The organism is Cyclobacterium roseum, from assembly GCF_010119225.1.
GTDB classification, from domain to species: domain Bacteria; phylum Bacteroidota; class Bacteroidia; order Cytophagales; family Cyclobacteriaceae; genus Cyclobacterium; species Cyclobacterium roseum.
Genome location: NZ_WNKF01000002.1, coordinates 115,343 through 346,028 on the forward strand (window position 1 = coordinate 115,343; position 230,686 = coordinate 346,028).

Below are 230,686 nucleotides of genomic sequence, written 5' to 3' on the forward strand. Positions count from 1 at the left end.
GTTGACCGCAATCAATCCAAACCAATGAAAACTCCTGTACTTGTATTCAGTTTACTTATTCTTTTAGGCTGCTCAGAAAATAAAACCCAAACCAAGGGCGATGCGGATTTTTTATTGACCCAGGATACGGTGGTCATTGATCCACAAGGCAGCATCATCAACCTGAAATTCGGTCTTACCCAACCCGAGCTTTCCGCCGATGGTAACTACCTGTATCACTATAATTATGGTGAGGCCAGGTTTGATAAGGTCAATCTGACCGATTTGGTATTGGAGGAGACCCTCCAATATGAAAAGGAAGGCCCCGATGGAATGGGAGGATACATAGGCGGCTATGCATTGACTGGCAACGACCAAATAATGGTCTGGTCCAATCGACTCAACGCTTTTTTTGATCAGGAGGGCAAAAAAGTCAGGGACCTAAAGTTGACCAAAATTGCCTCGGAAATAGGGGGTCCGGAAACATTTCCCATACGCTTGATGGAGCATCCCAGTGATCCGAATACGTTTTATGGCCTGTACGGCAAGTGGCTGGACCACCAATTTTTTCTTATCCGGTTTGACCTGGAAACTGAGTCGTATGAAAAAATACCGTTGCCCGAGACCAGGAAGCTCAACGACTACCGGATGGAAATCGAACACGAGGGAAAACCCGCAGGAGGGTTCAGCCCAAAACCTATAGCAAACGCGATCCAGGACAACAAAATCGTAATCACCAACGGTGCATTCAATGAAGCCTATGTGTACGACATCCGGTTGGATTCCCTGTACCTGAAAACCTGGGAAAGCCAGCTTTCACCCAACCAAAATGAATACAAACTCCCAAAAACGGTGGAACTGCTACGGGCGGAAGAACACCGCATGAAATTCAATGAGTCGATTTATTTTTTACCTCCTAAATGGGACCCGGTATCTCAGCGTTACATCCGTCTATCGTTCACAACCCAATTTTCCGAAAACCTGGACGAATACGGAGAAGCAATCGAAACCGGCGCAGAAGTATACCTCACCGTTTTGGACAAGGATTTAACGATGCTCGGTGAGACGTATCTGGAGCAATACCCAAAAAATCCACGCCAACACTTTTTTGCGGATAACAAAATCTGGTTGTATGAAAATATAGATGATGAATTGGGGTTTGTGCGGATTCGTCTAGACTGAAATAACGGATGGTTGTTTTACTTTATAAGGCGAGGAGTCCTACATTTTGTAGACCTCCCTTTTGTGGCTGGTTTTTGGCCATTGCAAATGACCTTTTAACAATTGTGTTTCTCAAGTAGGTTCTTGATAGAGAGGCGTAGTGGATACTACACCCAGAGGGGAAACTTACCTTTCTTCTAACCATGACCCGGCATTAGGCACCCAAATGTGTCGGTTAAGGTGGGAACCGGAAAGCTGAAGGTGCTGAAATATTTCATAAAAGATGTGGCTATTCGTTTTTGAATCTCTCTTTTTTAAGTTGTGTTATTCGCCATTGCTAATGGCCTTTTACCGATTGCATCACTTACATTCGTTCTTGATAGAAGGGGGTAGTGGATCCTACAGCCAGCGGGGTCTCCACTGCCGATCTGGAATTGATCGTATGACCCAATCTCCAGAAGCGCTATTTTTACAACGCATGTAATCAAGGTTCAACCCCATCCGGGGTTGGAGGTATTTCTTTATTTGCTTTTCCGTGGGCTGCACCCACGGTTAGTATTGTTCAGGCCCTACAGGCCTGCCTTTACTGAGTGAATACTTCCCCCAATCAAAAATACCACTCTCCGGTGCCAGATTTCATGGATCAGTAATTTTCTCCAGCTCCATCCATAGTGGAAAAATACTTCTTCCTTCCGTCACATAGTGGGGAATCAGGTCCACTTCCATTTCCGGCAGGTAAACGTTCTCCAAGGTGATTTCATCGGTAGGTACTGCTTCGTACTGCTCCTGAATAATTACCGAATTGGTTTCCAGCACCATTTTTCCCTTGGTTTCCAAGGGTTTGATAAATTTGAAGCGAATGTTATACCTGCCCTCCAGGGTCTTGACCTTCCACATCCCGAACACTTCCTCCTGGGTCCAGATGCCCCGTTCTCCTCCGGCATCATTGCGGTTGAGGTAAACCGGGTTTTCCTGCTCGCTGCCGATGATTACCCGCTGGGGCTGGTTGAGGTGGGGAGATTGCGTCAGATCGGCTATCATCGCATCCATTTCGGATTTCAGTGCTCGCGCAACCGGTTTATTCGCTTCCACGATCGAGTTCAATTCGTAGGGATCTTCCTTCAGATCAAACAGGTCAAACTCCCCCAGCTCCGCATCAAAATCGGTATTACCGACCAACTTATACTTTCCCTTTTGCAGGGCCACGTTGGTGTACAATTCCGGGTACCTGCGGGTCCAGTAAAAGAACAAGGACCGTTCGTCAAAGCCGACCGCATCCCTTCCCTGCAGCAAGGGAACAAAGCTCTTACCGTCAATTTTCCGGTCTGCTGGAAGGGAAGCCCCGCATAGTTCCGCAAGCGTGGGCAACACGTCAATATGGGCCAGGTTAGTGGAAATGTCCCGGTTTCCTTCCAGCCGATCCGGTAAGCGAAGAAAAAACGGTACGCGTACCCCTCCCCGGAATACACTTCCTTTTCTACCGCGCATCCCCCCCACGTAGCGGGCCTGCTGGGGACCGTTGTCGGTCATAAAGATCACGACCGTATTCTCCGCAATATCCAGTTCTTCCAGCTTATTCAGTACCCTCCCCACGTTATCGTCGATATTGGATACCATGGCATAGACTTTTCGGGCAGCTTCTTTGTCCCGTTCGCTCATTTCCGGAAAAGGACGGCCGTCTTCGTCAAATCCGGCCGAGGGATCCAGGTCCTTGTACCGTTCATAATACTTGTCCGGAACCTGCAAGGGTGTGTGGGGAGCATTGAATGAAAGGTAGAGGAAAAACGGCTCCGCTGCCTTTTTTTCGATAAAGGTCAACGCCTCTGTGGTGAAAATATCCGAACAATAGCCCTGAAAGGCTTTTTGCTCCCCGTTGTACCAAAGAACGGGATCGAAATAACTACGGTCTCCCTGAAAATACGTAGTAAAATCTCCCGGTTGCCCCATGCCGCCGGAAAGGTGAATCAGGGATTCTTCAAAACCCTGATCTCCGGGTCGAAAGGGGTAATTGTCACCCAAATGCCATTTTCCAAAAATACCCGTTCGGTAGCCGGTAGACTGGAGCATCTCGGCAAGGGTCAGTTCTTCGGTAGCCATGATGGCGCCGCCGTTATAGGTATCCCGCACGCCGGTGCGCAGAGAATACCGTCCGGTCATCAGACTGGAGCGCGTTGGCGCACAAACCGGTGACACGTAAAAATTGGTCAGGCGCACACTTTCCCTTCCTAGCTTGTCCAAGACGGGTGTTTGAACATGAGGATTGCCATGCAAACCCAGATCGCCATAACCCTGGTCATCTGTGATGATCAAAATCACGTTTGGGCGATCGGGCGCTTGAAATGCCAGCCCCTTGTTCTCGCCAACTAGCACCAATACCAACGCCGCCAGCAATCGGAAGTAAATCGTTTTCCCCTTCATGTACGTACCTTTTTTTATGGATGATCGACGCATTTTCCCGCTTTCTGAAGATTGTGGGCTATTTTTCCAGTTGATTTTCTACCGGTACGACACCCGCCTTGTGTGCTTCCATGACCGCTCTGATCTCGGCGATGATCTCGGGATGTGCTTCGGCTATATTGAAGCGCTCACCCGGGTCTACGTTGACATTGTACAGCAGCGGTGTATCCAATACCGTGGGCGTATTTTCCACAGTTACTTCCGGGCGGGTTACCGGATGTGCCGTAGGATTTCCGTATTCCAGTTGGGTGATAAAATGGGCCTTGTAATCCCCTTTACGGACAGCATAAACTTGTTGCCCCCGGTAATAAAACACCGTCTCCCGACCGCTTTTGCCCGTACCCCGAAGCAACGGACTGAGGTCATAGCCATCGTACACCCGATCATCCGGCAGTTCGGTACCGGACAAGGCACAGAAGGTAGGCAACAAATCCATGGTAGTGGCCATGTCGCGTACCACTCCCGGTTTGATGCCAGCAGGCCACCAGAATACCGTGGGCTCCCGCATCCCGCCTTCAAAGGTGCCACCTTTTGCTCCTCTAAGCAAACCGGCCGTACCGCCATGGGTTCGGAAGGTGTGCCAGGGCCCGTTATCGGAGGTAAAGACCACCAGGGTATTCTCGGCCACACCCGCTTCTTTCAGGGCTTCCAGAATTTGCCCCACGGACCAATCAATCTCTTCGATTACGTCTCCATAAATGCCCGCCAGGGATTCATCCTTGAATTCGGACGATCGGAACAAGGGAATATGGGGCAGGTTATGCGCGAGGTAAATAAAGAACGGCTCCTCTCCGAATTCGTTGATTTTATTCACCGCCTCTTCGGTATACCGGCGGGTGATGGTTCGCTGGTCCGTTGGACGTTCGATTATTTCCTTGTCTCGCAATAAGGGAACATTGTATGCCTGGTAGCGTTCCTGATCGGCCAGGGTAAAGTGATCCGTTTTCTCTACCTTGTCCATATCGTTGGAATAGGGGATGCCAAAATAGCTGTCAAAACCATGATCCGTGGGCAAATGAGGAGATGAATGCCCCAAGTGCCATTTTCCGATAGCTGCGGTACGGTAGCCGTTGCCTTTTAAGGCCCGTGCAATGGTTATTTCCGATTGGGGCAAGCCTCCTTTCGAATCCGGGAACAATACCCGCCGCCGATCGCTGGCCATGCCGGAGCGAATGGGCAGTCTTCCGGTTAGCAAACCGGCCCTACTGGGCGTACAGACCGGAGCCGCCACGTAGAAATTGGTCCACTTTTGCCCTTCAAAAGCCATGCGATCCAGATTGGGGCTGTGGATGGTCGGGTGTCCAAACACCCCCAAATCCCCATAGCCTAAATCATCGGCAAAAATGACGATGATATTGGGAGGTTCGTTTTTAATCGGTTCTGGGTTTGCTTGCAACGTGAATAAGCCGCTAAAAAGACCTAGCGAAAGGGTTAGTGCTTTTACTAAAACTGATTTCATTGAAATTTTATTTTTGTGTTTTATAAGGTGTCGTTTCAATCCGGTCGCTGCCAGGGGACTTTTCCACTTTCCTGGATCTGGAGCCGTAGCAATCGGTGTAATTCCTGGTAGATTTCCGGCTCGTCCTCGATGCGATTCGTTTGTTCCAGGGGATCTTCTTTCAGGTGGTACAGTTCCATACCCTGATAGGGGCTATTCTGCAACAGTTTCCAGTCCCCCAGCCTCAGGGCATGGTAGGCTTTCCCCCCGTAGCGAGTTCCTCCTTCTCTTCGCACAAAGTAAAGTGGGCGATCGGCTTCTTTCATCTCTCTGCCCAGCAATGTTGGTAAAAAACTACGTCCGTCCGTTTTTGGAGGGCTGCTACTATCCACTAGTTCCGCCAGGGTAGGGAGTACATCCATGGTCAGGTTGACCTGCGTGGATACCGATCCGGCTTGTATGTGTCCCGGCCAGGAAATTACCGTTGGAACCTTTAATCCCCCTTCGTACATGCTTTGTTTCCCATCTCGCAAAGGCCCGTTATTGGCCTGGCTGGGCAAATGCCCTCCATTATCGCTGGTAAAAATAATAAGCGTATTGTCATACTGTCCGGTTTCCTTGAGTGCCTGCACCACTTTTCCAATACCATCGTCCATGTGTTCGATAAAGGCCAGCAAGGAGGCCCGGGTATCGGAAAGGCCGGGTTCCCGGCGTTTTACCTTTTCCAGCCATTCCTCCGGGGGCTGTACCGGAAAATGGGGGGCATTGTAGGCCAAATATAGAAAAAAAGGCGCCTCGGCATCCTTCCTTGACTGAATGTAATCGACGGACCATTGGGTAAACAGGTCGGTGGCATGGCCTTCCGCCTCAATGCTGGATTCGTTGAGCCGCATGTAATTTCTTCCGTGCCGGCGGTGGGTCCAATAGTCGTCCATCATGTCTTCCAGCCAGCCGTGAAAGTGATCAAAACCACGCTCATTAGGCAGGTTGGGTGTTTCCAGGCCCAGGTTCCATTTGCCTACATGGGCGGTATGGTAGCCTTTTTCCTGTAGCAGCGCCGGGAGAAGTTTGGCCTTGGGGTCCAGGTATCCCCAGGTATTGTCCGGGATCGAGCGAATCAGTCCCGGCACTCCCACCCGATCGGGATAGCGGCCCGACATCAGGGAAGCTCTGGTAGGAGCGCAGACAGGGGAGTTGGTGTAGAAATTATCCAGCCGCATGCCTTCCGCTCGGAGCGCATCGATGTGGGGCGTTCGGATGTCCTTCGTTCCGTAGTAGGACACGTCGTGATAGCCCTGATCGTCTGTTAAAACAAGAAGAATATTCGGTTTTTCAGGGGGTATGGATTGCCCTGCCAGGTGAATGGAGTAAAAGAACGGCAGTACCAGAAGGAAAATTTTATAACGCATACGGGGGCCGGAAAAGGTCATTTGAGCACAATACGTAAATTACTGAATAATTTTTCAAATTGCCGGCGTACAACCGGTTTTTATGTGAACCGGATGTTTTTTTGATCCCGTAAGAGCCGAAAGCACCATACACAGGTGCCGTAAAAAAGAGGCATGATTGAGTCCTAACGAAGGTGTATTCCCAACAAGTTGTATCCTTCCAAAAAGACTCCAATCCCAGTTGGATAAGTTTTCCTTGGTTCCAAAGGAGAGTGCAAGTGATTTGCTGATCATTAAGGTGTCATGTTGAAATAACACCTCACAATCCTCTGAACTCTCCCGGGTTTGGGCAAATAATGGCAGGGCTGAAAAAAATAAAATATACATAGGAGCTGTTAATTCATTTTCCAATATTTAGGGTGAAAGGATACATTACTTTAAAATGAAAAATAAAACCAAAACGACAAGTCCCATTATGGCCTTTATGCATTCCAAAACCATCAGGAACGTTATTATTTTCTGCTTGGTAGCCCTTAGTATTGGTTGGATAGGGGTCGGGGTGGATCGCTTTCTACCCGATCAGGAAGAAGAAGAAACCCTTGGAATGGCCATTTGGCTGGTCACTCCGTTAATTGTCGTAATTATCCTGAGAACTTTTGCAGGAGAAGGCTGGAAGGATGCAGGCTTAAACTTTAAAAGCAACCTCCGGTGGTATGGACTTGCATTACTTCTGTTCCCTCTTGTTACCACCATTACCTTGACTGCGGGAAAGCTTACAGGATGGATGGATTTTTCAGGTTTTGATGTGAAAGGTTATTTTTGGGTACTATCAGGTCTATTTTTGGTCAATATTATCAAGAATTTTTTTGAGGAGACGGTTTGGAGAGGCTACCTTACCGCCAGGCTCATCCATCTCAGGCTAAATGATCTGACCATTTACCTGATTGCGGGCCTGGTTTGGGGGTTATGGCATGCTCCATATTACTTTCATTTTCTATCGGAGGAAACCATCAATTCGGTTTTTCCTGTAAACCGCTACTTGTTCACTTTCATAGCAGTTATGAACATGCTGGTATGGACAGTGATGTTTACAGAAATTTTCAGAATAACTCAATCCATATGGCCTGTGATCTTGCTTCATGCCATGGAAGATGCCCTGATCAACCATTTGGTCATTGATGGCCATATTCAAATTGCATCCCAAAAGGAAATTTGGGTTTCTCCCATAATCGGCATCCTCCCAGCCGTACTCTATTTATTTATTGGCTTATGGCTAAGGAAACAGCGGTTAAAAATTGCTTCTACCCACCCTCCAAGTGTATAAATCCACCTTTTCTTAAAGCAGGTGCTTAATTACTGAATTTGGCATGCAGGCGTTGTTTCAAATTATTTTTGATCTCCTGATAATCGGGGTGCCCCGCGAGGTTGATGTATTCGTTGGGGTCGGTATGATGGTCATAAAGCTGTATTCCTTTCACCCCCCCCATCCCACTCATTGTACCGCCAGCGTTCCGTCCTTATGGCTCTCCCCATATAGGGTCCTTTTCTCCTAACCTGTGTAAATGCACCATGGTCCCAGGCTTTATCTGGATTTAAATCCTCAAACTTCCCAGCCTTTTCTGTAATCCCTTGCCAGATACTGGTTGGCAGCGTCATGGTTAAGGATTTTCATGTTGCCGGGATCCCACTTCAGAACCTCGTTCGGTTGTCTGATGGCAACGGTACCCAGAATCACCGTTTCAGACATGGGACCGGAAACGGCGAAATCGCTTTCGGTCTTCACCTTCCCCAGGCAGGCATCCACAAAGTGATGGTAATGGTCCCGCTCTTCCAGATCGGGGCTGCCTACTGCTTGAAACTTGTTTTCCGGCAACAATACGGGCATTTTGGTATGGGGAATCAGTAGCGCGCCCTCGGTACCAATCAGCATGGCCGACTCTGCCGGATAGTCTTCCAGGGAATACAAGGCCCGAACGGCTTCGGGGGGATAAAACTCCCCGTCAAACCATTCCACCGTCAATTCATCGGACGCGGTCATGTCGTTGCCGGGAAAAACCCAGGTAATGTGATTGCTCTGTGGCCAGGTATCCGCTCTCCGGGCGGGGGATTGCTCCCAGGATTCCTGCACCCGCGCAGTCACCGAAAGGGGTGCGGTCAATCCCATTCCTTTCCAGACAGCATCCAGAATGTGGCAGCCGATATCCCCGGACCAACCGGTTCCAAAATCCTGCCAGGCCCTCCATTTGGAGGGATGGTAAATTTTGGGTGCATAGGGACGCATGGGGGCTGTTCCGATAAATTGCTCCCAATGCACATGGGGGGGTGGAGTCTCTCCACTTGCCGGTCGGGGGCCTTCAAATCGATAAGCCTCCGTGGCGCCGGGCCGGTTGGAGCAAAGGTACACCTGCTTTATTTTTCCAATATGCCTTTCCTTGATCCATTGCACAGCGGTGCGGTCTCCCTTACCGGAGGCGTGTTGGGTACCCAGCTGACTGACAATGCCTGCTTTTTTGGCGGCTTCGGTGAGTTTTCGAATTTCGGCCACGTCGTGGCACATGGGCTTCTGGCAATACACGTGCTTGCCTGCCTGGATGGCGCGGTAACTGATCGGAAAATGGTTGTGGTCCGGCACGCTTACGTTTATGGAATCGAAATTCCCCATTTCATTAGCAAATAAGGTTCGCCAATCGGTATAGGTTTTTGCCTGCGGCAAGGCCTCCGATGCCCTGGCTAAATGGTTTTCGTCCACGTCACAAATGGCGACGATTTCCACTTCCGGATGGGATTTGAAGCGATTCAGATCGTGCCAGCCCATACCCCCTACACCGATGCAAACATGCCTGAGTTTTTTCTTTCTCGTAAATAAATTGGGGTATTGCGCAAGCAATGGAGGCGTTAATGCTAATAGAGCTGACCGGTTTAAAAATTTTCTTCGGTTGATTTTTGTTAATTTATTCATCGTAAGCGGGATTTCGGGTTTATTATGGAATATAATGTAAACTTCCCGAAAAACCGTAGTTTATCGGGAAGCTTTTACTAATTAAAAACAAGGGGGCCGTTATTAGGGGAATCCCGGGTTTTGAGGTTGTAAATTGGGGTTGTTCTGCATTTCAGGCAGGGGATACGGCATCAATAAATGCATGCTTTGCAAAGCTTGGTTGGAGCTCAGGTTGACATGGCCTACAAAATCGTCGAAACCGTCTGTCAACTCATTGTAAGCTTTTCGCAAGCGCAGCATGTCAAACCAGGTAATCTGCTCGTAGCATAGCTCGTGCCACCTTTCCTTCCACACGGCCTCCCTAAAGGAATCGGCCGTGAACGCTCCCATTGCGGGCGTTTCAAGACCTGCCCTGTCCCGGATCCTTCTGAGACTTTCATGAGCCAATGCATCGGGGCCACTCACTTCATTTTGGGCCTCTGCATACATCAGCAGTACTTCTGCAAACCGGATCAACGGTACGTTGAGGTTATTCGCGCGATTACCGGGCACGCCGGCTGTTCCTAATGCAGCTCGGTTGAAATGTTTGAATATATAAGGAGCACCTAAATCAAACTCCTCGCCGCTTCCGTTTGTATAATAGGTGGTATAGAAGAAGCCTTCCTGATTTACCGCTCTCTTGTCACCCTCTTCATAAGAATTATAGAATTCAATTGTAGGGACGGTACTTCCAGTACCAGAAGGACCTTGGAAGGTTACTGGCTTAAAGTTCGGAAACATGTTGTTCATGGGATTGCCTGCTACGATCACATTGTATTGGAGCATAAACAAGTGTTCCAGCCGGTTGCCATTGGTCTCATCGTGCAGGTCACCATAGGTTGGGAATAAGTTGATTGAGCCTGGATTCGCGTCGGCATAATCGATCACCTCTTTGGCTTTAGCCGCCGCCAGCTGATAATGAGATGCACCCTTGCTTAACGGAAAACCTGCCATGGTCAGATACACTTTCGCCAATTGGGCCTTAACGGCTGCTGAAGAAACACGACCACTGGGATCCATCCAGGGCAAGCCTGCACTTTCGGCGGCTAACAAATCCCCTAAAATTAATTCATAAATTTGTTCCTGGGGAGCAGGTGAGGGTCTAAAATCCTCTGCGCTTGCCGTTTGAGGAACTTTAATCAAGGGAACATTTCCCCAAAGCCGTACCGCATAGAAATACGCCCAAGCTCTAATAAAACGGGCTTCACCCAAAATTTTGGCCTTCTGAGCCTCATCCATGGGCGTGATGGCCGGAACCCGATCCAATACCAGGTTCGCCTGTGCAATCACCTTGTAAAGGCCGTTCCACCAGTTGATGATGTGCCCGGTTCTTCCGTCATAAATCAACCCGTACAGGTTATTCAAATCGGAATTTTGGGCGGTTTCAGTCGTGGAAGTGCCAGTAGGTGCCTCTAGAAGCTGCCAGGTGGAAGAGAAAATTCCCGAACCACCACCATAGAAACGCATGTCTGCATATACCGAAGCAAGTGCCGCTTCCGCATGATCCGGAATCGTGTAAAAGGACTCCGGCGTTAGGTTTGAGGGGTCCTCTTCGCTGAGAAATTCCTCACATCCTGTCGTAAAAATAAGCAGTGCCAATCCTAGAGAAAGATAGGAATGGGACCATTTTTTTATAGTCAATTTCATTGTTGTTTTGATTTAGGTTATTCCAGATCGATTAAAGGGTTACCTGTAGGCCAAGCATGTACGTAGTAGGCTTGGGATAGGCATGCCAGTTCATGCCTTGAGAAAAGACATTGTTGTTATTGCCTCCCCGTATTGGCGCCACTTCCGGATCGCCGATGATTTCACTGCCCGTGAGCAGAAAGAAATTTTGAACCGTACTGTACACCCGCAACCTGCTTAGCTTAATACGGTTAGCAACTTCTATAGGGAAAGTGTATCCGATTAGCACGTTTCTACCCCTTAAGAAAGAAGCATCTTTTACCCAACGGGAGTCTACGTTCGTTACGTAACCGGCACGGGTATCCCGGATCTCAGCCACCATTGTATTTTGGTTGGTAGGTGTCCAGGCATTCAACACGGTGCGGTAGCTGTTTGCCAGTGCTTGTCGATCTTCACTTGGATGCAGGTTCATATCCAGCAGGTCATTGCCGTACATGTATTGTAATTCAAGCGTCAGGTCCCAATTTCTGAACCGCAGGTTGTTGTTAAAGGCTCCCCACATATTGGGGTTACCGTTTCCAATAATCATCCTGTCAGAATCGTTGATGGCTTTGTCGCCATTCACATCAAGGTACTTGACGTCACCCGGAAGGACCGTCAAACCGTTTCTATAACTTACGTATTCCGCAGCCTCACTTCGCTCATCTTCGCTCCAGATTCCCAATCGTACCAATCCCCAAAATGAACCCACAGGTTCACCGACCCGTATGATGTTTGTCGCGTTGGTAAAGTTAGGTCCGCCCACTCCAAAAATATCTGCCGGGGTAGCCAGTGATAACACCTTGTTTCTATTGGCAGAAAGATTGAAGGATGTATTCCAGGTAAAGTCAGCTTTCTCGACATTAACCGTATTAAGCGTAAATTCAATACCCCTATTCTCCATAGAACCTACGTTGCTACGGATAGTGGCATACCCACTGGTTCTCGGTACCGGTGAATCCAGTAGCATATCGGTGGTCTTTCGGTAATAATAATCCATCTCCACGGTAACTCTATTCTGGAACAAGCCCAGTTCCAACCCAATATCACTTTGTGCCGTCTTTTCCCATTTTAAATCGGGATTGGCAAGTCGGTTGATGCCTGTACCTCCGACCTGAGACTCATTGTAGATCGCTGAATAGTTTGAGCTAAGCAAGGCAAGTGAAGAGTAAGGAGGGATTTCCGAGTTACCGGTAAGTCCATAGCTCGCTCGTAGCTTCAAATTAGAAATCGTGCTATTCCCCTTCAGGAAGCCTTCTTCAGATAATCTCCACGCCACAGCGGTAGAAGGGAAAAAGGCATACTTGTTGTTCTCACCGAATTTAGAAGCACCATCCGCTCTTCCGGTAGCCGTAAAGAGGTATTTGCCATCAAGGATGTAATTGACCCGGGCAAAATAAGAGTTCAGTGAATGCCTATTGGCACCGGACCCTACACGAGGCAACTGAGAGCCTGCTCCCAGGTTATTAAACGTGAAAAAATCGGTAGCAAAATTTTGAATGCTGGCACTCATGGAGGTAAACGTATTTTCCTGCCAGGATACTCCCAATAAGCCGGTAAACGCGTGCCTGTCAGCGAAGACTTTGTTATAAGTCAGGTAATTTTCCAATGACCAAAAATTATCTCGCATCATGCTTTTAGAAGCAGTTCCGTTCTGTGCAATGGCGAGCGTTCGGGTACTGGATTGGTTGTTTTCCTGAGTCATGATATTCACTCCCAAAACCGTTCGCATTTCCAATCCCTCGGCAAACTTGATGTTTGTATAGGCGCTACCAAGTGTTGTCTGGGTATTGAGCACATACCTTCGTCCATATAGTCTGTGCATGGAGCTCATGGTGCCTTCGGCAAAGGGATAATCACGGTTATTGGCAAAAACGCCATCATCGTATCGGACAGGCAAGAAGGGGAAATCTTCCACAATTTGGCGGGGAACCGCATCACTGACATCCACCAGGTTTTCTTCCTGGGAGTTATAACTAAGCGTTCCTCCTATGGTCAGCCAGGATTTTACCTTATCTTCAATGGTAAACCGGGTGGAATACCGGGTAAGGTACGATGTCTTCAACAAGCCCTGATCATCCCGGTAACCCAGGGATAAGGAGTAGGTCGTTCTTTCGTTACCTCCGGTAAAACCTAACTGATGATTTTGAGAAATTTTATTCTGTGTCGTTTCCTCCAGCCAATTCGTGTCGTGCAGCGGATTTCCCTGACTGTCAAATACCCGGGGGTCCGTACGCCTGAGGGCAGGATTCAGATACGCCCATCGGCCTGCATTCCATCCTACTGGATCGTATTTTTCCATGTTTCTCCAGGCAAGGTCCTCTACAGCCAGGTATTCTTCTGCATTTAGTACCTCCGGCCTGTTGGGCCCAATGGTATTCACACTCATATCAACGTTATACGTCAAGGTGCCATCACCGGATTTTCCTTTTTTGGTGGTCACCAAAATTACCCCATTTGCGCCTCTGGACCCATAAATCGCAGTAGATGAAGCATCTTTTAATACTTCTACAGACACGATATCATTGGGGTTAATATAATCGATTGGATTACTGGCTTGGGTCATCGTTCCCATGGGCAGCATTACCCCATCCACCACATACAAGGGGTTATTCGAGGAATTGATGGAACTGAAGCCACGAATACGCACGTTGGTTCTTCCTCCTGGACGTCCAGAGTTGGTATTTACCTGTACACCGGCTACCCTGCCAGCCAAGGCTTGATTTAAGGAAGGGGCAGGACGCTCACTTAATTCGGTCTCTCCCACCGATCCGACCGAACCGGTTAGGTCGGACTTTCGCTGGGTACCGTAACCGATCACCACCACTTCTTCCAACGCCGAGGCATCCTGGCTTAGGCGGATGGTCAACTCGGACTGGTTGCTGACTTTGATGGTCTGGGCCTGGTACCCAATAAAGGAAATTACCAGGGTAGATTCCTCCGGTACGGTAATGGAAAATTTTCCATCCAAGTCCGTGACGGTACCTCGGGTGGTTCCCTGTACCGAAACGGTAGCTCCTGGAAGTGCTTCCTCATTTTCGTCCAGCACGGTGCCGGTAATGGTGATATCGACCTCGCTTTCAATCAAGTCGGGGCCTTCAGAGGTGGCAGCTGCAGCCGGAAAAGGCTGAATAAGCAACAGGCAGATCAGTAGGGGAAAAGCCAGAGCAACCCCTGCCCTTTGGAGCAGTGCTAATCCTGCCTTAGGTAATTTATTTTTCATTAGGATATTGGTTTATTAGAAATTGAAATGATCCGGGAAAATCAGCAGTAGGGCGCCGCGCTTTCCCAACGGATGGGGATTGCCAGGCACTACCGCAGAAAATTACCCAGATTTACTCGTGGGAATCGCCACTAACGGCGCTTGGACCGGGACTCGATCCTGGATACCATCGTCTTGTTTGCCAGCATCCCGCTTGGATTGGGGAAGCCATGAAAAAAGAAATACCTAGGTAAAACAAGTATCTCGGATCCGGATTGGGTCAAGATTAGGAACTGTTTTCCAGGTTCATTGGAGGGTTTGGTTTTTGTAAGTAGTTAGTTTTTCTTTCTATTGCCCGTTTATCGTTGGCGAACAGAAAGGGCCCCAACCTGGAAAACCAGCATGGAGGGCAGATTGAAAAGCATGTGATCCCAAAAAGAATTCGTTACTATCCGGTATACCGGCCATTCCCTGAAGCGGAAATCGGACGGACATCCCCATAATGCAGCGGATCCAGTTGACGATTCAAGCCGTATACACCCGCACACAAAAAAAGGAACGGGTACCCATTGGAAATTCGAAAAACAGGGAATTTCCAAAAACAAATGCTTCCCGGATCAAGCAAAAAAGGCCGAAAAATGAATGAAGACACAAGCTGTACGAAAGTAAAGGCTTGCTTTTCGTTCAATTCAGACCATAATGGCACAAACCAAGCGGATTTCGGGTCTTAAGGTTAATAGGCATGGGTTCCACTGCCCGGTAGGCTACTAACACTTCTGGCAACAGTGCTTCGCTGCAAACCTTTCCCACCTAAAAGAATTGATTGATAGGAAAATGGATTACTTTAAAATTTACTTGTGAAATATATAAATTTTTCAAATTATTCCCTAACTATTGTAGATAAAATTAAAATTAATTTTTTGTTAACCATCCGGCAATTAAGCAGCCTATACCGGTCTCACGCCGCAAAAAATTAAGCGGAAAAACAAAGAAGAAGTGGCCTTTTTTTAACCGAAGGAAAACCTGGGAAAAAGGAATGCTTCGCTACCGGATGGCACTTCGACAGCATCGCTTAGGTTTTGGTAAGCGTCTCTTCCAGATTATAAAGGGCGACTATTACCTGCATCAGTGCAGCCGTTCTTTCCGGTGCCGCGGCTTCTTTTTGGGGAGATTCTCCCACTGTCAGCAGATTCTTTGCTTCTTGTGAATTCCCCTTATAATGTTCCGATTCCTCCTGAAAAAAGGCAAGCAGCGCCTCCTTTTCCTCGTCTTTGGGAAACCGGCACAAAACACGGATAAAAGCTTCCTCTATTGCTTCTTCCGGGGAGTTGTGAGTGGTTATCAGGTTTTCAGCCATCACCCTGGAGGCTTCCAAAACCATAGGGTCATTAAGCAAAGCCAGGGCTTGCAAGGGGGTATTGGTTCGGTTGCGGCTTACCTGACAAATGTCCCGGTTGCTGCCGTCAAAGATCAGCAGTGCAGGGGGAGGCAAGGTCAATTTTATAAACGTATAAATCCCTCTTCGGTAGAGTTTGTTTCCTTTATCCTGCCGATAGATGTTTAGCTCGCCCCTTCCGGAACTGGACGCTTCCCAAAGCCCTTCCGGCTGATAGGGCTTTACGCTAGGCCCACCAATCTCCGGAACCAGCAGCCCGCTGCTGGAAAGCATGTAATCGCGAATCAATTCGGCATGAAGGCGCAAGCGGGGATAACGGGCTAAATAGACGTTATTCGGATCCTTTTCCAGATGTTCAGGTTGAATAACAGCCGATTGCCGGTAAGTAGCAGAGGTTACCAAAACTTTGATAAGTCGCTTGATATCCCAACCGTTTTCCCGAAAATCAACGGCCAGCCAATCCAATAGCTCCGGGTGCGTAGGTAATTTCCCCTGCATCCCGAAATCTCCCGCCGAGGGAACCAGCCCCTGACCGAAAATTTCCTGCCAAATCAAGTTGACAAATACCCGGGAGGTAAGCGGATGGTCTGCTGCCAGCGCCCATTGAACCAAGCCCAATCGGTTTGGGGGCAAATCGGAATCAAATGGTTTGATAACAGCAGGTGTAGCGGCAGGCAAGGGATCGCCTGTCGGTGCATCGTACACTCCCCGGTTCAGCACATGCGTGGGCCGGATGGAATCCTGCAAGTCTTTCATAATGGACACCGCTACTTTGGCGGTGTCGGGATGATTGACAAAGGATAAAATCCCACGGGTATCTTCTTCTTCTACCCAAATCAAAGGGGTTTTTGCCCTTACGGGAGAACCTGCTCCGCCTTCGAAACCTTTCTCCGGTGTATTATTAAAAAAAGCATACAGGCTAAAATAGTCCTCCTGGGAAACCGGATCGTATTTGTGATCGTGACACTGGGCGCATTCCATGGTTATCCCAAGCGTTACCTTACTGAAGGTATTCGTTTTGTCAAGCACATACTCTACCCGGTATTCCTCATCAATCACCCCCTCTTCTTCTGTGATTTTATGGTTGCGATTAAAAGCCGTGGCCAGCAATTGTTCTTTCGTTGGCTCCGGAAGCAAATCACCCGCAAATTGCCAGGTCAAAAAGGTGTCGTATGATAAATTTTGGTTGAAGGCATGAATCACCCAATCCCGGTACGGCCACTGGGTCCGGATATTGTCATTTTGATAACCAAATGAATCTGCATATCGGGAAATATCCAGCCAGAGAAGTGCCATTTTTTCTCCGTAAGCTGGCTTTTCCAGGTAATAATCCACCATTTCCTCCCAGGACCGGTCCCCTCCCAAAAAGCTTTTTACCTCATCGGTACTTGGAGGAAGGCCGGTAAGGTCCAGGCTCAGCCGTTTCAACTGGTAGGCCTTTTCTGCCTCCGGGTTGGGTTGCAGTCCCCTGGAACTCATATTATCAAACACAAATTTATCGATAGGATGGGAAGACCATCCCGGGTGATTGTTTTCGGGTGGGGTATGTTTTTTTGGGGGGACAAAGGCCCAATGGGTTTCGTATTCCGCCCCTTGCTGAATCCACTTTCGGATAAGTTGTTTATCCCGCTCAGAAAGTTTCAGGTTGGACTCTGGGGGAGGCATCATCTGATCTGCCTCCTCCGATGTAATCCGGCTAAATACCATGGATTCCCTAAGGCTACCGGGTACAATGGCATGGTTTTCCGGGTTTTCTTTCAAGGCGGCATAGGCCCCTTCTTCCTGGTCCAGCCGCAATCCTGCCTCCCGCTTGTTCGCATCCGGACCATGGCAGGCAAAGCAATTGTCGGATAAGATGGGGCGGATATGGAAATTATAACTGACTTGTTCCGGAATTTTTTCGCTGATTTCTGCTTCTTCACAGGCGTATACCATTACACCGGCAAGCAACGGAAATAAAACACCTGTAAGAAAGTAAGAGCCCTTTTTTAACTGCATGGCAAGGATGAATTCATGATCCGTTTAAATTACAATCTATCCTGCAAATAACCAATTCCATACCTGTAAAATTCGGCTTCTCCTCCTCGATGGAGAATATTCGAGAAGGGCATTAAATTCCTTGAAAATAATTTGAGTGCCCATTATTTAGAAACCTCACTCACCCAAAGCCGAATACCTCCAACGCGAATTAGAAGAAGGGACATGCTCGGCCGCCACAATGGCTTCCACCTCTTGAAGGATACCGGGGTTTTCGTCGGCAACATCATTCATTTCCAGGGGATCAGTGGATAAGTCATACAAGGCCCATTCCAAATTCCCTTCGTGAATGGATAGCCGCATGGCCTTCCAATTACCCATTCTCACCGCCATCTGCCCCCCATAGGAAGGGAATTCCCAGTACAAAAAGGCATGTTCCTGCTGCATTTCACCTTTTAATGCCGGTAGGAAGCTGATCCCATCGGAATCAAAAGGAGCTTCAACCTCTGCAATTTCAGCCAAAGTAGGCATGACATCATAAAATACAGAAACGTGATCAGATTGTGTACCTGCCTTAATTTCAGCTGGCCAGGAAGCAATCATCGGCACCCGAATCCCTCCTTCATAGAGAAATCCCTTGCCATACCCTCTTTCCTCCCGAAATTTTCCGGCACTGTTAAACCAGGGAGAATCGGTTCCTCCATTAAAGGTGGGGCCGTTATCGGAAGTGAATATGATCAGGGTATTTTCATACATTCCCTGCTCTTTGAGTTGCTGCACCAAATCTCCAACCTGTTCGTCCAGGTAGCTGACCATGGCGGCATAGGTAGCTCTGGGATATTGGGTGGGAAAATATGATCGCTCCCCCAAATAAGGTTCTTCCTCTCCAAACTTATCCACATAGTGGTCTATCCAGCGTCTGGGTGCCTGCAAGGGCACATGCGGAATGGGGGTGGCCCAATACAGAAAAAAAGGTGCTTCCCGCTTTTGGGCAATAAACTCCTGGATGCGGGAAAACATCATTTCGGGGGCATAGTCCGTCAGAAAATAATCGTCATAACTGTTCGGATCATTCGGGTCCGCCCCCTCCGGTAGCTTTTTATTAGGAGGAACCGTATCGTTATCCAGATACACCCGCCGGTCATTTTCCCAAAGGTGTACCGGATACAGGGTATGGGCCTGCCGCTGGCAATTGTACCCATAGAAGTAATCAAAGCCCTGCTGATTGGGCACGCCCACTGTATGCGGGGCTCCCAGGCCCCATTTACCGACTACTGCCGTGGTATACCCGGCACTTTGTAATAAGGTCCCAATGGTGGTCGTACCCTCGGCAATAGGACGCTGCCCTTCCAGCGTGCTGTCCGCCAGCATGGCACGATAGTTCCAGACATCTCCCCGTTCTGCCCATTCATCGTTCCCTCTAACCTGTGCTCGTCCACTGTGCTGCCCTGTCAGCAACACGGCACGGGCCGGGGCGCAAACCGGAGAACCGGAATAGTGTTGGGTAAACAACATGCCGGAAGCAGCCAATGCGTCGATATGAGGCGTTTCGATCTTTTCCTGCCCGTAGCATCCCAAATCACCATATCCCAAATCGTCCGCCAAAATATAGATAATATTGGGAGGAGCGGTTGGAGGGGCTGTTTCGGAGAAACAAGCGATGGACAGACTTACAAACAAGCCACTGGCCAGGGAAATAAAGTTGATTTTCATTCTCGTTTTTCGTTCGGTACGGAAATAGGTTTTTTTTAGGCTTTCAGCGGGGAGGGATTCACCGCTAGTAATTTTTCATTGTGGACATCCAATGCCAATCCAGAAAAAACCTGTTCCTGGTTTCCAATATCTTCCCACACGCGAACCAGGTAGTTGGATTCCTTGAATATTTTTGGCCGAAACCTGCGCTCACTCACTCGTAATGAATAGAGCAGTTCCCCCGTAGCTTCATCCACTACCTGAACGATCGGACGATGACAGTTACTCAGGTCCAGTTCTGGTAGCGTCCCTATCGATGCCCTGGCGTAGTTGTCTTGTTGGCTGATCGTTACCGGCCAACCATTATACTGCCCGTTTGGATTCATTTCAGGATCCACGTATCTGGGCCAACATTCGATCCGGATATTTTTTTGAGCTTTATCAAAGGTGACCATCCCGTAACCGGTAGCCCGATCGTAAATTAAAGCTGGTTCCCTCCCGGAAACATGCGGGTTTGCGATGGCATGAACGGTCAATTTGTTTCCAAACCCATCTTCAAAATTACCGGTGTAATCCGGTCGCCCGGGCAATGGCACATGTCCTGCAGGAACTTCCGGCCACCAACGTCTGGGGAAAAGGTTATTCAACGCCGGACCGGCAAAGGCGAATCCGGCATCTCCATGTGCCTCCACTCCGTAATGCACCACCGAGGCCAGGTGTTGATCGCCGGCCACATGGAGCGCAAAGGCTTTGCGGATCAGTCGCAGGGCTTCATCCCTGCCCTTTTGTGGCCAGCCGTTTGAATCCATGTCCGTGGTGGGGGCATCGCCAGATACGTACTCGCCCGGTTTGGGAATGGGTAATTTGGGAACGATGCTATCAATAATGCTGCCTTTGGGTAGGGTGGCCACCGTACAGAAATTGGTCTGAGACAATACGGCTTTCATTTCCGCTCCCTGACTCCAATCCGAAGACCAATGCTCCAGAAATTCCAGCTGCCGCTCGCCCAGCAAGTCCGCATCCACATCATAATGCGCTTTAATATCAAATTCCGGGTTTTGAATGAAGCCATTAAGCACTTTAGCCTCTTCGGGCAACACATTCTTGGGAGCAGATTTGAATTTACGATCCTCCAGAATAGCAAAGCTAACCCCGCCATAAAGCCAATCGGTATAATAAGTGGTAATCCCTTGTTTTACCGGGCTGGGTTCATAGGGATCGGGCAAATGACCGGTCTGGGTCAGCTGCACCATATTCACCCATTCGGGGGGCATTTTATACCCGCCCTGGTCCTGGGCCACATAGCCCCATCCTTCATCGGTAGGCGCTGACTTTCCGGCTTCGCCCCAGACGTTTCCATGATACACGTCGTGGTCGTCTGGAATAAAGGCACTGGGGATGTGTCGGAAAATTTCCCGGTAGGACCAGCCGAACATATACCATTTGCGCAAGTAATCCAGGCTGGATTTTTCGAGCGGGGAAGTCTGGATACCAAAACCTCCGGTACTTTCGTAAAATTGATCGCCAAGAAAGACGGCCAGATCGGGTTGGTGTTTAGGAACATGAGTACTGACCTCCTGATCTGGAAACCCATAATCCGCATTACAGCTAAAGACGGCCATTTTCACCTTTTCTTCGGAAGAAGGTTCCCGGGCGATGCTGCCTTCGTAAAAATAGGATTGGCTCCCTGATTTCAACGGCAGGTCCAGTTTGACCCTGTAAGGAACGGCTTCTTCAGCATTCCAGTTTTCCTGCCGGAAATGCACTACCCGGCCAAGGGGATCCGGCTTGGCTTGTTGCAGGCTGGTCCATTGACCGTTTTTCTTTACCTGCAGACTTACTTCCATACCGGGTACCTGATCTACCGGTGCCAACTGGGCGGCTAATTTTAACGTGTTGCGGTGAAGGGTATAATGAGCAAAGCAGATGGGGCCAAACTCCTGAGCAAGGGCACCCACGATCTTGTCTCCGGAAATTTGCCAATCCGAAAAGGCCACAGAAGGGCTTTCGGTAGCTTCCAGGGGAAAATGGGTAATTAGGGCCAGGTTGCCTTCCCAGTTGGCGTTGGGTTGGGTATAGGTCAACATGCCCAGCAGTTTCCCATTTTCCGAATCCAAGGCTTTTAATTGGATTTCGTTTCCTTTTCCCTGCAGGTGAAGGGTCACTTCGGATTCCAGGGAGATTTCTTGAGTCCCTTTTTTTTCACCGATCACCAAATGCCCCTCTCCGTTGATGCCGGCATCCAGTCCCTGACCAAAAACCGCTGCTGAGCGGTAATCGGGGAATTTGCCCTTAGCCGCCAGGCGAAAACCCGCATAGGCTTCCGGCTGTCCTTTGGCGGCTGTATTGAGCCATTCCAATTTTACCTCTAAGGCAAATTCTCCGGGTTCGGTTCCCAGTTGATGGGTAAGGCAATGAAGTGAACGATTTTTGTCGGAGATTACGCAAACGGCACGACCATTACGAATCTCCCAGTCCTGCAGTCGGTTTCCCCAGTATTCCGGACCTACCCAGGGCATGTTGGGCCATTGCTGCCAGGCACTTTGAAAAGCAGCCTGGGCTGCATGCTTATTGGATTTTGGGGCAATCGCAAAACTGGAGGATGCGCCAACAAGTAAATGCGGGGTAATGGATCCGATTGCAATTGCTTTTACTACATGTCTTCTTTTCATGTGTTTTTAGTTTGCTTGTCAAAGGTCACATGGAATCTCGCATGCTTAATAATCATCCCTCCTTGGGTCGCTTACGTCATGCTCGATTTCATAATAATTACTCTGCCAAATTTGGGTTTATGTTGGTTTCAGATTCAGGAATGGGCCATTGATCATCGACTCCCGGCCGGAAATTTTTAGTGGTGACATACCACCTGGACTGCGGATCCAGTTTTATGGAGGTGGTGGGGTACCGTTCCGAATCCGGAAAGGGTGCTCCCCAAAAATCTCCATTTAAAACTTCATCTCCAATTTCCCAGCGCAAAATATCCCATAAACGAGTGCCTTCAAATGCCAATTCTATCCTTCGTTCCCTGCGTAGGATGTCCGGGGAAAAGGTTGGAACCTATTAACACCCGGGACCAACCTGCAAGCTTGCCCGCTGCACCACCTTCTCTCGGTTGCCCCACCATAATGTTGGCAATCCCAAGTACTTCAAGCCTCCCTAGCGAGTTGCATGAATAGTGATTCCTTATATTACGTTTTGGTATGTACCGGAGAAAAACCTAAAATTCATAAAAGAAATTAGTAGGCTTTCAGGTAAAGTTACCGTTCCGAATTGTCCACCTCACTGCCCCACCAATTATTACCAGGGTCAAAATCTCTGGATAAGAATTCCATCCGTTGTTTTTCCAAGGCTGGCATTCGGACATTTCTGACCCTGTCCAGATACTCTTGTTCCTTCGCCGGATCATACTGGGGGTCTTTTTCAGGATACAATGCGCCAACTTCCTCCAGGTAGTCAAAAAGCTGATTACTCAACTCAGCGACCAATTCCACATGATCAGCCGCCACATCATGGTTTTCTTCCAAATCCTGGTCCAGGTTGTACAATTCTTCCCGGCCATCTTCATAGTAATGGATCAGCTTCCATTCGCCCAGTCGGATAATGGACGAGGGCTCGCCCCCCTGATTCCCATAATGGGGATAATGCCAGATTAGAGGCCTTTCCTCGATCGTTCCGCCGGTAAGCAGGGGAACCAGACTGACGCCGTCGGCATGTTCTTCGGGTTTTAATTCCTCACCAATCAGTTCCAGCAGGGTGGGGTAAAAATCCGTTCCTGTCACCGGAGCATCCGAGGTTTTTCCTGCATTGTCCAGAGAAGGGGTTTTGATAAAATAAGGCTCCAAAATACCTCCTTCAAACTGATAGCCTTTGCCACCCCGTAACGGAAGATTGGAAGTGGCGAAGGCATCTCCTGCAGAAACTCCTCCATTGTCAGAAGTGAAAACTACAATCGTGTTTTCAGCCAAACCCAGTTCATCGAGCGTTTGTAACACATGGCCGACCGCATCGTCCATGGTTTCCACCAGTCCGCCGTAAACGGGGTTATCCTGCACCTGGCGGATAGGGAGAAAGTGTCCCATTTCGAATCCGGTTTCCGCAATACCGGCTTGTTCGGCCTTATCTCTGTATTTGGACCATTTTTCTTTGGTGGTCTGGATGGGAGCGTGCACCGCATAAAAGGAAAGAAAGGCGAAAAAGGGTTTATCCTTTTCCTGCCTGATAAAATTGGCTGTTTCCCGTGCCAGGCGCATGGTCAGGCTTTCTCCGTCGGGGCCGCTTTCCAGGTAGGGATTTTCCCAGGGGGCATAAAAGCCTCCCATGGGGCTCCCCTTATCCCAACCGCCTTTATTGATGTCAAAACCATGATCCTCAGGCAAAGACCCTTCTCCGCCCAGGTGCCATTTCCCGGCAAAAAACGTGGTATAGCCTGCCGCCTTCATGGCTTCCGGAAGGATCGTATATTCCAGGTCTAAATGATCCTTGTTTTCCGGGGGCAATAATTTATTAAACCTTCCGGCTTCCCGCCAGGCTTCCCCGGTTTTGGCACCTATCCAATCGGTGATTCCATGTCTTGCCGGAAATTTGCCGGACATCAGACTGGCCCGTGAGGGGCTGCAAACCTGGCAGGCCGCATAGCCATTGGTAAACATCATTCCTTCATGAGCTATTCGGTCGATGTTTGGTGTCTCATAATAATCGCTGCCCATGCAACTTAAATCGTAATAGCCCAGGTCATCTGCCAGTATAAAGAGTACATTGGGTTTTTGCTTTTCGGCCTGCTCTACCTGCTCCTGCTGACAGGAGGCCATCAGCAGGACAGTGAACAGGATCCAATTGGATTTTAATGTCATTGCTTTTTTTTATTAAAGATAGTAATTCGACTGGAATCTAAGGACCAGAAGTAGCCATAAATTCGTTACCTGATCAATAACCGGGATTTTGTTCCAGATTGGGGTTCCGATCGATCTCGTTTTGTGGAATGGGAAAAAGCACATGATAGTCAAAAGCACTTTTTCCCCTCTCATTGGCCAATTCGATAAATTTCCCATGACGGATCAAATCCTGTCGACGCAATTCTTCTGTAAAGAACTCCCAGGCCCTTTCGTCCAGTATATGGTCCCGAAGGGCTTCCTTGCTGCTGAAATCATTTAAAGAAAGCGCTGGCACTCCTGCTACTTCACGGACTTCGTTGATCAACAAAATCGCCTCCTCCGTAGGTCCTGAAATTTCATTTAAGGCTTCGGCCCTGGACAGGAGAATATCCGCATACCGTATGATAGGGAAATCGTTTCCCATATGTTGGCCTACCCCATTGGGATCCTCCCCAAACTTAAAACTTCTGGAATTGTCGGTTCCCAAGTCTATCAAATTTCCATTAACGTCTATATATTCCTTAATAATCACTTCTTTTCTCTGATCGTCCGGATGGAAGGAATTTACAAAGTCATCTAATAACTGATATTGAGCTGCATAATTTGCCCTGGGTGGATAAGCAAATTGATACGATGGGGGAGCAGCGTGTGCTAGATAGGTAGTACTTAAACCTGGAATGGGCAAATTGGGACGGATGTAAATAAACTCATCATTTTCCTCATTTTCAATATCGAAAAGGGCATCTCTGGAACCCTGATCAAATAAGGAATATTTATTAAGCTCCATCACCATTTGGGCTGTTTCAGCAGCTTCCTGCCATTTTTTATTGTTCAGGTAGAATTTGGTGAGCAAACTTAGGGCAATTCCTTTATTGGCTCTTCCATAATTTCTGGCTTCTACCGGTAATACCTGGCTTGCTGCCAGTAATTCGTCCTCAATAAAACCAACTATTTCCTCCTGGGAGGCACGGGCCGGTCTGGCTTCAATTTCCAATTCACTACTGGTAATTAGAGGAACCGGCCCGAAAATATCAAAAAGATAAACGTAGTTACTGGCCCGGATGAACCTGGCTTCAGCCAATATCTCCTGTTTCCGTTCCTCATTCATATCAATATCAGGAACCCTGTCAATGATCAAATTGGACCGATAGATGGCCGTATAATCCCTGCCCCATTGACCATCCAGAAATGGATGGGTGGCATTCCAGGTAAAATCTTCGATCAATTGGGCGCTCCTGCGTAATCCTCCTCCCCTCTGGATCAAAAGGTCGGAAGTCAATTCTGATAATAGTAAGTAATCCCTACTGCTTCTCCGCTGGTCTGAGGCATAGGCAGAGTTGAGCATAGATTCCGCATCTTCCGCCGAAAGAAAAAAGTTGCTGGGACCTAATACCGAATAAACTTCTTCTTCCAAAAGGTCGTTACATCCCTGAATTGAAATAAACAGGAACAGTACTGCAAGTATTCTTATATATTTGATTTTCATTTTTCTCAGGTTTTAAAGTTCCAAATTAACGCCAAGTGTAAACATTCTGGTAAAGGGATAGGCATTATAATCCGCCCGAACATTGGAGGTTCCAAAGGAACTTACCTCAGGGTCCATCCCCGAATAATTGGTGATGGTGATCAGGTTTTGACCGGAAATGTAGACACTGGCATTGGAAAAGTATTTACCGGATAGGTTCGGAATCCGATAATTTAACTGGATATTTCTTAACCTTACAAAAGAAGCATTCTCAATGGCTCTGCTGTTGACAGGACCTCCATAAGATACATTTACCGGCTGGGCATTCGTATTTTCATTGGTGGGGTTTTGGGGAGTCCACCTATCCGTATAGGATTCCGCCAGGCGATTTCTTCTAAAAGAAATTGGGTTTTCAGACTCCACTCGGTTGAAATTGAAAATCTGGCTTCCCTGTACGCCCTGAATAAAGAAAGATAAATCCAGGTTTCGGTACTTAAATGAATTATTCACCCCATAGGTAAAATCCGGAAAAGGTGAACCTAAGACTTCCCTGTCGGCAGGCGTTATCTGTCCATCCCCATTCACGTCCCTGTATTTCAATTCTCCCGGTTGTGCCAACGGTTGGGGGGAATTCTCGATATCGTCATTTTGTTGAAAAATACCATCTACCACGAATCCGTAATAGGAGTTTAAAGGTAACCCCTCCTGAATGATGGAAATGTTTTGTGTAAAGCCAGCACCCCCCTGCAAAATAAATGGTAGGCCTGAAATATCTAACACTTTATTTCTGATCACTGAAAAATTCAATGAGGTATTCCATGAAAAATCTCCGACAATATTTCTTGTGGAAAGGGTGAATTCAAAACCCTGATTTTCCATGCTTCCCACATTCTGCAACGAGCTGTTAAACCCCGTTGTCCTAGGAATCGGCAGGAACATCAGCAAATCATCGGTTTGTTTATAGAAATAATCCACTGCTCCGTCGATTCTTCCTGATAAAAAACTGAAATCTAATCCTAAGTTAAGCTGTTTGGTCACCTCCCATTTTAGGTTTGGGTTTTGAGCCTGAGTCGTGGATATGCCTACGAATGGATTGCCGTCAAACTGTGCCTGACCTTGTGTACCCAGCAAGATCAATGAGTTGTAATTCCCAATTTCCTGGTTACCGGTTAAGCCATAGCTAGACCTGAACTTCAACTCTGAAAACAAATCCTGATTGCTCATAAATGGCTCATCAATGATTCGCCATCCAAGGGCAAGCGATGGGAAATACCCGAATTTATTGTTTTCCCCAAAGCGGGAAGAACCATCAGCCCTAAAGGATACCGTCATCAGGTATTTATCTTTAAACGAATAATTGGCCCTACCCAAATAAGACAATAGCTGGTTTCTGAATTTATTGGTGCCTATGGCATAGGTTCCCTGAGCACCCGCATTCAGATTATTGGTAAGAAATGCATCCGAGGGATAATTTTGACCGCTTGAACTTAAGAACCTGCCTAAAAATTCTTGATAAGTATATCCGGCAAGGAAACTGATCGTATGTTCGTCGATTTCTTTGTTGTAATTGCCTGTCAATTCCAGCAAATAATTACTTCTTTCATTAGAGCGCACATTCGCCACGCCGCCATTAAACCCTCCTCTTCTGGTAGCAGTCGAAACGTAATTATCCCTTCTTGAGGTCTGCCGGTCGGAGCCCAGATTTAATTTTACTGAAAATTCGTCATTGAAATTGTATTGTCCGTAAACATTCCCGAAAGTCCGGTTTGTTTCAGCCATGTCGTATACTTCATTGGCAAAAGCAACAGGGTTTTCCAAATTGACAATCGGGGATTGAAAATAATTACCCTCGCTGTCAAAAATTTTCATGGTAGGATCCTGATAAATAGCGGAATTGATTACGCCCGAATTCTCATTGATTGCCACCCCAAACGGCACAAAGTTATCTTCAATAAAACTGGTATTTAAATTCATGCCGAAAGTGAAATTTTCTCCGGAGATGTGTTCCAGGTTCATTCTTCCCGTATACCTTTTGATTCCGGAATTTAGCACTACCCCGTCCTGATCAAAATAATTCAAGGAAGCAAAATACCGGGTACTTTCATCTCCACCTGAGAAAGATAGTTGATGATTTTGAACGGCAGCTGTGCGGAATATCTCATTCTGCCAGTCCGTTCCCTGACCAATTTCACTCATCTCTGCCTGGGAAAATTCCGGTGCCTGGTTGTTTTCCGCCCTCAGATCATTTAGCAGCGCCATGTATTGCCCTGCGTCCAACATATCTATTTGATTGGCTACCTCTTGTGTACCATAGTAGCCATTATAATTGATCTTCATTTTACCTTCTTGTCCTTTCTTGGTCGTAATTAATATGACTCCATTAGCTCCCCTGGAACCATAAATAGCTGTGGCAGAAGCATCTTTCAAAATCTCTATGGATTGTATATCACTTGGATTTAGGGAATTCAAAGGGTTTCTTGGCGTAGGGTTGTTGATAACACCCGAGCTTGGGGTAGATGCCCCGTTATCTATGGGTAGCCCATCTATCACATACAAGGGCTCATTATTGGCATTTATGGAATTAGCGCCTCTTATCCTGATACTAACCCCTCCTCCAGGTTCGGCACTGGCCTGGGTTATCTGGACACCAGCAGCCCTTCCAACGATCAATTGATCTACAGAAGTCACCACTCCAGGATTGAACTCATCTTCGCCCAGGGACGATACGGACCCGGTAATATCTCTTTTTCGTTGCGTACCATAACCCACGACCACCACTTCATCCAATGAAGACTGATCTTCTGCCAGGGTAATGGAATAACTGCTTTGGTTACCAATGGTAATCCGCTGAGATTCATAGCCAATAAACGAAATAAGCAGTACCGATCCTTCCTCAGCATCCACAGTGAATTTTCCATCAATATCGGTCACGGTGCCCGTATTGGTCCCCTCTACCAATACCGTGGCCCCGGGAATGGGCTGCCCATCTTCGTCCACTACCGTACCGGTAATCTCCACAAGTTCAATGGTAATTGAAATCTCTTTTTGCTGTCCAGATGAGCTGGTTCCACCTACATAGATGGCATTATTGACCTGCCTGAACTTTAGTTTGGAAGCTTGGGCCAGCTGCACCAGAATATCGTTAACGGATCGTTTTCCGGATTTCAAAACGACCGGATCCCGGCCGCTAAGCAAATCATCCGGAAAAATGAATACGTAGTCTGTTTTGGATTCCACATTTTTAAAAACTTCGTTTAAACTCCACTCCCTATTGGCCATGCGTAGGAAGGTTTCATCGATCGGTTTGATCTGGGCTTTGGAATCATTGGCCAGCAAGGTAGTCAGAAACATACATTGCAATATACAGCCGTATAACAGGTTCTTGGATACCATCGTTATTAGGTATAGTATTTTTCTTTTCATAATTTTAAACGTTTTATTGAATTGATTTCTTTAAAGCGGGCAGGGTAAAATGTTTCATTTGGCGATGGGAATTTTATCCTGCTTTTTGTTTTTATCTCATAGGCAATCAGAATTTTATCACTACATTTTTTTCATTGATCTGGTACTCAAACCCCAGCGAAAAACTCAAGCCGGTCAAAATATCTTCCAGGCTTTCATTGTTAAATAAACCGGTGACTTTCCGATTGTCTACGGCTTTTGTTTCAAATCGCACACCGTACCAATCTTCAAGGGTTTGAAGGATTTCCCTGAAGGGTTTGCTCTGAAATCGAATCTTTCCTTCCTTCCATAATGTCATTTGGACCGGATCAAATTTTTCTTTGGTTAAACCGGAAGCCATGTTAGGCTGTTCCAAGGCCATCTCTCCCGGAAGAAGTGAAATTACCTGTGCATTTTTGGTAACATTGACTCGTCCCTCAGTTAAAGAAATTGTAACTCCTTCTGCTCGGGAATAAGCATTAAATGCGGTGCCCAGGGCAGTGGTTGCCACAGCACCCGTAGTTACGATAAATGGCTTTTCTTTATCCGGAGCTACTGAAAAAAAAGCTTCACCTTCTAGAATTATTTCCCGGTTGTTGATCCCGAAATCAGAATAAAAAGTGAGGGTGGAAAGGGAGTTGACGACCACTTCTGACTTATCTGGAAGCAGCAGCCGTAATTTTTCACCTGCCGCAGTGCTTTTCTGAATTTTCATTGGGGCAACCTCCGCTAATATGGGTTCTCCCTTCTTTGAAAATCCCAATTCATACAGAAAATAGACGGAAAACAGCAACAATAAAAACGTCGCAGCTACCTTTCCGAGTTTCAGAAATTGATGAAAAATTGCCTTCCCTTTATGAACCTTCTGGTTTTTCGATGTGGACTTGTGAATATGATCCAGTATTTGCTGTTGCTTAGAGTGACTCACTTTCGCAGGCCTCCCGAAATTCCAGTCCTTTTCAAGGAGGTTCAAAAAATGATCTTCAGAACCGGTTTTTTTCAGCCAATCCATTACCTCCCTATTTTCTTTGGCTGTGGTAAGGTTATTTAAAAATTTTATTAGTTTTTCTTTTTTCAAGGTATAATTTCATTTTAAGCATTACACCTGAAACCAACCTTTTACTTAGAAAAAGTTGAAAAAATTTAAGAAAAACTTTATTGGGAATAAAATTCCAGACTTATTTCACCAAAAGTTGAAGCTGAAAGGAACCATTTCCTCCGACCAAAGACATCTAAAAAAATGGTTATTGATCTTATTTGGGTTATTAACTACTTCAATTTTATGGACGATCCACCTCACTGCCCCACCAATTATTACCAGGGTCAAAATCTCTGGATAAGAATTCCATCCGTTGTTTTTCCAAGGCTGGCATTCGGACATTTCTGACCCTGTCCAGATACTCTTGTTCCTTCGCCGGATCATACTGGGGGTCTTTTTCAGGATACAATGCGCCAACTTCCTCCAGGTAGTCAAAAAGCTGATTACTCAACTCAGCGACCAATTCCACATGATCAGCCGCCACATCATGGTTTTCTTCCAAATCCTGGTCCAGGTTGTACAATTCTTCCCGGCCATCTTCATAGTAATGGATCAGCTTCCATTCGCCCAGTCGGATAATGGACGAGGGCTCGCCCCCCTGATTCCCATAATGGGGATAATGCCAGATTAGAGGCCTTTCCTCGATCGTTCCGCCGGTAAGCAGGGGAACCAGACTGACGCCGTCGGCATGTTCTTCGGGTTTTAATTCCTCACCAATCAGTTCCAGCAGGGTGGGGTAAAAATCCGTTCCTGTCACCGGAGCATCCGAGGTTTTTCCTGCATTGTCCAGAGAAGGGGTTTTGATAAAATAAGGCTCCAAAATACCTCCTTCAAACTGATAGCCTTTGCCACCCCGTAACGGAAGATTGGAAGTGGCGAAGGCATCTCCTGCAGAAACTCCTCCATTGTCAGAAGTGAAAACTACAATCGTGTTTTCAGCCAAACCCAGTTCATCGAGCGTTTGTAACACATGGCCGACCGCATCGTCCATGGTTTCCACCAGTCCGCCGTAAACGGGGTTATCCTGCACCTGGCGGATAGGGAGAAAGTGTCCCATTTCGAATCCGGTTTCCGCAATACCGGCTTGTTCGGCCTTATCTCTGTATTTGGACCATTTTTCTTTGGTGGTCTGGATGGGAGCGTGCACCGCATAAAAGGAAAGAAAGGCGAAAAAGGGTTTATCCTTTTCCTGCCTGATAAAATTGGCTGTTTCCCGTGCCAGGCGCATGGTCAGGCTTTCTCCGTCGGGGCCGCTTTCCAGGTAGGGATTTTCCCAGGGGGCATAAAAGCCTCCCATGGGGCTCCCCTTATCCCAACCGCCTTTATTGATGTCAAAACCATGATCCTCAGGCAAAGACCCTTCTCCGCCCAGGTGCCATTTCCCGGCAAAAAACGTGGTATAGCCTGCCGCCTTCATGGCTTCCGGAAGGATCGTATATTCCAGGTCTAAATGATCCTTGTTTTCCGGGGGCAATAATTTATTAAACCTTCCGGCTTCCCGCCAGGCTTCCCCGGTTTTGGCACCTATCCAATCGGTGATTCCATGTCTTGCCGGAAATTTGCCGGACATCAGACTGGCCCGTGAGGGGCTGCAAACCTGGCAGGCCGCATAGCCATTGGTAAACATCATTCCTTCATGAGCTATTCGGTCGATGTTTGGTGTCTCATAATAATCGCTGCCCATGCAACTTAAATCGTAATAGCCCAGGTCATCTGCCAGTATAAAGAGTACATTGGGTTTTTGCTTTTCGGCCTGCTCTACCTGCTCCTGCTGACAGGAGGCCATCAGCAGGACAGTGAACAGGATCCAATTGGATTTTAATGTCATTGCTTTTTTTTATTAAAGATAGTAATTCGACTGGAATCTAAGGACCAGAAGTAGCCATAAATTCGTTACCTGATCAATAACCGGGATTTTGTTCCAGATTGGGGTTCCGATCGATCTCGTTTTGTGGAATGGGAAAAAGCACATGATAGTCAAAAGCACTTTTTCCCCTCTCATTGGCCAATTCGATAAATTTCCCATGACGGATCAAATCTTTCGCAAGCCCCCTCCCCTTCGGATCAATAGATTGGAAGTCAATTCCGATAATAGCAAGTAATCCCTGCTGCTTCTCCGCCGGTCTGAGGCGTAAGCAGAGTTGAACATAGATAACGCACCTTCCACAGAAAGAAAAAAGTTGCTGGGTCCTAATACCGAAATAAACTCCTTCTTCCAGAACTACGCCTCCTTACAAGAAAAAAAGGAGCAGCGGTCCGTAAAGGGAGGTTTTATGAATCAATTCCCCCTTGAGGAACTTCGTGGCCAGGTAAATATGGTGTTCTACCGTCCTTTTTGACAAACATAGCCGGGTAGCTATTTCGTCGGGGCTCAAGCCATCGATCTTATTCAGAACAAAAACCTTTTGCTGGGCTTTGGGTAAATGTTTGATAAGTTCTGCGGCAGTGTCTTCTAGTTCCTTATAGGTTATTTTTTCAAAAATGTTTTCCGTGCTCACACAAAACTTTTCCGGAATATCCTCAATCGTACAGTTTTTCTTTTGGTCCCTTAATTTATTGAGCAACTGATTTTTTACCGATTGAAATAAATAGGATTTGAAATTTCTGTTTTCATCCAGCGTATTCCGTACTTCCCATATTTTGATAAAAATGACTTGTACGGTCTCCTCCGCCTCCAATTCATCACTCAGGTAATTATAGGCAAAACCGAGTAACTTGGGCAGGTACCGGTAATACAATTCATCAAAAGCCTTCATATCCCCTTGTCTAAGGGAACGTACCAACTCTTTCTCACTTTGGTTTATAAGCGGTCTCACTATCAGGGTTTACGTTAATCGATCGAAATGGTATCTGTTGCATTGACCCGAAATTTGCCGGACAAACTTCCATTAGCTTTTTTCACAGATCTCACCTCAATGATTAAATTTATAAAAAATAACTGAATTAAATAATGCTTCCTGTAAAATCTACCCCGGTCTATACGCTTTGTAGTCCGAAGAATTCAGCCCTTTGTGCCGCGGCTTGCTGCCCGGTAAAAAAGAGTAAAAGAACAAAAAGGGTCTGAACATGCATGGTTTCGGTACGTTAGCGCGGGGTTATTTTAACACAAAATAGCGGTATCCCCGTGCGGGAATGGTGACTTCCACTTTCAGGCTGTAATCGCGGGCTACGGATAGGGTCTTCGGTATTCCCCATTGGTCTTCCAGCTGCACCTGCTCGTGTAGCCCGGTATAGTATACCGGAACCCTAAGGGTTCGAGTGATTTCCTGGTTCAGGGGATTGTACAGCATAAGCAAGCCTTTTTCTTCCCCGCTTGGGTTTACGTGCAACATACCATCCCAATCGCGGCCATCCGGCCGCCGCAGGTGGATGAGGTCTGCATCCAGGACCTCCCGGTGTTTTTTATAAAAGCCCACCCATTTTTCAACCAATGCTTTGGTTTCGGGCGCATCGTACAATTGCGGACCACGGTAGCAGGCCTGCACGCCGGCGCCAAAGAGGTTGGCCAGGCGCTGCTCGTAATGCGGCAGGTGCGCTTTTAGTGGTTCGATCGTAGCTTCTTCCCCTCCCCCATGGTATTGTACCAGCGGCACAAACATCCAACCCATGGAGGGTGTCTTGGTCCAGGTCCCGTCGTATATGTTTTGGCGCTCGATGATTTCCTGCTGGGCCCGGGGCAGCGACCAATTGGTTTCGCGGTAACCCATCCCGGTTTTGTTGCTGCCTGCTAGAAAATAATAATCCGGCACGTTCAGGTAAATCCCTTTGGAACGGGCCCACTGGTAAAATTCAGCAATCCGCCGATATTGATTCCATTGGGAGTCGGCCAGTCCTTTGTGTCCGGGGTGGTCGCTTGCGGTGCACACATCTCCGGGATAGGAACCATCGTGCTCCAGAATATCCAGGCCCGTGGTGGTATACAGGTTGTACAAGGTTTCGAAATACTGCTGTCCCCATCCGCTTTCCAAACAGGGCGAGTTGCCAAACCGGGGAGTCATCCCCTCGGGCATCACCACGTCGTTTCCACCTCCGACACGGCGGCTGGCCAGCAAGGAATAACCGCCCAGGGCGATTCCCTTTGAGTGCGCGTAGTCGGCCAATTCTTTCATGCGGTCCAGGTTTTCCGGGCTCGCATCTTCCGCATTGAACCCACTCCCAAAGGTCATGATCACCATTTCAAATCCCACCTCGGCACTCTGGTCAATCGCTTTTTTCACCGCTTCAGTCTCTGCGGAACGGACATGCATCAAGATCGGATTTTCTGTCACCCAGGGTGCCAGGGAACGCATCATCCGCCGGTGCTCCAGCCCCTTTCGCTCGCGATCCCAGCTATCGTGTAGCAGCTCCCATACCCGATACGAGGAAAAAGAAGCCTCCGGGTTTAGCGCCTGCTCCGGCCCGTACTTGGGTGATACTTCGAGCAAAACGGGCATGGTGCGCTCGTAATTGACCTGGGTTTTGTACAGGGGGTCCGGTTTCCAGGCAATGCTGGAGCGCAACACGTTTTCGGAGGTCATGCCGCCGAAGTTGTAATCGGTTTCGATCGTCACATTGGGAAGCTGCCACTGCTCCCGGCTGTCGACGGTGCTTTCGGGTTCCGTCACTGCCAGGATTTCACTGGTAAAGGAATTGACCATTACCGGCTGGTCAGAGTTATTTTCAACCGTCAGCCATTTGCTAAACACCGGCAGACCATCATACAATTCGTAATGCACGTTCACGGTAATATCCAACAGGTAGCGGTAGGATGCCAGGTCGGCAGCTTTTGCATCGGGAGAAATTTCCCCCAGCATGGAAAATACTTCGATTTTGCTGCGCCCAAATTCCCCCTTTTCGGTGTGGTCCTTATCGGTGCCCGATGCATCCATTTTGCCAATGCGGACTGTTTGCGGAGCTTGCTGAATTGGTACCGCACCCACTGGCTGCCAATCTTCTTTATCATAAGACCAAGTGGCCTGTAGCTGCCCCTGTCTTAATTCCATCCGCAGCCAGACCGGTTTCCCGCTTTCCAGGCCGGGCATGCGTTGTTCCTGCTGCCCGTCGTAAAACCCGATCTCCTGGTTACCGGGACGAAGGTTGAGTTTGATCACCTTGTCGGAAAACACCAGTCCGAGGCCCGGTCCCCAACTGCTGCTCCGGTCCGTACCCGGATCAATTTTCGCCAGAAACACCCTGGCCTCCGGAAGCACAGGCTGCTCGGCATACACCGCTGTATTAGCCAAGGCCATGATTTCCCCCGCCTTACCTTCGTTGATAAAGGAATTGCGTTCATGGGCCTCCGATTCAACCCGCTGCCAATTTTCGTGCAAGATAGCAAAAGCATCCTCAAACAGGATTTTGCGGCTTTCGTCCGCGATTGATCGTTCCGAGAGCACTTGTATTGCCTCCTCGTCCAATTGGTAGCTAAAAACGAGTTCCTTTCCCGGTGCGGGCCAGGGCATGTCTTTCGGCATCCATTCGGCTCGTTTTTTCCAGGCAAAACGCTCCTTGGTGTTTTCCACGGTATGAGTCACCAGTTTGAAGGCAACCGGATTGGCTTTCATGGAAGCGATCCATTCCGGTAGCAAATAATTGTGAATGGGTTGACCGGTAAGTCCGCCTACTTCGAACCGAATTCCGTCCAACTGAATGGCTGCTTCTGGTCGCACGGAGCGCAAAAAGGACTCCCCGGTTTGCAGGTGTTCCAGTCCGATGGTCGCCCCGTTCGGCACGGTTGCGAATGTACGGCTCACCAGGCCGTTGCGCAGCACCAGGTGTCCTTCTTCGTTGGCCTGCACCCTGGCAGGCTGATTGGACCGGTTGAGGAGCCAGTCATTGCCAGCAGGCAATTGATCATTTCTTACTTCTGCGACATCCCTTTGTGCCAGGGTATTCAAGTGGATGACAAGGAAAACGTAAATCAGAACGTATATTTTCTTCATGGGTAAGCGGTTAAATGCGTTTAGGAGTTCTTTCAGCTAAAAAAGATTCCCGGGCAAACCACCACGCGCTGACTACCTATCCTAATGTACCCAAGTTCCACACTTAGAAGCTAATCGGTCCCAATGGATCATTTAAAGTCTGTTGCTGCATCGCCAGCAAGGTCAGTAACTGCTGCTTTACCCCCTGATACGTCGGATCGGCCGAGCGGTCCCTCAGTTCTTCCGGGTCTTTTTTCAGGTCAAATAACAAAATTTTATTCAATTTCGGGTAAAAAATCAATTTATATTGGTCTGTCCGTACCATCCGTTGAAGGTTAAGATAGGAACTGTAAATGTTGGGATAGGCACTTGGCGCATTCTCCTTAATATAAGGTATAAGGCTGTTAAACACGGTGGTTTCGGGTTTTTCTATCCCGGCCAGGTCCATCATGGTGGCACTGACATCCTGCAGGTAGACCTGCTGATGGTACTTTTTGCCTTTTGGAATGCCCGGACCCAGGATGGTCAATGGTGCTCTCACACTATGGTCAAACATGTTCTGTTTACCCATCAAGCCGTGGTGGCCCACCGCCAGGCCATGATCTGCAGTGAATATGATATAGGTATTTTCCATTTTTCCTGTCTCCTCCAAAGCGTCCAGTATTTTTCCAATCTGGGCATCCATATGGCTGATGATGGCGTAATATTCCTGAATATTTTTCCGAACCGAATAGGCGGTACGGGGAAAAGGAGCCAGGGCTTCATCCCGTAGATTCTCGCTAAGTCCTATGCTGTCTTTGTAAGGGTACATGTCCATATGACTGGGTGGTAAGGCAATGCTTTCAACCGGATACAGGTCCACAAATTCCTTCGGTGCCTGCCGGGGGTCATGGGGCGCATTGAAGGCCAAATACATCATAAAGGGGGATTCGCTTTTGCCCGCCTGATCCAGAAATCCGCGGGCATCGTCTGCGAGTACTTCCGACCAGTGCTTGCCACCTTTCCAGAATCCTTCAAAGCTTTGGTCCCAGGGCTGCCAGGTGGTATCTGCCTTGCTTTTGGGGCGGTCGTAGCCCTCAGGGGTTTGATTGGGCATGCCCGGTCTAACGTGTACTACATTCTGGAAAATGCTTTCAGCATCTGCTTTTACATGCCACTTTCCGGTCATATAGGTTTCGTAGCCAGCTTTTTCCAACAATTGGGGCCAAAACCTGCCTTCATCGGCCATTTGTTGGAAGTTTTTTTCCTGCTCACGGGCATCCCAGACCGAAAGGCCACTGATCATCATGGCCCGGCTGGCCACACAGACCGCACCGTTCCAGGCACCCATGTTAAAGGCATGCGTAAAAGTGGAACCATTGTTTACCAAACGGTCCAGGTTGGGTGTAAGCACCTCCGGATGTCCAAGGGCACCGATCAGGTCATAGCGTTGGTCATCCGAGAAGATAAATAGGAAATTAGGTTTTTCATCCCTGGCTTGTTGGGCCTGAGCAAGTCCGGTCAGTAACAGGGTAATCCCTAGAAAGAGAATTTTAATTTTCATATTTAGGTTATTTTTTAGAAGTTCTATTGGTAATCCATTCCCTGGTTACTTTCCTCACAGGAAATCAGCCAATTTTTAAGATTCCGGGACAATTCAGCCGCCTTTTGGGGCTTGTCCAGAGAGATATCCGTAGTTTCTCCGGGATCATTGAGCAAGTCAAATAAAGCGAAGTTTTCTCCGTTGTCCGCCGAATACAATTTGAATTGGTTGTCCATAATGGCCTGTTGGTTTTGAAACCGGAAAGCGATGGTGGATGCTCTCGTTTGCTTATTTTCCTGAATTAAGGGGAAAACATTGGCACCGTCCAGGGGCTTTACTCCGTTTTGATTATCAATGCCCAATATACCCAATAGGGTTGGGAAAATATCACTGGTGGAAACGGGTAAATTGGTTTTCTTTCCCGCCTCAATTTTTGCTGGCCATTCGATCAGTGCCGGAACGCGGATACCGCCCTCATACAGGCTTCTTTTTCTTCCCCGAAACGGCCCTGCGGAGCCCTGGGTCCGGTTGATTTGTTCCGGCCCTTCGGGCCCATTGTCGCTGCAAAACAGGATCAGGGTATTTTCGGCGATTCCCTTTTCCCGGAGAAATTTTCGTAACCGGCCGATCTGTTCGTCCATAGCGGTAATGCTGCCATAGTAATGCTGTTTGTCCTCGGAAAAATCGGCATAGCGTTTTCGGTAAGCAGGCCCTGCTACTACGGGAAGGTGGGGCGTATGAAACCAGATAACAGATAAAAAGGCTTGGTTGGATTCAGCCGCCTGATCGATAAAAGGGATTACCCGGTCCATGATGATTCGGGAATCGTCTCCGGTAAGGTTATCCGTAACCTTTTCATCCTCCCCTGTCCAATAATAGGTACCAAAATGTTCGCCCGGTACCCTGTTACCAATATCCTGCGCCTCCGATTCCGGGGTGATCATGGGGTCCCAGGTAGGAACTTTGGATTCGGTAGAAAAGCTAACGTCAAATCCATTTTCCCAGGGCGGTGCGTAGTGCGCTGCTCCCCGGGGACCTCCCCTATTGGCATCTTTTTCCGTCACCGTCAAGGTGCCCAAATGCCATTTCCCAAAATGCCCGGTGGTGTATCCCTGGTTTTTCACCAGTTCAGCGAGGGTGAGCTCTTCTTCTTTCATATGTCCGGTATTGGCATGGGTGATGCCGTACCTTTCCGGATGCCTGCCGGTAAGGAAACTACCCCGGGTGGGTGAGCAAACGGCAGAGGCAGCATAGAACCGATTTAGCGTTAAGCCATTCTGAGCCATTTTGTCCAGTTCAGGAGTCTGCAAGTATAGATTCCCATTAAACCCCACGTCACCCCAACCCAGGTCATCGGCCATGATCAGGATGATGTTGGGGGGATCTGGGGTTTTATTCTGAGAATATGCATTACCGGTAAGGGAAAAAGATACCACCACGGCGTATATCCATTTAACTAAATATCTCATAGTATAAAATAGGCTAAAGAAATAGGAGCAAGCAAGGTTACCTACTCCTATATCATCTGTTTACAATTTGTTCTTGAGCGTTCAGAGAAATTACCATCCTGGGTTTTGTTCCAAATTGGAATTTAATTGGGTTTGTCTATCAGGAATGGGGAAAAGCATCATATGGTCTTCAACATTTTTACCTTGATCCCTCATTTTATCCAAAAACAGATTTCTTCTTTTTAAATCCCATGCTCTTTGGTTTTCAAACGCCAGTTCGAATCTTCTTTCCTCTAATACGGCTGTTCTGAATTGATCTTGAGTCAGTGCATTCAAGTCTGGTAAATCAGATTCAATACCATTTCTGGCTCTTTCCCTCACTCTATTTATCCATTCGTATTTCTTTGGATTATTCGGTTCAGTCTCATTCATGGCTTCTGCCGCCATTAATAAAATGTCTGCGTATCTCATCACCGTATAATTCACACCGCTTTGTAATTCCCCTTCCCTATCGTCAAACTTATTGATGTAATAAGGAAAGCTCCCACCATACACCTCTTGCATGGTAATCGTCCCGGATACGCCGTCAATATGTTCGTAATGATCGGCAATAGTCACAGACCTTCTGTATGATTCCGGGTTTTGAGCTATAAAATCAGCAGAAGGTGCGTAAGACCCAGGAATAGTCGTTCCTGCCCAAAAGGAATTGCCATAAGGTCCTGAAGGAGCCCTGGGTCCGTATCTTCCGGGTAATGGATTATTGTTTTCTCCACTCAGGTATTGAATTTGATAAATATGTTCTGAGCTGTTATCATTTTCAGGTTTGAAAAGGTCTGCATAATCGTCTAGCAGTCTGTACCTATCAGAATTGATCACTGTCTCTGCATGGGAAAGGGTGTTTTGAAAATCCCCTCTATACAAATAGATCCTTGCCAACAAGCTATTTGCAATGTCCGAATTTATCCGTCCTGAAGGACTTGTAGGCTCCAATTCGTCCGCTGCAACTTGCAGATCCTGAATGATAAAATCAAAGACGGCATCCGCCGTAGACCTTGGTTCGTAAATATTATCAAAACCAACGGTGGGTGAATCGTATAATGGAACACCTCCCATTGCCCGTGCCAGGTGAAAATAATAAATAGCACGTAAAGCCCTCGCCTCTGCAATTAGATCTGCTTTTCTCCCCGCCTCAAAATCAATATCCTCTGTGTAGCGGATCACTTCATTGGTCCGGTTTATGGCCGAATAGCACTGAGACCAAAGTCCATCAGTGACTTCGCTATTGAACGTAAATTCATCCCATTCAAATGCATCCGGGACAATCGGAGAGATGGTCATATCATCAGCAATCATCTCACCATAATTGGGCTCCATCGATACCAACCCATAAAGGTTATTATAGGCCCCATATAGTCCAACAAGCGCATCTTCCTCCGATTCATAAAAGTTGGCCAAACTTATATTACTTGGTGGGTCTTCCTGCAAAAGATCATTACAGGACTTCAAAGGAAATACCAACAGAATAACGATATAAATTTTTATTTTTAGTGTCTTTTTCATGACTTGAATCATCTTGAATTAAAATCCTAATTTAACGCCTATCCTTACACTTTTTGACATGGGGTAAGCACCATTGTCAACTCCCATTTGTACATTACTTGAGGCATATAAATCCACTTCTGGATCAAAACCCGTATAATCAGTGAAGGTGAACAGATTGTCGCCAGCCACGTAGAGCTGTGCATTCCGGATACGATTCATTCCTGGAAAACCAGGAGGTAAATTGTAAGACAGGTTAATGGTTTTGACCCTTAAAAAGGAACCATCCAATACATCTCTGTCGCTAAAATTTTTCCATTCTCCTGCATTGGTTATTGGAGCCTCAATGGTATTACTTGTACCAGGTCCCGTCCACCTTTCCTCAAAAAAGACCTTGTAAACATTGTGCTTTTGGGGCTGCGCCAATAACCCTATCCTGTTCATGTCGGCTATTTCATTTCCATAAACACCGTGGATAAAAACTGATAGGGTTAGGTTTTTGTAAGAAAAATCGTTTGAAAAACCATAGATGAAGTCCGGATTGGGATCTCCTATAACCTCCCTATCGTCATCATTTCTTCTAAAACCATCGCCATTTAAATCGGCATATTTAGGTAAACCCGGTCTGTTGATGCCTCCAACGGTATTTCCCGCAGCAATAATTTCTTCCTCTGTTTGCCAGATTCCTGCAAACCTGTACCCGTAAAATAAACCCAGAGGCTTGCCAGGTTCAGCAATGGTCTGCCCATGTGCGGACTCCCCTCTTCCTATTCCAAAAAGAAGCCGGTCTGTTCCATCAGCCAATGAAAGTAATTTGTTTCTATTAAAGGACATATTGAAGGAGGAATTCCAGGTCAGTTCTCCAAAAGTATTATTTATTCCAATTTGAAACTCAAAACCTCTGTTTTCTACCGACCCAATATTCTGAACCGATGTTCCGTACCCTGATTGATTGGGTATGGTTACATTAAGCAAAAGATCATCTGTTTTCTTAATGTAGTAATCAGCGGAAAAATTAATCCTTCCTGCTGCAAACGCTGCATCCAATCCAACATTGAATTGGGCAGTTTTTTCCCATTTTAAATCAGGGTTAGGTATCCTATTGGGAACCAACCCAATTACTGGTGCTCCATTGATGATCGGTCTTACTGTATTATATAGAGCCAATGAAGAATAGGGACTGATATTTTCATTTCCTGTCACCCCATAGGAGGATCTTATTTTAAGATCTTCAATGGTATTTAACTGTTTGATGAAATTTTCATCCCCCAGCCTCCAGGCAAATGCTGCTGAAGGGAATACCCCCCATTTATTTTCATCTCCAAATTTTGATGACCCATCTCTCCTTACCGTACCAGTAAAAATATATTTGTCATTATAAATGTAATTTAACCTCCCAATGTAGGATAACAAAGCCGTATTCACCGCATTGCTTTCAGAAGGCCTGGGATTGGCACCAATTCCTAAATTATTGAATTTAAGTTTATTGGTAAAGAATTCGTCTGTTCTACTCAATACGCTTTCGGTCTCTCTGGTTTGTATTGTATATCCCAAAAGACCGTTTATCCTATGCTTTGCCCCAACCTCACGATTGTATGACAAGGTATATTCCTGCAGCCAGTTATTACTTTGAATGGTCCCAATAGATGCCACTCCCAAATTGGGAAGGGCTTGTGTTTCGGCTGTATTAGGTATGTATACATCACGTTTGGAATTGACCACATCTGTGCCAAAATTAGTCTTGAAGTCAAGCCCATCCAAAATATTGAAAACCACAAATGCATTACTTAAAACCCTGGTGGTTTCAGTTATATCTGTACGTGTTCTTGCAATGGAAACAGGATTTTCAAGGATTTTAACTGTTTCATCATGATTGTGCAGGTAATTTCCATCTTCATCGTAGACTGAGATCACCGGGGTAGTCGTAAGCGCATTCCAAAGAGGTGAATCATGTTGAAATCCACTTCCGTCAGAGGGTACGGCATCATTAATGGATTTATTAACATTTAAATTGATTCCGGCTTTGATCCTATCATTTATTTTTTGATCCAAATTGAATTTTAACCCTCCTCTTTTAAAATTCGACTCAATGATGATACCATCCTGGTCCATGTAATTTCCTGATACTAAGTATTTGGTATTTTCGGTGCCACCGGATAGAGAAAGATTATAGGTATGCGTCAGGGCAGTTCTGAAAATCTGATCTTGCCAATCAGTTCCTTCACCCAATTCCTCAGGTAATGGTTTATTGATCCCATCATAGATCAATGGTTGATTGTTATTGAGTGCCCACTCATTCGTAAGAATGGCAAGTTCTTCAGCATTGGCCAGATCTAGCTTTTTTCTAACATTTGCGACATTCAATGAATAATCAAAATCAATTTTTGCACTTCCGAGTTTACCCCTTTTGGTAGTAATCAATACCACCCCATTGGCCCCGCGAGCTCCATAAATGGCAGTTGCAGAAGCATCCTTAAGTATCTCAATCGATTCTATTTCACTGGGACTGATAGAAGATAGCGGATCTGCTGCCAGGGCATTGTTTCCTGCTCCACCTGGGGTTGTATTAATATTATCGATCGGAAAACCGTCAATTACATACAAGGGGTCACTGGAAGCATTAATGGAGTTGGTACCCCTGATTCTTATTTTCATTCCTCCTCCAGGGGCATTTGAGGCTGCTCTTATATCCACCCCTGCAGCTCTTCCCTGCATGGATTGAATCAACGTATTTGCAGGCGTTTTTTGCATGTCTTCGCCTTTTACGGAAGAAACGGCGCCACTTAAATCAGACTTCTGCTGGGTTCCATACCCCACTACCACCACTTCTTCCAGGGACGATTGATCCTCCAGGAGCGTGATGGAAAGGTCCGTTTGATTTCCTACCGTAATTTGCTGGGACTGGTACCCGATAAAAGAAATCAACAAAACCGAACCTTCTTCTGCTTCCAGACTGAAATTGCCACCAATATCCGTGGCGGTGCCTGTATTGGTTCCTTTTACCAGCACGGTAGCCCCTGGAATGGGCTCCCCGTTTTCATCGGTTACGGTTCCCCTTATTTCCACCGCTACGTTAGAAACCGACACGATCGGTTTTTCCTGTCCTTTCCGGTGGGCCTGTACATGGATATTATGGTTGATTTGTTTGAAATCCAATCCGGATTGTCGGGCGATCTCGACCAATACCTCATAAAGGCTTTGGTTCTTGTCCTCTAGGGTAATTGGAGGCAAATTCCTGACTTCCCTTGTAAGGTATACAAAGGTGAAATCGGATACTCCTTCAATCTTCTTGAATGCATCCTTGACCGGGACTCCTTCCAGGGGTAGCCTGACCACCACCTCTTCTATGCTTTTGATCTGGGCATTGCCATTGGAGGCTACTAAAAAGCCCATGGTCAAACACTGGAAAAGAAAAGCATAGGTAAATAATTTGCTCATGCGTATAACATGCCTAAGTATAAGATTTTTCATATCTTTACATGGTTTATTTTGGCTATTGTGTAAATGGTTGAATAAACGGGCATCGGGTACTGATTAGCGTCAAATGGCCCGATGTTTAACTACTTCCGAAGGTGTTACAGCACCTTCGGTTTTTTTACTTTCAATCTGAATTAGTTTTTCATAGGCAGTGAAGTTTTGGGTTCCTATTTGAATGTTATGCTGACCTGGTCCTTTTCGATCCTGAAATCAAGTCCTGCCGTATAGCTCAGGCCTTCCAAGACGTTTTCCAGTGTCTCGTTATGGAATTTCCCCGACAGGTTCTTTCCGGGTTTTGGTTGGTTTTGAAAATGAAAACTGACCCCATACCAGTTTTCCAGGGCCCTAATGGCTTCCGCCAAATTCGTGTCATCAAACACGATGGTTTTTCTGGTCCAGGCCAGGATGGCATCCTCATCAAATTTAGTCCTGGAAACCAGCATTTTGTCCGAACTGATACTTATGGCCTCTTTTGGAGACAATAAAATTTCTTCCTTTTTTGAATCTGGCAGTGCTATGGATACCTTCCCAGTTACCAGGGAAATCAGTTGTTTTTCATCCCTATAGGCCATGATATTAAAGGAAGTACCCAAGGCAGTGGTATTGACTCCTCCTGCATTTACCGTAAAGGGCCGATCTGGGTCATGTGCCACTTCAAAAAAGGCTTCCCCCTCCAAAAAGACATCCCGAACGGCTTTGAATCTGTCCTCCTCATAGGATAAACTGCTTCCCGCATTGAGCATTACTCTCGTTCCATCAGCGAGGGAAATACTAGATTTTACACCTGGAGGGTTATTGAAAACGACCTTCTTCACGGGTTGGGGAATTTCTACCGTTGGTTCAGGAAGCGTATAGCGGCTCGTAAAAAAACCTACCCCCAGTGCTATCAGCAATATGGAGGCAATGCGCCAAAAATAGCCTATCTGAAAAGAATCCTGGGTGCTTGTGGGCTTCTCTTGTATAATCCCTTGCCTGATAGGTACTACTTTTGCAAATTGCTTTTGTTGGTCTTCCTTAGTGGTTTTGGTCTCTATATGGTCCCAGATCTCCTTATATTCCGTATCCTGAAGCGGGTATTGGTTTGAAAACAACTCCAAAATAAGCTCCCTGGCCAGCTCCACATCCTTCACAGATGTGGGGTTAGTGGACAAATAGTGCTTCCAGGTCTTATTACGTTCGGGACTTGGATTTAATACCCATTTCCTAAACTCCGGGTTTAGCACCAGGCCTTTGACTGTATCGTTGTAAATATCCATTTAGGCATGTTTTCATGGATAGGTGTCGGATAAATCAAAAATCTATCCTAAATTTTTGGACTATTTTCAAAAAAATTAACTGAAGTAGCTTAAATGGGAAAAATAAAGTGAAACAAAGAGGAGGTAAAGCTTTCTTAACTTGCATAGGGCCTTCCAGCTCAGTGTATATACGGACTGAACATTGATCCCCATCAGCTTGGCAACTTGTTCATTGGGAAGGTTTTCGAAAAACACGTAGCGAATTACTTCCATCTGTCTGGGTGGAAGTTTGGAAAGGGCTTCTGACAATCTCCGGTTGTTGGCTTCTTCCGGATGGATGTGGATGATCCCAGACTCCGCTTCATTTTGATAATAAAGCGAATTTGCAGCCAGTTCCTGATCGTTGGCATGTCGCTTTTTTTCCCTGGCCAATTCCTTTTTGATTTTATTGGAAAGGGCCTTAAAGACATAAACTTTCACATTTTTGACGGCTGCCCCGTTTCTCCTGTACCGCCAAATCTCGATAAAAAGTTCTTGAATGCAATCCTTGATCAGCGTCCGGTTAGGGACAATGGAAAGCCCAAAAGCCATCATTTCATTGGCAAATAGCGTATAAAGACCCTCTAAACCCGTTTTATCATCCTGCTGAATACACCTCCAGCAATCCTTGCTTTCAGCAATAGTCCTATCATCAATATGCGAATGAGGTTGGCTCAATTTGAGTTAATTTGGGTTTGCTATTCAATAATAAAAAAAAATTTCGCACCAAACCAATATTATGGGTAGTAAAGTTGTTTTTACAAAGAAGTGAAATACTTTTAATTCCCTAAATAGGTTAATTAAAAGGTTCCGATGCAGGTCAAAAATGCTTAAACCCAAAAAAATAGATTATAGGAAAAGGATTGGCACAACCAAGGCAATCATCTATCTGCACCGCTACTCATCATTTCATTTTATGGTTATTGTGCTTAAACATTACATGCGCTGATTCCCGGCCGGACCTGGAATGAGATTGTATACGAGTTCGGCCACTAATTCAGTCTAATTTGGTATTAGGAAATTAATATCAACCGCATTAAGATTCTGGTTATACCTATTTGAACATTCCTGCTTCCCACTTTCGGTAAAGATCTCTTTCGGAACCACTGATAAAAGTTAGGTTATATTAGGATATCCAGACAAAAAATTATGCCTAACTTAGGTCCTATTGTTATTTCTTAGTCGAAATACTAGTAGAAAAAAGATGGGAAAGCTCCAAAAAGTTTCACCTCTTTATTTTTGGTAAAGGATTATGGGGTTAAATTATTATACTATTTTTTTATTCTCGGACGATGGTAAATGTCTTTAAGCGGCCATTTGCCGGCCTGTCGAAGGACAGGGAATCTTGCAAATGATAATCATCATACTGTGTGTGACGTTCTCGTTTTGCTCGATTTCCTAGGATTTCTTGCTGGCTGTATCAAAGATCGAGACAACTCGTTTTCGGATGGTCCCCTCTGCATTTAGCATCGTGGGACGAACCTCAGCCGACAGCAGTTCGGAAACTTATTTAGATAATGACCGGAAAAATAGTTGCACCAACGGTCATGGATTTGTTTTCTCCGCCTTTCCCAATCCGACCTAGCTACAGTCCCGAAATGTTTGGGCATCGGGTAAATCGGAGTTTGTATATGTTTGGACTTGTAGGCTGCCTATTATATATGGAAAGCAGCAAAATGGATACAAGAACGGTACATTTGTTAATCGTGGGAAACGTTTCTTTCAGTAGCTAGTGCATGGTGTATGCTGCGAATAGATAAAAATGCAGAAATTTTGCGGATTTCGGCAAATTTTTAGGAATTAAAAACTGGTACAAGAACAAGTAATTATCCAAAAAACGGTTGACAGCTTACTCTTTTCTTAATGCCGTACGTCAGAAAGCGGACCGGGCAATAAATAGTCCGGGCATATAGGTTGTTTGCATTCTTTGGCAGATCTTAAACAAGCTCTTTTTCGTCTTTATAAATAGATTCCTCTGGGAAATTTTCCACCCAATACCCTTTGTATCTTTTTCTATAGTACCCATACTTTTTTGGTAGGTATGAAATTACTTTCAATAAGCTAAAAATTCACTTAGTCCGTGAGACACTTGAAATTCTGCAAGTCCAGGTAATTCCAAAATTGAGAAAACTATAGTTTTTTAATCTTAAATTGAACAGTGACCCAAGAATAAATCCCAAAAAAGCTGAGCGTGATGTTATCCTCACCACGCTCAGCTTTGCTGATAGAATTTTCCAATAAGCCTTATTTAATACCCTTCATTTTGAACCAAACTAGTATTGTTATCAATTTCTCTTTGAGGAATTGGAAATAATACATTATGGGATTTAAATATACCTGAACCACTGTCATAGCCTATCAGGTCTCCGCTGATAGAGGAATTGGTCCGTAACATGTCAAAATAGCGGTTACCTTCATAAGCCAGTTCCCAGGAACGCTCCTCAATAACTGCCTTTCTAAAATATGATTTCGTGGGTTGATAGTTTTCTGAATTTTCCAGGTTTGGGAGCAATACCCGGTTCCGAACCTGGTTGATGGCGTCCAGTGCTTTTGGACTGGGACCATTTACTTCATTTTCAGCTTCTGCTAGGATTAAAAGTGTTTCCGCATACCTTATTTTGGGATAATTCATGCTGGATCCTCCCACTATATCTACAGTCGGATCAAAGTATTTGAAAATGTGGGGTTCAAATTCTACGATACCAGATCCATCAGCTGCGGGATAACTTGAATAAAATTGGCCGCTTTCCGGTAATCATCATCGCTATAGGAATTATAAAACTCCATGTTGGGTAAAATCGCACCAAACTCCTCTGTATTGGCCTGAATTCCCCGATACCTGGGCAAAAACCACGCATGGAAATTGCTTGAGTTAATCGTTCTTTCAAATTGTATAGAAAAAATATGCTCCTTTCCATTCTTATTTTCCACATCAAAGGCATCAGCGTAATCATCAAATAACTGATAGGCCCCTGAATTGACCACTTCTTCGGCTTTGTTGGAGGCTTCCTCCCAACGTTCCAAAGTCAAGTAAACTTTGGCCAATAAGGTAGATGCTGCTCCCTTTGTTGCCCTTCCGTGTTCAGCTTCAATGGATCCGGCAACAGGAAGATGGTGTTCTGCATTGATGAGGTCCTGAATGATCTGGTCATATATGACAGTAACATCTTCCCTTGTAAGGTTAACGTTGCTAATATTTAAAGTAGGTTCAACGGTCAACGGAACCGCTCCAAATAGCCTTACCAAATCAAAATAGAAATAGGCCCTTAGGTAGTAAGCTTCACTTAATATCCTGGCTTTGGCATTTTCACTCATATCTATTTCTGGCACGTAGTAGAGTACAGAGTTGGCTGCGTTAATCCCTTGATAGGAATACTGCCACCATAATCTTAGGTGTCGAATGGCCGGATCGTAAATGTATGCATCCAATCTGTCCTGATCCACTACGGATACACCTGTGCCAGAATCGGCTTGATCAGAAGGCATCTCCAAGGTGAAAAACACACTTTCCCCGTAGGCGATACCTTGGTAAAACCTTGGCAAAATAGCATAAACGGCATTAATGGCACTCTGGGCATCCTCTGCATTTCGATAATAAGCATTCGGGCTGATAAAAGTTTCCGGGTTCTCTTCAAGGAATTCGTCACAACCAGCGAACCCCAGGGATAAGATCAGGAATAGGGTGATGTATTTCAAGCTATAGTTTTTCATGATTTTAAATTTATTGGTGAATACCCTTTTAAAGGCCAACACTTAAACCCAAAGTAAATGTACGGGGTGTGGGATAACTGCTGAATTCAATACCCTGCCCAAAATTCCCTCCATAGGTACTCACTTCGGGATCGTATCCACCATAATCACTGATTAAAAAGAAATTTTGAGCACTGGCAAATACTTTTAAGGTGTTGATCCATTCTTTACCCTGGAGGTTAAAATTGTATCCAAGTGAAATATTTCTGCCTCTGATAAACGACCCATCTTCCACATGGCGGGTAGAAAGTCTTAAATCACTGTTTTTCCTTACCCTGGCAATGGTGTTACTAGGATTTTCAGGGGTCCACCGGTCCAATAACGTGGCGTAACTATTGGCTTGAGTTTGTCGATCCTCCAGAACAATAGGGTTTAAATTCATGACGTCGTTGCCTTGAACTCCTTGGATTTCAATAATCAGATCAAAGTTTTTGTAAACAAAAGTATTGATAAAACCAAAGTTGTACTTAGGCGCAGTATTACCGATAATAGATTGGTCTTGCGAGTCAATTACCCCATCTTCATTCAGGTCCAAGTAAATAATGTCACCAGGCTGGGCATTGGGCTGGGCACCATGTGTTAAAACTTCCTCCTCATTTTGGAAAATCCCCAACCTTGTCCATCCCCATAATGATCCAATCGGCTGACCTACCCGCAGAATATTGGTTTGGGTTACAAATCCGGGACCTGGAAAAATATCATCTCCTTCAGCTCCTAATTCCAATACCTCATTGTCATTGAAGGAAATATTGGCATCGGTATTCCATTGAAAATCTCTGTCTACATTAACTGAACTTATCATAAATTCAATCCCTCTATTTTCCACGCGGCCAATATTTCTAAATATCGATTCATATCCGGTTGTGTACGGTAACGGGGCATTTAAAAGTAAATCATTGGTTTGCTTGTAATAAGCATCAATGGTCAGAGACAACCTATTGTTTACCAACCCAATGTCCAGTCCTATATTTCCTTGAGAAGTTTTTTCCCACCTTAGATCAGGGTTCGGTATCCTTCCAGGACCTAATCCAATAGTACGCTGACCATCGATAATGTAAGTATAGGTAGCCAAACTTGAAATAGAATTGAAAACTCCGATTTCCTGGTTTCCTGTAATCCCATAACTTGTCCTTAATTTAAGGTCGGAAATGATTTCCTGCCCTTCCATAAAACCTTCATCCGAAATTCGCCAGGCAAAGGCCCCAGAAGGAAAAAACCCGTATTTATTGCTTTCTCCGAATTTTGAGGATCCGTCCATTCTAGCTGACACCGTAAACAGGTATTTCTTGTCCAAAATATAGTTGATTCTGCCCAGATAGGAATTTAGCGCCCAATCAAAAGTATTGGAAGTAGGAGGTTGGGGCGTGTCCCCAATTCCCAGGTTATTGAATTTAAAAAAATCATCATTTAATCCCCGGGTAGATGCCCCGAAATTTTCATGTCTGAACTGTTGCCAGGTAACCCCCATCATGGCATTGATGTCATGTCTTCCATTTAATATTTTCTGATAACTGATGGTATTTTCGTTCTGCCAGGAAAGTTCCCTTACATTAGACCTTATGGCCAGGCCCCGGGTATTTCTAGTCCTTCTTAAAGTTCTGGGGCTATAATAATTCCTGGATTCATAATTGATGTCCGCACCTCCACTAATCCTTACTTTAAGATCTTTGATCACCTCATATTCAAGAAAAAGGTTTCCCAAGGTCCTTGTAATAGTGAAGTAATCTTCAATTTCATTCAAGATGGCAACCGGATTGTCCGTCCCCTCCCCTCCTGGATGATCAGCACTGTTCGAATAGGTGCCGTCTTCGTATTTTACTGGAAGAAATGGAAACATTTCCAACATGGCCCTGCTGGCATTTAATCCGCCGTTATCTGTGTCTATCCGTCTGTCTTTGGAATGATTAATGGTCAGACTTGTACCTAGAACTAACTTATCGGAAAGGTTATTATCTAGGTTAATTCTGATATTGGCTCTCTCCAGTTTAGAATTGAGCATAATCCCCTCTTCATCCAAATACCCAATTGAAATACCATATTTACTTTGCTCATTGCCTCCGTAAACGCCTATCTGATGATTTTGGCGAAAAGCGGTTCTGGTAGCTTCTTCCTGCCAATCAGTATCAAATTCTGGGTTTTGAATCTGTTCCTGTGTAAACTGGGGAGTTAATCCTGAATAAAGATAGGCCTCATTTTCCATCTGCATGTACTGAGAAGCGTTCAGCATGGGGATTTTGCGGGCCATATTGGAAAATCCAAATTGACTATCATAAGTAATTTGAGGTTTTCCCACCTTTCCTCTTTTAGTGCTAATCAATACCACTCCATTAGCACCTCTAGCACCATAGATGGAAGTTGCTGAAGCGTCTTTCAGTACTTCTATGGATGCAATATCGTTGGGATTAATAAACTGTAGTCCACCTACCCCTATTATGCCGTCAACCACGTAAAGCGGTTCATTTGTGGCACTTATGGAATTACTCCCTCTGATTCTGATCGAAAAATTACCTCCAGGTGCTGCAGAATTGTTCATTACCTGCACACCAGGAATTCTTCCTTGAAGAGCGTCAGCTGCATTCGTCAAAGGTCTGCTGTGGATCAATTCGGAATCCACAATACCGACTGACCCTGTTAGGTCAGATTTATTTACTGTTCCGTATCCAATTACCACCACCTCTTCCAGCGATGCCTGATCTTCTACCAGCGTAATGGAAAGGTTGCTTTGATTCCCTACCGTGATGCGCTGAGATTCATAGCCAATAAAGGAAACCAATAATACCGCTCCCTCCTCCGCATCCAGGCTGAAATTTCCATCGATGTCGGTCGCTGTGCCCGTATTGGTTCCTTCTACCAGAACGGTAGCACCGGGAATGGGCTCCCCGTTTTCATCGGTAACCGTTCCGGTAATGGGTCTTAGCTCCACCTCGGCCATAACCTGAACCACCGTTTGACCCGTGGGAACCACGTCAATGGTGTGGTTCATCTGCCTAAAACTCACCTGCAATTGCTGTCCTGCTACTTGGAGACGCTCTTCTACCGTACCCAATTCCGAGTCGAATACCAAGAGCTGGGATTTATCCAGCTTTTTATTGTCATAGGCAAACTTAAAAGGTGTTTTCCTTTCTATTTCTTTAAAAAATTGCCGGACATTCATTGAAGGAACCGATAGGCGGATGGAAACTTCATCTATGCGCTTGTATTGTCCTTTTGCCTGCATGATGCTAGCAAAATTGACCAGCAGCATTTGTAAAATTAAGCCATATAAAAAGCCTTTGGACAACATGAGTATTGCCTTTAGTAATTTATTTTTCATAGTTTTGAATGTTTATTGGAGATTGATTTCAATAAGCCTGGTCTCTTGATGGCCCCATTCCCCAATGTACACCATCATCAGACCAGCCCTTTGCCGGTTGGTTTTATCCAACCGGTTTTTTTATGGCGCATGTATGTATACCATAGGTCTAAAATTTTAAGTGAACTATTTTTTCTTCTATACTGAATTGGAAGCCCTGTATGTAAGCCATACTACGCAATACATCTTCCAGGCTCTGTTCCTTGTACTCCCCCGAAAACTCCCAGGCGACGGGTTTCGAACCTTGCACGTGGAAGGCTACCCCGTACCAGTTTTCCAGTGTTTGCATCACCTCTTCCAGTGAGGCCCGGTCAAACCGGATCCAACCGTCCCTCCAGGCCAGCACCACATCCGAATTGAAATTTCTTAGCTTGTTTTTTCCGGTCCGGACATCGTGATGCAGGGCCTCACCCGGCTCCAGCCAAACCGGACCGGCAAGAGCTTTTTCTGTTACTTTCACCGACCCGGAAACCAGGGAAATATCAATATTGAAGCCCTCCAGGTTGCGGATATTGAAGGTGGTACCCAGTACGGTGGTCACCAACCCATTGGTTTCTACCTGAAAGGGCCGTAAACTGTCCTTCTCCACCTCAAAATAGGCCTCCCCTATCAGCCTGACATTTCGCTCCAGAGAGTCAAACCGCTCCGGAAAAAAGAGGCGACTATTGGCATTCAGCCAAATCCGACTACCATCTCCCAAGGTCAACTGCAGCTTTTCTCCCGGCTGGGTGCTCTTTTCGATCCAAACGGTTTCATTGGCCGCTGCCCCGGGTGCCGTATCTGTGGGCATAGGCGATAGCCACCAAGCCAATCCAAAAGAAAGGAGTAGGATGGCTGCGATGCGATGCATCTGCCCCAGGGGTTGCCAACGGAACGAAGGGTCCTTTTTCAAAGCGGATTTTTCAATCTCCTTTTGCCGTTTTGGTTCACGAAGTAATTCCTGCAAGATAGCCTCCCGGGCCCCTTCGGGAGCTTTGTGCTCCGGATACCGGACCCGGAGTAAAATTTCCCTGGCCTTTTTCAACTCCCCCACCTGCTCCGGGTTGGCCACCATCCATTTGGACCAATAGCTGTCCAACTGCTGGTTAGGTTGCTTCACCCAGGCAATAAATTCTGGATCAGTTAAAAAATCCTCTTTGGTTTTCATGCCGTATTAGTTCCTTCTTTACTGTAAATGCTGTCAGTTACCAAAACAACACCTAAAAAATTTACTTTTTTTAATAAATATTGTTAGCATTGAAAAAATGTCCTGCCTTCTTTAAAAAATATTGGACACAAAGACTAGGAGACTGAGGGATTTAGAGACTAAGAGAGAGGGAGACTGAGAGACGAAGAGATGATGTGGTGATGTGATAATGTGGTGATGTGGTGATGGCGTCACGGCGAGGGTGCGGATCTGATTCAATCGTTTGGCGGTATCCGCTCGTGCACCTGCGGCAGTCTGTCGGAGTGCGTTTGCGTTGGTCGTTTTCTATTTGCTTTCTACGGAGGACTTGCGATTTCGCTTCGAATCAGATTGCTTCGCTGCGCTCGCAATGACGAGTAAGGTAAATTTAAAAACTTAGTCCTCTGTGGTTCTTTGAGTCCTCTGTGACAAAGAATAACGCATCGTATTCCGAGATTTTTTGACACAAAGCGCACGATGCAAAAGGACTCGAAGCATTTTAAAATAAGCCTCTGTGCGCTTCCCTCCTACCGGCAGGTGTGGTTCTTTGAGGCCTTCGTGGCAAAAAAACTGAAACGGGTATCTCGGTTTTAGGCATCTTTTTAAAGGATCTGATCGAGAAAGATTACCGCAAAGTTTTCCGCAAAAAAGCCAATGCTTTGTACATCAGGTTTCGGGTGGTATGGTCGCTGTCCATTCCCATCAATTCCCGGATCTCGGCATAGGAAAGGTCCTCGTAAAAAAAATAATAGATGATTTCTTTCTTTCTGGGACTTAGTTCGGCAATGGCCCGGTTGAGCTCTTCCATCTTCTCAGTATCCAGTTGCTGATCTATCAGGATTTGCTCGTGGGACAACTCAAACCCGAACCCTTCCTTATCCAACAAATCCGCCCGGCGTTGCTCCCATCCGGAACGCTGCCGGAATAGCTTTCGTTTCAGGCATTTTAGCAAATAAAACCGGATATGATCCGTAGGCCCCAACTTCTTGCGGAGGTTTTTTAAATCGAAAAACACCTCCTGAATACCGTCTTTGGTAAGCGATTCATCCCCGATCAATCGCATGCCGTAAGCGAAGAGCCGATCGAAATACTGCTCGTAAATCTCAATAAAGGCCGCATCGCTGCCATTCCGGAATTGATCCCAAAGGGTTGCATCCGGAATTTTATCCACGGATCGGGCTTTGATTCTTTCAGCAGGGAACTGCTTCAAAACGTTGAAATGAGAGAGAGGCATGATAGGGTTTATTTGTAATTACCAGTTAAATTTACCCATAAATAAGGCATTTCCTAATTTTCACCAATGAATATGGCATATTATTCTCTTTTAGCCTATCGGATTACCTAATAGGACAGCCATCAAAACTCCAGCACATGCCTACCACTACCCACCAGCAGCCCGCTATAAGCTCCGGCGGTATCGGCCCCGCTGACCAGATCCGATGCAGCTATCGGCCTTCCATTTAGCCGCAGACCATTTGCTACGCCGTCCGGCAAACGAATTTCTGCCGATGAATTGGCCGGCACTTCTACTTCCCAGCGAATCGTTTCCACTTGCTTTTTCCAATGGGACCGGATCCAGCCGTAGGGGGAATGATGCCCGGCCTCTACCCATTCCAGGTCCTCGGGAAAAGATGGATTTAGTAGTATTCGCTTGAATCCCGCCGCTTCATCCGTTGGCTGAATGCCGCCAAGCCCCTTATAAAAGAAATCCCCTATTGTCCCAAACATGATGTGATTTCTGGATTGCGACCCGTCCCAATTCTGAAAAAGGGTCGTGGCTCCCAGTTCCTCCACCCAGTAACCCCAACCTGGAAAGGTGCGTTTGTTGGCCATTTCATAAAGCACATCGGCATGCCCGTAACGCATCAACACCTGTATCAGTGCCTTGGTACCTACCACACCGGCATCTATATGACCTTCCTTTTCCTGAATGGCTTCCAATAGCCTGGCCAGGACGGGGCTTTCCTGGTCCTTTTCTACCAACCCCACAAACAAAGGGACGGCCTGAGCATTTTGCCCCCCATGATCGTATGTTCCACTTTTGGGATCATAATACCGCCTATTAAAAGCCTCCCTTATTTGGGCAGCAAGCCCGGAATAGGCTTCCTGATCCTGCTCTTTCCCGACGATTGCTGCCATTTGGGAAAGCATGTTGCTGAAATAGTAAAAAAAGGCAGAGGCCAGAAACGGCCCCTGGGCCTTGTTCTCCAATTGCTTGTGGTCGTCGATTCCAAAATTAAGCAAGTACCCATCGGCATGCGCCTTCAGGTAATCCACATATTTTTTAAATGCCGGGTAGTAATTCCTAAGTATGGTAGAATCGCCTGTAAACCGGTACAGTTGCCAGGGAACTTCCAGGAAAGCCCCTTCCCACTGCGGTCCGTACCCGCGTTCCGGATCTTCACTCCCGTTATAAGTATAGCCCCAACCACTTGTAGGGATGATTCCCGGCAGGGCACCGCTCTCCCGTTGTTCGTCCACAAAGTCCTCCAACCACTTCAAATAGGCAGGAGTCAGGTCAAAATTATAAAGTCCCGTTTCGGCCACCAACAGGGCGTCACCGGACCAACCCATTTTCTCCCGATGGGGACAATCGGTGGGATAGCCATGATAATTGCCCAAAAAAGACCATTCAAAATTTTCCTGTAGCTGGTTAAACATGTCATTCGAACTTCTGAAATAACCCCTTTCAGCTAGATCCGTGTGGACCACATCGGCTTGTATATTCAATAGCTCCACATCGGGATCACTACTTGTTATTTCCACAAATTGAAATCCCTGATAGGTAAAAATGGGATGCCAGGATTCTTCTCCCTCACCCTTCATGTAATACCGGTCTGTCTGGGTATCTCCCGTCCAGATAAAGCGGCTGAGTTCCTCCACATCCAGCGTGCTATCGGGATAGATGCGTTCGCCATACCGCATTTTTACACGCGACCCTGCCGGCCCTGCTACCCGGATATTGGCCCAGCCGGTAAGGTTTTGACCGAAATCCAGCATTTCCGTGCTATCGTTTACTTCCCAACTAGTTTTGGGTTTTAGCTTCCCCGTCACCCGAATGGGCGGCATCACCTGAGCGGATAATTTGCCCTGAGGTCCTTCAATGGGTATCGCCGCTTGCCAGGACTCATCCTTATAAGCTGCTTCGGACCAGTTGCCCAATTCTTTTCGGGCATCATAGGTCTCTCCATTGTGTACCCCGTCAAAAATAATGGGGCCGGATTGGGTAACCTTCCAGGTGGCATCGGTCTTGACCAGATGTTCCCTACCCTGCTGGTCGACGATTACCAATTGTGCCATGACCGCTGGCGAAGCTCTCCAGGGGGCCTGATCAAAATCCCAGGCTTCACGGGTGTGTTGGTTGTACCAACCGTTTCCCAGGACAATCCCGATGGCATTGTCGCCGGCCCTCAGCAAATCCGTGACATCGTGTACCAGGTACTTAACGCGCTTATCGTAGCGGGTTAGGGCCGGATCCAATTCATGATCCCCTACTTTCCGACCATTGAGTTGCACCTGATGATACCCCAACCCGGAAATGTAAAGTCTTGCCTGCTGAATGCCTTCGGTAATTTGAAACGTTTTGCGAAAATAGGGAGCAGGTAGTAAGGGTGGAACGCTATCCACCTCCGGTACGGAAGAAATCCAGGAGGCTTTCCAGCTGGAAGATTGGGTCAGTCCCATTTCAAACCAGGTATCTTCGCTGGAAACAGGCTCGTTGGTCTGGTCCCAAACGATCACCCTCCAGTAAACTCTTTGCGCGTCCTCAGGCATTTCCCCGGGGTAGTTTACTCCCTGGGACTGGCTGGAAGAGACCTTCCCGGAATCCCAGATATCCGCCTTCCCGGACTCCAATTTATCCGGTTGAGAGGCTAGCAAAAGTTGGTAGGCCCGCTGTTTGAAACCGGCTTCCGCCTGGATTTGCCAACCAAAAACCGGTCTTTCTTCCAAGCCTAAGGGACGATCAATATGGCTGGTTTTGAGTGAACGGACTTCAAATTTTTGTTTTGGATTGCAAGAAAAGCAAAGGGAAATGATAATAAAAAGAAGGGAATAACGGCGCTTCATTGCTTAGGGTTTTGGGTGGACATGATGTACCGGTGCTCTCCGGCAATGTGTACAAAAGGCTCGTATTTATTCATTCGCCACAGGGCTTCATCCGGCATTTTCCTGATTTTACCTCCTGCTACCTGCGATTCTCCCAAATCCGCAATCCGATTCAGATTGGTGAAATAAACACCAAACCCTGGACTGTTTCCATCATTAATGTGCCAGGTGCCTAGATTGATCACCAAACGGTCCAATCCCGATAAGTCCAGACCCTGATCCCCATAATCCTGCCGCCAGTTTAGTCGCGCCTCTTGCCAGCGCTCATCAGGGGCGGGCAATTCGTAATGCAACAAGGGAACCTCCTCCGAATCTGTAAACCGATCCGATAATTGACGGTTACCCTTTCCTATCCAATAGGCCAGATTAAGCAGTTTGACGCTGCCTTGAAACCCCTCCAGCCAAACAAAACCACCTGCCCAACTATCCTGATGCCCGGCGTTCTCCTTATCCAGGCAGTAGTCTAACCGGATCAAAAAAGGATCCACCCCAACCGCAATGGATTGACACAGGTGGTTGATGGTCTGGGGAAGCCGATCCTGTCCGGGAATGTGGTACTTTCGCTTGGAGGAGAACAGGTATAATGTCTGATATCCCTGAAACTTCCGGACTTCCATCCGGTTAGAAGGATTTTCATCTTCGCCGTAAACGTATCGGGTATTCCAGAATGCCAGACCTTGTGAAAAATCCCCGTTTCGAATTTCAGGTCCGGCTTCTAGTTGCCATTTATAATTTAACCATAGCGGGAATTTTGTTTCGCTAAATTCCGGCAATGATTCCGGATAAGAATAGACTTCCTCCATAACCGTTTTGAAGTACACGTTGCAGGTAGTGCCATTGACCTCCACCACCAGGACTCCCTGGGAAGGGCCTCCATGTACCTCTTCCTCCCCAAACGCCCGGGGCCGGTACCCGGCGGCGGGTAAATTGATCATCCTCATGCCTTTGTATTGAGTAGCGGTTTTTAGGGAAGCCCTGATGGGAATATGGACATGACCGCTTAAAACATACCGGACGTTGCCGTGTTTGGCCAAAATATCCAAAACCAACCGCTTTACTGCCACCGATTCCGCATAATTGATCAGGGGATCAATTCCTATCGGATGGGAAGGAACATGTTGAAAAAATAGGGTGGGTCTGTCTTTGTTTTGTTCCAAATCCCGCTCCAGCCAGTCAAAATAGTGCGGGTGGGTTTCAAAGAAATTACTGCGCAAGGGATCCGGCCAGACAATAAAATGCCAGTCACCCAGATCAAAACTATACAACAGCCACTCCATCCCATTCATGGCCTTTTGGGCACTGAAATAGGCATCAAACTCCTCCATCCGGTAGCCGGGTGTAAACGATGCCTGATAGCGGGTTTCGTGATTGCCAATGGCGTATAGTACCGGAGACCGAATTCCTTTCAGGTATTCGTGCATGGCTTCAAAATGGGATACCTCCCCCTGGTTGTCTACGATATCGCCTAACACCAGCGAAAAGGCAGGTTGAGGGGTCAACTCGTTGACACGGTTCACACTGTCCCAAATAAAGGCATTGTGGATCTTCATTCGCGTTGGATGTGCCTTGGGAGTATCCGGATTTCCACCCTGCGGATCTGCAAGAATGACAAAGGAAAATTGTTTCTGACCTTTTGCTATTCCTAATTTTGCCGGGTCCAAAACCCCCATTTCTTTATCCAAAAGGTAATTACAGCTTAGCTGAATCCCATCCTCCTGATAGGAAAGTTGCCGCCGCTCAACCAGGTTGCCTAAGGTAAACTCCAGTGGTTTGCCATTCAGTACCAGGTTCACCTTCGTCCCGGGTTCCGGGCGATCAATCCAGACGGCAAAAACGAAAGGAAACGCTTTTCCCACTTCAAAGGTATAGCTACGATTCGCTTCGTCTACCCTTTCCGGCTTGTTTGCGAAGGGATAGGCTTTTACCCTGTATTGTTGTGCCCCTGGTTTTCTTACCTCCAACCGCACTTCTTTGGGAGCGAGCTGATCCACTGTCCGAATCTCCAGGCGTACCTGGAACTGCCCATTTTGGTTCAGGACTTCTGAAAAACGAGTAGGCTGAGCATACAGAAAGGGAGAAAGCCCTTGCTGCTGTTTTTTTACAGCTGCCGATCCCAATAAAAAAAAGGACGAACTTGCTCCTACCCTCGAAATAAATTTCCTACGCTTCATTACTTACCAATTCATATCGTAGCCATGATCCATGGGGTCCACGTCCCATTTAGTCAAAAGCCCTTTGGCCGCTCTGAGGTCGTAATGACTCCGGTTAAACTCCCCCACCATACCAATCATATCCAGAACGGCCTGTTGGGTGGATTCGGCACTATCTTCTATACTATCGATCGCATTAAGGGCATGCGTCCGGGCAAACGAATTGGGTGTTTCGAGCACTTCGTACAGGGCCTGCAGGGCCTCTTCGGTATACCCTAAATGGTACATGGCTTCTGCCGCCACCACTTTTACATTGGGAGAAGAATCTGAGAGGGCATTTCGAAGTGATTCTGCAGCTTCTTCTGCCTCCTCGCCCAGTATCAACAATCCTGTCGCTCCCCAATAGCGGCTAGCTGCTTCCCCCTCTTTTAGCATCTCTTCCAGGAACGAAATATCGCCCTTTCTGGGGTTGGAAGCCAGATTGGCACCATCGATTAAGGCATTGAGGTCAATCGCCGCGTCCCTCATGTAATCATAGGCGGTGGTACCTTCCGTACGATCGATTAACTCCGCCTCAGGGATAAAGCCGGTATCTTTGATTTCCAGCATCCATTCTTTGGTTGCCGCCCGCATCCTCTCCAGTACTTCTTTGTATTCCGGATCATCCGCCAGGTTATTTACCTCCCAAGGGTCATTTTCGGTATCGTATAATTCCTCGGCAGGCTTGGTATTCCAGAATCTGGATTGCGTTTCATTACACGCTCCGGCTTTGTAGGCCGCTTCCCAGGATTGAATGGAAGGAGCCCTCCAGAGGTATTCCAAAAACTGACCGTACACCCGGTAGGGCATGTAATTTCGTATGTACCGATACTTATTATCTCGTGCCGATCTACTCATATCGTATCGCTCGTCCATTCTGCCACGCAACATAAAAGCATATTCCGGATCTTCCGTTTTCTGCGCTCCCAAAAATGCCTTGCCCTGCAAATAATCCGGAATCTCCTGACCGATCAGACTGAGCAGGGTAGGCACGAGATCCACAAAGCTAACCAGCCGGTTGACCTGAGTGTCGGGTTTTTCGGCGGGGTACAGGTGCTGGTACTTTTCAGGAATTCGCACAATAAAAGGCACCCGGGTGCCCGTCTCGTAGACATATCGTTTGCTTCTGGCCAACACCCCACCGTGATCCCCGTAATAGAAAACGATGGTATTCTCTGCCTGTCCACTTTCCTCAAGCTCTTGTAGCAGTTCGCCGATCTTCTGGTCCATATCCTCTATCTTGTCATAATACTGTGCCCAGTCATGGCGCATCTCCGGAGTGTCCGGATGATAAGGTGGAAGGGTAACCTCCTCGGGCTTGTGCCGCAATTGTTCTGAAGGTATGGATTTGTGAATGGAGCTTTCGTGGGAAATGGTGGTATTAAACACGGCAAAAAAAGGCTTGCCTTCAGGGCGATTTTTATAATGTGCCGTTTTACTGGACTCATCCCAAATATCCTGGTTCTGATCGGGATTAATATTGTAATCTTCTTTGGAGTTATTAGTCGTGTAATACCCCGCCTCACGAAGCATCCGGGGGTAGGGCTGTATCTTGTCGGATTTATCATAATAGCTGCGCATGTGTTGGTGGCCGCCCGAATTGGCATAAACTCCGGTTAGAATGGTGTTTCGGGCAGGTGCACAAACGGGTAGGTTCGCGTAGGCATGGGTGTATAAAAAACCCTCTGCGGCCAAGGCATCCATGTTCGGCGTGGTGGCAAATTCATCCCCGTAACATCCGGCAAAGGGGCTATTGTCCTCACTGGTTATCCATAAGATATTGGGCGGTGCTAATTCTTCCCTGGAAGATTGACAGGATATCAGGCAAAACAGAAAGAGGCAGTGGATAAGATACTTCATTTTGGGTTTCGATTGGTTTACTTGCGAATACTTTAAATTAAATGAAATTTAATGGTTTTAGGTAACAAAAATCGAAAAACCCGCCCGAAAGTGAAATTCACTTGATTTTTCCAGGGAATATTTCTCCTGGATTTACAGGTGCTACAACCTTTGTTTTTTATATAAAGAAATATTCATGGAAAATTTCCCGTATCAGCAAAGATTTTTGCAGCACTTAATTTCAAAACCTAATTTTAATTTTATATATTGGATAAAAAATTGTTTCCTGCGTATGTCCACAGTTCACAAAGGCCTTACCGTTACCGTCACGCTGGACGAACAAAAAATCCCCTATGTAAACGGGCTGCTGTCGGAATACCGGAAAGATCTCCGCCTCTACCAGGAAAAATACCGAAAATCCTTGCCAGGAACCTTCTTTATCAGTTGGCTTACCTTACCCTCTCAAGTTTATCAAGACCGGGAAACCCTGCCAGCGCGAATACTGTTGCTGACCAGTTACGTCGGAAGCAAATCCCGGCATCTCAAAGAATTGGCCGCTTTTTTAGCACCCCAACTCAGACAAGTATTTAGTCAAAGTGTTGAATTTCCTTCCGGGGAACCCAGTGAGGAAAAACTAGTTCAATTTTTAAATCAGAAAAGCATTCCCAATACTTTTTATTCGGGTTTCAAATTCATCAGCACTGCTGAAGTGGAACAGGAAGCCCAGTTGAAATCCGAGGTGCTCTCCTATATGCAAAAACAGGAATCACTGGGGCCAGCCAGTGAACCCGCTACCGTCAAAAAAGCCATCGAATCCTTCGTCTCCAGCCATCCCAAACTACATTGGGCCTCAGGCGGTATTCCTTTTAGTAGCCAAAACAAAGTTCAGATGCTTTGGCCTCTGGCCGCCTTTGGGCTGCTGATGCTTGCTTCCATCGTATCCCTGATTGCCTTGCTATTTACCGATGCCTTGCTTTTCAGGTGGCTGGCCTGGATCTTCCCTGTCTTCCTGCTGATTACAGGTGCACTTTTTTTATTGCTTCGGCTGAATGAAAACAATCCCCACGAACCCTCGCCTGAACTTTCCGATGAAAAAGTGCGGGAGATTGTAGCCTTGGAAACCAACCCGGTAATCAACGAAATGACTGTCATCGCCCCTTTGAAAAAAGGCTGGGTCCGGAGGGTTTTCCTGGCCCTTACCCTAAAGCTGGTCGGCCTGGTGGCCTATTTTGCCTACATTCCCACCGTGCATACCGCCCGATGGTTACAAATGGATAAAGGCAAACGACTGGTTTTTATCGCCAATTTTGATAATTTATCCGAAGCCTATGCGCATGATTTTGTAGATAGTGAACGGAGGTCCATGAACATGGCCGTTATATTTAGCCATGCCTTTGGTTTCCCGGCGACCCGCTGGTTGGTGCACAAACAATACAATCACCGGAGCGAATACATGAAAGGCGTCCGCGCTCATCAAAAAATCACGCAGTTTTGGTACAGCTACAATCGGGATTTGAGCGTGGAAAACCTAAAACGAAACAGGGCTTTCCGAGAGGGACTATTCAAAAAGATGGATGATCCGGCCATCAAAGACTGGCTGTTAACCATTTGACCATGAGTAAACTGGAAAAAGAAGACATTCAAGGCTTGTTGGTTCGCGGATACGGGAACCTGCCTAGTGCCAAATACCTGCTGTATACTGGAAGCCAGCGCAAAGAAACCCTGGACTTTATCCTGCAACTTATCCCAAAAATCACCCCTGCTTCCGAAAAGCCAGCGAATGAAGCTTTGCACCTGGCGTTTACCTACGAGGGATTGGCCTTTTTGGAACTGCCATCCCCCGTGCTGGATAGCTTTTGCCGGGAGTTTAAGGAAGGCATGGCTGAATTACAACGGCAGTTCGTTCTGGGGGACACCGGCGAAAACGCACCTCAACATTGGGATTGGGGAAACGAACCCTTGCATTTTCTCCTGCTGGTCTACGGAAAGGATGAAAATCAATTGAACGAAACCCTGGCCGGCATTCGGCAGCTTTCGGATGCGAAAGGCATCACAGAATTGTACGCGCTACCCACCGGCCTGCTGCAAGGCCAAAAAGAACATTTTGGTTTTCGGGATGATATCTCCAGACCCATCATCCGGGAATTGCTATCCCACCCGCCCCAGGACCCCGACAGCACCTTTCCGGCCGGCGAGTTTATCATGGGCTACGATAATCTCTACGATGAACTGGCCCCCTCCCCTACGGTACCGCCGCAGCTGGACCCCAACAACAAGCTTCCTGAGCACCGGGATGATTCTAATCTGAAAGACCTGGGAAAAAATGGCTGCTACCTGGTATTCAGGCAGATGAAACAACATGTACCCACATTTTGGGAGTATATGAAAGCCAACAGTAGCGACCCCTCCGCTGCGATCGGTTTGGCCAGTAAAATGGTCGGCCGATGGCCAGACGGTTCCCCATTGACCCTTTGCCCGTTCCAACCGGACCCTTCCCAGTCTGATACCAATGACTTTGAATACTGGGAGCAGGATAAAGCGGGATTGAAATGTCCCATTGGTGCTCATATACGCCGTACCAATCCCCGGGATCACCTGGTCACCGAGAAAAGTAGAAAAGATTCCCTGGAAATGGCTGCCAAGCACCGGATGCTACGAAAGGGCAGACCCTACGGACCTCCACTAACGCCGGAACTAGATCCGGAAATAATCATGCAAAAGGCCGATGACGGGAAAGAAAGAGGTCTGCATTTTATCTGCCTGGTCACCGATATCCGGAGGCAGTTTGAATTTGTCCAAAACAACTGGGTGAACTTTCATAAATTCGGAGGATTGGAAAACGATGCGGATCCCATTATCGGCAATCACTATCAAAACGAACGCCGAAAGACGGATTCGTTCAGCATTCCGGAATATCCGGTAAGGAAAATACACAGCAGTTTACCTAATTTTACGCATATCAAAGGCGGGGCCTATTTCTTCTTTCCCGGAATCCGGGCACTGCAATACCTGACTGATAATGACTGATTTCTATACACCCGAAGAAGAAAAAGACATTCAGGATTTGTTGGAGGAAATGAAAGCATTCCTCAAAAAGGAATATCCCCAGGGTTCCATCCGGAGAAATTTTCATCCTAAAATGCATGGCTTGCTGAAAGGGAGCTTAACCATCAAGCCAGATATTCCCGAAACCCTACGGAAGGGGTTATTCAAGGAAGCAAAAAGTTATGAAGCCTGGATTCGCTTGTCAAACGCCCCCCCAAAAGTACAATCCGACAAACCAGCATCCGGGAGAGGGCTGGCCATCAAGGTACTCGATGTGGATGGAGAAATGCTGGAAGAAGACCCAATTGGGGTGCCTTCCCAAAACTTTTTATTAACAACCAGTCCCATTCTTTCGGCCTGGAACATTCGGTTGTATCGAAAAGCCATTCGAGCCGTCTTATTTGGTTTTTGGGAACAACTGCGTTTTGCGATCCACCCAAAACATTGGCGAAGCATCTACCTTACCCTGAAATATTCGGCCAAACACGAAAACCTGCTTTCCCAAACCTATTTTTCCGGAGGAGCTTTTCGCTTTGGCCCGGATTCATTTGTCAAATTTGTCCTAAGCCCTCATGATCCCTCTCTCGGTTACACCCTGGAAAAGGAAAAATCAGATTCCTTTCTAAAGGAGCAACTGGTGGAAGACTGCAAGAAAAGAATTCATGCGTTTACCCTTTCCATTCAACTTCATGAAAATGAAGACCAACATCCCCTGGAAAATACGTCAAAGGCCTGGAAAGCAGATTTGATCCCCTTGGCCACCCTAACCCTTCCCGTACAGGAATTTGATACTCCCGAAAGGAACACGCTGGGAGAAAAAATGGAATTTTCACCCTGGATAGGACTGGCAGAACACGCGCCGGTCGGCGGCATCAACCGGGCCAGAAGAAGGGTTTACAAAGAATTGGCGGCTTTCCGGAATACGCGGTAAAATCGAACGAAATAAAGTCCTCCTCGAAAGGGGGATTCTGTCCTTTCAAGGTGGCAGTACTTTTCTGGTTCTGCATCGTTTCAGACCACTAAAAGGATACAAAGCCGGGAAATGGAATTATAAGTTCTATTCCTCTGGTAAAGCAAAGGTCACGTAAGCATCTCCGGCAGGGGTACCCAGGCGATTGGCCCCTCCGGCGGCGATGACCACATATTGCCTGCCTTCCACTTCGTACACGGAAGGCACCGCATAACCTCCGGCAGGAAGCTGGTATTCCCACAGCACTTCTCCTGTCTCCGCATCAAAGGCACGGAACATTTCATCGGCAGAACCTCCAATAAATACCAGCCCTCCGGCTGTGGCCACACAACCGCCAAAATTCTGGGTGCCGGTAGGGGCAATTCCCCTTTCCTTTAGCTCGGGATATTCGCCCAGCGGCACCTTCCACTTTATCGATAGCGTTTTTAAATCGATGGCATTCAGCGTTCCCCAGGGAGGTCTGCTAGCCGGAAAGCCTTCCTCATCTGTAAAAATCCGAAAGCCCTGCAAAACATAGCGATCCAATGGGACATCTGTCCTTTCTTCCTGACTGGATCCGCCAGATTCCTGATCCAGCAAATAGTCCAGCAGTGCTTCCAGCTCCTGTGGGTCAAATCCCCGAAAGGCCGGCATCACCCCATTTCCTCCGGTGATGAGGATCCCGGCCGATTCCCGATCATGTCTGTCAGGGAGCCCGGTAAGTGCCGGGTAGGCTTCCCCCAGGCCCTGCCGGTCTGCTCCATGGCAATTGGCGCAATTGGACAGGTAAATGCGCTGACCCGCACTTAATCCACTAAAGGAGCCCTCTCCCTGATTTTCTGAAAGGCTCCTCAGTTGTAAAATCATGGGTATTTCATTGGCATTGACATAGATCATCTGATTGACGGGGTCATAGGACAATCCTCCCCATAACATGCCTCCCCTGGTGGCGGGAAAGGTAAGGGTTCCCTCCAAGCTGGGTGGGGTGTAAAAGCCCTCATTGCGGTATTTTTTAAATTCAGCCTTCGCATATTCCGCTGCCGCCTCAGAAATGTTGGTCAAATAAGTACTGTCCAATCCCTGAGGTACAATTGTAATGCCTTGATCAAATTTTTGGGTCGGATGGGCGACTTCGCCGGGTACGTAGGAAGGAGGAACGGCCCTTTCCTTCACATCCATCAATGGCTCACCTGTAATTCGATCCAGCAGGATCAACTCTCCCATTTTGCTGGGTTGTACCAGTGCCTGCACGGTCTCGCCATCCAGGGGAAAATCCACAAGTGTAGGCGCACAGGGCAAATCGTAGTCCCATACATCATGGGTTACTGCCTGGTAGTGCCACTGCCGCTCACCGGTGCCAGCATCCAACGCAAGGATGGAATTGGCAAATAGGTTTTCTCCCAGTCGGTTGCCTCCATAAAAATCGTAGGTAGGAGACCCGGTGGCTACATACACCCATCCCCTGTCCTCATCTAGGCTCATGCCTCCCCAGTTATTGGTGCCCCCATAATTTTCATCCTCCACCCATCGCCAGGTATCGTGGCCATATTCCCCTTCCTGTGGAATGGTATGGAATATCCATTGAAATGCTCCTGTTTTGGCGGAATAGGCCCTGATATGACCTGGAGAGGCATCATATCCCTCCCCAGTGGCCGATCCGATAATCAGCAAATCCTTGTAAATGATTCCAGGAGTGTTTAGTGAAATAGAAAGAGATTCAGGGTCCTTGCCCAAATCCTGCCTCAAATCCAGCTTTCCATCTTCACCGAATTCCTCCACCAGTTCCCCGTTTTCGGCATCCAGGGCAAACAACCAATGGCCAACCGGCATAAAAATCCGTGTTTTGCCCCCTTCGGTAAAAGCCGTTACTCCCCGGTTCACTCCTCCTGACAGCCCAAAAACTTCCGGGTCAAATCGCCACAGTTCTTTTCCACTGGCCGCATCCAGGGCGATTAAATCCAATTGGGGAGAAGTCACATACATGGTTTTGTCAAGGATAATGGGATTGCATTCCATGGGGGTGCGTTCCCTCTTATCTCCGGTATGAAAGGTCCAGGCTGGTTGGAGCAGGTGTACATTGTCCTTGTTAATGGTCTTCAGACCGGAATATTGGGCAGCTGTTTTGGTAGCCCGGTAGTGTTCCCAGGTTTGATAGGTATCTTCCTGTTTATCGGCCGCACATCCCAGGGTGATTATAACCAAAAACAGACAACACTTTAATGTCCATGTTTTCATAAGATTTTTCTCAGTTAATCCCATCCAAATCATCAAATGTCTATACAGTTGAGCAGGTTTCAAAGCGGATTTTCGGGCTTGGGATGGCTGCTTTCCTTTTCCCTGCCAAAGCGCCCTTGTTATCAGGTTAAATAACTTCAGGGCTGATTTTCCGATTGAATTTTTTCTTCAAAGGGCCATTCCGGGTCCTCTACCCTTGACTCCTGCATCAGGGCCTTCATTTCGGCTACCCGTTCCGGATGCGCTTCACTCAGGTCATTTTCTTCCCCCGGGTCGTTTTCCAGGTCAAATAAAAGGATGTCTTCATTGCCTTCAAAAACATTCAATTTGATGCCCTTCCATTTCCCTTTCCGGATGGCCTGCTTGCCACCCTGTTCGTGAAATTCCCAATACAAGTGATCATGGGTCTGCTGCCCCTCTTCACCCAACAGCGTGGGCAAAAACGAAATGCCATCCACATTTTGCTCTAACTTCACCTCAGCCAATGCTGCAAAAGTCGGCAATATATCCCAAAAAGCACTGATGTGGTCCGTTTGGCTGCCTGCTTTCACTTTTGCCGGCCAGCTGGCAATCATGGGTACATGGATGCCTCCTTCGTGTAAATCCCGCTTGTATCCCTGAAAGGGACCGTTGCTGTCAAAAAAATCCGGATCCGCCCCGCCTTCCAGGTGGGGGCCGTTATCGGATGTGAAGATAATCAGCGTATTATCCAACAAGCCCAGACTTTCCAGTTTTTCTACCAACTCTCCTACCTGGTCATCCAATAAAGTGACCATGGCTGCGAAGGCCGCATGGGGATAGGTTTGAGAGCCATATCCTCCCACCTTGTAACGGGGATGTTCCGGATCATCTACACCCTGGTAGGGCGTTTCAGGTCCTAGTAAACTTTCATATTCGTAGGGCGGCTCAGGAGATTTCCTTTCCAGAAACTGCTCCATATATTCCTGAGGAGCTGTAAGCTCCGCATGAGGAATAATGGAGGGCATGTACAGAAAAAAGGTGGTGTCGCGGTTATTTTCTATAAATTCCAGTCTTCTCTGCTGAATCAATTCCGGTGCATACTGTTCCTCCCCGGTTCCCTGATTGCCTTCTAACGTAAGAATGTCATCATTGTCATTCAATTCTCTCGGGTAATAATTATGGGCAATGGTTTGGCTATTGTAACCGAAAAAAACATCAAAACCCTGCTGCAGCGGAGCCCCGGTAGAACCAGGGTAGCCCAATCCCCATTTGCCAAATGCACCGGTGACATAGCCCGCCTTTTTCAGGACAGTCGGTATGGTTTGGGTATCCGTAGCCAGGGGAAACTGTCCGCCGTTCAGGCCCCGATTGCCCCTGACCTGGGTATGTCCGGTATGCAAACCGGTCATCAGGGCAGAGCGGGAAGGGGCGCAAACCGTACTGCCGGCATAATGCTGGGTGAAGACCATTCCCCTGGCGGCAAGCGCGTCAATGTGTGGGGTCTGGAATTTTTCCTGCCCCAAAAAACTCAGGTCTCCATAGCCCAGGTCATCAGCCAGGATATAGATGATATTGGGTTTTTTTGCTTGTTCCTCCCCTTCGTCCGGAGAGGTACTGCAAGCGGCAACCATTACAAATAGCATGGCAAAGACCAACGCTTTGGTGGTGATGTGTTGGTATTGGTTTTTCATTTTGGGTTGTATCGTTTAGTTGGAGGAATGGGCATACAAGCCGGTATTTCCCTTTTCCAAGAGCGGCATCAATTCGGCAACGATTTCAGGATGTTCCGCTGCCACATTTACCGTCTCCATGGGATCGTTTTGGTGGTCATACAGTTCTATCGTAGGTTCCGCCGCCCTGAAATACTTAACGAGCCGGTACCGCCCGGTGCGCATGGAGATCCCGTTTCTAAAGTAGCTGAAAGCCTGGGCCGGCCTGGCACTGTCCGCTCCTGCGGTGATCAGGGGAACCAGACTTTGGCCGTCCAGCGGGAAATCTACCGGAATACCGGTAAGTTCCATCAAGGTGGGATACAGGTCAATGCTACTGACCGGCATGTCTGTTCCGATTCTTCTGGGGATCATCCCGGGAACTTTGATCAGGAGGGGACTTCGCAGCGCCATTTCAAAGTTGGTGTGCTTGCCCCAAACCCGGTGGTCTCCCAAATGCCAGCCATGGTCACCCCAAACCACGATGATGGTATTGTCTGCCAGGCCTTCTTCTTCCAGGGCTTCCAGCACTTTACCCACCAGGGCATCGCTATAGCTGACGGCAGCATAGTAGGCATGCCGAAGCTTTCTGGCGTATGCATCTGAAAGCTTCTGGTCCAGGCCCGCCTTCTCTTCTCCCAATTGGTAGGAATTGAATTCCCCGCTCTCCTGAAGGCTGTTGGGGTGTACGTTTTCCGGCAATTCGGGAAAAGGTGAAAGTGGGATATCCTCTCTATCATACAAGTCCCAGTATTTTTTAGGTGCTGTAAAGGGCAGATGGGGCTTGAACAAACCCAATCCCATAAAAAAGGGCTGGTCCTTATCGGAAAGTTCCTTCAGCTTTTTTACGGCCAGTTGGGTAGAAAGGCCGTCCGGATAGCCCAGGTCATCCACCTCTCCTGCTTCATAGGGTTTGACTTGCTTGTCTTTACCCTGCCGGTTAGACCCATCCGCGTAGCCAAAGAAGGCATTCCATCCGGTTTCCCATTTGCCGGGATCAAAAAGCATCTCGTCCCAGCTATGGGGCATTTCCATTTTGGCTCCTTCGGGGCTTTCTTCGTAGCCATACCAGAGGCCATCCACCGAATGGCTTATTTTTCCTATGCCTACCGTATAATAACCATTCCTTTTGAAGTGATGCACAAAACTTTCCGGTGTCTCTCTTTCTGGTTCATTGGACATGAACTGCTCAACAGCGGAATTCTGCAGGTGTTGCCTGGACTGCGGCAACAAGCCAGTCAAAATGCTGCATCGGGAAGCTCCGCAGGTGGGCACTTGCACGTAGTGGTTTTCAAATAGGGTGCCTTGGGATCCAATGGCATCCAGATTTGGGGTCTGAATGATATCATTGCCATATACCCCCAGCTCGGGCCGTAAGTCGTCAATGGCGATAAACAAAACATTGTAGGGTTTTTCTTCGGCTGCCGGTTTGGAACAGGAAAATAAAATGGAAAAAATCACACAGCAAAAGCTTAAAATAACGGTCCTGGTCATTGGGTTGGTTTTTAATTAGCAATTAAGCGCAAGTTTAAATATAAAGGGAAATCGCTAAAATTAAAATAAACTTTAGCTCAAGCGGTAAACTATGTATGATTAATTTGATTATTTGTCTTGTAATTCGGTATTAGCAGGGAAATATTCAGCAGGGTGTTTTTGAGGTATATAATAGAAAAATAGTGATCAATCAAAAAATAAACCTTCCTTCAAATTTTTAAACATTTGTACCAGCTAGTTCATGTTTAAGGCATAAAAAATTAATTTCAATACTTACGCAGTCCCTTGTTAAAAAAACGATAAGTAGGGAAAAAATCTCCAGCACCTGACCATAATTAAGGTGCTGGAAAGGATATTAATTAATCATCGTATTTTTCTTCAAAGGCCTCAATTGCCTGTTCGAATTTTTCCCAGATCTGCTTTGCAAGATCGGTATTTCCATCCGGTCCTCCTTCATAGATTTCAATAATTCCATCACTATTGTCGTCCTGCGCCAGGGAGAGATCTATTCCTCCATTTACCGGGTCGAAAAGTTTCGATAAATCGAATTCAACCAACAAGACACTCAATTCTTCCGGTGTTAATACCAAATCTTCGCTATCTTCAAATTCGATTTCTACTTCATCATTCTCATCTGTCCAAAATACGAATGGAAGTTCACCTACCATTCCTTTAATTATAACTGATTTGTCAAACAATTCAGTGTCAGGGTTTTTACCTTCCCGGATCTTAAATTCTATCTCATCATAAGCCGCTACCGGTAAAAAAACATTCGCCAATGTACTGGTGAGGCCACTCCCATTACTAATCAATTCGACTTCAAAGGGACCGTCAAGCTCCACATCGGAGGCAACAGCGCCAGAGGTGAAAAGCGGGTCATTATCATCATATTCAAGTTCCACCCCTTCAATATTTACCATAAAGGAGGTAACCTGCATAGCACTTTTCACCCTACCTGAAGACATACTTCCTGAATTTTGGTAGCTCCCAGTGAAATTGAGCCGCAAATTGTTTGATGGCGTTTCTTCCTTTTTGTCGCATGAGGTAAGAAAAGAGGTGCTGAGGATAAGCACCAAAAGCTTCGCAAAATTTAACCTTTTCATAAATTTGAACTTTTTAATTGAAAAATTTGATTTAAAATTCTGTTGACAAAATGTTTCATTTACGCATTATTATTGAATGTAAACTACTTTTATTACCCTACCAATAACTACTCATTTCTTAACCCAGAATACTGGAATAAGGTATCTGATTACATAAAAAAAATTACCCATGTTCAAAATTATAAATAAAATTTAACAAACAAAATATTATGTTTTTATAAAAAACCTTACAATCCATTTTTTTAATTCAAAAAACATTTTTTTATTTTTGAATTGCAAATTACACTTTCAAAGAAATTTAAGGTTTTTTTAAGATTAAACTCATGGTTTATAGCAGTGTCGGGATTTTCCATAAAAGGTGATCCGTTTCCAGTTCCTTTACTCCCCTGAGACCGGTATCAGCACAACATACGGGCATTCCCCTGACGTTCTGAAGATGTTCTCTGAGACGGTCATTGACACCTTCTGCGCAGTCCCCGCCATTGAGGTATACGGCCAGGTGGTACTCAAAAATATAACTGTAGGAAAAACCGAAGGTCTTCAAGACGGTTTTTTTCGTGAACGATTTATTTAAGAATACGAGGTTTTGGAAACCTCAAGGGTGAAAGTCGAATTACTTTTCTTTTTCCATTTTATCCGGTCGGCTATTCAGCCCAAAAGTGGACTCCACCGCATTGTACCAATCTTCATCGGACTGAGCGTTCCAATCCACCCATTGCTCATCATTCATGGAGCTTCTCCAGTTCCAAAAGGGTTCTACATCCGGCCCCGCAAGATATCTCAATCGTCAGGAACAAATTAAAAACCTCAAGGGTAAATTAATATGGGACTGTAACCTGGAAGAAATGGCACAATATCACTGTTAATTGGAACAACAGTACTAACCGATCCATTTCATCCTTGGTAATTTTAACCATACCAACAATAGCATTTTGAAAAAGCGCATTTACAATTGAATAAACCCGGTTTGATATCTGTTTCCCTTTTCCAAAAAACTGAAAAATCTCAATAATGGATTGATTCCTTCATTTAATCGATGGCAATGAAACGTTTTAAATCTTCAGTCCATGTGTCCCAAATATTACAGAAAATTGGGACGAAAGTCCTTTTGAAAGTGATAAGTTATTTCCGTCACAATGATATAGAAAGAGATCGCAACAATGGCGAAAGCATGGACAAGATAGAAGGCTTAGCTTAGAATCAGGTTTTTCATTTCAAAATAAGTTAGGGGTAAAAAAATGGTGAAAAATAAAATCTTTAAAAATCCAGTTCCAACCAATTGCTCCTATTTAGAAAGCCTTCGCTGGTTTGTTTTTAGAAAAAAAAGATTTCGAAATGAGGAGATCATTACTTAAAATAACACGTGCACTACCCGTTTTAATCCTTCTTCAATTTTTTCTGACCCCTTTACTTTTTTCTCGGGAAATGAAAACATCCTACCTACCTACACCAATACCATCAAAACAGACTATTCCTACAAAAGTTGGATTTTATCAGTTCAGCATAGCACAGACAAAGATGTAATCGCACGTTTTCAACCCACTCTCGATGAAGAGACCACCACAATGTTCCTGAGAACGGATAATATTGACCGGCGGCAGACAATTTCCGTGATGGTCGCTGTCCCTCTGGAAGTGACACCCTGGTGGGAAACCCAAAACAACCTCACTGCAAATTATCAAAAAGTCAATTCAGTGCTAAATGGAGAGGTTTATGAGGTAGACCAGAAAGGGCTGCAGGTCGTGTTGAACAATACCTTTACGCTTCCCAAAAAATACACCGTAGAGGTGACGGGGAATTATAGTTCTCCCGTCATCAACGGATATTTCAATTGGCTGTCCAGAGGCTTTATCAACATCGGAATTCAAAAGGAGTTTGAAAAAGCCGGGGTAATAAGGGTATCCTGCAATGACATTCTAGAAACTAATCAAGTAAGGTGGCGGTCATTTGAGGCCGCTGATATCGATTTTTCAGGTAGACTCAAATTTGAAAAAAGGGTATTCATGGCCACCTATACCTATAAGTTTGGGAATAGCAAAATCAAAGGAACCAGAGAAAGAAAAGCAGGATCCCAAGAAGAACAGCAAAGGGTTACCAATTGACGGAATCAACAGCAGAAATTATTTTCTTAAATGTATGAAATTTTTGAAAGCCTTTCAAAAATTCAATTCCACTGTCAGGAAAAACGTCCTGCCATCCGAAGGGATAATTCCCGGTCCGGGATAACCGGCGGCCCTTCTGGTATAGTAAAGTTGATCTGTCAGGTTATTGACGCTGGCCTCCAGTTTGACGAATTTGTACAAATAGCTCATCGAAAGGTCCATCACCTGGTACGACGGGATGATGCCTTCCACCGCAGAGGGGGTCCTGACCGCATTGGAGGCATCTGTAAAATGCTCCGCTACATGGGAATATTGATAGGTCATATTGAAATCCCCCAGGCCAAACGTAACCCCCGACCGAACGCTTAAGGGCGGTACCAGCTCTACCCTATTTCCCTCTAGCACCTTTTCCTCTGAACTTTGATAGCGGGCATCAATTACAGAAAGGTTGGTAAATAAATTCAACCTGTATTTTTCGCTCCGCTCCAGCACCCGAAACAGATCCATTTCTCCGAAAGCCTCCAAACCCATACTATAGGCATCAGCCACATTGGTTCGGAAGCGGTATATTCGAAAACTCTCGGGGTCGGTTCGGAGGATCGCTCCTATCCTGTCCTTATATTTCAAATAAAATAAACTGATGTCATAATTAAATTTCCTGTTTTGACTACCACGGATACCCACATCAAAATTATAGCCTCTTTCGTCCTGAATATTTTCGTCCACCACCAAATTCGGATTATTCACCCGGATGTCATTGAAATTGATCGACCGGTAATTCTGTGAAAAATTGGCGTAAAGCTCGTGGTTTTCCCTGGGCTTGTAGCTAAGCCCCAAACCTCCAAATACAAAACTCCTTCTCCTATCCAGCGCTTCGAACACTTTAAAGGTAGAATCTCTGGCAAATCCCGTAACCGGATCAGGCACCAGGGTGCTGCCGGTGTAATAGCCTTCTGCAGCCGTATGAATAGATTCAAACCGGACACCTGGCGTAAGACTGATTTTATCCGTCAGGTTAAAGACGTTTTCGGCAAAGAAGGAGATATTTCTTCCAGGGAAATCATAATCTGCATCCTCCAGGTTATCCGGATTGAGAAAATGAAAATCCGCCTGATCCCCTGCCGGGCCCAGGCCCTGTTTCCTGTCCGTAAAGCCTTTGTAATAGCGGCCTCCGATTAAAAATGCATTTTCCTGCTTTCCCAGCCGATAATTATATATTAATCGGAGCTCGGAGCCAAAGTTGCTGAAATCATCCACAAAAAGATTGCGCTCCAGATCGTCATCCAGCCTGTCAATCCTACCCAAATTGCCGAGTGCATCCCGCCCCCCGATCAGGCCAAAAGTCCTGAGGTTTAGTTTGAGTTGTTGGTTGATTTTATAATCCAATTGGGAAGCCAATAGATTCCAGTTGACCTTAAACCAATTTCTGGACCGGATCGATTGTCTGGGGTTCTGCTCAAATAGCGCGTCGGTAAGTCCCCCTGCCTGCCTGGCGAGGTAATCCATAAGGGTGTATTCCAGTTTTAACCGAAACCTGTCATTTGGCCGGTAGGAAAGAGCCGAATAGGCCATTTTGGAATCAAATTCACTGTTCTCCCGCCAGCCATCTCCTCTTTTATATTGGAAAAATCCATAGTAGTTCCACTTGCCTGCCTGCCCGCCGATACTGCTGAAGGTGTTCAAAAAGCCATAGGAACCCACCGTATTTCTCAGCACCAAATTAAGTTTTTTATCCTCCGGGCCTTCCTTCATGACAAAATTAAGCAAGCCACCAAACTGAGTCCCGTATTGCAAGGAAGCGGCACCACGAACCACCTCAATGCGATCCACTCCTTCTACGGCAGGGGTATAGTAACTCTCCGGGTATCCCAAGGCATCGGCACTGATATCATATCCGTTTTGACGAACATTGAAATGAGAGGTCCGGTTTGGGTCCAAGCCCCTGGCACCTATGCCCAATTGCAAACCTGCACCATCACTTTCATAAATGTTCAATCCCGGAACCTTGGCATATATCTGCCTGGTATTGTTGGTCGCCAGGTTGGCGGTAATATTATTGAGCTGAATGACTTCATTTTTTTTGGCTTCATAAATGGCCGTTCCTTCCACTGCGCCTAACCTGCGGATGCCATAAGCATCGGAATGGTCACCATTGACGATTACCTGACTCAGTTCACCGCTGATCTCCTCCAATTCTATCCTTAGCTGAATAAGCGGCTCATCCGCCCTGATAGACAGGTCTGTGGTGAACATTTTTTTCCCTGAAAAAAACACTTGCAGTATATATTCTCCCTGAGGAATAGCAGCAAGCGTAAAGGCTCCATTCTGATCGGTTACGGTTTGAAATCCGGTTCCCCTTAAAAATACGTTGGCTCCGGGAAGGGATTCACCTAAGCTTTCAACGGTTCCTTCCACCCTAACCTGCGCCTGCAAGGGAAGATAAAATAGGGATAAAAGCAATAGGGTCAGTAAGCGTTTCATAAAGGTTTCTTATAAGGTAAAATCCAGGTTTTAGGAGCAAAACCATCTTCTATTCGGGTCAAGTCGGCCTTGGAATCTATCAATAACTGGTTCTTCCCACCATTTAAACTGACGTATACTTCTGCCCGGATTTCCACTTCCTCAAATCCCTGATCGGCCAGTTTTTGCTTTAGAAAATGGGCAAACTGAAGAATCAAATCCGGTTGGGTTGCCATTTGTTTTTCCTGCATGGGACTGAGGTAATCGCTGGCATAATTTTCCCATTCCCTTCCTGTAACGTTGTCCCTGATATGGAAAATGGCATATCCGGCTTTTTCCATCAACATGACCCTCCAGGAAAAGCGGTAACCCTGCTCCGTCCAGAAAAGATTACCCGGATAAGCATACGCCCGCAGGGGCAAAAGGAGCTGAAGCACCAAAAACCCAGCGAAAAGGCTCCATATCAGGTTTTGGTAGGGTGCTTTATATACTTCATTTGAAGACCTGTAGGTGGTAGTGCTTTTCCTTCGGAAAAGATTCCTGATAAAGGCCGCTACTTTTAAATGGCTTTCTGGAGAAAAGAAAATGGTGGTGGCCAGAATCATGATAAAGGGAAACATCCCTATGGGAAAAAGCAGCCAGGTGGATAAGTGAAAAACCAGTACTGCCAGGTAGGCATAAGGCCTGGTTCTGCTGTAAAAAAGAAAAAATGGAATACTGAGATCGTAGAGGGCCCCAAACCAACTGAAGGCATAAGCCACCCAAAGTTCACTCATCCAGGCTCCAACCAGTGGCAAATGGCTAAACATGGGAAGCCAAATTTTCAGGGGTAGTGCTTCCATCATCCATGCGGGATTCAGCTTTGCCAGGCCCGCATAAAAATAGACCATGCTCAACAGCAATTGAATAATGAGCACATACCCATAGGGAATCCTGGAAATCGTGAAACCTTTCCTTTTTGAATCAACTGAAAAAGCTAAATGAGCGGGCATCCAGAGCATCAAAAATGCAACCAGGCTTACGAAATAATAATGATTGAGGTAATTAGTGACATCGATCAATTCCACATAGGTAAATGAAAGGAAAAAAAGCACTGCGGACACCTTGTAGTAATAGCCCAGCGCAATGCCTAATGCCGACAAAGCCATGGTGAGAAAAAGGAGGTACATCCCTGTTTCACCCGGATTGCTTACCCATGAAAACCCATAATAGCTGAAATGAAATTCGGGCTCTATGTATTGGGTTGCTATCCACCCATTGAATACAAACCTGGCAACACTGATAAACATGATCAAACCAAAAAGCACCCTAAAGTGAACCAGGGGTGCTATTGAAATTGGTTTGTTGATACCATTGATTATCCGCGTTTTCACTTTCTTCATTTAATCTCCATCATTGTCCTGATAGGTAATCAGCACGCCCAGTGCAGAGGAAAATTCTGTTTTGATGAGAATGACCTGCTTTTGCAATTCTTGATGTGCTGCCTCCGCAGGGGCAGGGTTGGTCTGAATGGTCGTTGAAAGCGGAGATGGTACCTGGTCAAGCCTGCCCAGAATCAGGTCAAATTGAGCCAGAATCCGATCGGCCAGCCCCTCGTCTTCACCGGCTCTGATTTCCTGAAGCAATTCATAAAAGCCTTTGCCATCGGTATTTCCCTGCTTTCCAAGATAAAAATCCTTCATTCCTGAAATATGCGCTTGTAAAAGAGGAATCGATTGCTGGCTGTAATAGGCCTCCACATTTCTGGGGATGATCACCCCCTGGGATCTTTTGCCCAGCGGAATACCCATCCGCGCATCTCTACTGAACCGTTCCAGATACTGCGAAAGCGCATTGACCATTTCGCCAAAAGAAGAGCCTACATCGGTACCGTCTTTTTGGATAAACTCCTCCTGATAATTCCCGCCAGAAGGAAGCCATTGGTTGTAGACCAAATCAACTTTATTCAAAATTAGTTGGCTGACGGCCAACAGGTATTCTTTGCGGTTCCCGGCATTTTCATCAATGCTGTATTTTGCGATGATTTCCTCATCGGTATCCGCCAGGCCATAAATCAGATAATCCATGGCAGGCAGTCCTCTGCGATTTGTCGTGCTGAATCCTGTTAAGGAAAACTCACCGGATTCAATCGCATTGTCAATGGAAAAATTGTCGGTGGGAAACGTATTGAACTCCGCTCTTAAGGTCTGGGAAAATGCAGGACCAAATTCCAAAAAAGAGACTTTTTCCCATTGTGAATAGGTGCTTATGAAATCCGTTCGAAGTGCCTCCAGATTGGCTTGATTCGGGTCGGAGGTGAAATTTTTCACCGATTGGTCCAGAAGCGTCATTTGCGCATGGAGGTTTTCATAGCCGGGTATGATCACCGTGCTTGCCAGATTTTCCAAAACAGGTTTTCGGGCAGTCTCCTGCTGCGTTTCCTCCCCCGAATCTTCCACACAGGAAAGTAACAGGCCCATCAGGCCCGTTACCACCAATACTGAAACGAACAGGTGCTTACAATACATCTTCATGATCTTTTAATTCGGGATAAGCTGTGGTTAATTTATCCCTGGCACCTAGCAGGCTTTCAATACTTACAAGCCAGAAATTACCATCCGTGCCCAGGTCAGTATTCAGGATTTCATTGATATCGCTTTGATCAATCTTTTTGCGGGGGCTATATTGAAGGGCACTCACGAAGGTATACGCCTCAGACATGGCATGTAAAAGGTTACCCTGATCTCCGGATGACAAATACCCCATGGAATCATTGATATAGTGCACTGCCGTGGCAGCAGATACCAGTTCGTGCAAATCAATGATCACATCCACCTGCTCACTTTTTACCGTATGGTTGTCGGCTACGATTGCTGCCCTACCTAAAATATAGGCATCCATAAGGGGCTGGCTTACATTGAGTAAATCATCTCTTCCGTCGGTATAGTTGGCCCAGAATCTTTTGTATTCAGGCGATAATGCCGGGTCTCCTTGAGGAAAATCCCTGGGTACTCCCCAGTAACCAAAAGCTTCATCCCAATGATGCTCCATGGCCGTGTAATTTTCCCCTTCCACCAGATTCTCGTTGTCCACTCCCTCTCCAATTTTAGATTCACTGAGATAGGCGTTAAAAATCTGGTCATAAAAAACCGCTCCCATCAGTCCTTTTTCAATGAGCTGGGTAAACTCCCAACCTTTTTCGTTTACATTGACAAAATTCCCGGTAGTACCTCTTTCTACCCTTCCGGCAACACCATTGGCAGCAGCAGTATTGTTGGTCGCAACCTCCTGACTGACTTCAGCTGCCTCCGACATCAACCCCTTGAAAAAATCAATCTGGGCTGCATTGGTTTTGTTTTCCAACTGTTTGGTGCTGGCCTCATTCAAGCCCTGATCGGAAAACGGGTCATTCGTATTGGAATACATGTCCAATAATTTCTGGAACGAAAGTGCTTCTCCCCGGTCTCCGGATACCAGATAACTTTTCATTTCAGAAAGCATGTTCAGGCGATCTGTCTGCCCTTGGTAACTGACAGTAGAGGCTCCATCTCGTTCAAAAACATACGTTTCAGGCGGATTAATGGCTTCATTACCAGGAACATCGTCCTCCATGCAGGAAAATGCCATCAATCCGGAAAAAGCTATGAGCGAAGCTTGTTTGTAATTCATTTCAATTAACGTTTATGCGATCAGGTTTTATTTAGATTAATTATAATATAAGGCAAAGTTAAATTCAGAAAAGTTAAATACAAAAATTATTTAGATTAATTGTAAATAAAATACCGCCTGTTGCAAAAGAATTCTTAGATGAAGATTTTCCGGGAAAATCACGGACAGCAATGCTGATTCCTCCGGGATGCTTGATATCATTACTGGGACCATATCCAGGCCTATTGGGGGATGTTGAATGCGATTTGCAGCGAAAATAGTTCGCATCCTATTCGATAGCGGCGGAAGCCCACATGGCTTGTCCAATTAATCGCAGCTTTATCGAGGATCACCTGGTGATTTTCTCAAGTAAGCAAATTTTTGGATGAAAAATGGATCCAAAGCGCCCTGAAAATTGCTGGCCACTGGGCTAAAAAAGCCACAGTAGAAACTGGTTTGAACCTGATCATTGCGTTGAATCAGCAGGAACAAATAAAAAAACTCAAAAATGGGATGGTTACCTTGAAAAAATGGGTTTGGATCAATGATCCTGGTGGATTCCTCCGGTTGGATTGTTTTTTCAATGGAAAAATGGCTAGGATTGCGGGAGTAACGTTTTTCTTACGTTTTAAATGGGAATGCTGAAAAGTTTATGTTTCTTTAGAGTAGAAGCAGTAAACATTCCCCAGACCCTAAAAGACTCTGAAAGCATGGACCCAAAAAGAAAAGTAAAAATATGCCCTCCCGGTAAAATTGCGGCCGGTCCCAGATCCATCCAATCTGTTGCCCGAAGCATCTGGGAGGAAACCCATGTGGGCAGAGGGATAAAGACCTTGTTTAAACTCAATCAACCCAAGGGCTTTGATTGCCCCAGTTGTGCCTGGCCGGACCCTGATGCCCAGGAGGTATCTAAAATAGCTGAATATTGTGAAAATGGGGCCAAAGCGGTGGCTTGGGAAACGGGCTACAAACGAATACAACCTTCCTTCTTCGAGCAATTTAGCATCAAGGAGTTAGCAGAAAAATCCGACCATTGGCTGGAAAAGCAGGGTCGCCTGACCCAACCCATGGTCCTGGAGGAAAACGCCAGCCATTACCGCCCCATTTCCTGGGAAGAGGCCTTTGCCCTTGTTGCCGATAAACTCAACCAATTGGACCACCCGGATAAAGCCCTGTTCTATACTTCCGGCAGAACGAGCAATGAAGCCGCTTTTCTCTACCAATGTTTTGTCCGGCAATTTGGGACCAATAACCTGCCCGATTGTTCGAATATGTGTCACGAAGCTTCCGGCAAGGCCCTGTCCGAAACCCTTGGGATTGGAAAAGCTTCCGTGACCCTGGCCGACATTCCGGAAGCAGACCTGCTACTGGTGCTGGGGCAAAATCCCGGAACCAATGCGCCGCGGATGCTCACTTCCCTGGAAAAACTAAAACGAAACGGCGGGAAAATCATTATGGTAAACCCTCTTCCCGAAACAGGGCTGATCCAATTCAGAAACCCCCAAAAACCCTGGGAATGGGTGGGCAAACCAACCGTCCTCCATGACCTGCACTTACAAGTAAAACTGAATGGCGACCTGCCCCTTTTAAAAGCCTTGCTCAAAATGCTTTTAGAAGCGGATGCCAACGGTAGCAACAATGTGTTTGACCATGCTTTTATTCAGCAGCAGACCAGCGGCTATGAGGAACTGATCCGACATTTAGGTACCACTGACCTGGAGGAATTAATAGTAGCGAGTGGTGTGCCCGAAGAAAAAATCAGGGAGGCCGCCGAGCTGCTTGCTTCCGGCAAGAAAATCATCATCGCCTGGGCCATGGGCATCACCCAACACCGCAATGCAGAAAATACGATCCGTGAAATCGTCAATATCCTTTTGGTGAAAGGTTCTATTGGCAAAAAAGGGGCCGGAACGCTGCCGGTTAGAGGCCATAGCAACGTGCAAGGGGACCGCACCATGGGCATTTGGGAGAAAATGCCCGATAGCTTCCTGGATCGGTTGGGTAAGGCATTTTCATTCAATCCTCCCAGGCACCACGGTGTTGGCGCGGTGGGCGCGGTGGAAGCCATGCTCTCCGGCAAAGCCCGGGTATTTTTTGGAATGGGAGGCAACTTTGCCCTGGCAGCCCCGGACACCGCCAAGGTATTCCAGGGATTGCAGCAATGTGACCTGACTGTTCAGGTTTCCACCAAGTTAAACCGCAGCCACCTGATCCATGGGAAGACGGCGCTGATACTTCCCTGCCTGGGCCGAACGGAAAAGGATATCAGTTTGGCCGGACCACAGTGGGTCAGTACGGAGGATACGGCTGGCCGGGTTCGCATGTCTCAGGGTGACCTGGAACCCGCATCCGGTCAGCTCAAAAGTGAAGTAGCCATTGTATGCGGTTTGGCAAGGGCTGTCCTGGGAAAAGACAACCCGACGGATTGGGAGGGAATGACGGTCGATTATGACCGAATACGGGACAAAATCGAAGAAGTCATACCGGGATTTGAGCAGTATAATCGACGGGCACGTATTCCTGGAGGATTTTACCTTCCAAACGGCGCCCGGGAAGGTACCTTTCACACCAGGGATCAAAAAGCAAAACTAACGGTCAATCCGCTGCCCGCCTACTTGGCTCCGAAAACTCCCTTTACCCTTATGACCATTCGCAGCCATGACCAGTTCAATACCACGGTGTATGGCTATGATGACCGGTATCGGGGAATTGCCGATAGCCGGGAGGTGGTCATGATGCATGCCGACGACATGCAGGAATACGGGTGCAAGGCTGGAGATCGGGTGAAGCTCACCAGTATCTTTGAAGGGGAGGAACGTACCCTGGAAGGGTTTCAAGTCGTACCCTATGCCATCACGAGGGGCTGCCTGGCGGTTTACTTCCCCGAAGGAAATGTGTTGGTAGCCCTTGGAAACCGCTCCGGCGAGAGCCAGTGCCCGGCTTCCAAGTTTGTAGAAGTTCATTTGGAAATCATGAAGCCATGAGCGGAAACGGAGGGCTTGTAATTCCCTGGACCATCCAAAAGCAAAACCAGGATGGAAAGGAACCCATTTCGGATTTGGTCGCGGTAGAGGAGCCGCTGCAAATCCAATTGGAGTACGAAAAATACGGCGAATGGCATCGCAACGACCTGCTGGTAACCATGAGAAGCCCCGGACAGGATTTTGACCTGGTGATGGGGTTTCTTTTTGCGGAGGGAATCATCCATCAGGAGAAAGAGGTCCTGTGGATTCGCTATTGTCAGCGGGTCAAACCCGAGGAAAAGGGAAATGTGGTTCGGGTCAGGTTGATTCCGGACTTGGATTTTGACCCCGGGAAACTGAATAGAAATTTTTTCGCGCACTCCAGTTGTGGCGTATGCGGGAAAACGGCCATTGATGCGGTGAGCTGCGAAGCGGCTGGATTACCGTTCCATTCGGACCGGAAAATATCGGCGGAAACGGTTCGATCCCTGGCTCAAAAGCTGAATACCGAGCAAACGGGGTTTAATTATACAGGAGGACTCCATGCGGCCGCCCTCTACGACGATACGGGTGATCTGCTTCTACTCCGGGAAGATGTGGGGCGCCACAATGCCCTGGATAAATTGATTGGAGCAGGTCTCAGACAAGGCACTAATCTCCGTAAAAACAAAGTGGTTTTGCTTAGCGGCAGGGTGAGTTTTGAAATGGTGCAAAAAGCAGTAAATGCAGGTATTCAGATATTGGTAGCGTTGGGCGCTCCTACCAGCCTGGCCGTAAGATTAGCCAAAGAAAAAAACCAAACCTTAATTGGATTTCTGAAGAAGGACCGGTTTAATATTTACTGTGGAGAAAAAAGGATAAAATAGTGGGTAAAAAAATCAACAAAATAATACCCACCATTTGCAATGGAAAAATCCATTTCGAAAAGTTTATTTATCACCTTTTACAAAGGTAGAAAGCCTGGGGGTATTAAAAATACCCTGATCCGGGTATTTTTTCTGCATTCTGAGGACCGGTAACGAACCTGTCAAAATAAAAAAGGCCCGAATAACCCGGGCCATTTGAACATCAAATCCGATCGTACCTAAAGGGCATCTGATGGTTCTAAAAATCATCACTTCTCGAGAGCCAAATCGACAACAGGGAGCTGTTATGCCGCCACGGAGGTTTTGCCTGTGGCATCTGCATGAAGCCCGTTTTGCAACATCCATTTTCTTAAACTGGATCGTTCTTCCTGGGTGAGTATTTGATTCGCTTTTCGAAGCTCTTTCCTCAAAAGGCCATAATCAAAACTTACCTTTTTTAAAATCATTTTATAATAATCCAAATAAGAAGTTTTCATAATTCAGGAATCGTTACAATGAATAATAGGTCTTTCTCAGGAAATATCGATTATCTTAATGGGTCTTCTTCAATCCTCTTCCCTTTTCGGAAGGACGAGCGTAAGCATTCCATTTTTACTAATCACATTTTTCATGGCATGTAAGTTTTAAGTAAAACATCAAATTAATTGTTTCAATGGGTTACCTATTGTCAAAAACTGACAACAACCATTAACCATCTGTCAACCCGAATTTCAAATCACATGCCAAATAATTCATGAAAAGAATCCGTCAAAAACGACTGTCAACCTGACAGCCGCTTTGCGTATTTTTGAAATCATTTCACTTAAACCCGACTGTCAGAATGCCATTTGATGAAACTTAGACAGACTCGTCACACAGAGTGGGGATAATTAAGTACAGACCATAAGACCCAAGAATTTCAGCCCTTATTCATAATTAGGATTTTGGGTTATAAGCTCTCTTCCCAAATCAATCTGATTCTGGGGAATGGGGAAATATTCGTTTTTACCTGCTGTAAAGGCCGCCCCACTCAGATGGGGTCTTCGCTCTTTCTCTACTTCAAAGTATGCTGATAAAACCGTTTCCGCCTCATCCCATCGTACCAGGTCAAAAAACCGATGACCTTCATGCGCGAATTCCAACCTTCTTTCCATCTTAAGTGCAGCAAGTGCAGCTTCTTTACCGGCAAAAGGGGTGGTATAGGTGTCAATTAGATAGCTATCCGCTTCGGAGGTACCGTCCAGATTCAGGACCCTGCTTCCGAGTTTAGCACGTTCTCTAACCATGTTGATATACGTTCTGCCTTCTTCTAAATCACCAGTTTGGATGGCCGCTTCGGCTTTCCAGAGTAACAGGTCCGCGTATCGGATAATGTAATAGTTTAAGCTGTTGACGTAAGGCCATATTTGGAGGTGGTGTGGTGAAAGAGCCGATACCATTCGCTTTTTAGGACCGTACGGCCCATAGGTGGCTAAATCTCTTGCCCAGGAAGCCTCGTAATTGATACCCAGATCCAGGTAAGGAATTCCGGGTCGAGCCAGCGTGTGGTCAACTCTGGGATCAAACGATTGGCCCTCTTCGGGAATCACATTATCTCCAACCGGTAGGCCCAGGCTATTCGTTTTGTAGGCATTCACCAAATTTTGACTTGGTCGGAGAAAACCGTATTGCGGATAAAAAGGACCTCCCGGAGCCATTAATCGATCCCCAATAGATCCGTTATAATTATTAGGCGACCCATCATTGATGGCATGTTGTACGGCAAAAATTATTTCCTGTCCATTGTCATTTTCAGGCAAAAACACCTCCCTGAAATTAGGCATCAACTCGTATTGGCCGCTGCTGATTACTTCATCGGCGGCGGCTTCCGCAGCGGACCAATTCTCCTGATACAAATATATTTTTGCCAGATAGGCTTTCGCCGCCCATTTTCCCGGCCTACCGGGCTCTTCAGCGCTTTCAGGTAACCCATCAAATGCCTGATTAAAGTCTTCGGCTATCTTTCCCCAAAGTTCGTCATCACTTAAACTGGTATTGGACACATAGTAATCTTCACTCGTAACTGCTGTTTCGTCCACGTAGGGAATGCGGTTATAGATTTTTTTCAGTTCGAAATAGAAATGTCCTCGCAGAAAATGCATTTCAGCCAGTCGCCGATTAGCCAAGGTTGCCTCCATTTCACCGCTTTCCTGAATCAACCGAATGGCCAGATTTGCTCGCTTGACACCCTCATAAAGTGCGAGCCATTTCCTTTCCACATCTCTGATGGAAGGGTTAGTAAGAAATAGCTCCATCTGATGGATCTGATTCTGGTCACCGGTGCCTCCCCCTCCTTTGTAGGCATCATCCGAAACAACGTCTCCAAAATTCCAGTTCGAAGCCGGAGAATTAAATGCACTAGAGGCATTGTCCATTTGGCCGTTTAAAATACTATAGGCAGAAATAATCGCTCCTTCCAGATTTTCAGGCCTGAGAATTTGATCCGGCGATATTTCACCAATGGGCTCTTCGTCCAAAAAGGCTTCGGAGCAGGAAAAGAGCAATAGCATCAAACCCAATAAACTCAGTATAGATTGTGTATTTTTCATGTCTGTAGATGTTTTCAAAACCTTTTAACGAATCCTTAAAAAGAGACTGCGTTGATTTATAAAGGCTTTCTTTTTATTATAATGTGAGATTTACTCCCAAAGTAACGTTTCTGTTCGGAGGGTAAATGCCCCTGTCCACCCCAATATCCAGGTTGCGCATTTCGGAATCGTAATTTTGTAATCCAATCTCCGGATCCAGCCCCTTATAACCGGTAATGGTAAAGAGGTTTTGCACTTGCAGGTACACCCTTAAATTGCTAAGGCTGTACTTACTCGCCAGGGCCTCGGGAAGGGAATAGCCAATTTGCATGTTTCGCAATCTCAGAAATGACCCGTCGGACACGAAATAGGAACTGGGGCGAATGTTGTTATTCCGGTCATTCAGCGATAAGCGGGGAATGCTGGAATCCATATTGTCCGGACGCCAGGCATCCGCAACCCGAACACTTTTGTTATAGGCACTCAGGTTGAAGAAATCCAGGTAATAGCGGGTAAGGTCATAGGTCTCGTTTCCAAAGCTTCCATAGAAAAAGAAGGAGGCATCAAATTGCTTGTAGTTACCATTAAAATTTAAACCCATGATCAAATCCGGATGAGGGCTACCAATAAAGGTTCTGTCCTGACTATCTATCACACCATCTTCATTTATATCTCTGAATTTTAAATCTCCCGGCTGGGCATTAGGCTGGGTGGCATGAGCTGCAATTTCTTCCTGACCGGAAAAAATACCCAAGGATTCAAATCCATAAAAGGAGGCAATGGGCTGTCCGACTGCTGACCGGGTCACCTCCTGTCCGAAATTCACAGTGTGCAACAGGGAACTGGGAAGGGCAATATAATCTACTTCCTCCGGCAAAGATATTAGCTCGTTTTGAATGGCCGTTAGGTTCAGTCCTATGGAATAGTTAAACTCACCTCGTTCTTTACCAAAATATTGCAGGTTCAACTCTATTCCTTTATTTTGCATTTCCCCTGCATTATCCCAGGTAGAAATATTGGATCCTCCCAACATGGGCGTTAGTGGTCTTTCGATCAGCATGTCCCGGGTAGTTTTGATAAAATAATCCACATTTACTCCAAGCCGATGATTGAACAAGGTGGCATCCAATCCAAGGTTAGTCTGCGTGGTCGTTTCCCATTTCAGATCTGGATTGCCATTTCTTGTTTCGGTTAGCCCTAGGTCCACGCTATTTTGCGAACCGGATACGGGGTAGTTGGAGTAATTGGGGTAGCTTCTGTAGCTGGAAAAAGTCGAATAAGGCGGTATATCCTGATTTCCGGTTTCGCCCCAACCTGCCCTTATCTTCAGGTCATCAACAATAGAAAAATCAAAAAACTCCTCCTCTGAAAGTCGCCAACCTGCGGAAAAGGCAGGAAACGTCCCCCATCGGTTATTTGCCAATTTGGAACTCCCGTCCCTCCGTAATGTTAGAGAAGCCAGGTATTTGTCGGCATACGAATAATTCATTTTGGTAAAGTAGGAAAACAAGGACCAGTCCGATGCGGACCCGGAATTCCGTTGGTCAGCACCATCTCCTGCGTCCAGGTACCTGAAATTCGGATCATCGTACGGAAAACCAAACCTGCTGGCAGAAAAACCCTCCCGATAATAGGAAATCGCTTCGATCCCTGCAAGGAAGCCAATTTGGTGGTCATTAAAACTACGATTATAATTAACCGTATTCGACCATACCCATTCGTATTGGTAGCTGTTAGAGGTACTGATATCGCTCAGTACCCGCTGAGTGTAAATCTCCTCAAAACTAGGATTAAACCTCCGGTAATTATAATTCTCAAAATTGATTCCTAAGTTGGTTTTTACCTCCAGCCCCTCGGCCAATTCAAGTAAGCCGTACACATTACCAAAAAGCTTTAAATTCTTTCTGACATTATCCTTATTTCTGTATAACCTTCCCAGTGGATTTTGGTTATCGCTGGTAGCCGATCCGGCAAAATCTCCATTGATATCGTAGACCGGAGAAATGGAAGGAAATCGGTACGCATCGTATACAACACTTCCCAGGGCAGCATTGGTCGTCACATCGGTATTCCAGGTGTAGGCGGCCGTCAGGTTTTCTCCTATGGTTAGCCGATCCAACACCTTGTACTCGGTATTGAATCTGGCAGACACCCGCTTAAAGTCAGTATGTTTGATTAAACCTTCCTGTTCGAAATAGTTAAAAGAAACGAAATGATTTGCATCGGAAGTGTTTTTCGAGAAATCCAGGTTATACGACTGGATGCGCGCAGGTCTGAATATTTCGGAAACCCAATCTACATCGGCCGAAGGAATGGTTTGCTCCTCGTCTATCCATTCCGGAATCACAGGCTCCGGTCCTGACCCGTACACATCACTGGAGGGCTGTCCGCCATCATTAAGAGTAGCTTCCCAGAGTAACTCACCATACTCCCGGGCATTCAGCATTTCAGGCAGGTTAAAAGCTGTTTGTATTCCCGCATAGCTGTTGAAATTCAGCTTGGTTTCTTCTGACCTACCTTTTTTGGTGGTGATAATCACCACCCCATTTGCTGCCCGAGAACCGTAAATAGACGCAGCGGCCGCATCTTTCAGTACCTGAAAGGTTGCAATATCATTGGGATTAATCATGTTAATTCCAGAAGTAGTCGGAACCCCGTCAATTATGTACAGGGGATCGTTATTGCGAATGGTACCGAAACCCCTTACACGGACGGCTACTCCTCCTCCCGGGGCATTGTCTGAAACCACACTCACCCCGGCGGCCCGGCCCTGAATCATGGCGTCTACGCTAGCCGCAGGGATATTGGATAGTTCTTCCATGTCGATACTGCTAACCGCACCGGTCAGATCCTTTTTCTTTTGGGAACTATAGCCCGTGACGATAAACTCTTCTAAAAATAAATCATCTGCCTGAAGACGGATCTCCAGATAGCTTTGGTTGCCTACCAAAATCTCTTTCGGAATAAATCCCACATAGGAGACCAAAATCTCCTTCTCTTCATCAGTCAGTTGCAGGCTAAATTTTCCGTCAATATCCGTGACCGTCCCTTTGGTGGTTCCCTTGACCGTTACCACAGCACCGATGAGTGCCTGTTCTCCATCGTCATATACCACACCTTCCACCGTGTTTTGCGCCGTTGCGATACTGCTAAATAGCAATAACAACAGGCCTAGTAATCGTAGTTTTTTTCCCATTAGTGATCTTGTTTTATTGAAGTGCAAAGTTCAATAATCGATCTTTAAACAGGATTTATTTGAGGTTATTAATTGATCACTATTTGGATTCGAAGGTAGCTTTAACTTAATAAAAAAATAATGGAGCTCGCAAGACCGGTTTGGTAAAAATTAAAATTTGATGTCCCTAGAAACTGAACAAATCAATGAAAAACAGGTCATTCTGCTCCTTTAAAACGAAACGCAGAAGTCCCTGTAAAATCGGTGCTGAGCATGGAAGGAGCCCAGTATCTTTCTACATGCGCCACTACCATATCAGTGCCCTCAAAATGGCTCACATAAGGAGGCATTTCCGGGTTGTACATGGTATCGGTCATATCCCTCATCAAAACGACATTCTTGTTCAAATTGGCCATCTGCCGGATAGCGAAGGGCCTGCCCAGCACACACATATTTAAATGAACGCCCATGACGACAATATTTTCTATGTCTCTGGATTGGATGATATTGAAGATTTCCTGCCCCTGATCGGATATAAAATCCCCTTCGACAACCTGTATTTCGGGAGTTTGCCGTGTCCAGGCGGTTCTTTCTTCGCAGGGCTCTCCATTGGAACAAGGTTGATCACAACCACCGTCACTGTCATCAATGGGCAAGGGGGCTTCATTATCCGGATCCAGGTAGCACCAGTCATTGATGGGAAAAGCTTCAGGTGCTGCATGGTAGGCTACCGCTTGAGCTGCCTTTCGCTGGGGCGCATCGGTATAAAAATCCATCGTTCCGCTGGGAGCATGGATAATGGTGACCCCTTTCTCCCGGGCTGCAGCGATGGTGGCATTCATGGCAGGTGCCAACTCCCCTACTCGTTTGGTGGCACTCTCGCACCAATGTTGGTCCCACATATCGGTAATGATAAAGGCGGTTTTTGAGGGCTCCCAATCCTCCTCATACTCCCTGGTTTCCCAGGCTACGTTTTCGCTGTTTATAGCGACCTGTTTTCTGAGGTTAACCTGTATCAAATTTGTTTCGGAAGTGATTTCTTCACGGGTGCCGTCATTCCTGCCTTGCCGGCAGGATGACATCATGGCAATCACAAACAATACACAAAAGATAGGTTTCATCGTACCGGATTTTTCGGTAAGATACTTTATTTTTCCAATGTTTTAAAATACAATATAATAGAATCAATGTCATTTTCAGATAATACTCCCAGAAAAGAAGGCATCTCCCCTTCCCTACCCTTGACCACCTTGGCACCCGGATCCACAATGGACTCTCTGAGGTAGTCCTCATCAGCGGTTGCGGAACTTCCATCGGTAAACTCCCTTTCGGAACCATAAAGTCCGTTTACATTGGGTCCTATTTTTCCTTCGCCACTTCCCTCCACGGCATGGCAGGCAATGCATCCGTAATTCATAAACAATTCCTTTCCACGAACGGCATCCGGTGCTTCTCCTTCTGTACCTTCTAAAAGCGAAGCCTCATAGTCTTGATTTAAATCTCCTTCGCTTACATTACTAAATCCCTCCGCCAGCAAATCAGGCCGAACCACCTCGTTGACCGTCATCCACACTTTATCCGACCAGGAGCTGCCTGCTTTCGTCTTCAAATCATAGGCTACTTCCATCTGCATGACTTCGGCGATTTGCGGCACGATCAGAAACACGCCTTTGCGGTCATCGGATAAGATTGCCTCCAATACGGGCAGGTATTCTTCTCCAACCGTGCCATCCAGTTTGTAATGACCCGACCCGTATTTTTGCGTACGCTGGTAATTCCAACGCTTTACCTTGAAAGCAGCAATATCCTGGGCTACGGTTTCATCCAGTTCCTGATCAAAGCGTAAAATGATCCCCCCGTCCCGCACTTTGTATTCGCGGGGCATGAAATTCTCTTCTCCAGTGTACCGAAGCCGAAGGAGCGCACTTAAAACATCGGAATTATGCCCCCAAAGTGAAAATCCGGTAAAATAAACCTGTCCGTCCCCCGGATGCACTTTCCCTTTCATCGCTGGGGCGGGAAAGGTCCCCGGTATCACGTTTGCTCCGCCTTGCACCACCTGTGAACCACTGTCGATTTTCACTTGAAAAAGGCCCGGCCGGCCGTAGGAAAGGTGGAGCAACTGCCCATTTAAAGGCCCCATTTTGGTACTATTAACCCATATCTGACCCACTCCGGAACGATCCTCGTTATGCGGAATCCAGGTGATCGGTGGAGTGACTTCCGGGATCGGATCCCGATGGGCCGTGGCAGGCACCCCGTAGTAATCCCCCTTTCGGATCAACATCACCGGAGTGGAAGGCATGTAATGCCCTTGTTGGTCAGACCCCGTTAGCCAACCCTCTTCCGGATGAATACCCAGGTAAGGCCCCCTGAATCCCGAGGCAAACTGTTCCACCAACCGGCCGTCAGAAGCTATTTTCAGAACGGACCCGTCGTGATGAGAGGCAGATCGGAACCCCATCAGGGATTTGGGTGAAGAGGTTTCCGGCCCCATATCCAGCGCTCCAAATTTGGAAATGTAGAACCCGCCTTCCGGATCGGCTACCATACTGGAGGCCCATTCTCTGGTTTCTATGGATTGGGCCATGGCATTGGAGAAATTTTCATACCAATCCGCTACCCCGTCCCCGTTCAGGTCGTGAAGCCGGGTGATGCCGTCTTTTCCATAGACGAACACCTTTCCATCTACAATTTCCAAGCTCTGTGGTTCGTACAGCCCCGAGGCAAATCGGGACCATGCGAGTCGGCCCAACCCCTCCTCTAAGCCGTTCATGATCCATACATCTCCTTCGAAGGTGACCAGGGCTGCTTTATCGGCATCAAAAAACCCTATATCTACCAGCCGGACGTTTCGCTTCCAGGGATTGGGTACCGGCAGGGTAAGCCTGTCGGTAACAAAAGCAGCCGTATCCGGAGAAATTTGTCCTTTGGTAAGCACCGTTTCGGTCCAATAAGCCGGGCCACCCTGATCTATTGCTGGCATTGCTGCCTCAAATTCGGAGGTTGCTTCTTCAAAAGCAGCGAGATGCTCCTGATCTCCTTTCCAAACCACCAAGCCGAACTCCATCGCTTCTGCATGGGGGGCTACTTCTGCTACTAAATACCGTTCTTCCTGAACCGACAAGCTGACCCCGGAAACGCCCGCCGGAAGTCCAAGTCCCGTAATTTCTCCATCCCTGTGTATCAAGATGCTATTTCCTTTTTCCTCCACACGGTCTGCGCCGATCACTTCGGCCGCAACCAAATAAAGTGATCTATCAGCCGGAGAAACATCAAAATACCTGGTAAACGCCGTCATACCATCCCGAACCACACTGCCAGGCAACTCATGGATCAAGGTATTCCCCACAGAATAGGCCAGCACCGCCTGCTGACCCAAGGTATAAAGGCCTTCATAACGACCCATTTCAGCAGGTATGGGTCCCCATGGAGGACTCTTTGGGTGCGGAGAAGGTGAGCGTGGATCAGAGAATAATGGGGCTCCCGCTGACCAACCCGGGTAGCTTCCGGTAGCCACTTTAGGATCTCCTCCAATCGTAGGAATCTGGTTTCCCTTGTTGTGAAAATCATCGTAGGAGATTTGAGCCATGGTCACCATGGGCATAAAATCTCCGGTCCAGCCTACCGTCCAACGCAGCAGATCCGTGTCAAAGCAGGCGTAGGCTTCATTCCCCAGTTGCAGAGCCAATACACGGGCTGAAATATTGTTTTCTGGAAAGCCTTCTCCCAGTGATCGGCCGTCCATTGAAGTGGTAATAAAAGGGAAGCCGGGTTCTACAAAGGGAGCGAATGCTTCGTTTTCAAAATCAACTTCCGTTATCATCTTTTCTGGTACTTTTTCCTGACAAGAAAAAAACAGGATGCCAGCAAATAATAGTAACCTTGGTAGGCTTAGCATCTGGTGTTTTGGGATATGATCGTTGGAATGGACGTAATTCATGCTTTTCTGAACTGATTTTAATAGCGTTTTGCAATGTGCCTCCCAAATTACTGCCAAAAGTTTCAAATACAAAAATTTTAGGAGGTTGCAAGCCAGGATTGGCAGCACTATAGGCCATGATTTGGGGGGGGCAACAGGGTCTAACCCAAAATCTTTTATTTAGTTAGGTACCTGTTTTTTAGCAAATCAAGCATGTATACATTGATTTCCCATTGATTGGCAACAGGCATTTGGGTATGAGGAAGGGAGGGCATATAGGGAAAAGGTCCGAACTCGGTGGTAATTCGAAGTAAGGTACCCTGTTTTTGATGCCTTTGTACCACCCGATCCCACCAACCGAGATGGGCTTGCAAGGCATCGCTCCATTCCGGAGCCCTGGGGTCGTTTACCTGCGGCCCTTCCGCAAAACCTACCCTACTGTGAATATGATCGGTTCGGGATAGGGCCAGTTCTACGGCTTCCTTTTGATCTTCCAGCAAGGATTCGTGCACGTTGCACCAATGCGAAATATCCAGGCAAATGCGGAGGTCAGGAATTTGTTGGAAATAGGTACTTGCTATCGGGGCTGAATACAGGCATTTGCCGCGATGGGTTTCGTGGGTAATGGGAATACCCGATGTGTCCGAAAGTTTTTGTGCCAGACTGAAATGGGCCTGGTTTTCGTTAAAGTTAAAATAATCCTTGCCCGTTTGACAGTTTACAGCTACCGGTTTGGCGGCCAACAGGTGTTCCAGGTATCGGTTATAAGCGGTTAGATTGGCGGAAGGATCTGCTTCAAAAGACTGGTAGTACTGGGCGATCAATTCCAGATCACATTCTCTCAAGCGGTTTAATACCTCTCCCTTCTCTTTTTCTTCCAGCGGAAGGTCCATTTCCACCCCGTCGTATCCGGCTTCTTTTACTTTTTCACAAAATTCTTTAAAAGGCAGGGTGTTACCCCACAGGGGCGCGTAAAATTTAATCGACATTTCAAGCGTGGTAATGGTGTGAGAAAATTTGTAAAAAGGAATCTCTTAAAAAAATCATGTAAAACAAAAGAATAAATGGGTTATTTCCCCAAGTGGGACAAAATGAATTTTGGATGTATGGGTAATCGATCAATACCTTTGCAAATCCCCGTTAAATGCCCGATAGCGAACAATTTTGTTCGAATCGGAAATGCTATGATATAAAAATCGTGGTCATAATGCCATTCGGGGCGGTTTTGGATGGCATGGAAGTAGAAGTGAATTGGTAAAGCACTACTTATATATTATGTGGAAAAACTACCTTACCATCGCCTGGCGAAACATTAGCCGAAAAAAAAGCGACACCTTCATCCATGTAGCTGGCCTGGGAATCGGCATGGCCGCCTCCATCCTAATCCTTATATGGGTACAGTTTGAAATGTCTGTGGACCGCTTTCATGAAAATACAGATAGGGTCTATGCCGTCTGGAGAAATGCTGGAATGCAAGGGGAGGTTTTTACCTGGGACTATACCCCTGCCCCCTACGCCCCTGCCATGAAGGCACAGTTTCCCGAGGTGGAAGAAGTAGCAAGGATTACGGAATGGGACCAGCAGCTTTTGACGGTAGGGGAAAATAACTTTTATGAAGAAGCTACTTTTACGGACCCGGGTTTTTTTAAGCTTTTTAGTTTTGAAGTACTGGCAGGCGACCCCATAGCGGCACTAAATGAGCCAGGATCAGTTGTGCTTACCGAATCCGTCGCTAAAAAGCTCTTTGGAAAACGCTCTGCAATGGGTGGCATTGTCACCGTGGCGAAACAACTGGATTTTGAAGTAAAAGCAATTATCAAAGATTTACCGGAGAACACAGACTTCCCCTTTACTGTATTTTTGCCTTTTAAAAAGATCGAATCATTGGGCTGGGTGGACGATTTTTGGGGGAATAATTCCTACCGAACCTTTGCCCTTTTAAATGAACGGGCAGACCTGTCGGCTTTCAATGAAAAATTTTCGGACTTTACGGTGAGGAATTCTGAATTAGAAGCCATTTCAGATTTTCTTTTCCCCATGCGCGACCTCCATCTCTATTCGAAGTTTGAAAATGGTAAGTCTGTAGGCGGAAAAATAGAAATGATCCGGATGTTTGGTATTATTTCCATCATCGTTTTGCTTATCGCGGCGATCAATTTTGTAAACCTAAGTACAGCTCAAAGTGATCAACGATCCAAAGAAGTAGGCATCCGGAAAATCTCCGGGGCGGGCAGGGGGATGTTGATCGGACAATTCCTGGCCGAATCCATTTTAATTGCGCTTGCTGCTTACTTGCTGGCCATCGTTATGGTTTCGCTTTCTTTTTCCTGGTTTAAAAATCTGGTGGGGCAGGAGTTGGCCAACCCCTTTAATCAACCCTATTTTTGGGTAATTTCTGTCATTTATGTCTTTGTCACAGGAGTATTGGCAGGTGCGTATCCTGCATTCTTATTAAGTGCTTTCAAGCCTGTAACCATTTTTAAGTCGCAAATGGGGACAAAGCGGGGGCTTGGGTTAAAGCCCCGTGAGATCCTGGTGGTTTTTCAATTTGCCGTGGTGGTCACCCTCATCTCATGTGCCTGGGTCGTTCAGGATCAGATACGCTATGTTCAAAACAGGGATATGGGAATCGATAAAGATCTGCTCATTTTCCATCCGGTGACGGCCAGCATAAGAAAAAATAAAGTGGCGCTTCGCAATGAGTTGTTGGCGCTCCCTGAGGTAACTGCAGTAAGTTACACCTTTTCTCCTTTGACCAATATTTACAGTGACACGGATGGCATGGAATGGCAGGGCAAGAATCCGGATTTCAAGCCAAATATTAGCCGGATGGGCGCCGATGCCAACCTGGTAAAAACAGCTGGCATGACCTTGACCGCTGGCAGGGACATCGATATCTATACGTATGCCAGCGATAGCCTTTCGGCAATAGTCAACGAAAAAGCCGTGGAAGTGATGGGCTTGAATGATCCAATCGGTCAGGTAGTCAAGGATGATGCCTTTGAGTTCACCATTGTGGGCGTTGTGAAGGATTTTATTGTGGAATCCCCATTCGATGAGGCACATCCGATAATGGTGATGGGCCCAAAGCGCCAGTTGAATTTCATTCATATCCGGTTTGCCGAAAATGCAGACTATGGGAATTCACTGGCCAGTGTGGAGACCCTTTTCGATAAGTTCAATCCCGATGCACCCTTTGAATATAAATTTGTAGCTGAGGAACATGCCCGGAAATTCAAGTCTCAGGAACGCAGTGCGAATCTTACCGCTCTTTTTACCGGCCTGGCGGTGATCATCTCCGGCATGGGGCTTTTTGGCCTGGCGAACTTTATCGCGGAGCGAAGAAAAAAGGAAATTTCCGTTCGAAAAGTACTGGGAGCTTCCATCACAAGTGTCGTGGGCATGTTATCGTCTGAATTCTCCCGGTTAGTTCTAATCTCGGTGGTCATTGGCATTCCGGTAACCTGGTACTTGATGAGCAACTGGCTGGCGACTTTCGCCTACCGGACCAGTATTGATTGGACCTTGTTCCTTTGGACGGGCGGCCTGACGCTTGTGATTGCCTTGTTGACCGTGAGTTCTCAGGCGATCAAAGCGGCATTGGTAAATCCTGCGGAGACGCTGAAAAGCGAGTAGGATTGTCTGGAGACGGGTGATGGGGTGATCATTCAAAAATTTGTATACCCTATATGAAATTGCCATAAAGTACTCCTATCCTAATACCCTCAATAGGTCAGAAGGGCTGTATATGGGTAAATACCGTGAAGACAACTTGATAAAATTCTTGTCCAAAGTAACTATTGCGTTCATCTCGTATTCAACGGCAATGAAATAGTGAATGGCATCCTCAATGTCCCGATGTTCTGATTTTAAAGCGTTCAGTACTGTTTTTTTAGTCCCTTCCAGTAGTTGAAACTTTAAAATAATCATCTCTAAAACCTCTTTTGCTACCTCCACCCCTTTTGCCGATGTCAGATAATAAGCACAGATTTGAAGTATTGATACAGTTACATATCCCTCCACCGTTTTATTGTCAATCAGGCTAAATAATTTTTCAATTTTTTCTGGGTGGGGGTTTCGCTCAAGAAAAAAATCCAAAAGAACATTGGCATCAAACAGCATTTTGTTCATTAGACGCTTTTGTTTTGTAATACTCTTTTTTAAAATCAAAATCGGTTGGAAAATCTACCTTGGATTTTGGCAAGGTTTTCACATATGCTACAAGGGACATTTCTTTAGTAAGCGTGGATGGCCGCTTCAATAATTCCTCAAAGTGCTCTTCGACAATTTGGGATAGACTGATTTGCTTCAGATCCGCATATCGTTTTATTTTTTTGATCAGTTCATCGTTGACCGTGATGTTTAGTCGCTTTTTCATATTTTCAAACCTCTTATGCGCATAAATATAGTTAATACGCATAAGAAAGTCAATAAATTAATTGGGTTGTTTCCAAGGTGCCAGGGTCCTATATTTCCTTTTGGTTCGAGGCTGATATACGCACCCGAAATTCCAATGGATCGGCTCGAAATTAATTAATTTGATAATTTCCAGATAATTCGCCCGACAGCGGACGTTTTTGTTCGTTTGGGAAATCATAATACCAGTGAATGGGGCCTTTTATACAATTTCAGTAGGAATTTCAATGGCATGGTAGTAGTAAACAGAATGGAAAGATAAAATCGGGATGGATTTGTTTGGATTGGGAATAACTGGAAACGGATGCCTGATTTAGTCAAATCACAACAAATATGACCATGGTAAAAAATTTCTTTAAAATCGCCTTTCGCTATCTCTGGCAAACCAAAATAAGCTCTACCATACACATAGGAGGGCTGGCCATTGCCATGGCGGCGGCTGTGCTTATTCTTCTTTGGAGTCAAAATGAGCTGCGCTTTGACAACTATTATCCGGATGCAGAACGGATTTACCTAAGAGCTGATTACGACACAATTAAAGCAGAATACCCATTTGGTGGGACTTCCCAATACCCTGCTTTCGAGGCCATTCAAGAGAAGGTACCTGAAATAGAGCAAATGGCAATGGCCGGTATTAATGTAGGGAGAAAGGTTTTAGAAATCAATGGCCACCAATTCAAAGAACCAAATGCCCTGATCGTGGGCAAGGACTGGATTGACATGTTTGATTATAAAGTTCACCGGGGAAGCATGGACTATTTTTTCAATAATCCCCGTTCCGTTATCCTGACAAGGTCCAAAGCAGCCAAGTATTTTGGAGACTTGCCCCCATTACAACAAACCCTTTACATTGATTCAATCCCCTATACTGTAGCTGCCATTATTGAGGATATACCTGCCAACTCTTCTTTCCAGCAGGATGTCCTGGTTTCAAATTCCTTTTACAACGAAAGAAAGGGGGATTCTGATGACACAAAATCTTGGGGCATTTTTTCTCAACTTATGTTTATAAAGTTGTACCAAGGTGCTTCTGTTAAGGAAGCAGAGAAAAAAATAAGTGAAATCATAACCAATAATCGGCCGAAATGGATGGCCGATTCACCTAGAAAATCCAAATTGGTTGCGCTTACGGATTTACATTTTGACAGGGACCTCCTTGATCAGACCATTCCTCATGGGAATACCCTCAACCTATGGGTATTTTCCATTCTGGCTATATTACTGCTTGGCGTAGCCAGTGTCAATTTTGTTAACCTGTCCATTGCCAGGATCGGTACCCGTTTAAAGGAAATCGGGATTCGAAAAATTGTGGGAGCGTCCAAACATCATTTGTTTGTCCAGGTAATGGTGGAAACCTTCTTGTCGATCATCATGGCAGCAGGGGTAACGTTGTTGTTGGTTTTATTGGTTCTTCCTGAGTTCAATGCGTTTGTAGAAAGAAACCTTGTACTCAACCTGATGAATCCTCATGTTTTACTGTTAATTCTGGGGATAGTTGTTTTGGTTTTCATTCTAACCAGCCTATATCCAGCTATGGTTTTGGCTACGTTGAAGCCGATAGGGTTGCTTAAAAATCAGGTGTTGACAGTCGTCAGGGATTCAGAAAAGCGTTAGTTACAGGCCAACTTGTATTTACCATTGTGCTGCTTGTGGGCATTGTTACCATCCATTATCAATTTGCCTTTATACAGCAGCAAACCGAAAGTTACCAAAAGGAACAGGTATTTAGGTTACATGTACGCTTGCCTTTAGGCTTTGGATTTGGTGATGAGGATGCAAAAGAACGCCATTGGACCCGGGTGAATAGTATTAAAACCAATTTACTTGCAAGTAGTGCCATTCAGTCGGTTTCTCAAGTCAATGGTACCTCAGTGGTGGATGACAAATGGAAACAGCCTGTTGATATTTCCTGGTCTGGGTACCCGAAAACCCAGGAAACTGTTGACGCAGTGATGATTTGGGCAGACGAGGATTATGCCGAATTGGCCAACCTAACCCTGGTCGCTGGTCGCTGGTTTGAGTCCGAAAATGAGGCCGACCGCTTCAATTTTATCATCAATGAAACCGCTGTTAAAATTTTCGGACTTGAGGAACCTGTAGTGGGCACCGCGTTTTCTACCATTTCATATCAGACCGGATCAGAAGAAATGGGTAGTATTATTGGAGTAGTAAAGGACTATCATCACAAGAGTTTACATGAAAAAATCGACCCAGTCGTATTTTCGCTTGACCCCTATGGAGGTTCTTCTTATTTGGTTAAGGTAAATGCGGAAAATCCAACTCAGGCACTGGACCATACAAAAAAAGTATGGAATGATTTTTCCCCAGAGCATCCATTTGAATATTCGTTTCTGGATGAGGAATTTGACAGGCTGTACAAAGAGGACCGAAGGGCTTTGACGATGAGTATGACATTTGGTGGATTAAGCATTCTTCTATCCAGTTTAGGTCTGTTGGGAATGATCACCGTATCTGTCCAACAGCGCACCAAAGAAATAGGTATCCGCAAAGTGATGGGTGCTAATGTTACAGTGATACTGGCACTTCTTGGCAAAGATTTTATAAAACTGGTATTGGTTGCAATCATCATCGCTTCACCTATTGCCTGGTATGTCATGGACCGTTGGCTGGAAAATTTCGCTTACCGGATTGGTATAGACTGGTGGATATTTGCGGTGGCGGGGCTGGTAGCGATGGTGATTGCCTTGTTGACCTTAAGCTTCCAAACCATCAGGGCAGCTGTTGCCGATCCAGTCGAGGCATTGAGAAGTGAATAATAATAATTATCCAAATTTATTCCTTTCAAAAGTCCAAAGAATGGACACCATTCACGGCTTCGGTTGCTCTCATAAAATTTTACCATAAAATTCCAATGGGTGAAATACTGGAAGCATAGGTGAAGTGAATTTGTAATGCTTTGTCTTTCTGGTAATAAAGTAATCCGCACCAGAATGCAGCGCAGTATAGTATTGCAGCGCATCTTCTTTAACCTTGAATGGCGATGCCAAAGCTTCCAATATTATTGGTTTACCGCCATTGACCACATTACATGCCCCAATAAAATTCAATATTTTTGAGGATGCATCAGCTAACTTATAAATTTCAAAGGACAGGTAAATCAGGTTGGCAATGCTGCTTTCAGCAATTTGAAGGGCAATTTGGTCCTTGGAAGCCATTTCAAGCAATTTGATAGCATTTTCGAAATGGGGTTCCCGTTTAGAAATGATATCAAAAGCAACATCTGTGTCAAGAAAAACTTCAGGCAAACTTCCTTTTAACATGGGATTTAATCAATTCCTTATTCTCTTTTGTGGGCAAGCTCTTTGAGGTTTCAAGCATTTGAAGTAATCTTTCAGCTGCGCGTTGGGGCTCAGTTTTAATTTCGTTGGAACCTTCTTCTTCAAAAATTTCCTCAAACATTCGGGAAAGGGAAATCCCCTTGTTTTTTGCCCTTCTTTTGGCCGCATCTATGATGCTCTTTTTTACGGTTAGGGTCAATTTTGTTTTCATGGTTCTTATGTCACATACGTGTTTAAGAAAATATACGTATTAACTACTTTAAAACTGTTGTCAAAATTTAAAACTGCCCGGTCAATCAGGACTACGATGTGCCATTATAGAAATCTGCTAAATATGCCTTTGGTCAATTTCCAATGGAGGATTGAAGGTTTTTTGTAAATGAAATCTATTATACTTTCCTTATATTTGGTAATGAAAATACCATTCTTGACCTATGGATTAAATGAAAAAGAGTACCTGGCAGTAATGAAAACGGTGGAGTCGCTGTTGGAAAAAGCAACTTTGAAAGGGGGGTTCCATAAACTAACAAAAGGGGAAACAAAGATGTTGTCGGACCTTTCTAAACTAGCTGAAGCCTATGAAGACAATACAATGGAACTTATGCCAATCAAACCCAATACGTTACGGCAAGCATTAGAACTGAAGATGGTAGAGCTTGAGTTCACTCAAGAACGACTGGCTGAGGTTTTGGGTATTGGTGCACCAAAACTGTCCCAGATATTAACCGGTAAACGGGAACCTGATGTTGCCTTCTTAAAAGCCGCACACAAAAAACTCAATATGGATGCTGAATTTTTGTTAACGCATGTATAATTGCTTCTTGGTGTAGTTAATCGGTATTAACAAAACCTAAATCAGGTAAGTATCAAATTGGTTTGGGGTTTCGTCAGCAGGTTATTAAGTCTAATTCAATTTCTTTTTTCCTCAATATTAAAATCGCCCGTTCACGGACATTTTTGTCCGAAAATCAACTTAAAGAAACCGATAAGCAGCCCGAAACGGCTGTATACCTACTTTTTCCTTGGCATAAAACTCGCAAACACACCTTTTAAAATTGCCTGCTTTGGTTAATGTGCTATGCTAAAAAATTATTTCAAAATCGCCTGGCGAAACCTTTTGAAAAAGAAAGCCTACTCCTTTATCAATATTTTTGGGTTGGGGTTGGGAATGACCTGTTGTTTTCTGATTTTCATGTATGTACAGGATGAGCTTTCGGTTGATTCTTATCATGAAAAAAGAGATCAAATATACCGTTTGACCCACGGGACCCTTCCATCCAAGGAGCAAGCTGAAAGTGCCGGGGCCAATCCTTTCTGGGTTTGGCATAATGCACCGGTGGGATCCGCTCTCAAGAGTTATTTTCCTGAAATAGACAAAGTTGTCCAGTTCTCCGGGAGTTCAGATATTTTGTTGACAGATGGTGAAAATTCCTATCAGGAAAACGGCGTATTTTTTATGGATTCGACGGCCTTTGATGTTTTTAGTTGGGAAGTGATTAGAGGTGATTCCAAAACAGCCTTGACGGCACCCTACAGCATGGTGATGACGGAGAGCACCGCCAAAAGGTATTTTGGAAACGAAGACCCTATTGGCAAAATCCTAAAAGGAAGTGACTCACCGGGAAGGTCCGATGCGGGAGATTACACGGTCACTGCCGTCATCGAAGACATTCCGGCGAACTCACATTTTAAATTCAACATGCTGCTTTCTTTGAGTACATTCAGGCAATATTGGCCCGAGGTATTTGATAGTTGGGGATACGTGGATTTCTATACGTACTTTCTGGTCAACGAGAATTTTAACCTCGCCTCCTTTAGGCAGAAAATACCTGAGTTTCTGGCGACAAGGCAAGATAACCCACTCTATACTGTCGATGTGGAGCCGATGAAGGATTTTTACCTTAGATCAGATGCGGACAGACAACCGGGCGAAACGGGGAACCTGTCCAATATTTATGTTTTTTCGGTGATTGGCATTTTCATTTTGGTCATCGCCATGATCAACTTTATGAACCTGTCCACCGCCAGGTCCATGGAGCGCGCCAAGGAAGTAGGCATCAGAAAATCCGTGGGTGCTGACAGAAAGCACCTTATCTTTCAGTTTTTGGGAGAATCCATTATCATCGTGTTTTTTGCCATGTTGGCTTCCATTGTTTTGCTATCTGTGGCGATGCCGCTGATGAATAGCATCACGGGCAAAGAACTGGGGTTGGCAAGGTTTGTTAACTGGCAAACGGTCCCAGCCATGATCGGGGTGTTAATGGTTATTGGTTTATTGGCTGGATCCTATCCGGCATTTGTATTGTCAGGTTTCAGGCCAGTTCAGATTTTAAAAGGTATTTCCGTAACCGATAATAGTGGGGTCAGCCTTAGAAAGGGGCTGGTAATTTTCCAGTTCAGCCTATCCATTATCCTGATTGCAGGGACCCTCATCGTCTATACCCAAATGAATCACCTATTGGATAAAGACATGGGGTTTGACAAAGAGCAGATGTTGGTGTTGGATTACAATTATGATGAAATAGTCAATAGCAGGTCCAATACACTTAAAAGCGAGCTGGAATCAAATCCGGCGATTCTTTCCGCCGCTTTTTCGAGAAGCGTCCCGGGTGGCTATTTTCCAAATGCCGGAACAAGCATCCAAGGGCCTGATGGGGAAATGATTCAAAAAGGCCAGGCCATTTTTCAGGTGGGAATCGATTTTATTGACCACTTTGATATGGAATTGGTGGCAGGCAGGTCCTATTCAAGGGAATATCCTTCAGATTCGACTGCTGCCCTGGTGGTAAATGAAGCCGCCGCCCGCCAATTTGGCTATGCCCATCCGGCTGATATAGTCGGGAAGAAATTTGACCAATGGGGAAGGGCTGGAGAAGTGATTGGGGTGGTAAAAGATTTTAATTTTATTTCGCTCCATCGAAATATTGAACCTTTGACGTTACCCTTTGAAGCCGATGCAAGTCGCTTCCTTTCGCTCAAAGTGAAGCCTGACAGTCTGCAAAAAACCATTTCTGAAGTGGAAGCGATTTGGAAAAACATTGCCCCGCACAGGCCCTTTTTGTATAGTTTTTTGGATGAGGATTTTAACAAACAGTATCAGGCTGATTTCAAGTTCAGAAAAATATTTACGGTGTTTTCAGTGTTAGCGATCCTAATTGCAAGCCTGGGACTGTTCGGCCTAGCCACCTACACGGCAGAGATCAGAACCAAAGAAATCGGAATCAGGAAGGTACTTGGGGCAGAGGTTTCCAGTATTGTAACGCTGCTGTCCAAGGATTTTATTAAGCTGGTGTTGGTAGCGATTGTAATGGCTACGCCGGTCACCTGGTATGCCATGAATAAATGGTTGGAAGGGTTCGCCTATAAAGCGGCGATAGGATGGTGGGTTTATCTATTGGCAGGGATGTTGGCCGTAATAGCCGCAATGGTGACCATTGGTTCACAAGCAGTCCGGGCGGCCCTGGTAAATCCGGTAAATAGTTTGAAGAGTGATTGATTTTGGAGATTAAGACAATGATGCCAAATTCATGAAATCAGGTTAACTCGCGAACAAATAATGGATTAACAAGCAAGATAATTCACCTTGGACTCAACTCAGGAACCATTACGGGCATTTTATGGCCCCTAGCCTTGGCAATTATAACTGATGAATCACTATAAAATCAAATCCCATGACGTACATCGCTATCCCCATTCCAACGAGCTCTAAAAAACAGGACATCCAAATCGAAGTGACGATCAACAACCAAAAACAAGCTCAACACTACAAGGTGGAGTTGTTTTATTGGGAAGATTGTCAGGATCCCAAAGGTCATCGGGCAGACTGTCTTTCCGAAATGCTGTCGCATCATGACCCCAATTGGGGGCTTTATTATATTGGTGCGCCGACGGAAAAATTTGTACCGATTACGTTTGTGGAAAAGAGAGAAGGAGGTAAAATACCTGAGGTTTAAAGAAAAGCCGAGAAGGCAGGGAGGGAAACAAAGTCTTGGAAGAAATTTCACTGCCTTTTTGTGTCAGCAAATTTCTTTTTCAGGCACCTCTCTTACTTCAAAAATCACAACCAACTTATTGACCAGAACGTTGGGTAAGTTGATTGCTATTTTTCTTTATTTGTCCTTTTTTGTATTTTTGAACGAAGAATTTATTAAAAATATTAACTGTTATTATGTCAAACCCTCTAAATGAGACACAATTGGAAATTCTGAAGCTGTTCAGCCATGAACAATCAGAGGAAGATTTGCAGGAAATTAAATCATTACTGGTTACCTACCTTTCTGAAAAAGCTGTAAGGGAAGCGGACAAAGCATTTGAAGATAAGAACTATACGCAGGCGGTTTTTAATAAATGGAAAAAAGAGCATTTTCGAAAACAAGGATAATCAATCATGGTGATTGTTTTAGATTGCAATATTTTAGTAATGAGCCTTACTTCCAGGTCACCATATCATATTATATTTCAATCTTTGGTAAATGGAAAATTTGACTTGGCAATCAACGAAGAAATTATGCTGGAATATGAAGAAATTATCCAAATAAAATACGGAATTCGCACCGCTGGTAGTTTTATAACTTTATTGAAAGAACTTCCCAATGTTCGTTTCACAAATACCTATTACAAATGGAATTTAATAGACGCTGATCCAGAAGATAATAAATATGTTGATTGTGCAATAAGTTCAGGAGCATCTTTTCTAGTTTCGGAGGACAAACATTTTTCAGTTTTAGCATCCATTCCTTTTCCAAAATTACATCTTTTGTCTTTGGATGGTTTTATGAAATTAATTAACACAAAAATGTAAATAAAAAAGAGAAACTAATAAACTCGATTTCTTTTCGGATTTATGTAATTTGATATTGAAGTCTTTTTAATTTTTTATAGTCAAGCATTTATTTTTGTTAAATTTAAGGAATGTGATTCATAAAAAGATGACTTCTAAGATTCTCAAAGTTCTCATGGAACTCCTTAATTTCTTTGAACTGAAAATCATGAAATGATTTTTCACCAGTAAAGAATTAGTTGTGGCATCGGGGTCTTGACTTTTGTTCTGATCGCAATATGGCATGATGGAGGACTGAATGCCTTCCTTTTAATCCCCAAATTGATTATATTCAGGTATGGAAAAAGAGGACAGCAAATCTTCGGTAAAAGAACCCGATTTGAGTTATGGGAACTATACCTATGCGGATTACCTGACCTGGGATATGGAAGAGATGGTCGAATTGATCAAAGGAAAAGTTTTCAAAAAAGCCGCCGCAGCACCAAAGAGAATTCATCAACGTTTGGCTGGATCGCTTTATACGGAATTTCACCTGTTTTTGAAAGGGAAAAAATGCCAGGCCTATATTGCTCCCTTTGATGTTAGACTTCCTGTAAAATCCAAAAAAGACCATAGAATCCATACTGTTGTACAACCGGATATCTGTGTGGTTTGTGACATAGAAAAATTGGATGATAGAGGCTGTGTCGGTGCACCTGATCTGGTGGTGGAAGTCCTGTCACCCGGCAACAAACAACTAGAACTCCAAAACAAGTATAAGGTTTATGAAGAATCCGGAGTAACCGAATATTGGCTGATGGATCCCGAGGGACAGACCCTCCTGATATACACACTGATTCAGGGCAGCTACCAACCCTCACGCTTGATGACCTCCGGGGATACAGCAAAATCCTCGGCCATTGTAGGATTTGAATTGAATTTGGAGGCATTTTTTGAGGAAATCAATTGAAAATCCGAAATAATTTTCATGGAACATCTCCATTGGCTATAGTCAATGTTTTATTCACCCTAATTGGCAGGCCATCCAATCTTTCATGATCCATGGGTTAATGCCGTGTCAATTATTTAATTCTCTCCAATTTTCCTTTCCTTTTGATCAGGTTTTGTCAAAATTATAACCCCATAGTTGCATAGATCACATAAGGATTCTTCGGTAAAAAAATAACCTCTCTCTTTTCAAAATAACGCTGTAGCCTTTAAATGCCATGCTATAGCATTCACCTATAAAACCGACTTTAAGATATTGAAAAATTTAGGGTCGGACTTTTAATTTAACTAATATTTTTCTATGTTTGTAGAATAAAATAACAATAAGTAGAATGAAGTTATCCAAATCCGAAGAAAAGCTCATGGACTTGATCTGGTCTAACGAACCCTTATTTATGAAAGACCTCTTGGAAATCCATCCGCAACCTAAACCCGCCCCAAGCACGGTGGCTACCTTACTGAAACGCATGCAGCAAAAAGGATATGTAGGCTTCAAGTTGTTTGGCAACTCAAGGCAATACCATGCCCTGGTGGAGAAGCCTGATTATTTTTCAGGTCAGGTAAAAACCATAATCAAAGATTTCTTTTCGGACAACCCGCTTCAATTTGCCTCCTTCTTTACCAAAAAAGCAGACCTGACCACTAAGGAGCTAGAGGAAATAAAAAAACTGGTGGAAAATGAAATTGAAAGGAGAAAGAAATGATGATCCTGATCAAATTTATCGCCTGTTCGGCATTTCTAATGCTGCTTTTCCAAATCTTTTTGGCAAAGGAAAAATCATTTCAGCTAAACCGCTGGATACTGTTGGCACTTATTCCCGCCGCCATGATCATTCCTTTCCTAAATATTCCGATATTTTTGCCGCAGCAAAACCCTGTACAGATTGATTACCTTCCTATTGACCTTCCTCAATCTACCACGGTTAACCAATCTTATACAAGTCATAAAGCCCCTTTCTCACCGGTACAATGGTTTCTTGTTGTTTACATCCCAGTGTTCTTCTTTCTGCTTCTAAAAAAATTAAAAGCCCTGAATCAGTTAATTAGCTGGACAAAAAATGCCTCAGTGCAGCACATTCGCGGAGCATTGCTGATTTTATCAGAAAAAGTCTCATCCCCTTTTAGTTTTGGCAACTACATTTTCATGCCCCCAAATCTTTATAAAAAATGCAGTTTAGAGACTGAAATGATTCTAACACATGAACGATACCACATTGCACATCGGCACCAGGTAGACCTTATTTGGATGGAATTACTGACGGCTTTATGCTGGTTCAACCCAGTGGTCTATTTCGTAAAAAAAGCCATGGTTCTTAACCACGAATACCTTGCTGATCAAGAAGTCCAAAAATTTGCTCATCCAACAAAGTACAAACAGCTCTTGCTTGAAGTTGCCGTCAATAACAACTTGGAAATTCTGACCAGTTCAATAGCCTCCTCCGCATTAAAAAATCGATTAATCATGATGAACAAACCCTTAACCAAGACTAGTATGCAGTTGCGAATTTTCATTTTCAGCCTATTAACTTCATTGTTTATCGCAGGTATTTCATTGGAAATTAATGCCCAGCATATACCTGTGCCTTCTACAAGTCAAAAACAAGATCAGGCCACGGATGACACCTATTTTGTGGTTGAGTCACAGCCTGAATTTAAAGGTGGGATGACAGACTTTTACAGGTATGTCATAGGGAACATCGGGTATCCTTTTCGGGCACGGAGAAATGGCATTGAAGGACTGATTGTCGTACAGTTTGTGGTGGAAAAAGACGGTTCCGTTTCCAACGTATCGGCCATGAACGAGATTGCAGGCGGCTGTGAGGAAGAAGCTGAAAGGGTGGTAAGGAATTCTCCGGATTTCAAACCGGGTATGCAAGGGGGCCGCCCGGTTAGGGTAAAAATGGTATTGCCCATACACTTTATCCTTGATAAGGAAAAGGTAGGTCATGACGGTCATCCTATAGGTAAAGTAATCGTAGAAGGAGTAGAGCAAAGAAACGGTAAGTTGGAAGTTGATGCCAACTATGCGGATGGTCTGTGGACCGGTAAAGTGCGAGATCCAGAGGGAAATACGCTTCCAGGGGCAACCGTCCTGATTGTGGATTCTACCAAAGGAACAGTAACGGATATAAACGGGGATTTTACGATATCTGCCAATCCATCCCAAAACCTTGTGGCCAGCTTTGTGGGATATCAGTCTGTGAAATTACAAGGAAATTGAAATTTGGTTGTTAAAAAAATCCTACCGTTTAGACAAGTGCACAAATGGACATAGTCCTAATCCACCATTTTAAAACCCATAGCTGCTACGTGCACTATGCTTCTTTAAAAGGGAAATCCAATTTCGACTTTCTTTTAACCACATAGAAAGATCGTACACATAGGAATTCTTTAATTGGATAAAGGGTCAACATACGTTACTTTAGAAAATACTATGTGCACTATGTGACAAACATTTTTGCCTCTTTGAATAGGAATCCAATTCCGGGTGTCTTTTAACCACTTAGGAACTTAGCACACATAGGGATTAATAAATTAAGAATAAGATTCCCTTCTGGAATTTTAATCTCCATCTTTCATAGCCGGAACTTCAACTTGCTCCCGCTTACTCACCAATATATGATTTTTCAATAGATTTTTGGGGTCTCTTGAAAGAACCCTATTCCCTAAAAGCAGGTAATAAATGCTCCCATATCAGATTAAGCTCAGCTTGCATATTGGAAATAGAAGCCGTTGTGACAATGACCGCATTTTTTTCAGGAAGGATCAGGATAAACTGCCCATCACGACCGTCCGCCCGGTAGGAATTGTGCCGGCTTTGCCATAGCTGGTAGCCATAACCCTGGAACCAATCGGAATCTTCGGAATTGATTTTCAATTCATCTCTATTGGCACCAGCCGGTAATGACGGCACTTGGGCCACAGTTGCTTCATCAAACCAGGATTCGGCAAGGAGCTGTTTGCCGTTCCATTGGCCTTTTTGAAGGTAAAAGAGTCCCAATTTGGCCATGTCTTCCGTCTTTACCTTCAGCCCCCAGCCTCCTATAGCGATGCCCTGAGGGCTTTCGTCCCAGGTGGCTCCGGTTATTCCCAAAGGCCTGAAAAGCCGCGATTGCAGGTAGTCCAAAAGCCGCTCTCCCGTTACTTTGGTAAGTATGGCAGACAACATGTAAGTTGCCAGGCTGTTATAGACGAATTGGTCCCCCGGCTTGTGCTCCATGGGAAAAGCCAAAAAAGCCTTTATCCAATCCGAATCATTGCTGTTGCGTATTGTCCCGGTCGGATCCTCATCGTGGCCGACCGTCATGGTCAGCAAATGCCGTATTTCCAGTGCCTGCTGATGGGCACTGATTTCACTGGGAAGTTTGTCCGGAAAAAAGGAAATAACCTTATCGGACACATCCAACAGCCCTTCCTGAATGGCAAAACCGATACCCGTAGCTGTAAATGTCTTGCTGACGGAAAACATAACATGATTCTTGTTTGCTGCATTTTCACCAAACCACTTTTCATAGGCCACTTTTCCATTTCTTATGATCATCAGGCTGTGAAGGTCCTGCTCGTTGCACTTGACTGCTTCAAGATATTCGTTTATGGCCGTCGGATTGATTTTTTCCTTTTCCAGATCGCTTCTGGTCAAGGCTTTGGCTATGGTAGTAAAATTGACCAGTTCAATGCCATTCCGCACAATCGCCTCCTTTACCTTCTCACTGGTCCAGGTATCGGTGACTCCCTGTCGATCCCTGGCCACATTCTCATAGCCGATATGGCTCACGCCTAGCATTTCGAGATTATCATAGGCGGGGTGGTCCACAAACTGGTAGCTCTTTCCGGCCTCCAGATTTTCCAACATGCGGATAAAAGAATCCTCCTTTTCCTCAGTCGTTCCCTTTGGCCCCTCATAGGTAGCTCGGGAAATATTCAATTCCTGCATTAAGTCAGGGCTGATCAGGAGAAGGTCATATTCCGCTGCAAGGCGGGTTACCATTTTGGCCACATCAGGGTGAAATCCAGTAGATCCCATATGGCCTGAAAGGTGGTTGATCTGAGGAACATGCTTCAGGGCCAATTCAATCTGTGCTCGAAATTCCCGTTCCACCTCCTCCAATTTCCATTGGTTTTCCATGATAGCCAGGCCGGGATAATTGGGGTTTGGCCGTATCATAGGGAAAAAATAGCCATCTGCATCAGTCAAACTGCGGCATGCTGTCAAAGGCCTCCACTTGACACCATCCCATTCACTGGTAATGGCCAGGTGCAGCCCAACCTCCACCCCCGTATTTTCGCTTAACAATTGCACAGCCTCGGGAAACCAGGGTGCCACTGCCATCACTTCTATGGATGTTTCGATCCCATTTACGAAGGTTTCGATGCTGGCCAAATTGGACGATCGGGAAGAGCCCATATCGTCGCCTCTGACAATCAGTCTGGGACCGGTAGGTACCTGGGAATAGGAAAGGCAGGAAACCAATGTAAAAAACAGAATGGAGAGGAATTTCTGGATAGGGCTCATGGTTTCAAATTTTCAGGCAATTTTTTGTTCCTAAATTAAACGTTTATTTGTTAATATCCCCTTAGGAACCGTATTTTTATATTAGCGATCGAGATCCTGATCTATAAAAAGTGAAAGAAAACCGTTTACAAAAATGGATGTTATGACAACAAGTGAAAAACACGATGAGCGAATGGCGACTATGACCTTCGCTTCTGTTTATCCGCATTACCTGAAAAAAGTCGAGCGAAAAGGCCGAACCAAAGAGGAATTGGACCGGGTCATCGAGTGGCTAACCGGCTTTGATGAGCAAAAGCAGCAGGAACTCATTGAAAAAAAGGCCACTTTTGAGACCTTCTTTCAGGAAGCTAATTTAAACCAACACGCAGACCTGATTACCGGAATGATATGTGGGTACCGCATCGAGGACATCGAGAATCCGTTGACACGGAAAGTCCGGTACCTGGATAAGCTGGTGGATGAACTGGCAAAGGGCCGAAAAATGGACAAGATATTGCGGAAAGCATAAAGGTGAAAGGGGTTAATGGTAGCTTATAGTTCGTTTTAATTTAAACCTTCGAAGACCTCGGTTAGAGACATTGATCGTTTGGGTTTCCAAATCCCCGATGGTCTCCTCGCGGGGCGTACACAAAAAAACCCTCGAGGTCGGGAAGACCTCAAGGGTTTTATAAACAGGTTGAATTTAACCGTTCCGGTCAATTAACTCCCATTTCTTTTACGTCGGCGATCCATCGCTTCACTTCTTCTTCCAGAATTCCCAGCGGAAGCGCACCCCCGCCAAGAACGGTGTCGTGGAAACTCCTAAGGTCAAATTGGTCTCCCAACTCCTCCTCCGCCATCGCCCGGAGCTCCTGGATTTTAAGCATCCCAATTCTATAGCCCGTGGCCTGCCCTGGAATGACCAGGTAGCGACGTACTTCGGCCTTGATGGCCCCCTGAGATATGGAGGAATTTTCTGAAAAATACTGGATGGCTTCTTCCTCAGTCCAGCCTTTGGCATGCAGCCCCGTATCTACCACCAGGCGAATGGCCCTCCAGATTTCGTTGACCAACCGACCAAAGTCATAATAGGGATTTTCGTAGCCACCCATTTCCTTAGCCAGAATTTCGGAGTAAAGCACCCAACCTTCTACATAGGCATTGAAACCCATTTGGGTCCGGAATTTAGGGATACCGGTCAGCTCCTGGGCAATGGAAACCTGCATGTGGTGTCCTGGATTCCCTTCGTGATAGGCCACACCTTCCATGGTAGATTTTGGCATGGCATTCATATCGGAAAGGTGGGCATAATACGTTCCCTTCCGTGAGCCATCAGGGGTTCCTTTCGAATAATGCTGCGGTGCGCCATCCTGCTCCCTGAAGGCTTCCACCCGCCTGACCTGCAATTCCGCTTTGGGAAGCAGATTAAAATAATCGGGAAGTTTTTCCGTGATGGCATCCAGAAAAGCTTCCGAATCGTCCAGGTAGGCCTGCCTTCCCTGATCCGTATTGGGGTAGAAAAACTGTTCGTCGGTATTGATAAACTCAAAAAATGCTTTAAGACTTCCCTGAAAACCTACTTTTTCTTTGATTTCCAGCATTTCGTCTTTGATGCGATCCACTTCTTCCAGCCCGATTTGGTGAATCTCATCTGCCGAAAGGTCGGTAGTGGTGGAAACCTTCAACTTATGTTGGTAATAGGCCTCCCCTTTAGGATGCCTGCTGACGCCGGTAGGGGTTTCTTCCAATCCGCGCAATTGAGATCTTAGCCAGGCAATCAACTCCTCATAGGCAGGCTTAAATTGCTCTTTCAACGCCTTATCGACTGATTCCCGAAGAGCTGCTGCTTGACCTTCATCAATTTTATGGGCTGCTTCCAGACTATCAATTTTGGTATTGGCGTCGTTCCATAGCGGTGATCCCTCCTCTCCGGATTCGAAAGGTTGCCCCTGAATAAGTGCCTCCGCCTGTGAAATAACCATTTCATAGGTGAATCGTGGGGGTTTGATACCCGCATCTGTCTGTTTTTTTGCCCGTTCCAACAGTTGCCGGATGGCCCTGCCGGTTTCTCCAATTCTACTGATCAGTGCCTCCATGTCTAATGGTTCGTCTACTTTATGGTAATTGATCAGGGTATTTGGCAGACCGGTATGGACCCCACCCATTTGATGAAAAATATAAGGATACTGCCTGAATTCAGCTTCTTCTCTGGCCACTTCATATTGGTATTGCCATAAGTCAAAAGAAACCTGTGCTTCCGGATTGAGTTGGTCTTTTGAGAAATTCTTCTGCATCTCAGTCACACTGCCCTCCAACCAGGCCAGTTTTTTATCTGCTGCCTCCTCACTCATGTCATCAATTTGGTCATACAGGTTTTTTCGACCCTGGGCCGTCAGTTGCAGAGGACTAAACTGCAGCCATTCCTCATATTGTCCATCCAGCCATTCGTTCAATTCACTGCTAAGGTCTTCTTTCTCCTCAGCTTCCGGGCTGCACTGAAAAAGGAAGGCTACAACGGAAAATAATAGCAGATAGGGTGTCTTGGAAATGTTCATGGGCTAGTGGTATTAAATTGGTGGAAACAGTTCAAAAATACAGTATTTTTTCAATAAATAATAAAGGTGAAACTCCAACTTTCGTCCATAAATGAGGGTACCCTTTTCCACGCATCTTTTATTCCACTACCTTCAACACTCAGACATCACCACATCATCACATCATCAAACCATCCCCTTTCCTACTGCTACAAAAAAACCCGGAAGATCCGGGTTTTTTATTTTTTAGGAAATAGCTGAAATTATTATTTCAGAAAGAGCATTTCCCGGTATTTCACCAATGGCCAGTATTCGTCGTCCACCAGCAACTCCAGTTTATCGACTGCATACCTTATTTTATCAAAATAGGCATCCTTTACGTCGGAGCTGTATAGTTTTGCCCTTTTTGCAACATCCTCCTCCTTATTGACCCTTTTCCTTGCCTCAATCATATTGCTGACATTGGATTTCAGGGATTCTATATGCTTGGAAATTTCCTCGATGGTATCGATCGCTGCCCGGTGATCCAGCCCCAACCCTTTCAAGCCATTCGCATTGACTATCAATTTATTTTGATAGAGAATGGCGGTAGGAATAATGTGGTTAAGTGCCAAATCGCCCATCACACGGGATTCAATCTGTACTTTCATCACGTAATTTTCAAGCCTGATCTCATGACGGGCATGCAGTTCTTTTTCGTTTAACACATTGTGTCGTTTGTAAAGATCTGCCACTGGCTTGGTTAAAAGAACATCCAGTGCTTCCGCTGTACTTTTCAGATTGGACAGTCCGCGCTTTTCAGCTTCTTTTTCCCACTCTTCGGAATAACCATCGCCTTCGAACCTGATATTCTTACTTTCCTTGATATATTTTCTCAACACATCGACGATGGCCAATTTCTTTTCTTTACCGCTATCGATTTCTTTGTCGATATCCTTCTTCAATTCTTTGAGCACATCGGCAACAATCACATTCAATGCGGTCATCGGTCCGGCCGGGTTGGCGGTGGATCCTACGGCACGGAATTCAAATTTATTTCCGGTAAAAGCAAACGGAGAAGTTCGGTTACGATCCGTATTGTCCAATATGATTTCCGGGATTTTAGAAATTCCCAGCTTCATGTACATATTGTCCCCTTTTTCGATTTTGATATTTCCGTTTTTCTCCAGTTCATCCAGAATTCCGGTAAGGGTAGATCCAAGGAATATGGAGATAATTGCCGGAGGAGCTTCATTCGCACCCAAACGGAAGTCGTTACCTGCAGAAGCAATACTTGCTCGTAGCAAGTCTGCATTCTTATACACCGCCTTGATAGTGGCTACCAGGAAGCACAGAAATTGCAGGTTTTCCCTGGCAGAATTGCTGGGCTGAAATAGGTTAACACCCGTATCCGTGATCAGGGACCAGTTATTGTGCTTTCCACTTCCATTCAGTCCGGCGAAAGGTTTTTCGTGAAACAAAACCTTCAGCCCATGTTTTTCAGCCACCTTTTCCATCACATCCATCAGCAACAAATTGTGATCAGTCGCTTTGTTGATGTCTTCAAACAAGGGAGCTACTTCGAACTGACCGGGAGCCACCTCGTTGTGTCGGGTTGAAACAGGAATCCCCAATTTCAGGGCTTCTATTTCAAAATCCTTCATGTATTCCTTGACGCGGGAAGGGATGGATCCGAAATAGTGATCATCCAATTGCTGTCCTCTGGCAGGGTTGTGACCAAAAACAGTTCTACTGGCCATCACCAAATCAGGACGGGTAGCATACAAGGCCCGGTCAATGACAAAATATTCCTGCTCCACACCCAGGGAAGGATTGACCTTCTTAACGTTTCGGTCGAAATACTGGCAGATATCTACCGCCGCATTGTTGATCGCTTCGGTAGATCGAATGAGTGGGGTTTTAAAGTCCAGCGCCTCTCCCGTAAACGAAACAAATATAGTAGGAATACAAAGCGTCTGATCAAAAATAAAGATGGGCGAACTGGGATCCCAGGCCGTATATCCCCGGGCTTCGAAAGTGGTACGGATTCCTCCACTTGGAAAGGAAGAAGCATCCGGTTCCTGCTGCACCAAGGCACTGCCTTTGAATTTTTCCATGCCTGACAAGGCATCGAAGAAGGTATCGTGTTTTTCTGCAGTGGATCCGGTCAGGGGCTGAAACCAGTGCGTGTAATGGGTCGCACCTTTAGACAAGGCCCAGCTTTTAACAGCGGTGGCAACCTCATCAGCGGTTGACATATCTATTTTAGTTCCTTTGTCAATTGCTGTGCTGACTTTCTTAAATACAGGAGAAGCCAGGGTTTCCTGCATTTCTTTCAAGCCGAACACCTGTGATCCGAAATAATCGGAAATTTTTAAGGAGGGAGCTACAGCAGTAACCTTTGGTCTGCTCTGCACCTTCATTAATGCTTTTTGTCTTAGTGTTGCCATTGTTAGAGTTTATGGTTTAAAAACTACTTACAAATGTAGAAAAATAAATGAATTTTTAACAAAAATGGTGAAAATTAGAGGGAAGTGAGGCAATATTTACACTTTTGTCAAGAAAATACGGCCCTTTATCCATTAGACCCGCTAAAAAACCCTTCTTTCGCGAATTTTTTTGCAGAAATGGAAAAGCCAAACCTATTCACTAAATTTGCAACCGGGCAAAGAAATACCTTCGGTTTGAAAAAAGTAGCATTTTATACACTCGGTTGTAAATTAAATTACGCAGAAACCTCAACCATCAGCAGGATGTTTGAGCAAAAGGGGTATCTCAAGGTCTCCTTTGAAGATAACCCGGACATTTTTATTATCAATACCTGCTCGGTTACCGAGAATGCAGATAAGAAATGTAAAAAAATCGTTCGGGAGGCCAAGAAAATTTCCCCCAACGGATTTGTAGCCATTATCGGTTGCTATGCCCAACTGAAACCCAAGGAGATTTCAGAAATCAAAGGCGTCGATGCGGTATTGGGAGCTGCCGAGAAATTCAGACTACTGGAGTTGCTGGATGATTTTGCCGTGCAGCAGGAGGCAAGGGTTTTTGCTTCCGAAATTCAGGAAGCGCAGGAATTCCATCAGGCCTTTAGCATGCACGATCGTACCCGCACCTTTCTGAAGGTTCAGGATGGCTGCAATTATGGATGTGCTTTTTGTACCATTCCGCTAGCCAGGGGAAAAAGCCGTAGTGAAACCATCGCCAATATTCTTCGATCAGCGGAAGAGATCGCCCGCACAGATGTAAAAGAGGTGGTCCTAACGGGAGTGAATATTGGAGATTTCGGTATTCAAGAGGGCAAGCGTAAGGAAAAATTCATTGACCTGATTCAAGCCCTGGATGGGGTCAGTGGCATCGACCGCTTTCGTATCTCTTCGATCGAACCGAACCTGCTGACAAACGAGGCCATCACCTTTGTATCGCAGTCAGCCCGGTTTGTACCTCATTTTCATATTCCACTGCAATCAGGCAGCAACGCCCTGCTCCGGAAAATGGGGCGGCGGTACCTGAGAGAATTGTACCGGGACCGGGTAGAAAAAATAAAAACCCTGATGCCCCACTGCGGCATAGGAGTAGATGTGATCGTCGGTTTTCCAGGAGAAACAGAGGCACATTTTCTAGAAACCTATGAATTTCTGAATGCGTTGCCCGTATCGTATTTACACGTCTTTACCTATTCGGAGCGCGCCAATACCCGGGCAGCCGAAATGGAAGGCGTAGTACCCATGAAAATCAGGAACCAGCGGTCCCGCATGCTGCGAATTCTCTCCGAAAAAAAGCGAAGGGCTTTTTATGAAGAAAATCTGGGCAAAACCTTTCAGGTGCTATTTGAGGAAGACGTAACCGCTGGCTACATGCAGGGTTTCACTGAAAATTACATCCGCGTGAGTGCCAAATACGATCCGGTACTAATCAATGAAATCAAAACCGTCACGCTGACCGAAATAAATGACAAAGGAACGGTAGAGGTATGGGAACCGGAAAACGTGATTGCCAGTCACTGATGTGGGGGTAACGATTATATGCATTTTGCCGGGCAGCGGCATATCGGTTTGGTGTTAGGTGGTTAGGCATTTCCTCACATCCCCACATCATCACATCATCTCTTCGTCTCTCATTCACTAAGTCAAAAAAACGACCGGCGGTCAGGTAAATTGGGGAATTTATCCATTAGATACTGGAAGATTGGCTAATATCGCTTAAATTGGTTCAGTATTTAATTGATTGAACCCATTCGACTATTCCATGATCGCTTATCCACGGTGTTTTTACCTTGCGCTGGCCTTTTTGCTAACCATTTCTTTTTCATTTCCATCTTCTGCCCAGTCCCTGCCAGAGGATACAGTGGATCCATACGGGCCTATTTTGCTTTCCGAAAACGGAAGTTGGTGCTGGTTTCAGGATGAACGTGCCCTGCTGATCGATGATAAGGTGCTGTTTACCAGTGTAACTTCCGAAGGGTACAATACGGTAAGCGAATGGGACTTAAACAACCACCAAACCATTAGCAAGGTGCTCACCGAAGGCAGCCTCCCCGCAGACGATCACAACGTGGGGGCACTGATGCTGCGACCCGATGGAAAAATCCTGACCGTTTACTCCGGCCATAGCATTGATAGTCTGGTAAGATTCCGAAGCACCCGGGAACCCTTCGACATCCGCAGCTGGGAAGAAGAGTCCACGGTTCAACACCAGGGCCGGGTATGTTATGCCAACCTCTACCACCTGGAAGAAGAAGGCAAAACCTATAATTTTTTCCGGGGCAATGAAAACAATCCCCATTACCTGGTCTCTGAAGATTTTGGAGAAAGCTGGGAATCCGGAGGCAGGCTGTTCCAGTTTGAAGGGAGATCGTACCTGAAATACGTTTCGGATGGAAAAAGTCGCATACATTTTGTAACGACCGACGGCCATCCCCGGCATTTCAATAACAATATCTACCACGGCTACCTGGAAAATGGCCGGGCATACCGTTCCGATGGAACGCTGGTAGGACCATTGAGTACAGGCGAAACCAGTAATTTAAAGCCTTCAGATTTTACCCTGGTCTACGATGGCGACCTGCAAACCCGGACGGATGTAGCCTGGACCAGCGATATACAGTTGGACGAGGAAGGCATGCCGTACTTCGCTTTTTCGGTGACCAAAGATCCTATCAGCAGGGGCGAAACCGTAAATACAAGCCTGGGAGGTTTTGACCACCGGTACCACGATGCCCGATGGGATGGCAGCAATTGGGTTTCAACGGAAATGGCTTACGCGGGTAGCAGGCTTTATCCCGGAGAAAATGAATACACCGGACTGATCAGCCTTCACCCCAGCAGCAAAAACATTCTCTATTTTTCCGCAGATGTGCACCCTGAGACCGGACAACCACTGCTGGTAAATGGAGAACGAAGGTATGAGATCTTCCGGGCGGAACGGCAGACGCAGGATAGTCCCTGGCATTTCAGCCCCGTGACCTTCGGATCTGCTGAAGATAACATTCGTCCCATCGTACTCGCGGATTCAAACCGGGAGGTTATCCTTTGGCTTTCGGGCAGGTACAGTACCTATAGGGATTACCAATTAAAAGTATATGGCAAAATCCTGCCCAGCCCAGCAGAAAACAATATAGGGAAAGATAAAAAAATTACCTTTCTGATCAGTAAGGATCCGGATAATTACGAAGCGGATCTGACGGTTCCTTACCTGGCGATGAAGCTCGCAAAAGAAAACGGCTACCAAACCCAGGTAATCCTGGGGGAAGGCGAACGAACGGCCTTTCATTTACCTAAGCTGGAAACCATCGGTGATAGTGATCTACTGGTGTTATTTCTGCGAAGAATAGCCCTTTCTACAGATCAGATGGTACTCATTAGAAATCACCTTCAGGAAGGAAAACCGGTGATCGGCATACGAACGGCCAACCATGCCTTTTCGGTGCGTGAGGAAATTCCTTCCGGATTTGTAGACTGGTGGGACTTTGTGCCGGAGGTGTTGGGGCATGAAAACAAAGGATATGGGCCAGCCACCGAAAAAACCTACATTCAATTTATTAAAAAACCGGGAAAGGGTCTTTTATCAGGGATCGATCGGCAAACATGGAAGAGCGATGGCAATTTGTATCTGATTGGCAATAGCCTGGACCCGAAGGCTAAGGTACTGGTAAGTGGCATCTCCTCTGGAAAAAGCAACCCGATTGCCTTTAGACGAAAGGCAGGGAAAAGCAAGGTTTTTTACACCTCGCTGGGGTATCCTACCGACTTCACCCATCCCCACTTCCTGCAACTAATGAAAAATGCCATCCAATGGACATTAAAATAAATGATCATGGCATCAAAAACGGCACGCGCACATGGAAAACAAACGAATCAAACCCCTGGCATTATCCCAGTTTCCTATTTTCACCTTGTTGTTGGTGATGTGGGCAAGTCTGCCGCTTTTCGGGCAAAATAGCATGAACTGGAAAATCGGAACGGATAAATTCAAAATCACGCCACAGGCTCCCCTCTGGATGGCCGGTTATGGGCACCGGAACCAGCCAGCCCAGGGGAAGTTTAGCGAACTTTGGATCAAGGTAGTGGCTTTTGAGGATCAACAGGGTAATTCAGCCGTCTTGCTCACATCCGATCTACTGGGATTTCCTGGGGAAATGTCAGAGAAGATTCGCAGGGTCATCCACGAAAAACACGGGCTGACCAAATCTCAAGTGATTCTCAACAGTTCCCATACCCACTCCGGGCCAGTACTGGAGGCCGCCCTGTATGATATTTACCCACTGGACGAGGAACAGCGACAGCATATTTCGGAATACAGCCGCCAACTGGAGCAGGACATCGTAGAAAGCGTGGGCAGGGCCTTGGAGAACAGGGAACCTTCCCGGGTTTATGCCGGGAACGGTACCGCCCGGTTTCAGGTGAACCGGCGAAACAACAAGGAAAGTGAAATTCACCTGCTGACCGAACTGAAGGGCCCCATAGACCATGCTGTTCCGGTGATCAAAATTACCGACTTACAGGATAACCTTACGGCTGTTGTTTTTGGTTATGCCTGCCATCCTACCGTGCTGAGCCAATACTCCTGGTCTGCCGATTATCCGGGATATGCGCAGGAAGCGCTTGAGGCAAATCATCCGGGTGCCATGGCCCTCTTTTTTCAGGGGGCTGCCGGGGATCAAAACCCACTTCCCCGACGCACACTCCCACTGGCCAGGCAGTATGGAAGCGCATTGGCCGCGGCAGTAGAAAGGGTATTGGAAGAAGACATGAAATCATTGGAGCCGGAATTAAGCCACGCCTATGAAGAAATCGACCTGGCGCTGAATCCTCCCATGAGCCGGGAAACCTTGGAAACGATGATAGCCGAAGAAAATGGCTATATGAAGCGATGGGCCGAACGGATGCTAGAGGAACAACAACGAGGACAAAAACCCGATTCCTCCTACCCTTTTCCCATACAAATCTGGAAGTTGGGAGAGCAGGTTCTTTTCTCCATGGGAGGGGAATCCACCATCGGATATGCCAACCGCCTGAAAGCCAAATATGGGCCGGAAGTATTTGTAATGGCCTATAGCAACGATGTCATGGGATACATCCCCACAGAAACCATCTTAAAAGAAGGGGGATACGAGGGCTATTCCTCTCAAATGGTCTATGGCCTGCACAACACCTGGAAAGCCGGTTTGGAAGCGCAAATTCTCTCCGCTTTTGATACCCTGGCCCGACAACTAACAATTACTGAAAATCCTTAATTCAACATCTCAAAACAAATAGTATGGAACGACTCAAATATGTATTTCTAATTGCCATGGTAGGCGTTTTATTTTTAGGTACTACTCAATTGCAAGCACAGGGTAGCGATTACGAGGTGTTATTTGACGGGCAGTCCTTGGAAAAGTGGCGAGGGAAACAGTCCGCTGATTTTCCTCAAAAAGGATGGAAGGTGAAAGATGGCTTGCTTTTTTTGGATAGCAAGGGAGGGGGAGATATCATCACCCGAAAAAAATACGCTGACTTTGAATTGGTATTTGAATTTAACCTCACCCCTTCCGCCAATAGTGGTATCAAGTACTTTGTGGACACACTTTACAATGGAGAAACGGGGAAAATGATGGTAAATGGCCCTGAATATCAGATAATTGACGATTACAATTACCCTGGCATAAAAGAAGACCCCAACGGGCTGAGTTCTACCGCTGCTGCGTATCTCTTTTATCCTCCAAAAAATAAAACCCTTCACCCTGCCGGAGAATGGAATACGGGCAAGATTGTGGCCAAAGGAAAAAAAGTAACGCACTGGCTCAATGGTAAAAAGGTGGTCAGCTACCAGCGTGGGAGCAAGGACTTTCTAAAAAAGAAAGCATCCAATAAGTTTAAAGACGACACCGAATATGGAGAGCTGGAAAGCGGTCATATCCTCCTGACCGACCATGGCGATAAAGTGTATTTCCGGAATATCAAAATCAAGGAATTATAAATCCGGAATTGAACTGATGTGAAAAATCGGCTCTGAATGGGAATAGGGACGTACCTTTTTTTCTCGCGGTGAACGCAAAGAAGACGCGGCGGGTGCTTTCTTGCTAAGTACTTCTGCTGGAAGACTCCCCGTTGCGGTCTCTGCACCTTTGCTAAGATCGTGGCGTGAAACCCTCAATTTTTCTCGCGGCGACCGCAAAGAAGGCGCGGCGGACGCGGCGAGGGCTTTTATGCTTTCCTAATACATTATCCGCTATTCTGCTTGTTTGAAGTAATGCATCCCCGTGTAGTAAACCCGCTGCGGGCTCTGCGAATTCGCTGCGATCGCTGCGTGAAACCCTCTTTTTTTCTCGCGGCGGCCGCAAAGAAGGCGCGGCGGACGCGGCGAGTGCTTTTATGCCTTCCCAATACATTATCCGCTATTCTGCTTGTTTGAAGTAATAAATCCCCGCGTAGTAAACCCGCTGCGGGCTCTGCGAATTCGCTGCGATCGCTGCGTGAAACCCTTGTACATACATCTGCTTATTTATATTCCTCCAGCATCAACTCCAGCCTGTCTTCCATATGCTCGTTGATTTTCGAATCGCGGGTCAGTTCCCAATAGCTCTGATCCGTTAAGACCAATACCTGTGTGGCGACGATCCAGCTTTGCGTCCAACCCGTGAGGGTACCCCAGGCTCCCCAGCCCACGTCGGCATTAGAAGCCCAGAATTCCCATCGTTCGAAGTCAAAAGCGCGGAACCAGGCACCATCAATGTCTTCAAACCGATCGCTTTTTACTTGTATTCTTGTCAAAAAATCGGATAATTTCTGCAAAGCGGCTACATACTTGGGATTACCCGTGGCCTGGGCTGCCTCATTCAGACTAAAAAACGCAAAATTACTGGTATACAACATATCGGCAATGGGATCACCATTTTCAAAAATAAGGGGAGCCTCGTGCAAACCATACTCCTGATTGGATCGGGTACGACCATACCTTCCTTTATCGTTGCCTCCCAATTCTTCCCGGATGGCCCCGCTTTCCACCTGGTTTTCCAATAACTTGCTTACAATACGGTCCAGCCAGGCGCGGTGTTCAGGGGTATCTTCCACCCGGACCAGCCAGGCCAGGGGCAAAATCATTCGGGCCCTTTCCTGCTGTATGCCATTGGTCCACAGCCATTCTTCAGGATAGGCATCCATGGTGATTCTAATGGCTGTTTTTGCCTTTTCCAAAAGTGGTTCGTAGCCGGTTTTATCATACAACCACAGGTAGAGAGCCCACATCCAGGATTCAAAATGAGGTGCCGGGTTGACGAGATCCCTATTCCAGTAATGCTTCCATCCCAGTCGCTGCAAATCCTTATTTTCAATCCGGTTGATTCGAAAACCTTGCTTGCCCGTGGTTCGGAAATTGGCAAGAATGGCTTCGGTCATTTCCTGATTCCAGGTATCCCTTTCCATAAAGGCCATGGCACCCAAAATCCCCAGAATGGCGCGGGCATTATCGTCACCATAATAAACATGGGGATGGGTATGGGACCAGCCGATCAAGCCGAAGGCGGCTGAATCGGGATGGTTTCGGGGACCCTTTCTTAAGTTTTCGCTAAAAATAAAGTCTACCAAATTTTCGGCAATAGTAAAATGATCCGGCTGATCCAATAAGCTCCCGGCAGCAGCCAGGGCAAAAGCTCCCTCCCCTTGCACATCGGCCCTGATCCAATAGCGGTATTGCTGGCTGCCATCGAAATAAATATTGGAAGAGTGTCCTTCCAGCAGGCCCTCGCTCCCATCACCAATAGGAAAATCCCTGGGAACCGGCGGTCCAACTGGATTCGTCCCGTCTCCCTGGTAGCGCAACCAGCGGTCTTTCCATTCGGGGTGTATATAGAATTTCCCTCTGGAAAACCAGTCTACCCCATTTTTTACGCTATTTTCCTTGTCTGCCCGGGTGAGTGGCCTATCGGCATCAAAGGCAGGCTCCAGGTAGCGTGGCCAGTTCGAAAAGGTAAACTCCTGCTTATCGGTAAGTTGAGTGATCAGGTGCGCCCATACCTTTTTCCAATGCTCCTGAGGTCCATACCGGCCTTTGGCAAAGTCAGAAAGCTTTGTCAAGGCAACAAAACCCGAACCCTTCGAAACTAACAATGGGTGCACCGGCACCCCTTCCAATCCGTAGGGAGCAGTATCTAAACCAGCCACTTTGGCCAAAACCAACAAGGGATCGGAGGCCTCCACGGGAATCAGGTGGCAGTCATTGATGCCCAAAATGCGCATGGCCGGGAGGCTTTCTCCAAAATGATCCCCCGCTACCACTCCCCTTTCCAGCCGCGTTCGCATCACTTGGCCCTGGCTGTTTACCCCCGGAATGTCTTCCGGAAACTCCAGGTAATAACGCACGCGCTTTTCGTTCATAACTTGAAAAAAATCCTTTGCTAGCTGAAGCCTGTGGCGGGGGTACTGGTCTGCCAGCAAGAGCAGCGTAGCCGCTGGGGGAATCTCATTCATGGCGGTTTCGCTGTCGGGGTAAAATTCCAACTTAAAACCTTCTCCTGAAAGCCAGCCAAGCAAATCGGTTTCGGGTTTTCCCACCACATGAATGGTTTGTCCCCTACCATTGCTACCATTCAATACCAACATAACCAATAAAAAGAAGCCGTACTTGCGCATAAAAGAAAGGATCTGTCTCTAATAACTATCAACAGGCAATATACGGCATTAGGCTTGGATCTGAAACCCCAAAGTGAGGAGACAAATTGAATTTTACCGGTAAAATTTAGGAATTATAATACATTGACTTGCAATTATTTAGCCATCCACTTGAAATAATCACTAAGGAATAGTGAAAAAGAACAGAAATTCTTAAATTTAAAAAAACATTCTTTAAATCAATTAAAATGCATTTCAGATTCTTATTCGCATGGATTCTTCTTTTTTCTGGCGGAAATGCGAGCTTTGCGTCGGATCTGGCTTTTAAAGATTCCATACTTAGGGAAAGTGCTCCTGGCGAGCAGTCCTGGAGGATCATAAATAAGGGAGCTGGTGGAAATAATTCCATGGATCTGTTGGCAAGGCTGGACGGGGATGTATTGACTGAAAACCCCGATATGGTTTTTATCCTGGCGGGCATGCACGACATGATTAACCTGCATAAATTTTTGGATTACGGCACTTTTCGGAAATCTTACCAAAAGATCATCAGCAAGCTTAAGGAAGCGGGAATAGAAACGGTATTAATGAACCTCACCCCGGTAGATACCAACGCCATTTCCGGCAGGTATGAATTATCTTTTTTTGATTCCCCACCTTTAATGCGAATCCAAAGGGCAAATGAAATCATCGCCGATCTGGCCAAAGTAAACGGACTGCCGATGATTGACCTCTATCAGGAATTTATTTCCAGAAACTCTCCCAATCCCGGCAAAAGTTCGCTGATTCGGAACGTAGCTAATTCCGGAAAAGCAGATGGAGTCCATCCTACCAGTGAAGGTAATCGAATCATTGCCGAACAAATTTTTAACTTTTTAGTCGCTAAGGGAAAAATAACGGAAAAGAAAAGCATGGTCTTTTTTGGTGATAGCATCACTTTTGGGCAGGGAGTAGAAGGAAGCGGTACCAGCCAGGGGCAGACGTTTCCCGCCTACCTTAAAAAAATGATCCAGTGGGATGAATTGGCACCCTACTTTTCCATTCCTTATGAATACGAAGAAGTGGAAGGAAATTTCAGTGATCCATTCGTTTTCGATGATGGTCAGGTGGTAAATGACCTGGCCGATTGGAAGGAAAGAAGAAAAGAAATCCTTCAAAAATGGCACGAACTAATGGGGAAATGGCCGGAGATGAATACACAGCCAACGTTCGAAATTTTAGATACCAGGGAAAGAGAAGGTTTTGTCCAAAAAAAGATTCGATTTGAGTGGGTTCCCGGGCAATGGACCGAGGGCTATTTACTGCTTCCCCATGGTGCTGAAAACCGGCCAGCGGTAGTTACCGTTTATTACGAGCCGGAAACAGCTATTGGCGAGGGAAAACCTAACCGTGATTTTGCACTGCAACTGGCAAAACGCGGATTTGTTACCCTATCCCTTGGCACCAAGGCCACCACAGAGAATCAAACCTATTCGATTTATTATCCGCATATTGACAGTGCCAGGGTACAGCCCCTTTCCATGCTGGCCTACGCGGCGGGCAACGCCTGGCACCTCCTTGCTTCCCTCCCCGAAGTGGATAAGAAAAAAATTGGTATCACCGGCCATTCTTATGGTGGTAAATGGGCCATGTTTGCTTCCTGCCTCTTCGAAAAATACGCAGCGGCAGCCTGGTCGGATCCCGGAATCGTATTCGACGAAACCAGACCGGACATTAACTACTGGGAACCCTGGTACCTGGGCTACCATCCCAAACCCTGGAGGGACCGGGGAATTCCTACCGAAGAAAATCCTGCCAAAGGGCTCTATCCGGAGTTGGTAAAAAAAGAAATGAACCTTCACGAATTGCACGTACTGATGGCTCCAAGACCTTTTTTGGTTTCAGGAGGCTCGGAAGATTCGCAGGACCGTTGGGTTCCTCTGAATTACAGCTTGAGAGCAAACAATTTGTATGGAGCAAAAAACCGGGTCGGCATGAGTAACCGTCCGGACCATTCTCCAAGTCCCGATTCCAACGAAATCATTTATTCATTTTTTGAATACTACCTCGCTCCCTGAAAATCAACCAAAAAACCTATTGAAGTTTTCCCTGACAAATACATCGTCATTCAGCCAGGGGTAATCGGCGTAGATCCGGTCGATCTCTTCTACTTGCCCTGGAGATAATTTTTCTTTCTCACTGAGGCACCAGATTCCGGATAGCAATCCTTGTCTCCTAAGAATCTCGTGAATACCGGAAATACACCCCTTAAATTGATGTTTGGGATCAAAAATTGCCGCATTGGCATCGGTAATCTGCACCCCAAGCTCTAGAAGTTCTCTTATTCCTTCTCCTTTATTATCCAGACATTTTTTCACTTCTTCGAGCAGGGTTACCGCTTGGGAAGTCCAGACGGCCCAGTGCCCTAACAACCCGCCAACGATCCTTTTGGTTACCTTTTGCCCATTTACCAGCAGCGTATAATCCGTCAATAAATCGGCAACGATATTGTCATCGTTGCCTGTGTACAAGGCTATCTGCTCCGGCCTCCCGGAAGCACATACCGCCCGTACCACATCCAGGGTTTGGTACCGGTTAAAAGGAGCCATTTTTATGGCTTTTACATTGGGAATCTGGGCAAAATCTTTCCAAAAGTCATAACTCAATAACCTCCCGCCAGCGGAAGGCTGCAGGTAAAACCCAAAGAGGGGAATTTGTTCGCCTACTTTCTCGGCCCGGGCAATTAAGTCCTTTTCAGACCAGTCGCCCAATCCTCCCGCACTAAGTAACCCCAAATCGTAGCCCAGGTCTCTTGCCAGCACTGCTTCATCCAGTGCCTGTTGGGTATTCCCCACGATTCCGGCCACCTTAATAAAGGGCCGATCAGGTGCCGCTGCCTTAACTTCTTCCATGGCCATTTCCAAAACCGGTTTGAACAAACCGTATTGCTTATCGCGAATTTCAAACTGGGTGCTATGTACGCCTACCGCCATGCCACCGGCACCAGAGGCCAGGTAATAACGTGTCAATGCCCGTTGGTGCCTTTCGTCCAACTGGCGGCGTTCATTCAATGCCAACGGATGAGCAGGGATGACGGTGCCTTCCTGCAGTTGCTTTTCTATTCGGGGGGCTATCGGATGCATAAGAATCTAAAATTTTCCTTCTCTTTCCTGAAAATGGGTTGGTTTGTTTAAGGTAGCACCATCCTCCTGTATCCAGGCTGCAGTCATTTCTATCATCTCCAGCAGGGACACGGAAGGATAGCCAAACAGGCGGTGGCAAAGGGAGGCATTGCTTAATAAAGCCATGGGCTCGGGTTCATTGATAAACACCGGTGTTTTGTTTAGGAGCTCACCAAATTTGGCTGCGACCTGGCGTATACTCACGGTCTCCGGGCCGGTCACATTAAGTAGCCTGGGAGGGCTGCTAACATGTAACAGGGATCGAATAGCTATTTCATTGGCATCTCCCTGCCAAATCACATTCATGTGGCCACTTCTCAAATCAATGGGCTGCCCCTTTTCCACCATCTTACCAATTTCCAGGAGGTTTCCATACCGCATATCAATGGCATAGTTCAGTCGGTAAATCAGCATGGGAATCCGGTATTGATGGCTAAAGTATTCAAAAATCCGTTCCCGGCCCAAACAGGATTGAGCATACTCTCCCAAGGGTTCCGGCAGGGTGGTTTCCGACGCGCCCCCGGAAGCATAATGCACAAAGGGGTATACATTTCCGCTGGAAAAAACCACTATCCGCGAATCCCTGAATTTTTCCGACACCCTTCCGGGCAGGTAGGCATTCATTGCCCAGGTAGTGTGCGCCTCGCCGCTGGTTCCGAATTTTTTACCTGCCAGGTAGATGACATTTTTTGCAGGGGGCAATGCCTGCAGGTCCTCGTCATGGAGGAGGTCTGCACGAATGCATCGAACACCCTCCTGTTCCAGTTCCTGTTTTATACTTTCGTCTGAAAACCGGGATACCCCGATCACCTCCTTCTTAATGCCGGCCTCTTGAATCGCCCGTACCAGCAACCTGGCAAGACTGGGTCCCATTTTACCGGCCACCCCCAACAGAAGAATATCACCATCGATTTGATGGATATCCTTCACCAATGCGGGCGAAGGCTTACTTAATTTTTCTTCGAGTGCTGCTATGGTTTTCATGGTTTACGCTATTTGGGGTTTACTAGCTTACTGGTTGCAATTTTTAAACATTTTATCTTAAATGAAACTTTTTCACTAAAAGAACAGGACGTAGGCATTGCTGACTGCCAATGTCAGTAAAACCAACAATCCAATGGCTCCCAGCAATCGGGTCCCTATCCCATTTTTCATATTTCCCATTATTTTTTCATCATTTCCGATCAGGAAGATGCCAAGGCCAATAAACGGAACGGCAAAAATGGTAATGCCCTGGGCAAAAACAATCAACTCCAACGGCAGGCGCCCAAAAATCAATGCCACAGCCGCCCCTATGACGATGACCAGGGTGATTAAAACCTTCACCCGAACACTATTCAGGTCCCTGCCCATGGATAGTGCGTCTGCCAACAAGGTACCACCAATGGTGGCATTGCCCAGAAGCGAGGAAAAAGAAGCGCCAAACAACCCCACCATAAATACCAGGAAGGAAAATTTGCCATACACAGGCTCCAGGGCCATGCCCATATCCGCAGCAGAATTGACTCCGATGCCCTTGGGATACAGAATCGTCGCCGCACTTAACATGATCATTGATGAAATCAATCCTAATACGACTATTCCCGTGAAGCTCTCTCGAAGGGCATCCCCTTTCTGTTCTTTTTTCCATCCTTTTTCCTGCACCAGATAAGCCTGGTAAAAAGCTCCGGCAATGGAAAAACTGGAAGCTACCAACGCAATTACCAAAATAAAAGCCCCTGGAGGAATCGAAGGTGTAAAACCGGATACAATATTATCAAAAGAGGGTGGGGCCAACACAAGGGTGAAAAAAAATGAAACTACCATGATGGTCACCATGACGATCATCACTTTTTCCAATATGCGGTAAAACGATTTGAAGAAGAGCAGGGAAATGGCTAACAGGGAGATGATCAATATCCAGACAGCGTTTGAACTGCCCAGGGATTCGGATAATGCCATGCCAGCACCTACTGTATTTCCAGCCTGAAAAGATGCCGTTACAAAGAAAATCCCCAATCCTGCCACCCAGGCTGCCAGGTTTCCCCATTTTTGCCGGAAGATACTTATCAGCGAAACCTCAGAGGCCAAGCCTATCCGTGCACCCATCCCGGTATATGTAATCATTAACACAACGGCAATTGCGATGACCCAGAGCAATTGGAACCCATAGATTGCCCCCAATTTGGAAGTGATGGTCAGGCTACCCGGACCAAATACCAGGGCTGCGGTGATCAGGCCCGGTCCCAGGGATTTCAACCATCGCTTCAACATGGCAGGAACGGGAAACGTAGCTGATAAGATTGAAAAATGATGTGCATGCTTTTGTTAAAAATGTCTTCTTTTAAATATTTCAGTTAGAATTACCGCATCTCTGGCAGATGCGGGGTTTTTCAGCAGACGGGCATATTTGCTGCTCCCGGGATTTTCGGCCGCTACATCTTCTACTTCGCCCAATATCCTTTTATCATCCGCCAGATCTACCTGATCGTCTAGTTTGACCAAGGGCTGTTTGAGATCCTGATACGGATTTTTGTATACTTCTTTGGGCTCGGTTTCATAATCAGTCGCCTCAACTTCTTTAGTTGAAGATTTCTCAGAATACTCCACTTCCCGGGCTTCGGGGGATTCTTCCAAATCCCTTTCCCGTTGCCCCTGTTCGTTCCGGATTTCTCTCAGTAAGTCGTCAAATGATGGCCCCTTTTGAGGAGGACTTGGTTCCGAACCCTCCTGCTGGTCTGAAGTCGGCTTTTCAGCCTTTTTTTGGATGAACGACGTGTAAATAAAATAAATGATAATGGCAATGATATAAAATATAGTCCCTGAATCCATAGGTTACCCATTCGTTTGAAAGGTGAATGTACAAAATTTATCGGTTTTACGGTACTCTTTTGTGAGCAGTAGATGCAAAGTAAATTAAGGCATCTCTCGTATAGAAGGTTGGACCGAAGCAGCCTGTAGTCCAGGATGCCTCTTACCTTCCAATTATCTCAGGTGGCCGCAAAATTCCTTATCAAAAACTGGCCTAAAAAGAATTATTAGGTTTGTTGAGAACACCGATAAAATAAATATATGATATTAATCAGTTTTGCCTATGAAAGTTATTTTTTATAATAATATTTCAATTATATTTTAGTATATTCATACAACAAAAAAATAGTCCTCAAAGTATTTATAAATCCTACGTTAAAATGAAAACTGAAAAACAACTATCGCACTTTATGGATACGAACGTAGCTTTTCCGAATGTGATTGTAAAAACGCATCACGGCAACGTGCACTTCAGATCACTGATACAGGACAAGCGGATCATTGTTTATACGAATCCATCCGAACTAATTCCCGGTAATAAAAATGAAGTGAGTGAATTAGTTGAAACATTGCGCAACCTAAAAAAGCTGAATTACCATCTGATTGGGTTCAACAGGGGTTCCTTCGAGGAACATTTAAATTCGCTCAACTGGCTCAATTCCTATCTGAGTGATGAGTTGGTTTTCCCGGTGTTCTATCAGCCTAAAAATGAGGTTAAAAAATGTCTGGAGAAAAATTTAGGGGAAAAAATAACTTTAAAATCCCCTATTTACTTACTTGATAAAAACGGATGTACGCGAATGATTCTAGATGGCTCCCAATCGGCGAGCAAAAATTTAGAGACAATATTGGAACAAGCCTCAAAACTGGTACTGTCCGATCAATCGTTTGGAAAAAACCAGTCGCTAAGGGACAGCTAATCCCTTAGCGATTTCCGGAGGGGTACCCGGAACCATCTCAATTTTCAAGGCTCACCTTCGCCAGTTCAGGTTGGGGAACGTTGTGCTCCTTTCTTTTTCCGCCGTCAGACTTGTTCGCTTGTTTTGAGTTGTTTTCAGCGTCCACTTGCTTCTTGAGCTTCTTAATACAAGCCTCTACTTCAGCACCGGGGTCAATTTTTATTTTGTTTGTAAGAACAGTGCCATGCACCACACCGGTCTCGCCGATAATCGTAATGTCAGTCGCGACTACTTCTCCTACTACCTCTCCCATTATGGAGATATGGCAGCCTTTTACATTGCCGATAACCTGTCCGGTCTTTCCGATAATGATCCTTTTGCTAGTGATCAGATTCCCCTGAATGATTCCTTCTACCCGAACGTCATTGTTTGACTCAATGTCTCCTATCATCCGGAATCCCGGAGCAAAAAATGAAGTAGTGCTTGGCTCACTTAACGACTGGGTTGATTTTTTTTCTGCGTTCCACATGACTTAGTTTTTTTTAAAAATAAATGCTAAATTGAATAAGTAGGTGATATAAATAGTACAAGTATCTCTTTCAATAGTATAAACATAGGGTAAAAAAAATGAAGGTGCAAAAAAAGTTTTACAAAGCAATATTTCGTAATCCAAGTGAAATTTACCGTATATATTTCCGGTCATTCCTTTTTAGCGCAATATTAGTTCATAACTAATTTAATATCGATCGATTAGAAAAAATTGAGCGATTTATTTTTATAATTATTCATATATTTAATTTCATAAAGCAATAACCATAAGCACTAACCACAAATTAGGTGCTTTCAACTACAAAAAATAGAAGGTAACCCACTAATTCACACATTCTCAATTCATTAGGATTTGTGATCACTGAATTTATCAAATCAGCTTATTTAAATTCAAAATACAAATAGTAGCATACTTTTTAAAAAATCAGTATTTTTTGGAATTCAAAAAACACCTTTATTGATACTTAATAGTATAAAATTCATATAATAAGCACTATTAATTGAATATGTAAATCCAAACCTCATTTTTTTAATTTCCATTTTGTTTATCTTGTTTAAAATGATAAATTCGGAAGACAGTAGAAGTACCTGTCAAAAACAAGCAACCGGGTCAGTTAAAAACAGAATCGAATGAAAGAAAAACTTGAAACCATAATAGTGGACGACGATATTTTGACGCTACATTATATTCGAAAAATAGTCAAAACGTCACCTATTGACGGACCGATTCATACATCTGAAAATGGTAAACTAGCATTTGATGTGCTGGATAACCGAAAAGATGAATTTGACAATATCTTGGTGTTTCTGGACATCAACATGCCGGTAATGGATGGCTGGTCTTTTCTGGATACCCTCCAGGATAAAGACTACAAGGATAAAATCCAGGTAGTAATGGTCACTTCCTCCACGGATCCTGCGGACAAGGCCAAATCCGGAAAGTACCCGCAAGTCATTGGATACCTGGAAAAACCCGTTTATCCTCAGGTATTTACGGAAATATACAATCTATTTGACAAAAATATCGTCATTACAAAAAACAAGGGAACCGTGAATTGATTCCTGCTGGAATCGAACCACCTGATAAAAGCCAGTCAACTAATCGTTGAACTGGCTTTTTGATTGATATCCAACCTAAGCTTCCTTGCTATTTGGAAGCTTTAGGTTAAATTTGTTTGGCGATAACCTTACCTATTACATGCAGCTTTCCAAATTAGAAATCAGGGGATTTAAAAGTTTCGGTGACAAAGTACTGATTCATTTTGACAAAGGTATTACCGGGATCGTAGGTCCCAACGGTTGTGGAAAATCCAATGTGGTGGATGCTATCCGCTGGGTGTTGGGGGAACAAAAGACCCGCATGCTGCGCTCTGACAAGATGGAAAATGTTATTTTCAACGGTACAAAAAACAGGAAGCCTCTGAACATGGCAGAAGTATCGCTGACCTTTGAAAACACCAAAAACCTACTCCCTACCGAATATACCCATGTTACGATTTCGCGAAGGTATTACCGATCAGGTGACAGCGAATACCTGCTCAATGGCGTAACCTGCCGGCTTAAAGACATTACCAATCTGTTCATGGATACAGGCATTAATTCCAACAGCTATGCCATTATCGAGTTGAAAATGATTGATGAATTGCTTAATGACAAGAACAATTCCAGAAGGGAGCTTTTTGAAGAAGCTGCCGGCATATCTAAGTTCAAAACCCGCAAAAAGGAAACCCTGCGAAAACTGGAGGATACCGACGCCGACCTGGACCGAGTAGAAGATTTGCTTTACGAAATAGAAAAGAATCTAAAATCTCTTGAAAAACAAGCTCGCCAGGCTGCCCGGTATTTTGAAATCAAAAAATCCTACAAAGCCTCCAGCATTGCGTTAGCAAAAAAAGGTGTGCTCCAACACCGGGATGGCCTCATCCAGTTGAATCAAAAGCTGGAGGAAGAAAGTGACCGTAAAGTTCAGTTAAATACGACCATAGCCGCCAGAGAAGCGGCCCTGGAAAACCTGAAAACGGAGATGGTTACTAAAGAAAAACTGCTGGGTAGCCGGCAAAAGACACTGAACGAACACGTGCTCAAAATACGGCAGTTTGAAAGTGATAAAAAAATAAAAAATGAGCGGCTTCGATTCCTCCAGGATAAATCACAAGAATTACGAGTGCAAATCGAGGAGGATAAAAAGAGTAACGAACGGGCAAGCTTCAGTATCCGATCGCTGGAACAGGAAAAGGCCGTTGCGGCAAAATTGATAGCGGAGAAAGAACTTCAGGTACAAGACCTAAAAGCCATCTATGAAGACAAAAAATCCCAGCATGCCGCAACTCAGGAAAGGCAGCGCGTCCTGCAAAGCAACTATTCTGGTAAAAGAGATGAGATGTACCAGCTTTCGAAAAGCCAGGAAATAAAACAGATTCAGCTCACTACCTTAAAGCAGGAATTGGAAAAGACTGCTACCGACGATAGCAGCCAGGTGGAGAATCTGGCCGGTTTCAAGGAAAAACTGGAAGTCATTCAAAGCCAACTGGAAGTGGAGAAGCGGGAATTGCATCGAATAAAAACAGAAGAAGAAGCCCACCAGCAGAAACTGGAAGCAACTAACCGAACCCAGGAACTGATCCGGGAAGAACTTACACAGGTCAACCGAAAATTGGATGCCAAAAGTAACGAGTTTCAACTTACCAAATCGCTGGTGGATAACCTCGAAGGCTTTCCGGAGGCGATAAAATTTCTAAAGAAAAACAGCAGTTGGGGAAAAAACACCCCCCTCCTATCCGACATCCTGACAACCGACGAAAAATACAGGGTGACGATCGAAAACTTCCTGGAGACCTACATGAATTATTATGTGGTCGAGCAGGAAAAGGAAGCCATAGAGGCCGTAAAATTATTGAGTGATGCCGGAAAAGGAAAGGCAAACTTCTTTATTCTGGAAAGATTTGAAAAATTCCGTCCTACCCAAAACAAACTGTTTTCGGATGCGGTACCGGCTACTGAAATCATCGAATATGATAGCAAATACGCCCGTTTGGTAGGATACCTGCTGGATGATGTTTATATTTTTAACGGGGACATTCACCAGGTCCCCAAAACACAGGAAGCCATTTTTATTACTGAAAGTGGTAAATTTATTGACCGGCGTTTTACGATTTCCGGAGGTTCGGTAGGTCTCTTTGAAGGGAAGCGAATAGGCCGGGCGAAGAACCTGGAAAAACTGGAAAAGGAGATCAAAAATCTTCAAAAAACCATCAATGAAATTAAAACCAATCTGGACAACAAAACGGCGGAGTATTCCAATCTGAAAGCCATCAGCTTCAAATCGGCTCTTGAAGAAAAACAATCGGTCGTTAATGAATTGAATCAGGAATACGTTTCTGTAAAAACGAAAAAGGAGCAGTTGGCTGAGATGCTTACTTCCAATGCCAATAAAAAAGAGGATATCCAGGAGAAGATTCACGAGCTGTCGGAAGAGCTCGAGGAACTAGGTCCAACGCTTCAAACAGAAAAACAGGCCTTTACAGCCCTGGAAGAAGAAATTCAAGAAATCAACCAACTCCTGCTGGAGGCGGGAGAGGAACTTTCCCGCTGTTCTTCCCAATACAATGAAGAAAACATCCGCTTTCACCAACAGGAAAATAAGCTTCAAAGCATCGAGCAGGAAATCGGCTTTAAACAAAGCACCTTTGACAGCAGCCGTGAACGTATAGAGAAGTCCCAAAAAGAATTGACCCAAACCGATCAGGAGATAAGAGGGCTGATCGATAACAATGAAGTGAAGGATGATGAACTCATTGAACTGTATACGGAAAAGGAGCAGATAGAAGTTGGGGTAAGCGAAGCGGAAAAGGCCTATTATGCGCTCAGGGGAGAAATCGACCAATCCGATAAATCCATCCGGGAGATCCAGCAAAACAAAGAACGAGTGGATGGACTGATCATGGAATTCAAGCAGGCCGCCAATGAGATCAATCTGAAGCTAAATGCAATAAAAGAACGATTAAACGTGGAGTTTGAACTGGACCTGGACCAGCTGATGCAGGAAGATCCCGAGGAGACGGAGGAATTTGCCGGGAAAGATGAGGCGACACTCAGGGATGAAGTGCAGCAGGCAAAAAGCAAGCTGGAGAAAATGGGTCCGATCAATCCCATGGCCATGGAGGCTTTTGATGAAATCAAGGAAAGGCATGTGTTCATCACGGATCAAAAAGAGGATCTGATCAAAGCCAAAGAATCCCTGATCACCACCATTAGTGAGATCGACCAGGTAGCCAGGGAAACCTTTCTGGATGCCTTTGGGAAAATCAAAGAAAACTTTGTAAAAGTCTTTCGGTCTTTATTTACGGAAGAGGACGACTGCGATCTAAAACTTACGGATCCAGACATGCCCCTGGAAAGCAGCATTGAGATTATTGCCAAACCCAAAGGTAAAAGGCCCCTTTCCATCAATCAGCTTTCAGGAGGAGAAAAGACCCTGACCGCCACCTCCCTTCTATTCTCGATTTATCTACTCAAACCCGCCCCCTTCTGTATTTTTGATGAAGTAGATGCACCCTTGGATGATGCTAATATCGATAAATTCAATCAAATCATTCAGACCTTTTCCAACGAGTCCCAGTTCATTATTGTGACGCACAATAAACGAACCATGGCCAGCACGGATATTATTTATGGCATTACCATGATCGAGGCGGGGGTATCCAGAGTGGTACCGGTAGACCTGAGAGAATTGGTAGAAGAAGAGGGGGAAGAACTCTAAATTAAAAAAAGCCGGACCACCTAAAACGATCCGGCTTACATTCTCTCAATTAGGTAATTTATCAGAAAATTTCCCGTACACCCAGGTGCCGGCAATGGCACTAAGCAAGGTCACTACAATCACCGAATAACCAAATCCTATTTGGGCAAATAAAGGCCCGGGACAGGCACCGGTAAGTGCCCAACCAAGACCGAAAATAAATCCCCCGATCACCTGGCCTTTCCTGAATTCCTTGCCTGCAATCTTAATCGGTTCGCCGCTTACCGTCTTTACACCAAACCTCTTGATGAGCTGGATGGAAACCATTCCTACCAGAATGGCAGATCCTATCACCCCATACATAAAGAAGGACTGTAATCGGAACATTTCCTGAATCCGAAACCAGGATATTACTTCTGCTTTTACAAATACGATCCCAAATAAAACACCCACTATCAGGTATCTCAATAGCTTCCACCCGGATTCTCCGGACTTACCCATGTTAGGCGCTTCACATTCTACCGGATTGGCTGGTATTTTTTCTCTTACTTCCATTTTGTTCCTTTTTTGATTTGTTTAAATTCCCTTTACCGATACCTTAAAATCCAACCAAAGCCATGATAAAAGGCAGGATCAAGTGAGTCATAACAAACCCTCCAATCATGAAAAAGACCGTTGCGAGCATCGATGGCCACTGCAGATTACTGATGCCCATTATCGCATGACCCGAAGTACAGCCTCCTGCATACCGGGTACCAAAGCCAACCAGAAAACCTCCAATAACAAAAAAGAAAAGCCCTTTAAGCGTAAACAGGTTAGACCAGCTAAAAATATCTGCTGGCAACAGGCTATTGAAATCAGTGATTCCCAATTGGGCTAAGTCCTGTTGCGTGCTTTCTGCCACTACTACTGCCGCTGGATTGGAAAGAAACAGCGAGGCAATCAGTCCCCCAAGAAATATACCGACTACAAACAGGATATTCCATAATTCTTTTTTCCAGTCGTATTGGAAAAAAGGGATTTTTGCCGGTATGCAGGCAGCGCAGGCATGCCGCAGCGAGGAGGATATGCCAAAGGATTTATTGCCGATTAGCAATAGGGCTGGCACGGTCAATCCGATCAAGGGACCGGCCACATACCAGGGCCAGGGTTGCTTAATCCATTCTATCAATTGTTCCATTTTTATTACGTTTTAATTTAAATTTTTCTTTTTCCCTTAGCGAACTACCAAGAAGGAAACTTTTTATAAAAATGGCAGGGAAGCTTTCCCTGCCATGAACCAACACATCAACCAAAAAAAGCTTACAATAACGTTGTCGGGCAAACGTATTCACTTACTTCAAACTTTCCCGATGCTTTTATGGCATCAAACCCACCTTGAATATCAACCAAATTGTCATAACCTCTGGCCCTCAAAACCGAGTTGAAAATCATGGATCGATACCCTCCAGCACAATGTACGTAATAGGTTTGCTCTCTGTTTATTTCAGCCAGCGTTTCATTAATGTAATCCAAAGGCACATTTTCCGCTCCAATCAAATGTTCACTCATGTGCTCACTGGCCTTTCTGACATCAAGTATTCTCATTTCCGAATTGGCTTCTTTAAGATTTGCCAGTTCATCCACAGACACCATGGGAATGCTATCCACTTCCTTACCAGCGTCTTTCCAGGCATCAAAGCCGCCTTTAAGGTAACCCAAAGCATGGTCGTACCCCACTCGGGCCAGGCGTGTAATGATTTCTTCTTCCCTGCCTTCATCGGCCACCACAAGGATTTCCTGTTTCACATCGGGTATCAGGGTTCCTACCCAAACGGCAAAACTTCCATCAATACCAATGTTTATGGAATTTGGTATAAAACCTTTGGCAAATACCTCGGGCTCACGAGTATCCAGGACTACCGCCCCCGTTTCGTTCGCTGCTGCTTCAAAAGCATCCGGAGACAAGGCTTGCTGCCCCCTGTCTAACACCTCATCGATGCTATCGTAACCCTGAATGTTCATTAACACATTCTGAGGAAAATAGGAAGGAGGAGGAGTCAGTCCGGTTAGGACTTCCTTAATGAATTCTTCCTTGCTCATTTCCTGCAGCGCATAATTGGTCTTCTTTTGGTTTCCCAAGGTATCGCTGGTCTCCTTGCTCATGTTTTTGCCACAAGCACTGCCTGCACCATGCGCTGGATAAACGATCAGGTGGTCCGGTAAAGGCATGATCTTTTCACGCAAGGAGTCATAAAGATGAGCCGCAAGCTTTTCCTGGGTAAGGTCTTTAATTACCTTTTGTGCGAGATCCGGCCTCCCTACATCTCCTATAAACAAGGTGTCACCGGTAAATAAGGCTACCTCTTTTCCGGCTTCATCTTTTACTAAAAAGACGGAACTTTCCATGGTATGGCCCGGCGTATGAATGAGGGTAACCGTTGCACCGCCCACTTGAAATTCCTGACTATCTTTGGCCACAATCGCATCAAAGCCCATGGGCATCTCCGTCGGCCCAAATACGATTTCAGCACCGGTCTTGGCAGATAAGTCCTGGTGTCCGGAAACAAAATCAGCGTGAAAATGGGTTTCGAAAATGTATTTAATTTTCGCACCGTTTCGTTCAGCCTTTTCGATATAGGGCTGTACTTCTCGTAAGGGATCCACTATGGCCGCTTCGCCGTCCGATTCAATATAATAGGCCCCCTGGGCCAGGCAACCCGTATAAATTTGTTCTATCTTCATTGGAATAATTGATTAATGTTTGATAATGCAAAATAGGACCTCTTTTCCCCCATGAATAGGACTTTGGTCACATAAGTCGCTCAATAGGGCCAGGATATAATACCACCCGCCAGGTTATATACTTTTTCAAAACCCAAATCTCCCATAGTATCACAGGCATGACCGCTACGATTCCCACTGCGACAATACAGGTAGTAAGCCTTGTCTTTGGGCAAATTTTGGATTTGTTTATTGAAACCCGGGGACATCATATCCATATTCCTCGCTCCGGGAAGTTTTCCGCCGGAAAACTCACCTGCCGTTCTTACATCAATAACAACCGCATCCTTCTCCTTCATGCCATTATAGAAATCTTCGGCATTCAGATCGGTGTAGTGCTTAGCTTTTTTATGAAATAAATTAAACATCTTCTTCTTTTGTTAAAATACATAACAAAAGTAAGCGCTGAATTGGGGAGAAAAAGTAATATTTATCACATTAGACAGCGAGCAAGGCAGGGCCACCCAAAACGTAAAAAAATTGCCCTTACAGAAAAATGATATTTGATTTCACGCAGCGATCATAGCACTCGCTACGAGAAACGGGTACCTATCAATGAACCGATAAGCCCAATAGCTATTTGGGGAGAAGAAAGCAGGCAAGATACTTCCGAAAAAGTCCGAAACAGGCTATAACCACCTGGGTGTGGCACGAGTAATAGTCGATAAACATTAGAAATTAGATAAAAAAAAAGGCTACCCTATACAGGTAGCCTTAATTCGTTTCTATTCAGTTTTGAATTAGTTATTCTCTACTTTTCCTACGGATGCATACATCAATTTCCGGGCATCTGCCTCCCTTAACTCAAATTGAATGTCGCTAATAGGTCCCATTTTCACATCTCTATCCGCTTTGAGAGAGATCCAAATCTGGTCTCTTTCAGCCTCTGATAGGGCATCCTTTTGCTGGTTGACCCAAAGTACAATATCCGAAGTATTGATCAGCACATCATTTGCCTGGATTCGTGGCTCCGTACCATATAAAGAAGTATTCTTTGGTTGCCCCACATACAGATAAGAAATCAAGGTTTTCTTTTGAATTTTCTGAAGTTGGGTAGCCTGAGGAATCTTCTGCTCGACCAATATTTCCTGTTCCCTCAATACGGTTGTCACCATAAAGAAGAACAACAACATAAAGATGATGTCGGGCAGTGCGGAGGTTGGAATATTGGTTTCCGCTTTGGTTTTCTTTTTAAACTTTGACATAGTTAGTTTCCGATTTTATCAGGTTCAGCAATGGAAATCGCCATGGGAATATTTTCCTTCCCGCGGTCCATAAGCTCCTTTTCGGCGGCAGATTGACCGGTAAGCGCCCGGTATTCTTCACCTGAAAGCCCAACCCGCTCACCATAAATTTCGAAGTAGGCTTTTTTCACCAAATCCAACACCTCCAGATACTTTTCATAACTGGTACCTCTGTTGGTTTTGATAGAAATTACTGCACCTCCAGACATGGGATGATCTGAGGATTCAGGACTTTGCTCCGCCATCCCCCTCAAGGAGGGAGGAAGACTATTGAATAAGGCTACTGCATCCTCATCTGGATTTCCAAAATTCAGAATGAATCGCTTGACTTCATCCGAAAGTCCGTCAATATTTTGCCTAACTTCATCTTCAATAAAATACTGATCATTTAAATTGATCGATATTTTAAAAATATTACGCTCATTCAAGTCCACCTCTGGAGGTGGCTCATTCGGATCCTGTTTTGGAGGAAGGATGTTCATAATCCCCTTGTCCGAAGCGATTGTCGTGGTTACGAGAAAGAAGATAAGAAGCAAGAAGGCGATGTCCGCCATCGACCCTGCATTTACCTCCTGACTCATTCTACCTCTCTTGCCCATAATTACTTGACTATTTTAGTGATCTCTGTAACTATAATTCCAAAGATTGCAAGTATAGCAAGCGCATACACTGTAATCAGCACGCCACCTACCATTTTCGCACCCTCTGGTGTAATATTAAAAGGTTCTGCAGCGTATTTGGCTGCAATCTCACCGCTTGCCGAGGAGTAAGCGATGCCAAACAACCCAGCAATGACGATCACACCAAGCCCTGTCTTCAAAAGACTTTTGGGGTCACCAAAGGATTGGATCAGTGGCATCAGTATCGCAAATACTGCTCCAACGATGATCAGCAAGTACCCTGCATATAAAAATATATCAGTAGTATCCATTATATCTTAATCTAAAGTGAATAATCAATTAAATGTACACAAAAAAGACCAGAATTACCTGGTCAGTTTGTGTTTCACCAAAATGTCTACTAAGCTAATGGATGCATCTTCCATATCGTTTACGATAGAGTCGATTTTCGCCACACAGTAGTTGTAAAATAACTGTAGGATAATCGCTACAATCAAACCGGCTACTGTTGTTAAAAGGGCGATTTTAATACCACCGGCCACAAGAGACGGAGAAATATCACCTGCTGCTTCGATGGAGTCGAAGGCACCAATCATACCGATTACCGTACCCATGAAACCAAGCATCGGAGCCAGGGAGATAAACAGGGAGATCCAAACCAGACCTTTTTCCAATCTACCCATTTCTACCGATCCGTAGGCAATAATGGATTTTTCCACCATATCAATCCCTTCGGAATAACGCATCAATCCTTGTGTAAAGATAGAAGCTACTGGTCCTCTGGTGGCTTTTGTTACGTCTTTTGCGGCTTCAATGCCACCCTCTTCCAACGCATTTTCTACCTTGGCCAATAGTTTCTTGGTATTGGTGGTGGACAGATTCAGCGTGATGATTCTTTCCAGAGCAACGGCCAATCCTAAGATCAAACACAGTAACACTGGCGTCATGTAAGTAGGATCACCTTCAATGAATTTGTCCTTGATTACCTGATGAAAGGATAATTCTTCATCAACAATTTCATCGTCGGTCATGACGGGAGTGGGATCGGGTTCAGGAGTTGGGGCAGGGGCAGCAGCCTCTTCCGTTGTGTCAGCTTCTGATTCTTCTGTTTCTTCTTGTGCTTTTGTGATCATCGGAGAAAATAAAATCCCGAAAAGCATGAACAAAGCGATTAACTTTTTCATAATGTAGTTTTTAATAGACTTTTAAAGGTTGAACGGTTTCTGAATTCGAATTAAGTTTTTAAAGTTATAATTTTTTCAGCTCAAATTGCAAATGATTCCATTATAATTTCTGATAAAACCCTTTCAGTTAATACCTGAAAGAACGGAATGTCAAGCTATTTCAATGAAACGGGCACCTGAAATACAGATTACACCCGTGACAACTTCCCAAAAGAAGCAAAGCGGTGATTTACATTTGCAAAATGCAACCGAATGTATCAATGAACTAAAACAAATGCGTTCGCGCAGCTGTTTTTTGCAGAGAGGAAGGGATTCGAACCCTCGATACCCTTTAGGGGTATACACGCTTTCCAGGCGTGCTCCTTCGACCGCTCGGACACCTCTCTATTGCGGAAATTCTAATTTCATGCAGGAACAAATAAAATTATAAAAATCAGCCCATGCAAATAAATACCTCCTTTTATTATGTAAAAAAATTTACCCACTAAACGGATTTTTTTGGTTACAAACGCTATGGGTTTGACGATCAAACCATTGATTCGAACCAGATCAATGACTTAATACGGACATCTCTCCGGCAAGTGGGGTCATCATTTTTCGTTTGATTTCGGTTTCATCGCTCTCATTGGCCAAAACAAACATCATTTTTGTAATCGCTGCCTCTGTGGTCATGTCCCCTCCACTCAAAACGCCGACCCGTTTGAGATCTTTGCTGGTCTGGTACCTCCCTTGAATCACCCTTCCTCCATTGCACTGAGAAACGTTAAAAATCAACAAGCCCTTGTCGACCGCCTCCTCCATGGATTGAATAAACCAATCCTCGCTGGGACTGTTTCCAGACCCATAAGTCTCCAGCACAATGCCCTTCAACCCTTTCATTTGAAGGCAATGTTGTACCACATTTTTGGTAATCCCTGGAAAAAGCTTGAGCACCATCACATTATTGTCTAGCCGGTTCAGGTATTTCAATTTCTTACCTTCCTCATAGGGACGTATGGAGGCATAATTGTAGTCAATAACGATTCCGGATTCCGCCAGCGCAGGGTAATTTTCAGACTCAAAGGCATCAAAATGCACGCTTTGGACTTTTTTCGCCCGATTGCCACGCAGCAACATGTGATTGAAGAAAATACACACCTCCGGAACCACCGGTTTGCCATTGGCCTTGGATATCGCTATCTCCAGGGCAGTCATCAGGTTTTCCCGGGCATCCGAGCGCATCGCACTGATAGGCAATTGCGCACCGGTGAAAATTACCGGTTTGTTCAGCCCTGCCAACATGTAACTGAGCATGGAAGCACTGTAAGCCATGGTGTCCGTGCCGTGCAAAACCACGAAGCCGTCATAGGTATCGTAGTTTTCATATATAATGTAGGCCATATCCACCCAATGCTGCAGGTTGATATTGGAGGAATCAATCGGCTCCGGAAAGGAAATCACCGTAATACTAATATTCAGACTGTTTAGATTGGGGATTTTTTCCAGAATTTTCCCAAAATTAAACGGAACCAACGCCCCATGCTCATCATAGGCCATCCCCAAGGTGCCGCCAGTGTATATTATCAGTACCGCGTATTCTATATCCGTCTTGGCTGCTGTGTTTAAGCGGACAATCTTATAATTCATCGAAAGGCTGTTTGAAAACTGTCATAGCGTTATTGCTGGTTTTTGTGGCCACTTCCTCCACGGAAGTTTGGACAAACGCAGCCATCTTTTCGGCAATATAGGGAATGTATTCCGGCGAATTTCGTTTACCTCTGTAGGGTACAGGTGCCAGGTAAGGACTATCCGTTTCCAATACCAGATGATCCAGACCTACCGCTGCTACCACTTCCCCCAGGCCGCTATTCTTATAAGTAAGCGTGCCGCCAATACCCAGGTAAAACCCCATATCAATGACCTGCCTGGCTTGTGAAAGATCGCCCGAAAAGCAGTGGAAAATGCCCGTCAAGCCTTCCTCGTGCTCGGATTCCAACAGCGCAATGGTTTCATCCAAAGAGGACCGGCAATGTAAAACCAAGGGTAGGCTTTTTTGTTTTGCCCAGCGAATGTGTCTGCGCAAGGATTCCTGCTGCTGCTCAAAATAGGTCTTGTCCCAATAAAGGTCGATCCCCGTCTCCCCTACCGCACAAAACGAGTGCTTTTCCCACCATTTCTCCATTTGGGAAAGTTGCTCTTCAAAATCAGGCCCCACATCACAGGGATGCAATCCCAGCATGGAATAACAACCCCCCGGAAAATCCCTTTCAATCTCCAGCATTCCCGGAATGGACTCCAGGTCAATATTCGGCATAAAGAATTTAGCAATGCCAGCTTCCATGGCCCGTTGAATGACTTCCTTTCGGTCAGAATCAAATTTTTTGCTGTACAAGTGGGCGTGCGTTTCAATCAGTTTCATTTATACCTGCGTTTTTTCCATTCGATGGCACCGGGCCAAAAATAATACAATACGGTAGACCAGCTTACCATCCAGTTATAGATTTCAAAACCTATCAATTCTCCTGGCTTCGTTTTAGTTTCCGTTTTTGCTGCAAATGTACCAATAAATAGGGACTGAGCCAGTATTTTTCCGACCCAGGCCATCATCGCCCAAAAGGGAAGCAGGTACAAGGCAAGTACCAAAGCCAAATAAAACCCCACCTGAAGCCCCAAAAGCAGTTGCCAGTACCAGGGTAATAAAAAAGCTCCCCGCATCCAGCGTTTCCGCTGCTGCATCAGCCGACTGAAACCTGGTTCAGGCAAGGTCTTTACCAACACTTCCTTATCCACCAGGTGAATGGGACGCTTACCCCCACGAAACAGGGCTCTGGCCAGTGCCAGATCTTCCGTTACTTCTTTCCTTACGGCATAAAATCCCCCCACCTTCTCGCAGGCCTCCTTACCTACACACATGTTGTTTCCCATGGCAGTAAGGGTGAAATTCCAGTCGGATACCACTTTCACCTTTCCAAGTGTAAGCCACCAATCAAGCGCCTGCATCCGGGCAAATATCCCTTTTCCTGAAAGGGTGGTAATACCGGTGACCGCTCCATACTGGTCCCGATAGGCTTTGGCCATGGTTTCCGCCCAAGCAGCCGGTACCTGGCAGTCAGCATCGGTAAACATCATCAGCTCTCCCTCCTGCACCCAGGTTGCCATGGCTGCCAGGGCAAGGGCCTTGCCGTTTTCCCCAACCCCAGGCCTTTTGCCCAATGGAATCAACTGCCTGTTTTCTGCCAGATCCGCCCAGCTTGACAGTAGTTCACCCGTTTTGTCTTCGCTATGATCGTCTGCCAACAAAAACCGGATCTTATGCTGTGGATAGCGTAACTGCTCCAGCGACGAAAGGCAGGCGGGAAGGTTTTTTGCTTCATTGCGACAGGGGAGTAAAATGCATATGGCAGGCAGATGGGCTGAAGGAGAGCGGTACGTTTTAAAATTCCAACGAATCCGGTACCAAAGAATCAGGTATTGCCACATCACCAAAAACAATATAAGTACTGCAGCCGGACCTACCATATTAAAGAGGCTGAGTGGTAAATCCGGAACCAGCCAAATGATCCAGGTAGCGGGGCAACATGCTCCTTAAAAACTGACTCGACTTTTGCTGATCATGAAAAAGGATGATGGAACCATTGTGGGTATTCTCCTTCAATTTCTTCAGGGATTTTTCGGGGGACATGCCCGGTAAAAAATCCCAGGAAATAAGGTCCCATAAAACAATTTCATAGGCCGTCTTGAGTTTTCGCTTCTGCTGGCAACGGATTCGCCCGTAAGGCGGTCTGAATATCCTTGTATGTACCCCGGTGGTTTGCCGAATGATCTCCCTACAATACCCTACGTCCTGCAAATAGCCCTCGCTATCTGTTTCCATGCCATTTAGGTGATGAAAGGTGTGGTTTCCTACGCCATGACCGCCCCTTACCACCCACCGTGCCAGCGAAGCCGCCTTGCGTACGTTCTCCCCCACCATAAAAAAGGTAGCTTTCATCCCATGCTTTTCCAGTTCCTCCAGGACAAAATCAGTAACCCCTGCCACCGGGCCGTCATCAAACGTCAGAAAAACCGTTTTCTGACTCCTGCTTTTATGCCAGGTGTAATCGCTGAATACCGTCTGTGCGATGTCCGGGATTTTAAAAGGCCTCATGTCCATTGAATTGCAGGCTTAACAGGGTAAGGTCGTCTCTTCTGGAAACCCCGGCAGAAAAAGTGTCCAATTCGGAAAAAAAATCGGTGTGAAATTCCTCCGGACTAATCCCCTCGTGGGAACCGATAAAACGCAAAAACCGTTCTTCCCCAAATTCTTCCTCAGAAGGGTTCAGGGTTTCCGTAAGCCCATCCGTATAGAGGTGTAACATGAAAGCCTCCAGATTTTCTCGCTGACCTTCTTCCAAAAAGGGCAATGACTCAAAAGCCCCCAAAATGGTGGTCCCGGCCTCCAATTCTTCCACCATCCCATCCTGTTCCACACACAAAACCGGTGGATTGTGACCGGCATTGATATAACGGAGGGTTCGGTCCGAATAACGGTAGTGCCCTAGAAAGAAGGTAATGAAACGTTCACCCTTGGTGTTTTCAAATGTGGTCGAATTTAATTGCTCCACGATGGTTCGTAATTCGGAACCACTCCTTAATAGTGTTCTTAATGCCGCTTGAAAATTAGACATCAGCAGGGAGGCAGGCATTCCCTTTCCAGATACATCTGCCACACAAAAATAGACCTCATTATCATTGGGCTGGATTAAATCATAATAATCCCCGCCCACCGTACTGTGGGGAAAATAGGTGACTTTTGCTTTGAGTTTGGCATGACTGGGAAGACTCGAAGGGAGGAGCATTCGCTGTACATTGCTGGCAATTTCCATTTCTTTCCGCAGACGCTCCTGCTCCAGTTGTTTCCTGGCAAAGCGTTTGTTTTCCAGGGCTACCACCAAAATATTGGCCAGGGCCTGTGTAAAATCCAGGTCCAGGTCCTTTTCCTTATCTTTGGTGTTCAGAAAGAGGATGGCCAGCATTTTTTCCTTGTGATAAACGGGAACGTAAATATTGACCTCCGCAAAGGAATATTCCTGGGAGAGGCTCAGGCTGAGCTTTCCCAGGTTCTTATTTTCCTGAACATCGACTTTTTGAATACGATCCGGCAATTTACCTTTGACCTGATGGGATATGCGCCGTTCAAAAAACTGTTCCTTTTCATTAAACACGTACAAGAGCAGGGCTTTGATATTGAGGTGCACCAGGCAGGTGAACTTAAAAATATTCAGCAATACCTTTTCGGTCTTGTTCTCATTGATGGCCTGGGTAATTTCCAATAAGGCCTTTAATTCCAGTTCTTTTCGTTGGTATTTTAATGTCTCAGCGGTCATGTCAGAGGGTATTGTGATTCAAAAGCCCTTGCTTACTGGCCAGGTAATACAGTTCTTTACCTTTGGTTGTCAGCGAAGGGGAGCCGAAAATCTCCTCTTCGGGTCCTGAAAAGCATTTTATCCATTCTTTTTTCAATAGTGACTCCAGCGTAAAAAGCAGTCGCTCGTCTTCCCAACCCAGATTATTCTTTAGGTATTCGTAAGATTGCAGAAAATACAACTCATCCAGCAAGTCAAATTCATCATCGGTCATGTCAGCCCGTCGGTTAAGTGGAATGACAAAAATAAGGGATTGATTAGTTTTTCCTTCCTTTCCAGGTATATTTTCCTGTGATCGCCCGGGGAAAGGTGATCAGGACCATCAACGGATAAATCCAACCTGCCAGAAAATAATCCCCCATGCTTCCGGAGGCTCCAAATTGCCGCAAAACTTTACCCAACACGGCCCTTTCTGTAACAAATTTCAGGATACCATATAATACCGTCCAGCCGATAAAAGAAAATGAACTAAAAGGGATTAGTAGTGAAAAAACCTGGCACAGGCTCAGCAGTACCAACCCGGCCGCCGCCATCGCATGCCCAAACTCCTTATGGGCATTCCACTTGCTCGCCCATCGGCTACGTTGCTCCATCCAGGCCCACACATCAGGCAAGGGATTGGTTCGTACCAGGCAATCAGGGCTGGGGTGGTAGGTTACTGCCTCTGGACCGAATTTCCGGACGATTTTTTTCATCAGAAATTCATCATCCCCTGTCAACATATGCTCATTTCCTCGATACCCGGACACAGCATAAAAGGCGGATCTCCGAAATGCCAGGTTGGCCCCGCTACACATTAGCGGGTTGCCCAGGTAATAGCTTACCCCGGTAAGTAAGCCGATACTTGCCCATTCAATCCGTTGAAACCGGGCAAAGATTCCCGAGGCAGATGATGAAAGGACCGGACCGGCCACCAACTGAACCTCCGGCATGGTAAAGGCAGCCGTCATTTCCTGAACCCAGCCATTCTTAACCTGCACGTCAGCATCCGTAGTCAGGATCAAGCCCGTGCTGCTGAAACCCATCCCAGTTTGCAAGGCAGCCTTTTTTCCAATCCCATCACTTTTCACATACTGCCAATGCCGCAATTCCTCTTTTGCAATAAACGCTTTCAACAGCCGTCCTCCCCTATCCTCGCTGTGATCGTCAATGAATACAACCGGAAGCGGATTGGGCAGGTACCTTTGAAGATTTGGCAGCAAGATCTCCAGGTTTTTTTCTTCATTTCGAAAGGGAACCAGCACCGTGCAATCCGGAAGGACATTGGTTGGGCTGGCGGGGAGCTCAGGGAGCTTTTTCCAGCAACGCGCTAAAAAAAGCAAGCCCAGCAGGTAAACCGCCAAAATGGAAAAGCATAGCGTACCGATCAGTGAAACCATGTGCTGCTTTAAGGGAATTGTGGTAAATTGCAACGATGGGTAAAGAAGCAAAAATTCAGCAAAAGGAAAAAATAATTTTGGGCATCGACCCGGGTACCACTGTCATGGGATACGGGCTTATCTTGGTTCGGGGCAATAGCTATTCGGTGTTGCAGTTTGGCGTTATCCATTTAAAAAAATACAGTGACCCGGCCTTGAAACTGAAAAAAATATTTGACAAAATCAGCGGCATTCTGGAGGAGTTTTCCCCGGATGCCATGGCACTCGAAGCCCCCTTTTACGGGCAAAACGTGCAATCCATGCTTAAACTGGGAAGGGCTCAGGGCGTGGCCATGGCAGCAGCACTGGCCAAAGAAATCGCCATCACCGAGTACGCACCCAAAAAGGTAAAACAGTCGGTTACCGGCAATGGAAATGCCTCCAAGGTACAAGTGGCAGAAATGCTAAAAACCCTGCTCAACCTGCAGGAGCTGCCCCAACTGTTGGATGCTACGGATGCCCTGGCCGTGGCGCTGTGCCATCATTTTCATGAAGGGCGGGTGCAAACCCGGGGAAGAAGCGGAGGCTGGAAGTCTTTTCTTTCTGAAAACCCCGACCGGATAAAAAAATAAAAACCTAAAAATTCCGATTTCAACGGTAAATTGGTACATTAGGGTAGCCCTTTAAAAGGTAGTACTTATGAGAAAAATGGAATTGGATTGCGAAAATTGTTATGCTGAATTTATTGATCGGCTCAATGATTTAAGAGATGTGGTTCAGGAAGGAAAAAGCCATGGAATGGATGACAGGATTCGGGCCGAAATAGTCAAATCCTTCGAGAAAGCCCATGACGCAGCCCTGGAAACCATCGCTGCCTATTTCAAAAATCAGGGAAAACCACCCTTTTCCGGATCCCGGGATGCTACCGTAGAGGCTTTTCATGCCGATCTGATAGACGATGGTCAGGGATGGCTGGACATGATTATTTGCCGGATTAAGTACAATCCCCTGTATCCCGGTGATTATTTGGGTTCCCTGACAGAAAATATTGTCAAAAAATACATTGATTTTTTGGAGGGATTTGAACGGGTAATGGAAAAAAACCTGGACACCTAAAAATAAAAGTAAAAAAAACGTATTCCGGTGTAGCACTTTTACAATTCATTGCGTCTCAGGAATAAGCGTCTAAAAGAGATGCCCCTGAAAACCTTTTCAAATACGTTCTAACAGGCCATGAAAACACATCTACAAAAAAAGTTCCGCTTGACCATGCAGCTGATGCTTTCGCTCATGCTGGTATTGGTTTTTCCCTCTTGCGAAGATCAACTGGAATCCACCTACACCTACCAAACCCAGGTGCCGGTATTCCTTCAGGTAAATAGCTTCCGGGAAGCTGATATCATCATCGAACCGGCCAAGCCGCTGGACAATCCGGGTAAAATCTACATTTTTGGTGATTACCTATTTATTTCCGAACCCGGGAAAGGAATCCATATTCTGGACAATTCCAACCCCGCCAGTCCCCGAAACCTGAATTTTATTAACATCCCGGGAACCGGAGACATGGCAATCAACGATAACATTCTCTATGCCGATAATTACGTAGACCTGCTGGCCTTTGATATTTCCGATCCGCAGGACATTGAAATGGTCAAAAGGGAAGAGGACGTATTTCCAAATATGTATTCCAATGAAGAAACCGGAACCATCGTCACCTATAAAGATACCCTGATCAGCTCTACCGATCCCCATATGACCTGGTCCAGCTGGGGTCGCCCTGCTTTCCGATCGGATTTTATGACCATGGAATCTGCGGCCTTTTCCAGTGATGCAGGAAGAGGCAGCGGTGGACAAAGTTACGGGCAGGGGGGGTCCATGGCACGATTTACCCTACTAGGAGGACACCTGTATACGGTGGATGATTACGACCTGCGGGTATTCAGTGTAGAAGAACCCACCGATCCGCAATACCTGAAAAACATCAACCTGGGCTGGGGCATTGAAACCATTTTCCCCTTCAAAGGAAAATTATTTATCGGTTCCATGACCGGCATGCACATTTACGATGCCAGCAATCCCTCCGATCCACAGAAAATGGCCGTTTACGAACATGTAACCTCCTGCGATCCGGTGGTGGTTAATGACGATTACGCATTCGTTACCTTACGGAGTGGTGCCCTTTGCCGCATGGGGGCCAATGAGCTACACGTATTAGACATAAAAGACCTATACAACCCCCAGTTGATCAAATCCTATCCCATGGATAACCCCCATGGACTAGGTCTTTCTGGAGATTATTTGTACCTTGCAGAAGGCGAGCACGGGTTAAAGAGTTTTAATGTCGCAGATGTCTTGGAGATCAGTGATAACCTTTTGGAGCACCTGAGGGATTTTACTGCCATAGACATTATCCCTGGACCCAAATCCCTGATAGTGATTGGCCCGGATGGCGTTTGTCAGTTTGACTACTCGGACCCGGAAAAATTAAAGAAATTAAGCTGTATCAATGTATCTTTTCGATAGATGAAGGTCATTTATACCATTTTTGCAGCGACCCTATATTTGGCCTGTCCTTCTAACAGCTGGGGACAGGCCTTACCTTTTACCCATCATTCGGAAATGGGCGTACTCAGCGGTCGGGATGAGTTTGGCAGCCGAACCAATTTTACCTTCCAAACCTTCAACGGATTTCAACTTTCTGATCAGCATGCTTTTGGATTTGTGACCGGACTGGACCAATACGGCAGCCTGTCCGTGGTGCCCGTGGCCATGGGCTGGCGGGCGGTTTTAAACCCGGAAGACACCTGGCAGCTTTATGGGGGTGTGGATCTGGGATTCGGCTCCACCCTGCTGGAGCCCACGGTGGTCACCGAGTGGAACGAACACCGCTGGCAGGAAGGCGGCTTTATGGGACAGGGCAGCATAGGGCTACGGCTAAAAACGAAAAGGGCCAACTTCTGGACCCTCAGTCTGGCCTACAAAAGACAAATATACCACCTGACCACCGGCAACCCGCGAGAACCCTCCCCTGACCCGAACCGTCCGGAGGACTGGAGCTATTACGCCAAAGACAAAATCACCTTTAATAATGTGGTGTACCGGTTGGGGTATTGGTTTTGAAAAATTGAAATTTGGTCACAAAAACAGGATTGCAAATCCTGGATATCTGTAGTTCGACATTTCAAATACCGAACAGCGGAGCTCCGCGGAATTTGTAATTCCATGGTTTAGATAAAGGGGATTTGTAATCCCCGGAAAGCTTCGTTATCAGGATACCTATTCCTGATCATCTCTGGGTTCGGGATTTCAAATCTCAAAAACACAAGGAATGCATCCAATTAACAATGCTCGAAAAAATCCCCCTGCCCCCTTTAAAGGGGGATTTCGCTCATGTCGGCTTTTATGTCTGCGCTCCTGACTGACACCTTCCATGCCCGGGTATCACCCTACTTGAGGCATTTGAAATGCCCGCATGATCTTTACAAAGTACCATTCTCCGAAAAAACTTTTTGCTTGTACTTCCTTAGTGTTCTCTCCAACCCGCTCCCCGGAATTTGTAATTCCATGGTTCAGCGAAAGGGAATTTATAATCCGCTGAAAGATATTGTTTCATAATCGCAAATCCTGTTCATCCGCGGCTTTTGCACTACCCCCTTATTTCCCTTCGCATAAACAGGTAATACGAAGCCGCAAAACACATCGTCGTAGCAGCGATCAGGCCACTGAGCTGCGGCCATACGATCATCAGACTGTCCCGCAACGGAAGCGGTGAAGGGATGGCACCGGCCATCTGTTCCATTGTGATTGGTCCCAGGCTCCTTACCGAGGGCATCAACAATGTGGTGGTCGCATCGGTAAAAAGCTGACTGGGCGAGAGCCGCAACAGATTCAAAACCTGCCGGTTGTAACGCATCACATCCGTTTCTGAAAATTCATTGGCGGCCGGAACAATCAGGTCAATAATAATTTGATAGAATACCGTGAAAAACAGCCAAATACCGATCGCCGTTAATGCGGAGGTGGAAGCCTGTTTGAAAAGGATCGACAATAAGATGGAAAGCCCCAGCCAAAATCCCACATACACCGTGCAAAGAATCGTAAAACCAACGATTCTAAACACTTCCTCTGCCTCGATGAGCACTCCGGTGATTAGGATGCCCCCACCGATCATCAGTAAAGAGAGCGTCAGCAATAAGCTCCCGACAAGTGTCAGCGCACTGACAAATTTCGACAAGAGCAAATTATCCCGGTACACGGGCTGCGCCATGATACGGGTCAAGGTTCCATTTTGCTGTTCGGAGTTGATTGCATCAAAACCAAGACTGATACCCACGATGGGGCCCAGGAAATTCAGAAACACATGGAACGGTGGCAGGGTGCCTTCGGTGGTGGTAAGCAATTTCAGGTACAAGAAAAACCGGTCCGGGTCCTTTACATTGTTCACCACCTCGCGTATATTACTCAGGGCCACCGATATGCTGCCCCAGAATGTCAGGAGAATGAGCAGCAACAGCACCAAAAACCGCCAGCTACGAATATGACCTGCTATTTCTTTTCGTACCATCACCCAAAAAGGATGGGGACGAGTTTCATTATTGGTAGAAGAATGACTTTCAAATAGATCCCTGATTGCTTTCATTGATCTTTTATTAAGTTAGGTTTTTCTCAAAATACTTTTCGTAAATTTCCTCCAATCCATACTCCTTCTTCTGGACACCGGAAACGTCATAGCCTTTGTGTACAAAGAACCGAACGATATCGGGGGTCAGGTCTTTACTGCTCGTTATCCCGATAAGTTGATCTTGTACCCTGACACCTTGGACAGCCTCCAGTTGGAGCATTTCCGCCTCATCCTTCCAGGGAAGGTCGATAACATTTGCCAGGCTGACATGGATCTCGTACGATTTTTCAGCAAAAATCCGATTGGAAAGCGTATCGATGGTGCCTTCTGCCAGCAGTTCTCCTTTGACAAAGATGCCTACGCGGTCACAAACTTGTTGCACTTGGTGAAGGTGGTGGGAGGAAAGCAATACGGTAAGTCCCTTCTCACGGCTCAACCGCAAAATGAGCGATAAGAACTCCTTCACCCCGCTTGGGTCGATCCCCAAGGTAGGTTCATCCAAAATAATGACCTTCGGATCTTTGATCAGCACTTCTGCCAGTCCCAGGCGCTGCTTCATTCCCCTGGAATACGCCCCCGTCTTTTTGTGGACGGGCTCTCCGGACAGTCCTACCAGTTCCAGTGTGGCAAGAGCCCGCTCCTCCACTTCGGAGCGTGGGATCCCGTTCAGTTCCCCCACGTACATGAGGTTTTCGAGAGCGGTCATTGTATCGTAAAAGCCGACACTATCCGGCATGTAACCTACAAGCCGCTTGACCGATAGGGGATCCTTGGTGGCATTAAATCCGCAAACACGGGCCGTGCCGGCACTGGGCTCCGTCAGCCCCATCATCATAAGGATGGTCGTCGTCTTTCCGGCTCCATTGGGGCCCAGTAAACCAAATATCTCGCCCTTGTTTACCGTAAGATCCAATTCATTCACTGCTTTGAAGTCGCCATACGACTTTGTCAGGCGCTTCAACTCTATGATTGGGTTAGTCATAACGTTGATTATCTCCTACCAAATTTTCGAATGAGGTAAAAAACAAAACCGATCGCCAATAAAATCACCAGTATACCCACCCAGCCAGACAACATGGAGGTTTTGACCGTTATTCTATAGGTGGCGGTACTGGTACTTGAGGCATTTTTGGCGGTAAACTTACTGACATAATCCCCTGCCAGGGTTTTATCGGGAACGGACAGGCTTGCGATCACATCCACACTCTTTCCGGGATCCAACTGCTGGATTTCGGAAGGAGAAAAGGTGGCCTGCCAATTGCGCGGGTTCTGGGAAGAAAAGGTAATGTCATTCAAGGCAAGCGAGCCTGTGTTTTTCACCTGAAGGAGTATTTCGGCCTTTTCGCCCTCGGTTATTTCACCACTCAGGCGCCCCGAAGGAGTGGTAAGCTCCAATTCATAGGATCCTTCCACCACCGCCTCCAGCTCAAGGGAAAGTGTCTCATCCGCTGCACTGGCCTGCAAAGGTATGGCGTACTTGGACGGTTCTGCCCCGTAGGCCGGTCGTATTTCAACGGTGAGGCTTTCCGTTTTCCCGGGCTCCACGTTTAGCGACGTGACCTGGCTGCCTCTCGCCTTGAACGCCACCCGCCAGCCTTCAGGCATCTCTGCCTCTAATTCATACACCCTGGCTTGTGCGGAACTGTTTTTCAGCGTGGCCTGGTAGCGAAAGGTTTCATTGACCGGGGCTTCGATATTAAGGAGACTTGCAGTAAACGAAGACCCGTCGTCGGATTCCTGTGCTGGGGCTTTTAAGGGAAGCAGGGATACAAAAACAATAATCAATGAAGCGAACAAACAATCCATGCCCCGCTTGGAGCCCTTTTTGTTAAAATTACCTACTGTGTTCATATAAATAAGTGAAATTATGAATTAAACTACTAACGTAAAATCCTACCCTATTTACCTTGAGATAACTTCAAGAATTGCGATAACAATTTTATGTGAGAAGCAGAATTTACACAAGACCCCAGTCAAGAAATTAACATTTTTTAACAAAACCTCACCCAACCAAATCATCTATAACCGTCCTTGTAACCGAAGCGAAGCAATCTGATCCCGAGCGGGAACCAAAGTCATCCGTAGAAAGCAAATAGAAAACGAGTAGCGCAAACGGGAACCGACAGACTGCCGCCGGTGCGAGGAGTGATGCGATCATCTTTTGTCCCAAAACGCACCCTCTCAGTAACGCCAGGACCCGTCATTGCGAGCCCGCGAAGCAATCTGACTCGGAGCGGGAACCAAAGTCCTCCCTAAAAAGCAAATAGAAAACAAGTAGCGCAAACTTGCTCCGACAGACTGCCACGGGTGCGAGGAGTGATGCGATCATCTTTTATCCAAAACGAACGCTCCCAGTGACGCCAGGACCCGTCATTGCGAGCCCGCGAAGCAATCTGATTCAGAGCGGGAACCAAAGTCATCCGTAGAAAACAAATAGAAAACGAATGGCGCAAACGGGAACCTACGGACTGCCGCAGGTGCCCGAGCGACATGTCCACATCATCAAATCACCACATCATCAAATCATCACATCACCCAATCATCCCTCGAAATCAAGGAAAATAAAAGCCACTGGGGCCCCTACCAGCGGGCATTTGGTCTATCAACTCTCCGGCTGAATTGACACGTAGTACCGAGCCGTTTCCCTGCCAGCCGGCATGCTCCCCTATAAAAAGGGTTTGCGTTGCCTCATCGTATCCCAACCCGTAGAAATTATTTCCCGAATAAAAACGCTCCTCCGAAACCGTTCCAGTGCTCAGAGACAGCTTCACTACCACATCTTCCTCAGCCTGGTTGCTAATGACAAACAGTTCGCCGCTATCGGTAAGGGCAAAATTGCCATTATAAATGCTGTTGGCTACGCCAAAAGTATGTGTTTCCTCCGCCTCAAAACTTACCGGATCCAGTCGGTGCACGTAGACGTTTTCGGCATCGTTGGCATACAGGTAGGATTGGTTGGCATAATCAAAGAAATAAAACGGGGTGCCGCTTACCGATACCGTCTTTTCCACGGATTCATTTTCTGGGTTTAGGACCGAAACCAGCTGTTCCTGCTGGCAGGCCACCAAAATCCGGTTTCCGAGCAGAGCCATTCCTTCCGGTCGGGAGGAAATAGCGATTTTATTGGTAATCGAACCGCCCTCCAGGCCATCCACCACCGCAATAAACGAATCCGGATTATTCCAGGAATCGTCATAGGCACCCCAATCGCTGATAAATAATTTCCCGTCCGTAGCCACCAGGGACCGTGAATTGAGCAGCTCCCCTTCTACCGCTCCCACGCTCATAAAATCCGATGATCGGACGATTTCCACCTTGCCGGTATTGGCCACCAGGTAACTGTACTCATCAAAAACACGCATGTTTTGGATCAATCCGGCAAAGGGCCTGCCATTGGCTTTTTCAAAGATATTTTCCTCCAACTCCCCGGAATCTTCATCAAAATGAAAGATCTCTCCATCATTAGCTCCAAAAGCCCCTTCATTGATGACCAGCACCCCTTCCTCATAGGCACCACGAGGCAATTCCACCGGATCCGTTCCACAGGATACTAAAAGCGCAAAAAATAGGATTTTACAAGCGAACTTCATTCTTTTCATAAGTCTAGATGTATATTAAATTGAACATTTCTTCCAGGCATGGGCCGTAGCCGAAGTATCTGATAATCGGTATCCCAAATATTATTTACCTGCAACCCAACCGTTCCGCTCACCCATTCCTTCCAGGCAAAATCATGGGACATACCCGCTCCCCAAAGCGAATAGGCAGGCAGCACGGTTCGATTATCGGATGTGACAAAGCGTTCGCCGGTGTATTGTCCCGAAACAAATCCGGAAAACCGGTCCTTCTTAACGTTCCAGCGCATTTGCAATTTGTGGCGGGGAACGTAAGGCAGTTGTTTGCCCAGGTCCACCTCATTTCCTGATGCCACGCTGCGATTGCTGGTATGGGTCCAGGCATAATCCGCCTCCCAACCCAAGTTCCAGGATCCCAGCTTTAGCTCCCATTCCATAAAATACTCCAGCCCCTTACTGACTACCTTGCGTACATTTTTTGGTGTCCAATAGGATTCCTCCGGAAGCCAGATGATCCAATTATCCACACTCATATGAAACAGGGAAAGCCGATTGCAAACCTGCACAATATTGTTGCTGAAACGCTGGTCCATGCCCAGTTCCTTGCTCCAGCTTTGCTCGGAAGCAAGGTCCGGATTTCCCCCGGGCACCCAAAACCGGTCATTCAAGGTCGGTACCTTGAACCCTTTGGATGCATTTCCCGTCAACTCCCATTGCTGGACCGGGTTTTTAAAAAACGTCCATGAAACTCCTAATCCCGGCGTAAAGGGAACGAGCTGTCCCTCATGCAGCATTTGTCTCAATTGTAAGGAAAACCCCAGGTTATCCAGGGGTTTGTAATTCGTCGCCTGATACAATTCCATGCGCTGTTCGGAATGGGAATAGGTCGACAGCTCACCCTGAATATGGGTATACCGGACTCCCGTGCGGCTTTGCCAATGCTCCGAAGGTTCCCAGTCCACTTCTGCAGCCAGTAACGCCTGTAGTGTAAGGTTCAGGTCCCCATTAAATTCCATACGATCTCGTACCAAGCCCGACTTGATATTCCAGGTAGCTTTCGGACCGTTTTTGATATAGTCCAGCACCGTCCGGAAATTCACATCTTTTTGGGTATCCCTACCCGATGAGCCCAGGACGGGTTGAATCTCTCGCTGTATTTCCCCCAACCAAAGGGATGCCTGCAGCACCTGACCTTTTCCCAGGTCGGCCCGCAAATCCTGCACCCAGCCCCGTTGGTTGACGGCCGCATGGTCCTGGTACCGGATGGGTGTACCCGGGCTGGCCCAATCGGTATACGGGAACCTGTTTTCCAGCGCGTTTCGATACAGGCTGGTTCGAAAAGATATGGATTGAATACGCTGTTGGTGACTTATTTCCTGGCGCCAGTTACCAAAACTCCCCAATTGGGTGCTGAGGCTGGTGCTTGTTTTTTGGTTTACCGGCAGGGAAGTGGAGAGATGGACGGCTCCTCCAATGGCATCCGTCCCGTACAGCGCGCCAGCACTTCCGTAGTGAATGTCTACCTGATCCATGCCCGCCATGGGGAAGATGGAATAATCAGCCTGCCCCAGGGAGGGGCTATTGACCGGCAGCCCGTTCCAAAACAAGGCATTGTGCCCGGCGGAGGTACCTCTCATGCTCAGGGAAGCGGTCATTCCCGGCCCGTAGGAGCGGATAAAAAGCCCGGTGCGCTCCTGCAGAAGGTCAGCCAGGGAACGTGCCGCAGGTCCTTCCGCCTCAGATAGACCAAGGGTACGGACTCGTTGCCCGAAAGCGTAAGTACTCATCGGTACCGCAGCCACCTCCACGGGGTCCAAATCCACCGTATCCCGGAGCAGCTCCTGCGAAAAAGCTCCTACCGGTAGCAGTAGCCATATAATCGCCAGGATTGGAACGCCTATTTTTTCTACTGCCATGGTGCCATCGGTTTCTTTCGAATCCGGATAGAAATGGCTAGAGAATACAGGTTATACCTTGGATACACCAACGCTTTGCTTTTGCCGGAAAACAACCCGGCCAAGCCTGGAGTAACAGAAATGGTGATTTATAAAACCCTACTTCTCCGCCTTTCTCCCGAAAGCGTTGAATACTACAAAAAATGGCAGGTCTCCTGACTTCCCTTAGTTGTTCCGCCTTCTCGTCCTAAAAAAAGACAATGGCTGAGGATGAACAATTCCTCTTGCCGGAATCCGGCAAGTGGCATGGGTTACAGTTGCGGGGACAGCTCCGGATTTTCACCGGATTCCCTATTAATCCCGAGAGCCTGGTACAGGATCGGGAACCATTAATCGAGGCAAACATACGGGAAAATCCGCATTCAAAAAATTTTTGCCAAAAATTAGCTATTGGATTTGGAGGGCACAATGGTTTACTTTGGATTTCAAATTAATTCCAAAATGCAGCAATACTTTCCAGGATTTCGCTTTCTATGGGCCAATGCCTTGCTTCTGGCTGCTTGCTTTTCCTGTGATCCTAAAGGACATCATTCTGAAACCCATGAGATGAAAAGCATGGAGGAAATTCCCTTGGCTTACGCGCAGGGATTTTCTATTTTCAAGGTAGCTTCCGGGTACTTGCTTGAAATTCACCCTGAACAGGGGCAAACCGACCGCTTTCTAATTCAGGATCCTTCAAAATCGTCCGACAAGGCGTTGGCGGGATTAAGCGGAACCATTCCCATGGGGAGCAAAAAAATCATTCTCACGGCTACCACCCAAATCCCCCACCTAAGCTACCTGGATGCAGCCGATCGCCTGATGGCATTTCCCAACCTGGACCTGATCTCCTCACCGGAAGTGCGACGAAAAATCGCTAGCGGCGAAGTAACGGAACTGGGAACGGGTCCCTCTCCCGATTTGGAACGAATCATCTCAACGGAACCGGATTGGGTAATGGTTTCCGGATTTGGTGAGGTCTTGAACCTGGCAGAGCGCCTGAATGCAGCAAAAATCCCGGTGGTCGTAAATAACGATTTTTTAGAGGCTCATCCCTTAGGCAAGGCTGAATGGATCAAGGCCACGGGCGTACTTTTAGGAAAGATAAAAGAAGCCGACAGTATATTTTCGCACATTGCATCCAGTTACCAGTCGGCTAGTCAAATTACAGGCTCCCTTCCTATGGAAGATCGGCCAACCGTTCTCTCCGGGACCTTATACAAAGATGTCTGGTACGCTCCAGGGAAGGACAGTTGGGTAGCCCGACTGATTGGGGATGCCGGGGGTAATTACCTATTTCAGCATTTGGAGGGTAAGGGAAGTTTGTCGTTGAATTACGAATACGTGCTGGAGAAAGCCCGGGAAGCCGGGTTGTGGATTGGAGCAGCGGACCATGCCTCCCTGAAGCAAATGGGCGAACAGAATCCGAAATACAGAAATTTTCAGGCTTTTCAGGAAAATGAGGTATACACCTATACCCTTAAAAAAGGCGAAACCGGTGGATTGATGTATTTTGAAGAGGGATACCTGCGACCGGATTGGGTTCTGTGGGATATGATCAAAATTATACATCCCGAAAAAGCCCGGGACCATGATTTTCACTATTTTCAAAAGCTGGATGAATAAGTTCCAATCCCAACGGCTGTTAATTGTGCTACTCCTATGTGTCATCCTTTGGCTGGTAAACCTGAGTCTGGGAAGTGTTCAGATACCTCTGAAATCCTTGCTTGGACGGATTGCCGGTATTCCATTTCCCCAACCCAGCTGGGAAATAATCCTGATGGAATACCGCTTACCAAAATCCCTGACAGTCTTGTTGGCAGGGATAGGTCTTTCGCTGAGTGGCCTGCAAATGCAAACCTTTTTTCGAAATCCGCTGGCCGGACCCTATGTACTTGGAATTAGTTCGGGGGCCGGTTTGGGGGTGGCTTTGCTCACCATGGCAGGAACCGCTTTTGGTTGGCAGATACTGGATAATCCAGGCAATAGCTGGTCACTAGTAGGTGCCGCCAGTGCGGGTGCTATGGGCGTGCTGGTACTGATGGGTCTGGCTGCCTGGAAGGTAAAGGATAGCATGACGTTGTTAATCGTGGGGTTGATGTTTGGAAGTGCCACTTCCTCCGTGATTACATTACTGGCCTATTTTAGCGCAGCTGAGGAGTTGAAACTATTTACGATTTGGTCCATGGGGAACTTGGGCAATACCGGGTGGAGTGATCTGGGGTATTTGGCAGGTGCCGTGGTGTTGGGACTTATTCCTGCCCTGGTCGCCATCAAATCCTACAACGCCATGCTTTTGGGTGAAACGTATGCGGTGAGCATGGGCATCAATTTCCAAAAGTTGAGGTGGACCATGATCCTCAGTACTGGGATCCTTACCGGAAGTATTACGGCGTTCTGCGGTCCTATCGCCTTTATCGGAATTGCTGTTCCTCATCTGGCCAGACTGCTATTCCGTACCCAAAGCCATTCCGTACTGTTCCCGGCCACTGCCGGCGTAGGTGTTTTGATCCTCCTGGCATGCGATACCATTAGCCAGTTGCCGGGTATGGCTACCAGCCTTCCCATCAATGCGGTCACCACTGCTTTTGGGGCTCCCCTGATCATATGGATGATCATGAAAAGAAGTTTTAGCGAGGAATTTTAAGGTTGCAGCAATGGATAATCCAGAAAACAGGCAAGACGAAAAAGAGGGATTTGTTCGGGCAAAAAACTTGGAGCTGGGCTACCGCTCAGGGGTGGAAACTCAGGGAGTGGCCTCCGGTGTCAGTTTTTCTCTTTTCAGAAAGGAACTTACCTGCCTAATGGGACCCAATGGGGTGGGCAAGTCCACCTTGCTCAAAGCCATTATGCACCAGCATCCTCCGTTAAAAGGAGAAGTCTGGCTCGGCAATGCCCCCGCTTCCCACCTTTCCGAAAAAGAGCGGGCAAAAAGAGTGGCCGTAGTCCTGACAGAAAAAATCCCAACCGGTCTGCTTACTGTACGGGATTTGGTCGCCCTGGGGAGGATTCCCCATACCGGCTGGTGGGGGCAGCTGAGCCCGGTGGATCAGGCCAAAATAAACGAAGTAATGGCGCTTACTTCCATCAGCCATCTGGCACATAAAACCGTATCAGCCCTGAGCGATGGTCAGCGCCAAACGGCACTAATTGCCCGTGCCCTGGCACAAGACAGCCCCATTATGGTGTTGGACGAGCCTACGGCACATCTGGATCTCAGCAATCGGTTTGAGATCATGTACCTGCTGCGCGACCTGGCCCGAAAAGCTTCCAAAGCCATTTTGGTAGTCACCCATGATCTGGAGGTAGCATTGGAAACGGCCGATAAACTCTGGCTGATGGACGCCCGTCAACCACTGCTGACCGGCAGTCCGGAAGACCTGATGATTAGCGGGGGCATCCAACGGCTATTGCCTGGAGAAAAATGGCGGGTAGATGCTGCTTCGGGAAAGATTATCCGAAATACGACGCCACTTCCCTGCCAAATAGAAGGCCCGGAACCCATGGTGAGCTGGGTTAAAAATGCCCTTCGAAAAAACCCTGAACTAAACTTGCCGGAGGCCATTTTCCTTACCGAAACCCCCTTTGCAATCAAGGCTACTTTTTCTCAGCACCAGCAGACTTTTGACAGCATTTCCGAAATGATCCGATTCCTTCAGAATCAGTTAAAACCAGAAAATTTCTTTTTGAAATAAAATTTTTTATTTAAATTGATTACCAGTTTTTTATAGGAGTCGAAATCGATAATATTCTATTATTATATTAAAAATACACCTAAATACTTCTAAAATAATTGTAGAATAAAATCAATAAAATATGGTGTAAAATAAATCTCATTAATTCATTATTGGATTTAATAAGTTTCAATAAACCCAATCAACCATGTCCAAATTTCTAAAAATACTAACCTTACTGGTATCCTTTCTGGTCCTGTTGATCATCGCAGGTGTGTTGTACATTTCAATGGGCCTACCAAACGTGGGGCCTGCCCCAGAAAATTATGAGGTAGTTAGCAGCCCTGAAAAAATAGCCCGGGGAAAATACCTTGCCAACCACGTCATGCTTTGTATCGATTGTCACTCCCAAAGGGACTTCAGCTTGTTTAGTGCGCCCCCCATACCCGGAACGGAAGCCAAAGGGGGCGAACGCTTTGACCATAGTATGGGCTTCCCGGGTGTATTTATCTCTCCCAACATTACTCCGGCTGGAATTGGGGATTATACCGATGGAGAGCTGTTTAGACTGATTACCACAGGAGTCAAAAAAGACGGCGACCCCATTTTTCCAGTGATGCCGTACACCAGTTATGGCAAGATGGATGCGGAAGACATAGAAGCTGTCATTGCCTACATCCGCAGCCTGGAGCCCTCCCCTTCTGAAAATCAGCTTTCGAAAGCAGACTTTCCGGTAAATCTGATCATGCGTACCATGCCTGTAAAAGCCAAACTATCCAAAAAACCCGCTATTGAAGATGCTATCGCTTACGGTAAATACCTTACCACAGCATCCGCCTGTGCAGACTGCCATACCCAATTTGAAAACGGAGCCTATACCGGTGAGCCCCTTGCGGGAGGGCGGAAGTTTATGTTTCCTGATGGTAGTGTCCTGAGCTCCGCCAATCTTACTCCTCATGAAACGGGGCTAAAAAATTGGAGCAAATCTCAATTTATTGACCGGTTTAAAGCATACGAAAACAAGCAGAATATTAGGAAACTAAATCCCGGTGAAATGCAGACCATTATGCCCTGGGCCATGTATGCCGGTATGAACCGGGAAGACCTGGGTGCCATCTATGATTACCTGCAAAGCCTGGAACCAGTGGAAAATACGGTGATAAAGTTCATTGCCAGGGAAAAGTCATAAGCCTTTGATAGCTCCTCCGTCAATGGGTATACTTGTTCCAGTAATATAGGCGGCCTGAGGAGAAGCCAGAAAAGTCAGCAAATAACCGTATTCCTCCGGCTTACCAAACCGCTGGGCGGGAATGCTTGCTTTGCGTGCTTCCATTAGCTCTTCCAGGGATTTGTCACTGTTTTGCGCCTGATTTTCTGTCAATTCCCGGATTCGCTCCGTTTCAAATGCCCCGGTAAGGATGGAGTTCACCGTTACACCATAAGGAGCCACAGCATCGGCCAGGGTTTTGGCCCAGCTGACAATCGCGGTCCGGATACTGTTTGACAAAACCAAATTGGGCAAAGGTTCTTTGACCGAAACGGATGAAACATTAAGAATGCGTCCGAATCCGCGGGATTTCATCCCCGCCACTAGCAAGTGGCTTAGGTGATGGTACGTTTTAAACAAGAGATCGAAGGCCTCCTGGTATTCCTCAGTAGACTTTTGATCCACGTTTCCGGCAGTAGGCCCATTGGTGTTGTTAACCAGAATATCCACTTTTTTACCTTCAAAAAATTGCGTACTTCGCTGTTGGAAGTCGGGAAAATTACGATAATCCACTTCCAGGAAGTCATGCAGTTGTCCTTCTGGCTTGGGTAGCCCATCCAGGGCTGCCTTCAGCTTGGTTTCATTTCGAGCCATTAGTGTGACGGTAGCTCCCGAAGCCGCCAACTGACGGGCCGTGGCCAGTCCTAATCCGCGGGTAGCTCCGCCTACTACGGCATGGAGTCCTCTTAGGTCAATTTTCATAGGGTATGGTTTACAATCGGTTTGTGTTAACAAATGAAATCAATTCCTGAAAATAGCGTTTCCTGCCCAGTTGGACAAACCTATTTGCAGCGATGGGTAATATTCAACAAAACCTATAATTTTTATAGGGTATGTTGGGATAAAGTTTGAAATATTAATTATATTTGCCGTACTAATAATTGGCATGACATACGAGCAATTTAGCAGGTATTCCTTTTTGTTGGACAGGACCGCGAGGAAGGTCAAGCAGTATGCCCAACAAAAGTTCAAGTTAAAGGATTTTGACATCACGGTAGACCAATGGCTGGTCATGAAAAATCTGGACGAGAACGAAATGCTTAGCCAGACTGAATTGGCTCATCTGGTATTTAAGGACCACCCTACGTTGACACGAATTGTGGATATACTTTGCAAGAAAGGCTACGTGGAGCGGGTGCCGCACCCGCAAGACAGGAGGAGCTACCAGCTTCATCTGACAAAAGGTGGAAAGGACAAAGTGGCGGAATTAAAACCTCAAATTGCCCTGATCCGGCAAAAGGCCTGGGAAAACTTAAATGAAAGCGATTTTGAGGAATTTAAGCGCATTTTAAATACCATTTACGGCAATCTGGAGGAATAAAGACTAGGAAAATTTAAAATAGTTGTTATACTAATTATATTTGTACAAACATTTGAACCCAGGTAGGGTTCCACCATTAAAAACAATCAAGCTACACCATGATTACTACTGACATTTGCATTATAGGAGCAGGCCCGGTAGGCTTATTTGCCGTTTTTGAAGCAGGTTTATTGAAGATGCGCTGCCATTTGGTAGATGCCTTGCCACAGGTTGGCGGTCAGTTGTCGGAAATTTATCCACAAAAGCCCATTTACGATATCCCCGGCTATCCGGAGGTAAAAGCACAGGAGTTGGTAGATAATCTGATGGATCAAATCAAGCCTTTCAAACCCACTTTTTCTCTGGGCGAACGAATTGACCACCTCAGTAAGCAAGAGGATGGATCGTACACGTTGACCACGAATGATAAAACTCAGATCCATGCACAGGTAGTGGTGATTGCCGGAGGTTTGGGATGTTTTGAACCCAGAAAGCCGGTGTTGGAAAATCTGGAAACATTCGAAGGAAAAGGAGTGGCTTATATGGTCAAAAATCCGGAGCAATTTCGGGATAAAAAAGTAATTCTTGCGGGCGGGGGAGATTCTGCGCTAGACTGGGCTATTTACCTGTCCGATGTGGCCAAAAGGGTTACGCTGGTTCATCGAAATGAAACGTTCCGGGGAGCACCTGATTCTGCTGCCAAGGTTTTTGACCTGGCCAATCAGGGGAAAATCGATCTGATTCTTTCTGCGAACCTGAAGGAATTGGGCGGAAACGGACATCTTGCCTCTGTTTTTTTAGAAGACAAAGCCAAAAGTAAGATTAAAATTGAAACGGACTATCTGATACCGCTCTTTGGTCTCAGCCCCAAACTCGGACCCATCGCCGACTGGGGGCTTACCGTTGACCGAAATGCCATCGAAGTAGACACAAGGGATTATTCTACAGGGGTAGAGCGGATCTATGCCATCGGAGATATCAATACCTATCCTGGAAAACTAAAACTGATACTCTGTGGATTCCATGAGGCAGCCATCATGATGCAATCTGCTTTCAAATACGTTTACCCAGATCAAAAATTAAGTTTTAAATACACCACTGTTAACGGAGTCAATTCATTTTAATCGTATTTTTGCCAAATGGTAACATTCACCGTAGAAGATCACGATGGCAATCGCCAAAGCATAGAAGCCCCGGATGACATGGGGTTAAGCCTGATGGAAGTGTTGAAAGCTTCCGAGTATCCTGTACTAGCCACTTGTGGTGGCATGGCCCTGTGCGCCACCTGCCATATTGAAGTATTGGAGGGCAAAAACGGATTGGGAGAGGCCACCGATGTGGAATTGGATCAATTGGAGGCCCTGCCTGAATATTTCCCAACGAGTCGACTGGCCTGTCAGATCAGGATCTCTGAGGAACTGGATGGAGCCATCATTAAACTCAGAGGGGAAGACAATTAACAACTAGCAGGTGAATGGCATTTTTGTCATTCACCTTTTTTTACGAAGTGGGCGGGTTTTCCATCCATTTACCCACCACCTGCTTGAATTTTTTTTGCACTACCGGTTTGATTAGGTAATCGTCAAATTCGTAGGGTTTCCCGGCACTCGCTTTTTCCGGAAAGGCATTGGCCGTAAATCCAATCACCGGCACTTCTTTTCCGAAGGGCAGTTCCCGTATCGCCTGCAATAATTCATACCCATTCATCTCCGGCATGTGAACATCCGTGATCACGAGGTCGGGGTTTTGTTCTAAAAACAGGGCCAATGCCTCCTTGCCATTCTCAGCTTCCAACACCAGCGCCTCCGGAGACATTTTTTCCAGGAAAATTTTCACCAACATGCGGTTAATCGGATTGTCTTCGGCCACTAAAAGTTTAAAACGCTTTCCATATGTAGAGCTGCCTTCGTCAGAGTGTAGCCATTTATCCGGAGTATCGTAATCAGTATAAGGCTCTTTGCTAATCAACTGTCTCAATTTAGAGGGAGTTACCGGTTTATCCAGAATCAGCGCGCACCCGATTTCCCTATAGGATTGGATTAGGCTATCTTTATCATTCCCTCCGATCATGGCCACAAATGTCACTTTTCTTCCATGCTTTTCCGTCAGGCGAATCATCTGTTGCATGGCAGCAGGGCTGTTTTTTCCCATCAAGCGATTATTCATCAATACAAGATCAATTTCGGGGTCTTTTTCAAGGGCGAAAAAAGCATCGTTAATAGCTTGGGACCGGACCGCTTTTAATCCAACGTCTTCGCAATAACGGGCAATGACCTTACCTGACGAAGTGTTTCCGTCCAATACCAATACCTTGGAAATGGCTTTGATAACCACTTCCTCGATCCTATTTTCCTTTCTTTCAACTTCCATATCAAAGAAAAAAGTGCTTCCCATACCCGGCTCACTAACAAGCTGAATCCGACTATCCATCAGCGAGAGTAATTTATTGGAGATGGTCAGCCCAAGCCCCGTGCCTCCGAATTTTTTGGTGGTGGAAGAATCGGCCTGAGAAAAGGCATCAAATATCAATTGCTGCTTGTTTTCAGCGATCCCTATCCCACTGTCCTGCACGGCAAAGCGAAGCCTACCCCTGTTGCTTCGGGACTCCTCTTCCAGCCAGGAAACCCCTAAAATCACCTCCCCTTTATCTGTAAATTTCAACGCATTATTTAGCAGGTTAATCAATACCTGCTTGAGTTTAAGTTCGTCCGTTTCAATTTTCAAAGGAACGTTGGCTTCCAAATCCAGAATTAACTCCAGTCCCTTTTGGTGCGCCTGAAAGCTTAAAACATCGATGATTGTTTCGAGAAGGACATGAATATCCACCGTATTGAGGTTTAAGTCTATCTTTCCTGCTTCTATTTTGGCCAGGTCAAGAACATCATTAATGAGTTCTAGCAGGGCGGAAGCAGAAGATAGCGCGGTTTGGGCATATCTTTTTTGTTGCGCATTTAGCTGGGTATGGGTCAATAGCTCGGTGAATCCGATGACTCCGTTCAGGGGGGTTCGGATCTCATGGCTCATATTAGCCAAAAACTCACTTTTTGCCCGGTTGGCTTCTTCCGCCTGTACCCTCGCTTTTTCAATTTCCAATTGAAAATTTTTCTCCTGGGTAATATCCCGCAATACGAGCAAACTACCGACCTCATCTTTTCCATCCACCGACACAGTAGATTTGCTAAGCAAATACCAGTACGTATGCGATTCCCTTTCTCGTGTAAATTCCCTAATCCGATAAGCTTCCGGTGGACTGAGCAAACCGGCTATTTCCGGCCAGTTTTGCCTTATTTCAAATAAAGCCAACTTATGATGGACCTTTCCTATCCCAATGTGTTTTGCTGCAGATAGGTTTAACGTTACGAGCTCTCCCTGATTATCCAGGACCATCACGCCCTCCTGAAGGTTATCAAAAAGGGTTCGGTAAGCCACTGGTGCGATCCGAAACAAGTTGAATTTTTTAAGTCCCAAAAAAAAGAAAAATCCGGTGCCTAAAAATCCAATCGGGATGGGATCCAGTTGATAGGGAATTGCCCCCGTCAAATACCACAAATAAATGATAAGCGGGCTGCAAAGTCCTAAAACAACCATGATTACCTGCCTGGAATTTGCTATTGGTATTTCCGAAATTCGTTTAATCAATAGCCAAAGACTACTAAAAAGCAATAAGAGCGTATAGCCCTGGTGTATCCAGTAAAATAGGCCTTTTTGAGTTACCAAAACCGGAAATAAGGTTGCATCGGTAAGCGAAAAATTCCGGTAGAAGAGGTGATGCCATTCGGTAGTCCATACTAAAAGTAAGTTAACCAGTGGCAAAATCAAGAAGTAAAGCTGCTTTCTGGTGGTAATCCATTTTTCCATTCCAGTATAGACCAGGGTAAAAAAGTAGACCAGCGGGGCAAATGCCACAGCACCCAGGTACTGCACTTTGATCATGAGGATTTTGCCGGTTTTGGGCACCATCATCAATTCCAACACATAGGCAAAAGAATAGATAAAACAGGCCACCATTATCCAAAAGAAATAACTGGAAGCTTTTTCTGCGGTTTCCTTTCGAATAAAGAGTGGAAACAATAACGGGACTACCGCCACCGCCATCAATAAAAAAAACATGACATGGAAATGTAAAAACGAAAACATCACAAAAAGCGGTTCGAATTAAGAGGTAATATAGATGAATAAAAGCACTTTTGGTACTTTAGAAATATTATTTTATCAGAAAAATGGGCGTTAGATATCCGAATATAGTTTTTACATTATCAAAAAATGGGTATGTATCAATTTATTTGCAGGTTCCAAATTTTAACCTACGGATTAAAATTACTTTTCTGAAACCGGCGAAAAACAGGTTGGAGGGACACAAAAAAAACAGCTCCCAAAAGGAGCTGTTTTTCCATTGTTAAAAAACCTTAATCTTAAATGCTTTTAGTAACTAAGCGCGTCTAATTAAAGGGTATTAACGCCGATTTCCAAACGAATTTTTCCCAACGTATGGAAATATTGTCCCAATGATACCAATTCGCTTCCGGAACAGAAAAATTGCTCCATTTACGGCCACCTAACTCTAAATAGCGTCGGATTTATGAGGAATTTTATTATATTTAAATTATGAAATATTGCTTTTTACTGGTCGGGATTTGCTGCTTTTATTTTTCTTTTGGCACACCAATCCCTAAAAACCCAGCAGATTACCGAGCAATATTTACCTACCCTCCCGATTTTGGCTCCGAATACCTGGAATCATTAGCGCAGCTAGCCCAATCGTATGAGGAAAAGGACAGCCTTCGCTGGCAAGTGCTATGGGATTGGGGTTATTACACGCATTCACGTCATCTGGAAAAATCACTGCATATCATTCAACTCGGACTTGATGAGGCGACCCATTCAAAAAATGCTCTTTGGAAAGGTAGGTTTCAGCTAATCAAAGGGGCCATCCTCATGCGCATGGACGAAACGGACCAGGCGGAGATGCTGTTGCAAATGGCGCTGAAAGAGGTCCCTGAATCAGAGTTTTGGCTTGCCTATACCAATTTGGGATACGTTTACGAAAGAAGGGGTGAGCTGGCCCCTGCCTTCGAATGGGCAAGAAAAACACTGGATTTGGGGGAAAAAACCGGACAAATTAAGGCCCAGGCCATGGCCTACAGTGACATGAGCTATTTACTCTGGAAACAGGGTAACTACAAGGAAGGGTTGGAGCTAGGTTTCAAATCCCTGGATCTTTTTGAAAAGCGAGGTATTCCGGATATGGATTTTGACTTTACCCATTATGTGGTGGGCAACCATTTAATCGCACTTTCCAGGCTGGAAGAAGCTGAAAACCACTTTAAAAAAAGCATTGCCATCGGCGAAAGGTTTGGGTTTTACAATAACCTCAGCGATGTTTATATTGCCCTCACCAGTCTCCAAATCAAAAAAGGAGCACTAGACCAGTCCGAAAAATCCGCCTATCTGGCCCTGGAATATGCCAGTTTACTTAAAAATTCCTTCATGCGCATGAGATCCCTTCTGGCGATAGGCGAAGTACAGCTTTTAAAAAGGGAATACCTGTCCGCTGAAAATTACCTCCTTCAAAGCATCGCCGAAGCCGGACCGGATTCCGGAGATCATTTTTTTTCCAAACAGGCCTACCTACATTTGAGTGAAACTTACGAGGCCACCGGTAAAACCCGGAAGGCACTGGTTGCCTTCAAAAAGTACCATGAACTTAACCGGACCATTTTTAATGAAGAGGCCGAGAAAAAGATGGCTTCCCTGGAAGCCGCCCTTGAGCTTGCGCAAAAAGACAACACTATAAAAGAACAGGCACTGATCCTTAGCAAACAAGATAAACAAGTGACTTTTTGGATTTTTGGCACCAGCCTGTTGCTGATTGTATCGCTCGTCACCTATAGGGGCTATCGCATTATCAAAAAGAAAAACAGGCTACTGGAAGAACAAAACCTGGAAAAAAGCCACCTGGTACGGGAAACCCATCACCGGATTAAAAACAACCTGCAGGTCGTTAGCAGCCTACTTTCCCTGCAATCAGAGCGGATTCAGGATCCCCAGTTGCAGCAAATCATGCTGGATAGCCAAAGCAGGGTACAAAGCATGGGCTTGGTTCATCAGACACTCTATCAGGGAAAAGACCTGGCCTACATAGAAATGAAGGATTATTTTACCAAACTTTCAGAAGATATCATCAATAGTTTTGGAGCCAGGGGCAAGGCAATCTTGTACTGTGAAATGGAAAAAATAACCCTGGACATCATAACCGCTATCCCGATTGGATTGATTGTCAACGAATTAATCACTAATTCACTGAAATATGCTTTTCCCAAAATGGAATTGGGATCCCTTTTTATATCACTCTACTGGCAAGACAGCGAATTAATGCTCGATTACCGGGATAACGGGATAGGCTTTGAGGAAGAGGAGGTGACACTTTCTCCCGGTTTTGGAAGACAATTGATTCAGCTATTATCGATTCAGTTGAATGGCGAAATGAGCAAAATACCGGATCAAGGGACCCACTTCCGATTCGTATTTCACCCGTAACACCATGAATTAAAACCAATATGATAAAAATTTTGATCCTGGAAGATGATCTGCTGCAAGCCACTCATCTGGCCCAAAGCGTCCGAAAATTAGGCTATTTGGTGTCTGGAATCGAAAATAGTGGGGAAAAAGCGGTGCTGCATTTTCAGGAACACCGCCCGGAACTGGTTTTGGTGGATATTGGATTAAAAGGTAAATTAAATGGCATCGAGGCAGTTACTCGCATGCAGGAAATTCAAGAGGTCAAGGCCATTTTTCTAACAGGTAATATCGGGCAGGATTTCTTTGAAGAAGCTAAATCCACCCGCCCTTTTGCCTTTATTGCCAAACCTTTTCAGGCTGTAGAACTTGAACGCACCCTGGCGCTGGCTGCCGAGCAGATTACATACGAACTGGAAAAACCAAGCTCTGAAGCCGAAGCGTCCGCTACCTTTTTGAAAGACAGGATATTCGTCAGAACGCATAACAAACTAGTTAAAATTTTATTTAAAGATATTTACTATGTAGAAGCAGACCGAAACTATGCTAAAATCCATACCAAAAACGAATCCATTCTGGTTGTTTGCCCCTTGAAAGTACTGGATCAAAAGCTGCCAGATCAGGAGTTTATCCGTATCCACCGGTCCTTTCTCGTTAACATCTCCAAGCTGGATGCCGTAGCAGATACCTTTCTGGAAATCAATAAAAAAAAGCTACCCATCAGCAAACAGCACAGGCAGGAATTAATTAAAAACCTCAATACCCTCTCTTGAAATAAACCTCCTTGAATCCGGGTAGATCTTAATTGACTAGAAATCAGGGGTAGACGGCACCATCTCTATTTCCTTACACCCTAGTGAAACCCACCTTTAATCGCCTGGAGTCCAAAGATATGGTAGCAAGCGCGGTGAGAGCGGGCATTGAATTTCAATAGCTATCGCCCTCAAATTAACCATTAGGTATAGAAAGTAATTAAAACGCTCGCGGTGTTCTCTGCGTCTCCGCTATGGCAGTGGCGTAAATCCCTATTTTTTTCTAACAAGAAATATGCGTTCTTTAAAAGAACCTATCAATAGGCACCTTTTAACCTTTATCGGTTTGAAACCCAAAATCTAAACCGAATCAGCTAAGTTTTTTCAGCAGTACTTCCCGTAAATTTAATTTTGCCCGCTCCTTCAGGTCTGAAGCAGCAAAGTCCAGGTCAGGCATACGGATAACGGTGTCAAAGCCCGCTTCCCTTCCCTCCTCACCGGAGGTGATCAGCCAACTCTTTTTTCCGTATTTTTTGGCCAACTGCAATAACTCATAACTCCCCTTCCCCTGCGCTGACTGCGAGTCGAACCGGCCTTCACCAGTTATCACCCTGTCCGCTTCCTGAATACGCTGCTCCATGCTGGTTTTGTCAAAAAAATATCCGGCACCTTGCTCCAGCTTCACCGGGAAAAAGGCATGCAATCCCAAAGCGATGCCACCCGCTGCACCAAAACAAGCTTGATCTTCTACCTCCCATTTAGACTTATTCTTTATTCGTTCGAAAAGATTTTGGGCAGCTTCCAGAAATCGCGGCTGCTCGTTCACGGTTAATCCTTTTTGCGGACCAAATACCGGAATGGCTCCTTCTTTCCCAAAAAAAGGATTACCCACATCACACAAGCAGGTGATGCGTAACTCAGGTAATTTCAGTGGCAACTGAATATGGGCTATTTTTTCTAAAAATCCCGGAACGAAAGGAATCAGTTCCCGGCCATTTTTATCCAAAAATTGCAAGCCGAGCGCCTGAAGAATCCCGGTACCCATATCAATAGTGGCACTTCCTCCCAATCCCAGCACGATGTGATTTGCGCCTTTTTCAACTGCCAGGCGAATCAGTTCCCCCGTTCCATAGGTACTACAGGTCCAGGGATCTTTTTCCTGATCCTTCAGGTCTTTGACCCCCGAAACCGTGGACACGTCCAGAAAGGCGGTATGGGAAGTAGGCTCGTATCCAAAAAAGCCTTTTTGTGATCGGCCCAGCTGCCCACATACCCAAGCCTCTACTTTTTCCAGTCCCAATTGTTTGCTCAGCAACAAACAGGTACCATCCCCTCCGTCCGCAATGGGGCAGCAATCGGTCTGGTCATTGGGGCGGCAGTTCTGAATGGTTTCTTCAATGATAGCGGCAGCCTCTTCCGCTTCCAGTGTTCCCTTAAATGCATTCGGTGCGATAAGCCATTTCATTCTTCATCGAGAATTTTCATGCGTTCAAAATAATCTTTGGTAGCCGCTATCACCTTAGGAGAAAGGTACAAGGCAGAAATCATGGTGGGGAAAGCCATTACCGCATACATACCGTCCACGAAACTCATCACCACACTTAGGGAGGTAACCGCTCCCCCGACTATGGTGATCAGGTAAAAGTAATTGTAATAATCAGCCTTATCAGCACCAAACAGGTAATTAAAGCATTTGTGACCGTAATAGGAATAGGTAAACATGGTGGAAAGGGCGAAAATAAGTACGGCAGCCATCAATAGGTATTTTCCAATTCCGGGTAAGCCCTGTTCAAATGCCGACAAAGTCAGTAATACCCCATCACGCTCCCCCGTTTGCCAAACCCCGGTAACCAAAATAACCAGGGCTGTCAGCGTACAAACGACGATCGTGTCAATAAAAGGGCCCAGCATGGCAATCAAGCCTTCTCTTACCGGCTCGCTGGTTTTCGAGGCACCATGCACCATGGGCGCCGTTCCGATTCCCGCTTCGTTGGAAAACGCGGCCCTTCTGGCACCGATGATAATTACCTGCCCCACAGCTCCTCCCAAAACCGCTTTACCGGTAAAGGCATCTTCTATAATGAACAAAAGCATCTCTGGCACCTCTCCCAGGTTTTTGAAAAGAATGATGAATACGCAGACAAAATACATGGTCACCATAAAAGGCACCAACCGGGAGGCTACTTTTGCAATCCGTTGGATACCTCCCAAAATGACCACCGCTACCAATAACATTACCGTGATTCCAATAATCCAGCGGGATGTCTGACCCCAGTCCAAACCAAATGGGCGCAACAGCACCACCCGCAAGACTTCCGTTAGTTGATTGGCCTGAAAAATGGCCAGCAAACCCATGATCCCGGCCACACAAAATATGACGGAAAGAAACCGCCATTTTTTCCCCATACCCTCTTCTATTACGTACATGGGACCTCCCTGAACGTGACCTGAGGAATCTTTTCCCCGGTACATGATGGCGAGGGTACAGGTAAAGAATTTGGTGGCCATGCCCACAAATGCCGAAACCCACATCCAGAAAATGGCTCCCGGGCCTCCCGTACCGATCGCCAGGGCCACGCCACTGATATTCCCCAAACCTACGGTAGCGGCGATGGCAGAAGACAGTGCCTGCAAAGAGGTAATGTCTCCCGAAGCATTGGGGTCATCGTACTTGCCTCCCACTACTTTCATCGCATGCCGCAATCCGCGGAATGGGATAAAGCGGGAATAAAACAACATGAAAAAACCACCGCCCATCAACAAGACCAACAATGGTGTTCCCCAAATCCAATTACTGAAGGCAATGATTAAATCTCCCAAGTTTCTCTAATTTTAGTGGCCAAAAATTCGATTAATATCCCTCCAAAGTAAGGATAAATTCCGAAAATACCCTTGAGCCGATCTGATAAATAGGTTACTTATGGTAGCCAAATTCCCGAAAGCTTTCTATTTTTGCGGGAATGCCCGCAAATTCTTCCCCCATGATCCGAAAACCACAAACCGTTGTTATCAAAATAGGCTCCAATGTATTGACCCTGGACGATGGGAGTCCGGACGTTCAACGCATGCGTAATTTAGTGGATCAGATGGCCTTTCTCCTGGAAAAAGGAATTCGGGTAGTTTTGGTTACTTCCGGAGCGGTAGCCTTTGGACGAAAATCCCAGCAACTCTCCACGAAAACCGATGCTGTTTCCAAAAAACAAGTTTGGGCGGCGATCGGACAGATTGCCCTCATCCGCTCGTATCAGGAATTGTTTTCCCAAAAGGGCTATCCCATTGCCCAATTGATGGTGACGAAGGAAGATTTCCGTGACCGGACCCATTACCTGAACATGAAAAACTGCCTGGACGGTTTGCTCAAAAATCAAGTGGTCCCGGTGATCAATGAAAACGATGCCGTGGCAGTCACCGAACTGATGTTTACGGATAATGACGAACTGGCCGGATTGGTGGCCGCCATGATTGATGCCGACAGCCTGATCCTGCTCACCAATGTGGACGGTATTTATAAAGGGCATCCCTCCGATCCGGGTTCTGAATTAATTGCCCATGTAGGGCAGAAAATGCCCGATCTCAGCCAGTACATTGCCACAGGTACTTCTTCCTTCGGCCGTGGCGGAATGTTGACCAAAATGACCATGGCCAAAAAATCTGCGGATCTGGGAATTGAAGTAATGATTGCCAATGGAAAAAAGGAGGGGGTTTTAACCGACTTTTACCACCAGAAACTCCGCTGTACCTATTTTGAACCTGGAAAATCCAAACACAATCAAAAGAAATGGATTGCCCATAGCGACACCTATTCCAAAGGAGAGATAATGATCAATGAGGGAGCCAAGAAAGCCCTGCTCTCCGAAAAAATTACCAGCCTGTTGCCCATAGGCATTCTGTCCATCAACGGAGACTTTCTGAAGGGAGACATTATCCGCATCATGGATGCCACCGGCCAACGAATCGGGTTGGGGAAGGCCGAATACGGTGCGGAAACGGCCCGGGACAAAATTGGCCTCAGCGGGCAAAGGCCATTGGTACATTATGATTACCTTTACATTTCTGAATCGAACTGATCATTGCCCGGAATAGACATCCTTTCTATGAAAAACCTGGAAAAAACCTTTCAAAACGTTCAAGCTGCCAGCAGGCAATTGTCCCTGCTGTCCGAAGCGAAAATCAACAAAATACTGGATGACCTGGCCATGGCCGCCATCAAATACACACCTGAAATCCTGGATGCCAATCAGGAGGATCTAGACCGCATGGATCCGTCTGATCCCAAATATGACCGGCTTAAACTCAGCGAAGAACGGCTAGAAAATATCGCCGAGGACCTCATCAATGTGGCCAAACTGGACACGCCACTTGGAACGGTATTGGCCGAAAAAAAGCTACCCAACGGCCTGGAACTTCAGAAAATCAGCGTTCCCATCGGGGTGATCGGCATCATCTACGAGTCCCGCCCCAATGTTACCTTTGACGTTTTTAGCCTATGCCTAAAGACCGGAAATGCCTTGGTGCTGAAGGGTGGGTCGGATGCCCATGCCTCCAATACCCTCATTCTGGAGGTGATCCATTCCGTTTTGAAAAAAAATAAAATTACTACCGATATAGTGGCTCTGCTTCCTGCCGACAGGGAAGCCACCAAAGAACTATTACAGGCGGTTGGCTACGTGGATGTCATCATTCCAAGGGGAAGCCAGGGGCTGATAGACTTTGTCCGGAACAATTCCAAAGTTCCCGTGATCGAAACCGGAGCTGGAATCGTTCACACCTACTTTGACCGCTCCGCCAACCTGGAAAAAGGCACGGCCATTATCTGCAATGCCAAAACCAGACGGGTAAGTGTCTGCAATGCCCTGGACTGCCTGCTGCTGGACAAAAGCCGGCTGGATGACCTGCCAACAATAGCCAAGCCACTTGCTGAAAAAGGGGTAACCATCTTTGCCGATACTGCCGCCTTCGGAGCCCTGTCCGGAAAGTATCCGGAAGATCTGTTGCAGCCAGCTGAAGAAAGCCATTTTGGAACAGAATTCCTGTCGCTCCACATGGCCATCAAATCCGTGGATGGGCTGGATGCCGCACTGGAACACATAGCCAGGTACAGCAGCAAACATAGCGAAGCCATCATTGCGGAAGATGAAAAGACCATTGCCCATTTTCTACGGGCAGTAGATGCGGCAGCGGTATATGCCAATGCCTCGACGGCCTTTACGGATGGAGCCCAATTTGGATTGGGTGCGGAGATTGGTATCAGTACCCAGAAACTGCATGCCAGAGGCCCCATGGCACTGGAAGAGATGACTTCCTACAAATGGGTGATCCGTGGAAACGGCCAAGTCCGTCCCTAAGTACGTTCAGGTTCCTTAGCTCATGATCTCTGATAAAACCCCACTGGTTCATCAACGAAAGCTTCTGGAAAAATTTCCCGGAAAAGGGGGATGGACCTACATTTCGCTGGCAGAAGTACCTTATGAGAAACGTTTTCCCTTTGGAATGGTACGCGTTCAGGGCAGCCTGGACGATTACCTCTTGGGTACCGTCAAGCTAATGCCCAAGGGAAATAAGGAACTGTTTTTGCCGGTAAATGCCAGGATTCGTAAGGTCCTGGGCAAAGAGGCCGGAGATGAAGTGCTGGTGAAATTATACAAAGTAGCCGCACCCGCCTCCATTCCGAAAGAAGTACTTGTCTGCCTGAAGGATAGTCCGGGTAGCCTGGAGAAATTTTATTCCCTACCTGTATGGAAGCAAACCCTGTATTTGGAAGCCATTGTGGATGCCAAATCTTCGGATGAAAAAACGGCTAACATCTTAAAGTTGCTGGAGGTTTTGGAGTAAAATTTCCGGCCGGGAGAAAAAGGCAGCACCAGCTGCGCCCGTTGCGAATGCTTTGCGGCCGCAGCGAGAAAAAGAGTTCATGTCGAGTACGCCGCGGAGGCCATCTAAAGCACATGCAAGAGTGATATATCTGCAAAATCCGTTAAAAATTCAGAATCGATCTCCTTGAATCAATTGGCTACTGCTTTAGCTGTAGGCACTAAGGAATGCACCAATATCCCCGGCTTTAGCCAAACCATTTATCCAAAAAGCTAAAAATCCCCATTTTACCATAAATACCCCGTTCCGATCGTGGAATGGGTACAGGATAATATCATCATTTCATTCACTTATCGCCACCCTAACAAATCCCATCTCATCTTCTCGATTCTTAAAAACCCACAACACCCCGTCCTTCACAAAATATTTAGAAGAGGGATTGATAGTAAGCTTAGGTATTGGTGTTTCACTTAGCAGATTAAATTCCATATCAAAAACACTGAGAAATACATCGATATTAGTTGTTTCATGGAGCAATCTTCTCTCTCGTTTTTCTTCACCAAATCTTCTTGAGGATGAGAGCCTCAAATACCTCTTGTTTTGTAGGTCCCAAACCAAGGGGCCAAAACTTACCTGTTCGTGGTAAGATTCCAGGGCATTGATCCTGTCCTCAATCGAATTTATTAAGTCACCTTCGGTAGCTATTGTTACCTTGCTTGGTGTATGTTGGGAGGAATAAGTCACTTGTTGAAGTTCATCGTTTTCCGGAGAGTACACATAAAAATCGTTTGAAAACTCATGGGAAATGATCATCTTATCCTGTTGACTGGTTATAAAGACCCGGGGATCCCATTTATTATAAGTTGTCAGATCTCCAAGTGTGTATTTTTTATAATTCCCGTTAGGATCAATTTCAAATGTAGAAATAAGGGTGTCCGCTATGTTTAGCTTTTTTAATGATATCCGATTTGTCGAATGGTCAGTAACCAATCCAAAGGCCAGGTGATCAAAGCTGGGATTTGCCATTTGCTGGTATACATTTTCTTTGTCAGCCATTCCTCCCTGCGCGAGGGAAATATTATTCCAATCAAATTTTTTCACCAGCCTGCCTTCTAAATTAAAATGGCCTCCAAATTGCCCTGCGAGGAACAATTTTCCATTCCCCAAACTTTTGAGCGAGGAGATCCATGAACCGGTACCATCCGGGCCTTCTTTTTGAAGCGGATATTTGTCCACGAGTTCCAGCCGGTCCAGATCTATCTTTTCAATGCTGTGGTCAAATTCGCTGTAGTTATACAGAAACGCATCTTCCTGACAGTAATCCGAGACTTGCAATAGATATTCCAAGTACAAAATCTCTCCCATGGAGTCTACTACCACGGAATCAACGCTGTAAGAAATTGTTTCAACGTTTGCGGCATCTTGCGATTTTCCGCAGGAAAAACCTACAATAAGTAAAATGCCAAGAAAAGTTCTGTTGAACATTGGATTCAAAGGTGTATGTAATAAAAGTAAAGCAACATTTCCTAAACCTATTCATTTTCAGGATATAATGGAAGTAAAATGAGTTAGTTTAACCATTTTTAACCCCAAATCATGGACGGGTAAATAGGAATAGGCTAGTTCCTATTGAATATTTATATCAATTGCCTACTGCTTTAGCTGTAGGCTATAATGAATTCGCCAGCATCATTGGCTTTAGCCAAAACTTTATCTCAAACCCTAACATCCAAATTTATAGTTCAACCTGTGAATTGGGCAATTACTTTATTGAAGGGGCTAATGATTTGCTGGTGTTCTTCCCAGCAATTTTGGCTAAAGCCAGGGGATTGGAAATCTATAATTTGGAATGGGCTAAAGCCCAATTCTATTGAGGGTTGTTCGGTTAAAGATAGATCTATCATGATCCGGAAGCAGCTTTACCTATCATCAATTGCCTGATAGCTATAGGCAATCGGAAAATTGTCCGCATCCCAGGCTTTAGCTAAACCTGGATAACCCAACACCCGTCCTATCAAAAATTTGGGCTAAAGCCCAGGACATTGGATTGCTATATTTTTGAATGGGCTAAAGCCGCATTCCTATTGAAGAGGGATCGCCCATTGATTTCAGCCATAATTTGGAATCAGGGTTCTTTTGATTCAATTGCCTCCTGCTTTAGCTGGAGGCAATGTTGAATTTATCGATGTCCCCGGCTTTAGCCAAACCATTTATCCCTGAAAGCTCAAATAAGAATTACACCATAAATGCTTCGGCTCCGTCATAAACAGGATAACCTCATAATGCTATTCGCTAATCGCCAACCTGATAAACCCCATTTCATCTTCCATATTTTCATACATCCAAACCTTCCCATCCTTGACAAAATGCCTTCCGGGCTTTTTGGTCAATTGGGGGACTAAAATTTCTCCCAGCATGTTTAAGTCCTTGTCAAATGCTGTTAAATACACCATCGTTTTGCTCTCATTTTCCTCATAGGAAAACCGGTAAAAACATTGTCTGTCACTATCCCAAAAGGGTGACATGAAATTAACTTCTTGTTTATACCTTGCATATTCAACCTTAAATTCCTCAGGAGTTTCATGTACTTTTTGGTATTCTTTCTCTTTTTGGTTGGCAGTAAGCTGGCTATCGTATGATTTCATAAACAAAGAATCCATCTCCGTGTCGTACCACATCAGAGCATTCGTGATTTCATTCGATAGTATCACTTTTTTACCAAACTTTTCTATCCCCACTTTTGGTGATTCGCTCATATGAACTGTAGCCTTTCCTGAGATCGTATATTCAAAGCTATAATCAGGTAATCTCTCAAAGCTTTTTAGCTCAACTCTGGAAGTTTCATATTCCTCCAAATGGAGCAGTCCCAAAACAAACCTTTTATCCTCATATCCTTGAATCAATCCATATAGTCGCTTTGCATCAGGGTCCAATAACACCCTATCTCCCTTTAACAGATCGCCCCCGTTATGCCAATCCGCCAAAGAGAAGTTTTCATAATAAACAGTCATTAACTTTTCCCCTTCCATAGAGAATAAGGAGCTCTGATACATACCCGTTATGGAAACATGGCTTTCATCGATAATTCTCATCACCCCTATCCCCGGCCCGGTCCCGTTCGGTCCTTCTTTTTCAAAAGGGAGCTTTTCCTCCAGGCGCAACTCATTCAGGTTAATTTTCTCCAGGGTATGGTCATCACCATTGAAATTATAAAAATATTTCCCGTCCTTACCCATGTCAGCATTCAAAAGCTGGTGCTTCACAAAGAGAATTTCATCACCGGAATCGATCATTACGGTGTCCAGAGAAAATTGCCGATTGGAAAAGTAGTCCGGACCGGTTTTGCCCACTTTCCCCTCACAGGAAACCAATAAAATAATGGCGAGGTACCATACATTTCGCATCTTGTATTTGTTTTAAAATCAATCCATACCATTCTTATTCTCCACCCTGAGTTCCACCCGAAACAGTCGAAAATAATCCCGCTCCACTTCTTCATCCGGTTTTTCTTGCATCCAGAGTTCATTATTCCTGAGCAACATGCTTTCCGGAGTCAATCCATCGGGAACAAAATCACTGACCTTATGGCCTTCAGCGTCCAGAATGGCTATTCTTTTGGCATATTTCTTCAGCATTCTTTCCCTGAATAGTAGGTTTTCCTGTTGGGTTTTATTCTCGTTTTCGGCTTCCTTATCTGCATCAGAATAGCCAGGGAAATAGGCGATCACAAAATATCCAGCTATCTTCTTGATATTCAAAATATTGCCTGAAGTGAATCTCAAGGTACCGTCAATGGAATTGTCATTTGAACCGCTGAAATACCGGTAGTCTTTCAGGTCAACAGGAACACTTGAAAGCAGAGAATAAGGTTTGTTTAAGCTGAAAACATAGATCACTGGTTCGGCTCCAAATACCACATATATGCGGTCATCTGCCAGGGTAAAAGAAGGTGCCCAGGAATCTCTAAAAAAGTATTTTCCACTTCTGAAAATACTGCTTTCGGGAAATTGGATAAAGGGTTCCTTCTCTCCTGTTTTTGGATCCAGCCAATTTAATAACCTCATTTCATTGTAAGCATCGATGCTACTGTAGTCGATATGCCGGGATCCCTGATCTACATATAAATATTTGCCGTTCCATTTTTCCATTCCAAAGCCCATAGCCTTCCAGGTAAAATTTGGAACCCGAAAATCTTTCAGTTTTACCTGGGATTGAAGTTCTCCGGTAAAATCATAAGTCATAAATCCATTGTATCCATAGACCAGAAAAGTTTTGTCATCAAGAATTCTTAATGTTGACATAAGCCCACCGTAACTATCTGGCCTATCGCTGAGTTTTGAAAACGAGGTAACTATATGGCCCTCAAAATTGGCAACCATGATGTCTTCAGAAAATTGCCTGTGCTCCATAAATAAGATAGTCCCGGACTTGGGGTCAAGGTCATGGACGGAAGGATTTCCCAGGTAATCAATCCGGATACTGTCCAGCTTTTCAAAGTAAACAGTAGTAGCAGCACCTTCGGTCTCTTTATTCCGGGTATCCTTGTTTCCGGAATCGCAGGAAAGCAACAGGAGGCCCATCCAAAAGATAATAAAGATTCGATGCATAGCCGGTAAATTTTTAAGCATGGAAAGAGGAAGACCTGTAATAATACCTAAGGTATGTTTCAACTATTAATTTAATAATTAAAATATTAAAATCAAACTTTTCTTAGGAGACCAATTAGATTTGAGAGTTGCCCGATCCGAAATTTGGGCTAAAGCCCATAACTTTTGATTACTATTTTACTGAATGGGCTATTTCCTATTGAGATAGGTTCGGATATTGATTTATCTGCCAAAATCCGTCTACAATTTCAGGATCAATCCCATTAAATCAATTGCCTACTGCTTTAGCTGTAGGGAACCTGGAATGTACCAGCATCCCAGGCTTTAGCCAAAACGTTATCCCCAAACCCTAAAATCCAAATTTACAGTTCAACCTTTGGATTGGGCAATTACCTATTGAAGGAGCTAATGATTTGCTGGTGTTCTTCCCTGCAATTTAGGCTAAAGCCAGGGGTTTGGATATCTATAATTAGAAATGGGCTAAAGCCCAATCCTATTGAGGGTTGTTCGGTTAAAGATAGATCCATCATGATCCGGAAACAGAAGTTTTTTGAATCACTCGCCTACTTATCTAGCTTTAGATTCCCCGATCTGAATGGTTTCGAAGAGAGCTGGGGTTATTCATTTGTATCAGTTAGTTTGTAAATTCCATACCGAATAAAGTCCTCTTCAATATCAGGATTCTCTAGTTTTATCAATAACCTGTTTCCCGGAAGGCTCATCGTAATCTTCCCATAGGGAATTTTCATGTCTTTAGTCAATTGTCCGGATTGGTTGAATAGAATCAGCCGATGGTACTCCGGATCTCTGAAATGATGGTAGCTAGGGTCATCTGCGATCTTATTTTCATAGGTGCCATAGGGAATTTCCCGGATATACTCCAGGGCCATTAATCCATCATCCAGCTTGAATATGTTGTGGTTATAGGCAGCTAAAGTAATATGGTCATAAGATGGCAAACTTTTTCTTGTTATTTGATTGGATTTTAGAATTTTAAATTCCCCATGATTAATTTTAATCTTAGATATCACCTGATTGGTGTTTAAATTAATAACTGTGATTTCATTATCCAAGGATGTTGTCATGTACAACCTGCTATTCCCCCTATCCAGTGTATATATCGGGAAATAAATGCCATCTATAGACTCGTCAAGGTATTCATAGTGAGGTCTTTCAGTAACAGGAGCAACTTCATATGCGGCATTCCCTTCTTTGTGAAATATTTCGATTAATTTTTTCTCTCTAAAATCACTTACACCTGCAAATTTACTGGCACCTGATGGGTTGGTTATAAATAAGAAATCAGTTTTGTCTCCGTTTTTGTAGAAGTAAGAAAATGGTTTTGATCCCCCGTAAATATAAATCTGTCCATTGGATTCATAACGGCTTCTCTCTTTCAATTTCAACTTTTGATCATAAAGCAAAAGCTGATGAGGAGTCAATGCCCAGATGTTGCCTTCATCCGAGAAACCTAAGCAATTTAAGGTAGATCCATATTGTTCAGGTCCCTGACCCTTCATGTTTCTACTGATAACAATTTCACCATCCTCTTTTACCAAAGTTATTTCCAAGCCCTTAGATCGTTTATTCGTATATCCTAAAAACATCTCTTCCTTTGGAAAGTAATCGATCAGGTCAATTTGAACTAATGAATTTATTTTGAATTCACCTACTTTCTCTAACTTGTATTGAGCAAAGGAAAATCCTGGCCAAATAAGCATCATTAAACTTAATAAGTGAATTAAAGCCAATTTCTTGATGTACCTATTCATTTTATTTTTTGGTTTATGAAGTGAATCCTTTCAATAATTTCCTGTCTGTTGCTTGTAATGACAACTTAGGCATGGTTTATTGATCAGCCCGATCGATTTTCAGCCCCACCCGAACCAGCCGGAAGTAATCCCGCTCCACTTCATCGTCCGGTTTTTCCAGCATCCACAGCTCGCCGTTTCTGTGCACCATGGAGCTGGCTATTAGCCCCTCAGGTTCAAAATCGCTTAGCCTATTTCCCAAAACGTCGAAAATAGCCATTCGGTGTGGGTATTTTTTCCGCATCTCCTTCCAGAAATTTGTTGCTTCCGCCGGTGTTTTTTTGGCAAAAGAAGCTTCCCTATCCGCGGCATTAAAGCCTGGAAAATAGGCAATGACGAAATAAACATCCACCATCTTGATATTCAGTATTTTACCTGAGGTTCTGGCCTGACCAAAGAACCTCACATCTGTAGCATACTCACTCTTACCTCCAGAAAACCGATAGTCAGGCAAATCAAGCGGTAACGCTTCGAGCAAGGGATGAGGGGCAGCTCCATCAAAAAGGTACACCATTGGCTCCAGACCAAAGACCACGGCAATTTTGTTCTCTGAAACCGTAAAGGCAGGAGCCCAGGCATTTCGGAAGAAATATTTTCCCTCCATAAAAACACTGGAATTAGGGAAATGAAGAAGCGGCTTGGTTTCGCCTGTATGGGGATTCAGAAATACCAATGGGTGCAGTGCCGCATAATCTTCCGCACCATTGGGCAACCTGATACTACTGCCTGGATTCATGTATAGGTATCCATTACCCAAGGGCTCTATGCCATTTCCTAATCCGATCCGGGAGGAACCCTGATATGGGGGTTCACGGTGTTTCACCAAAGATTGCAGCTCTCCTTCATAATTATAGGTCAAAAAACCTTTAGATCCATAGGCCAAAAAGGTGTCATTTCCGACAATTTTTAGCGAAGCCAACAAATTTCCATAGGTATCGGGAAAGTCTCCCCATTTCGAAAAAGTTGCCCGGACAGATCCTTCAAAATTAGCCACCGTGATTTTTTGGGAGGTTTCCTTGTGTTCCATAAAAAGGACAGTTCCGTTAATGGGGTCTAAGTCGTGAACAGTTGGGTTTCCCAGGTAATCAATCCGGATACTGTCCAGCTTTTCAAAGTAAACAGTAGTTGCAGCACCTTCGGTCTCTTTATCCCGGGTATCCTTGTTTCCGGAATCACAGGAAAACACCAGCAGGATAATCCAAAAGAGATACAACAAGCGATACATGATCAGTGAATTTTCTGATAAAGAAAAGAAAAAAACCTACCTTAAAGCGGAGGTCATCTTTCAGGTTTCATTTTACAACTATTAATTTATTAGATAAATTCAGTAATTCCAACTTTTATCTCAATTATTTAGTTTAATATTGAACGGAAGAAGGTCGGTCGATGAAGGATTGAAAAAGATTGAAGGGATTGAATAAGATTGAATAAGATTGAAAGGGATTGAGGAAGATTGTTGAGATTGCTGGAGTTGGCTGAATGTTAATTGAGAGACTGCAGAATGCTGTAAATTAGACCTAAAGGTTCCTAAGGTCTTCAATACAAAAATCCAAAAAGCCACAATGGTACCTTTTTTCCGAAACCAATTTCTATATCGTCTGCAGCTAAAAGGTATTGGGATTCATTCTTTCCCTGGTTGGCATTTTTATTCTTCCCCCCTGCCTCAATGTATACACCAGAAACATAAAAATCACCTGATCTTGGCAGGGTGACCGGTAATTTCGCATTCCTGAGTTGGCTAAGTAAAAATGTCTCCCTGATCGATCCGATGTCAGGATGTGCCTTTAGGGCGAAAGCCAAGTTGGTATTCTCCAAATAGACTTTCTCAGGTTTCTGCAAGGTCGAAACCCCTTTTCCCTGAGCTAAAAGCAAATTCAGCATCCTGGCTTTTTTAAGGTGAACTAACCAGGCATAAATAATTTCTCTACTGACGTCAAGCTTTCTTGCCAATGCGGAAATATTGGGCTTAAATGGAACAGATTCTGCCAACACACCCAAAAGCTTTTTGACTTTGAACGCCATCCCAGGACTATAGCCTTGAATAAAAGCCAAGTCTGTATCCACTACGGTATTAATTGTTTGACTCAGACGAATAGGCATATCCTCAGAGTCACTTTCTTTGAAAAAAGGAAAGTAGCCATATTTTAGATATTCCCTAAATAAGGGCAAAGGCTGTAACTGATGGACGATGTCTGAGGCCATATCATTGGGCCTATTTACCAGATCACCCCATGAAATGGAAGGAAAAGTCAAACCCTTTTCCATGTTTAAAAATTCCCTGAAAGAAAGTCCTGGCAAATCATAAACAATGACGCGCCTGCTAAGATCTGCCTCTCCTCGGTAAATATCCAGTGCGGAGGACGATGAAAAAACCACACGTAAATCAGGATACCCATCGTAAATATTCTTTAGTTCTCTTGACCAGTTTGGGTATTTATGAACTTCATCGATAAATAAATACCTCCCTCCATTTTTATAGAATTCATCCGCAGTTTCCACCAAATTGTGAGTATAAAACCAATAGTGATCTGCAGTCACATACAATACTTTCTCCCTTGACTGCTTGAGGTGATAGCGGATATATTGCAACATCAGGGTCGTTTTCCCTGTACCTCTTGGACCCTTTATAGCCAGCATTCGCTGCTCCCAATTAATGGTTTGTAAAAGAAACCTATAGAAGCCGCCACCAACCTGCTTGATTAAATTGTTGTGAAAAGCATACAAAACATCCATTTTTTTGTCAGTTATAGATGACAAATATAAATAAAAATTGTCATCTATAACTGACATTTTTTAAAGTAGTGTGTTTTAGCCCTTCAAATCATACCCAAATAATACAGCGAAAACTTGTAATTAACCGCCCTCTTGGTAATCAATGGCAGTTTTTTTTATAATTTTTGAAGACAGGATTTCGGCGATCAGAACAGGAGCAACCCCGACACCCTAATCGTCCAGCTTATCCGGATAACAAACCACACACAGGTCTGGCTGCTCCACCGTCATTTAATAACTGGCTTCAACTCAAAAACCGAATAGGTGGAATAGGTAGGTTCATCCTCCCCCTTATACTTGTCCCGCAGCAGAAGTCGCTTGCCTGGAAGCAAAAGGATCTCCGAATGGGGTTCGCAGCTCGCCGGAAAGGCAATCTCCTCCTCTTGGTGCACGCCATCCTGAATAAGTATCAAATGGTACAACTCAGGATCCCTGTAGGAAAAATATTCCGGATCTTTAGCCTTTCTCGCCTCGGTGGCAGCCTCTGAAAGTCCTTCGAAATAAAGTACAGCAAACAGATTGGGTTCAAAATGAAATAATGCCGTATTTCTTGCTTTCTGGACGGCAGAAAAACGCTGATGCTCGAAATTCAGCATCTCTTCCAGCGCGAAATCCTGTGTCATATCATAAACCCCAATCTCATTTGACCTATCGTAGGTCAGGAAAAGGCGACTAGCGGCTTTGTCCAGTGCAAAAACCTGAACTGGGTTCGCCCGCTTGGAATCTGGATTCATCTCAACCTCCGGCAGTAGCTCAGTATCATTGGGTAATGCCTTATCCAAGCCTTCCTTTTGGGGATTGTAAAGCTCAATCAGGTAATCAGGTCCATCTTCCCCATCCATTACTCCTGCAGAATTATTGACTCCTGAGAAAAAATTGGTGAAAAAATAAGGATCTGAGGCATCCTGCAACCGAAAATAGGGAACCCTTAGCTGAGGGCCTGAATAAAACCTGATGAACACTTGGGAGGCAAATCGTATCCTACCTTCTACCTGCCAATTTACATTATACCTCAAAAATTCACCTGAGCTCTGTAAATAATATCCACTTCCTTCCTGATTGAAGGAAGCCGCCAACAGACTGCTGTTGTACTCGTTGGGACCCTCCCCTACCCGATAAGCAGCCTCTAAAAGCTCACCTTTTCCATCCAACACCAAAAACTCCTCCGTAATTTGATCATAGGCCAGAAAACGATCTTCTATTGGGTGATAGTCAAGCAATCTGACGGTATTTTCCCGGTCTATACGGATGGAGTCCACCTTTTCCAAATAATAGGTAGTACTTTCACTCATTTCCTCTTCTGACTTACTGCTTTTATGGCAGGAAATTACAGCCATCGCTGCCATTATGATCCAGGCTCCCGACTTGTACGATTTGGTTGGTATTCCAAGGAAATAATGCATTTTGGATGAGCTTTTTAAATGAAATTTAAAACTAATATGGACAAACAAATATAAACCTGAATCAGCATACATTTGGCCTATTCCAAATTTGGGCTAAAGCCCAGGAATTTTGATTGCTGTTTTTTTTGAATGGGCTAAAGCCGCATTCCTATTGAATATATAAACGAATTGTCTTAATAGCGGTACCAATTTGGGCTAAAGCCCTCGGTTTCTTGGAATGGGCTATTTCCTATTGAATGTTTTTATCAATTGCCAACTGCTTTAGCTGTAGGCAATCGGAAATTTATCAATATCTCCGGCTTTAGCCGAACCATCTATCCAGCCTCTCAAATTTTTGCCCGGGAAGCGTTGGATATCTTCGAATTACCTGCCTTTTCATAGAAACAAAAAAAATTGCGCGCCCTGTTTAAAATTAATAATTAAGTCCTTATTTTAGCCCTTAGTTTACAAAATAGGAAAGCGACAGGGTTCCAAATCGCTTCATTTTTTATGGGTTTGGAATCTTTACAGACTTTTTAATTGGTGAACAATGACTTTTAATCAGTATTAACTTTTATACATATGAAAAAAACAGCTTGGTTGGCCTTGATAGCAATAGGTGTCATGGCATGTGAGGGAGGTGATTTTTCGGATGTCCCGGCACAGGTCGATAATGAGGATCCGGAAGAGGAAATTGAACCTGAAATCCCAGAAGAAAAGCCCTTTGAAGGCATGACCCTCACCGCTGTCGGTGGGGGAGCGATCAACTATGGGGTGAGAGATATGCTTTTTTTCGAAGAGCAATTAATCGTATCCGGAGAATTTTCTCGAATCAATGGCATGGGTGCGGATTATGTGGGTGCCTATGATGGTAACCAATGGAAGAAAATGGGCCGCGGATTACCCAACCTGACCCCTACCTTGCTGGTTCACGAGGGGGCTCTTTATGCCGGCGGCCATTTTATGGACGCAAACCATGAGGAGGCGCTGCATTTGGTAAAATGGAATGGCAATGGCTGGGAGGAAGTGGGGGAAGGACTCAATCTCCCGGTCAACACATTGGGGGTCTACCAGGGCAGTCTGATTGCTGGTGGAGATTTTACCATTGCCGGAATTGGGAGTCAGGACATTCCTACCATGCACATTGGTAGTTGGAATGGTGAACGATGGCGCATGTTGGGCAGCGGACTGAATGGGCCTGTGCATACACAAATCGTGTACAGGGGAGAATTGGTGGTAGCAGGAGATTTCACAACGGCCGGAGGAGAGGCCGCCCGTAGTATCGCCACCTGGAATGGGCACAGTTGGAGCAACTTCGGAGCGGGAATCGACGGTCAGGTGTTTGATTTGGCGGTCTATAAGGATGAGTTATACGCCACTGGCATCTTCAACACCGCTGGGGGTACGCTGGCAAACCACATTGCCAAATGGAACGGCTCTGAATGGATAGCCCTGGGTTTGGGACTTAACATGACCGACCCACCTTCTTCCACCTTTGATTTGGCCGGTAGGGGCTTGTGTGTCATCAAGGACCACCTGTGGGTCGGGGGGGCGTTTAATTCCGTGGGTGGAGCACCTACCGAAAATATCGCCATCTGGGATGGTGAAAGTTGGCATGGAGCCGTTACCGGACCCAATAACCGGGTGGATAAAATCTATTTCCACGAAGAGGTAATCTATCTTGGCGGATATTTCAACCATTACGATGAGGCCGGGTTTGTGGCCATTTGCAAGATTGGAAAGTGATGTGTTTCGTTGGGTTTTATCATCGGGTCAGTGAAACCTGAACGCAAACAAATCAGCATCTTTCAGGTACACCCGCATACGGATTGGTTTTCCGGATAACTCTGAGACATCACTACTGCCGTTCCAAAACACTTCCCTGGAAATTTCATTACCGATTACTGGTTGGGCTTCCTCCATGGAATACCCTGGTATTTTGTTTCCATTTTCATCCAACAGCTCTATTCTGATTTCCCCGGCAGCAGAGGTGGAATAATTCAACTCCAGGGCTTTTCCCTCGAAGGTAAAGGGTTTGGTAAGCATTTCCCCGCCTTCATATCCAGCGGACAAAGAAGCAAATCCATCCAGACGCAGGGCATAACGGCGCAGGTGAGCAGATGGCTGGGCATAATCCTGGTTCACATAAATGGACATTTCGGTCTTTCCGGTTTGTACCACATTCAATGCGGGGTAGTTGGATCGGGATACCCAGTTCTGCAAACCGATGCCCGGCCGGATAAAGGATTCCATAAATTGACGTTCATATTGGTTTCCTCCCCTTGACGACATCAAGATGACATCGGAGCAGTCGTTGTAATAGTTGGGATTCACTCCCAACTTTTCCGCTTCCGCATCCGAAACCACCTTTCGGTTGGGCATGAAACGCGCACCGATGGCCAGGTAGATGTGGGGTGCCCGGAAATAGGGACTGGTCTGCTGCGTATACAGGTGTTCGTAGGGGGTATTCCCAAAGCCCATCGGCTCGGGGTCTGTCCAATGGATAAAATCCTCAGAAGTGGTTCGACTTACCGAGCGGAACCCTTTGTATCCCTTACCTGTCCAGGAGCGGAAATAACAGACATATACCTGTTCTTCTTCCGACCAAAAGGATACATTCTGTGAATCAAATACTCCCTGGGTAAACACGGCTTCCTCTTGGACTTTCCTCCAGTTTTTCCCGTCTGCAGAGGTGAAGGCCACCAGACCACTTTTAGAAGTGCCGCCCAGGGCCTTGAATTTTTCATTTGGTTTGGCGGCCGGATTGCTGTCCAGAAAGGGGCTGAAATTATGCGTTACCGGGGCTTCATTGGCCAAGATTACATTGTTGTTTTTGCTTCCTTCTATTTCATAGATGCCAAGGTCGGGCTTTTCCCAGTGTATGCCATCTCTGGATTCGGCATAGCAGGTCACTTCAGAGCTGTTTCCATCTTTACCCGCCGAGGGAACACCCCGGTAATAAGCCCTGAAAAAGCCATCTTCCTCAATGATGGTCACATAGGCAGAGAATGCGCCTTCCCATGGCTTGTCAAAATCCAGTACCTTTCCCTTGTCTTCGGGATGGTGCAGGGTAATTTGGGCCTTTTCCAGGGATGCGATCAGGTATTGGTCCACGAATAGCTCTCGATCGCTTCCAATTAGAAATGGTTCAGCCTTTTGCCCATAGGAGCCTGAGAAAGCAAATGCAACTACAAAAAGAGTAATGAACAGTTGTTTTTTCATATTTTTATCGAATAAACTTTCTATTTAAAGTACTTAACGGGTATGTTACCAAACTTAGGTAAATACCGCTTATTACTCAAAAAATAAAAGCCTAAAGCTATCTGCGAAGAGATTAATTGTCAAAAAAGGTATTCTGCTAAGCCAGGCCAAGAGAAACACTCCATCGGAGATTATTTTTTTCTTGTACCAAGCCAAAAAATATGCCCGATTCGAAAGCGGCGCAGGCGATTCCATGCATTTGAAAAAAATCAAATGTGTTCAGTGGTCTATACGCACCGGACCATTTATTCCATTTCCTTTCTAAGGATAAATTTGGCTTTTACCAGTTGATTCTTAACCGTATTTTTTGAAATCATCAGAATATCGGCGATTTCATTGTAGGACTTTTTTTCAAAATAATTCATCTCCAGTATTTTTCGCCTTTTGGGAGATAAATTTCCAATAATGCTTTCCATTTTGGTCAATTGCGCTTCCTTCACCTGGCTGCATTCATCCTCTTCTTGATGGATTCGTTCCCAGAATTTTTCTTTTAGACTATTATTTTTGTTCAAAGCCTTCAGGTAATCGAAAATCTCGTTTTTGACCGAGGTAAATACATAGGAATTAAAATTTAATTCCGGCCGAATTTTACTCCTCCGCTTGAGAATTTTCATAAATACCTCGTGATAAATGTTCTCCGCCTCCTGCTCATCTTTGATAATGGAAACACTGAAACGGATCACAGGTACCCTGTAATATTGGTAAATCTTTTCAAAGGCCTTTCGGTCCCCATTTCGAAAACCATCCAGTAATTTTTTGTCAGGTTGTTCCATATCCCAAGTATTTAAATGGTGATAAACTATTTGGCAGACACAACTCAGCTAATATTTCGTGAAAGTGCCCCCTATTTTTTTATGAATATCAAGGTTTATATTGGTAAAATCTGCGCAAATCACGTATATTAATCTTCATTTTGCGAATTTAACAAATACATTAGGGATTGGAAATGAAGGATTTAACAATTTCTTGATAAAAAATTCACCGAAACATTGATAATATCATGCAAAAAACCGTATGTTTTTATAATTGTGTTAATTTTCCAGAAAATTCCTGATTTAGGAAGAAAAATAATTTTTATAAAATTAGATGCGCTTTAGAGAAAGTAGCATTGAATAAAATTGAATAACTTTTTAGGGGAATGATGTCTTTGGTTCATTTTTTGAACGAAATTGGTTACAATTATTCTAAAAAATCTTTTTTTGGAAACAGTCTCTAAACAATCAAAAACTAGCATGAAAACCATACCAGCACAATTACCCATGATTCTTCATTACCTGAATCAGGAATCCGGCAAAGAGAACGTAAAAGAAAGTCTCGAAAAAACCTATGATTGGCTAAGCTATAAACTGTCACGTATCACCGACCATGAACAGGTAAAAAAACTACATGAAAAACCCTACGATCCACTGGTGCAGGAACAATGGAGGAAAATTCTGGAAGAAGCCATCGCAGAAGACGATCTGTATTATGAGGAATTGGAGGTGATGTTACAAGAAGCAGTAGCCTTGATACATATCAAAGATCCTGAGGGTTACCAGGCCTTGCTAGCAAAGCAGCGAAGCCTCCAAACGGAAACCAGCAAGTCTGAAGCGTAGGGAGTTGAGCAGACTTCTATACTGGTTTCCTCAGGGATGATGAAAAAATCACTACTTCCAGAAATCGGTGGCGTTATCCAGATAGGTAGCAACTATTAACGCGAATTCAAGTAAAGATCGTACTTAATACCCGGCTATATTGTCAATGGTAGCACTTTATTATAGGTACAATGGTGTGGCAGTCCCGTTTAACTAAAGATTTCCACGGCTTCCTCCGTACATACTCGCTCTAAGAGTCTTGGAATGAAGGTTTCATTATGCAAATAGGTCGGACGCACGTTATTATGGATTTGATAGAATTTCGTATGCGATGGGTTTGAAACTGTAATTATTGGATTGCTCAGCAGAACAAGCTGTAAGGCCAACAATCAAATCCATTTCCGCTCTGAACAACACGTAATCTCCTGGCTTACTCTTGGGAGGTTCCACGCTAATAGTCCCATCCGAAGCCAGCTGCACGTTCATGAAAACATTGAAAGCAGTAGGAATATCATCTGCAAGGATACCAAATGGCTTTAAATTTTTCTCTAGATTTTCGAAGCAACTGGGATGATAGTGGGGGTTATCGTATAGAATCTGAAACGTTTCAAGACTGCAGGGGGCCAAAAGAAAATCATTTCTCCCATTGGTATCTTCTATGATTTCCATCATTTTATTGCTTCTATTGCTCCATAAATGATGTCCTTTCGTGATAAAAAGAGTGCTTTCAAAATCCAATGTCTTTCCTGAAGACAGCTTTTCCCGTTTATCATGGGCATTAAACGCCACTAAATCGCTTACTTGTTCTCCCTGCGGATCAATAACCTTTAAATAGGCCCCCTGGTCAAGATAAAATGCCACTCCAGCCTGTTTTTCAATAATTTTCCTCATACGTTTTCTTCTTCAGAATGCCTATTTCTATGTTGAAAGGGGCATTTCCATTTTTTTTCTACCCTCCTACCACTATATTGAGGGGCCTCCTGTCCCTCTCCGAAGTCTTCAAGCATGGGGTTAATAGATCCCTGGTAAGCCAAATCCCGTTCTCTGATTACCTTTTTCATATTTTCAAATTGATCGTTTTCTCTCAATTTGTCAAACTGCCGGTGTAAATTAAAAGCCATAGCGGGATAGTTGATCCTTCGGGCAAGCCTGCTGGCCTTAGGATGTAGTCCCACAATAAAAAAGGCTGTCCCCCCAAAACTAAAGCTGAAATTGTCGTCCTCGGGATTACTACTTACCGCCGGATCCCAATTGTCTTTGTGACCTCCTATGTTGTAGTTTTTGTAGCTGATCCCACAGTCTATGTTCAAAATCCAATTCGGAACGGATTTCATCTGTAAAATAAGCTATAAAAGTAAGGTAATCACTATCTGCATCAATGGTTTCTCGCATGTATATTTTTAAATCGATACTTAACTGTTGCGTCGTTTTTTCCGATGCCATCCCTTCATAAATACCTAGTCGGTATTGGTCCGTGTTGATAGATGCTTTTGCACCGACACAGGGATATTTGGGGTCAGCAATTTTTTCATTCAAATCCATATGGATATCCTTGATGCGATCATTTTCACAATTGCCGATTTCTTCAGGCTTCCAATAGGTCGGATGGGAATTGTTGGTTTTCATAAAATATAGTGGATTTTAATGGTATCCTATCGGATTTCGGGGTTGGCTGTTTACTTGTAAACCTTTCCGTCCTTAGATTATCCTCGGACTGGCTGTTGACCAAAGAAGTTACAATTCTAATGCCAGCCCAGGGAAAGGGTAGGTATATAGGTAGTCTATATTAATCCAATACGAAAACGTATGCAACCTAATTCAACTGGGACATTTTTTGACTGAGAGCAGGTGTCGTTTCGGACACCATGATTCATTCGGAATGATATATGTAATGCAATTTCCTGCACCTTAACCCACGAAAAAAGATGAATACTGATTTAATGCTAAATTTCCTGCTCGCTATGATAGCCATTGTTAATCCCATTGGTTTGATACCGATTTGGTATGAATTGACTGGAGATGCACAGCCCAAGGTAAGGCGGCGAATTGCTTTTATGGTTGTAGGTACCGCATTTGTTATTTTATTGATTTTTGTAAACGTCGGGAATTTTATATTGGATTTCTTTTCCATTGATATTGAGGTCTTTAAGATTGCAGGAGGGCTTTTGTTATTGCTTACGGGCATCTCCATGGTAGATGGACAAGCCAGTAAGCTTTCGGGAAATCAAGAAGAGGGCACTACCGATACGGAACTGGCAAGCCTGCGATTTGAAAAAGTGTTGGTACCCCTTACCATACCCATGCTGGCGGGACCGGGTGCCCTGACTACCGTTTTGTTATTCAGTGCACAGGCACAGGAATGGATGGATTTTGTCGGCAATTCCATCGTTTTGGTGATAAGTTATGCCCTCCTTTTTTTAATTCTAATAAGTTCTTCCATTCTGGAGAAAAATGTGCATAATTTGGCCTTTGTCGCTTTTACCCGAATTTTCGGGGTGATCGTCGCCGCCATCGCCATCCAATTTATGATAGAAGGCCTGGGAGACGTATTCCCGAATTGGTTGAAAGGAGGTTCAGCCGTGGAATAATCGTAACAATATGGCATGGTTTGGCTACAAGAAGGAGGAAACCGCATAGTCCTTATCCAGAAGATGCATCGCCCGTGTAAAAAAATAACATCGCTCCATAATTACATTCCTATTTACCAAGGGGGCTTTTTAAGTTGGTAAAAGCCTCCCAAAAAAGACATGCTGATTGAAACGCCGGGACAGTATAACAAAATAGCAAATTGGTTTGGAACAATTATCGTGTTTCGATAATCTTTATTGCCAACCTAAAATAAAGAAAAATGCGAGCGATGAATTATAGGGGTCCTAAGAGGGTCAGGATTGAAGAGAAGCCGATGCCTGAAATCCTGCATCCCCAGGATGCTATTGTCAGGGTGGTCCGTTCTTGTATTTGCGGGTCGGATTTGCATTTATATAATGGCAGCGTTCCTGACACGCGTGTGGGGTCGACTTTCGGACATGAATTTGTCGGCGTGGTGGAAGAGCTGGGAATCGGGGTTCGAAACCTCAAAATCGGTGATACCGTCATTGTACCCTTTAATATTTCCTGTGGAGAATGCGTATTCTGCAAGCAAGAACTATATGGCAACTGCCAGGAAGCCAATCCCCAATCCTCGGCAGTAGGGGGCATTTTTGGTTATTCGCATATGGCTGGGGGCTATGATGGTGGGCAGGCAGAATATGTAAGAGTTCCCTATGCCGATGTAGGGCCTACCAAAGTACCAAAGGGCATCGATTTGGATGACGCGGTGTTATTGACCGATGTGGTACCTACTGGCTATCAGGCTGCTGAGATGGGTGGTATTCAAAAGGGCGATACGGTGGTGGTTTTCGGAGCAGGGCCAATAGGAATCATGGCGGCCAAGTGTGCCTGGCTTTTCGGAGCGGGCAGGGTGATCGTCATCGACTATGTTGAATACAGGTTAGAGTTTGCGAAGAATTACGCAAGCTGTGAAGTGTATAATTTCCGGTCCATGCAGGACCCGGTGCAGGCAATTAAGAAACTAACCGATGATCTGGGCGCTGACGTTTGTATAGATGCTGTTGGTGCAGAAGCAGCTGTGGATGCTTTCCACACCATCACAGGCAGAAAGTTACTATTACAAGCAGGTTCCGCCACGGCATTGGAATGGGCGATTAATTCCGTCAAAAAGGGAGGGATCGTATCCATAGTAGGAGTATACGGGCCTACGGGCAATTTCGTACCGGTAGGCAACATCGTAAACAAGGGTATTACCGTTAGGGCCAATCAAGCCTCTGTTAAACGACTGCTGACCAGGTTGATAAAGCATGTCCAAAATGGCATTATCAATCCCAAAGAATTAATCACCCATCGCCTACCCCTGGAGGAAGTAGCGGATGCCTATCGCATCTTCTCAGATAAATTAGACAATTGCATTAAAACTGTTTTAATACCTTCTGCCAAATAGTAGCACCATGGAAAATAAAGATCATATTAAAGGATGGGGAATCGATGCGGACGCAAAAAATGACCCTACCTATCCCATCAAAAAGAAGTTAGATAAGAAAGATCAAACCGGTAAAACCCCGGAACAACAGCCAAAATTGGTTGAGGTTTTAACCTCTGTGGAAAGGCCTTCCCTATCTGCGGTTTTCGGAGATTCGGTGCCGCCATCCGGAGTAAGTGGAAGGATTCGTAGATTTGCCTTTGAATATGGAGAAGGAGCATTTCTCCATTGGCTACCATTAATTTTTGCGGATAGGGTAAATGAGATCGAAGGAATTGTAGACGATATTAAAAAAGGGGCCTTTCCTGATATTTTATCAGAAAGAGGAATGAAGGCCTCCTGGAAATATAACAAAACGGGCGTCATAAAAAAAGTAGTGCTCCTTTCCCTTGTTTCTTTTGTAACGATCAGAATGCTTTCAGGTAAGAAATAAGATCGTTAGCATAACTTGCTTTCAATTTTTGAAAACAGTCAATTAAACAAATTATTATCCTTTTTGTCCGTAAAAGATTATTTATTTTTTGTCAATTTAGGAAAGATGTATCAGGTATTCTGTTAGGTTTTTCCATTGTAATTTTTGAAATCCCAACCATCCCCCTCCTGCCATCAGCGTGTTGATCCAATCTCTGCCTGCAGCTTGTTCACCTTCATTATTGACAATTTCATTTTTCCCGATTTCATAGGCAATCAGACAGGTTTCCACACGCTTAACGCGGAAGGTGCTGGTAGCTTTGTCCCTGAAAAAATGAGACACTTTTTCCTCATTATGTCTCCCTTCTTGTGGCATTTCACTGGGGCTGACCACAAATTCCGCCAATTCATCCTGATCTAACAGAGAAATTACTTCCACCCAATTTTCAGGTACGGGACCGGGAACCCTGATCAGGATATAATCTCCGATGGAAACCCTTCCGCTTTGTTTTCGGGTGCCATCCGGGCCAAATAATTCAAAATGGCTGGTGATGCCGGGCATTTGAGACCACTGATTAACCTCAAATAATTTATCTTTAGAGCGGCTAAAAGCCTCCCGGGCTTCTTTCAAGGTATCAAATTCATTTTTACTTGAAAACACCTTGTCTTTTCCTTTCTCTCCTTTCAGCACCTTGATTTCCTTCAAAATTTTATCTTTAAGGGATTGTACCCAATTGTATACTCCCATGATTTTGAAAATTATTTACGACCATTATTGGTAATAAAGGAGCAATAATTATGCAGAAAGACCAAAAATAAAATAATGGATTTCCGCGCTTGAGTAATTTAAAAGATCCAGGCTATTTAGGGTATGATCTTTGAACTTATATCGTTTGGAACCTTGCGTGTTTTATAAACTGCACTACCATTTTCATTCACATTTTAACCAAAACCCTATTAATATGAACAAGGATAAAAAAGAAGGTCAAATTGCAAAAAATATTGAAAATTATACGGCAGAAGTTCCTTCTGATGCCTATTTATGGACCTCAATAGCTGCCATGGGTCTTTCATTAACCCTTAAATTGGTCAAAAAAAACGAGATGGCACTTTTTGTTGGCCAGTGGGCAGCACCCATTCTTCTGATGGGTGTTTACAATAAAATAGTCAAGACGGAGGGCTCAGATTGATCCAACAACAATGATGAACTCTGTTCATAACCCAATGATTACTTAGATTCCAAGATAATCATTGGGTATTTTTAGTAAAACAGCAATTAGCCCTACTTATCTACGCCGAATTACAAACAAACAGGTATCAATTTAAATAAAAGATTCGTTTGGAGCAAATGGAAATACGGCTGACATCGGGAGTATATCTACCCCATTTCGTGGTCAAAAAAACTAAAAAAGGATTTGCACCCAATTTTCGGGTACAAATCCTTCCCTTTCAAAACCGATCACATTTAGTTATCGCTCAGATGTTACCTTAATACCTTTAATTTGGAATAGAGCGTTTTTCGGTGAATGTTTAATATTTCTGCAGCTTTCGTTTTATTAAAATCAACCTTCTTAAGTACCTCCATAATCCGGGTCAATTCGGCCCTTCGGGCAGCCGATTTCAGATCGGGGTCTGCCGATTCCCTGTTTTCCGACTGCACCTCGGTGTTGACCTCCGATTTTCCATTCAATTTACTGGTGATAACCGTAGCTAACAAGCCATGCGGCAGGGCCTCTTTATAGATGAAATTGTCTTTTTCGATAAACAGGCAGGCGCGCCGAATGACATTTTTTAGCTCTCTGATATTGCCGGGCCATTCGTAATTATGAAATATATCATTCACTTCATCTGAAAGCTGTGGTTTCTCTATTCCTAATTCCTCGCTTGTATCCGTGAGAAAATGATCGATAAACAGGGGAAGATCTGAAATCCTTTCCTTTAGAGTCGGAACTTTTAAGATAAATTCACTCAATCGAAAAAATAGATCTTCACGAAAACAAATGGGTGCCGACTTGGCGTTCAAGTCTTCGTTAGTGGCTGCAATCACACGCACATCGATGGGCACTTCATTGACTCCGCCGATTTTCCTAATGACTTTTTCCTGAAGGGCTCTGAGCAACGCCATTTGCGTTTCCAGGGATAGATTAGCGATTTCATCCAGAAAAATCGTACCTCCATTGGCCAGTTCAAACAATCCCGTTTTTTTGGAAACCGCTCCCGTGAAGGCTCCCTTTTCATGACCAAAAAGCTCGCTTCCAGCTATTTCTTTGGAAAGACTACCGCAGTCAACGGCTACGAATGGTTTATTGGACCGGTCACTAATTTTGTGAATGTGCCTGGCCACCGCCTCTTTCCCGGTACCGGTTTCTCCTTCTATGATAACAGTAAAATTAGTAGTTCCCACTCTTTTTATCTGACTGACCATCTCTAAGGCTTCGCTGCTTTTACCCACTACAAAGCCAAATTCATTGCGAGTGCCATTTTCCGGCAACTGGGCCTGCTTCACCGAGGAGGAAATGTTCAGCCGTCGGGAATCAATCGGCTTACCACAATCCCGAACCGCTTCAAGCAACTCGTCCGGATTTAATGGCTTCGATAGGTAACTGAAGGCCCCGCGCTTGATCAAGTCCACTACGTTTTTCAAATTAAAGTCCCGGCTCATAAAGATCATGGCAATGGCCGGGTGAATTTTCAACACTTTCTCAAAAAAGACAGCACCGGCTAAATCGGGCAAACGGTATTCGCTTATGATGATATCAAACTTACTCTTTTCAATTATATTCAGGGCAAGATTTCCTTGGGTGATGGTTTCAACCTCATAATTATTCCGAGAAAGAAATTTTTTTAAAAGGTCACAATTAGAAATTTGATTATCAACAACTAATATCTTTTTCATATCTTTTTGGAATTTAGGGTATTCTATTAAAATTCTAATTAGGTAAATCAATACTTAACAAAGATAGTGAAGTAAATACCCCATTATGTTACAAAATAATCTCATTTAGTTACATATATACACTATTTATTTATAATAATTAATTAAAATCATATAAATAAGAAAAATCAAAGCGAATTTTATTGATCAGAAGATGCATTCTATTCCAAAAAAAATCGATAAGGAAAAATGGTTCTTGAATCCTTAGTTCCGCTGAGCTAGCTGTAACGTAGTCACCTCATTTTATCATTTGAATTACCAGATTCAGTACTCTTGAAACCATGATATTAAAGTTAAGCGAGCAGCACCTGGCCTATCCTGTTCTTCACTATTTTCACGCAGACAAACGGGAATATGCCGCCCCATTAAATTTGGCCAAACTGGATGAAGCCCTTACCATTCGGGAAATTTACCAAATGGATAATAACACCGATAATTTCAATTGGGTGCCAATAAGGCGATCACTGGATAATTATTTGTTAAAAATGAAAGGTAATTTTATAACCCCAGCCTCGGCACCTCCTCCGTTCGAGTATTCAAGGATACCGGTATTTTGGGATGATTTGACCATTTCTGACAGTGCCTTTCAAAAAAAATTGAATGAATTGAGGGAAAGAAGATGCCTGCTATTAGGGTTGGTCGAAAAGGATTTATGGCAGTGGAAGGATATAAACAAAGCGGAAGAATTACCCCCAGATTGACTAATAAAAATCAGATGAGGGCCTTAGGAGACATGCCTGGTTAGGACCTTTATTCTATGATTAATTTTTATCAGCCTTTTCAGTGTGCTTTTGGTACAGATTCTGTAGCATGCGACTTCGCTCAAGCTCCTGAACTGGCGGCACCTTGGACGACAGCCGGCTGTCATGTAATTCAGCGCGGCTGGATATTATCATTGGAAACCATACCTGTCTCGGGGTTTACGGTTACCGTTCTACTTCCCCTTCCTGTTTTATCAAACGCTCTTACCTTCACTTCACCCTCCAACGGTATCGGCATTTCGTACTTCGGGGAGGTAGGGCTGGGTTCGCTGCCATCTGTCGTGTAGCGAAGTTCGAGCCCGGGAAAGTTCACATTGGCCTGAAGGGTACCGTTTTCTACCTTCACACCGGGAGGAGCGATTCGGTAAACGTACCCCCCGTTCCAGCGGGCCAGTTTGGGATACTCCCTTTGGGCAATGGTGTTGGAAAACCGATTCCAGCCTTTTTCAATTTCACGGTCCATTAATTCCAGATCATTTTCCCGCTCCCATTCCCGCTCTTTCGCCCAGGCACTCTCGGCAAAGCCCAGTAGCTTGGGAAAAATGTAATATTCTGCCATATCCCCCCCTTTAACGGTCTCTCCCCAAAGCTGCGCTTCCAATCCCAGGATATTTCCTCTTGCCTCCGGATTTATCCGGACCATTTCCTTAAATTCCACTTCCCTATCCAATTTCCTTCCCATATTGGTCGTATAGGTGGTTTTAAACCAGTCGTAAGGAGCAAAGGTCCAGGCATTTTTAGTATCTACAAATCCCGCCCAATACAAACCCGGTTCGGTAGGGTCGTTGGAATAGGCCAGGTCAAAGTAAAAATTAGATACATTACAAAGCACTACTTCGTAGCCCTGGTTTGCCAGTTGGTAGCCCATATCGGGGTAGTCAAACAGGTTATTCCATATATAGGGAACCACCTTTCTCCCTACAAATTCCGGATTGGGCCGGTATTTTCCCGTTTCATCCTTTATCAAAGCCATTTCTTCCCAAACATGTACTTCCAGGTCCCTTTTTTCCAGTCGCTTCAACAGTTCCCGGAAAAAATAGGCCTGCAAGTTTTTGGGATCCGTAATGTCCGGCAGTTCATTTAACAGGGAATCGGCCATGGGAGATTGGGTCCAGGAGCCTTCAGGAACTTCATCCCCACCTGCATGCATTTTTTTCAATTCCAGGCCAGCCTCCTGATACATGAGAGCCAGTTCGTCCACAACCTTTTCATAAAACCGGTAGGTGGATTCACGGGCCACACTGACCACGTTGTCCTTGTAGGCCTGAGCAGATAGGTATTCCGACCGGTCCTCGGGGTCAATCAGCCGGTATTCTTCCGCAGCCGATTCATTTCCTTCCTCCATAAATTTCAGATACCTCGCTTCCATGGACTTAATGGCAGTCCTGGCATGCCCTGGAAAATTCAACTCCGGGATGATGGTAATGTGACGATCCCTGGCATATTCGAGCAGGTTGATGAATTCTTCCCGTGTATAAAACCCGCTGCCATGACCCGCAGCGGCATAGTCTTTCGGTCCGGAGCCATATGCGGGATGCAGCGCGGCCTCATCCATTCCCTTGACATGCTGTCGCTGCCCTCCTACCTCGGTCAACTCCGGAAGTCCTGGAATCTCCACCCGCCAGCCTTCATCTTCAGTAGTATAAAAGAGGAAGTGATTGAGCTTGTAATGGGCCATCATGTCCAAGGCTTTTTTAATGGTTTCCTTGGTTTGAAAATTTCTGGCCACATCCATGTGCAGGCTCCTAAATTCAAATCGGGGTGCATCTTCTATGCGAACAATGGGTACTTCCAATGGCAACTCCTTATCCAGGTAAATCCCGGGATCAAGTAAGGCCAACAAACTCTGAACGCCATAAAAAACGCCAGCCGCATCCCCACCGGTAATAACTATACCCTCTTCACCCACCTCCAGCTGGTAGGCTTCCTTTTGCTTCCCATCTACTTGAATATCGGCAATGGAAAGCAGCATTTCGGCATCTTCTCCAGGACCGGCTTCAACCACCAGGTTTACTCCAGACAGGCTTTCCAGTTTTTCGTTCAGGTAAGTGGCCTCCTTTTCCAGCCCTTCCTGATAGGCAATGGTCATTCCGGAATTAATTTCAAAAACACCTTCTCCCTTTTCCAGCAAAAATGGCGAGGGAATAATGGGTGAAAGTTCCGATGCCGCAACTGACTCCCTTTTTTCATTGGCCTCAAATTGGCTGGCCGGGCTGTATGGGCTTTCCGCATCAGCGGTACCTCTGAGCAGTTGTTCCTCCCTTTCGAAGGGCCTAACTTCCCAGTTGCTCACAGGAATGGTAGCCAGCTCCTCTTCCTCTTCTCCATAAAACACGAAATAGAGCCCCATGGGGGCATCGGTCTCCTTGATGATCCCTTCTACTCCAGTATAAGCCACTTCTACTTGCTCCCCACTGCCCAGGTAAAATCCTTCCCGGGGTGTGAGTTGATACCAGTCCCCGTTGATATGGGTGATATCCGCCTCTGTGCTGCTAACGATCATCCTTGGAGACATGTTGAAAAACAAGGCCCAGCCTTCATCTTCCAATGGCTGATATCCACTATTTTCGATTATAAAACGGGCGTCAAATTGACCTTCTTCCTCCGTAAAATTACTGACCAACTCCCATTCCAAATGAAGCTGTTCCACGGTTTGCTGCCAGGAAGGTTCTTTCTGGCAGGCAATAAAAAAAATGGTTATGCTGAGCAGCAGTAAGGAAGAAATGCTTTTATTCATAATTCAACAGATTTAAGTAGCCTTATTATTACCTGCATTGGTATTAAATTGACTATTGAACGAAGCTAATTTTATTATATGAAGCCAACGAGTACCCGATTAATCTCCCTGGATGCCTTAAGGGGGTTTACCATAGCCGCCATGATTTTGGTCAATTACCCCGGCACCTGGGACCATGTGTATCCTTCCCTGTTGCATGCATCCTGGAATGGCCTTACCATGACCGATTTTATTTATCCTTTTTTCTTGTTTATCGTAGGCGTTTCCATTGCCTTTGCTTACACCAAGCGGCTGGAAGGTGGCTTTCCCAAGCCAGAAATGTACAAAAAAATACTGATCCGCTCCTTTAAAATTTTCATCGTTGGTGTTTTTTTAAACCTCATCCCTAATTTTGACTTTTCCGACATGCGCATCGCCGGGGTGCTTCAACGCATCGCTGTTGTCTTCCTTGCCTGCGCCTTCCTTTTCCTAAACAGCGACTGGAAAAAGCAAGCCTTCCTGGCCGGCGGCATCCTGCTGGTTTACTGGCTTGCCATGACGCTGATCCCAACTCCCGATGAAGGGGTGGTCATGCTCGAACCCGGAAGAAACCTGGCTGCATGGATAGACCGAATCCTACTCCCGGGCAAAATGTGGGAAGGCTCCTGGGATCCTGAAGGACTTTTCAGCACCCTCCCGGCGATTGTGACCGGAATCTTAGGCATGCTGGCTGGCCAGATACTGCTCTCAAATAAAAACCAACACCTGAAAGCGAACTATTTGATGGCTTTGGGTGTGCCGTTGGTATTGTTGGGACTATTGTGGGCGCAGGTATTCCCCATCAACAAACACCTCTGGACCAGCTCCTTTACCTTGGTGACCGGTGGTGCCGCATTTATAGCCCTTGGGGCCTGCTATTTCCTGGTAGACATTTTAGGAAAACAAAAAGGAACCAGCGTGGGGATTATTTTTGGTGCCAATGCCATTACCGTTTACGTGCTGGCCGATGTGCTATCACTATTATTCTACGGGCTGGAAATGGGGGGGCAATCACTAAACGTTCATTTTCTGAATGCCTTCACGGGCATGGGGCTTTCCCTGAAGTTTGCCAGCATGCTGTATGCACTACTCTTCGTAGCCATCAATTTTATCCCGGCATATTTCCTTTACCGACGAAAAATATTTATCAAATTATAAGCGTATGAAGCCTTGCCTTCCTCTTCTTTGCCTTTTAGTATTTATAGGGTATTTTAGCCACCTTCCCCTATCCATGGCCCAAACGGGAAGTATTCATGAGCCTGTCCGTTACATAGGAGGAAACAGCATTGACCCGGATGTACATGAGGGCCGGCTCAGGTACGCGGTGGGGGTAGAAAGCAGGCAGACACTGCGAGTTAACCGAACCCAACCCGGACTGGCCGGTGGATTCGACTGGACCTACAGCCACGCTTCCAACCTTGCCTATTGGAAGGGCTCCTTTTACCAACAGTACTTAAGCAATCCTGTAGATGAACACATTGCGCCCGGACAAACGCTATTGATTCGCTCAAAGGATGGAAGGGCATGGACCGACCCGGAGGTTCTTTTTCCTCCTTATCCAGCACCGGAAGGTGTACGCATACCCGAAGGTTATGACGGCTACATGATGCACCAGCGGATGGGATTCTTTGTGAGCAGCAATGGTAAACTGCTCACCCTGGCGTTTTACGGGCATTCGGAAAACCCCTTCGAAGCAGGCGGTATTGGGAGGGTGGTACGTGAAATTAACGAGGACGGATCCTTTGGGCCGATCTATTTTATCCGGTATAGCAGCCATACCGAATGGAACGAGCACAATACGGGCTTTCCCTTTTACCAAAAATCAACGGACCCTGCTTTCGTAGCCGCTTGTGAGGAACTTCTGAACCATACCCTGGTGTCCCTGCAGTGGCGGGACGAAGATAATGGACTGGACGGATTCTATACTGGTGATCGGGGCGGTTCGGCCTTCTCTTATTATAACCGGAAGGACGGAAAAACCATTGGCTTCTGGAAACGATCCATGACAGCGATTTCCAGTGATGGGGGGGAAACCTTCTCCCCTTCTGTCAAAGCCCCTTCACTTACCATGGCCGGAGGAAAGGTTTGGGCTCAGCAAACAAGTGACGAACGGTATGCCCTGGTCTATAATCCGATTGACATCGACGAATACCGGTATCCATTAATTACCATCCATTCGGACGATGGAATTATTTTTGATGACATGGTACTGGTACAGGGAGAGGTCCCTCCCCGAAGATTCTATGGGCGCTGGAAAGATTTTGGCCCTTGCTACGTGAGGGGCATTGTAGAAGGCAATGGAAATCCTCCCGGTGAAGATATGTGGCTCACCTATAGCATGAATAAGGAAGATATGTGGGTCAGCCGGGTGCCGACTCCCATCCGACATGCAGTGACCGGACCCGTTTCGGATGATTTTGACGGGTTGACTCCCTACGGAGCCATCCCGGATTGGAATATTTATGCCCCCCTTTGGGCACCGGTAAATGTGATCCCATCGCCTTTTGGAGAAGGGAGGGTGCTGGAGCTAAAGGATGAAGACCCCTACGATTATGCCCGTGCCATCCGGGTTTTTGAAGAAGGACAGGAAGTTCGACTGGAGTGGGAATTTACGACGGCATCCACCGGAAACGGGCAGCTTGAAATGGATGTCACCGACCGGTATGGCAATCGCCCTATACGCATCCTACTGGACGAAGAGAGGAATCTCAGCTATTGGGCCGGGCATGAAAAGGTATCGCTCGGCAAAGTTGAACCGGGGGAATGGCAGAAGCTCTCCCTGCAGGTGATGGCAACGCCCTATGGCTATTATTCCCTCAGCTGGAATGGGAAAAAGATAGCGGATCACATCCCGCTGACCGTGGCGGTAAAATCGATCGAAAGGCTTTCGTTCCGCACAGGACCGTATCGGGACTTACCTGGAAGGAAAACGCCCAATGAGGATCCGGTTCCTCCTTTGCCGGGAGCCGATGAGAAAGTACCTCTGGCCCGTTTCCTAATAGATAATGTTACCATTACGGATTGATTTGGATTCACTACTTGCCTCTCAAAGGAAAAGTCTCCAGGATTTGTACCTTTTGCTTTCGCTGATACCAATCGTTAAAAACCAATTCTACCTGATCAAAACGCTGCGCTCCAAAAAATCGGTCCTGAAATGTGTCCAGTAAATCCACCACCTTTTCAGGCTGTTGCACCGGTTTTTGAAAACGGATCACGGTGCAATGAGCGGAGACCAGCCGGTACCGTTTATCCAGCGACTGCTCCAAGGTAGAAGTTGCAAAGCGTGCTCGCAGGTTATTTCTGCCTTTTTCAAGTTCCCCATCCTGCGGAAAGCCTTTAATCATCAAACAGGATGGCGAGGCAAACACCCCGGCAAACCTCAGCGGTATCGGCTTGATGCCTGCCATGGCTTGTTGAATTAATTCTAAATACGAAGGAAGTTCCAGGTCCTGGAGGCGAAATCCCGGATAACAGGAAATCACAGGCATTAGGGTGACATGTATGTCGGAAGCCGGATAATAATACTGCCCTGGTGCCACCCGATAAACAGCTTCAATAAAATCCGAAAAAGCAGCCAGCAGTTCCGCGCCCGGCCTAAGTAAAAGCGTCAATCCTCTCCTAGAATCGGAGGGGTTTGTTATTTCGGGATCATACGAAAATCCCTCGGTCGCCACGTTGGCCATTGCTTCGGCATGCAACCTGTGATAATGCCCTTGCAGGTCCATCAATCGCTTGCTTCATCAAATTTCCGAAAGACCAATTGCAACAATTCCTGTACTTCATCCGACTGCACGTCCCATTTAAGGGTGTTAACAAAGCTGCTGTTCATGAGGCTTACCGCATCAAAAAAGCTGTCTGTACGGTCCAACTCTTCCAGCGCCTGGTCCATTAGGTCCGGATTTCCCTGAAAAAGCCGCTTGGTAAACATGATTCGTTGGTTGATGCCCATTCCATCTCTAATGTGCTCAATACTACCTTTCATATAGGCATGTTCTTCCGATTCAAATCGGGCCCAGGCCAATGCCGGATCAATGCTCAATGCACCCTCATCCGGGAAAGCTTCCCCGGACGCTTCATCCGGTAGCGGTGCCACATCCAAATCGTCTTCTACAGGTTCCTGGGAAACCCGAGTGGTAGTTCCTTCAGGCCCGGCTTCCCAAATGATCAGTTGGCCCATGTCTATGGGCAAAATAGCGTGGATCTGCTCAAGTAATGCTTCCGGAGACGCATCCTCAGAAAAATGGTCATCAAATCCCTGATGTAGTTTTTCTCTCCATGCGGGGCTTTCCGGAGATTCAATCAGAACCTCCACCGCCGGTTGCCAGGAAGTAGCATGCCACTTCAGGTATTTTCGCAGACCTTTGAAATCGGGGCTTGATTTTTTACTTTGGCCTTCCAATTCCTCTTCCATAAAGGGCATTGGTTCCACTGCGAGCTTCAGCACTTTTTCCAGGGAACGTTCCAATAGCGGTTCGAAATCTTCCTGCCGGATTTTTATCGCTCTGGAAAGCACGTTCATAAAATCCTCCAAGGCACTTACTACTTTTCTATCTTGAAAATCAAAAAAGGGACTTCGGGAAAACCGCTCCATCTGCTCCTGCCAACTTTCAAAAAGGGATTTGATTACCATCAGGTTAAGCTGTCGGCAGGGGGTAAGGGTAGCGATTTCCTCTCCGCTAATGGTCTCCGTTGATTCAAAAAATTCCTTGCATAGGTTTTGGGCAAATTCCCTGGAATACCTGACAGCGTATTCCGTATTTAAACTGCGTTGTCTTTCCATATGGATCGTCATTATTCGGTTAAAAGTACTTGTAAAGGTAGGGATTTTATCCTTTAAAGAAAGGATGCATTGCTTAACAGGGGATTTGAAAGGGTGTAAAAAAACAGATAAAAACCCGTAATTTTGCGGATTCCAATGCAGGCCCTATCTTTCCGTCTGCCTTTGGTGCTGTTATTGGATAGTCGTTGTTGTTAATCCTATTTTTATTACCATGTTTATCGAACCTTCGTTAGGAAATCACGATCAGGCTGCACGAAAAGGGCAGGTAGAAGTTATCTGTGGATCCATGTTTTCTGGCAAAACCGAAGAGCTAATCCGAAGATTAAACCGCGCCCTGATCGCGCGGCAGAAGGTTGAGATTTTCAAACCTGCCGTGGACCAGCGGTACCATGAGCAAAATGTGGTATCCCACAACGAGAGCATCATCCGTTCCACCCCGGTTCAATTTGCAAATGACATCCTTTTACTAGCAGGAAACTGTGATGTGGTGGGCATCGATGAGGTTCAGTTTTTTGACAACCAAATCATCGCCGTGACCGAACAGCTGGCCCGATCCGGAGTGCGGGTAATCCTGGCGGGATTGGATATGGATTTTGAAGGGAAGCCCTTTGAACCCATGCCGCAATTAATGGCCATTGCGGAGTATGTAACCAAGGTGCATGCCATCTGCATGAAATGCGGTGATTTGGCAGCCTTCAGTTACCGTCTATCTGCCGAGAAATCCAAAGTGATGCTGGGGGAAAAAGGAAGTTATGAAGCGCGGTGTCGCAGGTGTTTTTACCAGGGCAAGGAATCCTAATACCATGTTACGAAAAACCAGGGGAATCGTCATTAACTACATCAAATACAGGGAAACCTCTATCATCGTACGGATTTTTACCCGGGATTTGGGCTTGAAGACTTATCTGGTAAACGGTGTCAGGAGCCAGAAGTCTAAAACCAAGATGGCCCATTTCCAACCCCTTACCCTACTGGAACTGGTGGTATATGACAAGGAAAATGCGAACCTGAACCGGATTTCAGAGGCCAAACTGGCCATGGCTTTTCAGCGCATCCCCTTTGATTTTTACCGTTCGGGTATCAGCATGTTTATGGGGGAAATCCTGGGTAAAGTGGTGGTGGATAATTACCAAAACGAAGTCCTGTTTGACTACCTTTTCCGGCTTATCCTAACACTTGACAGCCCCGAATTCCAACCCGGACTGTTTATTCTCCTTTTCCTGATTCGTACCTCCCGGTATCTGGGATTTGAGCCGGATGATGCGAGGGAGTTTTACCTTCAGCTGCCTGTGCAACAAACCGGAAGTACAGTGGAGGATAAAATCAGCTACCTGGATCAGTTGTTGGAGCAGCAGGAAACCCTGCTTCCCGCCTTGCCGGTACGTCTGAAAAGAACACTGATAGATGATTGGATTCTATTCTATAAAATCCACATCGACGGGTTCGGAGACATTAAATCCCTTACCGTGCTGCGAACACTGGTCAAATAGCCGCCTTTCTATTCCATTTGGATCCTTTAGGAAACCGGCGGAAAGTGCTCCAAAGTGCCTTCCCGTTAGGAGGTCCATTTACTGGTCTGAGGAGTCAACAGACCTCAGCAAAAACAAGCACCCTAAACCCGGGGTTCAACCTTCATAAAAACGACGGTAAAAGCAAGGAAAGGTATTTAATTTTACCCCAAAAAAAATTACCTTGCAGCAAACTTAATAATGAATGAGCGAGATATTATTCAATGAAGTCCCATCCCTGGATCTGGCAGATTTTACTTCGGGGAATCCCGAAAAAAAAGCCGCTTTTGTAAAAAATCTGAGTGATGCCTACCAAAACATAGGCTTTGTGGCGATAAAAAATCATGGCTTGGACCAATCCCTTCAGGATGAGCTTTACGAAGCCATTCAGTCTTTTTTTTCATTGCCTGATGAGGTAAAAGCAGCCTATGAAAAGCCGGAAATTGGCTATCAACGTGGGTATACGGGTAAGGGAAAGGAGCACGCCAAAGGTAGGAATACCGGAGACTTAAAGGAATTTTACCATGTCGGCCAGGAATTGGATTGGATTTCGAATGATGATGCGGTAAAAGCAGATTATCCGGCCAACGTCTGGCCGAAGGAAGTTTCCCATTTCAAAGCCGTTTCATTAAAAGTGTTTCAAACAATAGAAGAAGCCGGGAAACAAATGCTAAGGGCCATCGCTATCAGTCTTGGATTGAAAGAATCCTACTTTGATGATAAGATACTCCACGGTAATTCCATTTTGCGCTCCATTCATTACTTCCCGATTTCAAACCCCGAAGAAGTGCCTACAGATGCCGTACGGGCAGCAGAACACGGTGATATTAATCTCATCACCTTGCTTATGGGTGCAAGTGCCGACGGATTGGAGGTTTTACGGAGAGATGGAAAGTGGATTCCCATTACCGCCTTACCGGAACAATTGGTGGTAAATGTGGGCGATATGCTGGAAAGGCTGACCAATAAAAAACTAAAATCCACCATCCACCGGGTGGTGAATCCACCACGGGAAAAAATGAACAGCAGCCGGTATTCCATTCCTTTTTTCCTCCATCCCCGTTCAGGAATGAATCTTAGCTGCCTCGAAGACTGTGTGGATCAGGACCATCCGAAAGCATTTGAGGATTGTACCGCCGGTGAGTTTCTGGAAGAAAGACTAAAGGAATTGGGTCTGAAAAAAAAGTAGTCGGATGATGACCATTAGGAAAGTACGGTTTTACATTTACTTAAAGGATGTGCTGGTACTTTCCTTAACGGCCTTTGGGGGGCCTCAGGTTTTTCTGGCCATGGTCATTGACATCATGGTCCGAAAAAGAGGTTACCTGTCCGAAAAAGACCTGATTGAATTAAATGCCCTCTGCCTGGTTTTGCCGGGTCCTACCTCGACCCAAACGATTTCTGCCATAGGATTTAGAATAGGCGGCCCTAAGCTGGCATACCTATCGCTGTTGGTATGGATATTTCCAGCTACCACGCTGATGATCGGCACCGCCTTCCTGATAGACTATTTACAAGCTAACACAGAGGGAGCGCTGGGTTTTGCCAAATTTATCCAGCCCATGGCCATTGGGTTTATTCTGTATGCTGCACAGATCACCATAAAAAAAATGATTCACACCGTAGAGGCTGCCATCCTAATGATGATCGCTGCTTTCGTGGCCTTTTTTTATAATTCTCCCTTTATTTTTCCCATCATGCTATTCATTGGAGGCCTGATTACCACGCATAATTATAACAAACAGCCGGTAATCGAAGAAAAATCCAAGATCAAGATTTCCTGGCGCAATTTTGTACTCTGGGCAGCCGTTCTGGTCGTAGCAGCCGTCCTGGGCCATTATACCCGTCTGTTGCCCGTCCGGCTATTCGAAAACTTTTACCGAAATGGCAGCCTTATTTTTGGCGGGGGACAGGTGCTGGTTCCTTATCTCTATACCGAATTTGTGGAATTCAAAAATTACCTGAGTTCGGAAGAGTTTCTCACCGGGTATGCGATTTCCCAAAGCATTCCCGGCCCTACTTTCAGCATCAGTTCCTATATCGGTGCATTGTCCATGCGGGAATGGGGAGTTACTGGTTTGGTGACCGGAGGACTTATCGCAGCGGCAGGCATCTTTCTGCCCGGTACCTTTTTGATTTTTTTCGTTATCCGCTTCTGGGACGAACTAAAAAAATACCGGCCGGTGCGTGCTGCCCTGGAAGGGATTAATGCGGTTAGTTGCGGCATGTTGATTGCAGCGGCCTATTTACTGTTCGAGCCCTTGGAAAACAACCTGTTTAATATCATGGCCATCATTGGCACTTATGCCCTGCTACAATTTACAAAGATCCCTTCCCCACTGATCATCCTGATGGGCTTGGCCGCAGGCATTTCTTACCAATGGATCCTAAAAGCATTTGGCTAATCCCTTTTTTTTTAGGTCAATGTAGCATCCATTGTTAAAAAGGCACTATTGACATGCCAACAGTTTAATTAATGCAATCGAACCTGCCTTGCTGACGGAAATGACAGATGCGTCACAGGGAGTGTCCGGATAGCTGTCAGGGAAAACCTGCGAGACTCACTAGATTTAGGGTAGGGATGCTATCCCGATCTTCCCTGGGGGACAAATCGTGCCCCCTGATAACGTATAAACAGATGCAACGCGTGGTTTTCCAATATCATGCCTGATTATAAGCCCCGGATCTCCTAAAAACCGGTAAAAACAACCATTAACCGCTACCGGATAGGTCATTTCTAACGCAATAAATATTAAAACTGATTTAATGGTTAATTTTTAAACCTGTTTTCATTCATTTCATGTTTTTTATTAAAAAGATGGTTTGATTTTAAACCAAAAAAAAGAAGGATCCTGTTAAGATCCTTCCGGTTGGGTTTATTTTGAACTGACTAATAGCTATAATGTTTCGGAAATTTGTCAAAATGATCATTTCCAAACGTTCAAATTCTCTTAAACATAATAAAAATTTAACATACGCCAATAAAAACCAATATAAATTTTTCGAACGGAAAAGTGGTTAAGGCCTTGATTGGTCCCGTCTGAGAGTAATAATAGTCACAACACCTTGTTTTACAGTGTATTATAAATGATTCGTCTTGATGACCTGCGAATGAGGGAAAAAGGAGTCACAATTTAAGAGATGTGAAAATTTGATTCTACTCCTCAATTGTTTAACTTAAGCGTTGTGAATATGTGTGGAATAAATTGAAACAAAAGCCGTAATTTTCAAAAGAAAAGGCTTTTTACCTTACAAAATCTCAGCAATTTTGGACTATGAGACCAGGGTCAAAACTAAAAAGATTTCTTTTTCGGTACAGTCTGGTTCCGCCCCACAAGTGGCGGCCTGCTGCCACTGTACTGGTCGCAGTCATTTTTGGTTTGGGTTTGTACTTATTACGCCTCAGTAATGCAGCCTCTTATCTTTCAGACGATCCGCAGGCTTGTGTCAATTGCCATATCATGACTCCCCAATACATTACCTGGAACCATAGCTCCCACCGGGAAGTGGCTCATTGCAACGACTGCCATGTGCCCCATAATAATGTACTAAACAAATACTTCTTCAAAGCGAAAGATGGATTGTACCATGCCTCCGTTTTTACTGCGCGGGCGGAACCGGAGGTTATTAAAGCTTTGGGACCCTCCATTGAAGTCATTCAGAACAATTGCATCCGATGCCACGAAAGCCAGGTGACTGATGCCCGGATGCTGGGCTTTACAGCCGACCATTTTGAAAATCGTACTGATCGGACCTGCTGGGAATGCCATCGGGAAGTTCCTCATGGAAGAGTAAAGAGCCTTTCTGCCACCGGTCACCAGATTGAACCTATTCGTGCCCATGCACCGGAAGATCTTTCCATTGTCCCGCCCTGGCTGGAAACCATTATGAATAAAAACGACCCATAACCCTACCTATCATGAAGAATTGGATACTTTTCGGAATCACAGTTGTAGTAGTATTTCTTTTGGCCATGTTGGGATACACCATAATGGACCGAAAAACAGAAGCGCGATTTGCTTACCAACCCACCGTACAGCTGGAAGGAATAGAGCCCCGGGATTCGGTTTGGGGCCTGAATTATCCCCGGCAATACCAGTCGTATCAAAAAACTGCCGACACTACTTTCAGCAGCCTTTACAACACCAGCGGGTCCAGGGACGTGTTGGAAGATAACCCTGAAATGGTGATTCTTTGGGCAGGATATGGTTTCAGCAAAGACTACAGCCATCCCCGAGGCCATTCCTACGCAGTAGAGGATATCCGGGAAACCTTGCGTACCGGAGCACCCATGGAGGCAGGGGAAGGTCCCATGCCGAGCACCTGTTGGACTTGTAAAAGTCCGGATGTGCCACGGCTGATGAAAGAAATGGGGGTTTCGGAATACTACAGCCAAAAATTTTCTGACTTAGGTTCGGAAGTAATCAACCCCATTGGTTGTGCCGATTGCCATAATCCCGAAACCATGAACCTGACCATTACCCGGCCTGCCCTGATCGAAGCCTATGAAGCCATGGGAAAAGACATCAACCAGGCATCCCACCAGGAAATGCGTTCCCTGGTCTGTGCGCAGTGTCATGTGGAGTATTATTTTGATAAAGACAAAGAGGATGCTCCACAGGCCCAATACCTTACCTTCCCCTGGAAAGAGGGAATGGACGTGGAAGCAGTAACCCAATATTACGATGCCATCGATTTTGCAGATTGGGTACATCCACTTAGTAAGGCGCGAATGCTAAAAGCGCAGCACCCCGACTATGAAATCTATTCCTTAGGTGTGCATGCCAAAAGAGGCGTTTCCTGTGCCGATTGCCACATGCCCTACAAATCCGAGGGAGGTCAAAAATTCACGGATCACCATATCGGTTCTCCCTTAAGCAATGTGGAAAACAGTTGTTTCGTTTGCCACCGGGAGAAAATAAGCGACCTGGTCACCGACGTGTACGAAAGACAGCGAAAAATAAAAGAAGGTACCTCCTACCTACAAAGACAGCTTGCCAAAGCCCATATAGAAGCTGCAAAAGCATGGGAGCTCGGGGCTACGGAGCAGGACATGGAAGAAATCCTTGTCGGCATTCGCCACGCCCAATGGCGGTGGGATTATTCCGTCGCTTCCCATGGGGCGGCTTTTCATGCCCCACTCGAAACCAGCCGCATCGTCACTTCGGCAACGGGTATCATTCAGGAAACCCGTATTTCCCTTACTCGCTTATTGGCAGCGTTGGGACATCCTGAACCGGTGGAAATGCCGGACTTTACCGATAAGTCTGCCTTGCAAGCGTATATCGGTCTGGATATAGAAGCTGAAAAAGCCGCCAAAGAGGAATTTTTAGAAGAAGTAGTCCCCGAATGGCTGAAAGAGGGAAAAAACAGGGAATCCCAAATGGAAACCGCCTCTGTCATTGGAAAGTAACCGCTTACTCCTGCTATTCCCAACACTAATTTTCTGCCTACCAATCATCTGAACCCTATTCCTATGAAGAAACTTCTATTTTTGATCCTGTTACCCCTACTATGCCATCTCGCCACCTTACCATTACACGCCCAATTCAAGGTGGATGGTCAGCTCATTCAGCGGGCCGAATATAGAAACGGATACAGCCAGTTAATCAATAGTGCGGACCATCCGGCGGGTTTCATTGCGCAACGTGGCCGCATTCAGGCAAGCTATGTGACCGATGCCGTAACCATCTATATGAGCATACAGGATATCCGGACCTGGGGCAATACGGCTCAGGTGAAAGCAAGTGACAATTTATTATCTGTTCACGAGGCATATGCCGAATTATCTCTGGGAGAATCCTGGAAAATAAAACTGGGACGGCAGGAGTTGAACTACGATAACTTCCGGTTTCTGGGTAACCTGGATTGGGCCCTACAGGGAAGAGCCCATGATTTTGCCCTGGTCAAATACGAAAAAGACGAACATAAACTACACCTTGGGGCAGGATACAATCAAAACGGCCAAAGCCTGTCCGGAAACCTTTTTACGGTGCCCAATCAATACAAATTCGCCCAAATGGTCCGGTATGAAAATCGCTGGGATAACTTTCAATTTTCATTGCTATTCTGGAATGACGGCCGGCAATTTATCGAACGAAACAATCAAGGAGAAATCGTTCTTGCCGAAACCCAATTCCGGCAGACCATTGGCATTCCAACCCTAAAATACCAGGCTGGCAATACCCTGTTTAGTGGTTTTTATTACCAACAATTGGGAAAATGGGGAAGGCCGGTCAGTGCCTTTGACATCAACTTTCAGGTGACCCAAACCTTTCATTTCGAAAAAGCCGAAGGAAAAAATTTCCGCCTGGCCGGAGGGTTTGAAATGTTGAGCGGTACTTCTACGAACGAGCTTTCAAAAAACAGGTCTTTTTCCCCTTTATATGGTACCAACCACTTGTACAACGGGTACATGGACCTTTTCTACGTAGGCGGAACCCACGAAAATAACGTGGGACTAAACGATTATTACCTTAAAGGTAGGATGACTTTTTCTCCGCAGTTTTTTATGCAACTGGATGGGCATTGGTTTAACAGTCAGGCGGAGGTGCTGTCTTTCAACCAAAATGCCGACCCGATGGACTCCCATCTTGGAACGGAGCTAGACCTATCATTGGGCTATGTTTTCAATGATGCCATTTCACTCCAGGGAGGATACAGCCAGTTTTTTGCCACCGAAACCATGGAACGGATACAAAATAATGGAAGCCTGAAGGACAGTCAAAATTGGGCCTACCTGATGCTCATTGTCAGGCCTACCATGAAAAATAAATTTATCGGAATCTTGCTTTAGTTCACTGTATATGATCAAATTACTGGTTTCTACCAAAACCACTCTCCTGCTTTTCCTTCTTTTTGCAAGTTCCATGGCCATTGCCACATTTATAGAAAATGACCACGGTACCCAAGTGGCACGCGGGATGGTATACGAGGCCTGGTGGTTTGAAGTCCTCATGGCCTGGATGGGGATAAATTTTATTTTCCACTTTCGGCAATACAAGCTGTACCGGCAAAAAAAATGGCCTATAGGCCTGTTTCACCTGGCTTTTATCTGTATTCTTCTAGGGGCAGGCATTACCCGGTATTTTAGTACGGAGGGTACCATGCGAATTCGGGAAGGGGAGACTTCCGGCCTGTTTTATTCCTCTGGAAATTACCTGCAACTGGAGCACCCGGAAGTAGCCGATTACCATAAATTTGAAAAGGCCTTTCCCTTGCTTACCAGCTCCTTTAGCCCGAAGGAGCACACTGTAAATTTCCCGGGTTTACCTTCCCTTACCATCCAATTGGATGATTACGTGCCGGGAGCCAGAAAATCATTCCTCCCCGGCAATCAGGATTACCTGGACATTGCTGTGGCTCGAGGGGCGGGCAGAAAAGATTACCTGTTAAAAGCAGGTGAAGCCCTACCCTTGGGCGACCTGCTACTTTCCACTAGTTCCACCACAGCAGCTCCCATTCGTTTGTTCCAAACAGATGAAGGCTGGAAAATCGAGTCAGCGGTCCACCTGCAGGTCATGGACATGGCCAGCCAGCAAATGCATGTGCTCCATGAAGGAGAAACCCAACCGTTGCATCTGCGCTCCCTCTACCAGTGGGAAGGAGGAGCCTTTTTGGTGAAAGCCATCCATGAAGATGCCAGCCTGCAATATGAAAGCGAGTCCAACCCGGAATTGGCCAAAAATTTACCAGATGTGGTAAAACTATCGGCCAGGGATGAACAAGGGAATCAGCTGGCTAGTGGTTTCCTGCCATTGGTGCAGACTGAACCTCAATGGCTTTCCTTTACCCATCAAGGAAAGCCATTTCAGTTAACCTTTGGACCCAAAGCCATTAGCCTTCCCTTCGAGCTGTACCTGAACGCATTTGAACTGGAAAGGTACCCCGGTAGCCAAAGCCCTGCCAGCTATGCCTCTGAAGTGATGGTGATGGAGGAGGGAACCGAATTTCCGTACCGGATTTTTATGAATAATGTACTGGACCACAGAGGATATCGCTTCTACCAATCCTCCTACGATCAGGATGAGAAAGGTACGGTCTTAACCGTTAACCAGGATCGGTTGGGTACCTATACCACCTATCTGGGTTTTTTTATGCTTTTTCTGGGCATGTTGCTGACTCTATTTGCCAAAGGAAGCCGTTTTCAAATTCTTAATAAAAAGCTTAAAAACCTGGATTATAAAAAAAACCTGGCCATGGTGTTCCTGCTGGGACCCGTAGTAGGCAGTTTTGCGCAGGACCCATCCACTGAAATACCAAAGGTGCCGGAGGATAAAGCACTGGCGTATGGCAGGCTTATCGTACAGGATATGGACGGACGGATGAAGCCGCTTAACACCCTGGCCCTGGAAATCACACGGAAACTTACCGGAAAAACAAGCGCAGAAGTAACCTTGGGAGAAAATGAAATCCAGTTGAGTCCCGAACAACTGGTGCTGGGTGTCCAGTTAAATCCTGAATTGTACCAAAGACTGCCGCTCTTAAAAATTGATCGGAAAAAATCGACAGGGGTTTTCCAAACCCTGCAGGTAGCCCCTGCCTCCCGACTCCGTTTTCAGGACTTTATTGACGATGAGGGAAGTTACCTGCTGTACGAGCAAGTAGAGGCGGTAAATCGGCTCAAACCCGCTGAACGGTCGGATGCAGACAATGAACTATTGAAGACCGATGAGCGATTCAATATTTTTTACGGGCTGCTGACGGGAGATTTTCTAAGGCTGTACCCCAATAAATTGGATCCTGACGACACCTGGTTTACCAAAAACGAATCCATGCAGGGATTTACCGCAGAAGATGCCCGTTTTGTGGCCAATATCGGTACGTTGTATTTGAAAGGTTTGCGGGAAGGCATGGAAACGGGAGATTGGAACGCGGCCGATGAAGCCCTTTCTTACATAGACCTATTTCAACGGGAAGCCGGAAAATCCGTCTATCCGGCCTCTTCTATGATCAAAGGAGAATTGCTTTACAACCAACTTCGGCTGGGCTCCCGGCTTTTCGGTCCTTTCTGGCTGATCGGCTTGGTAATGCTGGTGCTGGGCATTGCCCGCTTGTTTTATACGGCATCCTGGCTGAAGAAAACCTGGAAAGCAGGGTTGATGCTTACCTGGCTGGGCTGGGGCTTGTTTACCTTTCACCTGGCCCTTCGCTGGTATATTGCGCAACATCCTCCCTGGAGCGACGGCTTTGAGATGCTTGTCTTCGTTGCCTGGGGAATTCTATTCTTTAGTCTGGTTTTTTCGGGAAAATCCAAGTTTACCATCCCACTGGGGTTGCTTTTTTCGGGTACCCTGCTATTTGTAGGTTTCTTGGATTGGCTCAATCCGGAAATCACCAACCTGATGCCGGTCCTACATTCCTACTGGCTCAAAATTCACGTAGCGATCATCGTTAGCGGCTATGCTCCGTTGGCCCTGGCCGCCATTTTGGCACTACTAAGTTTGCTACTGATGCTATTTAAGCCAAAATCGCCACGTCCCGAATGGTGGAAGAGCATGCTGGAATTAAATGTGGTTAATGAATTGGCCCTCACGGTAGGACTTTTTTTACTGACAGTAGGAACCTTTCTGGGAGGCGTCTGGGCCAATGAAAGCTGGGGTAGGTATTGGGCCTGGGACCCGAAGGAAACCTGGGCACTCATTTCCATCATGGTCTATGCTTTCGTGCTTCACCTGCGGCTGGTGCCTGCGCTCAAAAATGCCTTGGTTTTCAACCTGGCCAGTTTATGGGCTTTTAGCAGTATTATCATGACCTCCTTTGGTGTCAATTACTACCTTTCCGGCCTCCACTCCTATGCAGCGGGGGATCCCGTACCGGTTCCCAACTGGGTGTATGTAGTCACGGGAATCCTGTTGGTAATTTCATTTGCGACGATCTATTCCTTCAGGGGCTGGTCTACTCAAGACAAAAAACGCATCATTGCCTGAGCTCATCGTATACTTCCAGCCAGTGCAGGCGGGAAGATGCCGGGGTACCCCCTCCCCTCATCAAATCGGTTTCCTGATTCCGGCTTCAACTAGTCGAATATATTTCGCCCCTACAGGGCTTGGGAGGCCGAAATCGAGGCTATTTATCACAGGGCTACACCCTGTGCTCCGGTATTACGCGCTTTCAGCGCTTGAGTTTTTCTATAGAGACGTTATCCCCTGCTAGTTGTAGGGCAGGTATCCGGTTATTGATTGGTTCTGGCTTCTAATTTTATCCCTGTAGAACGGGATATTTTCTTGCACTAGCAAATCCCGATGAGTGTATTTCGCCCCTACAGGGCTTGGGAGGCCGGAATCGAGGCTATTTATCACAGGGCTACACCCTGTGCTCCGGTATTACGCGCTTTCAGCGTTTGGGTTTTTCTATAGAGACGTTATCCGTTGCTAGTCGAAGGGGAGGTATCCGGTTATCGAGCGGATCTGGCTGCTGACTCAATTAATGCTAGCACTGAAAGTGCGTCATATCCTAGCGGTGGGTGCAGCCCATCGTCGCAATGGCATCATTGTTTTGGTAAGCCCTGCAGGGGCGAGATATTTTTCTAGCCTGGCCTATTGAATGCCGAATTTTCCGTGACTTGCCCCTCGAAAACAAAGCCAGCAACGGGCGGTACAACGTATATCAATTGGGAACGGCATAAAATGGAGTGAGTAGTATGCATGATCCCCCTCACAAATCTTTCTTGTTAAACCAACGGATGGAAACCGAAAAAGGAATCAATGCCCACAGGAGAAGTAGCACTAACACCAAGCCCTTTCCCCAGGTTTCGGAAAACACCTTTTGGAAAACGGCACCACTGTAACCCATAAGGGCCGCGGCATCGGTCTGCATCAGGACCAGGATCCTGCCCAGATCCAGGGGGTTTAAAAAACTAATGTACAAGACCAGCTTTTCAATGGGGTATTCGTTGAAATTGTACATCAGCAGTAATACCAGACCGTCAAACAGCAATACAAAATAGACCCAAATCAACAAAGAAAAACCCATGCCCTTCGTTCGATCGGATGCCCAAATCGCCATCAACAAAGCCAATCCGATGAAAATGAGATTCCACAGGCTCCCGGTAAGCAACAAAAGGAGTCCTACACCACCCGCATCGGAAAAATAAACCGGCAATCCCAGTCCCAACAAATAAACCCCGGTTAATACCAGCGATAAACTGGTATAAAAAGAAACCAGCAAGGTACTCCTTGCCAGCGGTTGCGCATGAAGCAACAACAGAAACTCGTACATATTGTAAAAGTAAATAATCGAAAAGACCAGGCAGACCATGGGAACGACCAAAATACTGATATTCAATAAAGCCAGTAAGATCTTTTCGCTTTGTCCCTGAAGGCTGATCAGTCCAAAACCGGTGACCCAGAGAAAAAGGAGGTAAAAGATAATGGTTTTGTTTTTGACCAGGTCGGTAGCCAAAAATTGAATGATTTTACCCATGACTTGTTTGTTTTCGTAAGAAGGTCGCAATCATCGCATTCAATCTGTTTTCGGAAGTTTCTGCCTGCAAATCGGTCAATTGCTTATCAAAGAGCACCCTTCCCTCCATCAAATAAACCAACCTGCTGGCGATGTCATCCAGGTCATTCAGCACATGAGAGGTAATGAGTACCAACTTGTTTTCCTGATGGATGGTCTTCCGTAATTTTTCTTTCAGCATTTCATTCGACACGGGGTCCAGCCCGGCAGTGGGTTCGTCTAAGATCAACACATCCGGATGGAACAGAAACGCCAGGGCTGCACTTACCTTTTGACGCATTCCGCCTGACAAAAGTCCCATTTTTTTCGGATACAGGGCCTCTATTTCAAAGGCCTCAAAAAGATCCGTATCATAATTGGACACTTCCGTACGGATGGATTTCATCAGCATAAAAAGCTCCTTTACCCTCATCTGCTCTGGAAACCGGGATATTTGTGGCATGTATCCGATACTTTTTCGGTAGGCACTTTGCCCGAAAATATCCTGCCCATTAAATTGAATCTGATCCTGCCGGATGGTATTTAGGCCCAGCAAACACTTAATTAAGGTGGTTTTGCCGGAGCCGTTTGGGCCAATCAGGGCCAGGCCCTCCCCTGCCGAAAAATGAAGATCAATCCCCTTCAGCACCTCCTGCCTGCCAAACCTTTTGTGCAATTGCTTAATCGAAATCATAGGGATAGGGACTTATTTGCGGTTGCGAATCGATCAATTGTTCGGGGATAAACTGAGGAAACATGCGCTCTGCTACCTCCAGACTGCTGACCAGAAAACTGTGCAACAACATGTGGGCTGCAGGAACTTTATCCGTTATTAAGGCAAAAAGATTCACCGGCCGGTGAGGCAAATCCCCCACCCCGTCTCTGTCCAGATCATAACCGGAATACTGGCTCCAGTAATTGCCTTCAAAATGGTTTAAATTCGATTTTGAGTTGGTCAATACTTCGAAGGTATTTCCAATAAAATTATTTTCTATAATCCGATTATCCATGCAATTTCCTTTTATGTCCATGGCCTTCCCATTGTTTTGCAACAGGTTTTGAGAAAGAACCAGGCGATTAGCTCCCTCGGCATAAATCCCCACTGTATTGGACTGAAAACGATTGCCGCTGATGGTGCCGTCTGAAATTTCTTTCAATAACAACCCGTAGCTGGCTCCTCCCCAGTTGTCCAAAAATTCATTGTTTTCCATGCTTATTCGATTGCTAAACATGACGGCCACTCCGGAGCCATTATTTTGAAACACATTATTTTCGTAGGTATCATCGTTGGAAAACATGAAATGCAGCCCATAACGCATGTTATCCCTGCTTTGATTGAAGGCAATGTAACTTTCGTCCACAAACTCAAAATAAATGCCATCCCGGTGATGGCTCAGGGTATTGTGGGTTACGCGGATTCGATTTCCCTGCCAGATATGAATGGCATTTCCAGCTCGTGATTCCTCTTCCGCTGCCCCCCTGATGGTGTTTCCATCCACCAGGCATTCATTGGATTTTTGAAGGTAAATTCCGAAAAAGGTATTCAGTAGGTGATTGTTCCTGATCGTTACGTTTGAAACCCGGTTTAAACGTATGGCTGCCCGGTCCTTTAGGTAACTTACGCCCACATTTTTCAGGGTAAGGTTTTCCAGGCTGACATCGTCTGAAACGATGACAAAAATTTCGTCTCCCATTTGTCCGTCTACAATGGCACCTTCCTCTCCCAACAAAACAAGCGGCTTGTCCACCGCTATGGAATTTTCCCGGTAGACCCCTTCTTTTAACACCAGGGTATCGTAGGGAGCCGCCAGCAGGATCGCGTCCGAAATGACCCTACCCTCCCCCGGATATAAATCGATGGTTTTTGCATTCCCCCAGCAGGGAACCAGGGTCATTAGGCATAATATAAAAGGTTTCCATGCGCTCATAAGCAACTTAGGGATTCAAAGGTGCAAACAACTCTTTCTCTTTCAGCTCTTCCCAGGATATCAACTCATTTCCCATGGCATTTTGAGATTGGCGAAAGGCAGCGAGGTTTCCCCCCATCGGACTGCGATACGAAGAGTCTATTTCAAAGGACAATTCACGGACATCAACCAACTTCTTTGGTTCATCATAAGCGATGGCCAACGTGTGGCCAAACTCCATGGACGCATTCTCTTGCAGATAGGGAACCAGGCATTCTACCGCATCGAACTTATAGATCCTGCCTTTGGTAGTGACCAGTTCTCCTCCAAACCTCGGGTCCATAATTTTCATCTTGCAATGGGCACAGTGATCTTCTCCAAATTTAATGGGTTCGGGTGAGACGCTGCAAGATTGGATCAGCAGGACACAGCCATGTAGAAAGAAGCTTCGAAGAAATCTATTCATTGCATTTTATTGAATTTCCATTTCGTCCAAAAGGAAGCAAAGCCTAGAAGTACGGCCAGACCTAATCCAAGACCTCCAAAATGGGGATAAGATTTGACATAGAAATTAAGAAGGTCTTTTTCTCCAAGCAAGGGCGGCATGTAACTCATACCCGGGACTTTAATAGGAGCCTTGGGATCCAGGTTGTGGCCATAATCGTAGAGCCAAAGGTAAAAATCATAAATACCCAGGGCTCCCAGGATAGCCAGAAGCAAAAACCAAAACCCATAATACCATACCTTGTTGATCCAAATTCCAAGAAGTCCCAATGCCATCATGGCATAAGCTACAAAGGGAAAATACTTTAGTTCAGGTATGGATTCAGGATGGATGGCCTGCATGCCAATATAGTGGTTTAGAATATTGATATTTTTCACAATATGCTTGTCACTGCCCGAAACCTTGTTGATCCAGATATGCATTTGCAGGCCTCCCGGAAACTGAGCGGCCTCTAGGGTGATTTGCCATAAAGGGAATACAAATACCCCTGCCAGCGCAATAACTGCAGCAAGCTGAAACCACCTGGAAGTGGATGAATTTGGTCTAAGCTCCATAATAAGGGATTTATAGGGGAAGATAAAGCTACCGGAGATTCCGGTAGCTTTGGATGGATTTTTACTGGTTATTAGCTAATTTTCGGGCATTTTCCTGAAACTCAAGGGCAGCTTCTTCATCATTGTGCAATTCTTCATTAAGACCCCATTTCAGCGGCACATCAGATCCCTGGGGAGAAACCCTGACGTATCCGGACATTTCCTGGTGCAGGGCAGAACAGAAGTCTGTGCAATAGAAGGCAAAAACCCCCGGACGTTTGGGCTCCCACAGAAGGGTGCGTGTTTGTCCCGGCATGACCAGGAGTTCCGCATTGGTAGCCCCCTGTATGGCCAGCCCGTGCGGCACGTCCCAGTCCTGTTCCAAATTGGTCAGGTGAAAATAAACCTGATCGCCTAACTTTATACCTTCAATGTTGTCTGGAGCCAAATGACTTCGGATAGCCGTCATGTACACGTGGACTTCATTCCCATCTCTCTCCACTCTGGATCGACTCTCGCCCATAGTAGCATGAGGATGCGTATTACTCTCTATGTCGAAGAATTTGACCGAGTTAGGCTGGATTTTATCCGCCGCAATAGCTTGCGCATAATGCGGTTCGGCCTTGGTAGGGAAATCCAGGATCAACTTCATTTTGTCCCCGCTAATATCAAATAGCTGGGCTGAGTGCGCTAGTTCTGGTCCGGTAGGTAAATACCGGTCTTTGGTGATTTTATTCATTGCCACCAGGTATTTGCCATCCGGATTTCGCGTTTCTCCTCCGGGAATTACCAGGTGTCCGGGAGAGTAAAAAGTGGGTTGCCGGTCCAAAATCTCCTTGCTTTCCACATCCCATTTTACTACCTCAGAAGAAATAAAGAAAGTGGTATAGGCATTTCCCCGACCATCAAATTCGGTATGCAATGGTCCCAAGCCTGGCTTTTCTACAATCCCATGAAGGGCCGCCTCGTAGTTGATAATGGGAATTCCATCAAACTCCCCGTCAAAATTTTCTTCCTCGATGGCTTTCATTATTTTACTGAAGGAATAGACGGACATATCAGCCGATAGCTTTCCGTTGCCCACAATGTATTCACCGGTAGGGTCTACATCGCAGCCGTGAGGGGATTTGGGAACCGGGATAAAATACACCATATCCGGACATTCTTTTGGATCCAGAATTCGGGTGCTGCTTCTTTCCGTTGAATTCACAATCCCTGATCCCTCATCCATCAGGTTGTGGAAGTAGGAAGTTTCCCGTTCTGTAAATTTACCCTGTTCCAGGTATTCCTCCGCTTTTTTCCAGTTAACCACGGCCATTAGGTCCTTGTCTTTTTGGGAGGCATTTACTTCCAGCAAGGAATGCTCCTGTTCCGAATTGTAGGTAGTCAAAAAACTCCATCCATGGGAGACGGCTTTCCCATTTCGGGCCAGGTCGTAATTAAAACCCGGCATTTCTATCTGGAAGGCCAGGTCCATGTGACCGTGCTCCGGGTCTACGGTCACGTAATTGATCAATCCTTTAAAATTTTCTTTATAGGTATCGATCGGCACATCCTTTTGCGGTATCGGCACACTAAAGCGCGTTCCCGAAACCAGATACTCCGAGTTTTCAGTAATAAAGGGTGCGCAATGCAGCCCTGCCACATCGGGAATTTCCAGTATTTCGACCGTTTCAAAGGTCTTTAAATCAATTCGGGCTATCCTTGGGGTATTGTTTCCATTCACAAAGAGCCATCGTCCGTCGAATTCTCCTTCCGTCTGTGAAAGTTCGATATGGTGAGAATCATCCCAGGGAACGAAACCATAGGATGTGTTAAACATGGGCTTGGTTTCTTCACTATATCCGTAGCCATTTTCGGGATATTGGGAAAATACCGGTATTTCTTTCAAGAGCCTTCCTGAGGGCAGGCCGTAAGCCGTAATCTGTCCGCTGTATCCACCGGACATAAACGCATAATACTCATCGTACTCACCGGGAGCTACATACACCTGTTGGGCAGCATCCCCTGTTATCATTTGGCCGGTATCTGAACCGCCACAGGAATACAGCAATGCTGCTAGTGTGAGAATTGGAATGATTTCAAACGCTTTGGTTTTCATATGTTCTTTGTTTTTAGGGTTTTTTTCTATATTGCCTGGTCTTTTTGACCGAGCGTTTCCATATCGTTTTGCCGGAAAAATTCCAGAAGTTTACGGGCATCATCCGGTTTGATATTCTGATTCGGCATGCGGGTCATGCATTCTTCCAGTAACTTCTGGGCAACTGGATCCTGTGCTAACATGGCATCTACATTGGTAATCATATTCATGATCCACTCTGGTTTCCTGCGATTGGTTACGCCCTCAAAACCGGGTCCCACCACGCGCTGATCAGTCAACTTATGGCAAGCGGAACATTTTAAGTCGTATATCGACTGTCCGCGTTCTATCCATTCCTCATTAAGTGGGTCTGACACTTCTACTTCCGTAAATTCACCAACCCCTTTCCCCATTTTGATGGTCTCGGGTTCCTCATTTTCAGTATTTTGAGATGAGGATTCGTCGGCTTGATTTTGGGTAGTTTCACCCCCTCCACAGGAAAAAACCAGTAGAAGCGGAACCCCATAAATTAGTTTTTGGAAATGTTTCATTGTTTGTTGGATTTAAGTTAACGATGCTTTTTAAAATTGTTCAGGTATAAACGGTTACTTATTGTACATAAATATACTTTTTTCGGTGTTAAAATAAATTACTTTAAAAATTTTCAGTCCATATATAACTATTCCGATAAGTAAAAAGCAGGAAGTAATGAAAAGCCCCTCGTAAAACCAAGGCAGTCTTCCCCACTCTTGCCAGTAAAAAAAGCCTTGCAAAAACAGATACAATTCCGAACCTATAAAACCCAGGTAAAAGAACAGGACGCTGCCTTTTAAACAGGTGTTTCTTCTTTCAACCTTTTCTCCCTGATATAGGGCGAACAACAAGTAGGCGGAAAAAAGGCCCAACATGTTAAGATGGATGAAGCCTACAATAATGGGTCGCAAAACAACTGCCATCTCTGCCAAATCAGGAAAAACTAACAGAAACTCAAACAAAACCCGGATTCCGACGACTATTACAGCTAATTTTGCAAAAGGCCAAATGCTTTTTTGCCTGGACAAGGAGCCACCTATGTTTATAATATGGTAAATAATCGCCACGCCCACTAAAAACTGTGCCACAGCACCAATGCCGTGAACCAGATAGGCCCAAAACGACTGATAAGCCCAAAAAATCACCAGGGAGAAAGTCAAAATCTGACTACTGAGTAGAATGCGGTAGACAAAACGAAAATGATCTGTAAGCCAGGTAACGTTTTGCAGGTGTTTTACTAACAATGCCAGTAAAATGAAAAGCAGCCAGCCGTTAAATTGAAAATGAAGGTAAAATTGGATGGCAATCTGATAGAGCAAGCCCGCCTTTCCCCCCGTCACCATAATCGCAGCCAGTGCCCAAATCCCCATGGTTGATAACACCAGAAACACCAAGGCCGTCTTTAACAATAGCGTTACCTGGGGATTGGACCGATCATGATCTTTCCATACCTGAAAAACCATCAGGTAACTACTAAAAATGTGTAGTGTGGCAAAGAAAATAGAAAATCCAGCATATCCTTGAATTGGGAAAGCCACCGCCATACCCAAAACGGTACATTGTGTGATCCAAAAAAGAATGGCGTAAATGGCCTTCCGGGATTTTTCCGCTGGAATCAACTGTCTGTAGATTAACAAAAAGAACCCCAGATAAAGCCATCCCAGCAGCGCCACATGTGAATGGCCATGAAGCAGGTTCCGGTAATCCATCCAATTGATTTCCCAGACAAATGCCGCACGAAGCAACCCACCAAAAACGGCAGCAATCAAAAAATTGAGTAAAACGACTAAAACCCAGGATTTCCTCATTGATTTGTCATTAAATGGAAAAATAATCCCACCTCCACATAGCTTTCTGAATATTACCTTTTTGACAACACCAGTTAGCCAAATACAATTGATAAACAAAATTACATATAATTTTCAGATAACTTTGTCCTATTTAAAAAAATGATGATGAATATCATGTTTGAAGCTAATTTTTCTACAGAAATAAATTCCATTTCGCTGTTA

The 230,686-nt window shown here is 45.7% G+C and carries 176 protein-coding genes, 1 tRNA gene, 1 pseudogene and 1 riboswitch; of the genes and pseudogenes, 64 read left to right on the forward strand and 114 right to left on the reverse strand.

The window, feature by feature from the left end:
- Window positions 1–24: 24 nt before the first annotated feature.
- The gene (locus GJQ68_RS03165; protein ID WP_162415867.1) at window positions 25–1,161 is read left to right on the forward strand and encodes a DUF4221 family protein; all 1,137 of its coding nucleotides are present in this window, start codon (window positions 25–27) and stop codon (window positions 1,159–1,161) included.
- Window positions 1,162–1,776: 615 nt separating this feature from the next.
- Here the strand turns inward: GJQ68_RS03165 and GJQ68_RS03170 are convergent.
- Genes GJQ68_RS03170 through GJQ68_RS03185 form a run of 4 tightly spaced genes read right to left on the reverse strand, consistent with a single transcriptional unit; the run spans window position 1,777 to window position 6,834 of the window.
- Window positions 1,777–3,558 carry an arylsulfatase gene (locus GJQ68_RS03170; RefSeq protein ID WP_162415868.1) on the reverse strand — a complete coding sequence of 594 codons (1,782 nt, stop codon included), beginning with the start codon at window positions 3,556–3,558 and terminating at the stop codon, window positions 1,777–1,779.
- A 58-nt stretch (window positions 3,559–3,616) separates the two neighbouring features.
- Window positions 3,617–5,056, reverse strand: coding sequence for a sulfatase family protein (locus GJQ68_RS03175; RefSeq protein ID WP_162415869.1), 1,440 nt, complete (start codon window positions 5,054–5,056; stop codon window positions 3,617–3,619).
- 35 nt (window positions 5,057–5,091) lie between these two features.
- Window positions 5,092–6,444, reverse strand: coding sequence for a sulfatase family protein (locus GJQ68_RS03180; protein ID WP_162415870.1), 1,353 nt, complete (start codon window positions 6,442–6,444; stop codon window positions 5,092–5,094).
- 54 nt (window positions 6,445–6,498) lie between these two features.
- On the reverse strand, window positions 6,499–6,834 hold the full coding sequence (locus tag GJQ68_RS03185; protein WP_162415871.1) for a hypothetical protein: 336 nt from the start codon (window positions 6,832–6,834) through the stop codon (window positions 6,499–6,501).
- Between the two features lie 31 nt (window positions 6,835–6,865).
- Here GJQ68_RS03185 and GJQ68_RS03190 point away from each other — a divergent pair, with 31 nt between their 5' ends.
- Window positions 6,866–7,747 carry a CPBP family intramembrane glutamic endopeptidase gene (locus GJQ68_RS03190; RefSeq protein ID WP_235941024.1) on the forward strand — a complete coding sequence of 294 codons (882 nt, stop codon included), beginning with the start codon at window positions 6,866–6,868 and terminating at the stop codon, window positions 7,745–7,747.
- Between the two features lie 25 nt (window positions 7,748–7,772).
- Here GJQ68_RS03190 and GJQ68_RS03195 read toward each other — a convergent pair whose 3' ends face one another.
- The 30 genes from GJQ68_RS03195 to GJQ68_RS03340 all read right to left on the reverse strand — a co-directional run bounded on the left by GJQ68_RS03195 (window position 7,773) and on the right by GJQ68_RS03340 (window position 61,731).
- A complete protein-coding gene (locus GJQ68_RS03195; protein ID WP_162415872.1) occupies window positions 7,773–7,919 on the reverse strand; it encodes a hypothetical protein in 147 nt (48 codons plus the stop codon).
- A 104-nt stretch (window positions 7,920–8,023) separates the two neighbouring features.
- Window positions 8,024–9,382, reverse strand: a complete 1,359-nt coding sequence (locus GJQ68_RS03200; protein ID WP_162415873.1) for a Gfo/Idh/MocA family protein — start codon at window positions 9,380–9,382, stop codon at window positions 8,024–8,026.
- 102 nt (window positions 9,383–9,484) lie between these two features.
- The gene (locus GJQ68_RS03205) at window positions 9,485–11,047 is read right to left on the reverse strand and encodes a RagB/SusD family nutrient uptake outer membrane protein (RefSeq protein ID WP_162415874.1); all 1,563 of its coding nucleotides are present in this window, start codon (window positions 11,045–11,047) and stop codon (window positions 9,485–9,487) included.
- Between the two features lie 31 nt (window positions 11,048–11,078).
- Window positions 11,079–14,288 (reverse strand): SusC/RagA family TonB-linked outer membrane protein, encoded by a 3,210-nt coding sequence (locus GJQ68_RS03210; protein ID WP_162415875.1) that lies wholly within the window; start codon window positions 14,286–14,288, stop codon window positions 11,079–11,081.
- 1,051 nt (window positions 14,289–15,339) lie between these two features.
- Window positions 15,340–17,661 (reverse strand): PSD1 and planctomycete cytochrome C domain-containing protein, encoded by a 2,322-nt coding sequence (locus GJQ68_RS03215; RefSeq protein WP_162415876.1) that lies wholly within the window; start codon window positions 17,659–17,661, stop codon window positions 15,340–15,342.
- A gap of 156 nt (window positions 17,662–17,817) precedes the next feature.
- Window positions 17,818–19,353, reverse strand: coding sequence for an arylsulfatase (locus GJQ68_RS03220; protein WP_162415877.1), 1,536 nt, complete (start codon window positions 19,351–19,353; stop codon window positions 17,818–17,820).
- A gap of 35 nt (window positions 19,354–19,388) precedes the next feature.
- Window positions 19,389–22,004 carry an alkaline phosphatase D family protein gene (locus GJQ68_RS03225; protein WP_162415878.1) on the reverse strand — a complete coding sequence of 872 codons (2,616 nt, stop codon included), beginning with the start codon at window positions 22,002–22,004 and terminating at the stop codon, window positions 19,389–19,391.
- A gap of 97 nt (window positions 22,005–22,101) precedes the next feature.
- The gene (locus tag GJQ68_RS03230; protein ID WP_162416196.1) at window positions 22,102–22,368 is read right to left on the reverse strand and encodes a RagB/SusD family nutrient uptake outer membrane protein; all 267 of its coding nucleotides are present in this window, start codon (window positions 22,366–22,368) and stop codon (window positions 22,102–22,104) included.
- A gap of 221 nt (window positions 22,369–22,589) precedes the next feature.
- Entirely contained in the window at window positions 22,590–24,182 is a 1,593-nt protein-coding gene (locus tag GJQ68_RS03235; protein ID WP_235941027.1) for a sulfatase, read from the reverse strand.
- Between the two features lie 73 nt (window positions 24,183–24,255).
- On the reverse strand, window positions 24,256–25,689 hold the full coding sequence (locus GJQ68_RS03240; protein ID WP_162415879.1) for a RagB/SusD family nutrient uptake outer membrane protein: 1,434 nt from the start codon (window positions 25,687–25,689) through the stop codon (window positions 24,256–24,258).
- A gap of 12 nt (window positions 25,690–25,701) precedes the next feature.
- Complete coding sequence (locus GJQ68_RS03245; protein ID WP_162415880.1) at window positions 25,702–29,091, reverse strand: SusC/RagA family TonB-linked outer membrane protein; 3,390 nt, start codon at window positions 29,089–29,091, stop codon at window positions 25,702–25,704.
- Window positions 29,092–29,197: 106 nt separating this feature from the next.
- Window positions 29,198–30,187, reverse strand: a complete 990-nt coding sequence (locus GJQ68_RS03250) for a FecR family protein (RefSeq protein WP_162415881.1) — start codon at window positions 30,185–30,187, stop codon at window positions 29,198–29,200.
- A 202-nt stretch (window positions 30,188–30,389) separates the two neighbouring features.
- The gene (locus tag GJQ68_RS03255) at window positions 30,390–31,976 is read right to left on the reverse strand and encodes a sulfatase (RefSeq protein ID WP_235941029.1); all 1,587 of its coding nucleotides are present in this window, start codon (window positions 31,974–31,976) and stop codon (window positions 30,390–30,392) included.
- Window positions 31,977–32,049: 73 nt separating this feature from the next.
- Window positions 32,050–32,184: a RagB/SusD family nutrient uptake outer membrane protein gene (locus tag GJQ68_RS23640; protein ID WP_394351269.1), complete on the reverse strand. Its 135-nt coding sequence runs from the start codon at window positions 32,182–32,184 to the stop codon at window positions 32,050–32,052.
- A gap of 195 nt (window positions 32,185–32,379) precedes the next feature.
- Window positions 32,380–32,964, reverse strand: coding sequence for an RNA polymerase sigma factor (locus tag GJQ68_RS03265; RefSeq protein ID WP_235941032.1), 585 nt, complete (start codon window positions 32,962–32,964; stop codon window positions 32,380–32,382).
- A 279-nt stretch (window positions 32,965–33,243) separates the two neighbouring features.
- Window positions 33,244–36,069, reverse strand: a complete 2,826-nt coding sequence (locus GJQ68_RS03270; RefSeq protein WP_162415882.1) for a hypothetical protein — start codon at window positions 36,067–36,069, stop codon at window positions 33,244–33,246.
- A gap of 103 nt (window positions 36,070–36,172) precedes the next feature.
- Window positions 36,173–37,591 carry a sulfatase-like hydrolase/transferase gene (locus GJQ68_RS03275; protein WP_162415883.1) on the reverse strand — a complete coding sequence of 473 codons (1,419 nt, stop codon included), beginning with the start codon at window positions 37,589–37,591 and terminating at the stop codon, window positions 36,173–36,175.
- A 23-nt stretch (window positions 37,592–37,614) separates the two neighbouring features.
- Window positions 37,615–39,039, reverse strand: coding sequence for a sulfatase-like hydrolase/transferase (locus GJQ68_RS03280; protein ID WP_162415884.1), 1,425 nt, complete (start codon window positions 39,037–39,039; stop codon window positions 37,615–37,617).
- A gap of 90 nt (window positions 39,040–39,129) precedes the next feature.
- Window positions 39,130–40,578, reverse strand: coding sequence for a RagB/SusD family nutrient uptake outer membrane protein (locus GJQ68_RS03285; RefSeq protein WP_162415885.1), 1,449 nt, complete (start codon window positions 40,576–40,578; stop codon window positions 39,130–39,132).
- An 18-nt stretch (window positions 40,579–40,596) separates the two neighbouring features.
- Window positions 40,597–44,028: a SusC/RagA family TonB-linked outer membrane protein gene (locus GJQ68_RS03290; protein WP_162415886.1), complete on the reverse strand. Its 3,432-nt coding sequence runs from the start codon at window positions 44,026–44,028 to the stop codon at window positions 40,597–40,599.
- A gap of 173 nt (window positions 44,029–44,201) precedes the next feature.
- On the reverse strand, window positions 44,202–45,290 hold the full coding sequence (locus GJQ68_RS03295; RefSeq protein WP_162415887.1) for a FecR family protein: 1,089 nt from the start codon (window positions 45,288–45,290) through the stop codon (window positions 44,202–44,204).
- Between the two features lie 75 nt (window positions 45,291–45,365).
- Window positions 45,366–45,986: an RNA polymerase sigma factor gene (locus GJQ68_RS03300; RefSeq protein WP_162415888.1), complete on the reverse strand. Its 621-nt coding sequence runs from the start codon at window positions 45,984–45,986 to the stop codon at window positions 45,366–45,368.
- A gap of 1,570 nt (window positions 45,987–47,556) precedes the next feature.
- The gene (locus tag GJQ68_RS03305; RefSeq protein ID WP_162416201.1) at window positions 47,557–48,009 is read right to left on the reverse strand and encodes a RagB/SusD family nutrient uptake outer membrane protein; all 453 of its coding nucleotides are present in this window, start codon (window positions 48,007–48,009) and stop codon (window positions 47,557–47,559) included.
- Window positions 48,003–49,019 carry a RagB/SusD family nutrient uptake outer membrane protein gene (locus GJQ68_RS03310; protein ID WP_162415889.1) on the reverse strand — a complete coding sequence of 339 codons (1,017 nt, stop codon included), beginning with the start codon at window positions 49,017–49,019 and terminating at the stop codon, window positions 48,003–48,005. Before GJQ68_RS03310 ends, GJQ68_RS03305 begins: the two co-directional genes overlap by 7 nt.
- A 28-nt stretch (window positions 49,020–49,047) precedes the next feature.
- Complete coding sequence (locus tag GJQ68_RS03315) at window positions 49,048–52,371, reverse strand: SusC/RagA family TonB-linked outer membrane protein (RefSeq protein WP_162415890.1); 3,324 nt, start codon at window positions 52,369–52,371, stop codon at window positions 49,048–49,050.
- Between the two features lie 148 nt (window positions 52,372–52,519).
- Window positions 52,520–53,557 (reverse strand): FecR family protein, encoded by a 1,038-nt coding sequence (locus tag GJQ68_RS03320; protein WP_162415891.1) that lies wholly within the window; start codon window positions 53,555–53,557, stop codon window positions 52,520–52,522.
- 643 nt (window positions 53,558–54,200) lie between these two features.
- On the reverse strand, window positions 54,201–54,809 hold the full coding sequence (locus tag GJQ68_RS03325; RefSeq protein WP_162415892.1) for an RNA polymerase sigma factor: 609 nt from the start codon (window positions 54,807–54,809) through the stop codon (window positions 54,201–54,203).
- A 122-nt stretch (window positions 54,810–54,931) separates the two neighbouring features.
- The gene (locus GJQ68_RS03330) at window positions 54,932–57,643 is read right to left on the reverse strand and encodes an alpha-L-rhamnosidase (protein WP_162415893.1); all 2,712 of its coding nucleotides are present in this window, start codon (window positions 57,641–57,643) and stop codon (window positions 54,932–54,934) included.
- Window positions 57,640–59,853 carry a metallophosphoesterase family protein gene (locus GJQ68_RS03335; protein ID WP_162415894.1) on the reverse strand — a complete coding sequence of 738 codons (2,214 nt, stop codon included), beginning with the start codon at window positions 59,851–59,853 and terminating at the stop codon, window positions 57,640–57,642. Before GJQ68_RS03335 ends, GJQ68_RS03330 begins: the two co-directional genes overlap by 4 nt.
- A gap of 3 nt (window positions 59,854–59,856) precedes the next feature.
- Complete coding sequence (locus GJQ68_RS03340; RefSeq protein WP_162415895.1) at window positions 59,857–61,731, reverse strand: sulfatase-like hydrolase/transferase; 1,875 nt, start codon at window positions 61,729–61,731, stop codon at window positions 59,857–59,859.
- Window positions 61,732–62,002: 271 nt separating this feature from the next.
- Here GJQ68_RS03340 and GJQ68_RS03345 point away from each other — a divergent pair, with 271 nt between their 5' ends.
- Genes GJQ68_RS03345 through GJQ68_RS03355 form a run of 3 tightly spaced genes read left to right on the forward strand, consistent with a single transcriptional unit; the run spans window position 62,003 to window position 65,686 of the window.
- Window positions 62,003–63,322, forward strand: coding sequence for a peroxidase (locus GJQ68_RS03345; RefSeq protein WP_162415896.1), 1,320 nt, complete (start codon window positions 62,003–62,005; stop codon window positions 63,320–63,322).
- A gap of 2 nt (window positions 63,323–63,324) precedes the next feature.
- Window positions 63,325–64,737, forward strand: coding sequence for a Dyp-type peroxidase (locus tag GJQ68_RS03350; protein WP_162415897.1), 1,413 nt, complete (start codon window positions 63,325–63,327; stop codon window positions 64,735–64,737).
- Window positions 64,730–65,686: a catalase family protein gene (locus GJQ68_RS03355; protein ID WP_162415898.1), complete on the forward strand. Its 957-nt coding sequence runs from the start codon at window positions 64,730–64,732 to the stop codon at window positions 65,684–65,686. Before GJQ68_RS03350 ends, GJQ68_RS03355 begins: the two co-directional genes overlap by 8 nt.
- Window positions 65,687–65,812: 126 nt before the next feature.
- Here the strand turns inward: GJQ68_RS03355 and GJQ68_RS03360 are convergent, their stop codons facing one another.
- The 6 genes from GJQ68_RS03360 to GJQ68_RS03385 form a co-directional block, all read right to left on the reverse strand.
- Window positions 65,813–67,939 carry an outer membrane protein assembly factor BamB family protein gene (locus GJQ68_RS03360; RefSeq protein ID WP_162415899.1) on the reverse strand — a complete coding sequence of 709 codons (2,127 nt, stop codon included), beginning with the start codon at window positions 67,937–67,939 and terminating at the stop codon, window positions 65,813–65,815.
- 137 nt (window positions 67,940–68,076) lie between these two features.
- Window positions 68,077–69,591: an arylsulfatase gene (locus GJQ68_RS03365; RefSeq protein ID WP_162415900.1), complete on the reverse strand. Its 1,515-nt coding sequence runs from the start codon at window positions 69,589–69,591 to the stop codon at window positions 68,077–68,079.
- 15 nt (window positions 69,592–69,606) lie between these two features.
- A complete protein-coding gene (locus GJQ68_RS03370) occupies window positions 69,607–71,103 on the reverse strand; it encodes a sulfatase (protein WP_162415901.1) in 1,497 nt (498 codons plus the stop codon).
- A gap of 359 nt (window positions 71,104–71,462) precedes the next feature.
- Complete coding sequence (locus GJQ68_RS03375) at window positions 71,463–72,206, reverse strand: DUF4382 domain-containing protein (protein ID WP_162415902.1); 744 nt, start codon at window positions 72,204–72,206, stop codon at window positions 71,463–71,465.
- Between the two features lie 328 nt (window positions 72,207–72,534).
- A complete protein-coding gene (locus tag GJQ68_RS03380) occupies window positions 72,535–72,750 on the reverse strand; it encodes a hypothetical protein (protein ID WP_162415903.1) in 216 nt (71 codons plus the stop codon).
- A 69-nt stretch (window positions 72,751–72,819) separates the two neighbouring features.
- Window positions 72,820–72,990, reverse strand: a complete 171-nt coding sequence (locus tag GJQ68_RS03385) for a hypothetical protein (RefSeq protein WP_162415904.1) — start codon at window positions 72,988–72,990, stop codon at window positions 72,820–72,822.
- Between the two features lie 604 nt (window positions 72,991–73,594).
- Between GJQ68_RS03385 and GJQ68_RS03390 the strand changes: the two are divergent.
- Window positions 73,595–74,308: pseudogene (locus tag GJQ68_RS03390) on the forward strand (outer membrane beta-barrel protein); the annotation flags it as partial.
- A 54-nt stretch (window positions 74,309–74,362) separates the two neighbouring features.
- On the opposite strand, the gene GJQ68_RS03395 reads toward GJQ68_RS03390, so the two are convergent.
- From GJQ68_RS03395 to GJQ68_RS03410, 4 genes are read right to left on the reverse strand one after another with little or no spacing between them, the layout of a single operon-like run.
- On the reverse strand, window positions 74,363–76,789 hold the full coding sequence (locus tag GJQ68_RS03395) for a TonB-dependent receptor (RefSeq protein WP_162415905.1): 2,427 nt from the start codon (window positions 76,787–76,789) through the stop codon (window positions 74,363–74,365).
- Entirely contained in the window at window positions 76,786–78,150 is a 1,365-nt protein-coding gene (locus GJQ68_RS03400) for an HTTM domain-containing protein (protein WP_162415906.1), read from the reverse strand. Before GJQ68_RS03400 ends, GJQ68_RS03395 begins: the two co-directional genes overlap by 4 nt.
- Entirely contained in the window at window positions 78,151–79,275 is a 1,125-nt protein-coding gene (locus GJQ68_RS03405; RefSeq protein WP_162415907.1) for an imelysin family protein, read from the reverse strand.
- Complete coding sequence (locus GJQ68_RS03410; RefSeq protein WP_235941036.1) at window positions 79,265–80,416, reverse strand: DUF4856 domain-containing protein; 1,152 nt, start codon at window positions 80,414–80,416, stop codon at window positions 79,265–79,267. The genes GJQ68_RS03405 and GJQ68_RS03410 overlap by 11 nt, the downstream gene beginning before the upstream one ends.
- A 617-nt stretch (window positions 80,417–81,033) precedes the next feature.
- Here GJQ68_RS03410 and GJQ68_RS03415 point away from each other — a divergent pair.
- Together GJQ68_RS03415 and fdhD are read left to right on the forward strand one after the other, a co-directional pair.
- Window positions 81,034–83,379 carry an FdhF/YdeP family oxidoreductase gene (locus GJQ68_RS03415; RefSeq protein WP_235941038.1) on the forward strand — a complete coding sequence of 782 codons (2,346 nt, stop codon included), beginning with the start codon at window positions 81,034–81,036 and terminating at the stop codon, window positions 83,377–83,379.
- A complete protein-coding gene (fdhD, locus tag GJQ68_RS03420) occupies window positions 83,376–84,224 on the forward strand; it encodes a formate dehydrogenase accessory sulfurtransferase FdhD (RefSeq protein WP_162415909.1) in 849 nt (282 codons plus the stop codon). Before GJQ68_RS03415 ends, fdhD begins: the two co-directional genes overlap by 4 nt.
- Before the next feature lie 284 nt (window positions 84,225–84,508).
- Here fdhD and GJQ68_RS03425 read toward each other — a convergent pair whose 3' ends face one another.
- The 7 genes from GJQ68_RS03425 to GJQ68_RS03450 all read right to left on the reverse strand — a co-directional run bounded on the left by GJQ68_RS03425 (window position 84,509) and on the right by GJQ68_RS03450 (window position 94,856).
- Window positions 84,509–84,700 (reverse strand): hypothetical protein, encoded by a 192-nt coding sequence (locus GJQ68_RS03425; RefSeq protein ID WP_162415910.1) that lies wholly within the window; start codon window positions 84,698–84,700, stop codon window positions 84,509–84,511.
- 429 nt (window positions 84,701–85,129) lie between these two features.
- Window positions 85,130–86,791, reverse strand: coding sequence for a RagB/SusD family nutrient uptake outer membrane protein (locus GJQ68_RS03430; protein ID WP_162415911.1), 1,662 nt, complete (start codon window positions 86,789–86,791; stop codon window positions 85,130–85,132).
- A 76-nt stretch (window positions 86,792–86,867) separates the two neighbouring features.
- Window positions 86,868–89,966: a SusC/RagA family TonB-linked outer membrane protein gene (locus GJQ68_RS03435; RefSeq protein ID WP_162415912.1), complete on the reverse strand. Its 3,099-nt coding sequence runs from the start codon at window positions 89,964–89,966 to the stop codon at window positions 86,868–86,870.
- A gap of 197 nt (window positions 89,967–90,163) precedes the next feature.
- The gene (locus GJQ68_RS03440) at window positions 90,164–91,066 is read right to left on the reverse strand and encodes an isochorismatase family protein (protein ID WP_162415913.1); all 903 of its coding nucleotides are present in this window, start codon (window positions 91,064–91,066) and stop codon (window positions 90,164–90,166) included.
- Between the two features lie 26 nt (window positions 91,067–91,092).
- A complete protein-coding gene (locus tag GJQ68_RS03445; RefSeq protein ID WP_235941040.1) occupies window positions 91,093–93,771 on the reverse strand; it encodes a DUF6797 domain-containing protein in 2,679 nt (892 codons plus the stop codon).
- Entirely contained in the window at window positions 93,755–94,006 is a 252-nt protein-coding gene (locus tag GJQ68_RS23305; protein ID WP_235941042.1) for a hypothetical protein, read from the reverse strand. The genes GJQ68_RS03445 and GJQ68_RS23305 overlap by 17 nt, the downstream gene beginning before the upstream one ends.
- A gap of 37 nt (window positions 94,007–94,043) precedes the next feature.
- A complete protein-coding gene (locus GJQ68_RS03450) occupies window positions 94,044–94,856 on the reverse strand; it encodes a sugar phosphate isomerase/epimerase family protein (RefSeq protein ID WP_162415915.1) in 813 nt (270 codons plus the stop codon).
- Between the two features lie 286 nt (window positions 94,857–95,142).
- On the opposite strand from GJQ68_RS03450, the gene GJQ68_RS03455 reads away from it, so the two are divergent.
- On the forward strand, window positions 95,143–97,503 hold the full coding sequence (locus GJQ68_RS03455; RefSeq protein WP_162415916.1) for an ABC transporter permease: 2,361 nt from the start codon (window positions 95,143–95,145) through the stop codon (window positions 97,501–97,503).
- A 75-nt stretch (window positions 97,504–97,578) separates the two neighbouring features.
- Here the strand turns inward: GJQ68_RS03455 and GJQ68_RS03460 are convergent, their stop codons facing one another.
- Entirely contained in the window at window positions 97,579–97,998 is a 420-nt protein-coding gene (locus tag GJQ68_RS03460; RefSeq protein ID WP_162415917.1) for a type II toxin-antitoxin system VapC family toxin, read from the reverse strand.
- Window positions 97,979–98,245, reverse strand: coding sequence for a DUF6364 family protein (locus GJQ68_RS03465; protein WP_162415918.1), 267 nt, complete (start codon window positions 98,243–98,245; stop codon window positions 97,979–97,981). Before GJQ68_RS03465 ends, GJQ68_RS03460 begins: the two co-directional genes overlap by 20 nt.
- A 371-nt stretch (window positions 98,246–98,616) precedes the next feature.
- On the opposite strand from GJQ68_RS03465, the gene GJQ68_RS03470 reads away from it, so the two are divergent.
- Window positions 98,617–99,897, forward strand: a complete 1,281-nt coding sequence (locus GJQ68_RS03470; protein ID WP_162415919.1) for an ABC transporter permease — start codon at window positions 98,617–98,619, stop codon at window positions 99,895–99,897.
- A gap of 35 nt (window positions 99,898–99,932) precedes the next feature.
- The gene (locus GJQ68_RS03475) at window positions 99,933–101,060 is read left to right on the forward strand and encodes an ABC transporter permease (protein ID WP_162415920.1); all 1,128 of its coding nucleotides are present in this window, start codon (window positions 99,933–99,935) and stop codon (window positions 101,058–101,060) included.
- Between the two features lie 69 nt (window positions 101,061–101,129).
- Here the strand turns inward: GJQ68_RS03475 and GJQ68_RS03480 are convergent, their stop codons facing one another.
- Together GJQ68_RS03480 and GJQ68_RS03485 are read right to left on the reverse strand one after the other, a co-directional pair.
- Window positions 101,130–101,564, reverse strand: coding sequence for a type II toxin-antitoxin system VapC family toxin (locus GJQ68_RS03480; protein WP_162415921.1), 435 nt, complete (start codon window positions 101,562–101,564; stop codon window positions 101,130–101,132).
- Window positions 101,542–101,793, reverse strand: coding sequence for a DUF6364 family protein (locus GJQ68_RS03485; protein WP_162415922.1), 252 nt, complete (start codon window positions 101,791–101,793; stop codon window positions 101,542–101,544). Before GJQ68_RS03485 ends, GJQ68_RS03480 begins: the two co-directional genes overlap by 23 nt.
- A gap of 168 nt (window positions 101,794–101,961) precedes the next feature.
- Here GJQ68_RS03485 and GJQ68_RS03490 point away from each other — a divergent pair, with 168 nt between their 5' ends.
- The 9 genes from GJQ68_RS03490 (at window position 101,962) to GJQ68_RS03525 (ending at window position 109,570) form a co-directional block, all read left to right on the forward strand.
- Window positions 101,962–102,396 carry a helix-turn-helix domain-containing protein gene (locus tag GJQ68_RS03490; protein ID WP_162415923.1) on the forward strand — a complete coding sequence of 145 codons (435 nt, stop codon included), beginning with the start codon at window positions 101,962–101,964 and terminating at the stop codon, window positions 102,394–102,396.
- Window positions 102,397–102,699: 303 nt separating this feature from the next.
- Window positions 102,700–105,078, forward strand: coding sequence for an ABC transporter permease (locus GJQ68_RS03495; protein WP_235941065.1), 2,379 nt, complete (start codon window positions 102,700–102,702; stop codon window positions 105,076–105,078).
- A 175-nt stretch (window positions 105,079–105,253) separates the two neighbouring features.
- The gene (locus GJQ68_RS03500; protein ID WP_162415925.1) at window positions 105,254–105,535 is read left to right on the forward strand and encodes a hypothetical protein; all 282 of its coding nucleotides are present in this window, start codon (window positions 105,254–105,256) and stop codon (window positions 105,533–105,535) included.
- Between the two features lie 215 nt (window positions 105,536–105,750).
- The gene (locus GJQ68_RS03505) at window positions 105,751–105,963 is read left to right on the forward strand and encodes a hypothetical protein (RefSeq protein WP_162340290.1); all 213 of its coding nucleotides are present in this window, start codon (window positions 105,751–105,753) and stop codon (window positions 105,961–105,963) included.
- A 6-nt stretch (window positions 105,964–105,969) separates the two neighbouring features.
- Window positions 105,970–106,383: a PIN domain-containing protein gene (locus GJQ68_RS03510; RefSeq protein ID WP_162415926.1), complete on the forward strand. Its 414-nt coding sequence runs from the start codon at window positions 105,970–105,972 to the stop codon at window positions 106,381–106,383.
- A 316-nt stretch (window positions 106,384–106,699) separates the two neighbouring features.
- Window positions 106,700–107,311 carry a Uma2 family endonuclease gene (locus tag GJQ68_RS03515; RefSeq protein ID WP_162415927.1) on the forward strand — a complete coding sequence of 204 codons (612 nt, stop codon included), beginning with the start codon at window positions 106,700–106,702 and terminating at the stop codon, window positions 107,309–107,311.
- A 370-nt stretch (window positions 107,312–107,681) separates the two neighbouring features.
- Window positions 107,682–108,053 (forward strand): BlaI/MecI/CopY family transcriptional regulator, encoded by a 372-nt coding sequence (locus GJQ68_RS03520; RefSeq protein WP_162415928.1) that lies wholly within the window; start codon window positions 107,682–107,684, stop codon window positions 108,051–108,053.
- Window positions 108,028–108,237, forward strand: a complete 210-nt coding sequence (locus GJQ68_RS23310) for a hypothetical protein (protein ID WP_235941103.1) — start codon at window positions 108,028–108,030, stop codon at window positions 108,235–108,237. The genes GJQ68_RS03520 and GJQ68_RS23310 overlap by 26 nt, the downstream gene beginning before the upstream one ends.
- Window positions 108,176–109,570: a TonB family protein gene (locus tag GJQ68_RS03525; RefSeq protein WP_235941100.1), complete on the forward strand. Its 1,395-nt coding sequence runs from the start codon at window positions 108,176–108,178 to the stop codon at window positions 109,568–109,570. Before GJQ68_RS23310 ends, GJQ68_RS03525 begins: the two co-directional genes overlap by 62 nt.
- A 438-nt stretch (window positions 109,571–110,008) precedes the next feature.
- Here the strand turns inward: GJQ68_RS03525 and GJQ68_RS03530 are convergent, their stop codons facing one another.
- Window positions 110,009–111,862 (reverse strand): ChbG/HpnK family deacetylase, encoded by a 1,854-nt coding sequence (locus tag GJQ68_RS03530; protein ID WP_162415930.1) that lies wholly within the window; start codon window positions 111,860–111,862, stop codon window positions 110,009–110,011.
- A gap of 142 nt (window positions 111,863–112,004) precedes the next feature.
- Between GJQ68_RS03530 and GJQ68_RS03535 the strand changes: the two genes are divergently transcribed.
- On the forward strand, window positions 112,005–112,370 hold the full coding sequence (locus GJQ68_RS03535; RefSeq protein WP_162415931.1) for a DUF2200 domain-containing protein: 366 nt from the start codon (window positions 112,005–112,007) through the stop codon (window positions 112,368–112,370).
- A 187-nt stretch (window positions 112,371–112,557) separates the two neighbouring features.
- On the opposite strand, the gene GJQ68_RS03540 is transcribed toward GJQ68_RS03535, so the two are convergent.
- Entirely contained in the window at window positions 112,558–114,396 is a 1,839-nt protein-coding gene (locus GJQ68_RS03540) for a DUF885 domain-containing protein (protein WP_162415932.1), read from the reverse strand.
- 245 nt (window positions 114,397–114,641) lie between these two features.
- The gene (locus GJQ68_RS03545; protein ID WP_202927868.1) at window positions 114,642–116,804 is read right to left on the reverse strand and encodes a glutamine synthetase III family protein; all 2,163 of its coding nucleotides are present in this window, start codon (window positions 116,802–116,804) and stop codon (window positions 114,642–114,644) included.
- A 234-nt stretch (window positions 116,805–117,038) separates the two neighbouring features.
- Between GJQ68_RS03545 and mtaB the strand changes: the two genes are divergently transcribed.
- The 4 genes from mtaB (at window position 117,039) to GJQ68_RS03565 (ending at window position 122,811) form a co-directional block, all read left to right on the forward strand.
- Entirely contained in the window at window positions 117,039–118,358 is a 1,320-nt protein-coding gene (mtaB, locus tag GJQ68_RS03550) for a tRNA (N(6)-L-threonylcarbamoyladenosine(37)-C(2))-methylthiotransferase MtaB (RefSeq protein WP_162415933.1), read from the forward strand.
- A 241-nt stretch (window positions 118,359–118,599) separates the two neighbouring features.
- Window positions 118,600–120,660: a BNR-4 repeat-containing protein gene (locus GJQ68_RS03555; RefSeq protein WP_235941067.1), complete on the forward strand. Its 2,061-nt coding sequence runs from the start codon at window positions 118,600–118,602 to the stop codon at window positions 120,658–120,660.
- Window positions 120,661–120,691: 31 nt separating this feature from the next.
- Window positions 120,692–122,086, forward strand: coding sequence for a neutral/alkaline non-lysosomal ceramidase N-terminal domain-containing protein (locus GJQ68_RS03560; RefSeq protein WP_202927869.1), 1,395 nt, complete (start codon window positions 120,692–120,694; stop codon window positions 122,084–122,086).
- Window positions 122,087–122,109: 23 nt separating this feature from the next.
- Window positions 122,110–122,811, forward strand: a complete 702-nt coding sequence (locus GJQ68_RS03565; RefSeq protein WP_162415935.1) for a 3-keto-disaccharide hydrolase — start codon at window positions 122,110–122,112, stop codon at window positions 122,809–122,811.
- A 521-nt stretch (window positions 122,812–123,332) separates the two neighbouring features.
- On the opposite strand, the gene GJQ68_RS03570 is transcribed toward GJQ68_RS03565, so the two are convergent.
- Window positions 123,333–125,462, reverse strand: a complete 2,130-nt coding sequence (locus GJQ68_RS03570; RefSeq protein WP_162415936.1) for a hypothetical protein — start codon at window positions 125,460–125,462, stop codon at window positions 123,333–123,335.
- A 227-nt stretch (window positions 125,463–125,689) separates the two neighbouring features.
- Here GJQ68_RS03570 and GJQ68_RS03575 point away from each other — a divergent pair, with 227 nt between their 5' ends.
- Complete coding sequence (locus tag GJQ68_RS03575) at window positions 125,690–127,498, forward strand: GDSL-type esterase/lipase family protein (RefSeq protein ID WP_162415937.1); 1,809 nt, start codon at window positions 125,690–125,692, stop codon at window positions 127,496–127,498.
- A gap of 3 nt (window positions 127,499–127,501) precedes the next feature.
- Here the strand turns inward: GJQ68_RS03575 and GJQ68_RS03580 are convergent, their stop codons facing one another.
- The 4 genes from GJQ68_RS03580 to GJQ68_RS03595 form a co-directional block, all read right to left on the reverse strand.
- Window positions 127,502–128,563 (reverse strand): dihydrodipicolinate synthase family protein, encoded by a 1,062-nt coding sequence (locus tag GJQ68_RS03580; protein ID WP_162415938.1) that lies wholly within the window; start codon window positions 128,561–128,563, stop codon window positions 127,502–127,504.
- Window positions 128,564–128,569: 6 nt separating this feature from the next.
- Window positions 128,570–129,586 carry an NAD-dependent epimerase/dehydratase family protein gene (locus GJQ68_RS03585; RefSeq protein ID WP_162415939.1) on the reverse strand — a complete coding sequence of 339 codons (1,017 nt, stop codon included), beginning with the start codon at window positions 129,584–129,586 and terminating at the stop codon, window positions 128,570–128,572.
- A 75-nt stretch (window positions 129,587–129,661) separates the two neighbouring features.
- Window positions 129,662–130,855 (reverse strand): Nramp family divalent metal transporter, encoded by a 1,194-nt coding sequence (locus tag GJQ68_RS03590; RefSeq protein WP_162415940.1) that lies wholly within the window; start codon window positions 130,853–130,855, stop codon window positions 129,662–129,664.
- A 54-nt stretch (window positions 130,856–130,909) separates the two neighbouring features.
- Window positions 130,910–131,413 (reverse strand): hypothetical protein, encoded by a 504-nt coding sequence (locus GJQ68_RS03595; RefSeq protein WP_162415941.1) that lies wholly within the window; start codon window positions 131,411–131,413, stop codon window positions 130,910–130,912.
- 359 nt (window positions 131,414–131,772) lie between these two features.
- Between GJQ68_RS03595 and GJQ68_RS03600 the strand changes: the two genes are divergently transcribed.
- Entirely contained in the window at window positions 131,773–132,312 is a 540-nt protein-coding gene (locus GJQ68_RS03600; protein ID WP_162415942.1) for a redoxin domain-containing protein, read from the forward strand.
- A 37-nt stretch (window positions 132,313–132,349) separates the two neighbouring features.
- On the opposite strand, the gene GJQ68_RS03605 is transcribed toward GJQ68_RS03600, so the two are convergent.
- Window positions 132,350–132,820, reverse strand: a complete 471-nt coding sequence (locus GJQ68_RS03605) for a bactofilin family protein (RefSeq protein WP_162415943.1) — start codon at window positions 132,818–132,820, stop codon at window positions 132,350–132,352.
- Between the two features lie 650 nt (window positions 132,821–133,470).
- On the opposite strand from GJQ68_RS03605, the gene GJQ68_RS03610 reads away from it, so the two are divergent.
- Both GJQ68_RS03610 and smc read left to right on the forward strand, forming a co-directional pair.
- On the forward strand, window positions 133,471–133,899 hold the full coding sequence (locus GJQ68_RS03610) for a response regulator (RefSeq protein ID WP_162415944.1): 429 nt from the start codon (window positions 133,471–133,473) through the stop codon (window positions 133,897–133,899).
- 139 nt (window positions 133,900–134,038) lie between these two features.
- Window positions 134,039–137,599 (forward strand): chromosome segregation protein SMC, encoded by a 3,561-nt coding sequence (gene smc / locus GJQ68_RS03615; protein ID WP_162415945.1) that lies wholly within the window; start codon window positions 134,039–134,041, stop codon window positions 137,597–137,599.
- Between the two features lie 45 nt (window positions 137,600–137,644).
- Here smc and GJQ68_RS03620 read toward each other — a convergent pair whose 3' ends face one another.
- The 16 genes from GJQ68_RS03620 to GJQ68_RS03695 all read right to left on the reverse strand — a co-directional run bounded on the left by GJQ68_RS03620 (window position 137,645) and on the right by GJQ68_RS03695 (window position 150,152).
- Entirely contained in the window at window positions 137,645–138,133 is a 489-nt protein-coding gene (locus GJQ68_RS03620) for a DUF6691 family protein (protein WP_162415946.1), read from the reverse strand.
- A gap of 43 nt (window positions 138,134–138,176) precedes the next feature.
- On the reverse strand, window positions 138,177–138,758 hold the full coding sequence (locus tag GJQ68_RS03625; protein WP_162415947.1) for a YeeE/YedE family protein: 582 nt from the start codon (window positions 138,756–138,758) through the stop codon (window positions 138,177–138,179).
- Between the two features lie 122 nt (window positions 138,759–138,880).
- Window positions 138,881–140,302 carry an MBL fold metallo-hydrolase gene (locus GJQ68_RS03630; protein WP_162415948.1) on the reverse strand — a complete coding sequence of 474 codons (1,422 nt, stop codon included), beginning with the start codon at window positions 140,300–140,302 and terminating at the stop codon, window positions 138,881–138,883.
- 80 nt (window positions 140,303–140,382) lie between these two features.
- Complete coding sequence (locus tag GJQ68_RS03635) at window positions 140,383–140,709, reverse strand: rhodanese-like domain-containing protein (protein ID WP_162415949.1); 327 nt, start codon at window positions 140,707–140,709, stop codon at window positions 140,383–140,385.
- A 372-nt stretch (window positions 140,710–141,081) separates the two neighbouring features.
- Window positions 141,082–141,546: an ExbD/TolR family protein gene (locus tag GJQ68_RS03640; RefSeq protein ID WP_162415950.1), complete on the reverse strand. Its 465-nt coding sequence runs from the start codon at window positions 141,544–141,546 to the stop codon at window positions 141,082–141,084.
- Window positions 141,547–141,548: 2 nt separating this feature from the next.
- Window positions 141,549–142,187: an ExbD/TolR family protein gene (locus GJQ68_RS03645; RefSeq protein ID WP_162416206.1), complete on the reverse strand. Its 639-nt coding sequence runs from the start codon at window positions 142,185–142,187 to the stop codon at window positions 141,549–141,551.
- Window positions 142,187–142,516 carry a hypothetical protein gene (locus GJQ68_RS03650; protein WP_162415951.1) on the reverse strand — a complete coding sequence of 110 codons (330 nt, stop codon included), beginning with the start codon at window positions 142,514–142,516 and terminating at the stop codon, window positions 142,187–142,189. Before GJQ68_RS03650 ends, GJQ68_RS03645 begins: the two co-directional genes overlap by 1 nt.
- A 54-nt stretch (window positions 142,517–142,570) precedes the next feature.
- Complete coding sequence (locus tag GJQ68_RS03655) at window positions 142,571–143,389, reverse strand: MotA/TolQ/ExbB proton channel family protein (protein ID WP_162415952.1); 819 nt, start codon at window positions 143,387–143,389, stop codon at window positions 142,571–142,573.
- A gap of 298 nt (window positions 143,390–143,687) precedes the next feature.
- A tRNA-Ser gene (locus tag GJQ68_RS03660) sits at window positions 143,688–143,775 on the reverse strand.
- A 163-nt stretch (window positions 143,776–143,938) separates the two neighbouring features.
- The gene (locus GJQ68_RS03665; protein ID WP_162415953.1) at window positions 143,939–145,015 is read right to left on the reverse strand and encodes an asparaginase; all 1,077 of its coding nucleotides are present in this window, start codon (window positions 145,013–145,015) and stop codon (window positions 143,939–143,941) included.
- Window positions 145,005–145,787, reverse strand: a complete 783-nt coding sequence (locus tag GJQ68_RS03670) for a TatD family hydrolase (RefSeq protein ID WP_162415954.1) — start codon at window positions 145,785–145,787, stop codon at window positions 145,005–145,007. Before GJQ68_RS03670 ends, GJQ68_RS03665 begins: the two co-directional genes overlap by 11 nt.
- Window positions 145,784–146,887, reverse strand: coding sequence for a glycosyltransferase family 2 protein (locus GJQ68_RS03675; protein WP_162415955.1), 1,104 nt, complete (start codon window positions 146,885–146,887; stop codon window positions 145,784–145,786). The genes GJQ68_RS03670 and GJQ68_RS03675 overlap by 4 nt, the downstream gene beginning before the upstream one ends.
- A 1-nt stretch (window position 146,888) precedes the next feature.
- On the reverse strand, window positions 146,889–147,515 hold the full coding sequence (locus GJQ68_RS03680) for a polysaccharide deacetylase family protein (RefSeq protein WP_162415956.1): 627 nt from the start codon (window positions 147,513–147,515) through the stop codon (window positions 146,889–146,891).
- The gene (locus GJQ68_RS03685) at window positions 147,502–148,734 is read right to left on the reverse strand and encodes a PP2C family protein-serine/threonine phosphatase (protein ID WP_162415957.1); all 1,233 of its coding nucleotides are present in this window, start codon (window positions 148,732–148,734) and stop codon (window positions 147,502–147,504) included. Before GJQ68_RS03685 ends, GJQ68_RS03680 begins: the two co-directional genes overlap by 14 nt.
- A gap of 1 nt (window position 148,735) precedes the next feature.
- Window positions 148,736–148,987: a hypothetical protein gene (locus tag GJQ68_RS03690; protein WP_162415958.1), complete on the reverse strand. Its 252-nt coding sequence runs from the start codon at window positions 148,985–148,987 to the stop codon at window positions 148,736–148,738.
- 43 nt (window positions 148,988–149,030) lie between these two features.
- Entirely contained in the window at window positions 149,031–150,152 is a 1,122-nt protein-coding gene (locus GJQ68_RS03695) for a glycosyltransferase (protein WP_162415959.1), read from the reverse strand.
- A 35-nt stretch (window positions 150,153–150,187) separates the two neighbouring features.
- On the opposite strand from GJQ68_RS03695, the gene ruvC reads away from it, so the two are divergent.
- The 4 genes from ruvC (at window position 150,188) to GJQ68_RS03715 (ending at window position 153,251) form a co-directional block, all read left to right on the forward strand.
- On the forward strand, window positions 150,188–150,763 hold the full coding sequence (gene ruvC / locus GJQ68_RS03700; RefSeq protein ID WP_162415960.1) for a crossover junction endodeoxyribonuclease RuvC: 576 nt from the start codon (window positions 150,188–150,190) through the stop codon (window positions 150,761–150,763).
- 67 nt (window positions 150,764–150,830) lie between these two features.
- Window positions 150,831–151,247 carry a nucleotidyltransferase substrate binding protein gene (locus GJQ68_RS03705; protein WP_162415961.1) on the forward strand — a complete coding sequence of 139 codons (417 nt, stop codon included), beginning with the start codon at window positions 150,831–150,833 and terminating at the stop codon, window positions 151,245–151,247.
- A gap of 117 nt (window positions 151,248–151,364) precedes the next feature.
- Window positions 151,365–152,654, forward strand: a complete 1,290-nt coding sequence (locus GJQ68_RS03710; protein WP_162415962.1) for an LVIVD repeat-containing protein — start codon at window positions 151,365–151,367, stop codon at window positions 152,652–152,654.
- Window positions 152,655–153,251 (forward strand): hypothetical protein, encoded by a 597-nt coding sequence (locus tag GJQ68_RS03715; protein WP_162415963.1) that lies wholly within the window; start codon window positions 152,655–152,657, stop codon window positions 153,249–153,251.
- A 526-nt stretch (window positions 153,252–153,777) separates the two neighbouring features.
- Here the strand turns inward: GJQ68_RS03715 and GJQ68_RS03720 are convergent.
- The 5 genes from GJQ68_RS03720 to GJQ68_RS03740 form a co-directional block, all read right to left on the reverse strand.
- Window positions 153,778–154,770, reverse strand: a complete 993-nt coding sequence (locus tag GJQ68_RS03720; protein ID WP_162415964.1) for an ABC transporter permease subunit — start codon at window positions 154,768–154,770, stop codon at window positions 153,778–153,780.
- 10 nt (window positions 154,771–154,780) lie between these two features.
- A complete protein-coding gene (locus GJQ68_RS03725; protein ID WP_162415965.1) occupies window positions 154,781–155,734 on the reverse strand; it encodes an ABC transporter ATP-binding protein in 954 nt (317 codons plus the stop codon).
- A gap of 8 nt (window positions 155,735–155,742) precedes the next feature.
- Window positions 155,743–156,603, reverse strand: coding sequence for a COG1470 family protein (locus GJQ68_RS03730; protein ID WP_162415966.1), 861 nt, complete (start codon window positions 156,601–156,603; stop codon window positions 155,743–155,745).
- Between the two features lie 701 nt (window positions 156,604–157,304).
- On the reverse strand, window positions 157,305–158,351 hold the full coding sequence (locus GJQ68_RS03735) for a YncE family protein (RefSeq protein ID WP_162415967.1): 1,047 nt from the start codon (window positions 158,349–158,351) through the stop codon (window positions 157,305–157,307).
- The gene (locus tag GJQ68_RS03740; protein ID WP_162415968.1) at window positions 158,348–160,243 is read right to left on the reverse strand and encodes a TonB-dependent receptor; all 1,896 of its coding nucleotides are present in this window, start codon (window positions 160,241–160,243) and stop codon (window positions 158,348–158,350) included. The genes GJQ68_RS03735 and GJQ68_RS03740 overlap by 4 nt, the downstream gene beginning before the upstream one ends.
- 33 nt (window positions 160,244–160,276) lie before the next feature.
- On the opposite strand from GJQ68_RS03740, the gene GJQ68_RS03745 reads away from it, so the two are divergent.
- The 5 genes from GJQ68_RS03745 to GJQ68_RS03765 all read left to right on the forward strand — a co-directional run bounded on the left by GJQ68_RS03745 (window position 160,277) and on the right by GJQ68_RS03765 (window position 165,124).
- Window positions 160,277–160,441: a hypothetical protein gene (locus GJQ68_RS03745; protein WP_162415969.1), complete on the forward strand. Its 165-nt coding sequence runs from the start codon at window positions 160,277–160,279 to the stop codon at window positions 160,439–160,441.
- Window positions 160,411–160,628: riboswitch (cobalamin riboswitch) on the reverse strand. (Overlaps the previous gene by 31 nt.)
- 95 nt (window positions 160,629–160,723) lie before the next feature.
- Entirely contained in the window at window positions 160,724–161,887 is a 1,164-nt protein-coding gene (locus tag GJQ68_RS03750) for an ABC transporter substrate-binding protein (protein WP_162415970.1), read from the forward strand.
- Window positions 161,880–162,908: an iron chelate uptake ABC transporter family permease subunit gene (locus GJQ68_RS03755; RefSeq protein WP_162416207.1), complete on the forward strand. Its 1,029-nt coding sequence runs from the start codon at window positions 161,880–161,882 to the stop codon at window positions 162,906–162,908. The genes GJQ68_RS03750 and GJQ68_RS03755 overlap by 8 nt, the downstream gene beginning before the upstream one ends.
- A 10-nt stretch (window positions 162,909–162,918) precedes the next feature.
- Window positions 162,919–163,956 (forward strand): ABC transporter ATP-binding protein, encoded by a 1,038-nt coding sequence (locus GJQ68_RS03760; protein WP_162415971.1) that lies wholly within the window; start codon window positions 162,919–162,921, stop codon window positions 163,954–163,956.
- A 187-nt stretch (window positions 163,957–164,143) separates the two neighbouring features.
- Window positions 164,144–165,124, forward strand: coding sequence for a c-type cytochrome (locus GJQ68_RS03765; RefSeq protein WP_162415972.1), 981 nt, complete (start codon window positions 164,144–164,146; stop codon window positions 165,122–165,124).
- Here GJQ68_RS03765 and GJQ68_RS03770 read toward each other — a convergent pair.
- Window positions 165,119–165,904: an SDR family oxidoreductase gene (locus GJQ68_RS03770; protein WP_162415973.1), complete on the reverse strand. Its 786-nt coding sequence runs from the start codon at window positions 165,902–165,904 to the stop codon at window positions 165,119–165,121. The genes GJQ68_RS03765 and GJQ68_RS03770 overlap by 6 nt on opposite strands.
- Window positions 165,905–166,088: 184 nt before the next feature.
- Between GJQ68_RS03770 and GJQ68_RS03775 the strand changes: the two genes are divergently transcribed.
- The 3 genes from GJQ68_RS03775 (at window position 166,089) to GJQ68_RS03785 (ending at window position 167,962) form a co-directional block, all read left to right on the forward strand.
- On the forward strand, window positions 166,089–166,523 hold the full coding sequence (locus tag GJQ68_RS03775) for a MarR family winged helix-turn-helix transcriptional regulator (protein WP_162415974.1): 435 nt from the start codon (window positions 166,089–166,091) through the stop codon (window positions 166,521–166,523).
- Window positions 166,524–166,621: 98 nt separating this feature from the next.
- Entirely contained in the window at window positions 166,622–167,626 is a 1,005-nt protein-coding gene (locus tag GJQ68_RS03780) for an NAD(P)/FAD-dependent oxidoreductase (protein ID WP_162415975.1), read from the forward strand.
- Between the two features lie 15 nt (window positions 167,627–167,641).
- Entirely contained in the window at window positions 167,642–167,962 is a 321-nt protein-coding gene (locus GJQ68_RS03785; protein WP_162343603.1) for a 2Fe-2S iron-sulfur cluster-binding protein, read from the forward strand.
- Between the two features lie 40 nt (window positions 167,963–168,002).
- Here the strand turns inward: GJQ68_RS03785 and GJQ68_RS03790 are convergent, their stop codons facing one another.
- Window positions 168,003–170,612 carry a histidine kinase N-terminal 7TM domain-containing protein gene (locus GJQ68_RS03790; protein ID WP_162415976.1) on the reverse strand — a complete coding sequence of 870 codons (2,610 nt, stop codon included), beginning with the start codon at window positions 170,610–170,612 and terminating at the stop codon, window positions 168,003–168,005.
- A gap of 495 nt (window positions 170,613–171,107) precedes the next feature.
- Here GJQ68_RS03790 and GJQ68_RS03795 point away from each other — a divergent pair, with 495 nt between their 5' ends.
- Both GJQ68_RS03795 and GJQ68_RS03800 read left to right on the forward strand, forming a co-directional pair.
- On the forward strand, window positions 171,108–173,039 hold the full coding sequence (locus GJQ68_RS03795) for a tetratricopeptide repeat-containing sensor histidine kinase (RefSeq protein ID WP_162415977.1): 1,932 nt from the start codon (window positions 171,108–171,110) through the stop codon (window positions 173,037–173,039).
- A gap of 20 nt (window positions 173,040–173,059) precedes the next feature.
- Window positions 173,060–173,791 carry a LytR/AlgR family response regulator transcription factor gene (locus tag GJQ68_RS03800; protein WP_162415978.1) on the forward strand — a complete coding sequence of 244 codons (732 nt, stop codon included), beginning with the start codon at window positions 173,060–173,062 and terminating at the stop codon, window positions 173,789–173,791.
- A gap of 349 nt (window positions 173,792–174,140) precedes the next feature.
- On the opposite strand, the gene GJQ68_RS03805 is transcribed toward GJQ68_RS03800, so the two are convergent.
- Both GJQ68_RS03805 and GJQ68_RS03810 read right to left on the reverse strand, forming a co-directional pair.
- Window positions 174,141–175,235 (reverse strand): glycerate kinase, encoded by a 1,095-nt coding sequence (locus tag GJQ68_RS03805; RefSeq protein ID WP_162415979.1) that lies wholly within the window; start codon window positions 175,233–175,235, stop codon window positions 174,141–174,143.
- Complete coding sequence (locus GJQ68_RS03810) at window positions 175,232–176,590, reverse strand: alanine/glycine:cation symporter family protein (protein ID WP_162415980.1); 1,359 nt, start codon at window positions 176,588–176,590, stop codon at window positions 175,232–175,234. Before GJQ68_RS03810 ends, GJQ68_RS03805 begins: the two co-directional genes overlap by 4 nt.
- Before the next feature lie 161 nt (window positions 176,591–176,751).
- On the opposite strand from GJQ68_RS03810, the gene proB reads away from it, so the two are divergent.
- From proB to GJQ68_RS03825, 3 genes are read left to right on the forward strand one after another with little or no spacing between them, the layout of a single operon-like run.
- Window positions 176,752–177,837 (forward strand): glutamate 5-kinase, encoded by a 1,086-nt coding sequence (gene proB / locus GJQ68_RS03815; protein WP_162415981.1) that lies wholly within the window; start codon window positions 176,752–176,754, stop codon window positions 177,835–177,837.
- A gap of 27 nt (window positions 177,838–177,864) precedes the next feature.
- Window positions 177,865–179,115 carry a glutamate-5-semialdehyde dehydrogenase gene (locus GJQ68_RS03820; protein WP_162415982.1) on the forward strand — a complete coding sequence of 417 codons (1,251 nt, stop codon included), beginning with the start codon at window positions 177,865–177,867 and terminating at the stop codon, window positions 179,113–179,115.
- A 22-nt stretch (window positions 179,116–179,137) separates the two neighbouring features.
- The gene (locus GJQ68_RS03825) at window positions 179,138–179,602 is read left to right on the forward strand and encodes a YdeI/OmpD-associated family protein (RefSeq protein WP_162415983.1); all 465 of its coding nucleotides are present in this window, start codon (window positions 179,138–179,140) and stop codon (window positions 179,600–179,602) included.
- A 321-nt stretch (window positions 179,603–179,923) separates the two neighbouring features.
- Here GJQ68_RS03825 and GJQ68_RS03830 read toward each other — a convergent pair whose 3' ends face one another.
- Entirely contained in the window at window positions 179,924–181,066 is a 1,143-nt protein-coding gene (locus GJQ68_RS03830) for a DUF4221 family protein (protein WP_162415984.1), read from the reverse strand.
- Window positions 181,067–181,227: 161 nt separating this feature from the next.
- Between GJQ68_RS03830 and GJQ68_RS03835 the strand changes: the two genes are divergently transcribed.
- On the forward strand, window positions 181,228–181,455 hold the full coding sequence (locus GJQ68_RS03835; protein ID WP_162415985.1) for a hypothetical protein: 228 nt from the start codon (window positions 181,228–181,230) through the stop codon (window positions 181,453–181,455).
- A gap of 411 nt (window positions 181,456–181,866) precedes the next feature.
- Here the strand turns inward: GJQ68_RS03835 and GJQ68_RS03840 are convergent, their stop codons facing one another.
- The 6 genes from GJQ68_RS03840 to GJQ68_RS03865 form a co-directional block, all read right to left on the reverse strand.
- Window positions 181,867–182,985: a DUF4221 family protein gene (locus GJQ68_RS03840; protein WP_162415986.1), complete on the reverse strand. Its 1,119-nt coding sequence runs from the start codon at window positions 182,983–182,985 to the stop codon at window positions 181,867–181,869.
- Window positions 182,986–183,003: 18 nt separating this feature from the next.
- Complete coding sequence (locus GJQ68_RS03845) at window positions 183,004–184,188, reverse strand: hypothetical protein (RefSeq protein ID WP_235941071.1); 1,185 nt, start codon at window positions 184,186–184,188, stop codon at window positions 183,004–183,006.
- 617 nt (window positions 184,189–184,805) lie between these two features.
- A complete protein-coding gene (locus GJQ68_RS03850; RefSeq protein ID WP_162415987.1) occupies window positions 184,806–185,960 on the reverse strand; it encodes a hypothetical protein in 1,155 nt (384 codons plus the stop codon).
- 76 nt (window positions 185,961–186,036) lie between these two features.
- Window positions 186,037–187,224, reverse strand: coding sequence for a hypothetical protein (locus GJQ68_RS03855; protein WP_162415988.1), 1,188 nt, complete (start codon window positions 187,222–187,224; stop codon window positions 186,037–186,039).
- A gap of 311 nt (window positions 187,225–187,535) precedes the next feature.
- Window positions 187,536–188,732: an ATP-binding protein gene (locus tag GJQ68_RS03860; RefSeq protein WP_162415989.1), complete on the reverse strand. Its 1,197-nt coding sequence runs from the start codon at window positions 188,730–188,732 to the stop codon at window positions 187,536–187,538.
- Between the two features lie 266 nt (window positions 188,733–188,998).
- Window positions 188,999–190,174, reverse strand: a complete 1,176-nt coding sequence (locus GJQ68_RS03865; RefSeq protein WP_162415990.1) for a hypothetical protein — start codon at window positions 190,172–190,174, stop codon at window positions 188,999–189,001.
- A gap of 561 nt (window positions 190,175–190,735) precedes the next feature.
- Between GJQ68_RS03865 and GJQ68_RS03870 the strand changes: the two genes are divergently transcribed.
- Window positions 190,736–191,899, forward strand: a complete 1,164-nt coding sequence (locus GJQ68_RS03870) for a hypothetical protein (protein ID WP_162415991.1) — start codon at window positions 190,736–190,738, stop codon at window positions 191,897–191,899.
- Window positions 191,900–191,926: 27 nt separating this feature from the next.
- On the opposite strand, the gene GJQ68_RS03875 is transcribed toward GJQ68_RS03870, so the two are convergent.
- The gene (locus GJQ68_RS03875; RefSeq protein ID WP_235941073.1) at window positions 191,927–193,375 is read right to left on the reverse strand and encodes a glycoside hydrolase family protein; all 1,449 of its coding nucleotides are present in this window, start codon (window positions 193,373–193,375) and stop codon (window positions 191,927–191,929) included.
- Between the two features lie 284 nt (window positions 193,376–193,659).
- A complete protein-coding gene (locus tag GJQ68_RS03880; protein ID WP_162415992.1) occupies window positions 193,660–194,187 on the reverse strand; it encodes an RNA polymerase sigma factor in 528 nt (175 codons plus the stop codon).
- 459 nt (window positions 194,188–194,646) lie between these two features.
- Here GJQ68_RS03880 and GJQ68_RS03885 point away from each other — a divergent pair, with 459 nt between their 5' ends.
- Entirely contained in the window at window positions 194,647–195,009 is a 363-nt protein-coding gene (locus GJQ68_RS03885; RefSeq protein WP_162415993.1) for a hypothetical protein, read from the forward strand.
- 282 nt (window positions 195,010–195,291) lie between these two features.
- Here the strand turns inward: GJQ68_RS03885 and GJQ68_RS03890 are convergent, their stop codons facing one another.
- The 3 genes from GJQ68_RS03890 to GJQ68_RS23510 are packed head-to-tail and all read right to left on the reverse strand — an operon-like array spanning window position 195,292 to window position 196,614.
- Window positions 195,292–195,879 carry a DUF1989 domain-containing protein gene (locus tag GJQ68_RS03890; protein ID WP_162415994.1) on the reverse strand — a complete coding sequence of 196 codons (588 nt, stop codon included), beginning with the start codon at window positions 195,877–195,879 and terminating at the stop codon, window positions 195,292–195,294.
- The gene (gene gntA, locus GJQ68_RS23315) at window positions 195,876–196,322 is read right to left on the reverse strand and encodes a guanitoxin biosynthesis heme-dependent pre-guanitoxin N-hydroxylase GntA (protein ID WP_262888096.1); all 447 of its coding nucleotides are present in this window, start codon (window positions 196,320–196,322) and stop codon (window positions 195,876–195,878) included. The genes GJQ68_RS03890 and gntA overlap by 4 nt, the downstream gene beginning before the upstream one ends.
- Window positions 196,219–196,614 (reverse strand): YqcI/YcgG family protein, encoded by a 396-nt coding sequence (locus GJQ68_RS23510; RefSeq protein WP_162415996.1) that lies wholly within the window; start codon window positions 196,612–196,614, stop codon window positions 196,219–196,221. The genes gntA and GJQ68_RS23510 overlap by 104 nt, the downstream gene beginning before the upstream one ends.
- 299 nt (window positions 196,615–196,913) lie before the next feature.
- On the opposite strand from GJQ68_RS23510, the gene GJQ68_RS03905 reads away from it, so the two are divergent.
- From GJQ68_RS03905 to GJQ68_RS03915, 3 genes are all read left to right on the forward strand, one after another.
- Window positions 196,914–197,576, forward strand: coding sequence for a MarC family protein (locus GJQ68_RS03905; RefSeq protein WP_162415997.1), 663 nt, complete (start codon window positions 196,914–196,916; stop codon window positions 197,574–197,576).
- A 260-nt stretch (window positions 197,577–197,836) separates the two neighbouring features.
- Window positions 197,837–198,985, forward strand: a complete 1,149-nt coding sequence (locus tag GJQ68_RS03910; RefSeq protein WP_162415998.1) for a zinc-dependent alcohol dehydrogenase — start codon at window positions 197,837–197,839, stop codon at window positions 198,983–198,985.
- A gap of 7 nt (window positions 198,986–198,992) precedes the next feature.
- Window positions 198,993–199,457 carry a hypothetical protein gene (locus GJQ68_RS03915; RefSeq protein ID WP_162415999.1) on the forward strand — a complete coding sequence of 155 codons (465 nt, stop codon included), beginning with the start codon at window positions 198,993–198,995 and terminating at the stop codon, window positions 199,455–199,457.
- A 96-nt stretch (window positions 199,458–199,553) separates the two neighbouring features.
- On the opposite strand, the gene GJQ68_RS03920 is transcribed toward GJQ68_RS03915, so the two are convergent.
- Window positions 199,554–200,183, reverse strand: a complete 630-nt coding sequence (locus tag GJQ68_RS03920; protein WP_162416000.1) for a hypothetical protein — start codon at window positions 200,181–200,183, stop codon at window positions 199,554–199,556.
- 214 nt (window positions 200,184–200,397) lie between these two features.
- Between GJQ68_RS03920 and GJQ68_RS03925 the strand changes: the two genes are divergently transcribed.
- Complete coding sequence (locus GJQ68_RS03925; protein ID WP_162343586.1) at window positions 200,398–200,625, forward strand: hypothetical protein; 228 nt, start codon at window positions 200,398–200,400, stop codon at window positions 200,623–200,625.
- A 293-nt stretch (window positions 200,626–200,918) separates the two neighbouring features.
- Here the strand turns inward: GJQ68_RS03925 and GJQ68_RS03930 are convergent, their stop codons facing one another.
- Window positions 200,919–202,331, reverse strand: coding sequence for a sigma-54-dependent transcriptional regulator (locus tag GJQ68_RS03930; protein ID WP_162416001.1), 1,413 nt, complete (start codon window positions 202,329–202,331; stop codon window positions 200,919–200,921).
- A 320-nt stretch (window positions 202,332–202,651) separates the two neighbouring features.
- Here GJQ68_RS03930 and GJQ68_RS03935 point away from each other — a divergent pair, with 320 nt between their 5' ends.
- Window positions 202,652–203,071 carry a hypothetical protein gene (locus tag GJQ68_RS03935; protein WP_162416002.1) on the forward strand — a complete coding sequence of 140 codons (420 nt, stop codon included), beginning with the start codon at window positions 202,652–202,654 and terminating at the stop codon, window positions 203,069–203,071.
- A 172-nt stretch (window positions 203,072–203,243) separates the two neighbouring features.
- On the opposite strand, the gene GJQ68_RS03940 is transcribed toward GJQ68_RS03935, so the two are convergent.
- Window positions 203,244–205,868, reverse strand: coding sequence for a family 20 glycosylhydrolase (locus GJQ68_RS03940; RefSeq protein WP_162416003.1), 2,625 nt, complete (start codon window positions 205,866–205,868; stop codon window positions 203,244–203,246).
- 78 nt (window positions 205,869–205,946) lie between these two features.
- Here GJQ68_RS03940 and GJQ68_RS03945 point away from each other — a divergent pair, with 78 nt between their 5' ends.
- Both GJQ68_RS03945 and GJQ68_RS03950 read left to right on the forward strand, forming a co-directional pair.
- Window positions 205,947–207,044: an acyltransferase family protein gene (locus GJQ68_RS03945; RefSeq protein WP_162416004.1), complete on the forward strand. Its 1,098-nt coding sequence runs from the start codon at window positions 205,947–205,949 to the stop codon at window positions 207,042–207,044.
- Window positions 207,045–207,048: 4 nt separating this feature from the next.
- Entirely contained in the window at window positions 207,049–208,911 is a 1,863-nt protein-coding gene (locus GJQ68_RS03950) for a hypothetical protein (RefSeq protein WP_162416005.1), read from the forward strand.
- A gap of 10 nt (window positions 208,912–208,921) precedes the next feature.
- Here GJQ68_RS03950 and GJQ68_RS03955 read toward each other — a convergent pair whose 3' ends face one another.
- Entirely contained in the window at window positions 208,922–209,611 is a 690-nt protein-coding gene (locus tag GJQ68_RS03955) for a 2'-5' RNA ligase family protein (RefSeq protein WP_162416006.1), read from the reverse strand.
- Window positions 209,611–210,666: a hypothetical protein gene (locus tag GJQ68_RS03960; protein ID WP_162416007.1), complete on the reverse strand. Its 1,056-nt coding sequence runs from the start codon at window positions 210,664–210,666 to the stop codon at window positions 209,611–209,613. Before GJQ68_RS03960 ends, GJQ68_RS03955 begins: the two co-directional genes overlap by 1 nt.
- Window positions 210,667–210,877: 211 nt before the next feature.
- Between GJQ68_RS03960 and GJQ68_RS03965 the strand changes: the two genes are divergently transcribed.
- The 8 genes from GJQ68_RS03965 to ccsA all read left to right on the forward strand — a co-directional run bounded on the left by GJQ68_RS03965 (window position 210,878) and on the right by ccsA (window position 222,103).
- Complete coding sequence (locus tag GJQ68_RS03965) at window positions 210,878–211,465, forward strand: thymidine kinase (RefSeq protein ID WP_162416008.1); 588 nt, start codon at window positions 210,878–210,880, stop codon at window positions 211,463–211,465.
- 4 nt (window positions 211,466–211,469) lie between these two features.
- Complete coding sequence (gene recO / locus GJQ68_RS03970; RefSeq protein ID WP_162416009.1) at window positions 211,470–212,156, forward strand: DNA repair protein RecO; 687 nt, start codon at window positions 211,470–211,472, stop codon at window positions 212,154–212,156.
- Between the two features lie 223 nt (window positions 212,157–212,379).
- Window positions 212,380–213,363 (forward strand): isopenicillin N synthase family dioxygenase, encoded by a 984-nt coding sequence (locus GJQ68_RS03975; protein WP_162416010.1) that lies wholly within the window; start codon window positions 212,380–212,382, stop codon window positions 213,361–213,363.
- A 7-nt stretch (window positions 213,364–213,370) separates the two neighbouring features.
- Window positions 213,371–214,579, forward strand: a complete 1,209-nt coding sequence (chrA, locus tag GJQ68_RS03980; protein ID WP_162416210.1) for a chromate efflux transporter — start codon at window positions 213,371–213,373, stop codon at window positions 214,577–214,579.
- Between the two features lie 870 nt (window positions 214,580–215,449).
- On the forward strand, window positions 215,450–216,082 hold the full coding sequence (gene nrfH, locus GJQ68_RS03985) for a cytochrome c nitrite reductase small subunit (RefSeq protein ID WP_162416011.1): 633 nt from the start codon (window positions 215,450–215,452) through the stop codon (window positions 216,080–216,082).
- Window positions 216,083–216,093: 11 nt separating this feature from the next.
- Entirely contained in the window at window positions 216,094–217,587 is a 1,494-nt protein-coding gene (gene nrfA / locus GJQ68_RS03990; RefSeq protein WP_162416012.1) for an ammonia-forming cytochrome c nitrite reductase, read from the forward strand.
- A 63-nt stretch (window positions 217,588–217,650) separates the two neighbouring features.
- The gene (locus GJQ68_RS03995; RefSeq protein ID WP_162416013.1) at window positions 217,651–218,970 is read left to right on the forward strand and encodes a hypothetical protein; all 1,320 of its coding nucleotides are present in this window, start codon (window positions 217,651–217,653) and stop codon (window positions 218,968–218,970) included.
- A gap of 10 nt (window positions 218,971–218,980) precedes the next feature.
- Complete coding sequence (gene ccsA, locus GJQ68_RS04000; protein ID WP_235941079.1) at window positions 218,981–222,103, forward strand: cytochrome c biogenesis protein; 3,123 nt, start codon at window positions 218,981–218,983, stop codon at window positions 222,101–222,103.
- A gap of 727 nt (window positions 222,104–222,830) precedes the next feature.
- Here ccsA and GJQ68_RS04010 read toward each other — a convergent pair.
- The 8 genes from GJQ68_RS04010 to GJQ68_RS04045 form a co-directional block, all read right to left on the reverse strand.
- Window positions 222,831–223,598 (reverse strand): ABC transporter permease subunit, encoded by a 768-nt coding sequence (locus GJQ68_RS04010; protein WP_162416014.1) that lies wholly within the window; start codon window positions 223,596–223,598, stop codon window positions 222,831–222,833.
- Window positions 223,591–224,310: an ABC transporter ATP-binding protein gene (locus GJQ68_RS04015; protein WP_162416015.1), complete on the reverse strand. Its 720-nt coding sequence runs from the start codon at window positions 224,308–224,310 to the stop codon at window positions 223,591–223,593. Before GJQ68_RS04015 ends, GJQ68_RS04010 begins: the two co-directional genes overlap by 8 nt.
- Entirely contained in the window at window positions 224,297–225,544 is a 1,248-nt protein-coding gene (gene nosD, locus GJQ68_RS04020; protein ID WP_235941081.1) for a nitrous oxide reductase family maturation protein NosD, read from the reverse strand. Before nosD ends, GJQ68_RS04015 begins: the two co-directional genes overlap by 14 nt.
- A gap of 7 nt (window positions 225,545–225,551) precedes the next feature.
- Window positions 225,552–225,989 (reverse strand): nitrous oxide reductase accessory protein NosL, encoded by a 438-nt coding sequence (locus GJQ68_RS04025; protein WP_162416016.1) that lies wholly within the window; start codon window positions 225,987–225,989, stop codon window positions 225,552–225,554.
- A complete protein-coding gene (locus tag GJQ68_RS04030) occupies window positions 225,986–226,582 on the reverse strand; it encodes a hypothetical protein (RefSeq protein WP_162416017.1) in 597 nt (198 codons plus the stop codon). Before GJQ68_RS04030 ends, GJQ68_RS04025 begins: the two co-directional genes overlap by 4 nt.
- Window positions 226,583–226,643: 61 nt before the next feature.
- Window positions 226,644–228,662 (reverse strand): Sec-dependent nitrous-oxide reductase, encoded by a 2,019-nt coding sequence (nosZ, locus tag GJQ68_RS04035; RefSeq protein ID WP_162416018.1) that lies wholly within the window; start codon window positions 228,660–228,662, stop codon window positions 226,644–226,646.
- A 26-nt stretch (window positions 228,663–228,688) separates the two neighbouring features.
- Window positions 228,689–229,192, reverse strand: a complete 504-nt coding sequence (locus tag GJQ68_RS04040) for a c-type cytochrome (protein WP_162416019.1) — start codon at window positions 229,190–229,192, stop codon at window positions 228,689–228,691.
- Between the two features lie 54 nt (window positions 229,193–229,246).
- The gene (locus GJQ68_RS04045; protein ID WP_202927870.1) at window positions 229,247–230,482 is read right to left on the reverse strand and encodes a hypothetical protein; all 1,236 of its coding nucleotides are present in this window, start codon (window positions 230,480–230,482) and stop codon (window positions 229,247–229,249) included.
- Window positions 230,483–230,686: the final 204 nt, after the last annotated feature.

What these genes read in the sequence shown, in the direction of transcription:
- GJQ68_RS03165 (WP_162415867.1), top strand. Translation starts at nt 25, where the DNA reads ATGAAAACTCCTGTACTTGTATTCAGTTTACTTATTCTTTTAGGCTGC.
- GJQ68_RS03170 (WP_162415868.1), bottom strand. Translation starts at nt 3,558, where the DNA reads ATGAAGGGGAAAACGATTTACTTCCGATTGCTGGCGGCGTTGGTATTG.
- GJQ68_RS03175 (WP_162415869.1), bottom strand. Translation starts at nt 5,056, where the DNA reads ATGAAATCAGTTTTAGTAAAAGCACTAACCCTTTCGCTAGGTCTTTTT.
- GJQ68_RS03180 (WP_162415870.1), bottom strand. Translation starts at nt 6,444, where the DNA reads ATGCGTTATAAAATTTTCCTTCTGGTACTGCCGTTCTTTTACTCCATT.
- GJQ68_RS03190 (WP_235941024.1), top strand. Translation starts at nt 6,866, where the DNA reads ATGAAAAATAAAACCAAAACGACAAGTCCCATTATGGCCTTTATGCAT.
- GJQ68_RS03195 (WP_162415872.1), bottom strand. Translation starts at nt 7,919, where the DNA reads ATGAGTGGGATGGGGGGGGTGAAAGGAATACAGCTTTATGACCATCAT.
- GJQ68_RS03200 (WP_162415873.1), bottom strand. Translation starts at nt 9,382, where the DNA reads ATGAATAAATTAACAAAAATCAACCGAAGAAAATTTTTAAACCGGTCA.
- GJQ68_RS03205 (WP_162415874.1), bottom strand. Translation starts at nt 11,047, where the DNA reads ATGAAATTGACTATAAAAAAATGGTCCCATTCCTATCTTTCTCTAGGA.
- GJQ68_RS03210 (WP_162415875.1), bottom strand. Translation starts at nt 14,288, where the DNA reads ATGAAAAATAAATTACCTAAGGCAGGATTAGCACTGCTCCAAAGGGCA.
- GJQ68_RS03215 (WP_162415876.1), bottom strand. Translation starts at nt 17,661, where the DNA reads ATGCAGTTAAAAAAGGGCTCTTACTTTCTTACAGGTGTTTTATTTCCG.
- GJQ68_RS03220 (WP_162415877.1), bottom strand. Translation starts at nt 19,353, where the DNA reads ATGAAAATCAACTTTATTTCCCTGGCCAGTGGCTTGTTTGTAAGTCTG.
- GJQ68_RS03225 (WP_162415878.1), bottom strand. Translation starts at nt 22,004, where the DNA reads ATGAAAAGAAGACATGTAGTAAAAGCAATTGCAATCGGATCCATTACC.
- GJQ68_RS03235 (WP_235941027.1), bottom strand. Translation starts at nt 24,182, where the DNA reads ATGACATTAAAATCCAATTGGATCCTGTTCACTGTCCTGCTGATGGCC.
- GJQ68_RS03240 (WP_162415879.1), bottom strand. Translation starts at nt 25,689, where the DNA reads ATGAAAATCAAATATATAAGAATACTTGCAGTACTGTTCCTGTTTATT.
- GJQ68_RS03245 (WP_162415880.1), bottom strand. Translation starts at nt 29,091, where the DNA reads ATGAAAAGAAAAATACTATACCTAATAACGATGGTATCCAAGAACCTG.
- GJQ68_RS03255 (WP_235941029.1), bottom strand. Translation starts at nt 31,976, where the DNA reads ATGACATTAAAATCCAATTGGATCCTGTTCACTGTCCTGCTGATGGCC.
- GJQ68_RS03270 (WP_162415882.1), bottom strand. Translation starts at nt 36,069, where the DNA reads ATGAAGAAAATATACGTTCTGATTTACGTTTTCCTTGTCATCCACTTG.
- GJQ68_RS03275 (WP_162415883.1), bottom strand. Translation starts at nt 37,591, where the DNA reads ATGAAAATTAAAATTCTCTTTCTAGGGATTACCCTGTTACTGACCGGA.
- GJQ68_RS03280 (WP_162415884.1), bottom strand. Translation starts at nt 39,039, where the DNA reads ATGAGATATTTAGTTAAATGGATATACGCCGTGGTGGTATCTTTTTCC.
- GJQ68_RS03285 (WP_162415885.1), bottom strand. Translation starts at nt 40,578, where the DNA reads ATGAAAAAGACACTAAAAATAAAAATTTATATCGTTATTCTGTTGGTA.
- GJQ68_RS03290 (WP_162415886.1), bottom strand. Translation starts at nt 44,028, where the DNA reads ATGAAAAATCTTATACTTAGGCATGTTATACGCATGAGCAAATTATTT.
- GJQ68_RS03295 (WP_162415887.1), bottom strand. Translation starts at nt 45,290, where the DNA reads ATGGATATTTACAACGATACAGTCAAAGGCCTGGTGCTAAACCCGGAG.
- GJQ68_RS03310 (WP_162415889.1), bottom strand. Translation starts at nt 49,019, where the DNA reads ATGAAAAACTATAGCTTGAAATACATCACCCTATTCCTGATCTTATCC.
- GJQ68_RS03315 (WP_162415890.1), bottom strand. Translation starts at nt 52,371, where the DNA reads ATGAAAAATAAATTACTAAAGGCAATACTCATGTTGTCCAAAGGCTTT.
- GJQ68_RS03320 (WP_162415891.1), bottom strand. Translation starts at nt 53,557, where the DNA reads ATGAAAACCAAAGAGGATTTTTTAACTGATCCAGAATTTATTGCCTGG.
- GJQ68_RS03325 (WP_162415892.1), bottom strand. Translation starts at nt 54,809, where the DNA reads ATGCCTCTCTCTCATTTCAACGTTTTGAAGCAGTTCCCTGCTGAAAGA.
- GJQ68_RS03330 (WP_162415893.1), bottom strand. Translation starts at nt 57,643, where the DNA reads ATGAAGCGCCGTTATTCCCTTCTTTTTATTATCATTTCCCTTTGCTTT.
- GJQ68_RS03335 (WP_162415894.1), bottom strand. Translation starts at nt 59,853, where the DNA reads ATGAAGCGTAGGAAATTTATTTCGAGGGTAGGAGCAAGTTCGTCCTTT.
- GJQ68_RS03340 (WP_162415895.1), bottom strand. Translation starts at nt 61,731, where the DNA reads ATGAAGTATCTTATCCACTGCCTCTTTCTGTTTTGCCTGATATCCTGT.
- GJQ68_RS03345 (WP_162415896.1), top strand. Translation starts at nt 62,003, where the DNA reads ATGTCCACAGTTCACAAAGGCCTTACCGTTACCGTCACGCTGGACGAA.
- GJQ68_RS03350 (WP_162415897.1), top strand. Translation starts at nt 63,325, where the DNA reads ATGAGTAAACTGGAAAAAGAAGACATTCAAGGCTTGTTGGTTCGCGGA.
- GJQ68_RS03355 (WP_162415898.1), top strand. Translation starts at nt 64,730, where the DNA reads ATGACTGATTTCTATACACCCGAAGAAGAAAAAGACATTCAGGATTTG.
- GJQ68_RS03360 (WP_162415899.1), bottom strand. Translation starts at nt 67,939, where the DNA reads ATGAAAACATGGACATTAAAGTGTTGTCTGTTTTTGGTTATAATCACC.
- GJQ68_RS03365 (WP_162415900.1), bottom strand. Translation starts at nt 69,591, where the DNA reads ATGAAAAACCAATACCAACACATCACCACCAAAGCGTTGGTCTTTGCC.
- GJQ68_RS03370 (WP_162415901.1), bottom strand. Translation starts at nt 71,103, where the DNA reads ATGACCAGGACCGTTATTTTAAGCTTTTGCTGTGTGATTTTTTCCATT.
- GJQ68_RS03375 (WP_162415902.1), bottom strand. Translation starts at nt 72,206, where the DNA reads ATGAAAAGGTTAAATTTTGCGAAGCTTTTGGTGCTTATCCTCAGCACC.
- GJQ68_RS03395 (WP_162415905.1), bottom strand. Translation starts at nt 76,789, where the DNA reads ATGAAACGCTTACTGACCCTATTGCTTTTATCCCTATTTTATCTTCCC.
- GJQ68_RS03400 (WP_162415906.1), bottom strand. Translation starts at nt 78,150, where the DNA reads ATGAAGAAAGTGAAAACGCGGATAATCAATGGTATCAACAAACCAATT.
- GJQ68_RS03405 (WP_162415907.1), bottom strand. Translation starts at nt 79,275, where the DNA reads ATGTATTGTAAGCACCTGTTCGTTTCAGTATTGGTGGTAACGGGCCTG.
- GJQ68_RS03410 (WP_235941036.1), bottom strand. Translation starts at nt 80,416, where the DNA reads ATGAATTACAAACAAGCTTCGCTCATAGCTTTTTCCGGATTGATGGCA.
- GJQ68_RS03415 (WP_235941038.1), top strand. Translation starts at nt 81,034, where the DNA reads ATGCTGAAAAGTTTATGTTTCTTTAGAGTAGAAGCAGTAAACATTCCC.
- fdhD (WP_162415909.1), top strand. Translation starts at nt 83,376, where the DNA reads ATGAGCGGAAACGGAGGGCTTGTAATTCCCTGGACCATCCAAAAGCAA.
- GJQ68_RS03425 (WP_162415910.1), bottom strand. Translation starts at nt 84,700, where the DNA reads ATGAAAACTTCTTATTTGGATTATTATAAAATGATTTTAAAAAAGGTA.
- GJQ68_RS03430 (WP_162415911.1), bottom strand. Translation starts at nt 86,791, where the DNA reads ATGAAAAATACACAATCTATACTGAGTTTATTGGGTTTGATGCTATTG.
- GJQ68_RS03435 (WP_162415912.1), bottom strand. Translation starts at nt 89,966, where the DNA reads ATGGGAAAAAAACTACGATTACTAGGCCTGTTGTTATTGCTATTTAGC.
- GJQ68_RS03440 (WP_162415913.1), bottom strand. Translation starts at nt 91,066, where the DNA reads ATGAAACCTATCTTTTGTGTATTGTTTGTGATTGCCATGATGTCATCC.
- GJQ68_RS03445 (WP_235941040.1), bottom strand. Translation starts at nt 93,771, where the DNA reads ATGATAACGGAAGTTGATTTTGAAAACGAAGCATTCGCTCCCTTTGTA.
- GJQ68_RS23305 (WP_235941042.1), bottom strand. Translation starts at nt 94,006, where the DNA reads ATGGCCTATAGTGCTGCCAATCCTGGCTTGCAACCTCCTAAAATTTTT.
- GJQ68_RS03450 (WP_162415915.1), bottom strand. Translation starts at nt 94,856, where the DNA reads ATGTCGATTAAATTTTACGCGCCCCTGTGGGGTAACACCCTGCCTTTT.
- GJQ68_RS03455 (WP_162415916.1), top strand. Translation starts at nt 95,143, where the DNA reads ATGTGGAAAAACTACCTTACCATCGCCTGGCGAAACATTAGCCGAAAA.
- GJQ68_RS03460 (WP_162415917.1), bottom strand. Translation starts at nt 97,998, where the DNA reads ATGAACAAAATGCTGTTTGATGCCAATGTTCTTTTGGATTTTTTTCTT.
- GJQ68_RS03465 (WP_162415918.1), bottom strand. Translation starts at nt 98,245, where the DNA reads ATGAAAAAGCGACTAAACATCACGGTCAACGATGAACTGATCAAAAAA.
- GJQ68_RS03470 (WP_162415919.1), top strand. Translation starts at nt 98,617, where the DNA reads ATGACCATGGTAAAAAATTTCTTTAAAATCGCCTTTCGCTATCTCTGG.
- GJQ68_RS03480 (WP_162415921.1), bottom strand. Translation starts at nt 101,564, where the DNA reads ATGTTAAAAGGAAGTTTGCCTGAAGTTTTTCTTGACACAGATGTTGCT.
- GJQ68_RS03485 (WP_162415922.1), bottom strand. Translation starts at nt 101,793, where the DNA reads ATGAAAACAAAATTGACCCTAACCGTAAAAAAGAGCATCATAGATGCG.
- GJQ68_RS03490 (WP_162415923.1), top strand. Translation starts at nt 101,962, where the DNA reads ATGAAATCTATTATACTTTCCTTATATTTGGTAATGAAAATACCATTC.
- GJQ68_RS03500 (WP_162415925.1), top strand. Translation starts at nt 105,254, where the DNA reads ATGACGTACATCGCTATCCCCATTCCAACGAGCTCTAAAAAACAGGAC.
- GJQ68_RS03505 (WP_162340290.1), top strand. Translation starts at nt 105,751, where the DNA reads ATGTCAAACCCTCTAAATGAGACACAATTGGAAATTCTGAAGCTGTTC.
- GJQ68_RS03510 (WP_162415926.1), top strand. Translation starts at nt 105,970, where the DNA reads ATGGTGATTGTTTTAGATTGCAATATTTTAGTAATGAGCCTTACTTCC.
- GJQ68_RS03515 (WP_162415927.1), top strand. Translation starts at nt 106,700, where the DNA reads ATGGAAAAAGAGGACAGCAAATCTTCGGTAAAAGAACCCGATTTGAGT.
- GJQ68_RS03520 (WP_162415928.1), top strand. Translation starts at nt 107,682, where the DNA reads ATGAAGTTATCCAAATCCGAAGAAAAGCTCATGGACTTGATCTGGTCT.
- GJQ68_RS23310 (WP_235941103.1), top strand. Translation starts at nt 108,028, where the DNA reads ATGAAATTGAAAGGAGAAAGAAATGATGATCCTGATCAAATTTATCGC.
- GJQ68_RS03525 (WP_235941100.1), top strand. Translation starts at nt 108,176, where the DNA reads ATGATCATTCCTTTCCTAAATATTCCGATATTTTTGCCGCAGCAAAAC.
- GJQ68_RS03530 (WP_162415930.1), bottom strand. Translation starts at nt 111,862, where the DNA reads ATGAGCCCTATCCAGAAATTCCTCTCCATTCTGTTTTTTACATTGGTT.
- GJQ68_RS03535 (WP_162415931.1), top strand. Translation starts at nt 112,005, where the DNA reads ATGACAACAAGTGAAAAACACGATGAGCGAATGGCGACTATGACCTTC.
- GJQ68_RS03540 (WP_162415932.1), bottom strand. Translation starts at nt 114,396, where the DNA reads ATGAACATTTCCAAGACACCCTATCTGCTATTATTTTCCGTTGTAGCC.
- GJQ68_RS03545 (WP_202927868.1), bottom strand. Translation starts at nt 116,804, where the DNA reads ATGGCAACACTAAGACAAAAAGCATTAATGAAGGTGCAGAGCAGACCA.
- GJQ68_RS03555 (WP_235941067.1), top strand. Translation starts at nt 118,600, where the DNA reads ATGATCGCTTATCCACGGTGTTTTTACCTTGCGCTGGCCTTTTTGCTA.
- GJQ68_RS03560 (WP_202927869.1), top strand. Translation starts at nt 120,692, where the DNA reads ATGGAAAACAAACGAATCAAACCCCTGGCATTATCCCAGTTTCCTATT.
- GJQ68_RS03565 (WP_162415935.1), top strand. Translation starts at nt 122,110, where the DNA reads ATGGAACGACTCAAATATGTATTTCTAATTGCCATGGTAGGCGTTTTA.
- GJQ68_RS03570 (WP_162415936.1), bottom strand. Translation starts at nt 125,462, where the DNA reads ATGCGCAAGTACGGCTTCTTTTTATTGGTTATGTTGGTATTGAATGGT.
- GJQ68_RS03575 (WP_162415937.1), top strand. Translation starts at nt 125,690, where the DNA reads ATGCATTTCAGATTCTTATTCGCATGGATTCTTCTTTTTTCTGGCGGA.
- GJQ68_RS03580 (WP_162415938.1), bottom strand. Translation starts at nt 128,563, where the DNA reads ATGCATCCGATAGCCCCCCGAATAGAAAAGCAACTGCAGGAAGGCACC.
- GJQ68_RS03585 (WP_162415939.1), bottom strand. Translation starts at nt 129,586, where the DNA reads ATGAAAACCATAGCAGCACTCGAAGAAAAATTAAGTAAGCCTTCGCCC.
- GJQ68_RS03590 (WP_162415940.1), bottom strand. Translation starts at nt 130,855, where the DNA reads ATGTTGAAGCGATGGTTGAAATCCCTGGGACCGGGCCTGATCACCGCA.
- GJQ68_RS03595 (WP_162415941.1), bottom strand. Translation starts at nt 131,413, where the DNA reads ATGGATTCAGGGACTATATTTTATATCATTGCCATTATCATTTATTTT.
- GJQ68_RS03600 (WP_162415942.1), top strand. Translation starts at nt 131,773, where the DNA reads ATGAAAACTGAAAAACAACTATCGCACTTTATGGATACGAACGTAGCT.
- GJQ68_RS03605 (WP_162415943.1), bottom strand. Translation starts at nt 132,820, where the DNA reads ATGTGGAACGCAGAAAAAAAATCAACCCAGTCGTTAAGTGAGCCAAGC.
- GJQ68_RS03610 (WP_162415944.1), top strand. Translation starts at nt 133,471, where the DNA reads ATGAAAGAAAAACTTGAAACCATAATAGTGGACGACGATATTTTGACG.
- smc (WP_162415945.1), top strand. Translation starts at nt 134,039, where the DNA reads ATGCAGCTTTCCAAATTAGAAATCAGGGGATTTAAAAGTTTCGGTGAC.
- GJQ68_RS03620 (WP_162415946.1), bottom strand. Translation starts at nt 138,133, where the DNA reads ATGGAAGTAAGAGAAAAAATACCAGCCAATCCGGTAGAATGTGAAGCG.
- GJQ68_RS03625 (WP_162415947.1), bottom strand. Translation starts at nt 138,758, where the DNA reads ATGGAACAATTGATAGAATGGATTAAGCAACCCTGGCCCTGGTATGTG.
- GJQ68_RS03630 (WP_162415948.1), bottom strand. Translation starts at nt 140,302, where the DNA reads ATGAAGATAGAACAAATTTATACGGGTTGCCTGGCCCAGGGGGCCTAT.
- GJQ68_RS03635 (WP_162415949.1), bottom strand. Translation starts at nt 140,709, where the DNA reads ATGTTTAATTTATTTCATAAAAAAGCTAAGCACTACACCGATCTGAAT.
- GJQ68_RS03640 (WP_162415950.1), bottom strand. Translation starts at nt 141,546, where the DNA reads ATGTCAAAGTTTAAAAAGAAAACCAAAGCGGAAACCAATATTCCAACC.
- GJQ68_RS03650 (WP_162415951.1), bottom strand. Translation starts at nt 142,516, where the DNA reads ATGGATACTACTGATATATTTTTATATGCAGGGTACTTGCTGATCATC.
- GJQ68_RS03655 (WP_162415952.1), bottom strand. Translation starts at nt 143,389, where the DNA reads ATGAAAAAGTTAATCGCTTTGTTCATGCTTTTCGGGATTTTATTTTCT.
- GJQ68_RS03665 (WP_162415953.1), bottom strand. Translation starts at nt 145,015, where the DNA reads ATGAATTATAAGATTGTCCGCTTAAACACAGCAGCCAAGACGGATATA.
- GJQ68_RS03670 (WP_162415954.1), bottom strand. Translation starts at nt 145,787, where the DNA reads ATGAAACTGATTGAAACGCACGCCCACTTGTACAGCAAAAAATTTGAT.
- GJQ68_RS03675 (WP_162415955.1), bottom strand. Translation starts at nt 146,887, where the DNA reads ATGGTAGGTCCGGCTGCAGTACTTATATTGTTTTTGGTGATGTGGCAA.
- GJQ68_RS03680 (WP_162415956.1), bottom strand. Translation starts at nt 147,515, where the DNA reads ATGAGGCCTTTTAAAATCCCGGACATCGCACAGACGGTATTCAGCGAT.
- GJQ68_RS03685 (WP_162415957.1), bottom strand. Translation starts at nt 148,734, where the DNA reads ATGACCGCTGAGACATTAAAATACCAACGAAAAGAACTGGAATTAAAG.
- GJQ68_RS03690 (WP_162415958.1), bottom strand. Translation starts at nt 148,987, where the DNA reads ATGACCGATGATGAATTTGACTTGCTGGATGAGTTGTATTTTCTGCAA.
- GJQ68_RS03695 (WP_162415959.1), bottom strand. Translation starts at nt 150,152, where the DNA reads ATGGTTTCACTGATCGGTACGCTATGCTTTTCCATTTTGGCGGTTTAC.
- ruvC (WP_162415960.1), top strand. Translation starts at nt 150,188, where the DNA reads ATGGGTAAAGAAGCAAAAATTCAGCAAAAGGAAAAAATAATTTTGGGC.
- GJQ68_RS03705 (WP_162415961.1), top strand. Translation starts at nt 150,831, where the DNA reads ATGAGAAAAATGGAATTGGATTGCGAAAATTGTTATGCTGAATTTATT.
- GJQ68_RS03710 (WP_162415962.1), top strand. Translation starts at nt 151,365, where the DNA reads ATGAAAACACATCTACAAAAAAAGTTCCGCTTGACCATGCAGCTGATG.
- GJQ68_RS03715 (WP_162415963.1), top strand. Translation starts at nt 152,655, where the DNA reads ATGAAGGTCATTTATACCATTTTTGCAGCGACCCTATATTTGGCCTGT.
- GJQ68_RS03720 (WP_162415964.1), bottom strand. Translation starts at nt 154,770, where the DNA reads ATGAAAGCAATCAGGGATCTATTTGAAAGTCATTCTTCTACCAATAAT.
- GJQ68_RS03725 (WP_162415965.1), bottom strand. Translation starts at nt 155,734, where the DNA reads ATGACTAACCCAATCATAGAGTTGAAGCGCCTGACAAAGTCGTATGGC.
- GJQ68_RS03730 (WP_162415966.1), bottom strand. Translation starts at nt 156,603, where the DNA reads ATGAACACAGTAGGTAATTTTAACAAAAAGGGCTCCAAGCGGGGCATG.
- GJQ68_RS03735 (WP_162415967.1), bottom strand. Translation starts at nt 158,351, where the DNA reads ATGAAAAGAATGAAGTTCGCTTGTAAAATCCTATTTTTTGCGCTTTTA.
- GJQ68_RS03740 (WP_162415968.1), bottom strand. Translation starts at nt 160,243, where the DNA reads ATGGCAGTAGAAAAAATAGGCGTTCCAATCCTGGCGATTATATGGCTA.
- GJQ68_RS03745 (WP_162415969.1), top strand. Translation starts at nt 160,277, where the DNA reads ATGGCTAGAGAATACAGGTTATACCTTGGATACACCAACGCTTTGCTT.
- GJQ68_RS03750 (WP_162415970.1), top strand. Translation starts at nt 160,724, where the DNA reads ATGCAGCAATACTTTCCAGGATTTCGCTTTCTATGGGCCAATGCCTTG.
- GJQ68_RS03755 (WP_162416207.1), top strand. Translation starts at nt 161,880, where the DNA reads ATGAATAAGTTCCAATCCCAACGGCTGTTAATTGTGCTACTCCTATGT.
- GJQ68_RS03760 (WP_162415971.1), top strand. Translation starts at nt 162,919, where the DNA reads ATGGATAATCCAGAAAACAGGCAAGACGAAAAAGAGGGATTTGTTCGG.
- GJQ68_RS03765 (WP_162415972.1), top strand. Translation starts at nt 164,144, where the DNA reads ATGTCCAAATTTCTAAAAATACTAACCTTACTGGTATCCTTTCTGGTC.
- GJQ68_RS03770 (WP_162415973.1), bottom strand. Translation starts at nt 165,904, where the DNA reads ATGAAAATTGACCTAAGAGGACTCCATGCCGTAGTAGGCGGAGCTACC.
- GJQ68_RS03775 (WP_162415974.1), top strand. Translation starts at nt 166,089, where the DNA reads ATGACATACGAGCAATTTAGCAGGTATTCCTTTTTGTTGGACAGGACC.
- GJQ68_RS03780 (WP_162415975.1), top strand. Translation starts at nt 166,622, where the DNA reads ATGATTACTACTGACATTTGCATTATAGGAGCAGGCCCGGTAGGCTTA.
- GJQ68_RS03785 (WP_162343603.1), top strand. Translation starts at nt 167,642, where the DNA reads ATGGTAACATTCACCGTAGAAGATCACGATGGCAATCGCCAAAGCATA.
- GJQ68_RS03790 (WP_162415976.1), bottom strand. Translation starts at nt 170,612, where the DNA reads ATGTTTTTTTTATTGATGGCGGTGGCGGTAGTCCCGTTATTGTTTCCA.
- GJQ68_RS03795 (WP_162415977.1), top strand. Translation starts at nt 171,108, where the DNA reads ATGAAATATTGCTTTTTACTGGTCGGGATTTGCTGCTTTTATTTTTCT.
- GJQ68_RS03800 (WP_162415978.1), top strand. Translation starts at nt 173,060, where the DNA reads ATGATAAAAATTTTGATCCTGGAAGATGATCTGCTGCAAGCCACTCAT.
- GJQ68_RS03805 (WP_162415979.1), bottom strand. Translation starts at nt 175,235, where the DNA reads ATGAAATGGCTTATCGCACCGAATGCATTTAAGGGAACACTGGAAGCG.
- proB (WP_162415981.1), top strand. Translation starts at nt 176,752, where the DNA reads ATGATCCGAAAACCACAAACCGTTGTTATCAAAATAGGCTCCAATGTA.
- GJQ68_RS03820 (WP_162415982.1), top strand. Translation starts at nt 177,865, where the DNA reads ATGAAAAACCTGGAAAAAACCTTTCAAAACGTTCAAGCTGCCAGCAGG.
- GJQ68_RS03825 (WP_162415983.1), top strand. Translation starts at nt 179,138, where the DNA reads ATGATCTCTGATAAAACCCCACTGGTTCATCAACGAAAGCTTCTGGAA.
- GJQ68_RS03830 (WP_162415984.1), bottom strand. Translation starts at nt 181,066, where the DNA reads ATGTTCAACAGAACTTTTCTTGGCATTTTACTTATTGTAGGTTTTTCC.
- GJQ68_RS03840 (WP_162415986.1), bottom strand. Translation starts at nt 182,985, where the DNA reads ATGCGAAATGTATGGTACCTCGCCATTATTTTATTGGTTTCCTGTGAG.
- GJQ68_RS03845 (WP_235941071.1), bottom strand. Translation starts at nt 184,188, where the DNA reads ATGCATCGAATCTTTATTATCTTTTGGATGGGCCTCCTGTTGCTTTCC.
- GJQ68_RS03850 (WP_162415987.1), bottom strand. Translation starts at nt 185,960, where the DNA reads ATGAATAGGTACATCAAGAAATTGGCTTTAATTCACTTATTAAGTTTA.
- GJQ68_RS03855 (WP_162415988.1), bottom strand. Translation starts at nt 187,224, where the DNA reads ATGTATCGCTTGTTGTATCTCTTTTGGATTATCCTGCTGGTGTTTTCC.
- GJQ68_RS03860 (WP_162415989.1), bottom strand. Translation starts at nt 188,732, where the DNA reads ATGGATGTTTTGTATGCTTTTCACAACAATTTAATCAAGCAGGTTGGT.
- GJQ68_RS03865 (WP_162415990.1), bottom strand. Translation starts at nt 190,174, where the DNA reads ATGCATTATTTCCTTGGAATACCAACCAAATCGTACAAGTCGGGAGCC.
- GJQ68_RS03870 (WP_162415991.1), top strand. Translation starts at nt 190,736, where the DNA reads ATGAAAAAAACAGCTTGGTTGGCCTTGATAGCAATAGGTGTCATGGCA.
- GJQ68_RS03875 (WP_235941073.1), bottom strand. Translation starts at nt 193,375, where the DNA reads ATGAAAAAACAACTGTTCATTACTCTTTTTGTAGTTGCATTTGCTTTC.
- GJQ68_RS03880 (WP_162415992.1), bottom strand. Translation starts at nt 194,187, where the DNA reads ATGGAACAACCTGACAAAAAATTACTGGATGGTTTTCGAAATGGGGAC.
- GJQ68_RS03885 (WP_162415993.1), top strand. Translation starts at nt 194,647, where the DNA reads ATGAAAACCATACCAGCACAATTACCCATGATTCTTCATTACCTGAAT.
- GJQ68_RS03890 (WP_162415994.1), bottom strand. Translation starts at nt 195,879, where the DNA reads ATGAGGAAAATTATTGAAAAACAGGCTGGAGTGGCATTTTATCTTGAC.
- gntA (WP_262888096.1), bottom strand. Translation starts at nt 196,322, where the DNA reads ATGAAATCCGTTCCGAATTGGATTTTGAACATAGACTGTGGGATCAGC.
- GJQ68_RS23510 (WP_162415996.1), bottom strand. Translation starts at nt 196,614, where the DNA reads ATGAAAACCAACAATTCCCATCCGACCTATTGGAAGCCTGAAGAAATC.
- GJQ68_RS03905 (WP_162415997.1), top strand. Translation starts at nt 196,914, where the DNA reads ATGAATACTGATTTAATGCTAAATTTCCTGCTCGCTATGATAGCCATT.
- GJQ68_RS03910 (WP_162415998.1), top strand. Translation starts at nt 197,837, where the DNA reads ATGCGAGCGATGAATTATAGGGGTCCTAAGAGGGTCAGGATTGAAGAG.
- GJQ68_RS03915 (WP_162415999.1), top strand. Translation starts at nt 198,993, where the DNA reads ATGGAAAATAAAGATCATATTAAAGGATGGGGAATCGATGCGGACGCA.
- GJQ68_RS03920 (WP_162416000.1), bottom strand. Translation starts at nt 200,183, where the DNA reads ATGGGAGTATACAATTGGGTACAATCCCTTAAAGATAAAATTTTGAAG.
- GJQ68_RS03925 (WP_162343586.1), top strand. Translation starts at nt 200,398, where the DNA reads ATGAACAAGGATAAAAAAGAAGGTCAAATTGCAAAAAATATTGAAAAT.
- GJQ68_RS03930 (WP_162416001.1), bottom strand. Translation starts at nt 202,331, where the DNA reads ATGAAAAAGATATTAGTTGTTGATAATCAAATTTCTAATTGTGACCTT.
- GJQ68_RS03935 (WP_162416002.1), top strand. Translation starts at nt 202,652, where the DNA reads ATGATATTAAAGTTAAGCGAGCAGCACCTGGCCTATCCTGTTCTTCAC.
- GJQ68_RS03940 (WP_162416003.1), bottom strand. Translation starts at nt 205,868, where the DNA reads ATGAATAAAAGCATTTCTTCCTTACTGCTGCTCAGCATAACCATTTTT.
- GJQ68_RS03945 (WP_162416004.1), top strand. Translation starts at nt 205,947, where the DNA reads ATGAAGCCAACGAGTACCCGATTAATCTCCCTGGATGCCTTAAGGGGG.
- GJQ68_RS03950 (WP_162416005.1), top strand. Translation starts at nt 207,049, where the DNA reads ATGAAGCCTTGCCTTCCTCTTCTTTGCCTTTTAGTATTTATAGGGTAT.
- GJQ68_RS03955 (WP_162416006.1), bottom strand. Translation starts at nt 209,611, where the DNA reads ATGGACCTGCAAGGGCATTATCACAGGTTGCATGCCGAAGCAATGGCC.
- GJQ68_RS03960 (WP_162416007.1), bottom strand. Translation starts at nt 210,666, where the DNA reads ATGGAAAGACAACGCAGTTTAAATACGGAATACGCTGTCAGGTATTCC.
- GJQ68_RS03965 (WP_162416008.1), top strand. Translation starts at nt 210,878, where the DNA reads ATGTTTATCGAACCTTCGTTAGGAAATCACGATCAGGCTGCACGAAAA.
- recO (WP_162416009.1), top strand. Translation starts at nt 211,470, where the DNA reads ATGTTACGAAAAACCAGGGGAATCGTCATTAACTACATCAAATACAGG.
- GJQ68_RS03975 (WP_162416010.1), top strand. Translation starts at nt 212,380, where the DNA reads ATGAGCGAGATATTATTCAATGAAGTCCCATCCCTGGATCTGGCAGAT.
- chrA (WP_162416210.1), top strand. Translation starts at nt 213,371, where the DNA reads ATGACCATTAGGAAAGTACGGTTTTACATTTACTTAAAGGATGTGCTG.
- nrfH (WP_162416011.1), top strand. Translation starts at nt 215,450, where the DNA reads ATGAGACCAGGGTCAAAACTAAAAAGATTTCTTTTTCGGTACAGTCTG.
- nrfA (WP_162416012.1), top strand. Translation starts at nt 216,094, where the DNA reads ATGAAGAATTGGATACTTTTCGGAATCACAGTTGTAGTAGTATTTCTT.
- GJQ68_RS03995 (WP_162416013.1), top strand. Translation starts at nt 217,651, where the DNA reads ATGAAGAAACTTCTATTTTTGATCCTGTTACCCCTACTATGCCATCTC.
- ccsA (WP_235941079.1), top strand. Translation starts at nt 218,981, where the DNA reads ATGATCAAATTACTGGTTTCTACCAAAACCACTCTCCTGCTTTTCCTT.
- GJQ68_RS04010 (WP_162416014.1), bottom strand. Translation starts at nt 223,598, where the DNA reads ATGGGTAAAATCATTCAATTTTTGGCTACCGACCTGGTCAAAAACAAA.
- GJQ68_RS04015 (WP_162416015.1), bottom strand. Translation starts at nt 224,310, where the DNA reads ATGATTTCGATTAAGCAATTGCACAAAAGGTTTGGCAGGCAGGAGGTG.
- nosD (WP_235941081.1), bottom strand. Translation starts at nt 225,544, where the DNA reads ATGAGCGCATGGAAACCTTTTATATTATGCCTAATGACCCTGGTTCCC.
- GJQ68_RS04025 (WP_162416016.1), bottom strand. Translation starts at nt 225,989, where the DNA reads ATGAATAGATTTCTTCGAAGCTTCTTTCTACATGGCTGTGTCCTGCTG.
- GJQ68_RS04030 (WP_162416017.1), bottom strand. Translation starts at nt 226,582, where the DNA reads ATGGAGCTTAGACCAAATTCATCCACTTCCAGGTGGTTTCAGCTTGCT.
- nosZ (WP_162416018.1), bottom strand. Translation starts at nt 228,662, where the DNA reads ATGAAAACCAAAGCGTTTGAAATCATTCCAATTCTCACACTAGCAGCA.
- GJQ68_RS04040 (WP_162416019.1), bottom strand. Translation starts at nt 229,192, where the DNA reads ATGAAACATTTCCAAAAACTAATTTATGGGGTTCCGCTTCTACTGGTT.
- GJQ68_RS04045 (WP_202927870.1), bottom strand. Translation starts at nt 230,482, where the DNA reads ATGAGGAAATCCTGGGTTTTAGTCGTTTTACTCAATTTTTTGATTGCT.